At 65.2% G+C, this 204,953-nt stretch carries 181 protein-coding genes, 3 tRNA genes, 1 pseudogene and 2 riboswitches (1 of these 187 cut by a window edge); of the genes and pseudogenes, 84 read left to right on the forward strand and 101 right to left on the reverse strand.

The window, feature by feature from the left end; genetic code table 11:
- The 16 genes from IB236_RS15855 to uvrB all read right to left on the reverse strand — a co-directional run.
- Positions 1 to 30, reverse strand: the beginning of a protein-coding gene (locus IB236_RS15855) for a hypothetical protein (RefSeq protein ID WP_370539923.1). 312 nt of this gene lie to the left of the window's left edge; only the first 30 of its 342 coding nucleotides appear in the window; it begins with the start codon at positions 28 to 30; the stop codon falls past the left edge of the window.
- On the reverse strand, positions 27 to 422 hold the full coding sequence (locus IB236_RS15860; protein WP_099730347.1) for a phage holin family protein: 396 nt from the start codon (positions 420 to 422) through the stop codon (positions 27 to 29). Before IB236_RS15860 ends, IB236_RS15855 begins: the two co-directional genes overlap by 4 nt.
- Before the next feature lie 45 nt (positions 423 to 467).
- Positions 468 to 770 (reverse strand): DUF883 family protein, encoded by a 303-nt coding sequence (locus tag IB236_RS15865; RefSeq protein WP_008904788.1) that lies wholly within the window; start codon positions 768 to 770, stop codon positions 468 to 470.
- A gap of 144 nt (positions 771 to 914) precedes the next feature.
- The gene (locus IB236_RS15870) at positions 915 to 2,012 is read right to left on the reverse strand and encodes an NAD(P)/FAD-dependent oxidoreductase (RefSeq protein ID WP_192421433.1); all 1,098 of its coding nucleotides are present in this window, start codon (positions 2,010 to 2,012) and stop codon (positions 915 to 917) included.
- Between the two features lie 35 nt (positions 2,013 to 2,047).
- Positions 2,048 to 3,085 (reverse strand): histone deacetylase family protein, encoded by a 1,038-nt coding sequence (locus IB236_RS15875; protein ID WP_192421434.1) that lies wholly within the window; start codon positions 3,083 to 3,085, stop codon positions 2,048 to 2,050.
- A 154-nt stretch (positions 3,086 to 3,239) separates the two neighbouring features.
- Positions 3,240 to 3,314 (reverse strand) — tRNA-Val (locus IB236_RS15880).
- A 51-nt stretch (positions 3,315 to 3,365) separates the two neighbouring features.
- Positions 3,366 to 3,440 (reverse strand) — tRNA-Val (locus IB236_RS15885).
- A gap of 37 nt (positions 3,441 to 3,477) precedes the next feature.
- Positions 3,478 to 4,191, reverse strand: coding sequence for a DNA polymerase III subunit epsilon (dnaQ, locus tag IB236_RS15890; protein ID WP_056063030.1), 714 nt, complete (start codon positions 4,189 to 4,191; stop codon positions 3,478 to 3,480).
- Positions 4,191 to 4,529, reverse strand: a complete 339-nt coding sequence (fdx, locus tag IB236_RS15895) for an ISC system 2Fe-2S type ferredoxin (RefSeq protein ID WP_192421435.1) — start codon at positions 4,527 to 4,529, stop codon at positions 4,191 to 4,193. Before fdx ends, dnaQ begins: the two co-directional genes overlap by 1 nt.
- A 42-nt stretch (positions 4,530 to 4,571) precedes the next feature.
- Positions 4,572 to 6,443 carry a Fe-S protein assembly chaperone HscA gene (gene hscA / locus IB236_RS15900; protein WP_192421436.1) on the reverse strand — a complete coding sequence of 624 codons (1,872 nt, stop codon included), beginning with the start codon at positions 6,441 to 6,443 and terminating at the stop codon, positions 4,572 to 4,574.
- 80 nt (positions 6,444 to 6,523) lie between these two features.
- The gene (gene hscB / locus IB236_RS15905) at positions 6,524 to 7,042 is read right to left on the reverse strand and encodes a Fe-S protein assembly co-chaperone HscB (protein WP_056744674.1); all 519 of its coding nucleotides are present in this window, start codon (positions 7,040 to 7,042) and stop codon (positions 6,524 to 6,526) included.
- 85 nt (positions 7,043 to 7,127) lie between these two features.
- Positions 7,128 to 7,451, reverse strand: a complete 324-nt coding sequence (gene iscA, locus IB236_RS15910) for an iron-sulfur cluster assembly protein IscA (RefSeq protein ID WP_056063043.1) — start codon at positions 7,449 to 7,451, stop codon at positions 7,128 to 7,130.
- Between the two features lie 25 nt (positions 7,452 to 7,476).
- Complete coding sequence (iscU, locus tag IB236_RS15915; protein ID WP_121942835.1) at positions 7,477 to 7,878, reverse strand: Fe-S cluster assembly scaffold IscU; 402 nt, start codon at positions 7,876 to 7,878, stop codon at positions 7,477 to 7,479.
- A gap of 39 nt (positions 7,879 to 7,917) precedes the next feature.
- Positions 7,918 to 9,138: an IscS subfamily cysteine desulfurase gene (locus IB236_RS15920; protein ID WP_192421437.1), complete on the reverse strand. Its 1,221-nt coding sequence runs from the start codon at positions 9,136 to 9,138 to the stop codon at positions 7,918 to 7,920.
- A gap of 115 nt (positions 9,139 to 9,253) precedes the next feature.
- Positions 9,254 to 9,790 carry a Fe-S cluster assembly transcriptional regulator IscR gene (gene iscR, locus IB236_RS15925; RefSeq protein ID WP_015013980.1) on the reverse strand — a complete coding sequence of 179 codons (537 nt, stop codon included), beginning with the start codon at positions 9,788 to 9,790 and terminating at the stop codon, positions 9,254 to 9,256.
- 251 nt (positions 9,791 to 10,041) lie between these two features.
- Positions 10,042 to 12,132 (reverse strand): excinuclease ABC subunit UvrB, encoded by a 2,091-nt coding sequence (gene uvrB / locus IB236_RS15930; RefSeq protein ID WP_099730352.1) that lies wholly within the window; start codon positions 12,130 to 12,132, stop codon positions 10,042 to 10,044.
- Positions 12,133 to 12,237: 105 nt separating this feature from the next.
- Here uvrB and IB236_RS15935 point away from each other — a divergent pair, with 105 nt between their 5' ends.
- The gene (locus IB236_RS15935) at positions 12,238 to 13,434 is read left to right on the forward strand and encodes an amino acid aminotransferase (RefSeq protein WP_192421438.1); all 1,197 of its coding nucleotides are present in this window, start codon (positions 12,238 to 12,240) and stop codon (positions 13,432 to 13,434) included.
- Positions 13,435 to 13,468: 34 nt separating this feature from the next.
- Entirely contained in the window at positions 13,469 to 14,041 is a 573-nt protein-coding gene (locus IB236_RS15940) for a nucleotidyltransferase family protein (protein ID WP_370539924.1), read from the forward strand.
- Between the two features lie 113 nt (positions 14,042 to 14,154).
- On the opposite strand, the gene ygiD is transcribed toward IB236_RS15940, so the two are convergent.
- On the reverse strand, positions 14,155 to 15,060 hold the full coding sequence (gene ygiD / locus IB236_RS15945) for a 4,5-DOPA dioxygenase extradiol (RefSeq protein WP_192421513.1): 906 nt from the start codon (positions 15,058 to 15,060) through the stop codon (positions 14,155 to 14,157).
- A gap of 133 nt (positions 15,061 to 15,193) precedes the next feature.
- On the opposite strand from ygiD, the gene IB236_RS15950 reads away from it, so the two are divergent.
- The 4 genes from IB236_RS15950 (at position 15,194) to IB236_RS15965 (ending at position 20,220) form a co-directional block, all read left to right on the forward strand.
- Positions 15,194 to 16,084 carry a CoA transferase gene (locus IB236_RS15950; protein WP_192421440.1) on the forward strand — a complete coding sequence of 297 codons (891 nt, stop codon included), beginning with the start codon at positions 15,194 to 15,196 and terminating at the stop codon, positions 16,082 to 16,084.
- A gap of 16 nt (positions 16,085 to 16,100) precedes the next feature.
- Positions 16,101 to 16,805, forward strand: a complete 705-nt coding sequence (locus tag IB236_RS15955) for a cold shock and DUF1294 domain-containing protein (protein WP_056744659.1) — start codon at positions 16,101 to 16,103, stop codon at positions 16,803 to 16,805.
- A gap of 200 nt (positions 16,806 to 17,005) precedes the next feature.
- Positions 17,006 to 17,467 carry a hypothetical protein gene (locus tag IB236_RS15960; protein ID WP_056745148.1) on the forward strand — a complete coding sequence of 154 codons (462 nt, stop codon included), beginning with the start codon at positions 17,006 to 17,008 and terminating at the stop codon, positions 17,465 to 17,467.
- Positions 17,468 to 17,787: 320 nt separating this feature from the next.
- Positions 17,788 to 20,220, forward strand: coding sequence for an EAL domain-containing protein (locus IB236_RS15965; protein WP_225581186.1), 2,433 nt, complete (start codon positions 17,788 to 17,790; stop codon positions 20,218 to 20,220).
- 144 nt (positions 20,221 to 20,364) lie between these two features.
- On the opposite strand, the gene IB236_RS15970 is transcribed toward IB236_RS15965, so the two are convergent.
- Positions 20,365 to 22,779 carry a YgiQ family radical SAM protein gene (locus tag IB236_RS15970; RefSeq protein WP_056744655.1) on the reverse strand — a complete coding sequence of 805 codons (2,415 nt, stop codon included), beginning with the start codon at positions 22,777 to 22,779 and terminating at the stop codon, positions 20,365 to 20,367.
- A 191-nt stretch (positions 22,780 to 22,970) separates the two neighbouring features.
- Between IB236_RS15970 and IB236_RS15975 the strand changes: the two genes are divergently transcribed.
- Together IB236_RS15975 and IB236_RS15980 are read left to right on the forward strand one after the other, a co-directional pair.
- Positions 22,971 to 23,933, forward strand: coding sequence for a bifunctional helix-turn-helix transcriptional regulator/GNAT family N-acetyltransferase (locus IB236_RS15975; protein WP_192421441.1), 963 nt, complete (start codon positions 22,971 to 22,973; stop codon positions 23,931 to 23,933).
- 63 nt (positions 23,934 to 23,996) lie between these two features.
- Positions 23,997 to 24,542, forward strand: a complete 546-nt coding sequence (locus IB236_RS15980) for a GNAT family N-acetyltransferase (RefSeq protein ID WP_056744651.1) — start codon at positions 23,997 to 23,999, stop codon at positions 24,540 to 24,542.
- A 41-nt stretch (positions 24,543 to 24,583) separates the two neighbouring features.
- Here IB236_RS15980 and IB236_RS15985 read toward each other — a convergent pair whose 3' ends face one another.
- Positions 24,584 to 24,784: a hypothetical protein gene (locus tag IB236_RS15985; RefSeq protein WP_056744648.1), complete on the reverse strand. Its 201-nt coding sequence runs from the start codon at positions 24,782 to 24,784 to the stop codon at positions 24,584 to 24,586.
- Between the two features lie 226 nt (positions 24,785 to 25,010).
- Here IB236_RS15985 and IB236_RS15990 point away from each other — a divergent pair, with 226 nt between their 5' ends.
- From IB236_RS15990 to IB236_RS16000, 3 genes are all read left to right on the forward strand, one after another.
- The gene (locus IB236_RS15990) at positions 25,011 to 25,604 is read left to right on the forward strand and encodes a YigZ family protein (RefSeq protein ID WP_056744645.1); all 594 of its coding nucleotides are present in this window, start codon (positions 25,011 to 25,013) and stop codon (positions 25,602 to 25,604) included.
- 154 nt (positions 25,605 to 25,758) lie between these two features.
- The gene (locus IB236_RS15995) at positions 25,759 to 27,174 is read left to right on the forward strand and encodes a dihydrolipoyl dehydrogenase (protein ID WP_192421442.1); all 1,416 of its coding nucleotides are present in this window, start codon (positions 25,759 to 25,761) and stop codon (positions 27,172 to 27,174) included.
- Between the two features lie 100 nt (positions 27,175 to 27,274).
- Positions 27,275 to 27,490 (forward strand): putative motility protein, encoded by a 216-nt coding sequence (locus tag IB236_RS16000; RefSeq protein WP_108497152.1) that lies wholly within the window; start codon positions 27,275 to 27,277, stop codon positions 27,488 to 27,490.
- Between the two features lie 28 nt (positions 27,491 to 27,518).
- Here the strand turns inward: IB236_RS16000 and IB236_RS16005 are convergent, their stop codons facing one another.
- From IB236_RS16005 to IB236_RS16020, 4 genes are read right to left on the reverse strand one after another with little or no spacing between them, the layout of a single operon-like run.
- Positions 27,519 to 28,664, reverse strand: a complete 1,146-nt coding sequence (locus IB236_RS16005; protein ID WP_192421443.1) for an FAD-binding oxidoreductase — start codon at positions 28,662 to 28,664, stop codon at positions 27,519 to 27,521.
- Between the two features lie 13 nt (positions 28,665 to 28,677).
- A complete protein-coding gene (locus IB236_RS16010; protein ID WP_192421444.1) occupies positions 28,678 to 30,240 on the reverse strand; it encodes an amidase in 1,563 nt (520 codons plus the stop codon).
- A gap of 34 nt (positions 30,241 to 30,274) precedes the next feature.
- Complete coding sequence (locus IB236_RS16015; protein ID WP_056744633.1) at positions 30,275 to 31,261, reverse strand: tripartite tricarboxylate transporter substrate binding protein; 987 nt, start codon at positions 31,259 to 31,261, stop codon at positions 30,275 to 30,277.
- A gap of 58 nt (positions 31,262 to 31,319) precedes the next feature.
- Positions 31,320 to 32,684 carry a D-serine ammonia-lyase gene (locus IB236_RS16020; RefSeq protein ID WP_192421445.1) on the reverse strand — a complete coding sequence of 455 codons (1,365 nt, stop codon included), beginning with the start codon at positions 32,682 to 32,684 and terminating at the stop codon, positions 31,320 to 31,322.
- Between the two features lie 93 nt (positions 32,685 to 32,777).
- Here IB236_RS16020 and IB236_RS16025 point away from each other — a divergent pair, with 93 nt between their 5' ends.
- From IB236_RS16025 to IB236_RS16040, 4 genes are all read left to right on the forward strand, one after another.
- Positions 32,778 to 33,764, forward strand: a complete 987-nt coding sequence (locus IB236_RS16025; RefSeq protein WP_192421446.1) for a LysR substrate-binding domain-containing protein — start codon at positions 32,778 to 32,780, stop codon at positions 33,762 to 33,764.
- A 70-nt stretch (positions 33,765 to 33,834) separates the two neighbouring features.
- Positions 33,835 to 34,137, forward strand: a complete 303-nt coding sequence (locus IB236_RS16030) for a helix-turn-helix transcriptional regulator (protein ID WP_056744627.1) — start codon at positions 33,835 to 33,837, stop codon at positions 34,135 to 34,137.
- Positions 34,138 to 34,181: 44 nt separating this feature from the next.
- Positions 34,182 to 35,534: a type II toxin-antitoxin system HipA family toxin gene (locus IB236_RS16035; RefSeq protein WP_192421447.1), complete on the forward strand. Its 1,353-nt coding sequence runs from the start codon at positions 34,182 to 34,184 to the stop codon at positions 35,532 to 35,534.
- Positions 35,535 to 35,576: 42 nt separating this feature from the next.
- Positions 35,577 to 36,638, forward strand: a complete 1,062-nt coding sequence (locus IB236_RS16040; RefSeq protein WP_225581187.1) for a phytanoyl-CoA dioxygenase family protein — start codon at positions 35,577 to 35,579, stop codon at positions 36,636 to 36,638.
- Between the two features lie 111 nt (positions 36,639 to 36,749).
- Here IB236_RS16040 and IB236_RS16045 read toward each other — a convergent pair whose 3' ends face one another.
- Entirely contained in the window at positions 36,750 to 37,457 is a 708-nt protein-coding gene (locus tag IB236_RS16045; RefSeq protein WP_192421448.1) for a VIT family protein, read from the reverse strand.
- Positions 37,458 to 37,694: 237 nt separating this feature from the next.
- Between IB236_RS16045 and IB236_RS16050 the strand changes: the two genes are divergently transcribed.
- Positions 37,695 to 37,979 carry a DUF6150 family protein gene (locus IB236_RS16050; RefSeq protein WP_146870804.1) on the forward strand — a complete coding sequence of 95 codons (285 nt, stop codon included), beginning with the start codon at positions 37,695 to 37,697 and terminating at the stop codon, positions 37,977 to 37,979.
- Positions 37,980 to 38,049: 70 nt separating this feature from the next.
- Here the strand turns inward: IB236_RS16050 and IB236_RS16055 are convergent, their stop codons facing one another.
- Positions 38,050 to 38,895 carry a fumarylacetoacetate hydrolase family protein gene (locus IB236_RS16055; protein ID WP_192421449.1) on the reverse strand — a complete coding sequence of 282 codons (846 nt, stop codon included), beginning with the start codon at positions 38,893 to 38,895 and terminating at the stop codon, positions 38,050 to 38,052.
- Between the two features lie 257 nt (positions 38,896 to 39,152).
- Here IB236_RS16055 and IB236_RS16060 point away from each other — a divergent pair, with 257 nt between their 5' ends.
- Complete coding sequence (locus IB236_RS16060; RefSeq protein WP_099732119.1) at positions 39,153 to 39,749, forward strand: chromate transporter; 597 nt, start codon at positions 39,153 to 39,155, stop codon at positions 39,747 to 39,749.
- Complete coding sequence (locus IB236_RS16065) at positions 39,746 to 40,360, forward strand: chromate transporter (protein ID WP_146870802.1); 615 nt, start codon at positions 39,746 to 39,748, stop codon at positions 40,358 to 40,360. The genes IB236_RS16060 and IB236_RS16065 overlap by 4 nt, the downstream gene beginning before the upstream one ends.
- Before the next feature lie 121 nt (positions 40,361 to 40,481).
- Here the strand turns inward: IB236_RS16065 and IB236_RS16070 are convergent, their stop codons facing one another.
- The 4 genes from IB236_RS16070 to IB236_RS16085 form a co-directional block, all read right to left on the reverse strand.
- On the reverse strand, positions 40,482 to 41,648 hold the full coding sequence (locus tag IB236_RS16070; RefSeq protein WP_056063128.1) for an ABC transporter substrate-binding protein: 1,167 nt from the start codon (positions 41,646 to 41,648) through the stop codon (positions 40,482 to 40,484).
- Between the two features lie 186 nt (positions 41,649 to 41,834).
- Complete coding sequence (locus tag IB236_RS16075) at positions 41,835 to 42,560, reverse strand: NAD-dependent deacylase (protein ID WP_192421450.1); 726 nt, start codon at positions 42,558 to 42,560, stop codon at positions 41,835 to 41,837.
- A gap of 34 nt (positions 42,561 to 42,594) precedes the next feature.
- Entirely contained in the window at positions 42,595 to 43,341 is a 747-nt protein-coding gene (gene rlmB, locus IB236_RS16080; protein WP_056063133.1) for a 23S rRNA (guanosine(2251)-2'-O)-methyltransferase RlmB, read from the reverse strand.
- A gap of 117 nt (positions 43,342 to 43,458) precedes the next feature.
- On the reverse strand, positions 43,459 to 44,160 hold the full coding sequence (locus IB236_RS16085; protein WP_056063137.1) for an ABC transporter ATP-binding protein: 702 nt from the start codon (positions 44,158 to 44,160) through the stop codon (positions 43,459 to 43,461).
- 15 nt (positions 44,161 to 44,175) lie between these two features.
- On the opposite strand from IB236_RS16085, the gene IB236_RS16090 reads away from it, so the two are divergent.
- Positions 44,176 to 44,856 (forward strand): arylesterase, encoded by a 681-nt coding sequence (locus IB236_RS16090; protein WP_015013948.1) that lies wholly within the window; start codon positions 44,176 to 44,178, stop codon positions 44,854 to 44,856.
- Positions 44,857 to 45,036: 180 nt separating this feature from the next.
- On the opposite strand, the gene IB236_RS16095 is transcribed toward IB236_RS16090, so the two are convergent.
- The 4 genes from IB236_RS16095 to IB236_RS16110 all read right to left on the reverse strand — a co-directional run bounded on the left by IB236_RS16095 (position 45,037) and on the right by IB236_RS16110 (position 48,070).
- On the reverse strand, positions 45,037 to 45,216 hold the full coding sequence (locus IB236_RS16095) for a hypothetical protein (protein ID WP_082564946.1): 180 nt from the start codon (positions 45,214 to 45,216) through the stop codon (positions 45,037 to 45,039).
- 47 nt (positions 45,217 to 45,263) lie between these two features.
- Entirely contained in the window at positions 45,264 to 46,133 is an 870-nt protein-coding gene (locus IB236_RS16100; RefSeq protein WP_225581189.1) for a DUF2189 domain-containing protein, read from the reverse strand.
- 104 nt (positions 46,134 to 46,237) lie between these two features.
- The gene (locus IB236_RS16105) at positions 46,238 to 47,476 is read right to left on the reverse strand and encodes a PLP-dependent transferase (protein ID WP_192421451.1); all 1,239 of its coding nucleotides are present in this window, start codon (positions 47,474 to 47,476) and stop codon (positions 46,238 to 46,240) included.
- A gap of 102 nt (positions 47,477 to 47,578) precedes the next feature.
- The gene (locus IB236_RS16110) at positions 47,579 to 48,070 is read right to left on the reverse strand and encodes a BON domain-containing protein (protein WP_056063145.1); all 492 of its coding nucleotides are present in this window, start codon (positions 48,068 to 48,070) and stop codon (positions 47,579 to 47,581) included.
- Positions 48,071 to 48,215: 145 nt separating this feature from the next.
- Here IB236_RS16110 and IB236_RS16115 point away from each other — a divergent pair, with 145 nt between their 5' ends.
- The 4 genes from IB236_RS16115 (at position 48,216) to IB236_RS16130 (ending at position 52,504) form a co-directional block, all read left to right on the forward strand.
- Positions 48,216 to 49,904, forward strand: coding sequence for a SulP family inorganic anion transporter (locus IB236_RS16115; RefSeq protein WP_116749972.1), 1,689 nt, complete (start codon positions 48,216 to 48,218; stop codon positions 49,902 to 49,904).
- A 91-nt stretch (positions 49,905 to 49,995) separates the two neighbouring features.
- Positions 49,996 to 50,769 carry a GGDEF domain-containing protein gene (locus IB236_RS16120; protein WP_056065041.1) on the forward strand — a complete coding sequence of 258 codons (774 nt, stop codon included), beginning with the start codon at positions 49,996 to 49,998 and terminating at the stop codon, positions 50,767 to 50,769.
- A 10-nt stretch (positions 50,770 to 50,779) separates the two neighbouring features.
- Positions 50,780 to 51,634, forward strand: a complete 855-nt coding sequence (locus IB236_RS16125; protein ID WP_146870794.1) for a MinD/ParA family protein — start codon at positions 50,780 to 50,782, stop codon at positions 51,632 to 51,634.
- An 87-nt stretch (positions 51,635 to 51,721) separates the two neighbouring features.
- Complete coding sequence (locus tag IB236_RS16130) at positions 51,722 to 52,504, forward strand: sulfurtransferase (RefSeq protein WP_370539925.1); 783 nt, start codon at positions 51,722 to 51,724, stop codon at positions 52,502 to 52,504.
- Between the two features lie 63 nt (positions 52,505 to 52,567).
- Here the strand turns inward: IB236_RS16130 and IB236_RS16135 are convergent, their stop codons facing one another.
- The 5 genes from IB236_RS16135 to IB236_RS16155 form a co-directional block, all read right to left on the reverse strand.
- Positions 52,568 to 53,461: a pirin family protein gene (locus tag IB236_RS16135; protein WP_192421452.1), complete on the reverse strand. Its 894-nt coding sequence runs from the start codon at positions 53,459 to 53,461 to the stop codon at positions 52,568 to 52,570.
- Positions 53,458 to 53,865, reverse strand: coding sequence for an OsmC family protein (locus IB236_RS16140; RefSeq protein WP_099730380.1), 408 nt, complete (start codon positions 53,863 to 53,865; stop codon positions 53,458 to 53,460). Before IB236_RS16140 ends, IB236_RS16135 begins: the two co-directional genes overlap by 4 nt.
- A 53-nt stretch (positions 53,866 to 53,918) precedes the next feature.
- A complete protein-coding gene (locus IB236_RS16145) occupies positions 53,919 to 54,473 on the reverse strand; it encodes a flavodoxin family protein (protein WP_056063158.1) in 555 nt (184 codons plus the stop codon).
- 143 nt (positions 54,474 to 54,616) lie between these two features.
- Positions 54,617 to 55,030, reverse strand: a complete 414-nt coding sequence (locus tag IB236_RS16150) for a DoxX family protein (RefSeq protein WP_056744599.1) — start codon at positions 55,028 to 55,030, stop codon at positions 54,617 to 54,619.
- 40 nt (positions 55,031 to 55,070) lie between these two features.
- The gene (locus tag IB236_RS16155) at positions 55,071 to 55,772 is read right to left on the reverse strand and encodes a pirin family protein (protein ID WP_192421453.1); all 702 of its coding nucleotides are present in this window, start codon (positions 55,770 to 55,772) and stop codon (positions 55,071 to 55,073) included.
- Positions 55,773 to 55,876: 104 nt separating this feature from the next.
- Here IB236_RS16155 and IB236_RS16160 point away from each other — a divergent pair, with 104 nt between their 5' ends.
- From IB236_RS16160 to IB236_RS16180, 5 genes are all read left to right on the forward strand, one after another.
- Entirely contained in the window at positions 55,877 to 56,815 is a 939-nt protein-coding gene (locus IB236_RS16160) for a LysR family transcriptional regulator (RefSeq protein WP_192421454.1), read from the forward strand.
- Between the two features lie 235 nt (positions 56,816 to 57,050).
- Positions 57,051 to 58,055 (forward strand): NAD(P)/FAD-dependent oxidoreductase, encoded by a 1,005-nt coding sequence (locus IB236_RS16165; RefSeq protein ID WP_056744593.1) that lies wholly within the window; start codon positions 57,051 to 57,053, stop codon positions 58,053 to 58,055.
- Positions 58,052 to 59,065 carry a tRNA glutamyl-Q(34) synthetase GluQRS gene (gluQRS, locus tag IB236_RS16170; RefSeq protein ID WP_225581191.1) on the forward strand — a complete coding sequence of 338 codons (1,014 nt, stop codon included), beginning with the start codon at positions 58,052 to 58,054 and terminating at the stop codon, positions 59,063 to 59,065. The genes IB236_RS16165 and gluQRS overlap by 4 nt, the downstream gene beginning before the upstream one ends.
- Positions 59,062 to 59,835 carry a tRNA (guanosine(46)-N7)-methyltransferase TrmB gene (gene trmB / locus IB236_RS16175; RefSeq protein ID WP_121942802.1) on the forward strand — a complete coding sequence of 258 codons (774 nt, stop codon included), beginning with the start codon at positions 59,062 to 59,064 and terminating at the stop codon, positions 59,833 to 59,835. Before gluQRS ends, trmB begins: the two co-directional genes overlap by 4 nt.
- 39 nt (positions 59,836 to 59,874) lie before the next feature.
- A complete protein-coding gene (locus IB236_RS16180) occupies positions 59,875 to 60,930 on the forward strand; it encodes a GGDEF domain-containing protein (protein ID WP_056063179.1) in 1,056 nt (351 codons plus the stop codon).
- Between the two features lie 104 nt (positions 60,931 to 61,034).
- On the opposite strand, the gene IB236_RS16185 is transcribed toward IB236_RS16180, so the two are convergent.
- Both IB236_RS16185 and alaS read right to left on the reverse strand, forming a co-directional pair.
- Complete coding sequence (locus IB236_RS16185; protein ID WP_192421455.1) at positions 61,035 to 64,016, reverse strand: HD domain-containing phosphohydrolase; 2,982 nt, start codon at positions 64,014 to 64,016, stop codon at positions 61,035 to 61,037.
- Between the two features lie 100 nt (positions 64,017 to 64,116).
- Complete coding sequence (gene alaS, locus IB236_RS16190) at positions 64,117 to 66,744, reverse strand: alanine--tRNA ligase (RefSeq protein ID WP_192421456.1); 2,628 nt, start codon at positions 66,742 to 66,744, stop codon at positions 64,117 to 64,119.
- A gap of 255 nt (positions 66,745 to 66,999) precedes the next feature.
- On the opposite strand from alaS, the gene IB236_RS16195 reads away from it, so the two are divergent.
- From IB236_RS16195 to IB236_RS16235, 9 genes are all read left to right on the forward strand, one after another.
- Positions 67,000 to 67,917 carry a dihydrodipicolinate synthase family protein gene (locus IB236_RS16195; protein WP_055398099.1) on the forward strand — a complete coding sequence of 306 codons (918 nt, stop codon included), beginning with the start codon at positions 67,000 to 67,002 and terminating at the stop codon, positions 67,915 to 67,917.
- A 37-nt stretch (positions 67,918 to 67,954) separates the two neighbouring features.
- Positions 67,955 to 68,890 (forward strand): 4-hydroxyproline epimerase, encoded by a 936-nt coding sequence (locus tag IB236_RS16200; protein ID WP_192421457.1) that lies wholly within the window; start codon positions 67,955 to 67,957, stop codon positions 68,888 to 68,890.
- A 25-nt stretch (positions 68,891 to 68,915) separates the two neighbouring features.
- Positions 68,916 to 70,031, forward strand: a complete 1,116-nt coding sequence (locus tag IB236_RS16205; protein ID WP_192421458.1) for an FAD-binding oxidoreductase — start codon at positions 68,916 to 68,918, stop codon at positions 70,029 to 70,031.
- Complete coding sequence (locus IB236_RS16210) at positions 70,028 to 70,315, forward strand: 2Fe-2S iron-sulfur cluster-binding protein (RefSeq protein WP_225581192.1); 288 nt, start codon at positions 70,028 to 70,030, stop codon at positions 70,313 to 70,315. Before IB236_RS16205 ends, IB236_RS16210 begins: the two co-directional genes overlap by 4 nt.
- Positions 70,312 to 71,679 carry an FAD/NAD(P)-binding oxidoreductase gene (locus tag IB236_RS16215; protein ID WP_225581193.1) on the forward strand — a complete coding sequence of 456 codons (1,368 nt, stop codon included), beginning with the start codon at positions 70,312 to 70,314 and terminating at the stop codon, positions 71,677 to 71,679. The genes IB236_RS16210 and IB236_RS16215 overlap by 4 nt, the downstream gene beginning before the upstream one ends.
- Positions 71,680 to 71,827: 148 nt before the next feature.
- Complete coding sequence (locus IB236_RS16220) at positions 71,828 to 72,463, forward strand: TRAP transporter small permease (RefSeq protein ID WP_192421459.1); 636 nt, start codon at positions 71,828 to 71,830, stop codon at positions 72,461 to 72,463.
- 37 nt (positions 72,464 to 72,500) lie between these two features.
- Complete coding sequence (locus IB236_RS16225; RefSeq protein WP_192421460.1) at positions 72,501 to 73,766, forward strand: TRAP transporter large permease; 1,266 nt, start codon at positions 72,501 to 72,503, stop codon at positions 73,764 to 73,766.
- A 56-nt stretch (positions 73,767 to 73,822) separates the two neighbouring features.
- The gene (locus IB236_RS16230; RefSeq protein WP_056063202.1) at positions 73,823 to 74,845 is read left to right on the forward strand and encodes a TRAP transporter substrate-binding protein; all 1,023 of its coding nucleotides are present in this window, start codon (positions 73,823 to 73,825) and stop codon (positions 74,843 to 74,845) included.
- A gap of 67 nt (positions 74,846 to 74,912) precedes the next feature.
- Positions 74,913 to 75,587 carry a GntR family transcriptional regulator gene (locus IB236_RS16235; RefSeq protein WP_056744569.1) on the forward strand — a complete coding sequence of 225 codons (675 nt, stop codon included), beginning with the start codon at positions 74,913 to 74,915 and terminating at the stop codon, positions 75,585 to 75,587.
- A gap of 275 nt (positions 75,588 to 75,862) precedes the next feature.
- Here IB236_RS16235 and IB236_RS16240 read toward each other — a convergent pair whose 3' ends face one another.
- On the reverse strand, positions 75,863 to 77,299 hold the full coding sequence (locus IB236_RS16240) for a PLP-dependent aminotransferase family protein (RefSeq protein WP_056065047.1): 1,437 nt from the start codon (positions 77,297 to 77,299) through the stop codon (positions 75,863 to 75,865).
- Positions 77,300 to 77,500: 201 nt separating this feature from the next.
- On the opposite strand from IB236_RS16240, the gene gabT reads away from it, so the two are divergent.
- From gabT to IB236_RS16280, 8 genes are all read left to right on the forward strand, one after another.
- Complete coding sequence (gabT, locus tag IB236_RS16245) at positions 77,501 to 78,793, forward strand: 4-aminobutyrate--2-oxoglutarate transaminase (RefSeq protein ID WP_192421461.1); 1,293 nt, start codon at positions 77,501 to 77,503, stop codon at positions 78,791 to 78,793.
- Between the two features lie 30 nt (positions 78,794 to 78,823).
- Positions 78,824 to 79,933, forward strand: coding sequence for an ABC transporter ATP-binding protein (locus IB236_RS16250; RefSeq protein ID WP_116750416.1), 1,110 nt, complete (start codon positions 78,824 to 78,826; stop codon positions 79,931 to 79,933).
- A gap of 52 nt (positions 79,934 to 79,985) precedes the next feature.
- Complete coding sequence (locus tag IB236_RS16255; protein WP_056063211.1) at positions 79,986 to 81,020, forward strand: ABC transporter substrate-binding protein; 1,035 nt, start codon at positions 79,986 to 79,988, stop codon at positions 81,018 to 81,020.
- 101 nt (positions 81,021 to 81,121) lie between these two features.
- Positions 81,122 to 82,366 (forward strand): ABC transporter permease, encoded by a 1,245-nt coding sequence (locus IB236_RS16260; RefSeq protein WP_116750417.1) that lies wholly within the window; start codon positions 81,122 to 81,124, stop codon positions 82,364 to 82,366.
- 31 nt (positions 82,367 to 82,397) lie between these two features.
- Positions 82,398 to 83,216: an ABC transporter permease gene (locus IB236_RS16265; protein WP_116749982.1), complete on the forward strand. Its 819-nt coding sequence runs from the start codon at positions 82,398 to 82,400 to the stop codon at positions 83,214 to 83,216.
- Between the two features lie 2 nt (positions 83,217 to 83,218).
- Positions 83,219 to 84,343, forward strand: a complete 1,125-nt coding sequence (locus IB236_RS16270) for an ABC transporter substrate-binding protein (RefSeq protein WP_225581194.1) — start codon at positions 83,219 to 83,221, stop codon at positions 84,341 to 84,343.
- The gene (locus IB236_RS16275; protein ID WP_192421463.1) at positions 84,340 to 86,028 is read left to right on the forward strand and encodes a methyl-accepting chemotaxis protein; all 1,689 of its coding nucleotides are present in this window, start codon (positions 84,340 to 84,342) and stop codon (positions 86,026 to 86,028) included. Before IB236_RS16270 ends, IB236_RS16275 begins: the two co-directional genes overlap by 4 nt.
- A 46-nt stretch (positions 86,029 to 86,074) precedes the next feature.
- Positions 86,075 to 87,571, forward strand: coding sequence for an NAD-dependent succinate-semialdehyde dehydrogenase (locus tag IB236_RS16280; RefSeq protein ID WP_304503418.1), 1,497 nt, complete (start codon positions 86,075 to 86,077; stop codon positions 87,569 to 87,571).
- A gap of 171 nt (positions 87,572 to 87,742) precedes the next feature.
- Here the strand turns inward: IB236_RS16280 and IB236_RS16285 are convergent, their stop codons facing one another.
- The 3 genes from IB236_RS16285 to IB236_RS16295 form a co-directional block, all read right to left on the reverse strand.
- The gene (locus tag IB236_RS16285) at positions 87,743 to 87,997 is read right to left on the reverse strand and encodes a hypothetical protein (RefSeq protein WP_192421464.1); all 255 of its coding nucleotides are present in this window, start codon (positions 87,995 to 87,997) and stop codon (positions 87,743 to 87,745) included.
- Between the two features lie 50 nt (positions 87,998 to 88,047).
- Positions 88,048 to 89,271, reverse strand: a complete 1,224-nt coding sequence (locus IB236_RS16290; RefSeq protein ID WP_192421465.1) for a YeeE/YedE family protein — start codon at positions 89,269 to 89,271, stop codon at positions 88,048 to 88,050.
- Between the two features lie 125 nt (positions 89,272 to 89,396).
- Positions 89,397 to 90,290: a sulfurtransferase gene (locus IB236_RS16295; RefSeq protein ID WP_225581211.1), complete on the reverse strand. Its 894-nt coding sequence runs from the start codon at positions 90,288 to 90,290 to the stop codon at positions 89,397 to 89,399.
- 244 nt (positions 90,291 to 90,534) lie between these two features.
- On the opposite strand from IB236_RS16295, the gene IB236_RS16300 reads away from it, so the two are divergent.
- Positions 90,535 to 90,608, forward strand: a tRNA-Gly gene (locus IB236_RS16300).
- Positions 90,609 to 90,682: 74 nt separating this feature from the next.
- Here IB236_RS16300 and IB236_RS16305 read toward each other — a convergent pair.
- A complete protein-coding gene (locus IB236_RS16305) occupies positions 90,683 to 92,623 on the reverse strand; it encodes a Cache 3/Cache 2 fusion domain-containing protein (RefSeq protein WP_304503419.1) in 1,941 nt (646 codons plus the stop codon).
- A 286-nt stretch (positions 92,624 to 92,909) separates the two neighbouring features.
- Entirely contained in the window at positions 92,910 to 93,818 is a 909-nt protein-coding gene (locus IB236_RS16310) for a pseudouridine synthase (protein WP_192421467.1), read from the reverse strand.
- 325 nt (positions 93,819 to 94,143) lie between these two features.
- On the opposite strand from IB236_RS16310, the gene IB236_RS16315 reads away from it, so the two are divergent.
- Positions 94,144 to 96,318, forward strand: a complete 2,175-nt coding sequence (locus tag IB236_RS16315) for an AsmA family protein (protein WP_225581212.1) — start codon at positions 94,144 to 94,146, stop codon at positions 96,316 to 96,318.
- Positions 96,319 to 96,472: 154 nt separating this feature from the next.
- Here the strand turns inward: IB236_RS16315 and IB236_RS16320 are convergent, their stop codons facing one another.
- From IB236_RS16320 to IB236_RS16335, 4 genes are all read right to left on the reverse strand, one after another.
- Positions 96,473 to 99,736: an error-prone DNA polymerase gene (locus tag IB236_RS16320; RefSeq protein WP_225581195.1), complete on the reverse strand. Its 3,264-nt coding sequence runs from the start codon at positions 99,734 to 99,736 to the stop codon at positions 96,473 to 96,475.
- 19 nt (positions 99,737 to 99,755) lie between these two features.
- Positions 99,756 to 101,357, reverse strand: a complete 1,602-nt coding sequence (locus tag IB236_RS16325; RefSeq protein ID WP_192421469.1) for a DNA polymerase Y family protein — start codon at positions 101,355 to 101,357, stop codon at positions 99,756 to 99,758.
- Complete coding sequence (imuA, locus tag IB236_RS16330; protein WP_192421470.1) at positions 101,320 to 102,258, reverse strand: translesion DNA synthesis-associated protein ImuA; 939 nt, start codon at positions 102,256 to 102,258, stop codon at positions 101,320 to 101,322. Before imuA ends, IB236_RS16325 begins: the two co-directional genes overlap by 38 nt.
- Before the next feature lie 346 nt (positions 102,259 to 102,604).
- Positions 102,605 to 103,915, reverse strand: a complete 1,311-nt coding sequence (locus IB236_RS16335; RefSeq protein WP_192421471.1) for an HD-GYP domain-containing protein — start codon at positions 103,913 to 103,915, stop codon at positions 102,605 to 102,607.
- Positions 103,916 to 104,446: 531 nt separating this feature from the next.
- On the opposite strand from IB236_RS16335, the gene IB236_RS16340 reads away from it, so the two are divergent.
- Positions 104,447 to 104,734 (forward strand): hypothetical protein, encoded by a 288-nt coding sequence (locus IB236_RS16340; RefSeq protein WP_056746105.1) that lies wholly within the window; start codon positions 104,447 to 104,449, stop codon positions 104,732 to 104,734.
- 89 nt (positions 104,735 to 104,823) lie between these two features.
- The gene (locus tag IB236_RS16345; RefSeq protein ID WP_056062211.1) at positions 104,824 to 105,120 is read left to right on the forward strand and encodes a hypothetical protein; all 297 of its coding nucleotides are present in this window, start codon (positions 104,824 to 104,826) and stop codon (positions 105,118 to 105,120) included.
- 126 nt (positions 105,121 to 105,246) lie between these two features.
- On the opposite strand, the gene IB236_RS16350 is transcribed toward IB236_RS16345, so the two are convergent.
- Entirely contained in the window at positions 105,247 to 105,888 is a 642-nt protein-coding gene (locus IB236_RS16350; RefSeq protein ID WP_056746107.1) for a CoA transferase subunit B, read from the reverse strand.
- A gap of 43 nt (positions 105,889 to 105,931) precedes the next feature.
- Positions 105,932 to 106,639 (reverse strand): CoA transferase subunit A, encoded by a 708-nt coding sequence (locus IB236_RS16355; RefSeq protein WP_056067750.1) that lies wholly within the window; start codon positions 106,637 to 106,639, stop codon positions 105,932 to 105,934.
- Positions 106,640 to 106,714: 75 nt separating this feature from the next.
- Here IB236_RS16355 and IB236_RS16360 point away from each other — a divergent pair, with 75 nt between their 5' ends.
- Entirely contained in the window at positions 106,715 to 107,260 is a 546-nt protein-coding gene (locus IB236_RS16360; RefSeq protein ID WP_056067748.1) for a PAS and helix-turn-helix domain-containing protein, read from the forward strand.
- Positions 107,261 to 107,298: 38 nt separating this feature from the next.
- Here IB236_RS16360 and pcaC read toward each other — a convergent pair whose 3' ends face one another.
- From pcaC to IB236_RS16415, 11 genes and pseudogenes are all read right to left on the reverse strand, one after another.
- Positions 107,299 to 107,685, reverse strand: a complete 387-nt coding sequence (gene pcaC, locus IB236_RS16365) for a 4-carboxymuconolactone decarboxylase (RefSeq protein ID WP_082522567.1) — start codon at positions 107,683 to 107,685, stop codon at positions 107,299 to 107,301.
- A 178-nt stretch (positions 107,686 to 107,863) separates the two neighbouring features.
- Positions 107,864 to 110,065 (reverse strand): catalase/peroxidase HPI, encoded by a 2,202-nt coding sequence (gene katG / locus IB236_RS16370; RefSeq protein WP_192421472.1) that lies wholly within the window; start codon positions 110,063 to 110,065, stop codon positions 107,864 to 107,866.
- Between the two features lie 175 nt (positions 110,066 to 110,240).
- Entirely contained in the window at positions 110,241 to 111,158 is a 918-nt protein-coding gene (locus tag IB236_RS16375; RefSeq protein WP_192421473.1) for an SMP-30/gluconolactonase/LRE family protein, read from the reverse strand.
- A gap of 20 nt (positions 111,159 to 111,178) precedes the next feature.
- Positions 111,179 to 112,087, reverse strand: a complete 909-nt coding sequence (locus IB236_RS16380) for an amidohydrolase (protein ID WP_192421474.1) — start codon at positions 112,085 to 112,087, stop codon at positions 111,179 to 111,181.
- Positions 112,088 to 112,090: 3 nt separating this feature from the next.
- Positions 112,091 to 113,047: a tripartite tricarboxylate transporter substrate binding protein gene (locus IB236_RS16385; protein ID WP_192421475.1), complete on the reverse strand. Its 957-nt coding sequence runs from the start codon at positions 113,045 to 113,047 to the stop codon at positions 112,091 to 112,093.
- 40 nt (positions 113,048 to 113,087) lie between these two features.
- Positions 113,088 to 114,095, reverse strand: coding sequence for a tripartite tricarboxylate transporter substrate binding protein (locus IB236_RS16390; protein ID WP_192421476.1), 1,008 nt, complete (start codon positions 114,093 to 114,095; stop codon positions 113,088 to 113,090).
- Between the two features lie 63 nt (positions 114,096 to 114,158).
- A complete protein-coding gene (locus IB236_RS16395) occupies positions 114,159 to 115,109 on the reverse strand; it encodes an NAD(P)-dependent oxidoreductase (RefSeq protein WP_192421477.1) in 951 nt (316 codons plus the stop codon).
- Positions 115,106 to 115,792, reverse strand: a complete 687-nt coding sequence (locus IB236_RS16400; RefSeq protein ID WP_056746123.1) for a diguanylate cyclase — start codon at positions 115,790 to 115,792, stop codon at positions 115,106 to 115,108. The genes IB236_RS16395 and IB236_RS16400 overlap by 4 nt, the downstream gene beginning before the upstream one ends.
- A 56-nt stretch (positions 115,793 to 115,848) precedes the next feature.
- Positions 115,849 to 116,869 (reverse strand): annotated as a pseudogene (locus IB236_RS16405) (Bug family tripartite tricarboxylate transporter substrate binding protein).
- Positions 116,870 to 116,881: 12 nt separating this feature from the next.
- The gene (locus IB236_RS16410; RefSeq protein WP_192421478.1) at positions 116,882 to 117,802 is read right to left on the reverse strand and encodes an amidohydrolase; all 921 of its coding nucleotides are present in this window, start codon (positions 117,800 to 117,802) and stop codon (positions 116,882 to 116,884) included.
- 40 nt (positions 117,803 to 117,842) lie between these two features.
- On the reverse strand, positions 117,843 to 118,850 hold the full coding sequence (locus IB236_RS16415; RefSeq protein ID WP_192421479.1) for a tripartite tricarboxylate transporter substrate binding protein: 1,008 nt from the start codon (positions 118,848 to 118,850) through the stop codon (positions 117,843 to 117,845).
- 134 nt (positions 118,851 to 118,984) lie between these two features.
- Between IB236_RS16415 and IB236_RS16420 the strand changes: the two genes are divergently transcribed.
- The 3 genes from IB236_RS16420 to IB236_RS16430 are packed head-to-tail and all read left to right on the forward strand — an operon-like array spanning position 118,985 to position 121,180.
- Positions 118,985 to 119,830 (forward strand): IclR family transcriptional regulator, encoded by an 846-nt coding sequence (locus IB236_RS16420; protein ID WP_192421480.1) that lies wholly within the window; start codon positions 118,985 to 118,987, stop codon positions 119,828 to 119,830.
- Between the two features lie 46 nt (positions 119,831 to 119,876).
- Positions 119,877 to 120,458, forward strand: a complete 582-nt coding sequence (locus IB236_RS16425) for a peroxidase-related enzyme (RefSeq protein ID WP_015014330.1) — start codon at positions 119,877 to 119,879, stop codon at positions 120,456 to 120,458.
- Between the two features lie 8 nt (positions 120,459 to 120,466).
- Positions 120,467 to 121,180 (forward strand): hypothetical protein, encoded by a 714-nt coding sequence (locus tag IB236_RS16430; protein WP_192421481.1) that lies wholly within the window; start codon positions 120,467 to 120,469, stop codon positions 121,178 to 121,180.
- Between the two features lie 95 nt (positions 121,181 to 121,275).
- Here IB236_RS16430 and IB236_RS16435 read toward each other — a convergent pair whose 3' ends face one another.
- From IB236_RS16435 to IB236_RS16445, 3 genes are all read right to left on the reverse strand, one after another.
- Complete coding sequence (locus tag IB236_RS16435) at positions 121,276 to 124,437, reverse strand: EAL domain-containing protein (protein ID WP_192421482.1); 3,162 nt, start codon at positions 124,435 to 124,437, stop codon at positions 121,276 to 121,278.
- A gap of 420 nt (positions 124,438 to 124,857) precedes the next feature.
- Entirely contained in the window at positions 124,858 to 125,283 is a 426-nt protein-coding gene (locus tag IB236_RS16440) for a thioesterase family protein (protein WP_056067722.1), read from the reverse strand.
- A gap of 20 nt (positions 125,284 to 125,303) precedes the next feature.
- Complete coding sequence (locus IB236_RS16445) at positions 125,304 to 126,086, reverse strand: SDR family oxidoreductase (protein ID WP_015014335.1); 783 nt, start codon at positions 126,084 to 126,086, stop codon at positions 125,304 to 125,306.
- 139 nt (positions 126,087 to 126,225) lie between these two features.
- On the opposite strand from IB236_RS16445, the gene IB236_RS16450 reads away from it, so the two are divergent.
- On the forward strand, positions 126,226 to 127,926 hold the full coding sequence (locus IB236_RS16450) for an electron transfer flavoprotein-ubiquinone oxidoreductase (RefSeq protein WP_099730083.1): 1,701 nt from the start codon (positions 126,226 to 126,228) through the stop codon (positions 127,924 to 127,926).
- 93 nt (positions 127,927 to 128,019) lie between these two features.
- Here the strand turns inward: IB236_RS16450 and IB236_RS16455 are convergent, their stop codons facing one another.
- The 10 genes from IB236_RS16455 to IB236_RS16500 form a co-directional block, all read right to left on the reverse strand.
- Positions 128,020 to 129,693 (reverse strand): methyl-accepting chemotaxis protein, encoded by a 1,674-nt coding sequence (locus IB236_RS16455; protein ID WP_099730082.1) that lies wholly within the window; start codon positions 129,691 to 129,693, stop codon positions 128,020 to 128,022.
- A gap of 125 nt (positions 129,694 to 129,818) precedes the next feature.
- Positions 129,819 to 133,472: a hydantoinase B/oxoprolinase family protein gene (locus tag IB236_RS16460; protein WP_192421483.1), complete on the reverse strand. Its 3,654-nt coding sequence runs from the start codon at positions 133,470 to 133,472 to the stop codon at positions 129,819 to 129,821.
- A gap of 48 nt (positions 133,473 to 133,520) precedes the next feature.
- Positions 133,521 to 134,069, reverse strand: a complete 549-nt coding sequence (locus IB236_RS16465) for a hypothetical protein (RefSeq protein ID WP_192421484.1) — start codon at positions 134,067 to 134,069, stop codon at positions 133,521 to 133,523.
- A gap of 31 nt (positions 134,070 to 134,100) precedes the next feature.
- Positions 134,101 to 135,066, reverse strand: a complete 966-nt coding sequence (locus IB236_RS16470; RefSeq protein WP_192421485.1) for a TRAP transporter substrate-binding protein — start codon at positions 135,064 to 135,066, stop codon at positions 134,101 to 134,103.
- A 42-nt stretch (positions 135,067 to 135,108) separates the two neighbouring features.
- A complete protein-coding gene (locus IB236_RS16475) occupies positions 135,109 to 136,407 on the reverse strand; it encodes a TRAP transporter large permease (protein ID WP_192421486.1) in 1,299 nt (432 codons plus the stop codon).
- Between the two features lie 21 nt (positions 136,408 to 136,428).
- Positions 136,429 to 136,938: a TRAP transporter small permease gene (locus IB236_RS16480; protein WP_121943069.1), complete on the reverse strand. Its 510-nt coding sequence runs from the start codon at positions 136,936 to 136,938 to the stop codon at positions 136,429 to 136,431.
- Positions 136,939 to 137,049: 111 nt separating this feature from the next.
- On the reverse strand, positions 137,050 to 138,015 hold the full coding sequence (locus tag IB236_RS16485; protein WP_056067704.1) for a TRAP transporter substrate-binding protein: 966 nt from the start codon (positions 138,013 to 138,015) through the stop codon (positions 137,050 to 137,052).
- Between the two features lie 25 nt (positions 138,016 to 138,040).
- Positions 138,041 to 138,835 (reverse strand): putative hydro-lyase, encoded by a 795-nt coding sequence (locus IB236_RS16490; RefSeq protein WP_192421525.1) that lies wholly within the window; start codon positions 138,833 to 138,835, stop codon positions 138,041 to 138,043.
- 305 nt (positions 138,836 to 139,140) lie between these two features.
- Positions 139,141 to 140,052 carry a LysR family transcriptional regulator gene (locus tag IB236_RS16495; protein WP_192421487.1) on the reverse strand — a complete coding sequence of 304 codons (912 nt, stop codon included), beginning with the start codon at positions 140,050 to 140,052 and terminating at the stop codon, positions 139,141 to 139,143.
- Positions 140,053 to 140,305: 253 nt separating this feature from the next.
- On the reverse strand, positions 140,306 to 140,764 hold the full coding sequence (locus IB236_RS16500) for an Lrp/AsnC family transcriptional regulator (RefSeq protein WP_056067700.1): 459 nt from the start codon (positions 140,762 to 140,764) through the stop codon (positions 140,306 to 140,308).
- A gap of 447 nt (positions 140,765 to 141,211) precedes the next feature.
- On the opposite strand from IB236_RS16500, the gene IB236_RS16505 reads away from it, so the two are divergent.
- The 10 genes from IB236_RS16505 to IB236_RS16550 all read left to right on the forward strand — a co-directional run bounded on the left by IB236_RS16505 (position 141,212) and on the right by IB236_RS16550 (position 153,333).
- A complete protein-coding gene (locus IB236_RS16505) occupies positions 141,212 to 142,183 on the forward strand; it encodes a TRAP transporter substrate-binding protein (protein WP_056067699.1) in 972 nt (323 codons plus the stop codon).
- A 125-nt stretch (positions 142,184 to 142,308) separates the two neighbouring features.
- Positions 142,309 to 142,803 (forward strand): TRAP transporter small permease, encoded by a 495-nt coding sequence (locus IB236_RS16510; RefSeq protein ID WP_056067696.1) that lies wholly within the window; start codon positions 142,309 to 142,311, stop codon positions 142,801 to 142,803.
- On the forward strand, positions 142,800 to 144,077 hold the full coding sequence (locus tag IB236_RS16515) for a TRAP transporter large permease (protein ID WP_116749688.1): 1,278 nt from the start codon (positions 142,800 to 142,802) through the stop codon (positions 144,075 to 144,077). The genes IB236_RS16510 and IB236_RS16515 overlap by 4 nt, the downstream gene beginning before the upstream one ends.
- Positions 144,078 to 144,082: 5 nt before the next feature.
- Positions 144,083 to 144,188: riboswitch (glycine riboswitch) on the forward strand.
- 13 nt (positions 144,189 to 144,201) lie between these two features.
- Positions 144,202 to 144,332, forward strand: a riboswitch (glycine riboswitch).
- Positions 144,333 to 144,381: 49 nt separating this feature from the next.
- Positions 144,382 to 145,524: a glycine cleavage system aminomethyltransferase GcvT gene (gcvT, locus tag IB236_RS16520; RefSeq protein ID WP_192421488.1), complete on the forward strand. Its 1,143-nt coding sequence runs from the start codon at positions 144,382 to 144,384 to the stop codon at positions 145,522 to 145,524.
- 87 nt (positions 145,525 to 145,611) lie between these two features.
- A complete protein-coding gene (gcvH, locus tag IB236_RS16525) occupies positions 145,612 to 145,986 on the forward strand; it encodes a glycine cleavage system protein GcvH (protein WP_056067689.1) in 375 nt (124 codons plus the stop codon).
- A gap of 114 nt (positions 145,987 to 146,100) precedes the next feature.
- The gene (gene gcvP, locus IB236_RS16530) at positions 146,101 to 148,989 is read left to right on the forward strand and encodes an aminomethyl-transferring glycine dehydrogenase (RefSeq protein WP_192421489.1); all 2,889 of its coding nucleotides are present in this window, start codon (positions 146,101 to 146,103) and stop codon (positions 148,987 to 148,989) included.
- A 169-nt stretch (positions 148,990 to 149,158) separates the two neighbouring features.
- Positions 149,159 to 149,566 (forward strand): FKBP-type peptidyl-prolyl cis-trans isomerase, encoded by a 408-nt coding sequence (locus IB236_RS16535; protein ID WP_116749684.1) that lies wholly within the window; start codon positions 149,159 to 149,161, stop codon positions 149,564 to 149,566.
- A 4-nt stretch (positions 149,567 to 149,570) separates the two neighbouring features.
- Complete coding sequence (locus IB236_RS16540; protein ID WP_116749683.1) at positions 149,571 to 150,614, forward strand: MerR family transcriptional regulator; 1,044 nt, start codon at positions 149,571 to 149,573, stop codon at positions 150,612 to 150,614.
- Between the two features lie 78 nt (positions 150,615 to 150,692).
- Positions 150,693 to 151,973: an acyltransferase family protein gene (locus IB236_RS16545; protein WP_192421490.1), complete on the forward strand. Its 1,281-nt coding sequence runs from the start codon at positions 150,693 to 150,695 to the stop codon at positions 151,971 to 151,973.
- Entirely contained in the window at positions 151,963 to 153,333 is a 1,371-nt protein-coding gene (locus IB236_RS16550) for an MFS transporter (RefSeq protein ID WP_225581196.1), read from the forward strand. The genes IB236_RS16545 and IB236_RS16550 overlap by 11 nt, the downstream gene beginning before the upstream one ends.
- Before the next feature lie 65 nt (positions 153,334 to 153,398).
- Here IB236_RS16550 and IB236_RS16555 read toward each other — a convergent pair whose 3' ends face one another.
- On the reverse strand, positions 153,399 to 154,055 hold the full coding sequence (locus IB236_RS16555; protein ID WP_146871067.1) for an NAD(P)H-dependent oxidoreductase: 657 nt from the start codon (positions 154,053 to 154,055) through the stop codon (positions 153,399 to 153,401).
- A gap of 249 nt (positions 154,056 to 154,304) precedes the next feature.
- Here IB236_RS16555 and IB236_RS16560 point away from each other — a divergent pair, with 249 nt between their 5' ends.
- Both IB236_RS16560 and IB236_RS16565 read left to right on the forward strand, forming a co-directional pair.
- A complete protein-coding gene (locus IB236_RS16560) occupies positions 154,305 to 156,506 on the forward strand; it encodes an ATP-binding protein (RefSeq protein ID WP_192421491.1) in 2,202 nt (733 codons plus the stop codon).
- Positions 156,493 to 157,155, forward strand: coding sequence for an RluA family pseudouridine synthase (locus tag IB236_RS16565; protein WP_121943077.1), 663 nt, complete (start codon positions 156,493 to 156,495; stop codon positions 157,153 to 157,155). The genes IB236_RS16560 and IB236_RS16565 overlap by 14 nt, the downstream gene beginning before the upstream one ends.
- A 72-nt stretch (positions 157,156 to 157,227) precedes the next feature.
- Here the strand turns inward: IB236_RS16565 and IB236_RS16570 are convergent, their stop codons facing one another.
- Positions 157,228 to 158,133 (reverse strand): EamA family transporter, encoded by a 906-nt coding sequence (locus IB236_RS16570; protein ID WP_192421492.1) that lies wholly within the window; start codon positions 158,131 to 158,133, stop codon positions 157,228 to 157,230.
- 75 nt (positions 158,134 to 158,208) lie between these two features.
- On the opposite strand from IB236_RS16570, the gene IB236_RS16575 reads away from it, so the two are divergent.
- The 4 genes from IB236_RS16575 to IB236_RS16590 all read left to right on the forward strand — a co-directional run bounded on the left by IB236_RS16575 (position 158,209) and on the right by IB236_RS16590 (position 161,973).
- On the forward strand, positions 158,209 to 158,724 hold the full coding sequence (locus IB236_RS16575) for a MarR family winged helix-turn-helix transcriptional regulator (protein ID WP_192421493.1): 516 nt from the start codon (positions 158,209 to 158,211) through the stop codon (positions 158,722 to 158,724).
- Between the two features lie 39 nt (positions 158,725 to 158,763).
- A complete protein-coding gene (locus IB236_RS16580) occupies positions 158,764 to 159,525 on the forward strand; it encodes an SDR family NAD(P)-dependent oxidoreductase (RefSeq protein WP_121943079.1) in 762 nt (253 codons plus the stop codon).
- Between the two features lie 91 nt (positions 159,526 to 159,616).
- On the forward strand, positions 159,617 to 160,801 hold the full coding sequence (bktB, locus tag IB236_RS16585; protein ID WP_056746178.1) for a beta-ketothiolase BktB: 1,185 nt from the start codon (positions 159,617 to 159,619) through the stop codon (positions 160,799 to 160,801).
- Positions 160,802 to 160,989: 188 nt separating this feature from the next.
- On the forward strand, positions 160,990 to 161,973 hold the full coding sequence (locus tag IB236_RS16590) for a tripartite tricarboxylate transporter substrate binding protein (protein WP_146871072.1): 984 nt from the start codon (positions 160,990 to 160,992) through the stop codon (positions 161,971 to 161,973).
- Between the two features lie 68 nt (positions 161,974 to 162,041).
- Here the strand turns inward: IB236_RS16590 and IB236_RS16595 are convergent, their stop codons facing one another.
- From IB236_RS16595 to IB236_RS24520, 4 genes are all read right to left on the reverse strand, one after another.
- Complete coding sequence (locus tag IB236_RS16595) at positions 162,042 to 162,479, reverse strand: universal stress protein (RefSeq protein WP_099730067.1); 438 nt, start codon at positions 162,477 to 162,479, stop codon at positions 162,042 to 162,044.
- Positions 162,480 to 162,602: 123 nt separating this feature from the next.
- Positions 162,603 to 163,382 carry a 2OG-Fe dioxygenase family protein gene (locus tag IB236_RS16600; protein ID WP_146871073.1) on the reverse strand — a complete coding sequence of 260 codons (780 nt, stop codon included), beginning with the start codon at positions 163,380 to 163,382 and terminating at the stop codon, positions 162,603 to 162,605.
- Between the two features lie 122 nt (positions 163,383 to 163,504).
- Positions 163,505 to 163,996 carry a hypothetical protein gene (locus tag IB236_RS16605; RefSeq protein ID WP_056067657.1) on the reverse strand — a complete coding sequence of 164 codons (492 nt, stop codon included), beginning with the start codon at positions 163,994 to 163,996 and terminating at the stop codon, positions 163,505 to 163,507.
- Positions 163,997 to 164,200: 204 nt separating this feature from the next.
- On the reverse strand, positions 164,201 to 167,161 hold the full coding sequence (locus tag IB236_RS24520) for an EAL domain-containing protein (RefSeq protein WP_370539926.1): 2,961 nt from the start codon (positions 167,159 to 167,161) through the stop codon (positions 164,201 to 164,203).
- A 123-nt stretch (positions 167,162 to 167,284) separates the two neighbouring features.
- On the opposite strand from IB236_RS24520, the gene IB236_RS16615 reads away from it, so the two are divergent.
- Complete coding sequence (locus IB236_RS16615) at positions 167,285 to 167,659, forward strand: PilZ domain-containing protein (RefSeq protein WP_056067655.1); 375 nt, start codon at positions 167,285 to 167,287, stop codon at positions 167,657 to 167,659.
- A 93-nt stretch (positions 167,660 to 167,752) separates the two neighbouring features.
- Here IB236_RS16615 and IB236_RS16620 read toward each other — a convergent pair whose 3' ends face one another.
- Both IB236_RS16620 and IB236_RS16625 read right to left on the reverse strand, forming a co-directional pair.
- Positions 167,753 to 169,438: a long-chain fatty acid--CoA ligase gene (locus IB236_RS16620; RefSeq protein ID WP_192421495.1), complete on the reverse strand. Its 1,686-nt coding sequence runs from the start codon at positions 169,436 to 169,438 to the stop codon at positions 167,753 to 167,755.
- 172 nt (positions 169,439 to 169,610) lie between these two features.
- Positions 169,611 to 170,105 (reverse strand): hypothetical protein, encoded by a 495-nt coding sequence (locus IB236_RS16625; protein ID WP_225581197.1) that lies wholly within the window; start codon positions 170,103 to 170,105, stop codon positions 169,611 to 169,613.
- Here IB236_RS16625 and IB236_RS16630 point away from each other — a divergent pair.
- Positions 170,086 to 171,093: a LysR family transcriptional regulator gene (locus tag IB236_RS16630; RefSeq protein WP_192421497.1), complete on the forward strand. Its 1,008-nt coding sequence runs from the start codon at positions 170,086 to 170,088 to the stop codon at positions 171,091 to 171,093. The genes IB236_RS16625 and IB236_RS16630 overlap by 20 nt on opposite strands.
- A gap of 14 nt (positions 171,094 to 171,107) precedes the next feature.
- Here IB236_RS16630 and IB236_RS16635 read toward each other — a convergent pair whose 3' ends face one another.
- Positions 171,108 to 172,070 carry a tripartite tricarboxylate transporter substrate binding protein gene (locus IB236_RS16635; RefSeq protein ID WP_121943088.1) on the reverse strand — a complete coding sequence of 321 codons (963 nt, stop codon included), beginning with the start codon at positions 172,068 to 172,070 and terminating at the stop codon, positions 171,108 to 171,110.
- Between the two features lie 338 nt (positions 172,071 to 172,408).
- Complete coding sequence (gene hrpA / locus IB236_RS16640; protein ID WP_225581198.1) at positions 172,409 to 176,572, reverse strand: ATP-dependent RNA helicase HrpA; 4,164 nt, start codon at positions 176,570 to 176,572, stop codon at positions 172,409 to 172,411.
- Between the two features lie 359 nt (positions 176,573 to 176,931).
- Between hrpA and IB236_RS16645 the strand changes: the two genes are divergently transcribed.
- The 4 genes from IB236_RS16645 to argA all read left to right on the forward strand — a co-directional run bounded on the left by IB236_RS16645 (position 176,932) and on the right by argA (position 181,255).
- Entirely contained in the window at positions 176,932 to 177,177 is a 246-nt protein-coding gene (locus IB236_RS16645) for a hypothetical protein (protein WP_015014345.1), read from the forward strand.
- 1 nt (position 177,178) lies between these two features.
- A complete protein-coding gene (locus IB236_RS16650) occupies positions 177,179 to 179,290 on the forward strand; it encodes an AAA family ATPase (RefSeq protein WP_225581199.1) in 2,112 nt (703 codons plus the stop codon).
- Positions 179,291 to 179,324: 34 nt separating this feature from the next.
- Positions 179,325 to 179,822 carry a hypothetical protein gene (locus IB236_RS16655; RefSeq protein ID WP_146871077.1) on the forward strand — a complete coding sequence of 166 codons (498 nt, stop codon included), beginning with the start codon at positions 179,325 to 179,327 and terminating at the stop codon, positions 179,820 to 179,822.
- 86 nt (positions 179,823 to 179,908) lie between these two features.
- Positions 179,909 to 181,255 carry an amino-acid N-acetyltransferase gene (gene argA / locus IB236_RS16660; protein ID WP_015014347.1) on the forward strand — a complete coding sequence of 449 codons (1,347 nt, stop codon included), beginning with the start codon at positions 179,909 to 179,911 and terminating at the stop codon, positions 181,253 to 181,255.
- Here argA and bla read toward each other — a convergent pair.
- On the reverse strand, positions 181,252 to 182,166 hold the full coding sequence (gene bla / locus IB236_RS16665; RefSeq protein WP_304503420.1) for a class A beta-lactamase: 915 nt from the start codon (positions 182,164 to 182,166) through the stop codon (positions 181,252 to 181,254). The two genes, argA and bla, sit on opposite strands and share 4 nt — an antisense overlap.
- A 113-nt stretch (positions 182,167 to 182,279) precedes the next feature.
- Between bla and IB236_RS16670 the strand changes: the two genes are divergently transcribed.
- Positions 182,280 to 183,170 (forward strand): LysR family transcriptional regulator, encoded by an 891-nt coding sequence (locus IB236_RS16670; RefSeq protein WP_146871080.1) that lies wholly within the window; start codon positions 182,280 to 182,282, stop codon positions 183,168 to 183,170.
- A gap of 87 nt (positions 183,171 to 183,257) precedes the next feature.
- Here IB236_RS16670 and IB236_RS16675 read toward each other — a convergent pair whose 3' ends face one another.
- Complete coding sequence (locus IB236_RS16675) at positions 183,258 to 184,886, reverse strand: HD family phosphohydrolase (RefSeq protein ID WP_146871081.1); 1,629 nt, start codon at positions 184,884 to 184,886, stop codon at positions 183,258 to 183,260.
- A gap of 91 nt (positions 184,887 to 184,977) precedes the next feature.
- Between IB236_RS16675 and IB236_RS16680 the strand changes: the two genes are divergently transcribed.
- From IB236_RS16680 to IB236_RS16690, 3 genes are all read left to right on the forward strand, one after another.
- Positions 184,978 to 185,979, forward strand: coding sequence for a rhodanese-related sulfurtransferase (locus IB236_RS16680; protein ID WP_192421498.1), 1,002 nt, complete (start codon positions 184,978 to 184,980; stop codon positions 185,977 to 185,979).
- On the forward strand, positions 185,976 to 186,647 hold the full coding sequence (locus tag IB236_RS16685) for a glutathione S-transferase (protein ID WP_146871083.1): 672 nt from the start codon (positions 185,976 to 185,978) through the stop codon (positions 186,645 to 186,647). Before IB236_RS16680 ends, IB236_RS16685 begins: the two co-directional genes overlap by 4 nt.
- 186 nt (positions 186,648 to 186,833) lie before the next feature.
- Positions 186,834 to 187,052: a hypothetical protein gene (locus tag IB236_RS16690; protein WP_056067635.1), complete on the forward strand. Its 219-nt coding sequence runs from the start codon at positions 186,834 to 186,836 to the stop codon at positions 187,050 to 187,052.
- Positions 187,053 to 187,186: 134 nt separating this feature from the next.
- On the opposite strand, the gene IB236_RS16695 is transcribed toward IB236_RS16690, so the two are convergent.
- From IB236_RS16695 to IB236_RS16725, 7 genes are all read right to left on the reverse strand, one after another.
- Positions 187,187 to 187,723 (reverse strand): disulfide bond formation protein B, encoded by a 537-nt coding sequence (locus tag IB236_RS16695; protein ID WP_056746679.1) that lies wholly within the window; start codon positions 187,721 to 187,723, stop codon positions 187,187 to 187,189.
- Between the two features lie 56 nt (positions 187,724 to 187,779).
- Positions 187,780 to 188,904 carry a sulfate/molybdate ABC transporter ATP-binding protein gene (locus IB236_RS16700; RefSeq protein WP_056067633.1) on the reverse strand — a complete coding sequence of 375 codons (1,125 nt, stop codon included), beginning with the start codon at positions 188,902 to 188,904 and terminating at the stop codon, positions 187,780 to 187,782.
- Between the two features lie 12 nt (positions 188,905 to 188,916).
- Positions 188,917 to 189,819: a sulfate ABC transporter permease subunit CysW gene (cysW, locus tag IB236_RS16705; RefSeq protein WP_056746212.1), complete on the reverse strand. Its 903-nt coding sequence runs from the start codon at positions 189,817 to 189,819 to the stop codon at positions 188,917 to 188,919.
- The gene (gene cysT, locus IB236_RS16710; protein WP_056746214.1) at positions 189,816 to 190,685 is read right to left on the reverse strand and encodes a sulfate ABC transporter permease subunit CysT; all 870 of its coding nucleotides are present in this window, start codon (positions 190,683 to 190,685) and stop codon (positions 189,816 to 189,818) included. The genes cysW and cysT overlap by 4 nt, the downstream gene beginning before the upstream one ends.
- A gap of 37 nt (positions 190,686 to 190,722) precedes the next feature.
- On the reverse strand, positions 190,723 to 191,727 hold the full coding sequence (locus tag IB236_RS16715; RefSeq protein WP_056067832.1) for a sulfate ABC transporter substrate-binding protein: 1,005 nt from the start codon (positions 191,725 to 191,727) through the stop codon (positions 190,723 to 190,725).
- A gap of 231 nt (positions 191,728 to 191,958) precedes the next feature.
- A complete protein-coding gene (locus IB236_RS16720) occupies positions 191,959 to 192,540 on the reverse strand; it encodes an alpha/beta hydrolase (RefSeq protein ID WP_146871084.1) in 582 nt (193 codons plus the stop codon).
- Positions 192,541 to 192,678: 138 nt separating this feature from the next.
- Positions 192,679 to 193,410, reverse strand: a complete 732-nt coding sequence (locus IB236_RS16725; protein WP_146871085.1) for an AAA family ATPase — start codon at positions 193,408 to 193,410, stop codon at positions 192,679 to 192,681.
- A gap of 204 nt (positions 193,411 to 193,614) precedes the next feature.
- Here IB236_RS16725 and IB236_RS16730 point away from each other — a divergent pair, with 204 nt between their 5' ends.
- From IB236_RS16730 to IB236_RS16740, 3 genes are read left to right on the forward strand one after another with little or no spacing between them, the layout of a single operon-like run.
- A complete protein-coding gene (locus IB236_RS16730; protein ID WP_146871086.1) occupies positions 193,615 to 194,529 on the forward strand; it encodes a hypothetical protein in 915 nt (304 codons plus the stop codon).
- Positions 194,530 to 194,566: 37 nt separating this feature from the next.
- Entirely contained in the window at positions 194,567 to 195,172 is a 606-nt protein-coding gene (locus IB236_RS16735) for a sigma-70 family RNA polymerase sigma factor (RefSeq protein ID WP_167514345.1), read from the forward strand.
- Positions 195,169 to 196,263, forward strand: a complete 1,095-nt coding sequence (locus IB236_RS16740) for an ankyrin repeat domain-containing protein (protein ID WP_192421499.1) — start codon at positions 195,169 to 195,171, stop codon at positions 196,261 to 196,263. Before IB236_RS16735 ends, IB236_RS16740 begins: the two co-directional genes overlap by 4 nt.
- A gap of 101 nt (positions 196,264 to 196,364) precedes the next feature.
- On the opposite strand, the gene IB236_RS16745 is transcribed toward IB236_RS16740, so the two are convergent.
- Complete coding sequence (locus IB236_RS16745; protein WP_146871088.1) at positions 196,365 to 197,234, reverse strand: HDOD domain-containing protein; 870 nt, start codon at positions 197,232 to 197,234, stop codon at positions 196,365 to 196,367.
- A 164-nt stretch (positions 197,235 to 197,398) separates the two neighbouring features.
- Positions 197,399 to 198,346, reverse strand: coding sequence for a LysR family transcriptional regulator (locus IB236_RS16750; RefSeq protein ID WP_192421500.1), 948 nt, complete (start codon positions 198,344 to 198,346; stop codon positions 197,399 to 197,401).
- 132 nt (positions 198,347 to 198,478) lie between these two features.
- Here IB236_RS16750 and IB236_RS16755 point away from each other — a divergent pair, with 132 nt between their 5' ends.
- On the forward strand, positions 198,479 to 199,123 hold the full coding sequence (locus tag IB236_RS16755; protein ID WP_192421501.1) for an FMN-dependent NADH-azoreductase: 645 nt from the start codon (positions 198,479 to 198,481) through the stop codon (positions 199,121 to 199,123).
- 189 nt (positions 199,124 to 199,312) lie between these two features.
- Here the strand turns inward: IB236_RS16755 and IB236_RS16760 are convergent, their stop codons facing one another.
- The 4 genes from IB236_RS16760 to IB236_RS24380 all read right to left on the reverse strand — a co-directional run.
- Positions 199,313 to 201,619, reverse strand: coding sequence for a bifunctional diguanylate cyclase/phosphodiesterase (locus IB236_RS16760; RefSeq protein ID WP_192421502.1), 2,307 nt, complete (start codon positions 201,617 to 201,619; stop codon positions 199,313 to 199,315).
- Between the two features lie 285 nt (positions 201,620 to 201,904).
- On the reverse strand, positions 201,905 to 202,708 hold the full coding sequence (locus IB236_RS16765) for a MetQ/NlpA family ABC transporter substrate-binding protein (protein ID WP_233194296.1): 804 nt from the start codon (positions 202,706 to 202,708) through the stop codon (positions 201,905 to 201,907).
- A 266-nt stretch (positions 202,709 to 202,974) separates the two neighbouring features.
- Complete coding sequence (locus IB236_RS16770; RefSeq protein ID WP_192421503.1) at positions 202,975 to 204,063, reverse strand: DUF6817 domain-containing protein; 1,089 nt, start codon at positions 204,061 to 204,063, stop codon at positions 202,975 to 202,977.
- A 323-nt stretch (positions 204,064 to 204,386) separates the two neighbouring features.
- On the reverse strand, positions 204,387 to 204,953 hold a 567-nt coding region (locus IB236_RS24380), incomplete at its 5' end, for a hypothetical protein (RefSeq protein WP_225581201.1).

Below are 204,953 nucleotides of genomic sequence, written 5' to 3' on the forward strand. Positions count from 1 at the left end.
TGTACTAGTGGTTGGGTGGGGGGTACTCACAAGCGCTCCTTGATGTCACGCCAGTCCTGGGCCAGCTCTCGCCGCGTCAGCGCAAAGCCGCTGCCCGCGCGCTGCGCCACCGACACCAACGACACCGTGGCGGCGGCCCAGCCTGCAGCCCACACGGCAGCCACCAGCCACGCCACCAGCGTGCGTTGCGGTGAGTCCCAGAAGTGCACCAGCACCGCCAGCGACACCATGATCAGGGCCACCACCGTGAGCCCAACGACCAGAATGGTCAGCACCAGCAGTTGTTGCAGCCGCTGCTTGAGGTCCGCCCATTCCAGGCGGGCCAGATCCATCCGGTCTTCGGCGGCGATGGCGCCCTCGATCAGGTTGGCACGCCAGCGGGCGGCCAACCCTTCCAGACCCAGCAGCGAGAGCCAATTCATGTCTTGTTGCCTCTGTGGCGTGCCTTCATGGGAGGACAGCGACGATCAGCGTCGTGCAAGCAGAAAGCCAACCAGCGCGCCCACGGCCAATGCGGCACCCGCCACACGCCAAGGTTCGTCATGGGCGTAGCGGTCGGCTGCCAAGGCGGCTTCCTTCGCTTGGCGGGCGGCGTCCTGAGCGGCGCGCACAGCGGATTCACGCACGTTGTGCATGCCATCGTCCAGGCGCTGGCGCAGCAGCTTGATTTCAGGCACTGCGTCCAGGTCCTTGTTGGCCAACAGCCCCCGCAGATCGGAAACCAGCTTTTCCAGTTCGCCCTGGGTGGTCGTGGTGTCAGAAGCAGTCATACAAGCCTTTCTGTGTAGTGCCAAAAGTGATGAAAAACCCCGCACGCGAACGTTGGGACTGAAGTTCATCTTAGCCATCCGCGCAGAAACCCCTCGTAGGACGGGGACGCAAGAGGTTACTGATTGCAAATGGCTTGCTGCAGATCAAACCAGCGCAGCCACATGCTCCGCAATGGCCAGGGCACTTGTCAAGCCGGGCGACTCGATGCCAAAGAGGTTGACCAGCCCCGCCACCCCATGGGCAGCAGGCCCTTGAATGACGAAGTCGGCAGCGGGTGCACTGGGCCCGTGGATCTTGGGACGCATGCCCGCGTAGCCCGGAGCCAGAGCGCCATCTGGCAAGCCCGGCCAATATTTGCGCACCTCGGCATAAAAGGCATCGCCGCGCGCGGGGTCCACCTGCAGATCGTCGGGCGAGTCCACCCATTGCACGTCCGGGCCAAACTTGGCCTGGCCGCCCAGGTCCAGCGTGAGGTGTACACCTAAACCCGCAGCCTCAGGCACCGGGTAAATCAGTCGGCTGAACGGCGCCTTGCCCGTCAACGTGAAATAGTTGCCCTTGGCGTAGTAAGCGGTGGGCACATGCTGCGGGGCCAGCCCCGCAAACCTTGCAGCCAGCGCAGGGGCTTGCAACCCAGCGGCGTTGACCACGGTGCGCGCGCGGAGGCGCGTGCCATCCATTGCTTCCAAATCAATAGCATCAGAACCAATAGATGCTAGCGCTAGTGGTGAATTCAGCGCTACAACACCACCCGCATGCTCCAGATCGCCCTGCAGCGCCAGCATGAGTGCATGGCTATCGACGATGCCGGTGCTGGGTGAATGCAAAGCGCCGATGCAGGCCAGAGCGGGCTCCAGCGCCAAGGCTTCTTCACGGCTCAGGCGTTGGAGGTCCAGCACTCCGTTGGCACGGGCGCGCGCCTGGATGCCTTCCAGGCTGTCCAGCTGGGCGGCAGAGGTTGCCACCAGCAGCTTGCCGCAGCGGCGGTGGGGCACACCGCGCTCCGTGCAGTAGGCGTAAAGCAATTCCTTGCCCCGCACGCACAGCCTGGCCTTGAGCGAACCTGCGGGGTAATACAGCCCGGCATGAATCACCTCGCTGTTGCGCGAACTGGTGCCAGTGCCGATGGCGTCCGCTGCCTCCAGCACCATCACCTCCCGCCCCTGGAGCGCCAGTGCACGGGCCACCGCCAGCCCCACCACACCCGCGCCTACCACCACGCAATCCACCGTATCGATCATCAGTGCGTCTCCTGCATCACCTGCCGGGTGCCGCGTCAGGCCTGCTCAAAACCATCGAGCACGTTGACGGCATTGGTGCCCAGCTCGGCCGCCGCATAGCCGCCTTCCAGCACGAACACCGTGGGCAACCCCAGCCGTGCCAGCCGCTCGCCCAGGCGGGTGAAATCTGACGATGCCAGTGCAAACCGCGAGATGGGATCGCCCTCAAAGGCATCCAGCCCCAGAGAGATCACCAGCCCGTCGGCGCTGTAATCCGTGATGCGCAGGCACGCTTGCTCTAGTGCATCGAACCATGTTGCCGCGCTGGTGCCCGCAGGCAAGGGCAGGTTCAGGTTAAACCCAACACCAGCCCCCTCGCCCGTCTCGTCGGCGTGGCCCAGGTAGAAGGGGTACTCCGTGCGCGGGTCACCGTGCATGCTGATGAACAGCACATCGCTGCGGTCGTAAAAGATGCTCTGCGTGCCGTTGCCGTGGTGGTAGTCCACATCCAGCACCGCCACACGCTGGGCGCCCTGGTTGCGCAGGGTTTGCGCTGCCACGGCGGCGTTGTTCAAGAAGCAATAGCCCCCCATGAAGTCCGGGCCCGCATGATGCCCTGGCGGCCGTGTGCAGCAAAACACGGCGCGCGTCCCCAGTGCAACGCGTGCTGCCGCGCTGGCAGCCGCATCGGCCCCCGCCTTGGCTGCGGCCCAGGTTCCTGCCGCCATGGGTGTACCGTTGTCCATGGAGTACAGCCCCAGCCGTGCGACAAAGTTGTCGGGTTCCACATCACTGCGCAGCGTGCGCACCGGCCAGACAGACGGAAACGGCTGAACAGACGCATTGGCCGGGTCCAGTGCCAGCCATTGCTGCCATGCGGTCTGCAGAAAGGCCAGATAGCGCGGCGCATGCACCTGGGCCAGCACAGCATTGCAGTCCACATCGGGCAACACCATGGCGTGGCCGCGTGTGCGCAGGGCGTCTTCCACACAGTCCACACGTTCGGGTTTTTCAAAACAGGGCACGCGCTCGCCCCGGAAGAATTCGTGGGCCGGTGCATGCCACTGGTGCAAGGGATTGTGGAAGGTGATCATGGATGCAGCGTTGCAGGTACGGGCGACAAATGTAGCGCGCAAGCCTGCGTTGTACGCCGCTTTGGCGAATGGTCGCTGCACTTTGCAGCTTGCAGACAGGCGGGCAAGCCAAGAAAAACCCCTGCTGGTCAGGAACCAGCAGGGGTTTTTGAATTGGTGGGTGATACATGGATCGAACATGTGACCCCTGCCGTGTGAAGGCAGTGCTCTACCGCTGAGCTAATCACCCGTCGCAAGCACCTTGGAGAAAGATACCGCTGCGAAAAGTCTGGCAGCAACATGGTGGGTGATACATGGATCGAACATGTGACCCCTGCCGTGTGAAGGCAGTGCTCTACCGCTGAGCTAATCACCCTTGTCGCTGCGACAGCCTTCTATTATGGCACAGCTTTTCAGGCCGACTGGAGAGTTCGCCAAATTGTTTTGCCACCGCTGGCCTTGTCGATCTGCGTGAGCACCTCGGCATGGGCCGCCTGCTCTTGTTCGCTCGCCCGCAGCACCGGCAGCGCAAGGCCACGCAAATCGATGGCTGCCACCTTCACGCCGTCAGCGCTGTCATGGCCATCGTCGGCGATCAGCAAGGCATCCTGCCCACGTGTGAGATTGATGTAGACGTCGGCCAGCAGCTCGGCGTCGAGCAAGGCGCCGTGCAGCGTACGGCCCGAGTTGTCCACGCCCAGACGGTCGCACAGGGCGTCCAGCGAGTTGCGCTTGCCCGGGTACATCTCCTTGGCCATGGCCAGCGTGTCGGTCACGCTTTGCACATAGGTGCCAAACGCCGGGCGCCCCACCAACTCCAGCTCCTTGTTGAGAAAGCCTACGTCGAACGCAGCGTTGTGGATGATGATCTCGGCGCCCTGCAGGTACTGCAGGATGTCGTCCACCACGTCGGCAAATTTGGGCTTGTCCTTCAGGAACTCGTTGCTGATGCCGTGCACCTTCAGCGCATCTTCATGGCTGTCACGGCCAGGGTTGAAGTACAGGTGCAGGTTGTTGCCGGTCAGCTTGCGGTTGAGCAGTTCCACACAACCCAGTTCAATGATGCGGTCACCACCTTCGGCCGAAAGGCCGGTGGTCTCAGTGTCCAGAACAATTTGCCGGGACATCAGTGATTTTCCTTGGCGTGGTTGATCGTGTACTTCGGAATTTCGACGATCAGATCGGTCTGCGCCAGGATGGCCTGGCACGACAGGCGCGACTGCGGCTCCAGGCCCCAGGCGCGGTCCAGCAGGTCTTCTTCCTCTTCTTCTGCCGCATTCAGCGAGTTCAGCCCCTGGCGCACGATGACGTGGCAGGTGGTGCAAGCGCAGCTCATGTCGCAGGCATGCTCAATGTTGACGTGGTTGTCCAGCAGGGCTTCGCAGATCGAGGTGCCTGCGGGCGCCGTGATCTCAGTGCCAGCGGGGCAGTATTCGGGATGGGGAAGGATCTTGATGACAGGCATGGGGTGGTCTTTTTCTTGTTCAGAGGGATGCGCTGGCTCGTATCACAGGCTCGCGACGTTCTTGCCGGCCAGGGCCTGCTGGATACCGCGGTTCATGCGCTGGGCTGCAAACGCCTCGGTGCCCTTGGCCAGGGCTTCCGTGGCGGCCTCGATGGCCGCGGCATCGTCGGCGTCGCGCTGGTGGCGCAAGGCCACCATCAGGGCGTCGATGGCAGCCCGCTCCTTGGGGCTGAGCACGTCGCCATCCGCGTCAAGCGCGCTTTGCGTGGCAATCAGCATGCGGTCGGCGTCCACGCGGGCCTCGACCACGGCACGGGCTTTCATGTCCTGCGCGGCCGTGGCAAAGCCATCCTGCAGCATGCGCGCGATCTGGTCGTCCGTGAGGCCGTACGATGGTTTCACGTCAATGCGGGCCTCCACCCCACTGCCCTGCTCTTTCGCGGCCACGCTCAGCAGGCCATCGGCATCGACGGTGAAGGTCACACGGATGCGCGCAGCGCCTGCCGCCATCGGGGGGATACCGCGCAACTCAAAGCGCGCCAGGCTACGGCAGTCCTGCACCAGGTCACGCTCGCCTTGGACCACATGGATGGCCAGCGCGGTCTGTCCATCCTTGTAGGTCGTGAAGTCCTGCGCCTTGGCGGTAGGTATGGTCTCGTTGCGCGCAACAATGCGCTCCACCAACCCGCCCATGGTTTCGATGCCCAGGGACAGCGGAATCACGTCCAGCAGCAACAGGTCGCCTGCCGTGTTGTTACCGGCCAGCTGGTTGGCCTGGATGGCGGCACCCAGCGCGACCACTTCGTCGGGATTCAGGTTGGTCAGTGGCTCCTTGCCAAAGAACTCCGCCACGGCCCGCTGCACCTGCGGCATGCGGGTGGAGCCGCCCACCATGACCACGCCCTGCACTTCATCGCGCGCCAGATGCGCATCGCGAAGGGCACGGCGCACAGCCGCCATGGAGCGGGCGGTCAAATCGGCCGTCACCGCGTCAAAATCCAACCGTTTGACGTCAAATTGCACAGAAGCGCTAGATAGCTCTGCCTTGAATGCTACCAAATCAGCAGCAGTCAAGGCCTCCTTGCAGGCGCGTGCAGCCATGCGCACGGCCGACTTGTCGGCTGGTGTGACCGCCTGTTTCCCCACCTGCTGTAGAACCCAGTCCGCCAGCGCCGCGTCGTAGTCGTCGCCTCCCAGGGCAGAGTCGCCGCCCGTGGCGATCACTTCGAACACGCCCTGCGTCAGGCGCAGGATGGAAATATCAAACGTACCCCCACCCAGGTCATAAACGGCGTAGACGCCCTCGCTGGCGTTGTCCAGGCCATAGGCAATCGCCGCCGCAGTGGGCTCGTTGATCAGGCGCAGCAGGTTGATGCCGGCGAGCTTGGCCGCATCCTTGGTGGCCTGGCGCTGGGCGTCGTCGAAGTACGCAGGCACGGTGATCACTGCGCCATACAGATCATCATTGAAGGTGTCTTCGGCGCGGTAGCGCAGCGTGGCCAGGATCTCGGCACTGATCTCGACGGGCGACTTGTTGCCATCCACCGTGGCCAGGCTGACCATACCGCCCTCGCCGCCATCAGCAGCAGCCACGAAGTCGTATGGCAGCTTGCCCGCTTCCGCCACGTCCTTGAGGCCACGCCCCATGAAGCGTTTGGCCGAGGCAATGGTGTTGCGTGCATCCTGGGCCTGCGCCGCCACGGCGTCATATCCGATCTGGCGACCGCCGTTGGCCAAGTAGCGCACCACCGAGGGCAGCAGCACCCTGCCCTGTGCATCGGGCAGGCATTCGGACACGCCATTGCGCACAGCGGCAACCAGAGAATGGGTGGTGCCCAGGTCAATGCCCACAGCGATGCGCCGCTGGTGCGGGTCGGGGGACTGGCCGGGTTCGGAGATCTGCAAAAGCGCCATGAAATTTCGGGTCTCAACGTGGTGGGGGACGCCATCACCTCAGCAAGCGACAGGGGCCCCAGGGGGAAAGCAAAACCGCTCTATTGTCCCAGTTGCTCTCGGCGACGTTCTATGTCGTCCGCAAATCGCGCAATGAACATGAGGGCTCTGACCTGGCGGGCCGCGCCGGCATAGTCCTGCTGCTGGTCGATGAGTTGCTCGCACTGCGACAGAGCGGCACGCCGGGCTTGTTCCACCTCATCGTCCAGTGCGTCCAGCTCGCTGTCTGCGCGGGCATCTTCCAGTGCCTCGCGCCATTCCATCTGCTGCATCAAAAATGCAGCGGGCATGGCGGTGTTGTCTTCGGCACGGATAGGCGCTCCGTGCAGTTCGCACAGATAGGCCGCCCGGCGCATGGGGTCCTTCAGGCGTTGGTAAGCTTCGTTGATGCGCACGGACCACTGCATCGCTACGCGCTGCGCCGCAGCGCCTTGCGCAGCAAACTTGTCGGGGTGGGCTTCGCGCTGCAGTTCCTTCCAGCGCGCGTCGATGGCGCTGCGTTCTTGTGCAAAGCGGCAAGCCAGGCCAAACAGTTCGAAGTCGTCAGATTGCAGATTCATGCGCAAGGGGGCGTGAAGAAAATCCAAGAAAAAACCGCCAGCACAGAGCGCGTTGGCGGTTTGGCGTTACATCAGCTGAAGACGTTCAGACGCGGAAGCTCTCCCCGCAACCGCAGCGATCACGCTCGTTGGGGTTGTTGAACTTGAAGCCTTCGTTCAGCCCCTCACGGACAAAGTCCAGCTCGGTGCCATCGATGTAGGCCAGGCTCTTGGGGTCAATCAGCACCTTGACGCCGTGGTTTTCAAACACGATGTCCTCAGGCTCGCTCGCGTCCACATACTCCAGCTTGTAGGCAAGCCCCGAGCAGCCGGTCGTCTTGACCCCCAGACGCACGCCCAGCCCCTTGCCACGGCGGGCAAGGTAGCGGTTGACGTGCCGGGCTGCAGCTTCTGTCAGCGTAATGGCCATGTCTCTCGATCTATCTGTCAAACAATCAGGCGGCAGAGGCCGTGGCGGCGTGCTTGGTCTTGTAGTCCAGCACAGCAGCCTTGATGGCATCTTCCGCCAGGATGGAACAGTGGATCTTGACGGGCGGCAAGGCCAGCTCTTCGGCGATCTCGCTGTTCTTGAGCGCCGCGGCTTCGTCCAGCGTCTTGCCCTTGACCCACTCGGTCACCAGCGACGAGGAGGCAATCGCCGAACCACAGCCGTAGGTCTTGAAGCGGGCGTCTTCGATCACGCCGGTTTCAGGGTTCACCTTGATCTGCAGCTTCATCACGTCGCCGCAGGCAGGCGCGCCCACCATACCGGTGCCCACCGAATCGTCACCCTTGTCGAACGAACCCACGTTGCGGGGGTTCTCGTAATGGTCAACCACTTTGTCTGAATAAGCCATGATGTGTACCTCTTCAATGCGTCCAGAATGTGTGCGGAATCAGTGAGCAGCCCACTGGATGGTGCTGATGTCGATGCCGTCCTTGTACATCTCCCACAGCGGGCTCAGTTCGCGCAGGCGGGCCACGTTCTCGCGGATGGTGGAGATGGCGTAGTCAATCTCTTCCTCGGTCGTGAAACGGCCGATGGTCATGCGCAGGCTGCTGTGGGCCAGCTCGTCGCTGCGGCCCAAAGCGCGCAGCACATAGCTGGGCTCCAGGCTGGCAGAGGTGCAGGCCGAGCCCGAAGACACCGCCAGGCCCTTGATACCCATGATGAGCGATTCGCCTTCGACGAAGTTGAAGCTCATGTTCAGGTTCTGCGGCACACGGCGCTCCAGGCTGCCGTTGATGTAGACCTGTTCGATGTCCTTGAGGCCGTCGAGCAAGCGCTGCTGCAGGGCCTTGGCCTTGGCGTTGCTCTCGGCCATTTCTTCCTTGGCGATGCGGAAAGCCTCGCCCATGCCCACGATCTGGTGCGTGGGCAAGGTGCCCGACCGCATGCCGCGTTCATGGCCGCCACCGTGCATCTGGGCTTCCAGCCGCACGCGGGGCTTGCGGCGCACATACAGCGCACCGACGCCCTTGGGGCCGTAGGTCTTGTGGGCGGTCATGCTCATCAGGTCAATGGGCAGCACGTTCATGTCGATCTCGACACGGCCCGTCGCCTGGGCGGCATCCACATGCAGCAGGATGCCCTTCTCACGGCACAGAGCGCCAATGGCGGGGATGTCCTGGATCACACCGATTTCGTTGTTCACGAAGAGGATGCTGATCAGCACGGTGTCTGGACGGATGGCAGCCTTCAGGGCATCCATGTTGACCAAGCCGTCTTCCTGCACGTCCAGATAGGTGGCTTCAAAGCCTTGGCGCTCCAGCTCGCGCATGGTGTCGAGCACGGCCTTGTGCTCGGTCTTGAGCGTGATGAGGTGTTTGCCCTTGCCTTTGTAGAAATGCGCAGCGCCCTTCAAGGCCAGGTTGATGGACTCGGTCGCACCACTGGTCCAGACGATTTCGCGGGGGTCGGCACAGATCAGGTCGGCCACTTGCACACGCGCTTTTTCCACCGCCTCTTCAGCCTCCCAGCCCCATGCGTGGCTGCGCGACGCCGGGTTGCCAAAGTGTTCACGCAACCAGGGAATCATGGCGTCCACCACGCGGGGGTCTACCGGGGTCGTGGCGCCATAGTCGAGGTAAATGGGAAAGTGCGGGGTCATGTCCATGGCTGGCTCAGTAAAAGGTTCTGGCTGGCAAACAGAAGAGGCAGAACAAACAAGAAAACGATTACAACGCGGTCAGCGCAGTGCTGACCCCAGGGCCAGCACGGCGCACCAAGCATCAGGATTTGGCGAAGACGTTACCCAGTGCGAACACCGAATTGGGGGCGTTCACGCGGATGGGCTTGACCACCGGCGTCGTGGAGATGGCGCGGCGAACCACAGGCTTGTCTTCGATCTGCACGCCCTTGGCGAGCTGCTCGTCCACCAGCTTTTGCAGGGTGACGGAATCCAGAAACTCGACCATGCGCTGGTTCAGCGAGGCCCACAGTTCATGCGTCATGCAACGGCCGGCTTCACCCAGGCAGTTTTCCTTGCCACCACACTGCGTGGCGTCGATGGGTTCATCGACCGAAACGATGATGTCGGCCACCGTGATATCGCCTGCCTTGCGGGCCAGCGTATAACCGCCGCCGGGGCCACGGGTGGATTCCACCAGTTCATGGCGGCGCAGCTTGCCAAAGAGTTGCTCCAGGTACGACAGCGAAATCTGCTGGCGCTGGCTGATGGCAGCCAGCGTGACGGGGCCGTTGTTCTGGCGCAGGGCCAGGTCAATCATGGCGGTGACCGCAAAACGGCCTTTGGTTGTGAGACGCATCGCAAGCTCCTTGTGCTAAGGCTTGTTCGTTGAAGAAACCGCCTGCGCTGACTGTTTGCCAGCGAGGCACCGTCTCCGCCCCTTACTCCGCACAGTCGCCTGCAGCGGAGCCCTTCATCGTTGGGCTGTTTTGTTGAGTGTTTTATGCGAGTATAGCACAAATCCCTATTGATTCTGTCGGGTTAAAAAACCAAATAGTTATTAATCGACTCAATAGTATTTTCTCATCGCATTCCCAATCGCAATCCCTTTTACAAGGCCACGGAATCGCTGCCGTGCGCACCAAAGGCCTGGTCCTTGAGACGCGTGAGCTGGTCGCGCACCCGGGCCGCCTGCTCGAACTCCAGGTTGCGCGCATGTTCCAGCATGAGCTTTTCCAGGCGCTTGATCTCGCGTGCCACGTCTTTCTCGGACATGTCCTCCACCTGCGCCCGCTGCAACGCTTCCTGCTCCAAACGTTCGGCGTCCTTGCCGGCTTTTTCGCTGTACACGCCGTCAATCAGGTCTCTTACCCGCTTGACAATGCTGCGCGGCGTGATCCCGTTGGCCTCGTTGTATGCGATCTGCTTGATGCGCCGGCGTTCCGTCTCACCCATGGCTTTTTTCATGGAGTCGGTGATGCGGTCGGCGTACAGGATGGCATGGCCGTTCAAGTTGCGCGCTGCACGGCCAATGGTCTGTATCAGGCTGCGCTCGGCGCGCAAGAAGCCCTCCTTGTCCGCATCGAGGATCGCCACGAGTGACACCTCAGGAATGTCCAGCCCCTCGCGCAGCAGGTTGATGCCCACCAGCACGTCGAAAGCCCCCAGGCGCAGGTCGCGGATGATCTCCACCCGCTCCACGGTGTCCACATCGCTGTGCAGGTAGCGCACCTTGACACCGTTGTCGGTGAGATAGTCGGTCAACTGCTCGGCCATGCGCTTGGTCAACGTGGTAATGAGTACGCGCTCATGCTTTTCTACACGAATGCGTATTTCTTGCAGCACATCATCCACCTGATGGGTGGCGGGGCGTACCTCCACCACCGGATCCACCAAGCCCGTGGGGCGCACTACCTGATCCACCACCTGGCCTGCATGGGTCTTTTCGTAGTCGGCGGGCGTGGCCGATACAAAGATCACCTGCCGCATGCGTTGCTCAAACTCCTCGAACTTGAGCGGTCGGTTGTCCAGGGCCGAAGGCAGGCGAAAACCATATTCGACCAGCGTGGTCTTGCGCGAGCGGTCGCCGCTGTACATCGCGTTGAGCTGGCCGATCATCTGGTGGCTTTCGTCCAGAAACATGATCGCGTCCTTGGGCATGTAGTCGGTCAGCGTGCTGGGCGGATCGCCCGGCGCCGCGCCCGACAGGTGGCGCGTGTAGTTCTCGATGCCTTTGCAGTGGCCCACTTCGCTCAGCATTTCCAGATCAAATCGCGTGCGCTGCTCCAGCCGCTGCGCTTCGACCAGCTTGCCGTCAGCCACCAGCTGCTGCAGGCGTTCGGCCAGTTCCAGCTTGATGGTCTCGACCGCCGCCAGCACCTTGTCGCGCGGCGTCACGTAGTGGCTGCTGGGGTACACGGTAAAACGCGGGATCTTCTGCTTGACGCGGCCCGTGAGCGGGTCGAAAAGCTGCAGGCTCTCAATCTCGTCGTCAAACAGCTCAATGCGAATCGCCAGCTCGGAGTGTTCGGCCGGGAACACATCGATGGTGTCGCCCCGCACACGGAACTTGCCTCGGCTGAAATCCGCCTCATTGCGCTGGTACTGCATGCGGATCAACTGGGCGATCACGTCCCGCTGCCCCAGCTTGTCCCCCACCCGCAGTGTCATCACCATGCGGTGGTAGCTCTCGGGCTCGCCAATGCCGTAGATGGCCGACACGGTGGCCACGATCACCACATCGCGCCGCTCCATCAGGCTCTTGGTGCAAGACAGCCGCATCTGCTCGATGTGCTCGTTGATCGCGCTGTCCTTCTCGATGAACAGATCGCGCTGCGGCACGTAGGCCTCTGGCTGGTAGTAGTCGTAGTAGCTGACGAAATATTCCACGGCGTTCTTGGGAAAGAACTCGCGGAACTCGCTGTACAGCTGCGCGGCCAGCGTTTTGTTGGGCGCAAAGATGATGGCGGGGCGGCCCATGCGCGCGATCACGTTGGCCATGGTGAAGGTCTTGCCCGATCCCGTCACACCCAGCAACGTCTGGAAGGTCTCCCCATCATTCAGTCCCTCCACCAGCTTGTTGATGGCCTCGGGCTGGTCGCCTGCCGGTGGATACGGCTGGAACAGTTCAAACGGGGAATCGGGGAAGCGGACGAACTCGCCGTCTTGCTTTTCAGTTATGACTTCTGTGATATCCGGCATGGGGGCGGTCAACGGGTGGTGAAGGCGGGCCGTTAAAATCGGCCGAACCCGGCACAGTACACCACGCCCGGATTCTTCGCTACTGACAACCTTTCAAGGATTTTCATGTCTCTGTTCACCGCCGTCGAAATGGCCCCCCGCGACCCCATCCTGGGCCTCAACGAGCAATTCAACGCCGACACCAACCCCAACAAGGTCAACCTGGGCGTCGGCGTTTATTTCGACGACAACGGCAAGCTGCCCCTGCTGCAATGTGTGCAGGCCGCAGAAAAGACCATGATGTCCACCCCCACCGCCCGTGGCTACCTGCCCATCGACGGCATCGTGGCGTACGACAACGCCGTCAAGGGCCTGGTGTTCGGCGCTGAGAGCGAACCCGTGAAGTCTGGCCGCGTAGCCACCGTGCAGGCCATCGGCGGCACCGGCGGCCTCAAGATCGGTGCCGATTTCCTGAAGAAGGTCAGCCCCAACGCCAAGGTGCTGATCTCCGACCCCAGCTGGGAAAACCACCGCGCGCTGTTCACCAACGCCGGCTTTGAAGTGGGCACCTACGCGTACTACGACGCTGCCAAGCGCGGCGTGAATTTCGAAGGTTTCCTGGCCAGCCTGAACGCTGCGGCCCCCGGCACCATCGTCGTGCTGCACGCCTGCTGCCACAACCCCACCGGCTATGACATCACCGCCGAGCAGTGGGACCAGGTCATCGCTGTCGTCAAGGCCAAGGGCCTGACGCCCTTCCTGGACATGGCCTACCAGGGCTTTGGCCACGGCATCGCCGAAGACGGCGCCGTGATCGGTAAGTTTGTGGCCGCTGGCCTGAACTTCTTCGTCTCCACCTCGTTCTCCAAGAGCTTCAGCCTGTACGGCGAACGCGTGGGTGGCCTGTCGGTGCTGTGCGCCGACAAGGAAGAAGCCGGCCGCGTGCTGAGCCAACTGAAAATCGTGATTCGCACCAACTACTCCAACCCACCTATCCACGGTGGCGCGGTGGTGGCTGCTGTGCTGAACAACCCCGAGCTGCGTGCGATGTGGGAACAAGAACTGGCCGAAATGCGCGTGCGCATCAAGGCCATGCGCCAGAAGCTGGTGGACGGCCTCAAAGCCGCCGGTGTGAAGCAGGACATGAGCTTCATCACCACCCAGATCGGCATGTTCAGCTACTCCGGCCTGTCCAAGGACCAGATGGTTCGCCTGCGCAACGAGTTCGGCGTGTACGGTACCGACACCGGCCGCATGTGCGTGGCCGCCCTGAACAGCAAGAACATCGACTACGTCTGCCAGGCCATTGCAAAGGTCGTCTGAGCACGATGAGGAAGCGGCGCTCACGCGCCGCTTTGTGAGCGAAACGCTCCAGAACCCGCACAACGCGGTCCTTCTGGAGCGTTTGCCGTTTCTGGGCCTGCCCGACGCGTGGCTGGTGGCGGGCTGCCTGTTCCAGACGGTGTGGAACCTGCGATCAGGTCTGGCGCCCACCGCGAACATCAAGGACTACGACCTGTTCTACTTCGACGGCAACGACTTGTCCGAATCGGCGGAGCAGCAGGTGCAAGCCCGCGCCACCTCCCTCTTCGCCGACCTGCCCATCACCGTCGAAGCCAAGAACCAGGCCCGCGTGCACCTCTGGTACGAGCGCTGGTTTGGTTACCCGTATGCGCCGCTGCAGTCCGCCCGCAACGGGATCGAGCGTTTTCTGGTGCCCTGCACCTGCGTGGGCCTGCAACCTGCCATCACCCCCGGCGTTGCTCAGCCCACGCTGTACGCGCCGTACGGACTGGAAGAGCTGTACGCAGGACTTCTCAAACCCAACCCCGCCTGCCCGCACCTGCCGTTGTTTGAGGCCAAGGCACAAAGCTACCGTGAGCGCTGGCCGTGGCTGACGATCCAGGCCGCTGGTCACATGGCGGCCTGAGGGCCGTTTCACAACGACGAGGCGGCGATTTCAAGCGTTTTTGGCCTCAAGCGCTAGAAAAACAAGCGCTGACAGCTATCAAAAGAGAAGCAACCAACCTCAGAACGCGGGGATCAGCCCCACAGCACCGACCGCATCGAAATCGATGCCGACTGGTAGCCCGTGTTGAAGAAGCGTGGCATCTCGCTGGGCAAGACGGCCCCGGCTGCGTAGAGCAGCGGCAGATAGTGCTCATAAGTGGGGTGCGCCTGCTGGGCCACGGTACCCAGCTTCTGGAAGTCCTGCAAGGCGCCCAACTGGCCCTTTTTGATCTGTTCCTGCACCACGGTGTCAAACTCGGTGGCCCAGTCGTAGGCTTCGTTGGCGGCCGAGCCACGGCGGGATGCGCGCAGGTTGTGCACGATGTTGCCGCTGCCCACAATGAGCACACCCCGCTCGCGCAGGGCCTTGAGTTGCTGGCCCAGTGCATAGTGCTCGGCCGGGGCGCGGCTGTAGTCCATGCTGAGCTGCATCACCGGAATGTGCGCCTGGGGAAACATGGGCTTGAGCACCGACCAGGTGCCGTGGTCCAGCCCCCACTCGCCCTCGTCTACACCCAATGCGGCGCCGGTGGCGGGGGATTTCAGCTCCTTGGCCAAGCTGCGCGCCACGGCCGGGGCGCCCGGCACGGGGTACTGCTGGTCAAACAGCGCCTGGGGGAAGCCGCCAAAGTCGTGAATGGTTTTGGGGTTGGCCATGCCCGTCAGCTGCCAGCCACCGCGCGTGAGCCAGTGGGCCGACACACACAGGATGAGCTGCGGCTGCGCCGCGCGCGCCATCAGCTCCGCGCCCATGGCCTGCCAGCTGCGGCGCCAGGCGTTGTCCTCGATGGCATTCATGGGGCTGCCATGGCCCACAAACATCACCGGCATGCGGGGCGAGGGCTTGAGCGCCTGCAGCAAAGGGGCCGTGGCGGCGCTGCTCAGGGACATGGTCATGAAAGCTCCCGGAAAGGCGGCCAGGCCTGTGAGGGCGGCCAAAGAGGTTCTGCGTTGCATGGGTCGGGGAGCGTAACAAATTATGTATAACGCTGGGAGTGAGCCCGCGCACGCTGCGAAGTTCCAGCGACGCACCTTTCATTCAAAACCACAACACCGAGACAACCCTGAGCCCATGACCACCGCCCTGCCCCAGCCCTTGCGCAACGCCCGCGTCCTCAGCCTCGCCCTCAACCTGCCCGGCCCCGCCGCCCTGATGCGCTGTGCGCGCATGGGCGCCGAATGCACCAAGCTCGAACCGCCGCCGCCCCCCGACTACCCCAGTGCCGACCCCATGGGCATCTACAGCCCGGCGGCCTATGCCACGCTGCACCAGGGTGTGCGGGTGGTACATGCCCACCTCAAGACACCCGAAGGCCAGGCCGCGCTGCATGCAGAGCTGGCCCGCACCGACGTGCTGATCACCTCCTTCCGCCCCTCGGCGCTCACCAAGCTGGGTCTGGGCTGGGATGCTTTGCAGGCCCAATACCCGCGCCTGTCGCTGGTGCGCATCGTGGGCGCAGCGGGCGAGCGGGCCGAAGAGCCCGGCCACGACCTCACCTACCTGGCCGACGCCGGCCTGGTGACCGGCACCGAGATGCCACCCACCCTGTACGCCGACATGGGTGGCGCCCTGATGGCCAGCGAGGCCGTGCTGCAGGCCCTGCTGGAGCGCGCCCACACCGGCAACGGCGTGTGCATCGAAGTCGCCCTGGCCGACGCCGCTGCCTGGCTGGCCCAGCCGCGCGACTGGGGCCTGACCACCCCCGAGGGCGACGTGGGGGGCAACCACGCAGGCTACCGCATCTACCCCTGCGCCGACGGCCGCGTGGCCGTGGCCGCGTTGGAACCCCACTTCGCCGCCAGCCTGTGTTCTGCCGCAGGCTTGCCCGCCACGGGCGACCCGCAGGTGCTGCGCGCCCCCGCCACCCACGCGGCCGTGGCGGCGTTCTTGCGCACACAGACCCGCGCGCAGCTTGATGCTTTGGCGGTGGCGCACGACATTCCTTTGCACACCCTGGCCTGAAAGCATTTCCTGACCGATGCAGAAACAAGGCACCGTCGTCCGCTGGGACGCCAGCCGCGCCTTCGGCTTTATCCGCAGCCCTGACACGTCCGCCGATGTGTTCTTTCATGTGCGGGACTACCGGGGTACCGCCCCGCCCCGCGAAGGGCTCGCCGTGGTGTACGAGGAGATTCATGTCGGCGGAAAAGGGCCCCGGGCTATGGCGGTGTTGCCCGCTGCAAACGCGGGTGGCGCGTTCCAGCCCCGCAGCACGGCACCAACGCAGCCGCCCCCTGCGCACCCAACGCGGCGCGCGCCGGTGCAACGGGCGGGGCAACCTCCGGCCGCCAGGCGCAGGCGCCCTGTGGCGGCCATCGAACCGACCACTCCCACCGGCTCGGCGCTGATACGGCTACTCATGCTCGGCTGGGCGGGGCTGCTGGCCTGGGGCCTCTGGGCAGGCCGACTACCGTGGTGGGTGCTGGGCGCGGCGGTCGCCGTCAACCTCCTGACCTTTCTGGTCTACGCCATCGACAAAAGCGCCGCGCAAAACGGCCGGTGGCGCACCAAGGAAAGCCACCTGCACCTGCTGAGCCTTGCAGGCGGCTGGCCCGGCGCATGGTGGGCCCAGCAGTGGCTGCGGCACAAATCCCGCAAGGCGGAGTTTCGCGCGGTGTATTGGGCGACGGTGGTGCTGCATTGCGCGGCGCTGGGGGCCTGGCTGGGCGGATGGCTGGGCTAGCAGAGGCGGCCAAAAACTAACAAATTGATAGCAACCAACCCATGAAGCACTAGCGCACCAAGCGCTTTTTTCACATATTCTTGTGACCCAGCCCACTGCAACGCAAAGCGGGCTGACGCACGGATGGCCCGCTGGCCTACACAGCGCGCCGGGATGCCCGGTTTCAATCCCAAAGGTCTGAAACACTTCGGGAGATGCCCATGAAACCCCTCGTCCTTGATTCCACCATGACCACCATGGGCGGCGTTTTCTACCCCACCGGCCAGGTGTTTGCGCTGTTCCCCGACGAGGACTGCGCCCGCCAGGCCGCACTCGCATTGCAGGCAGCAGGCCATCAGGGCGATGTCGCCTACGCCAGCCCCGAAGTCATCCTGCAAGAAATTGTGCACACCCTGGGCACTGCAGATGCGCCGCTGCCATCTGTGGGCGCCGAAGGCGACATGGTGCGGCGCATTGCCGACCTGGCGGGCTCCGGCCACCACGGCATTCTGATCGCAATGAACGACAAGGACGACACCGACACGCTGGTGGCAGCCATTGCCCCCGAAGGCGCGGTCACGGCGTTCTATTACCGCACCTTCATCATCGAAGACCTGATCTCGCAGCCCGCAGACGATGGCCCGCAGTCCGTGCTGGTGGGCACCCACGCTGCGGCGCCGTAAACACCGGCTTCTGTCAGGCCGGGCAACACCTGGGCGGAGCCAGCGATGGCCCGCCGCGCGCAGGTTCAGGTGCGGGTGCGCATCGGCATGGCGGCCATTCCCCGCAAGCACAAGGGGTTGCCAAACTTTGCATGCGCTGGCAAGTTGATCTCTATATAGTGGGCCGGAAGCACCGCACCGCCGAATCAGCCACGCGTCCCAGGACAACCCTGGACCGCAGGCATTGATGGAGCATGCGGACACACTGATGAGGGCGCGCCGGATGGGGCCACCAGGCATCACTGGCGCAAGCAGCTTGGCACGAGGCGAGGGACCCATCCATGGATGTATTGCAGCCGGTCGAGCGAAGGCCTGTGCCGTTGACGTTGCGGGTGACCTGGCCTTTCATCACCATGGTGTTGCTGCTGGCGGTGTGCGCCACGGCCAGCCTGCATGTCTTGTCCACGGTGCGTGCCTTCGTCGCTGGCGAAAGCCTATGGACCAAAGGCCAGAAGGACGCCATCTATTTTCTCAACCAGTACGCCATCACCGGCTCCCCCCAGGCCTTTGAAGGGTTCACCCGCGCCATGGAGATCCCGCTGGGCGACCGGGCGGCCCGGCTGGCCCTGGAGCCAGGCCAGGTGCAGACGGATGTGGCGCGCGACGGCTTTCTGCGCGGTGGCAACCACCCCGATGACATTGACGGCCTGATCTGGCTGCTGCGCTACTTTGACGGCTTTGATCTGGTGAAGAAGCCGGTAGACCAATGGCTGGTGGGCGACGAGTACATCCGTGCGCTGCGCGAGCTGTCGCACGAGATCCACCAGCGCAACACCGCCGGCACAGCGGACGCCCCCACCCGCGAACGGTGGCAGAACACCATCCGCGAGATCAACGCGGGCGTGACCCCGGCGGCCCGGAACTTCAGCGAGGCCCTGGGCGAAAGCTCGCGCCACATCGTGCTCCTGCTGATGTGGACCAACATGGGCATGGCCCTGGTGCTGATTCTTCTGACCCTGTGGCACACGCACAAGTTGCTGGCCCAGCGCCAGAACGCGGAGCGCGCCCTGGAGGTCGAGCGGGAACAGGCGCGCACCACGCTGGCCGCCATTGGCGATGCCGTGGTGACGACCAACATCCACGGCGAGGTCACCTACATGAATCCTGCCGCAGAAACCTTGCTGGCCCGCCCAGCCGCCCAGGCCACCGGGCAACCTCTGGCGCAGTTGCTGGTCTTCGAAGGTGATGCACCACCCCTGTCGGCCGACGCCCTGGTGCAGACGCTGCTGCGCAGCGATGGTGCCGCCAAGGGCAACATCCACCGCACGCTGGTGCGACCGGACCAGAGCATCGTTCCGGTGAGGCTGGTGGGCTCTCCCATCCGGCACCGGGGTGTGCTGACCGGGGCGGTGCTGGCGCTGCACGACGTCACGCGCGAGCAACACTACGTAGAGCAGCTCTCGTGGCAGGCCAGCCATGATGCGCTGACGGGCCTGGTGAACCGGCGCGAGTTCGAGCACCGGCTTGAAGCCCTGCTCAACCACCCGCGCCAGCCGGGCCGTGAGGGCTCGCTGCTCTACGTGGACATGGACCAGTTCAAGCTCATCAACGACACCTGCGGCCACCAGGCCGGCGACGAGATGCTGCGGGAGGTCTGTCGCATGCTGCAAAGCCACCTGCGCGAAGGGGACACGCTGGCACGGCTGGGCGGCGACGAATTCGGCATCCTGCTCAAGGACTGCCCCGTTGGCCCCTCGGCGCGCATTGCAGAGCAATTGCGCCAGGCTGGCCAGGACCTGCGCCTGGCGTGGGAAGGCCAGCAGCTCAGCACGGGCCTCTCCATCGGCATGGTGCAGCTCATCCCAGCGCTCACCTCCATCCAGGAGGCCATGCGCGTGGCCGACATGGCCTGCTACCGTGCCAAGGAAGGTGGGCGCAACAGGGTGTTCATCTACCAGCCCGAAGACATCGAGATGACCCGGCGCGAAGGCGACATGGACTGGGTGCGGCGCCTGCGCCTGGCGCTGGAGCACAACCGTTTCCAGCTGTACGCGCAGACCATCCGCGCGCTGCAAGGCACCGGTGATGAAGGCCTGCACATGGAGGTGCTGCTGCGCCTGCGCGAGGAGGAAAACGGCCAGCTGGTAGCGCCCGGCACCTTCATCCCGGCCGCCGAGCACTACGGGATGATGCCGTCCATCGACCGCTGGGTGATCCGCCACACACTGCAGGCGCTGGCGCAGCACCAGCGCACACCGGGCGCCCAGCCGCTGCACACCTGCGCCATCAACCTCTCGGGCACCAGCCTGGGCGACGACAGCCTGCTCAAGTACATCCGTACCACGCTCAACGAATCCGGGCTGGACCCCGCGCTGCTGTGCTTCGAGATCACCGAGACCAGCGCGATATCGCACCTGCCCAACGCGGTGCGCCTGATGAAGGAGCTGCAGCAACTGGGCTGCAGGTTCGCGCTCGATGACTTCGGCGCGGGCATGTCGTCCTTCACCTACCTCAAGCACCTGCCGGTGAACTACCTCAAGATCGACGGCGCTTTCGTGAAGGACCTTCTGCAAGACCCCACCAACCATGCCATGGTGGAAATGATCCACCGCATCGGCCACGTGATGGGCAAGCAGACGATTGCCGAGTTCGCCGAGTCCGAAGCCACCGTGGATGCATTGCGACTCATCGGCGTGAACTACGCCCAAGGCTATGCGGTGGCAAAGCCCGTGCCGCTGTCGGAATGTCTGGCGAGGGACTACACGACCACCTGACCACCGCGCGGGCCTGGCGCGCATGAGCTCCGCCACCCCGCCGATGCGGTTGGTGCGGCATGCCAGCGCCCCGTTTCAGCCTGCAGATGCAATGGGCAGATGGACGCCCTGCCCGCCCCGCCACGCAAGCACGCTGGCAGCGGACTATCGCGCTTTCTTGAACGGTTTGCCGCCAGCAGCCGGCTTGGCCGCGCCCCCGGTCACGCGCGGCGGCAGGCCCGTGTGCTGGGTCAGGATGCGGCCTTTCGTGGGCTGCTGCACCGTGCGCGACGCAGGTGCCACGGCGGGCTTAGCCCCTGTCGGGGTCGAGTTCTTGCGCCGCGCACTCTGGTAACCACCGTCGGTGAGCGGCTGGAAGGTCGGAATCAGGTGGTGCTTGCCGTTACCGATCAGGTCCGCCCGGCCCATGGCCTTGAGCGCATCGCGCAGCAGCGGCCAGTTGTTCGGGTCGTGGTAGCGCAGGAAGGCCTTGTGCAGGCGGCGGCGCTTTTCGCCGCGCACGATGTCCACAGACTCTTCATCCACATCGCGCATTTCGCGGCGCACGCGGGTCAGCGTGTTGCGGCCCGAGTGGTACATGGCCGTGGCCGTGGCCATGGGGCTGGGGTAGAAGGTCTGCACCTGGTCGGCGCGGAAGCCGTTCTTCTTCAGCCAGATGGCGAGGTTCATCATGTCCTCGTCACTGGTGCCCGGGTGCGCGGCGATGAAGTACGGGATCAGGAACTGCTTCTTGCCCGCCTCTTCGCTGAACTTCTCGAACATCTGCTTGAACTTGTCATAGCTGCCGATGCCCGGCTTCATCATCTTGGTGAGCGGGCCCTGCTCTGTGTGCTCGGGCGCGATCTTGAGGTAGCCCCCCACGTGGTGCTGTACCAGCTCCTTCACGTACTCCGGCGATTTCACCGCCAGGTCGTAGCGCAGGCCCGATCCGATGAGTATCTTCTTGATGCCCTTGAGCGCGCGGCCACGGCGGTAGATCTTGATCAGCGGGCCGTGATCGGTGGTGAGGTTCTGGCAGATGCCGGGGTACACGCAGCTGGGCTTGCGGCAGGCGGCCTCGATCTCGGGGCTGCGGCAGCCCAGGCGGTACATGTTGGCCGTGGGGCCACCCAGGTCGCTGATGGTGCCTGTGAAGCCCTTGACCTTGTCGCGGATGTCCTCGATCTCCTGGATGATCGAATCTTCCGATCGGCTCTGGATGATGCGGCCCTCGTGCTCGGTGATGGAGCAAAAGGTGCAGCCGCCAAAGCAGCCGCGCATGATGTTGATGGAGAACCGGATCATCTCCCACGCGGGGATCTTGGTCGCGCCGTCATGGCTGCCGTTTTCGTCGGCGTAGCTAGGGTGCGGGCCACGCGCGTAAGGCAGGTCGAACACGTAGTCCATCTCGGCCGTGGTCAGCGGGATGGGGGGCGGGTTGATCCACACATCACGCGCCGTCACACCCTCGCCATGGGCCTGCACCAGTGCACGCGCGTTGCCAGGGTTGGTCTCCAGGTGCAGCACGCGGTTGGCGTGGGCGTAGAGCACGGGGTCGCTTTTGACCTGCTCGTAGCTGGGCAGGCGGATCACGCTCTTCTCGCGCGGGGGCACCTTGAGCTTGGCCTTGAGCGCCGGATTGGCAACAAACTGGATCGGCTGAATGGCAGGGTTGGGGCTGTTTTGGCCGGTAGCGCCGGTGTTATTTGCGGTGCCCGCTACAGAATCAGTAGCATTCCCATCCTCTTTGCTGCAGGTGCTGCCTTGGGCCGCAGCCTGCTCGCTGGTGGTCATGTACGGGTTGATGTGCGCCTCTACGCGGCCGGGCTCGTCCACCGTGGTGGAGTCGATCTCGAACCAGCCCTTGCCGCTCTCGTCGTCCGGTCGGCGCACAAAGGCCGTGCCGCGCACATCGGTGATCTGCTCCACCGGTTCACGCGCTGCGATGCGGTGGGCTACTTCAACAAGCGCACGCTCGGCGTTCCCGTACAGCAGCAGATCGCACTTGCTGTCCACCACGATGGAGCGGCGCACCTTGTCGCTCCAGTAGTCGTAGTGGGCGATACGGCGCAGGCTGCCTTCAATGCCGCCCAGGATGATGGGCACGTCCTTGTAGGCCTCGCGGCAGCGCTGGCTGTAGACGATGGCCGCACGATCGGGGCGCTTGCCGCCCACATCGCCAGGGGTGTAGGCGTCATCGCTGCGGATCTTCCGGTCGGCGGTGTACCGGTTGATCATCGAATCCATGTTGCCCGCCGTCACGCCCCAGAACAGGTTGGGCTTGCCCAGCGCTTTGAAGGGCTCGGCGCTCTGCCAATCGGGCTGGGCGATGATGCCCACGCGAAAGCCCTGCGCCTCCAGCGTGCGGCCGATCACGGCCATGCCAAAGCTCGGGTGGTCCACATACGCGTCGCCCGTCACCAGGATGATGTCGCAGCTGTCCCAGCCCAGTTTCTCCATCTCGGCGCGGCTCATCGGCAGGAACGGTGCCGTGCCAAAGCGCTTGGCCCAGTACGGACGGTAGCTGGTCAAGGGCTTTGCGGCGCGCGCAAAAAAGGAGACGTCAACGGGGGCGTTCATGCAAAGGGGGTCGCGGCCGCCCCCGGTGCGATGGGGGCCTTCGTGGGGCGCGTCTGTGGTGGATAACCCGTGATTTTACGTTGGCGGACGGTTTTTGTCGCCTTGGCGGCCCTTGCCCCTCACTGTTACAGGCTTGATGGCCGTCAGACATATACTTGCTTTTGTCAATTAATTAACTGACAGAGGCATTTATGAGCGACAACACCTCTACCCTTCCCGAGTCCGTCCCGGTGCCTGCGAGTGCGGTGAAAGCCGTGCGCCGGTTCAACCGCTTCATCACCCGCCGCATTGGCGTGCTGGACCCGTACCTGGGCAGCAAGCTGTCGCTGACCGACGTGCGCGTGCTCTACGAGCTGGCCCATCGCGAGGCCCCTGTGGCCAGCGAACTGGCGCGGGAGCTGGGGCTGGACGGCGGGTACATGAGCAGGATATTGCGGCGTTTTGAGCAGGCCGGGTGGATAGAACGGCACGCCAACACCAAGGACGCGCGGCAAAGCCTGGTCACGCTCACCGCGGCTGGACGCGAGGCGTTCGAGCCGCTGCAGCAGCGTTCGCGCGACGAAGCTGCCGCACTGCTGGCCCCCTTGCCCCCGGCTCGGCGCCAGGAGGTCGTGGAGGCCATGGAACGGATCGAAACCCTGCTGTCCTCCCCCTCCAACGCGGCGGATGGCACCCGAATCGCCGTCCTGCGCGACCCTTTGCCCGGCGACATGGGCTGGGTAGTGCAGCAGCATGGCGAGATCTATGGGCGCGAGTACGGCTGGGACAACCGTTTTGAGGCCTTGGTGGCAGACATCGCAGCGCAGTTCTTGCGCAAGTTCCAGCCCGCATGGGAGAAAGCCTGGATCGCCGAGCTGGATGGCGAGCGCGTGGGCTCGGTGTTTGTGGTGCGCAAATCGGCCACCACGGCGCAGCTGCGCATGCTCATCCTCAGCCCCAAAGCCAGGGGCCTCGGCCTGGGCGCCCGCCTCACCGACGAATGCATTGCCTTTGCACGTGCAAAAGGTTACAAAAAGATGGTTCTCTGGACCAACAGCTGCCTCACGGCTGCGCGTGGCATCTACGGTCAGCGCGGTTTTCGGCTGGTCAAGACCGAGCCCTACGAAGGCTTTGGTCAGCAATTGGTGGGAGAGACCTGGGAGCTAAAGCTTTGAAATGAGGCAACACGACCCGCTGCCCGACCAGCGGCCTTCAACGCGAGGCCACGGAGTATCTCTATGACTTTGTCCGATTCGCTTTTGATTCGCCCGGTCACGGCCGACGATGACCTCGCACGCCTGACCACCCTCATCCACTGCGCCTATGCACCCCACGCGCTGCGGGGTCTGCGCTACTGGGGCACCCACCAGTCTGTGGAAGATACTGCGAAGCGGTTTGCTTCAGGCACGGGGTTGGTGATGCTGGACGGCGAAGACTATGTGGGCACTGTCACGCTGCGACCGCCGCAACCCGAATCCTCCGTGCCGCTGTACCGCGACCCTTCGGTGTGGTCTTTGTGCCAGTTCTGCATCACCCCTGACACCAAAGGCCAGGGTTACGGCAAACAGCTGCACGCCTATTCCCTGGACTATGCCCGCAAGGCAGGTGCCCGGGTCATGGCGCTGGACACTGCGCAACCCGCCACGGCCTTGATAGCGATGTATGAATCCTGGGGTTACAGGGTGGTCGGCGAGTGCGACTGGCGCCCTTTGACCAACTACACCAGTGTGCTCATGGCACGCGACCTGGGCGCAGCAGACGGTTGCATGGGCAACACCGGCTGACGGGACGCTGCGTGGCTTGTTACGTTACGCAGCACGCCGTATCACCACTCGCCGATTTCCCGCACGCGCTGAGCCAGGTCCGGCATCTCGTCGTCGTGCTCTTCCATTGCGTTTGGCATCGCGCCGGTCGATGCCACCGTGCTGGCACCCGATGCGTGGGAGACCGAGGGAGAGATTAAACGGCCAAACAGATGGCTGGCGAGAGAGGTAGGCAAAGGTGCAGAGAGCGAAGTGGCAAACATGGCGGTTCCTTTTCTGATGGCCCGGGTGCTTTCAAATGAGTAGCAACAGCGTAGGCCACAGCAACAAGTCCGCAGTGTAGGAACGCACGCCTACGGCGTGTGTGACAGAACGCACATTCCCAACGCGATTTGTGCCGATCCACACCCTTCAGGGTCCGGGCTGTGACTTCCGTCACACACGGCTCCCTGCTGGCACCCAAAGCGCTCGCCGTACACTCGCTGCCCCATGCCCCAGACTCTGGCTGCCCCGGCGCACAGCGAACTCATCATCAAGAAAAGCCGCTTCATCGGCTGCGTGCAGCCCATGGCCGACCGCGCCAGCGCTCAGGCGGCAGTGGATGCGCTGTGGAAGCAACACCCTGGCGCAGCCCATATCTGCTGGGCGCTACTGGCGGGCGGACAGTCGGCTGCGGTGGACGACGGCGAGCCCGGCGGCACCGCCGGCCGCCCTATGCTGGACGTGTTGCGCCACCAAGACCTGGAAGGCGTGCTGGCCACGGTGGTACGCCACTTTGGCGGTGTCAAGCTGGGCGCGGGCGGCCTGGTGCGCGCCTACACCGACACAATTGCCCAGGCACTGCTGACGGCCCCCAAGGTCACGCTGCAGCGCATGGCCCTGCTGCAGTGCCAGGTGCCCTATGCCCTGGAAGGCCTGCTGCGCCGCGAAATTGAAGCTGCTGGCGCCGAATTGGTGGACGTGCAGCATGGCACCCTGGTCACCTTGCAGCTGCGCCTGCCCCAGACGCAAGCCACCCCTTTTGTGCAACGCATCAACGACCACGGGCAAGGCCGAGTGGGCTGGACGGACCCCGAGGCCTGATCGGACGCCGAGACCGGGCCCCCAAAGGGCAACCAGCTCGGTTTTCACATGCGCGCAAGCGCCCTCAGCGGCCTCACTGAAACGGCCTGTGCGCCTACAACGTTGCGGCGGCTCGCGCATCACACTCCGGGTTTTCAGACTCCGAGAAAGCCCCATGGCCCAACCGCTCGACACCATCATCATTGGCGCAGGCACGGCGGGCCTGGCCGCGCTGCGTGAAGTGCGCAAGCGCACCGACCGCTACCTCATTGTCAATGAAGGCCCCTGGGGCACTACCTGCGCCCGCGTGGGCTGCATGCCGTCCAAAGCGCTGATCGAGGCGGCCAACGCTTTCCACCGGCGCCACACCTTTGAAGCATTTGGCCTTCGGGGCGCCAGTGCATTGACCGCAGACCTGCCTTCCGTGCTCCAGCGCGTGCGCGCACTGCGCGACGACTTCGTGGCGGGCGCCCTCAAAGCCACCAATGAACTGGGCAGCAACCAGGTGTCAGGGCGCGCCACGCTGCTGGGACCGCGTTTGGTGGACATTGATGGCACGGCTTACGCCACGCGCAGCATCATCATCGCCACGGGGTCACGCCCACGTGTGCCCGAGGCATGGCTGGCATTTGGCGACCGCATGCTCACCACCGACACCTTGTTCGAACAACCAACCCTAGGCCCCCGCATTGCAGTGATCGGCATGGGCCCGATTGGAGTGGAGCTGTCGCAAGCGCTCGCGCGGCTGGGCCTGCAGGTGGCTGCGTTCACCACTGGCCACACGCTGGCTGGCTTGAGCGACCCAACGCTGAATGCCGAGCTGGCGGCCCTGCTCAAGCAGGACATGGTGCTGCACATGGGCGCCGAGGCGCAGCTGCGCGAAGTGCCTGGAGGCATTGAAGTCGCCAGCGGCGCCAACCGCGTGGTAGTGGACCAGGTCATCGCCGCCATGGGCCGGGTGCCCAACATTGAGCACCTTGGCCTGGAGACACTGGGCGTACCGCTGGATGCGCGCGGCCTGCCCACCGTAGACCCACAAACCCAGCAAATTGGCAATTTGCCGGTGTTTCTGGCGGGTGACGCCAACACCCACACCCCGTTGCTGCACGAGGCGGCCGATGAAGGTCATATTGCAGGCCTGAACGCCCTGGCCCCCACTCCCACGCGCTTTCGGCGCCGCACCTTGCTGTCCATCGTGTTCGCCGACCCCAACATCGCTATTGTGGGACCGCGCGTGGCCGACATGGACGCGCACAGCACCGTCACCGGCACCGCCAGCTACACAAACCAGGGCCGCGCCCGCACCGCCCAGCGCAACCATGGACGCCTGTGCGTCTATGCAGACCATGCGAGTGGTCGCCTGCTGGGCGCCGAGCTGTGTGCCCCTGACGGCGAGCACCTGGCGCACCTGCTGGCCTTGGCCGTGCAGCAGCAACTGACAGTGCACGACCTCTTGGGCATGCCCTTCTATCACCCCACGCTGGAAGAAGGCCTGCGCACCGCCTTGCGCGACGCAGCCCGCCAGCTGCCACACACCCACCCATCCGACCTGGCCGCCTGCCCAGCCCTTGGGGTACCCGCGCTGGACTAGGCGGAGCACTACAGAGCAGGTCCACGACCGCTGAACATGTAACAACGCTCAAGCCGCGTTCAGCCGTGCCGATAACCCACCATTGCCCCGAGGAGTCACCATGGACGTCGCCCTGACCAACAGCATCGTCAACACCGCTACCAACCTGGCCAGCGCCAAGACGTCGGACGCCTTGAACATGGTGGTACTGAAAAAGGCGCTGGATATGCAGGCGGTATCGGCCGCCACCATGATCGACGCCATGCAGCAGTCCATGCCCCAACCCCAGCTGGCCACCAGCGGCGCACTGGGCACCAACGTCAACACCTTCGCGTGAGAGGCTGAGCCCCTCCCGTCTGGGCACCTCAGCGCAAACGCGCAGGCGACAGCCCTTCCACCCCCACGCCCTCGCGCACCAGCTCCTCGGCCAGCGGCTCGCCCCGCAACAGTTGCCGCGCCAGCAACGAGGCGCCCGCCGCGCTCTGAATCCCATACCCGCCCTGCCCGGCCAGCCAAAAGAAGCCGGGCACGTGATTGTCCCAGCCGATCACCATGTCGCCATCCGACACGAAGGAGCGCAGCCCGGCCCAGGTGTGCGACGGCCGGCGGATCTGGAAGCGGGTCATTTCCTCGATGTGATAAATCCCGGTGGCCACGTCGAGCTCTTCCGGCACCACATCGTGCGGATGTGTAGGGTCGGCATTGGCCGGTGAGCCCAGTAGTTGCCCCGCGTCGGGCTTGAAGTAAAAGCTCTCGTCGATGCCAATCACGGCTGGCCAGTGGGTGGCATCCATGCCCTCGGGCACCGGGAAGGTGAATGCCGTGCGGCGGCGCGGCTCCAGCCCGATGGGTGGCACACCGGCCAGGCCCGCCACCACATCGGCCCAGGAGCCCGCAGCATTGACGATGATGGGGGCAGCAAACACCCGCCCATCGGCCAGCGTCACTTGCCATACATCACCCTCGCGGCGCACAGCCATGACCTCGGCGTTCGTCAGCACCTGGCCGCCGCGCTGGCGCAGGCCGCGCAGGTAGCCCTGGTGCAGGGCGTTCACATCAATGTCGGCCGCCTCGGGCTCGCTCATGCCGGCTGCCACAGCCTCGGGTTTGAGGCAGGGCAGCATCGCCAGCAGCTCAGCCTTGTCCACCCATTGCACATTGGGCGAGGTGGCGTGCGCTTCGTCGTAGGTCTGCTTGAGCAGGTCCAGCTGGTCCGGCCCGGCCACATAGACCACGCCCCGGGGCGAGAGGATGGGGTCAGCGCCAAACTCCGCCGGCGGCGCGTCGTAAAACGCGCGGCTCGCCCGGGTCAGCGCCTGGATGTTGGGCGTGCCATAGGTCGCCATGTAGAGCGCGGCCGAGCGGCCGGTGGTGTGATAGCCGGGCTGCGATTCGCGCTCCAGCAGCAGCACGCTGGCGCTCTGCCCTGCGGCGCCGGGCTGCACCAGTTGCCAGGCCACGGAGGCCCCGGCAATGCCTCCGCCGATGACGATGGTGTCTACGGTTTGCATCTGCTCCTCCTGCTCAAACGGCCGACACCTGCGCTGCCGATGCCGCACGGTCGTCACGCGGCAGGCTGCGGGCATCGCGGGGGTCGGGTGCCACGGTCACGATGGAGGTCAGCGCGGGTTCGGCATTGGTTTGCATCAGCTTGGCGATGTCGGGCCGGGGCCGTGCCAGCCCAGCAATGCCCTTGAACGCCTGCTCCAGCGCATGCCCCACGCCCAGCGTGTGGCGGTCGGCACGGAAGCGCCCCACGATCTGCAGGCCAAACGGCATCCCGGCGTCGTCCAGCCCACAGGGCAGGCTCAGCGCCGGGTGGGTGGTGAGCGTGGTCACATAAGTCAACGCCAGCCATCGGTAGTAGTTGGCCTGCGGCTCGCCGTTGATATGGCTGGCAAACAGCTCGGTCCACGCAAACGGCGACACCGGCGTGGTGGGCGCCAGGATCACGTCGTACTCTTCGTACAGCTTCTGGAACCGCGCCAGGATGCGTGTCTGCTCGGCCTGCGCCCAGGCGCTGTCGAGCAGCGTCATGGCGGCGCCCATTTCGTAGTTGGCGCGGGTGTTGGGGCCCAGGGTGGCGGGGTCGCGCTCGTAGGCCTCGCGCGTGCTGGCCACAAAGGCTTCGGCGCGCAGCACGTCAAAGCAGCGGTGCACATCGCCCAGGTCAATGTCGATGGCGTCGCAACGCGCAAACAGGTGCTTCATGGCCTGTACCTTGCGGCGGAACACGGCGCGGATACCGTTGTCCACAGCGCAGGCACCAAAGTCCTCGGTATAAGCCACGCGCAGGCGGCTCAGGTCCACGGCTTCGGGCAGAAGGAAGCTCATCGGGTCCAGCGGGTAGCTCAGCGGGTCGCCCGCCGACATGCCGGCCGAGGCAGCCAGCTGCAGGCAGGCCTCCTCCACCGTGCGGCCCATGGGGCCGACCACCGAAATCGGCGTCCAGCCCAGCAGCTTGCGCGAGCTGGGCACCACGCCGGGCGAGGGCCGGAAGCCCACCACCCCGCAGATGGATGCAGGAATGCGCAGCGACCCACCCGTGTCCGAGCCCGTACACACCGGCAGCATGTCGCACGCCAGCGCAGCGGCCGAGCCGCCCGATGAGCCCCCAGCGTTCAGGTTGGGGTTGAACGGATTGCCCGTAGCGCCCCACACGGTGTTGCGCGAATTGGCACCCGCGCCCATCTCGGGGATGTTGGTCTTGCCCGTGACGATGGCGCCCGCCGCGCGCAGGCGCGCCACCAGTACGTTGTCCTCGGCCGGAATGTGCTCACGGTAGATCTGCGATCCATAGGTGGTCAGCAAGCCCGCCGTCGCCTCCAGGTCCTTCACGCCCATGGGCAGGCCATGCAGCAGGCCCAGGGGCTCGCCGCGCAGCACCGACTGCTCGGCGGCTTTGGCCTCGGTGCGGGCGCGGTCGTAGCAGGTGGCGGTGACGGCATTCACATGCGGGTTCACCGCCTCGATGCGCGCGATGCAGGCGTCGAGCAGCTCCACCGGCGAAATCTCGCGCGTGCCGATGTGATGGCGCAGTTCGTTGGCGGTCAGCTCAACCAGGGCTTGGGGTCTTGTTGTGGTCATCTCGGGCTTGTCTCCTTGTTCTGGTCACACGGGTTCAGTCTGCGGTGATGGCGGCACGCTGTGCAATGGCGCGCATCAGCGGCAGCTCCTTGTCGATCAGCTCGGCCAACACCTTGGACGAAGCATAGGACGGCTCGAACCCCACCGCGATCATCTTGTCACGCGTTTCGGGGTCCGACACCACCTGGGCCAGCGCCAGCTCCAGGCGTGACTTCACGGCCGGCGGCAGGCCACGCGGCGCCACCATGGCCAGCCAGGTGTCCATCTCCAGGCCGGGGTAGCCACTCTCCGCCAGCGTAGGCACCTTGGGCAGCAGGGCCGAGCGTTTGCCGGAGGTCACCGCAATGGCTTTGATCTTGCCGTCCTTGAGCTGCGGCAGCGCGGCCGACACGGTGTCCACCGTGAACGGGATCTGTCCGCCGAGCAGGTCGGTCATCGCAGGCGCGCTGCCCTTGTACGGCACATGCTGGATCTTGAGACCCGCCGCGTGGAAGAACATCTCGCCCGCAAACTGCGAGGTAGTGCCCGTGCCGAACGAGCCATACGAATACTTGTCGGGCGCCGCCTTCACAAGGGCCACGAACTGCTTCAGGTCGCTGGCCGGCACATCCTTGTTGGCCAGCAGAATCAACCCCGTGCGGCCCGTGATGCCAATGGGCTCAAAGCTCTTGACCGGGTCGTACGGAAGCTTGGCGCGCACGGCGGGGTTGACGGTGAAGGTGGTGCCCGAACTCATGAGCAGCGTGTAGCCATCCGGCGCGGCCCGGGCCACCGAGGTGGCGCCAATCACCGTGCCAGCGCCCGCGCGGTTGTCGATCACCACGCTCTGGCCCAGCTTGTCACCCAGCTTCTTGCCGATCAGACGGCCCAACACATCGGTGGCGCCACCGGGCGGGAACGGAATCACCAGCGTGATCGGCTTGGTGGGGAACGCAGCCTCCTGCGCCATGGCCGGAGTCCACGCAGTGGCCCCCAGGGCGGCACAGAGGACGGCAGACAAAAGCAGTTGCTTGCGGTTCATGGCGTGGCTCCAGATAAAAAAGTGAAAAGAAAAAAAGAGGAAAGAAGGTGGCGGGCCATCAGGCCTGCGCAGCCAGCACGGCCCGCCCGCGCTGCACAAAGCCTTGATACTGCGCATCGGGCACCAGCAGGCCGCCCGTGGTCCACACCAGGTGGGTGGCCTGGTGCAGCACGGCCTCAATGCCCGTGCTGCGCAGCCAGGCCTGCCCGGCCGTGGTACCCGTCAACATGGCCGGGCCGCTGAAGCCTGCGGCAGCCGAGGGCTCGATGCGCTCGCCCAGGGCATCCAGCACCCGCACCAGCTGCGCAAACAAAGTGTCGTCGGCCACCGTGAACACGCCCGACAGCAGCGGACGCATCAGCTCCGCCGCCAGCAGCGACGCACGCGGCACGGCCAGGCCATCGGCCTCGGTGCGGTTGGTCAGGCCCCAGTCGTAGACCGAGGGGTGCCGCCCCACACCTTGCGTTGCATCGGCCATCATTTGCACCATGAAGCACGGCGACTGCACCGGCTCGGCGAAAAAACAGTGCACATGCGGCCCCAGCACCTGCCGCATACCAAAGGTGATGCCCGCTGGCGCACCACCCACGCCACACGGCAGGTAAACGATGAGCGGGTGCTCGGCATCCACCGCCACGCCCTGCTCGGCCAGTTGCTTTTGCAGGTGCAGCGCCGCTGCGCTGTAGCCCAGCAGCAGCGAGAACGATTGCTCGTCGTCCACAAAGTGGCACTGCGGGTTGCTGGCCGCCTCGGCACGGCCTGCGGCCACGGCGCGTTCGTAGTCGCCCGCGTGCTCCACCACCTGCACGCCACGCTGGCGCAGGCGGTCTTTCTTCCATTCCTTGGCATCGGCCGACATGTGCACCGTGGCCTGAAAACCTAAGGCAGACGCCACCACACCAATGCTCATGCCCAGGTTGCCGGTGGAACCCACCGCCACTTGGTAACGACCCAGCAGCTCGCGCGCCTGCGGCGTCGCCAGCGCTCGGTAGTCGCCGCCGGGCTCTACCAAACCATGCTGCAGCGCCAGCCCCTCGGCAAACTCCAGCACCTCGTGCATGCCGCCGCGCGCCTTGATGGAGCCAGCGACGGGCAGGCTGTGATCGGCCTTGATGAACAGGCTCCCTTGCGCTTCGGCCATGCCCAGCGCGGGGGCCAGGGCCGCAGCAGGCAGCAGGGGCGACTCCACCACGCCTCCGGTGGCGGCGAGCTCGGGGAACACCTGCGCCAGCAGCCCGGCAAAACGGGCCAGGCGTGCAGCCGCTGCGTGCGTATCATCCAGACTAATGGTTCTGCCCAGTGCAGGCAGCGCGGCGGCGGGCTGTGCCTGCCGCGCCGGGTTGGTCCAGAGGGCGGGCTGGGCGTTGCGCAGGCGGGTGGCCAGCAAGGCATCGATGGCAGCTTGGGGTTCGGCAATCGTCATGGCGCGTTCATCTCGAAAAGTCTTGCCCCCATTCTTCGCCGGTCACGCCCCCGTCACAAACCATTTATATTGAGCGCATCATTAGTATTAATAATGGATATTCGCCTCTCCCCCTCCCTGCTCGCCTGGCTGCGCAGTTTTGATGCAGCCGCCCGCCACGGCAGCTTTACCAAGGCGGCGGCCGAGCTGTGCATCACACAGGGCGCCGTGAGCCAGCAGGTCAAGCAGCTCGAAGACTGGCTGCGCCGCCCCCTGTTCCTGCGCACGCCGCGCGCCCTGGTGCCGACGCCCGAGGGCAAATGGCTGGCCGTGGTGCTGCGAGAGAGCTTTGACGCCATAGAAAGCACCCTGGCCCAGATGCGCCAGCCGACAGAGGCCGCCACCGCCACGCTGAGCTGCTCGCCCTCGTTTGCCATGAGCTGGCTCACCCCCCGGCTGGGCGACTTCTTTCGCCAGCACCCCCACACCGGGCTGCGCGTGTTTGGCGAGTTCCACACGCTGGACCGCACCCGCATGGTGCGCGACGGCGTGGAAGCCGCCGTGCGCTTTGACCTGGGTGGTTACCGCGACCTGAATGCCACCGTGTTCCTGGACGAATGGCTCATTCCGGTGGCCAGCCCCGAGTTCCTGGCCCGACACCCTCCCATCAACGCGCCCGATGATCTGCACGGCGAATGGCTGCTGCACGACGGCAGCGCCTGGGAAGGCGCAGACACCTACGAAGAATGGCAACACTGGTTTGCGCAGATGGGCGCCGCACCACCGCCCTGGGCGGGCGGCCAGCAGTTCAACCTGTCGCAACTGGCCCTCGGCGCAGCGCTGGCCGGCCAGGGCATTGCCATGGGCCGCGCCGCGCTGGTGCTGCAGGATGTGAAGGCCGGGCGCCTGGTGCCGCTGCTGGGGCGCAGCGTGACATCGCGCGCGGCCTATTCGTTTGTGACCACCACGCACCCTAGCCCGGCAATGGAGCTGGTGAAAGAGTGGCTGCTGGAGGAGGCCCAGCGGTTTTGCACAGAGCGCAGCGAGGTATTGCCTCCGTTGGCTTCGTCGGCTTCGTTGGCTTCGTTGGCTTCGTTCTAAACCGAGTCATGGCAGCGAAAATTTGTATATTTATATACTCTTTGTCTTAAAAAAGAGTATAAATATCATCATGCCAAACGATCTCATCCCCGCTCTCGCCGCCGCCCGCAAAGCCCACCAGATGACCCAGGCCCAGTTGGCCGAAAGTGCGGGTCTCTCCCGCATGACGGTGCAGCGCACCGAAGGCGGCGACCTGGACCCCCGCTATTCCACCCTGGCCGAAATGGCGCGGGTGCTGGGCATGGACATCATTGCCGTACCCAGCAGCCTGCGGCCCAGCCTGGAGGCATTCATTCAGGCCGGTGGCAAGTTTCTGGGCCAGCCCGAGGGGGTGGATGCGCCGCCCTCGGTGGTGGATAGCCTGCGCCGCTGACTCTGACGACGCACCACCCTACCGCACTGCCCAGCCCAAACCCCATGAGCACCTCCATCCGTTACCTGCGCCTGTACCTGCACCGCCCCCCGCAGGCGGACGGCAGTGCGGGCGAGTCAGGTACGACAGCCAAGCGTCGTGAGGCCATCGGCTACCTCTCGCAATACGGCGACATCCTGCGTGTGTCGTTTGACGAGAGCTACATCCGCAACCCGCAGCGCCCCACCCTGTCGCTCAGCTACCAGGGCGCGGACGAGGCCGCCACGCAGCAGATCCTGGCATCAGCACGCGATGCGCGGCTGGTGCGCACCGATGGGCGCTGGCCCGTGTACTTCCAGAACCTGCTGCCCGAAGGCCACAACCGCGAGCGGCTGGCGCGCGAGCGCGGCTGCAGCCCCGACGACGAGTTCGAGCTGCTGGCCGCTGCAGGCCATGATCTGATGGGCGCGCTGGAGGTGGAGCCCGTGCCCGCGCAAGACGGCATCCCAGACGTGGTGCGCTACTGGCACACCACACAGGGGCTCGATGTGCTGGAGCCAGGGTTTGTGGAGTTCCCGGTGGAAGACGCAGCCTCGCTCCCCGGCGTGGTGACCAAGTTCAGCGCGGTGCAGGACGGCCGACGCTACACCGTGCACCGCCAGGGCGCGGCGGGCAGCGTGATTTTGAAGCTGCCTACCACCGCGCACCCGGACCTGGTGGCCAACGAGTACACCGGCTACCAGCTGTGCAAGGCACTGGGGCTGAACGTGGCCGATGTGCGCGTCATCACCCGCGCCGAGGCCGACCTGCCCGACACCGTGCCCTTCAACGACATCCTGGCCGTGCAGCGCTTTGACCACCTGCCCGGCGGCGCCCGTGTGCACATGGAGGAGTTCAACCAGGTGCTGGGCTACACGCCCCGCCAAAAATACGGCAAGTCTCACGGCAAGGGGGTATTGCACGACTGGGCCACCATGCTGCGTGTGCTCAACCGCCTGAGCCGGCAGCCGGTGCAGGACACGCGAGAGTTTCTCGCGCGCATGGTGGCCTTCATCCTGATGGGCAACACCGACGCCCACCTCAAAAACTGGGCCCTGATCTACCCCGACGGCCGTGTGCCCCAACTGGCCCCGCTGTATGACCCGGTATGCGTGGCCGCGTTTTTTGATGGCGTGCCAGACCAGCAGTACGCCGTGAACCGAGCCATCGACAAAACCCTGCGGGCGCTGACCTGGGATGACATGGAAGGCCTGATGAAATCCGCCGGGCTGCTGCGCGTGCCCCGGCACCTGGCGCTGCTGCGGGATGTGGTGAAGCGAGCCAGTAGCGAATGGCCGAACCTGCTGCGGGATGCCCCGTCCAGTGTACGCAGTACGGTCACCCAAAGGCTTGCGGGCGGCATAGCCCTGACTCCGTGATGATTGACCACACTGAACCGTCTTAGCTTTCTGCGTCCATCCATGTACACCCCCATCCAGAAATCCATGCTCGCGCCAGCCCATGCATCCTTGCCGCACGATGCGGAGGTGGGTGCCCTGCAAGTCCCACACATCAAGCGCTGCTGGGCGCGCTGGATGTCAACCCGGCAGGGGCTGGTTGCAGCAGGTGCGCAAGCTGAAGCCCACCGCACGCAGATCGTGCTGTCAGCGCTGGGTGTGGGGTTGGAGCAAACCATGCAGTACGTGATGCGCCAGGCCCCAGACTTTGCAACCTTTGAAGACTGGATCGTCCGCACGGCGGGCGTGCCCGACGCAATCACCGTGGAGCGACTTCAAGCGCTTGTGGAAGGCCATCCTGCACCGCAAGCCTTTGTGGAACTTCACGCCCAAATCGATGCCATGGAGCCGGTGCTGGATGCCGACGACCTGGCCCACTGGGAAACGCATGGCTATGTGGTCGTGCGCCAAGCCGTCCCCGCAGCCGACAGCGCCGCGGCAGCGCAGGTGGTGTGGGACGCAGTGCGGGCAGACCCTGCAGATGCGCAATCCTGGTATGCCCACGCCCCACGCAACACCATGGTGCAACTGTTTCAACACCCAGCTTTTGAAGTCAACCGCCGCTCCCTGCGCATCCACAAGGCGTTCGCCCAGCTATGGGGCACAGCCGACCTATGGCGCAGCACCGACCGGTGCGGCTTCAACGCGCCCGAGCGTCCCGGCTACCCCTACGGGGGCCAGGGCATGCACTGGGATGTGAGCCTCTACCAGCCCATACCCTTTGCCACCCAAGGCATCCTGTACCTGACCGACACGCCCCCCGAACAAGGCGCCCTCACCCTGGTGCCGGGATTTCATCGCCGCATGGGTGACTGGCTGAGCCAGCTCCCCGCGGATGCCGCTCCCCGCCAGCAAGACCTGCAAGCCCTGGGCGCCACGCCCATCGGAGCCGACGCAGGCGACCTGGTGATCTGGCACCAGGCCCTGCCCCACGGCCCCAGCCCCAATCGGGGCACACGGCCGCGGCTGGTGCAGTACATCAACCTGACACCTGCTCACGTGCCCTGTCATGAACACTGGGTTTGAAGTGCGGGGGAAGGAGCACAGCAGGCGCAGCAAAAACCAGAAAATTCATAGCATTCAAGGCATATAAATCAAGCACTTTGAGCCATTTTGAGCCGTACGCTCCAGCGGACATCACACCGGCGCCCCAAACCATGCACCCACCCCCGCCGTAATGGCCATGGCCAGAGCCCCCCAGAAGCTCACGCGCCAGGCCCCCACGGCCATGCTTGCGCCACCTGTGCGCGCTGCCACAGCCCCCAGCAGCGCCAAAAAGATCAGCGCCGAGCCCGCCACCGCATACAGCAGGCTGCTGGCGGGCGCCACCACGGCAACAGCCAGCGGCAGGGCTGCCCCTACCGCAAAGCTGGCGGCTGATGTAAGGGCCGCTTGCACCGGTCGGGCAGCCAGCGCTGGGGACACATTCAACTCGTCCCGCGCGTGTGCGCCCAGCGCGTCGTGCGCCATCAGCTGCGCTGACACCTGCTGGGCCAGCTCGGGGGTCAGGCCTCGGCCGACGTAGATGGCGGTCAGTTCGCGCGCCTCGGCCGCAGGGTCTGTGGTCAGCTCCGCGCGCTCGCGGTCAAGGTCTGCCTTTTCGGTGTCGGCCTGCGAATGCACCGACACATATTCGCCCGCCGCCATCGACATGGCGCCCGCCACCAGCCCAGCGACCGCCGTCACCACGATGGTGGACTGGCTCGATTGCGCAGCCGCCACGCCCACCACCAGGCTGGCGGTGGAGACGATGCCGTCATTGGCCCCCAGCACCGCGGCGCGTAGCCAGCCAATGCGGTCAGAACGGTGGCCCTCGGTATGAGCACGGCGCGCGGTATGGGGCATGGGGGCTTCCAAAGTCAAAGGTACAAGCCAGCACCATACATGCACACTCCCGACAAGCCAAACCAACAGGTGGCCGCAGCGGGCTCTTACATCCTCTTGCACCGCTGCCAGCACGATGCCAGCGGTTTTGGATTATCTTGGTGGGCCGCGCTGCCGCCAACCTCTCGGCTGAAACCTGCAAAGGGCTGCCGTTTGCAGGCTCCCAGCGTTAGCAGACCTACAACCCGAAGGACGCCCGTGGCCAAAATTCTGGAAGTGAAATACGAGAACCAGGCCGATGCACGCGTGTGCGAAGTGGCCTACGAGAGCCAGGCCGACCTGTGCTGGCACGAGGTCGCCTACGCCACACAGGCCACAGGCGATGCGTCCTGGTTCTTCGTGAACTACGAGAACCAGGCCAGCTTCAAAATATTCAAGGTCAAGCGCGAGAGCCAGGCGGACCTCAAGGTCTTCAAGGTGGCCCATGCAGACCAAGCGGGCTGGCGCACCCAGGGGCATGCGCTCAAGGGCAAGCTGGCCTGACGAAGCCCGATGGGCCTACCCCCCTCGGGTGTGCGTGACCACACTACGCCCCTGCTGGTCTCAGCCAGCCTCACCCACCCACGCACTTTTGCAGCTGCTCGCCCAGCCCCGTGGCGCCCAGGCGCACCACATCACCAGGCTTGAGGAACCACGGCGCGGGCTTTTGCCCCAGGCCCACGCCTGCAGGCGTGCCGGTCAGGATGAGGTCGCCCGGCTCCAGGGTCATGAACTGGCTGATGTACGACACCACGGCGGGCACGCCAAAAATGAAATTGCGCGTGCTGCCGTTTTGCACACGTTGGCCATTCACCTCCAGCCACAGGTCGATAGCGTGGGGGTCGGCCACCTCATCGGCCGTCACCAGCCAGGGGCCGATGGGCGCGAAGGTGTCGTAGCTCTTGCCCTTGTCCCACTGCCCGCCACGCTCCAACTGCCAGGCGCGCTCGGACACATCGTTGGCCAGCACATAACCGGCGACATGGGCCAGCGCGTCGGCCTCGGACACATGGCGGGCGCGGGTGCCGATGACGATGCCCAGCTCCACCTCCCAGTCGGTCTTGGTGGCGCCGGGCGGTATCCGCACATCATCGTTGGGGCCGCTCAGCGCGGTCACGGCCTTCATGAACAGCACCGGCTCGGCGGGCGGCTGCATGCCCGCCTCCTTGGCGTGGTCGGCATAGTTGAGGCCCACGCACACGATCTTGCCCACACCGCCCACCGGACTGCCCAGGCGGGGCGAGCCATAGACGGCAGGCAGGCGGCGCGCGTCAATGGCGGCCAGCGCCGACAGGGCGCGCGGGCTGAGCTGCGCGGGGCCGATATCAGGCAACAGCATGGACAGGTCGCGCAGCGTGCCTTGGGCGTCCACCAGACCGGGGCGTTCTGCACCAGGCTGGCCGTATCGAATGAGTTTCATGGGGTGTCCTTGTCTCTATGGATGAATCCAGGGCCCCGGGGGGCGTACCACCCGGCAGCATAGCGGCACACCGCCTTGCGTGCGTGCACCAATGGCCGCCCCGGGCTTGCCCGATGACGACGCCCCGACGCCAGCGCACCGCCTCATGCGCGCGTAACATCACGGGGGCCGCCGCATCACCGAACAGCTATCACAATGATAGCTATCAAGGCATGAATTACCGGCGCATCAGCCACTTTTCACTGAATCTTGCACCCATGGCACCCGCCACCGCCTCTCCCCCCCCCACCGAAACGCCTGCGCGCCCGCAGCCCCGCAACCCGACCGATCTGTTCTGGTCCTTCACCTGGCTGGCGCTGCAGGGTTTTGGCGGTGTTCTGGCGGTCGTGCAGCGCGAACTGGTGGAGAAAAAACGCTGGATGACGAACGAGGAGTTTGTCGAAGACTGGGCCGTGGCGCAGATCATGCCGGGCCCCAACGTGGTCAACCTCAGCATCATGATCGGGGACCGCTACTTTGGCCTGCGCGGCGCGTTTGCAGCGCTGGCGGGCATGCTGACGTTTCCGCTGATGCTGGTGCTGGCGCTGGCGGTGGTGTATGCGCAGTTCTCTGCCCAACCGGCCGTGGCAGGCGCGCTGCGTGGCATGGGGGCCGTGGCGGCAGGCCTGATTGCCGGGGTGGGTATCAAGCTGTTTGTCTCCATCCGCAACCATCCGCTCGGCCGCCCCCTGTGCCTGGCCATCACGGCGCTGACCATCGTGGCCATGGCCTGGCTGCGCTGGCCGCTCTTCTGGATCCTGCCGGTGATCGGCGGGGCCGCCTGCCTGCTGACCTGGAGAAAGCTCGCACCATGAGCAGCACCGCCTCCCTCACCGCGCCGCTGATGGCCCTGAGCATCGGCGACTGGTTCAACCTGTTCCTGTACTACCTGTCGCTGTCGCTGCTGGCGGTGGGTGGCGCCATTGCCACCGCGCCCGACATGCACCGCTTTCTGGTCGAACGCCAGGCGTGGCTGACCGACCCGCAGTTCAACGCCTCCATCGCCATCGCCCAGGCCGCACCGGGCCCCAATGTGCTGTTCATCGCCCTGCTGGGCTGGAACGTGGGCATCAATGCAGGCGGCCCCGGTGTGGCTGGCTGGCTGCTGGGCGCGCTGGGCATGGCGGTGTGCATGCTGGGCGTGATGCTGCCCAGCAGCCTGCTGACCTGGACGGCCACGCGCTGGGGCCACCGCAACCGCGAGCGGCGCGGCGTGCGCGCGTTCAAGCAAGGCATGGCCCCGGTGGTGATCGGCCTGCTGGTGGCTACGTCCTGGGTGCTGGCGCGCGCCCATGGCGAATGGACCACCGACTGGCCACTGTGGCTGCTAACCGCCACAGCCACGGTGCTGGTCTGGCGCACCAAGCTGCACCTGCTGTGGATGCTGGGCGCCGGTGCACTGCTGGGTGCGCTGGGGCTGGTCTGAGCTACGGGGTGAGACACCTCACCTGGCGGTGCCACCAAAAAAGGGGCCAGCGCATGCGCTGGCCCTTGCACCTTGTGAGGCTGTCGGTCTTGCCGCTGAGCGGGAGGGCGCGATCTGCGCGCTAGCTGATCCGGCGACCGTTCTCCGCGTAGATCGCCAGGTAGATGGCGTCCGAGCCGATGTAGGGCGCCTTGTTGCCAAAGCCCACGTTGAAGTCGCCAAACGACAGAGACCGGATGGCCATCAGCCCGGCGCGCAGGCGTTCGCGCGTGGGCTCCTTGCCTGCGTTCTTCAGGCCTTCGATCATGATCTGGGCGTTGAGCCAGCCTTCCAGCGCGCTGCCGCTGTTCAAGAACGCAGGATCACCCCCCGTGGCTTTCATGGTGCTCTGGAACTTGCGCACCACCACCGACTTTTGCGAGTTGGCATCCGGGAACACCTGCACCAGCGCCAGCCCGCGCGTGGACGCGGCCAGCTTGGGCAACTCCGACGAGATCACCGTGACAGACAGGCCGGCCAGCGGCACGCCCTGCGCCTTGGCACGGAAAGCCTGCACAAATGCGGTGTTGGCCGTGCCCGTGGTGGCCAGCAGCACGGCACCGGGGCGCTCTGCCGCCACCTTGTCGGCCAGCTCGGCGCCATTTTTGCCGTCCACGGCCAGCGCAAACTCGCCGCCGCGCTCGACCTTGATCTCGTCCAGCGCCGCGGACATGTCCTTGAGCACCTCTTTGCCAAACGGGTTGTCCAGGTACACCACGGCAATGCGCTTGAGGCCCATGTCCACGATCTGCTTGACCAGGCGCTGTGTCTCCTCGCGGTAGCTGGGGCGCAAGAAGAACACGTGCTTGTTGGCCGCCGCACGCAGCGACGTGGCACCGGTCACCGGGCCCACCGTAGGAATGCCCTTGGACTCGATGAGCGGCAGGATGGACGCGGTGTTGGCCGTGCCCAGCGGCGAGATGAGCGCGAACACCGACTGCGCATCGACCATGTCGGTCACGTTCTTGAGCGTGCGCGCAGCCACGTAGCCGTCGTCCTTGACCTCCATGCGGATCTCGCGGCCCAACACGCCGCCAGCGGCATTCACCTCGGCAAACGCGGCCTTCATGCCCGCCACCTGCTCGATGCCTGCCTGGCCGAGCGGGCCCGTCAGGGCAATGGAACAGCCCAGAGTGATGGAGCGCGCAGTCAACGCCTCCTCGGCCGCCATCGCGGTGTGGGCCCATGCGGGCAGGCCAGTGGCGGCAACGGCCTGGGTGGCACGCAAAAGAAAGTGGCGACGGCTCATGGTGTGCAGGGCAGATAGAACAAAGGTGAGGCAGGCTACCGGCCAGAGCGCCTCCCCGCCTGTCAGCTGTGCGACAAAGGGTGGCAGGAGTACGTCAAATTAGGGTTTCTACCGGGATTCGACAGCGTGTGAGCCCCTGCAGCACCGCGCAACCCAGGGCTGAGCGCCTGCGCCACGCACGCCCGCTCAATCGTCCAGCAACTGCGGCAGCACCGTCGCCGCCGTGCCGCGCAGCACCGCGTGCGCTACATCGTCCAACGCACTGGGCGCGGGGTTGAGCACCACCACCCTGGCACCGGCGGCCCGAGCCTGGTGGGCCACACCCGCTGCGGGGTACACCGCACCGGCCGTGCCCACCACCAGCATCAGGTCGCATTGGTTGGCCGCCTGTTCGGCGGCCTCCAACGTCGCCAGCGGCAAAGGCTCGCCAAACCACACCACGCCCGGGCGCACCAGGTTGCCGCAGCGGTCGCAGTACGGCGGGTGGCCGGCCACTGCGTGGTCGATGAAGCAGCAGTTGCGCGGGGTGTCGAGCCAGCGGTCCTGAAAAATGTAGCCGTGCAGGCACAGCACGCCGGTGCTGCCCGCGCGCTGGTGCAGCCCGTCCACGTTCTGGGTGATGAGGGTGATGCAGTCGGGGTGGCGGCGCTGAAAGTCGGCCAGCGCCAGATGCCCTGCGTTGGGCGACACACCAGCCAGCAGGTCGCGCCGGTACTGGTACCAGTCCCACACCCGCTGTGGGTGAGCGCGAAAACCTGCCTCGGTCGCCATGTCTTCGGGGCGGAACTGCGCCCAGTAGCCCGTCTGCACATCGCGGAAGGTGGGCACGCCAGATTCGGCGCTGACCCCTGCGCCCGTCAGCACGGCGATGCGCTGGCTTTGCCGGACCCAGGCTTTCACGGTGTCCAGCATGGTGCCTTCCTCGGTGGAGCCAGCGGGCCGAGGATCAAGTCCTCTGGCGCAGCGCCTCGTACAGGCACACACCGCTGGCCACGGACACGTTCAGGCTCTCGACCGCGCCCTTCATGGGGATGCTGACCAGCTCATCGCAGGTCTTGCGCGTGAGCTGGCGCATGCCGTCGCCCTCGGCGCCCAGCACCAGGGCCACGGGGCCTTTCAGGTCCACCTGATAAATGGTCTTGGGCGCATCGTCGCTGGTGCCGATGCACCAGATGTTGCGCTCCTTGAGTTCGTTCAGGGTGCGCGAGAGGTTGGTGACCATGAAATACGGCATGGTCTCGGCCGCACCGCTGGCCACCTTGGCCACGGTGGCGTTGATGCCCACGGCGTGGTCCTTGGGGGCGATGACGGCATGGGCACCAGCGCCGTCGGCCACACGCAGGCAGGCACCCAGGTTGTGCGGGTCGGTCACGCCGTCCAGCACCAGCAGCAGGGGCTGCTCGATGCCTGCGGCTTCGAGGTTTTCCAGCAGCTCATCGAGCGAGGTGACCTGCGCCACGGGCTCCACGCGCGCGGCCACCCCCTGGTGGCCGTGGCTGCCCGCCAGCTTGGCGATGCGCACGCTGTCGGCTTCGATGAGGCGGGCACCGGCCTCGCGGGCACGGTCGAGAAACTGGCGCATGCGCGCATCGCGGCGCGTGGCTTCGTAGTAAATCTCGATGATGGATTGCGGCGCGGTCTTCAGACGCACGCCCACGGCGTGAAAGCCGAAGAGAACTTTGGGGCTGGACATGGGGGGATTATCCGCTGGGCGCAGCCCACTCCCTCAGACCACTATCAAATTCATAGCTGCTTGCACATGTTTCACTAGCGCCTGCGGCCCAAAACACTCAAAAACCCCGCCCACCACTCACACCACGCGCCCTGCATCGATCGTGATGCGCCGCTCGCACTGCGCGGCGATCGCGCGGTCGTGGGTCACCAGCACCAGCGTTGTGCCCAACTCGCGGTTGAGCTCGAACATGAGCTTCATGATGGTTTCGCCGGTCGCAAAGTCCAGGCTGCCCGTGGGCTCGTCGGCCAGCAGCACGGCAGGCTGCACCACAAATGCCCGGGCCAGGGCCACGCGCTGCTGCTCGCCGCCCGACAGCACCTTGGGGTAGTGCGACAGGCGCTGCCCCAGCCCCACGCGCGCCAGCATCTCGGTGGCGGCCTTGCGTGCATCGCGGCGGTCGGCCAGCTCCAGCGGCAGCATGACGTTCTCCAGCGCTGTGAGGTTGCCCATGAGCTGGAAGCTCTGGAACACAAAACCCACCTTCTGGGCCCGCAATGCAGCCCGCGCATCTTCATCGATGGCAAACAGGTCGTGGCCGTCCAGCCGCACCGTTCCGCGCGTGGGGGTATCGAGCCCCGCGATGATGGACAGCAGCGTGCTCTTGCCCGAGCCCGAGGCGCCGACGATGGCTGCCGTTTCCCTGGCAGCCAGGCGGAAATCGATATCCCGCAGAATGTCGAGGGTTCCGGTGGAATCCGTCACCGACTTGAACACATGCTCCACGGCAATGATGGGGGTGGCGGGCGGTGTCTTGGGCAGCGGGGAGGGTTCGGACATGAAAGGCTCTTTACTTTGATTCGCAATCTGCAGCAACGGCGCCACTTTATCCTGAGCGCATCTATCGGCCTGGTGGTGGGGCTTTGTGCGCCCACGGCCTTTGCGCAGGCCGCCGCCAAGGCAGGGACTGCCGGACGCCCTTCGGTGATTCTGGTGCTGGGAGATTCGCTCAGCGCCGAATACGGCCTGGCGCGGGGCACGGGCTGGGTGGCACTGCTGGAAAAACAACTGGCGCAAGACAAGCTCGCAGCCACCGTGGTCAATGCCAGCGTGAGCGGCGAGACCACCTCGGGCGGCCGCTCGCGCCTGGCTGCACTGCTCGCGCAGCACAAGCCCAGCCATGTGGTGATTGAACTGGGGGGCAACGATGCCCTGCGCGGCCTGCCGCTCAAGAACACCGAAGAGAACCTGGCCTGGATGACCCAGGCGGCGCAAAAGGCCGGGGCCAAGGTCTTGCTGGTGGGCATGCAGGTGCCGCCCAACTATGGCACCGACTACGCGAACAAGTTTGCGGGTCTGTTCACCACCGTGGCGCAGACCCACAAGGCGGCTGTGGTGCCATTTTTCTTGAAGGGTGTGGCTGACGGACCGGACCCGACCCGCCTGTTCCAGCCCGACCGCATTCACCCTCGCGCCGAAGCGCATCCGCAAATGCTGGCCAACGTGTGGCCAGAGCTCAAAAAGCTGCTGCGTTAGGGATTCGCTGCACGCATCGAGCGGTCAGTATGCGCTGCGGATCGGAGGGGCTGCCAGGCGCAAAACGCAGCAATAGCCGTAGCTATTGCGAGTATTTGCAACGCTGCAGACCGCCAGAGACCGCAGATGCACAGGGCGCGGCGATTGGTGCAGCGGACCCCTGTGACGCAGCCAGGTCACTCAGCCTGCAGGCTGCTCGGGATGGCCTGCAGCGCCCGCTGGCTGGTCATCAGCGGGCTGGTCATCCCCTTGCGGATCGTTCGGCCTGCGCTGTGTTTTGGCCCTCAGCTTCTCTTCCTTTTTTTGTTTTTTGGCGAGTTCGCGCTGGCGTTTTTCGTATCCGTAGTTGGGTGTTGCCAAGGTAGTTGCTTCCTGAAGTTGAGACTCACTGTAACAGGACGGGGTTTTCAGGACCCTGCCGGGGTGCGCTGCAGCGGAATGACGGCAGCTCGGTACGCATGCCAGCTGGCAAAGCCCAGCACAGGCCCCGCCAGCACCAGGCCCACCCCCCAAAACCACAGCGAGACGGCCACGATGAGGGTGATCAATGCCCCCCACAGCAGCATCACGCCGGGGTTTTCAATCACCACACGCATGCTGGTGATGCCCGCAGTCAGCGCGTCGGTGTCGCGGTCCAGAATCATGGGGATGGACACCACGGAGGTGGAAAACACCAGCGCCGCAAACACACCGCCCACCACCGTGTACACCGCCACAAAGCTCCAGTTCTGCGGGTTGAACACCGCCTGCAGCACGCCGGTGGTCGAGGGCATGCCGGTGTTGAAGAACACGGCAAACACCACCAGCGAGGCCCTGCCCCAAAGCAGCTCCAGCACCACCAGCACCAGCACCAGCATGCCCATGCTGCCCATGTGGCTGTCCCAGCAGGTAAGGGATTCGCTCAGCTGCGGCTTCAGGCCCGCCTCGCGCCGACGGCTGGTGTCGTAAAGCCCCATGGCCAGAAATGGCCCCACCAGCAGACAGCCACTGGCGAGCGACATGGTGTATTCAGGCCGCGTGCGGAACACCCAGCCCAGCACCCCCGCCATGACCCAGAAGCACACGCCATAGAACAAGGCAATGCCCGGCGCGGCGCGCACATCGTCCAGGCCGCGCCGCAGCCACCGGAAGGGGTCAGCCACGCGCAACGGCTGCAGCTGCACGGGCTGGGCGGTCTGGGCCTTCACGCGGTCGGCAATGGCCTCGGCCTGCCGGGCCTCGGAGGTGTCTGGGGTGCCAAGGGTGTCCGGCGCAGGCTTGGAGGATGTCGCGTTCATGCCGCCACACTAAGCCCGCCCGTTCGGCGGCGCCACTGAGGAAAGCCCGTATCCCACACGAAATCCAGCGGCAATGGGCCGCACCGGATCCCTGCCGAGGCCGCTCAGCCCTGGGTGAAGGCGCGTTCCATCGCCTGTTGCAGGTCGCGCCGCAGGTCCTCCACAGCCTCCAGGCCGATCGAAAACCGCACCAGCGTGCCCGGCTTCAAATGGGCGGGCGGCCGACTGCGCATGCTGGCAATGTTGTAAGGGACGACCAGGCTCATGGGGCCGCCCCAGCTGTAGCCCAGCTTGAACAAGCGCAAGCCGTCGCAGAAGGCATCCACCTGCTGTTGCGTGTACCGGGCGTCGATCATCACGCTGAACAGGCCAGCTGCCAGCCCCTGCCCGCCGTGCGCAGCGCCACACAGGCCCTTCCAGTGTGCATGGCCGGGCGCGCCTTCCAGCGCGGGGTGCAGCACTTGCGCAATGGCGGGTTGCTGCTGACACCACCGCGCCAGGTGGCGGGCAGCGTCATCGTGGGCGCGATAGCGCAGTCCGATGCTGGGCAGCGCACGCAGCACGGCCTCGGCGTCGTTGGCCCCCACGCCCAGTCCCAGCCGCATGTGCGTCAGCTTGATCTTCATGTGCAGGCCCGGGTCGCGCGTGATCACGCTGCCCATGAGCACGTCACCTCCACCGCTCGGATACTTGGTGAGCGCATGGGCCGAGATGTCCACCCCCAGGCTGCCGTCGCCCGTCAGGTCAAAGGGCGCAAACGCCAGGCCCGCGCCCCAGGTGTTGTCCAGCGCGGTTGTCACGCCCCTATCGCGGCAAATGCGCACCTGCTCGCACAGGTCCGGAAACTCCATGCTGACAGAGCCCGGCGCCTCCAGCCAGACCAGACGGGTGGCTGGCGTGATGCGGGCTGCCAGGTCGGCCGGATCCAACGGGTCGTAAAACACATGGGTGATCCCGAACCGGGCGAATTCGCCATTGGCCAGATCCTTGCCGGGCCCGTAGGCGTTGTCGGGAATCAGCACCTCATCGTCAGGCTTGAGGAGCGCCAACCCCACGTTGGCAATGGCCGCCAAGCCACTGGGCACCAGCACACACTGCAGACCGCCCTCCAGCGCACACAGGCGCTCTTCGAGGATGAAGGTCGTGGGCGTGCCGTGCAGCCCGTAGGTGTAGCCGCTTTTGTCTTTCCACTCGCGCGAGCGCATGGCTGCAACGCTGGGAAAGATGACGGTGGAGGCCTTGAAAACCCCCGGTTGGGGAGCTACAAATCCGGCCGGAGGCTGGTAGTCGTGGTGGACGATATGGGTGGCAAGATCAATGTCATGGTCTTTCATGCCAGCCATGTTAGCGCCCCGCCCGGAGTGACCCGGGCGGCGCTCAGATCGCTTGGCAATCACACCGCAGGGCTTGGGATGCGCGTGCACCACAAGCCCTGCAGGTTGGCATTAACCAGCCGTCACGACCAGCTGGTTGTTCACCGAGGTCACGCCACTCACGCCCTTGGCGATGGTCTCGGCGCGGTCACGGGCGACCGTGGAGGGTGCGGGCCCGTTCAGCGTGACCTTGCCGTTAACAGTGTCTACATTGATCTTGACGGCGCTCAGATCGGGGTCCTTGGCCAGGCCCGCGCTCACCTGGGCGGTGATGGTGGCATCGTCGATGACGCCCTTGGCGGAGTTGGCTGCCTGCTTGGCCGTGGCTTCCGCATTGGCCGCGCCCTGCTCCATCTTGGTCTCTGCGTTCTGCATCGCGCCCTCAGCCTTCACACGGGCGTCAGCTGCGGCTTGTTCGGTCTTTTCGACGGCAGAGTCCAGTCGCTGGCCCACGGTGGGCTCTTCGGTCTTGTTGCAGGCGGCCAGGCCCAGGGCCAGGGCACTCACGGCCAGAATGCTCGCAACGCGATGGGCGGGACGGTCGATCAGATTCTTGGGGTTCATGCAATGACTCCTTGCGGTTGAAACATGGCCTCACTGTAGGCAGCGGGCCGCGGCTTGCGGGTCGGACATCGCCGAAGTGCTTGTAGGACGGCAACGCCAGCCGCGCATCGGCCGCAGTCCCTGCTGAGCGGGTGACAATCGGGGCATGACCGTGTCTTCGCTCGCCCGTTGGCTTCCTTTTTTGAAATGGCCCCGCCCTGACCGACAGCTGCTCAAAGGGGAGTTCTGGGCAGGCATGACGGTGGGGCTGATGCTGGTGCCGCAGGGTGTGGCCTATGCGGCGCTGGCGGGCATGCCACTGGTCACGGGCATCTACGCATCGCTGATTCCGGCATTGGTCGCCGTGCTGTTCAGTTCATCCACCCGGCTGGGGGTGGGGCCCACAGCGCTCACCAGTTTGCTGATCGGCGCCTCGCTCACCGGCCTGGCCGAGCCAGGCAGTGCGCAGTGGGTGGCCCTGGCGGCATGGATGGCCCTGCTGTCGGGTCTGCTGCAGATGGTGATGGGCATGGCGCGCTTTGGCTGGTTGCTCAACCTCGTGACCTCCCCCGTACTCAATGGTTTTACGCAGGCGGCGGCCCTGCTGATCCTGGGGTCGCAGTTGGGGGCACTGACAGGGTTGCGGGCTGCCGACTGGGGCGCCCTGCTGTCCACGCCATCGCTGGGGCTGTTCGACCTGACTGCAGCGGGCTTCGGCCTGGGGAGCCTCGCTTTGCTGATGCTGGCGCGCCGCGTGTTGCCCCAGTTCCCGGCGGCCATCGTGGTGGTGGGTGCTGCGGGTGCTCTGAGCTGGGCCCTGGGTTATGCCGATGCAGGTGGCGCAGTGGTGGGCGCCTTGCCATCGGGCTTGCCAGCGCCCTATTGGCCCGGCGCCCTGCCCTGGTCCAGCTTCAGTGCATTGGTCATGCCCGTGCTGGTGGTGACGCTGGTGAGCTTTCTGGAGACGGCATCGAGCGCCAAGGTGGAAAGCCAGCGCTCCAAGGAGCAGTGGAACGAAAACCAGGACCTGATTGGCCAGGGCCTGGCCAAGATCAGCAGTGGCCTGTGCGGCAGTTTTGCCACGAGTGCGTCGTTTTCGCGCTCAGCCATCAACCTCTACGCCGGTGCCAAGACGGGCTGGGCCACACTGTTTGCGATCAGCCTGGTGCTGGTCGTGCTGCTGTGGCTGACGCCCGCGCTGTACCACGTGCCGCAGTCGGTGCTGGCGGCGGTCGTGGTCACGGCCGTCACCAGCCTCATCAAACCGGGCACCCTGATGAGGCTGTGGCGGGTGTCGCGGGTAGAGGCAGTGATCGGCGGCGTCACCTTTGCCCTGACCCTGGCCACGGCGCCGCGCATGTACTGGGGCGTGCTGGTGGGCTTGCTGATGAATCTGAGCCACTTTCTCTACCAGCGACTGCACCCGCGCATCATTGAAGTGGGCCTGCACCCTGATGGAAGCCTGCGCGACCGGCACCTGTGGCACTTGCCGCCACTGGCACCCCGGCTCCTGGCGCTGCGCATGGATGCGGAGCTGGACTTTGCCTCTGCCAGCGCTCTGGAGCGGCGCGTGACCGAACACCTGGCCGCCCACCCCGAGGTGCTGCACCTGTGTCTGCTGGCGCAGCCCATCAACCGCATCGATGTGACCGGCGTGGAAACCTTCGCCCAGTTGCTGGCGCAAATGGAACTGCGGGGTGGGACACTGCATCTGAGCGGACTGAAGCTGCCGGCAGAGCAGGTGCTGCGGCAGGCGGGGTTGCTGAAGCTGGGCCCCGGGCTGGCCATGTACCGCACGGATGCCGAGGCGCTGGTGGCACTGCAGCAGCTTCCCCAGCCCGTGGCGCGGGCGTGAGCCGGGTTTTACCTACGCTGCGCCGGCCTTGCGTTGGCCCTGTTCTTGCTGGCGCACTGGTACACTTGCCCAACTCTTTTTGTTCCAATTTGTGTCTGACTCTGCGGCCTCTCATCTGGTAGATCTGCGCGACCTTCGCCTGGATACTGCTCACGCTCTGGTGGCTCAGGCCGGCGGCAGCGAGGCAGCACTGCACCGCGAGGTGCCTTCCCTGTACCTGCAGGGTCTCATCGATGGCCTGTGCGAGCTGTCGCTCAAAGACCCGCTCACGGGACTGGCGAACCGTAGACATTTCCGCGCGGTACTCGAGCGCGAGATCGACCGCGTCACACGCTCAGGCGAGGCGGCACTGCTGCTGATGCTGGACATCGACCATTTCAAGAAGGTGAACGACACCCACGGCCACCTGGCTGGTGACGTGGTGTTGCAGTCGGTGGCCCGCACGCTCAGTGCTTGCGTGCGCCCCATGGACACCTTGGCCCGCTACGGCGGTGAAGAGTTTGCCGTGGTGCTGCCGGCCTGCCAGGCTGCCTTTGGCCGCGTGGTGGCAGAACGCATCCGGCGCGCGGTGGCCAACACGCCCATCCGCATTTCCCCCACGGTGGAGCTGAACGTCACCGTGAGCATCGGCGGCGCGTTTGCCATGCAGTGGATCCGATCCACCACCCTGCTGTGGACCGACCGGGCCGACCACCAGCTTTACCAGGCCAAGGCGTCGGGCCGCAACCGCGTCAGCATCGAGGAACAACCCGACAGCACCGTCAGTGCCGAAGAGAAAAGCCTGTTGTTTGGCCCGCTCTACACCCCTTCGGGTTGGGGCGACCTGCCTCCACTGGACCCCAACCCAACAGGCAGCGCCTACTGAAAGTTAGATGATGAGCGACGCGCTGTCCCCCCAACCCACAACGCCTGCAGCCCCTGCAGGCCCTGCCACCCCCCTGGCCTCTGCCGCTCCTGGCGCCCGCATCATTGCGGTGACCAGCGGCAAAGGCGGTGTGGGCAAGACTTTCGTATCAGCCAACCTGGCCGCCGCCCTCACCCGCCGAGGCCAGCGCGTGCTGGTGCTCGACGCCGACCTGGGCCTGGCCAACCTGGACGTGGTGCTGAACCTGCACCCCAAGATCACCCTGCACGACGTGTTCACCGGCAAGGCCGCACTGGACGACGCCGTGATCGCCGCGCCCGGTGGCTTTGACGTGCTGCTGGCGGGTTCTGGCATGGTGGAGTATTCGCGCCTCACGCCCGAAGTGCGCAACCAGTTCCTGAACGTGATCCAGGCGCTTACGCCGCGGTATGACGTGGTGCTGCTCGATACCGGCGCGGGCATCTCCGACGTGGTGCTGTTCTCGGTGTCCCTGGCCTCCGAGGTGCTGATCGTGGCCACGCCCGAGCCCACTTCGCTCACCGACGCCTACGCTGCCATCAAGGTGCTGGCCATGCAGCAAAAACGCCAGCATGTGCGCATGGTCATCAACCAGGCCGCGCGTCCGGGCGACGGCCGCGCCATCACCAGCCAGCTGCAGCAGGTGCTCGACCGCTTTGTGAGTACCGAATCCGGTCGCCCCATGCGGCTGATCCACATGGGCGACATCCCGGCCGACCCCTCGGTGCGCGACGCCGTGATGCGCCGCCAGCTGCTGCTGCTGCAGACCCCCGGCTGCCCGGCGGCACTGGCCATTGCCCAGCTGGCCAACAAGATCGAGTCCACGCTGCTGTCGCCTGCAGCCTGACCCGGATACGCCGAGCGGCGCATGAGGCGCAGCCCGGCCACTGTGACCCACAGGCCCGCCAGCGGGCCTTTGTGCATTTTTACTGCCGTGAACACTACCGACACCGTCCTCAACATCTCCTGCTACAAGTTCGTGCCGCTGCCCGATGCCGCCGCGCTGCGCGATGTGCTGCATGAGCGTGCAGTGGCCGCCCATCTCAAGGGCACCATCCTGCTGGCCGAAGAGGGCATCAACTTCTTTCTGGCGGGCCCGGCCGAAGCCGTGCGGGGTTTTGTGGCTCAGCTGCGTACCGACGAACGCTTTGCCGACCTGGAGCCCAAGGAGAGCTGGTCGGCCACGGTGCCGTTTCGCAAGATGCTGGTCAAGGTCAAGCGCGAGATCATCCGCATGGACCACCCCACCATCCGCCCCGCCGCAGGCCGTGCACCTTCGGTAGACCCGGCCACGCTGCGCCGCTGGCTGGACCAGGGCCATGACGACGACGGCCGCGAAGTGGTCACGCTCGACACCCGCAATGCTTTTGAGGTGGACGCAGGCACGTTCGACAACGCCATCGACTGGCGCATCGACAAGTTCACCGAGTTTCCCCCTGCACTGCGCGCGCACAAAAGCGAACTGCAGGACAAGACGGTGGTGAGCTTCTGCACCGGCGGCATACGCTGCGAAAAAGCCGCCATCCTCATGCGCGAGGAAGGCCTGCCCCATGTCTACCAGCTGGAGGGCGGCATCCTGAAGTACTTTGAGCTGACAGACGGCGCGCACTACCACGGCGGGTGTTTTGTGTTTGACGAGCGCCGCGTACTGGACACCGGGCTCGCAATCGACACGCCTGCAGTGGGTGCAGCCGCTGCAGAAGGCGCTATCAAATAATGAGCTGCAAGCGCTTTATGTACTAGCGCTACAGCTCATTTTTATCCACATATCACGCTTTGATCACGCCTTGAAGCGGTGTTCCGGCAGGGGTATCCACTCCACCTCGCCCGGCACCTGGCCCATGGCCTGGGCCTCCCAGTCGCTGGCGGCCTGCACGATGCGGTCCTTGCGGCTGGAGACAAAGTTCCACCACATGTGGCGTGGCGCATCCAGCGGCTCGCCGCCAATCACCATCAGGCGCACGGCGCTCTCGCCCGCCGTCAGGCGCAGGGGCTGGCCGGGTTCCGCCACGGCCAGGATGTGCGCAGGCACCTCATCGCCGTTCAGCGACACGGGTGCATCCACGGTGTACACCGCCAGCTCGGACACCAGCGCCGGAATCTCTAGCGTGGCGCCGGCAGGCAACTGAATGTCCAGGTACAAGGTGCGCGAATACGTGGCCACCGGCGAGGTCTGACCAAAGGCCTCGCCAATCAACACCCGCACGGTGGCGCCATCCACCAGCAACTCCGGAATAGCCGCCGCAGGCGTGTGCACAAACGAGGGGTCGGCTTCCTCGTGGGCGGCCGGCAACGCAGCCCATAGCTGGATGCCATGGTTCACATAAGCCTGGTTCGCCAGGCTCTCCGGGCGGCGCTCGGAGTGCACGATGCCTCGCCCCGCCGTCATCCAGTTGATGGCGCCGGGCTCGATCTGCTGCACGTAGCCCAGGCTGTCGCGGTGCATGATGGCGCCAGAGAACAAGTAGGTCACCGTCGCCAGGCCAATGTGCGGATGGGGCCGCACATCGTGGCTGTCGCCCGGTGCCACCGTCACCGGACCGAAGTGGTCGAAAAACAGGAAGGGCCCCACGGCCTTGCGCTGCACAGCGGGCAGCAGGCGGCGCACGGTGAAACCGCCGCCCAGATCCTTAGCATGGCCCGTGAGGGGCAGAAAGCTGGGGGTATCGCTCATGATGCACGCTCCAACGAAGTGCTGATCTCGGTCGTCACCGTGGTCATCAGCTTGTGCACAGGGCATTTTTGCGCCACGGTTTCCAGCTCGGCGATCTGGGCATCGGTGAGGTCACCGCTGACTTGCAACCGGGTCGCGAGGCGGTAGACCCCCGTGCGTTCGGCCGATGCGTCGCGCTCGACCACCGTCTGCACATCTTCCACCGGCAGGCCCTTGCGGCGTGCGTACCACAACACCGTGAGCGCCTTGCAGGCCCCCAAGGCAGCGTCATACAGGTCGTGCGGGCTGGGGCCGCTGTCAGCGCCGCCCTCCTCCACACTGCCATCGGCCACGAGATCGTGCGCGCGGATATGCACGGTCTGGGCCATGGGCGCGCCGGGGACGCGCCGCAATTCAACTGCCATGGGGTGTTCTCCTGGTTGTATTGGGGCGCGCCACTGTAGCGCCAAAAGTGGGCTTAGCGGTCGAGCCGGCGGGCCACGTCGGCCACGCGCTGGCCGAACTGCTTGCCCGTTTCCAGGTCGCCAGGGAACATCTCGGCGGCCGAGGCGTCGGACGGCGACTGGGACATGGCGCCGCTGAACGAGCCGATCCAGTTCACATCGTTGCGCGTGGCCGCCTTGGAGTTGGCGGGCATCATGCCGTTGCCCACCCAGATGCCGCCGTGCTGCATAGCCAGATGGAACATGTAGTCCAGCGTGATCTGCTTGTCGCCATTGGTGCTGGCGCTGTTGGTGAAGCCTGCAAACAGCTTGTCCTTCCAGGCCTGGCTGAACCAGGGCTTGGACGAGGCGTCGGCAAACTTCTTGAACTGCCAGCTGGGGCCCGCCATGTAGGTCGGCGAGCCAAAGATGATGGCGCTGGCAGCGGCCAGCGTTTCCCAGCCGCCTTCGGGCAGGTTGCCCTCTGCATCAATAGCGACCAGCTGGGCGCCTGCACCTTCCGCCACAGACTGCGCCAGGCGCTGCGTGTGACCATAACCCGAGTGGTAAACAACTGCGATGTGTGCCATGAGATAACTCCTGTTGAAACGATGAGGGAACGAGACCAGGGGAAAGAACCAAAAGAACTACCAACAGAACGACAACCAACGACGAGATTGAATGCCAGAACCTGCACCCCTGCGGGTTGCAGGCCCTTTCCATGCCAACCGGATCAGCGGTCCGAACGGCGTGCGTCCAGGCTCCAGGCGCCGGCGCCAAACGCTGCCAGGGCCAGCAGGCCGCCGGTCACACCCACGTTCTTGAAGAACATGAGCTGCTGCATCATTTGCTTGTCTGCGGGCAGGTTCCAGTAGGCATGAAAGAAGAAGCTGGCCACCAGCGTGAAGAAGGCCAACGCCAGTGCGGCAAACCGGGTGCCCACACCAAAGATCAGCGCCAGGCTGCCCAGCACTTCGACCGCCGCCGCAACCGCTGCCGCCACCGTGGGCATGGGCAGGCCCACCGAAGTGATGTAGCCCACGGTGCCGGCAAAGCCGGTCAGTTTGCTGATGCCCGCAGGCAGGAACAGGGCGGCCAGCAGCAGGCGCGATGCCAGGGCCAGAGGGTTTTGCAGGGATGTGAACATGGTGAAGAACTCCTGAGTGAAAGTGGTTACGAAGTAAAGATCAGGCGGCCAGGTCAAACACCAGCACCTCGGCGTCGTGGCCATCGGTCAACGACAAGGTGGTTTCCTTTTCCATCAGCAGCGCGTCGCCGCCCGACAGGGCCTGGCCGTTGGCGCTCAGCGCGCCACGCACCAGGTGCACATAGGTCTTGCGGGCGGGGTTCAGCGCCAGGGTGGCGGACTCGTCACCATCCAGCAAGCCCGCATACAAGGCTGCGTCAGCATGGATCTTCACCGAGCCCTGGGCGCCGTCGGGCGATGCCACCAGGCGCAGGGCGCCGCGCTTTTCAACCTCGGCAAAGGTCTTTTGCTCGTAGCTCGGCGGGATACCGCGCACATTCGGCTCGATCCAGATCTGCAGAAAATGCGTGGTCTGGCCAGCAGCGTGGTTGAACTCACTGTGCTGCACGCCGGTGCCTGCACTCATGCGCTGCACGTCACCGGGCGGGATGCCCTTGACGTTGCCCATGCTGTCCTTGTGGGCCAGCTCGCCCGACAGCACGTAGCTGATGATTTCCATGTCGCGGTGGCCATGGGTGCCAAACCCGGTGCCCGGCGCAATGCGGTCTTCGTTGATGACCCGCAGGTTGCCAAAGCCCATGTGGGCAGGGTCGTAGTACCCGGCAAACGAGAAGCTGTGGAAGGAATTGAGCCAGCCATGGTCGGCGTGGCCCCGGTCTTGCGATTTACGAACAGTCAGCATGTGAGTGCTCCTTTCAAGACTCGACTGTAGGACCGCAGCCACCTCTGCGGGCACAGACGGATTGATGGCACTGTTCAAATAATCTGAATTAACATGGCGCCACCATGCAAAACGCCCGCGATGTCCTCACCCCCGATGCGCTGACCATGCTGCAGGTGATTGCCGAGGCTGGCAGCTTTGCCGCCGCCGCACGGCAACTGGGCCTGGTGCCCAGCGCCCTCACCTACCGCGTGCGCCAGATCGAAGACGCACTGGACGTGCTGCTGTTCGACCGCAGCGCACGCCAGGCACGCCCCACTGAGGCCGGGGTGGAGCTGCTGCGCGAAGGCGCGCGCCTGCTGCAAGACATCGACGCCGTGGCCCACCGCGTGCGCCGCGTGGCCACGGGCTGGGAGCCGCAGCTCACGCTGTCGGTGGACGGCATCATTTCGCCCCACACCCTGCTGGAGCTGGTGGACTCGTTCTACGCCATGAAACCTCCGACGCGGCTGAAGCTGCGCGACGGCATCATGACCGGCACGCTGGAGGCGCTAACCTCCGGCCGCGCAGACCTGGCCATTGGCGTCTCGGTGGCCAGCAACAACGTGGCCGGCCTGCAGCAAGGGCTGCTGGGTGACGTACTTTTCATCTACGTGGTGGCGCCCCATCACCCGCTGGCCACCGCGCCCGAGCCCATCTCCGACGCCACGCTTCTCGAACACCGCGCCGTGGCCGTGGCCGATTCGGCCACCCGGGGCGGCGCCACCATGGGCCTGCTGGGTGGGCAGGATGTGCTGACGGTGGACACCATGCAGGCCAAGGTGCGCGTGCAGTTGCGCGGCCTGGGCGGAGGCTTTCTGCCCGAACCCATGGTGCGCCCCTACCTGGAAGCCGGGCGCCTGGTGGCGCGCCGCGTGGCCCGGCCCGAACGCAACGTGCGCGTGCACTACGCCTGGGGTGGTCCCGGCTTCACCGCACCCGGCCGCGCGCTGCAGTGGTGGCTGAACCAGCTTCAAAGTCCCGCCACACGCCGTGCTCTGCTGGAAAACCACCATCATTTGTGACCCTGATCAAGTGCGCACAGGCCAGCACCGCGTGTAGAGTGGTTCCTGTTGGTTCTGCATCGCATTTCTTTTGCCGACCGTCACCGAAAGGCCTCCCATGAGCAAACCTGATCCTCTCCCCGCCAAACGGCTCCGACGCACCAGCGCCCCGATCCCTGCGGCCTCCGCAGCACCCGCCACCCCAGTCACCCCCTCCGGCAAACCGCAGCGCCACTTCGCCATCATCGGCGCAGGCATGGCGGGCATTGCCTGCGCCCGCACCCTGGTCCAGGCCGGCCACCGGGTGACGGTGTTCGAAAAATCCCACCAGGCCGGTGGCCGCACCGCCACCATCGACAGCCCCTTTGGCAACTTTGATGCCGGCGCCCAATATTTCACCGTGCGCGACCCGCGTTTCGCCCGCGCCATCGACACCGTGCCCGGCATTTGCAAGCGCTGGAGCGCCAATTCGGTCCAGGTGCTAGACGCTGCAGGCCGCGTAGCCGCCGTGGGCCTGCCCCACCGCGAGGCCCATTGGGTGGCCAGCCCGGGCATGCAGTCGCTGGTCACCACCTGGGCCGCCCCCCTGGTTCAGGCAGGTCAGCTCATCACTCACACCCGCGTCACCCGCATCGAACCCGACGCCGTGAACGCACCAGGCTGGCAATTGCGCACCGAAGGCGCCGGCGGCGAGCAACACGTGTACGCAGGCTTCGATGCCGTGCTGCTGGCCCAGCCCTCCGTGCCTGCGCAGGCCCTGATCTCTGGCTCCGGACTCGACTCCCCGCTGGCCGACGCCATGTCCAAGGTGGCCATTGCCCCCTGCTGGACCCTGATGCTGGCCTACCCCCAGGCCGTGCGCCCGGGCCTGACCACACTGGGCCCGCAATGGAACGCCGCGCGCAGCACCCACCACCGCATTGCCTGGCTGGCGCGTGAGTCGTCCAAGCCGGGGCGCAATGTGGTGGAGCGGTGGACGGTGCAGGCCAGCCCCGCCTGGTCGGCAGAACACCTCGAAGACGACGAAGCCCGCGTGCAGGCCAAGCTGCTCAAGGCATTTGCCGAGGTCACCGGCATCCGGGCCGAGCCCGCGCATGCCGACACCCGCCGCTGGCGCTATGCGCAGACCACCCACCCGCTGGGCAAGAGCCACCTGTGGGACGCCAAGGCCGGCCTGGGTGCGTGCGGAGACTGGTGCCTGGGGCACAGGCTGGAAGATGCCTTTGTGTCGGGCCTGGAACTGGCACTTGCCGTGGCATGACGGGGGGCGCGGGCGCAACGCCGCACGACAAGGACAGCCCCGCAGTACGCGTTGAAGGGCGCTATGTGGGGCGGTTTGCCCCCTCTCCCACGGGCCCGCTGCATGCGGGCTCTCTGGTGGCCGCGCTGGCCAGCTGGCTGGACGCACGCGCACACAACGGCCGGTGGCTGGTACGCATGGAAGATGTGGACCAGCCCCGCTGCGTGCCGGGGGCTGACACCTTCATCCTGCAGCAGCTGGCCGCCTGTGGTCTGCACCCCGATGCCCCGCCCCAGTGGCAGTCTGCGCGCAGCGGGCTGTACCAGCATGCCCTGGACCAGCTGGTGGCGCAGGGCGATGCCTATCCCTGCGCCTGTTCACGCAAGGACGTCGAAGACGCCCATGCCGCGCAGGGCCATGCGCGTGAACGCCATGCCGCACTGCCCTATCCCGGGACCTGCCGCCATGGGCTGCATGGCCGCACAGGGCGCTCCTGGCGCTTCAATGTGACAGACTTCAAGCCAAAACAGCCGATAGCGCTAGTGGATCATGCCTGGGGTGCTACATATTCAATAGCAGATGGGCTTCTGCAGTGGCACGACCGCCGCCTGGGCCGCCAGCAGCAACAGGTTGCGACCGCCGTGGGCGACTTTGTGCTGCGCCGCGCAGACGGACTGTGGGCCTATCAGCTGGCCGTGGTGGTGGACGACGCTGACCAGGGCATCACCGATGTGGTCCGGGGCGAGGACTTGGCCGACAACACGCCCCGCCAGATCCTGCTGCAGCAGGCCCTGGGGGTGCCCACACCGCGCTACCTGCACACCCCCCTGGTGTGCGGGGACAACGGCGAAAAACTCTCCAAACAAAACGGCGCGCAGGCGCTGGAACTGCAGAACCCGTTGGTGGCTCTGTCGCACGCTGCGCTGGCACTGGGCCTGCCCGCTGTGGCAAATCTGCACAACATTTGCATACCCGACGCACTGGCACAGTGGGTGGTGGCGTGGCGACGAAACTACAATGGCCCACCGTGACCGAATTGACCACAGCTTCCGCCCCCGCCAGTGCTGCGCCTGCCGCAGCCGCCGCCCCCACAGCGCCCGCCGTGCAGGGCTCTGCCCCCGCCGGTGTGACCCACCCCAAAACCATCAAGAGCTTTGTGCGCCGCGCCGGCCGCACCACCACGGGCCAGGCCAAGGCCTTTGAGGACTTCGGCCCGCGTTTTGTGCTGCCCTACACCCCCGCCCCGCTGGACGCCACCGCCGCCTTTGGCCGCAGCGCCCCGCTGGTGCTGGAGATCGGCTTTGGCATGGGCGAGGCCACGGCCCATATCGCCCGCGTGCGGCCTGATGACAACTTCCTGTGCTGCGAGGTGCATGAGCCCGGCGTGGGTGCCCTGCTCAAGCGCATTGGCGAGCAAGAGCTGACCAACATCCGCATCCTGCAGCACGACGCTGTGGAGGTGATCGACCACATGCTTCCGCCCGGCGTTCTTGACGGTGTGCACATCTTCTTCCCCGACCCCTGGCACAAGAAAAAGCACAACAAGCGCCGCCTGATCCAGCCCCCGCTGGTGGCCAAGCTGGCTGCACGCCTCAAGCCCGGAGGCTACCTGCATTGCGCCACCGACTGGCAGCCCTACGCCGAGCAAATGCTGCAGGTGCTGAGCGCCGAACCCCTGCTGCAAAACACCGCAGACGGCTTTGCACCGCAACCCGACTACCGCCCGCTGACCAAATTCGAAAACCGTGGCCTGCGACTGGGCCATGGGGTGTGGGACGTGGTGTTTGTGCGCCGTAACTGACCCCACGACATGCCCCGATCGGCCCGCACCACACCGCCTATGAAACCCATCCTGCAAAACCTGGTGGAGATGACTGGCCACCGCGACCACTTGCGGCTGGAGGTATCGGTGCTGTCCACGCTGCAAAAGCTCAGCAGCATCATCGAGGTGCGGGCCCTGGAGCTGTTCACGGACGGTGGTGTGCCCCATGTGCGCCCCCGCACCTGGGTGGACAGCGGCCAGCTCGTGTCCACCGACTCCGAAGCCGCCGCCGACCCCCGCCGCGAGCCGCTGGACCAATACCCCGCGCTGCGGGACTGCGTGGACAGCCATGGCGAAAGCGCGCTGGCCTCGCCCCGCCGGGGCCGCCATGTGCTGTGGCTGCCTGTGTGGATGCATGACAAGGTCAGCACCTGCCTGGAGATCACGCAGTCGCGCCCGTTCTCGGCCCACAAGCTCGACGTGCTCATGGGCGTGTTTCAGGTGTACCAGAACTACCAGAGCCTGCTCGACTACAGCGAGCGTGATGCGCTCACCGGCCTGTTCAACCGCAAGACGTTTGACGAGCAGTTCTCCCGCTACACCATGAGCGGGCTGGCCAGCCGGACGGGCGCCGTTACCGAGTCCTTTGCGGCCGAGGAAACCGCAGTGGCCAGCGACAACGAGCCTGTGCAGCAATGGCTGGCGGTGGTGGACATCGACCACTTCAAGCAGGTCAACGACCGGTTCGGCCACCTGTATGGCGACGAGGTGCTGATCCTGATCGCCAACATCCTGCGCAGCTCTTTCCGCAGCCATGACCGCATCTTCCGCTTTGGCGGCGAGGAGTTTGTGGTGCTGCTGCGCTCCACCACACTGAGCACCGCCCACAAGGTGTTCAACCGCTTCCGGCTGGCCGTGCAGGAGTACCACTTCCCGCAGGTGGGCCAGGTCACGGTGAGCCTGGGCTTTGTGAGCACCACACGCGGCTCGCCCGTAGAGATTCTGGGCCAGGCCGACCAGGCGCTTTACTACGCCAAGGAACATGGCCGCAACCAGGTCTGCTTCTATGACGATCTGGTGGCCAGCGGTCAACTGGCGACCAAGGTCGCCAACGACGACGTCGAGCTGTTCTGACCGGGCCGGGCCCCATGGGCATATGGTCTGCTGTCCGCTGCAAAAAGGCTGGCCCGCGCAAGAACGCATTGCCCCATCGTCCACCATAGGGCGTCTTTCCCCTCTCAGCCCAGCGACGCCAGAATGGCCTCCACATTGACCTCGTCGCGCTGCGCAGGTGTCAGAAAGCGCTCTGCGTAGTCGCGCCACACGCCGCTGGTCAGGAAGAAGCGGAACACCTCGGCATCGATGTGCCGCTCGCGCACCATGTGGGTCATGATCTTGAGCGACTCGGACAAGGTCTTGGGTGGCTTATAGGGCCGGTCGGCCGCAGTCAGCGCCTCAAAGATATCGGCCAGTGTCATCACCCGGTCGGCCAGCGTCAGCTCTGGCGCCTTCAGACGCCGGGGGTAGCCGGTGCCGTCCAGCTTTTCATGGTGAGACCCGGCAATCGACGGCACGCGCGCCAGGTGCGGCGGAAACGGCAGACCGCTGAGCATGATGATGGTCTGCACGATGTGGTCGTTGATCTTGAAGCGGTCTTCGGCAGTGAGCGTACCGCGCTGGATGGACAGGTTGTGCAGTTCGCCCAGGTGCGCCTCGTAGGGCGGCAACACCATGTCAAAGCCCCAGCGATTGGCGGGGTTGCCCGCCTCCACCGGCGGCGTGCGTGTGCCCCAGGGCACGATGTGCTCGGGTCGGTCGGCCAGCAGCGGCTCGTTGGCGGGCAAGGGGCGCACCGGCACGCTGGAAAGCCGCAGCATCTCGGCGGCCGACAGGCCCAGGCGGTCGTCAAAATGCCGTTGCCATATCTGGCGGCCAACGGCCTTGAGGCGGGCAATGTCCGCATCGGCCATGAATTCGCCTCCCACGTTGCAGCGGGCTACAAAGGCAAAGTCTTCCTGCAGTTGTTCGCGCCGCTGCAGCAGCTCACGCTGCAGGCGCACCGGGTCCACGCCGGACACATGCTGCTTCCAGTAGTCCAGCTCAGCGTCCCGCCACAACACCTCAAAGCGCATGCGCACCTCGTGAATGCGGTTGTAGAGCGTCTCCAGCTTGGTGGCCTTGTCGATGATGTGCTCGGGGCTGGTGACCTTGCCGCAGTCGTGCAACCACGCCCCCAGGCGGAATTCGTAGCGCTCGGCATCGGTCATGGCCACCTGGGCAAACGGACCGTCCTTGGCCGCACACATGCGGTCCATCAGCGCCTCGGCCAGCTCCGGCACGCGCTCGCAATGGCCACCGGTGTAGGGGCTCTTGGCGTCGATCGCGTCGGCCAGCAGGCGGATGACGGCATCGAGCAGCTTCTTCTGGCCTTCGATCAGGCTGCGCGTCTCGATGGCCACCGACAGCGTGCCCGACAACCTCTCGACAAACGCCCGGAAATGCGCGTCGTCCTGCGTCTGGTCCGCGATGTAGCGCAGCACCAGCAGGCCCAGGGGCTGCCCGTCACGGGTGCGCAGCTGCACGCGCAGCACGCGCGCGGGCTCGGTATCGTCGTCGTCTTCGTGCTGGTCGCCGGGTTGGGGCTCGGTATGGTTGATGAAATGCACCATGGCCAGGTGCTCGGGGTAGCGCGACTGCTGCTCCGGGTCTTCGCAATGGCGGGCCGCGCGCAGCAAGCCGGTGCGTTGCGGGTCCACCAGGTACACCGCACCGCCGGTGCAACTGGTGGCGCGCACCAGCTCGTACAGCACGCTCGACAGCATCAGGTCGGTGCGCGACTCGGCGCTGATGTGGTGGGTGATGTGCAAGAACTCCTGGATGGTGTCGGACATGCGGTCCATCACCTGCCCCAGGTCGCGCACCTCGCGCACCGGCGACACCCGCCGTTCGGGCCGCCGGAAATCAAACCGCGCCAGCGCCCTGGCCTGCAACGCCAGCCCGAACAGACTGCGCCCCACGCGTCGGCCGGCCAGCCAGCCCAACGGCAGCATCAGACCGATGAGCGACACCGACAGCCACACCTGCTGGCGCAGATTGCTATTCACGTCGGCCAGCAGCTCTTTGGTAGGAATCGCCATCAGGATCTGCAGCCCCTGCCAGCGCATCGATGCCAGCGGCAGCGAACGGCCCAGCCATTCCTCGCCGTCGGCCTGCAGGCGGCGTGACTCGCCATCTTTCAGGCCCAGCGCCTGCAGCGCATGCAGGCTGGGCACACCCAGATCGTCCAGGGCACGCAGCCGCAGGCCCGGCGTGTTGCCATCACGCAGTAGCACGCGCGACATGTCGGGATAGGCCAGCACGCGGCGGTCCTTGTCCACCACCGCGATCTCGGTGCGGGGCATCAGGCGCAGGCCGCTGATCTCATGCCCCAGGTCGGTCAGGGCCACGTCCAGGCCAATCACCGCACGCCCGTCCTCGCTGGGCTGGCTCAGCGTGATGCCCACCTCCTGCGTGGTGAAGAACACATAGGGTGCCGTGAGGATCTGGGTGTTCTGCTCCAGCGCCTCGGCGTACCAGGGGCGGGTGCGGGGGTCGTAGCGGTATTCCGGGCGCACGGCCGAATCGATCAGCCGCAGGTCCGCGTCGTAATAACTCCAGCGCCCCACCATGCCCGCCAGGCCGCGCTCGCGCGCCATGGACTGCACCAGGTACGCCGTTTTGGGCGGTGCATCCTGCCGCACCCGCAAGGCTTCGTTTCGCACCGGTCGCACCAGCAAAAACTGCCCGTCCGGGTAACCGATGAACACCGCCGACAGCAGCGGGTTCTGCTCCAGCAGCCTCGCCAGTACAGGCAGGCGCCGCAGCCGCGCTGGCAGGGTGGACGCAGAGGCCACCGGGTCGAACGCCAGCAGGCGGATGGTGGCATCGGCCGGGTCCACGATGCGATGCACCCGTTCGGCAATGAGCTGGCTGATGCGCTGCGCACTCTCGTCCGACGCCGCAATGATGGCCTGGCGTGCGCTGGTGCTGACCTGGTACACCAGCAAGGCTGTCAACAACAGCATGGCGGTGACCACCACGGTGGCGATCAGGACCTCAAAGGGGATGGTGATGCGGCGCCACCATGGCAGGTGGCCGCCTTGGCCCACCGAAGCAGCGCCCGTACCGCGAAGCACAGCGGACGGCGGCGGGTCTTGGGGGCTGTCGCGCAGGGTGTCCATGCGCTGCACTTTAGGGTGAAAGCTGGCGTTCCGTCACCCTCTTTTTGGCAGCCATGGCTGCCACACCACAGCGGCGGGTGCCGCTGTGGTGACCGGTACCTCAGCCCAGTTGCTGCGTGACCCAGCCTGTCACCGAAGCCAGTGCTGCGGGCAGCTTGGACGCGTCCGTGCCGCCAGCCATGGCCATGTCGGGCTTGCCGCCGCCCTTGCCGCCGACTTGCTGGGCGACAAAGTTGACCAGTTCGCCCGCCTTGAGCTTGCCCACGCTGTCGGCGGTGACGCCCGCAGCGATCTGCACCTTGTCGCCATCCACGGCGGCCAGCACGATGGCAGCGGTCTTGAGCTTGTCCTTGAGCTTGTCCATGGTGTCGCGCAGGGTCTTGGCGTCGGCACCCGGCAGCGCCGCAGCCAGCACTTTGAGGCCCTTCACCTCCACAGCCTGGTTCACCAGTTCGTCACCCTGGCTCGAGGCCAGCTTGCCCTTCAAGGCAGCCACTTCCTTTTCGAGCGCGCGGGCGTTGTCCAGCGCCTGGCTGATGCGGCCATTGAGCTCGGCCACCGGCGCCTTGAGCGTGCTGGCGGCCTGGTTCACGGTGTCTTCCAGGTTCTGCAGGTACGCCAGTGCGTTGGCGCCGGTCACGGCCTCAATGCGGCGGATGCCCGCAGCCACACCGCCCTCGCCCACCACCTTGAACAGGCCGATGTCACCCGTGCGCTGCACGTGCGTGCCGCCGCACAGTTCGCGGCTGGTGCCGATGTCGAGCACGCGCACGGTTTCGCCGTATTTCTCGCCAAACAACATCATTGCGCCGGTCTTCTGGGCCGACTCGATGTCCATCACGCGCGCTTGCGTGGGCTGGTTGGCCAGGATTTCTTCGTTCACACGGCGTTCGATCTCGCGGATTTCAGCCGCCGTCACGGCGCCGTTGTGTGTGAAGTCGAAGCGCGTGCGGTCGGCATTGACCAGGCTGCCCTTTTGCTGCACATGGCTGCCCAGCACTTCGCGCAAGGCCTTGTGCATGATGTGCGTGACCGAGTGGTTGCGCATGGTGGCAGCGCGCACGGCGGTGTTGACCTGGGCCTGCACGGTGTCGCCCACGTTCAGCGTGCCCTCTTCGAGCGTGCCGTGGTGGCCAAACACATCGGCCTTGATCTTGAGCGTGTCACCCACCGCAAAGCGTGCCGAGCCGCTGGTGATGACACCTTCGTCACCCACCTGGCCGCCGCTTTCGGCGTAGAACGGGGTCGTGTCCAGCACCACCACGCCGTTTTGGCCGGCTTTCAGTGCTGCAGCGCTAGTACCGTCTACATAGATTGCTACGATTTTTGCAGTCTCTGCGAGGTGTTCGTAGCCCGTGAACTGGTTGGCGGCACCGGTGTACTCCAGCGCCTTGTCCATCTTGAACTTGCCGGCCGCGCGGGCCTGGGCCTTCTGCTTTTCCATGGCGGTCTTGAAGCCAGCCTCGTCCACTTCCACGTCGCGTTCGCGGCAGACGTCATTGGTCAGGTCGAGCGGGAAGCCATAGGTATCGTGCAACTTGAACGCGACGTCGCCAGGCAGCACCTTGGCGCCGCCGTCCAGGGTAGCGTCCAGGATTTCCATGCCGTTGGCCAGCGTCTCGAAGAAGCGCTCTTCTTCCACCTTGAGCACCTCGGTGATGCGCTGCTCCTGCTCGCGCAGGGATGGGTAGGCGTCACCCATCAGGCGTACCAGGTCGGCCACCAGCTTGTGGAAGAACGGGGTCTTCTTGCCCAGCTTGTACCCGTGGCGGATGGCACGGCGCACGATGCGGCGCTGCACGTAGCCACGGCCTTCATTGCTGGGGATCACACCATCGCTCACCAAAAACGCGGTGGCGCGGATGTGGTCAGCGATCACGCGCAGGCTCTTGTTGTTGAGGTCCGTCACGCCGGTCTCGCGGCCAGCGGCCTTGATGAGCGCGTCGAACAGATCGATCTCGTAGTTGCTGTGCACGTGCTGCAGGATGGCTGCAAGGCGCTCCAGGCCCATGCCGGTGTCCACGCACGGTGCGGGCAGCGGGGTCACGGCACCCGTCTCGTCCATGTTGAACTGCATGAACACGTTGTTCCAGATCTCGATGAAGCGGTCGCCGTCTTCATCGGGGCTGCCGGGAGGGCCGCCTGCAATGTGCGGGCCATGGTCGTAGAAGATTTCGCTGCAGGGACCGCAGGGGCCGGTGTCGGCCATCATCCAGAAGTTGTCGGACTTGTAGCGGCCGCCCTTGTTGTCGCCGATGCGGATCACGCGCTCGGGCGGCAAGCCGATTTCCTTGGTCCAGATGTCGTAGGCCTCGTCGTCTTCCTGGTAGACCGTGGCCAGCAGGCGCTCTGGCGGCAGCTTGTAGACCTCGGTCAGCAGCTCCCAGGCCCACTTGAGCGATTCGCGCTTGAAGTAGTCGCCAAACGACCAGTTGCCCAGCATTTCAAAGAAGGTGTGGTGGCGCGCGGTGTAGCCCACGTTTTCCAGGTCGTTGTGCTTGCCACCCGCACGCAGGCAGGCCTGAACCGACACCGCCCGGTTGTACGAGCGCTTGTCGGTGCCCAGGAACACGTCCTTGAACTGCACCATGCCCGAGTTGGTGAACATCAGCGTGGGGTCGTTGCCAGGCACCAGAGGGCTCGACGGCACCACGGTGTGGCCCTTGGAGACGAAGAAGTCCAGGAAGGACTTGCGGATGTCAGCGACAGAAAAAGTGGGAGTGCTCATGGTGTTGTGGAGTGGTTGCACGCAGCAGGCAGGCCGCAGGACCCGCGCCTGCGCGCTGCCTGTCGCTGCCCCTATGGGGACCAACCTTTCATTATAGGTTTGCAGTCTGGCGGTCCGTGGCGGGAGGGCGACAGGGCGGGGACAGACGCCTACACTCCATGCGCCAACGGGTGCGGAAAAATCCGCTTGCGCGCTTCAAATATCTTGTTAATATATTAACAACTTCAACCCGCCCACCGACCCAAGGAGTCCCTCGTGAACCCACAACCCCGCTGGCAAGGCATCTTCCCTGCCATCACCACCAAGTTCCACGCCGATGAGTCCATCGACGCCGAGGGCACAGCCCGCCACATCGACTTCCAGATCCGCAACGGCATCCACGGGCTGGTCACCTGCGGTTCTCTCGGCGAGGCCAGCACCCTCACACTGGAGGAAAAGCTCCAGGTCGCCAAGATCGCCCTCGAAGCCGCTGACGGCCGCGTACCAGTGCTCGCCAACGTGTCCGAAACCAGCACCCGCGAGGCACTGCGCTACATCGACGGCGGCAACAAGCTCGGTGTGGCGGGCTACATGGTCATGCCCTCGGTGATCTACGTGGCCGACGCCCGCGAGGCCATGGCCAATGTGCGCGCCATGGCGGGCGCCGCCCAGCGCCCCCTGATGGTCTACAACAACCCTGTGGCCTACCGCGTGGACCTGAAGCCCGAGCACATGGTGGAGCTGGCCGACTGCGAGTGGATCGCCGCCATCAAGGAAAGCACCGGCGACATCCGCCGCATCACCGACCTGCGCAACACCGTGGGCGACCGCTACCAGCTCTTCCTGGGCGTGGACGACCTGGCTTACGAAGGCCTGGCCCTGGGATGCGACGGCCTGCTGGCCGGCGTGGGCTGCGCCTTCCCGCGCGAAACCGTGGCGCTGTACGACCTGATGAAGGCCGGCAAATTTGCCGAGGCGCTGCCGCTCTACCAGTGGATGACGCCCATGCTGCACCTGGATGTGTCCAACAAGCTCGTGCAGAACCTCAAGCTCATCGATGCGCTGGTGGGTGTGGGCACCGAACACATGCGCCGCCCCCGCCTGCCCCTGGTGGGCGACGAACGCGCATTTGTCGAGAGTGTGGTGCGCAAGGCCCTGGCCACGCGCCCTACAAAATACCAGTCTGTCGCCTGAGACACTGAGCGCCCTACTCCACCACCAGCACAGCACCATGCAACGCATCCACGTGATCGACTCCCACACGGGCGGCGAGCCGACCCGGCTTGTCATCGACGGTTTTCCAGACCTGGGCACCGGCACCATGGCCGAAAGGCGTGCACTGCTGGCCGAGCGCCACGATGCCTGGCGGGCAGCCACCGTGCTGGAGCCGCGTGGCAGCGACGTGGTGGTGGGAGCGCTGCTCTGCGCGCCTCAAGATCCCGCCAACGCAGCGGGCGTGATCTTCTTCAACAACAGCGGCTACCTGGGCATGTGTGGCCACGGCACCATCGGGCTGATCGCATCGCTCGCCTACCTGGGCCGCATCACCCCTGGCGAGCACCGCATCGAAACCCCGGTGGGCACCGTCACCACCACCCTGCACACCGATGGCTCTGTCAGCGTGCGCAACGTGCCGGCCTACCGGCTGCATCATCAGCTGGCGGTGGACGTGCCCGGCTATGGCCGCGTGGTGGGCGATGTGGCCTGGGGCGGCAACTGGTTCTTCCTGATCTCTGACCACGGCCAGCGCGTAGCCAGCGACAACCTGGAGGCGTTGATGGGCTATAGCTGCGCCGTGCAGCAAGCCCTCAAAGACCAGGGCATTCGGGGCGACAACGGCGGCGAGATTGACCACATCGAGTTGTTTGCCGACGACGACCAGGCCGACAGCCGTAACTATGTGCTGTGTCCCGGCAAGGCCTATGACCGCTCGCCCTGTGGCACGGGCACCAGCGCCAAGGTGGCCTGCCTGGCGGCTGACGGCAAGCTCGCACCGGGCGCACTCTGGCGCCAGGCCAGCATCATCGGCAGCCAGTTCGAGGCCAGCTACACGCTGCAGGACGATGGCAAGGTCATCCCCACCTTGCGGGGCCGCGCGCACATGAGCGCCGACGCTACTTTGCTGATTGAAGACAAGGACCCCTTTGGCTGGGGCATCCGGCTTTAACCCGACCCTGCTGCACCCGCGCCCCATGCAACACACCGATGTCCTTGTGATTGGCGCTGGCATCGTGGGTGCCGCCTGCGCCCATGCGCTGGTGTTGGCCGGGCTGTCGGTACGTGTCATCGATGCGCGCCTCGGCGGTGCCACGGCGGCGGGCATGGGCCATCTGGTGGTGATGGATGACAACCCTGCCGAGCTGGCGCTGAGCCAGACGTCGCTGGACCTCTGGCACACCTGGGCACCCCACATGGATGCGGGCTGTGCGTTCACGCCCTGCGGCACGCTCTGGCTGGCCACCAACGATGCAGAGCTGCAGGCGGCCCATGACAAACGCAGCACCCTGCAAGCACACGGAATCGCCTGCGACATGCTCGACGCGGCCGCCCTGTCCCACGCAGAACCCGCACTGCGCCCCGGTCTGGCGGGTGCGCTCAAGGTGCAGGGGGACAGCGTGGTCTACGCCCCGCGCGCAGCCCAGTGGCTGCTGGACCAGGCCGCAGCCCACGGACACCTTGTGTTGGAGCAGGCTGAAGCGATGCAGATCGACGGCCACACCGTCACCCTGCGCGATGGAAGCCAGCGCAGCGCAGGCGCCATTGTGCTGGCCAGCGGCATCCACGCCCCACAGCTGTGCCCCGGCCTGCCGCTGCGCCCCAAAAAGGGCCACCTCGTCATCACCGACCGCTACCCGGGCACCGTGCACCACCAGCTGGTGGAGCTGGGCTACATCACCAGCGCGCACCACAGCGACGGTACCTCGGTGGCCTTCAACGTGCAGCCCCGGCCCACAGGGCAGTTGCTGATCGGCTCATCGCGCGAGTTCGACACCACCGACCCCGCCGTCAACAACGCCGTGATGGCGCGCATGCTGCAACGGGCACTCGACTACCTGCCAGGCCTGGCCGAACTCAACGCCATCCGCACCTGGACCGGCTTTCGCGCCGCCACGCCAGACAGCCTGCCGCTGATTGGCGCGCACCCCGAACACCCGCACCTGTGGCTGGCCGTGGGACATGAAGGACTGGGGGTGACCACCGCCCCGGCCACCGCGCAGTTGCTGGCGGCCCAGATCGCAGGGGGCACCCCGGCGATCGACCCCACGCCCTTTGCACCTGCCCGCTTTGCGGGCCTGAGCGCACCATGACCGCATCCAGAACACCCGCCCTGGTGCACATCGTGGTGAATGGCACGTTCCTCCAGGTGCCCGTAGGGACCAGCGTCGCCGCCGCGCTGGCGCAGCAAACACCCGGCACCACACGCACCTCGGTCACCGGCGCGGCGCGGGCACCGCTGTGTGGCATGGGGGTGTGCCACGAATGCAGGGTCCGCATCCACGGCCGCACACGCCTGGCGTGCCAGACGGTCTGCACCGAAGGCATGTCGATTCACACCGATGTCGGCACAGCACCCGGGAGCGCCACGCCATGAACCAGCCCGTGACCCCATCCATGACCGAGCAACACTCGGCGCACGAGCGCTGCGACATCCTCATCATCGGCGCAGGCCCTGCAGGTTTGGCCGCTGCCCTCGCTGCCGCACCCAGCGGGGCCGCGATCACCCTCGTGGATGACAACCCGCAGCCCGGCGGGCAAATCTGGCGCGACGGCCCCCAGGTGGTCTTGCCCGCCCTGGCGCAACAGCACCGCGCGGCGCTGGCCCGGCACACCAACATCCGCCTGCTGCCTGGCACCCGCGTGGTGGGCCTGGGTGACCCGCAACCCGGCGACAAGGCCCCGGCCCTGCTGCTGGAAGACGCAGACCGGGGCTGGACCCAGCACAGCCACCGCATCATCCTGTGCACCGGAGCCCGCGAGCTGCTGCTGCCCTTTCCGGGCTGGACGTTGCCCGGTGTGACGGGTGCAGGCGCCTTGCAGGCCCTCATCAAGGCAGGGCTCGACGTGCGCGGCCAGCGCATCGTCATTGCAGGCACAGGCCCTCTGCTGCTGGCCGCTGCCGCCACCGCCAACGAAGCGGGTGCCACCGTGGTGCGCGTGGCGGAGCAGGCGCCGTGGAGCGCGCTCGCTGGCTTTGCAGCGCAGCTGCCGCGCTGGCCTGCCAAGGCGTTGCAAGCCCTCACGCTGCTTCACCCGCAGTTGCGCGCCTGCAGCCATGTGCTGGAAGTCCAAGGCACCACGCAGGTGCAAACCGTGAGGCTGCGCAAAGGCCCACACGCCGAAGAAACCATGGCCTGCGACCGCGTGGCCTGCGGGTTCGGGCTGGTGCCCAACACCCACCTGGGGCAGATGCTGGGCTGCGCATTGGGCGGGCCGTTGAGCGGTGGCCAGGGCCTGGCTGTCGATGCCCACATGCGCACCAGCGCGCCCGGTGTATTCGCCGCGGGTGAAGCCACCGGCTTTGGCGGCAGCGAACGTGCACTGGTTCAGGGCGCCATGGCAGGGCATGTGGCGGCGGGACAGGCGCAACAAGCCCAGGCGCTGCGCCCGCAGCTGGCAGGCTGGGAGCGCTTTGCGCAGGCTTTGCAGGCTTCTTTTCCACTGAACGAAGCACTCAAAACCCTGGCGCAGCCCGGCACCCTGGTGTGCCGCTGCGAAGACGTGCCCTACGCTGCACTGGCCGATCGCGACGGCTGGATCGACGCCAAGCTCCACACCCGCTGCGGCATGGGCGCGTGCCAGGGCCGCATTTGCGGCGCCGCCGCACAGCACCTGTTTGGCTGGACGCCTGCCGCCCCACGGCATCTGCTGGCGCCCACACGCATTGGCACGCTGGCCGCCTGCACGCCCGCCCCCACCACCAGCGCTCAGCGCGAGCCCGCAGCTCCCTCGGGCTGACGCGCTCGCAGCCGTTTTCCCCGTCCCTCCTTTCAGGGCTTACCCGCACCCAGCAGGCATCCATCTTGCTTTTAAATATATTTGTCAGATATTAAAAAGCACAGGGCTTTTCTTTCATTGCCGCGCCCTCCTCCCCAGGAACCCCATCATGCCCACACCCAACCGTCCACCCGCCCCGCAATCTCCGGCGCCGCGCGCTCCCGTCCGCTGGGTGCTGGCGCTGTCCACGCAGGTTCTGCGCATGGAGCGGCATCTGCTCACCTCCCTCATGACGTTGCTGGTGCTGCTGATCCTGCTCAACGTGGTCACGCGCTACACCGGCATGCCCATCTACTGGGTGGACGAGGCGGCGGTCTACACGGTGGTCTGGCTGACCTTTGTGGGCGCCTCGGTCATGACGCGGCTGCGCATGGACTTTGCCGTGACCATGCTCACCGACCACCTCGGCGCGCGGGGCGCCAAGGCATTCAAGGTAGTGGCCACGTCCGGCGTGCTGCTGTTTGGCCTGGCCATGCTGGTGATGTGCTGGGTGTGGATGGACCCCATCGGCATTGCGCGCTACGGCTTTGACGCCAAGGAGTTTGCGGCCGAGAGCTTCAACTTCATCTACACCGAGCGCACCCAGACGCTGAACTGGCCCACCTGGGTGCTGCAACTCATCCTGCCGATCTTCTCGGCCACCTTCAGCGTGCATGCACTGGCCAACCTGTTCGAAGACATGGGCGCCGCAGAGCGTGTGCAGCACGCGGGCTTCGACGTAGTCAACGCTGACGCCGTGAACTGAACGCCCCTACGCCAGCAAAACCCACCAGAGCCCGACCATGATCACCACCCTGTTCTTCCTCGCCGCCTTGATGGTGGGTGTGCCCATCGGCGTGTGCCTGTGCCTGTCGGGCGCGGTGTACATCCTCAGCATCGGCAGCCCGGTGCTGTTCCAGTCGTTCCCCATGCAGATGTTCGGCGGGGTGGACAGCTATGGCCTCATCGCCATCCCGCTGTTCATCCTGATCGGCGAGATCATGAACAGCGGCGGCATCACGCGGCGGCTGGTGGACCTGTCCATGGCCTTCATCGGCTCCGTCAAAGGGGGGCTGGCCTACGTGAACATCCTGGCCAACATGCTGGTGTCATCCATCATCGGCTCGGCCACCGCGCAGGTGGCCATCATGTCGCAGGTCATGGTGCCCGAGATGGAAAAGCAGGGCTACGACAAGACCTTTGCGGCCGGCCTCACGGTGTACGGCGGCATGCTGGGGCCCATCATCCCGCCCTCGGTGATGTTTGTGGTCTACAGCGTGCTGGCCCAGGTGGCCGTGGGCGACATGCTGATTGCCGGCATCCTGCCCGGCGTGCTGCTCACCGTGCTGTTCTTTGTCGTGATCGCGCTCATGGGCTTTGTCTACAACTACCCGCGCAGCGAAAAGCGCACGCTGGCCCAGCGCGCGCACACCGTGGTGCAGGCCAGCCCCACACTGCTGATCCCCATCATCATCGTGGGCTCCATCCTGAGCGGCCTGGCCAACCCCACCGAATCTGCCGCCGTGGGCGCGCTGGCCTCGGCCCTGGTGGGTCGCTATGTGACCAAGGAGTTCCGGTTCAGCGCCATGCCCGCCATCCTGCTGCGCTCGGCCATTTACTCCGCCATCGTGCTGTTTCTGGTGGCGGCAGCGGCCGTGTTCTCGTGGTTGCTGATCTACGGCAAGGTGCCCCAGATGGTCGCCGCCTGGGTGCAGACCGTGGCGCACGACCCGGTCACCTTCTTGCTGCTCACCAACGTCATCCTGCTGGTCATCGGCACGGTGATCGACGGCATCCCCGGTCTCATCATGACCGCCCCCATCCTGCTGCCGATTGCCACCGAGGTCTATCACATCGACCCGCGCCACTTTGGTGTGGTGATCGTCGTCAACCTGGTGCTGGGGCTGATGACTCCGCCCGTGGGCCTGAGCTTCTTTGTCGCGTCGGCCGTCACCGGGGCCAAGCCCGGAAAGATGTTCATCGTCACGCTGCCGTTTTTCATCATCAGCTGCGTGGCGCTGGTGATGTTGTCGCTGTTCCCCAGCCTGTCGCTCGGTTTGCTCAAGTAGGCCGCTGCCAGACAAATCCCGTCCCCCTCCCAAAGTTCTTTCACACGGAGTTCACCATGACGACCCAGCCCGCCCACACTGTCTCCCGCCGCCATTTCATCCAGCGCAACGCAGCTGCCGCCGCCGCAGTGGCGGTTCCTCTGGGGTTCCCGTCGCTGGTGCGTGCAGCCGATGCAAAGGAGTTCCGCCTGGGCCTCATCACACCCGCTGGCCACTCGTGGAACCGCGCCGCACTGCAGTTTGGCGAGGCGCTGAAGAAGGAAACCGACGGCCGACTGAGCGTCACGGTCTTCCACTCGGGCCAGCTTGGCAACGAGGCCGCGATGATGCAGCAGCTGCAGTCCGGCGCGCTCGACATGGGCTGGATCCAGGCGGCCGAACTGGGCTCGCGCGTGTCCAGCATCGCGGCGATCAATGCACCGTACCTGGTGCGCTCCACGCCTGCCGTGGCCAAACTCGTCAAACACCCATCTGCCACAAAACTGCTCGAAGTGCTGCCGCGCGAGACGGGCACCATTGGCCTGGGCTGGGGCATCACCGGCATGCGCGCCGTGTTCTCCACCAAGGACATCACGGTGCCCACCGACATCAAGGGCATGAAACTGCGCATCAACCCCACGCCCGTGTACCGAGACTTTTATCAAATGCTGGGCGCCGCCCCCACGCCCATCCCCACGCCCCAGGTGTTTGACGCGATGAGCAACGGCCAGGTGGATGGGCTGGAGGCGGACATCGAGTTCTCCTGGAACCAGCGCTTCGACAAGGTGGCCAAGGCCCTGCTGCAGATGAACGCCCTGTTCATGCCGTTCGCGCCGCTGGTCTCCGGCCGCATCTGGCAAGGGCTGGATGTCAAGGACAAGGACATCATCCGCAAGCTGGTGGCCCAGTCGCTGGATGCGCAGATCAATGACATCGTGACCACCGAGGCCGGGCTGATCGAGAAGTTCAAGGGCACGTCCATCGCCTTCAAGACCGCATCGTCGTTCAACCCCGACGGCATCATCCAGGAGTTCGACAAGCTGTGGCTGCCCAAGGCGCCGCAGATTGCCGAGCTGCGCAAGGCGGGCGCAAGCCTCTGACAGTCCGCAAGGGTCACCGGGGCCGCATCCCATAAGATGCGGCCTCCCGCAACGTCCTTCACGCCCGATGACACTCCGCCGCCCCTCCCCCCAGCAAGACCCCGCGCCCAAGCGGCGCGCGGCGGACGTGGCCTACGACGCCATCGAGACAATGATCTCCACGCTGCAGCTGCAGCCCGGCAGCCCCGTGGTGGAGGCCGAGATCGCCGAAAGCACGGGCCTGGGCCGCACACCGGTGCGCGAGGCGCTGCTGCGCATGGTGTCCATCGGGCTCATCGTGCAGCAGCCCCGGCGCGGGCTGCTGGTGTCGCACATCGACCTGGCCGACCACCTGGACGTGATCCAGACCCGCCGCGTACTGGAGCGCCTGCTGGCCTCCAACGCCGCACGCCGCGCCACCGCGCCGCAGCGCCAGGCCATCGTGCGCTGTGCGGAGAACATGGTGCAGGCCGCAGCGCGCGGCCACCTCGACGACTACATGCTGGCCGACCATGAGCTGGACCTCGTCACCCACCAGGCCAGCCAGAACCACTCGGCCGTCAAATGCGTGCAACCGCTCATCGTGCAGTGCCGCCGCTTCTGGTACGCCTACCAGCACGAAGGCGAGGTGTCAGAGGGTGCCCGCGCGCACATGCAGCTGGCGCAGGGCATTGCCAGTGGCGACGAGGCCCAGGCCGTGGCGGGCGCGGAGCAGCTGATGGAGTACCTGGAGCGCTTCGCGCGGCGCATCATCGACCGCTAGGGACCCTCTGCACGAATCTCGCTGGCCAAGTGAGCGCAGCGGATCGGGAGGGGTTGCAAGGCGCAAAACGCAGCAATAGCCGTAGCTATTGCGAGTATTTGCAACGCTGCAGACCGCCCGAGGCCGCTGATGCACACGACGCGGTGATTCGTGCAGAGGGTCCCTATGGACCAGCCCCCCGGGCCACGGGCAGTTGCGTCAATCACTATCTATTTGATAGCAATCCAGGCATATTGCACTAGCGCATCCGCCCCAAAACGCTTCAAACCGCGTGCTCAGGCCAGGGAACTGCCCTGTTCCGCCACCTGCTGGCCCATCTCGATGCGCTGCTCCAGAAAGCGCCACATCCGCTCGTCCTGGCTGAACGCCACGTTAAACCGCAGCCAGCCCGTAGGCCGGGGCTCCACCAGAAACAGCTGACCCGGCCCGAGCATGATGCCCGCACCGGTGGCCTCTTTCGACAGCTCGGCACTGTCGGGCAGGTCTGGGTGCCGGGCCCACAGGTACATGCCCGCCTCGGGCTCGTGGAACAGCTCGAACCCCAGGTTCAGCAAGCGCCGCCCCACCGTGCGGTGCGCCTCGGCCAGGCGCTCGCGCAGCGACTTGAGGTGCTTGCGCCAGCGCCCATCCGTCACCACACCAAACGTGATGCGCTCGGTGATCTCTGACGAGGTCAGGCCCGAGATCATCTTGAGCTGCACCAGCTCGTCGAGCAGGTCACGCCGCGCCGCCAGAAAGCCGGTGCGCAGGTTGGGCGAAATCGTCTTGGAGAAGCTGCCCAGGTAGATCACGCGGTTGAGCTGGTCCAGGCTGGCCAGCGAGGGGCGCACACCGGGGTCCATGTCGGCGTAGATGTCGTTCTCCACCAGCATGAAGTTGTGCTGCTCGGCCAATTGCAACAGCCGGTGCAGGTGCGCCACCGATGCCACCGAGCAGGTGGGGCTTTGCAGGCGCGGCTGCGTGAAGAACACCGTGGGCTGGCGCTCGGCCAGCAGAGCCTCCAGTGCGGGCAGGTCGTAGCCGGTGGCGGTGCGCGGCACACCCACCACTTGCGCTCCCGCAAAGCGCAACATGAACAGCAGGTTGGGATAGCCGGGGTCGTCCACCAGCACCACATCGCCAGGCTTGACGAGACGACGCGCCACCAGGTCCAGCGCCTGGCTGGAGCCCTGCGTGAGCAGCACCTGGTCGGCGTCCACCGCCAGATGGTGCTCGGCCAGCGACTCGGCCACCACCATGCGCAGCGCCATGTGGCCGTGCGGCAGGCCATAGCCGTCCAGCTCGGGCCCATCGGACGACAGCTGGCGCATGCTGCGTTTGACCGCATCGCCAAACAGCCAGTCGTGCGGCAGCCAGCCGCAGCCCGGTTTCATGGGCAGGTTGCGGTTTTCAAAAATTTGTTTGAGGTACCAGCGCGCATCAAAACGGGGCACGGCCCGCTCGGGCGCACCAGTGCCGGGCGCAGCGCCCTCGTCGCCCCGCCGCTTCACAAAAAAGCCCGCATTGGCCCGCGACACCAGCCAGCCCTGCGCCACCAGGCGGTCGTAGGCCTCGACCACGGTGAACACGCTCACGCCGTGCGCAGCGGCAAAAGCGCGGATGGACGGGAGTTTGCTGCCGGGTTTGAGCACCTGCCCGGCGATGAGCCCCCGCAGACCATCGACGATCTGGCTGACCAGAGGTGTCTGGAGGTCGGGGCTGAGAGTGAGCATCAGGGGAGCAAAAAAGGGGGCGAATTGTGCACTGGGTTGGCGCACACCAAATCAGGGATTGCCTGTACAGGATTCTAGACCTGCACAGTGCGCGCCAAACAGCGCTGCGCTGTACATGGACGGGCCGTGGCGTGGATTCCAGAATTCGCCCCATTCCTGGTTTTCATTCCCTTTTTGTCCTTCACAGCCACCGCCCACACCATGCAGCAAGACCGCCATTTCACCAACGCCGCCCTCCTCACCCGCCGCCACGCCGCCGTGGCCCGGGGCGTGGGCCAGGCCCATGAACTCTTCATCCACAAGGCCCGCAACGCTGAGCTGTGGGATGTGGAGGGCCGCCGCTTCATCGACTTTGCCGGTGGCATCGCGGTGCTCAACACCGGCCACCTGCACGCTGGCGTGATCGCCGCCGTCAAGGCCCAGCTGGACCTGTACACCCACACCTGCTTTCAGGTGGTGGCGTACGAACCGTACGTGGAAGTGTGCGAGCGCCTGAACACGCTGGCCCCCGGCGCGTTTGCCAAAAAGAGCCTGCTGCTCACCACCGGCGCCGAGGCCGTGGAAAACGCCATCAAGATCGCCCGCGCCTACACCAAGCGCCCTGGCGTGATCGCCTTCACGGGCGGCTACCACGGCCGGACCAACCTCACGCTGGGCCTCACCGGCAAGGTCGTTCCGTACAAGGTGGGTTTTGGTCCGTTCCCGGGTGAGACTTACCACGCGCTGTTCCCCAACGCACTGCATGGCGTGAGCGTGGAGCAGGCCCTGCATTCGGTGGAGCTGATCTTCAAGAACGACATCGAGCCCGAGCGCGTGGCCGCCTTCATCGTCGAGCCCGTGCAGGGCGAAGGCGGCTTCTATGTGGCCCCACCCGAGTTCATCACCGGCCTCAAGGCCCTCGCAGACCGGTACGGCATCCTGCTGATTGCCGACGAAGTGCAGACCGGCGCGGGCCGCACGGGCACGTGGTTCGCCTGCGAACAATGGCCGGTGGCCCCCGACCTCATCACTACCGCCAAGTCGCTGGCGGGCGGCTTCCCCCTGTCGGGCGTGGTGGGCCGCGCTGACGTCATCGACGCGCCTGCAGCTGGCGGCCTGGGCGGCACCTATGCGGGCAGCCCGGTGGCCTGCGCGGCAGCCCTGGCGGTGATCGATGCGTTCGAGCAGGAAAACCTGCTGGCCCGCAGCCAGGACATGGGCGCGCTGCTGGTCAGTGACCTGAAAGCAATGGCCGCCAAAGTACCCGCCATCGGCGACGTGCGCGGCCTGGGTGCCATGGTGGCGATCGAGCTGTTTGAAAACGGCGATGTACACCGCCCCGACGCCGCACTGACCAAAAAGGTCGTGGCCGAAGCCGCGCGGCGCGGACTCATCCTGCTGTCCTGCGGCACCTACGGCAACGTGATCCGCATCCTGGTGCCCCTGACTGCATCGGACGAACTGCTGCACGAAGGCCTGGCCATCCTGGCCGACAGCTTCGCAGCTGTGGGCTGAATCCCTTCTCCCTTGATTGCCCCCACCACCATGAACCACGCAGAACCCCTGGTCCGCTTCAGCGGCGTGCAAAAAACCTACGACGGCGAACAGCTTGTGGTGCGTGCGCTGGACCTGGACATCCAGCGCGGCGAGTTCCTGAGCCTGCTGGGGCCTTCGGGCTCTGGCAAGACCACCACGCTGATGATGCTGGCCGGCTTCGAGTCGCCCACCGCGGGCGACATCCTGCTCGATGGCAAGCAGATCACGCGCACGCCGCCGCACAAGCGCAACTTTGGCATGGTGTTCCAGAACTACGCGCTGTTCCCCCACCTCACCGTCGGGCAGAACGTGGCTTACCCGCTCACCGTGCGCAAGGTGCCCAAGGCCGAGCAGGCCGAACGCGTGAAGAAGGCGCTGGACATGGTGCGCCTGTCGGGCATGGCCGACCGCCTGCCCGCACGCCTGTCGGGCGGCCAGCAGCAGCGCGTGGCGCTGGCCCGCGCCCTGGTGTTCAACCCCCAGCTGGTGCTGATGGACGAGCCCCTGGGAGCCCTGGACAAGCAGCTGCGCGAGCACATGCAGATCGAGCTGAAAGAGCTGCACCGCCAGCTGGGTGTGACCTTTGTGTACGTGACCCATGACCAGGGCGAAGCCCTGACCATGAGCGACCGCGTGGCGGTGTTCAACGAAGGTGTCATTCAGCAGTTGGCCGATGTGGAGTCACTGTACGAGACCCCGTCCAACCGCTTTGTGGCGGGTTTTGTGGGCGACAGCACGGTCATCACCGGTACGCTGCAAGGCAGTGGTACGGCGTGGGCACTGCAGTTGCCTGACGGCCAGCGCCTGCCCGGCCTCAATGTGAACCACCTGGCACCCGGCGCCCCGGCCGAGGCCTGCATCCGCCCCGAGCGCATTGCGCTGCATGCCGCCAGCGCCACGCCCCAGGCCCCCGCCCTGCGCGCCACGGTGGCCCGTGCCATCTATTACGGCGACCACCTGCGCCTGATGTGCGACATCGGCGCCGGCCAGGCGCAGGCCACCGTCAAGCTGCCGCTGACCCGCGCCGACGCCAACCCGCACCCCGAACCTGGCGATGCGGTGCTGCTGGAGTTCCCCACGGAGTCCGTGCGCATCTACGCCGCGCCCACCGTTCACTGAACCGCATTTTTTGTTCCCCGTCCCCTTCCCTCAACCCCTAGGAAACCGCACCATGAAAAACAAGAGCCTGATCGCCTGCGCTGCCCTGTCTGCCTGCCTGGCCCTGCCCAGCCTGGCGCAGCAGCAACTCACCGTCGTCAACTTCGGCGGTGCCAACGCCAATGCACAAAAGAAGGCCTTCTACGAGCCCTACGAAAAGGCTGGCAACAAGATCGTGGCCGTGGAGTACAACGGCGAGCAGGCCAAGGTCAAGGCCATGGTCGAGGCCAAGAAGGTGACCTGGGACGTGGTCGAGGTCGAATCGCCCGACGCCGCGCGCGGCTGCGATGAAGGCCTGTACGAAAAGCTGGACTACAGCAAGATCGTGCCCAAGGCCGACCTGCTGCCCGCTGCGGTGAACGAGTGCGCTGTGGGCATCTTTGTGTGGTCCACCGTCATGGCCTACAACGGCGACAAGCTCAAGACCCCACCCACCAGCTGGGCTGACTTCTGGGACACCAAGAAGATCCCGGGCAAGCGCGGCATGCGCAAGGGCGCGCGCTACAACCTCGAATTTGCGCTGCTGGCCGATGGCGTGAAGCCCGCCGACGTGTACAAGGTGCTGGCCACCAAGGACGGCGCCGACCGCGCGTTCAAGAAGCTGACCGAACTCAAGCCCAACATCCAGTGGTGGGAGGCCGGTGCCCAGGCGCCGCAGTTCCTGGTCGCAGGCGATGTGACCCTGACCACGGTGTTCAACGGCCGCATCGACGCCGCCAACCGCGAAGGCCGCAACCTCAAGATCTACTGGCCCGGCGGCATCTACGACCTGGACTACTGGGCCATCCCCAAGGGCACACCCAACAAGGATGCTGCTGTGAAGTTCATCGCCTTCACGATGCAGACCCCACAGCAAGCCGCCTATGCACAGAACATTGCCTATGGCCCGGCCAACACCAAGGCCCTGGCGTCGCTGGACAAGAAGGTGCTGGACGACCTGCCCACCTCGGCCACCAACGCCAAGGAGGCCCTGCAGTTCAGCGTGGGCTTCTGGGCCGACCAGGGCGAGGCGCTGGAAAAGCGCTTTGCCGCCTGGGCCACGCAGTAAGCCTGCGCCCGCCCGCCTGAGCCATGAGCCCACACCAGCAGCAGACAGAGCCCACCACCATGCAAGCCCACTCCGGCGTGATCGCCATGAACGCCCCTGATATGGCCCCGCACCGCGCACAGGACAGCCACGCCCCCGGCGCGCTGCGCAAAGCCCTGGCCCGCGCCGAAGTGCGGCGCAAATGGCGGGCGTTCAGCCTCACGCTGCCCTTGCTGGTGTTTCTGCTGCTCACGCTGCTGGTGCCCATTGCCGCGCTGCTGCAGCGCGCGGTGGAGAACCCCGAAGTGGCCAACGCGCTGCCCGGCACCATGCGTGCCCTGGACGGCTGGGACCGGCGCGACGCACCACCGGCGGCGGCCTATGCCGCGCTGGTGGGCGATCTCGCCCGCCTGCCCGACCGTTCGGACGCTGGCGCCCTGGCGCGCCGGCTCAACTCCGAGGTGCCGGGCGCACGCTCCATGGTGATGGGGGCCTACCGCGACCTGCCTTTTGAAGGTTCTGCCGACGCCATCAGGGAGCGCCTGCTGGGCGCCGACCCCCGCTGGGGCGAGGCACCCTTCTGGCGCGCCATAGCCAAGAACGGCGCCCGCTGGACGCCCGACTACCTGCTTGCATCGGTGGACCTGCAGCGCGATGCACTGGGCCAAGTCGAGCGCATGCCCGAGGAGCAGCGCGCCTTTGGCGGCATCCTGCTGCGCACGTTCCACATCAGCCTGGTGGTCACACTGGTGTGCCTGCTGGTGGGCTACCCGCTGGCCTGGTGGCTGGCCTCATTGCCTGCGCGTTCGGCCAACGTGCTGATGATCCTGGTGTTGGTGCCTTTCTGGACCTCGATCCTGGTGCGTGTGGCCGCTTGGATCGTGCTGCTGCAATCCGAAGGCCTGGTCAACCGGGGCCTGATGGGCCTGGGCCTGATCGAACAGCCGCTGGCGCTGCTGTTCAACCGCACGGGCGTGGTGATTGCCATGGTGCACATCCTGCTGCCGTTCATGATCCTGCCGCTATACAGCGTGATGAAGAGCGTGCCGCCCACCTACTTGCGTGCGGCGGTGTCGCTGGGCAGCTCGCCCATTGCCGCGTTCTTTCGGGTGTATGTGCCGCAAACCTACCCCGGCATTGGCGCGGGTGCCCTGCTGGTGTTCATCCTGGCCATTGGCTACTACGTCACGCCCGCGCTGCTGGGCGGGGCCGATGACCAGATGCTGAGCTACTACATCGCCCGCTACACCAATGTGGAAGTGAACTGGGGCATGGCCTGCGCGCTGGGTGCCCTGCTGCTGGCTGCCACGCTGCTGCTGTATGGCGTGTACCGGCGCATTGGCAAAGCCGAATTGAGTCTGGGCTGATCACTCCCTCCAAAGCTGAAAGTCGCTGCCCATGTTTCGCCTGCCCCAATTCCCCCTGTACGCCACGTTGGCCGACAAGCTCGGCTGGTGGGCCGTGCGCGCGCTGTGCGTGTCCGTGCTGGTGTTCCTGCTGGCCCCCATCCTGGTGATGGTGCCGCTGTCGTTCTCCGAAAGCTCGTTCCTCGCCTACCCCATCCACGGCTGGTCGCTCAAGTGGTACCGCAACCTGTTCGAGTCGGCCGAATGGGCCCGTGCCACGCGCAACAGCTTCATCGTGGCGCCTGCAGCCACGCTGATTGCCACTGTGCTGGGCACCCTGGCCGCCGTGGGCCTGTCGCGGGCGGACTTCCGGTTCAAGGGACTGCTCATGGCCATCCTGATTGCCCCCATGGTGGTGCCCATCATCGTGGTGGGCGTGGCCACCTACCTGTACTTCGCGCCGCTGGGCCTGGCCGACAGCTACTTCGGCCTCATCATCGTGCACGCAGCCCTGGGCGCACCCTTTGTGCTGACCACCGTGCTGGCCACGCTGGCGGGCTTCAACCACAACCTGGTGCGCGCCTCGCTGAGCCTGGGTGAGACACCGCTCAACACCTTCTTCCGCGTGACGCTGCCGGTGATTGCGCCGGGCGTGATCTCCGGCGCGCTGTTTGCGTTTGCCACCTCCTTTGACGAAGTGGTGGTCACCCTCTTCCTGGCCGGGGCCGACCAGTCCACGCTGCCGCGCCAGATGTTCAATGGCATCCGCGAGAACATTTCGCCCACCATTGCCGCCGTGGCCACACTGCTCATCCTCTTCACCACCAGCCTCTTGCTGGCGCTGGAGTGGTTGCGCACGCGCAGGGGCTGAGCATGCGCCACGCTTTTGTGAAGCACGCCCTTGGGGTGTCGTGTGGCCTGGCCTTGGCCGTGAGCCCCGCGCTCAGTCAGACGCTGACGGTGGCCAATTTTGGCGGCGCCAATGCCAAAGCCCAACAATTGGCCTTCTATGCGCCTTTTGAAGCCACCCCCAACGCCAAGGGTGCCAAGGTGCAAGGCGTTGAATACACGGGCGACCTGGCCCAGGTGGGCGCCATGATCCAGCGCGGCAAGCCTGAATGGGATGTGGTGGAGGTGGAATCCGCCGACCTGGCAAATGGCTGCGCCGCAGGACACTTCGAGCGCATTGACCGCACGAGCGTGCCCCACGCCAGCATGCTGCTGCCCGGTACGGTGCAAGACTGCGGACTCGGGGCCTTCGTGTGGTCTACGGTGCTGGCCTTCGACAGCCAGCGGTTTGGCAAGGACGCGCCCAGGAGCTGGGCCGACTTCTGGGACACCAAACGCTTTCCCGGCAAGCGCGGCATGCGCAAAGGCCTGCGCTACAACCTGGAGATCGCACTGCTGGCCGACGGCGTGCACCGCCGCGATGTCTACGCCCAACTGAACAGTGAAGCCGGCTTGGCACGCGCACTCAAGAAGCTGGAACAGCTCAAGCCCCACATCGTGTGGTGGGAGTCGGGTGCACAAGGGCCGCAGAACCTGCTCGACGGCACGGTCGGCATGACAACGGCCTTCAATGGCCGCGTGGCTGCAGCCAATGCAGCCACCCAGTCCTCGCGCCTGTCCATCGTCTGGATGGATGCGATCTACGAGATGGACTACTGGGCCATTGTGCGGGGCACGCCACGGCAGGCGATGGCGCTGGACTTCATTCGCTTTGCCACCTCGGAGGCTGCGCAGCTCGCTTTCTCTAAGGCAATTCCCTACGGCCCCACCCACATGGGGGCCATCCTGCGCTATGAAGAAAATCGCCCCCGGTCTGCAGAGCCGGTAGGAGGTGGGTCAACGCACACCCCGTTGGTCGACCTGTCGATGGCCCCCAGCGACCTGCCCTCCGCCCCCTCCAACCTGCGCAGATCGCTGGCTTTTGACGCCAGTTTCTGGCGCACGCACGGTGCGTCGGTAGAGCGCCGCTGGGCAGTAAGCGCACCATGATCCGCAAAACATTGCAATCGATCGCCGCCATGAAGGTCTGGGTGCGCCTGATGTGCACGCTGGGCTTGCTGCTGGCCCTGCTGGCGGGTGTGGGCCTGGTGGCAGCGCAGCGCATCCGGGTGCTCCATGAAACGCTGGACCACTACACACGCAACACCACGCCATCGCTGCAGGCCGTCAAGTCCTGGCAGGAAAAGCTGGCCGCCATCCGGATATTGCAGGCACAACACCTCATGACCGTCTCCGCCGCCGAGATGGACCTTCTGGAAAAGGGCATTGACGAAGCCCATGCCCAGCTGCGCAGCAGTCTCGCTGAACACGAGAAGCGCCTGACGGGTGAGGAAGACCGTGCCTTGTGGATGGCGGTGACCGACGTGACGCAAACGGCCATGGGCTACTGGGACAAGCTGCGTGCCGTATCGCGGGAGTCGCTCTCAGACCCCGCCCGGGCAGAAGAAGCGCGGCGTCTGTTCACCGGCCGGTCGCAGCGGTTGTTTGCGGCCAGTGCAGCGGCGGTGGAACAGCAATGGCAGTTCACCACCGACGCAGCGAATGCGTTGGCGGCCAAAGGTCGGGCCACCTATGTGTTCTCCATGGCCCTGCTCGCGGGCAGCTGCACCTTGGCGCTGCTGCTGGGCACGGGCCTGGCCGCGATGGTCATCCGCTCCATCACGCGGCAATTGGGGGGCGAGCCGGTTGATGTGGCGCACATGGCGCTGGTCATCGCCCAGGGCGACCTGAGCGCGGCAACTTCGGCCGGGTCGGCGCCCCCCCTGCCGGGCAGTGTCATGGCGGCCATGGACACCATGCGCGGCCACCTGGCGGCCCTGGTCGGCGATGTGCGCAACAGCAGCGAGAGCATCGCCACCGGCTCGGCAGAGTTGGCCACCGGCAACCTCCACCTGAGCCAGCGCACGGAAGAGCAGGCCAGCCATCTGCAGCAGACCGCCGCTGCCGTAGCGGTCTTGACCGATTCGGTGCGGGACAGCACAGTCAAGGCAGAGCAAGCTCACCGCCTCGCAGACGGAGCCTCTGGCGCAGCGGCAGACAGCGGACATGCCGTGCAGCAGATGGTGGCCACCATGGAGGACATCTCCACTTCGTCCAAGACCATCAGCGACATCACGGCAGTGATTGACGGCATTGCGTTCCAGACCAACATCCTCGCGCTGAACGCTGCCGTGGAAGCGGCGCGTGCTGGCGAGCAAGGCCGGGGCTTTGCGGTGGTGGCCACCGAAGTGCGCTCTCTGGCCCAGCGCAGCGCCGAGGCAGCCCGGGAGATCAAGCGGCTCATCCACCAGAACGTGGACAAGGTGGCACAAGGCCACCAGCATGTGCAGCAGGCAGGGGCTTCGGTGCACGCCATCGTCTCGCAGGTGCACGACATCAGCGCCATGATCGGCGACATGCACCACGCGATGACGCGCCAGTACGAAGGCATCCGCGAGATCAGCGGCACCATGGCACGGTTGGACGAAACCACCCTGCAAAACGCGGCCCTGGCGGAACAAGGCACAGCCGCCACCCAGAGCCTGCAAGGCCAGGCAGCGCGTCTGGCCGAGCTGGTTAGTATTTTTCAGTTGCCCAAGGCCCCTGCAACGCAGGCGACACTCGCCCGTACTGCCCGTGATAGCCTGTTCGTCGCCCCGCATCCACGCGCCGCACTGCCCGCACTTTGGCACTGAATTCGCCCTCTTTCTGCCCTTATTTCACCTGCATCCGGAGACCCCCATGGACATGAAGACTTCCCCCCTCGCTTTGCTCAACGACCCCACGCTGCTCAAGACTGACGGCCTCATCAACGGCCAATGGGTGGCGGGCAGCAGCCGCTTTGACGTGAACGACCCAGCCACGGGCCTGAAGCTGGCCGACGTGGCCAATCTGGGCCCGCAGGATGCCGAGGCCGCCATTGCCGCCGCCAACGCCGCCTGGGGCCCCTGGAAAACCAAGACCGCCAAGGAGCGCAGCATCATCCTGCGCAAGTGGTTTGACCTGCTCATGGCCAACCAGGACGACCTGGGCCGCATCATGACCGCCGAACAGGGCAAGCCCCTGCCAGAAGCCAAGGGCGAAGTCGCCTACGGAGCGAGCTTTGTGGAATGGTTTGCCGAAGAGGCCAAGCGCATCAACGGCGAGACCCTGCCCCAGTTTGACAACAACCGCCGCCTGCTGGTGCTCAAGCAACCCATCGGCGTGTGCGCGGCCATCACGCCATGGAACTTCCCGCTGGCCATGATCACCCGCAAGGTCGCGCCTGCGCTGGCTGCGGGCTGCCCCGTGGTCATCAAGCCGGCCGAGCTGACGCCGCTCACCGCCCTGGCCGCCGCAGAGCTGGCCCTGCGTGCGGGCATCCCTGCCGGCGTGTTCAACATCCTGCCCGCCGACAGCGACAACTCCATTGCCATCGGCAAGGTGCTGTGCGCGAGCGACGTGGTGCGCCACATCAGCTTCACCGGCAGCACCGAAGTGGGCCGCATCCTGATGGCGCAGTCCGCCCCCACGGTCAAGAAGATGTCGCTGGAGCTGGGTGGCAATGCGCCCTTCCTGGTGTTTGACGATGCCGACATCGACAGCGCCGTGGAAGGCGCATTCGCCAGCAAATACCGCAACGCGGGCCAGACCTGCGTCTGCACCAACCGCTTTTATGTGCAGGAAGGCGTGTACGACGAGTTCGTGGCCAAGTTCGCCGCCAAGGTCAAGACGGCCAAGGTGGGCAATGGCTTTGAAGCCGGTGTGAACCAGGGCCCGCTGATCGAGGAAGCCGCGCTGGCCAAGGTGCAGCGCCACGTGGACGACGCGCTGGCGAAGGGCGGCCAGGTGGTGGCTGGCGGCCAGCGGCTCAAGAGTCTGGGCTCCGGGCAGTTCTTCGAGCCCACGGTGGTGGCCAATGCGTCGGCCGACATGCTGTGTGCCCGCGAAGAAACCTTTGGCCCGTTTGCGCCCGTGTTCAAGTTCAAGACCGAGCAGGAAGCCATCGACGCAGCCAACAACACCGAGTTCGGCCTGGCCAGCTACTTCTACAGCCGCGACGTGGGTCGCATCTTCCGCGTGACCGAGGCGCTGGAATACGGCATGGTTGGTGCCAACGTGGGCATTCTGGCCACAGAGCACGTACCCTTTGGCGGCGTCAAGCAGTCGGGCCTGGGCCGCGAGGGCTCGCACTACGGCATGGACGACTATGTGGAGATCAAATACCTGTGCCTGGGCGACATCCAGAGCGGCCAGTGAGCGGATGCCAGGGGGCTGCCGCTTCGCTCTGCCGGTGAATAGCTATAATTTTTATAGCTTTACAGGCAGATATTTCTAGCGCTTCGAGCCCAAAATGTCTGAAAGCGCAGGTGCATTGCGTCCCTGCGCGCTTTGGCGCCCCAAGTCTCTTGCGCGTCTGCAGCGAGGGGCTTACACGCAGCGGTAGATCACCTCAAAGCGACTGACCTGGGCCGACAGTTCTGCCCCCAGGCCATATCGTGCGCAATGTTTTTCGGCCGCATTGAAGGCTCCGTCAGGGCCCAGCGTTGAATTTTCCCAGTTGATGGATACCGACTTCCCGTTGCCAACAACAACGAACGGCGCGGGGGGTGTGTAGGCGCAGCCAGCCACACCTGCGGCCAGCACCGCCCGCCAGAGCCAAGCCGTCAGAGTCATCGGTTTCATGTGCGCGTCCATGCGGCCCGCAGTGTATCGGATAGGACTGACGGGTGGACTCAGCGTTGTTGCAGCCCTCCGCTCAGCCACAGCCGCTTGATCTGCAGACCGGCCCACACCGCAAAAAATACGGACAGCCCAAACACCCAACCCGACAGCGCGCCCGCCATGCCGCCGGACAGCAGCGTGCCAACGGTGCAGCCCAGCCCGGTCATCGCCCCCCAGCCCAGGAACACGCCACCCGACAGGCCCCGTACAGCATCGCGCCACGTAGGCCAGCGCGGCACAAACTGGCGGCTGGCTGTAGCTGCCACGAACGCTCCCGCCACCAGGCCCACCAACAGCATGGCATTGGGGGTAAACCAGGTGGCCTGCGGCACGGTAGCGCAACCCGCAAATCCATCGAGCCCATCGAGCCGGTCTGGAATCCAGCCCTGCCCCTGTGCCCACTGGCGTGCGGCGCTGCCCAGCGTGGCTGTCACGCCCAGGGGTCGCATGCGCACGATGGCAAATGCGCCAATCAGACCCACGACCAACCCGCCTACCCAGTAGTGCCAGCGTCCGGTCCACAGGTTGCGCCACACGGCACGCAGTCCTGGTACGACAGGGACTGCACCCGGCGCTGATGATGCGGCGGCCTCCTGCGCAAAGCCCCGCCAAAGCCAGGCAGCCACCAGGGCCAACCCGCCCAGTTGCGCCAGCAAGGCGCCGCCATACCCCTGGTGGGCAGGCAGCCACACCACGGGCGCATCGGCCACACTCTGGCTGTATAAGGGGTTCCAGGTCTTGAAACCCAGGATGAAGCCCAGTGCCGACCCGGCCAGCGCGAACGGCGATACCGTGGCCGCTTCGGCCAGCCGGTACCAGTGCGCGCTGATGCACGAGCCCGACACCACCATGCCGGTACCAAACGACAGCCCAGCCGCTACCAGCACCCAGCTCACGGGGCCGATGTGCATGTCGGGCGGCAGCTTGCCCGGCTGGGGCACGGGCAACCAGCTACCCAGCACCACGGTGTAGCCCACCACCCCCACCGCCAGCGCCAGCACGATGGCCAGCAGCCCGCGCGGATTGCGGTCTTCAAACCAGTCGCGCGCGTGGCAGTAAAAGCAAAAGCGCGAGCGCTGCAACACGAGCCCCAGCACCGCGCCCGTGATCAAAGCAAAAACGAGCGTGCGCCCGCCTGGCAAGCCCTGAACCGCCTGGGCCGCCCAACCCAATGCCGCCAGCGCTGCAAGCGACGCCAGGGCTCCTGCGCCAGAGAAATTGATCTTGTATGTCATTGCACCGCACCCATAAAAAAAGCCCGCACCAGGCGGGCTGTAAAGGAGACCCCCTACCAAAACTCAAAAGATCTCTTTGTTTTGCATTGCACCTTCTTCCCAAAAGGTTCTGTCGGTCAGCCCATTCACTTCGCGGCCCAGATGGTGCCCGCCGGGTTGGTGATGGGCACGCCCACCGCATTGCCGTATTCCGTCCACGAACCGTCATAGTTCTTGACGCTGTAGCCCAGGATCTTGGACAGCGCAAACCAGGTGTGGCTGGAGCGTTCGCCAATGCGGCAGTAGGTGATGATGGGCTTGCTGCCATCCACGCCCGCGCTGGCGTAGAGCTTTTTGAGGTCCTCGGCGGATTTGAAGGTGCCATCCTCCTTGACCGCCTGGCCCCAGGGCACGTTGGCCGCGCCGGGGATGTGGCCGGCACGGATGCTCAGCTCGGGCACACCGGCCGGGGCAAAAATCTTGCCCGCGTATTCGTCGGCCGACCGAATGTCCACCAGCTTTGCATTGCTCTTGCCCTCTGCCGTAGCCAATGCATCGGACAGGCGGGCCCGCAGGTCGGTGTTCATCTTGGCCACCCGGTAGCTGGTGGTTGCAAACTCGGGCACGCGGTTGTTCAGCGGCTGGTTCTCCGCCTCCCACTTCTTGCGGCCGCCGTCGAGCAGCTTCACGTTCTTGACACCATAGATGTCAAACACCCACGCGCCCCAGGCAGCAAACCAGTTGTTGGTGTCGCCGTACAGCACCACCGTGGTGTCTTGCGACACACCCGCCTTGGACAACAGGGACTCAAACGCCTCCTTGCTCACGATGTCACGGCGCACCCGGTCGTTCAGGTCCTGGTGCCACGAGAAGTTGACCGCACCCGGCACATGGCCGCGCTCGTACAGGCCGGGGTTCACGCTCACCTCCACAATGCGCACCTGCTGGTTGTCCAGGTTCTGCGCCAGCCATTCGGTGGTGACCAGAGGGCCTGCGGGGATGGGTGTGGCAGCGAGCAAAGTTCCACCGAACAACGCCATGCAGGATGCCAAGGAGGCGCGCATCCAGCGGCGTCCAAACCATTGCGATGAGAGAGTGCGTTGGGTTGTCATTGGCATCCTTTCCTTTTCTTTGAAGTGCCTGCGCGGTGCAGCAGGTGGAAGGAATTTAGAGCCCGACGCGATCACACCCAACCAACATGTTCGGCTATGGATATGCGTTTTGCACGCTTGCACAAAGCGCTTGCCAGACAGCTGGCGGATGCTGCCTATAATCCGGAGCGTCGCGGGTGTAGTTCAATGGTAGAACGGCAGCTTCCCAAGCTTCATACGAGGGTTCGATTCCCTTCACCCGCTCCAAATCAATAAAACCTGCCAGGCAGCAATGCCTGGCAGGTTTTTTCATGGGCTGACGTCTTTCTGTCGAGGGCTCTCTAGCCGCCGAGCTTTGGCACGGCACGGTCCGGTGCGGACACATGCATACGCGCCGTTGTTGCATCCTGGCTCAGGTTGAACCGCGCAATGGCCTCAACCATCTGCTGCGCCTGCGTGCGCAGGCTGCTGGCAGCCGCAGCCATTTCCTCCACCAGCGCCGCATTCTGCTGCGTGGTCTGGTCGAGCTGTGTGACAGCCTCACCCACCTGGCCAACTCCGGCGGTCTGCTCGTTAGTGGCCGCGCTGATTTCAGAGACCATGTCGGCCACGCGCTGGATAGAGCTGACGACTTCCTGCATCGTGGTGCCCGCCTGATCCGCCAGCACCGAGCCCTGTTGCACCATGGCGCTGCTGGCGCCAATCAGCTCCTTGATGGCCTTGGCTTCGGCTGCCGTGCGCTGGGCCAGGTTGCGCACCTCGGCAGCCACTACCGCGAAGCCGCGACCTTGTTCACCCGCGCGTGCTGCCTCGACCGCCGCGTTGAGCGCCAGGATGTTGGTCTGAAAGGCAATGCCGTCGATCACACCAATGATGTCGGCGATCCTCTGGCTGCTGTTGTTGATGTCCTGCATCGTGCGGACCACTTTGGACACCACCTCACCACCCTGCTGGGCAACCCGGCTGGCCCCCACGGCCAGTTGGTTGGCTTGGCTTGCGCTGTCGGCGTTGTGGCGTATGGTGGCGCCCAGTTGCTCCATGCTGGCCGCCGTCTGCTCCAACGCACTGGCTTGACTTTCGGTACGCCCCGACAGGTCCTGGTTACCCTGTGCAATCTCCGTACTGGCAGCAGATACGCTGTCGGCACTGGTACGCACCGTGCCCAAACTTTCCACCAACCGGACGCGAAAGCCTTCCATGGCCTGGGCCAGAGAGCCGATTTCATCGCGCGAGCGGACGGACACCGCGTGCGTGAGATCCCCCTGCGCCAGATAGCCAAGGGCTGTGCTTAGCTGCTGCACGGGGGCACCCACCAGTCTGCGCGTAGCCACCAACAGCACCACAGTGAGCAAAGCGAGTGCCACCGCCACACCCAGCCAAAGCCAGGTGAGCACGCCGCGCGCCTCACTCATCATCTCTGTCAAAGGTGCCTCGGCAACGATGGCCCAGCTCCAGGGTTGGTAGTGCTCAACCGCCACGTAGCGGGTGGCGGTATCACTCTCACCGCTGCGACGGGGCGACCAACCGGACTCCAGATCGCCAGAGGACTGGACCGCAGCCAACGACGCCAGCCAAGCCTTGGCGTTGTCGTCCTTGTCATCCAACTTCAGGGGCTTGCCAGCGCCGGGCAACCCGAAAACACTGCCCCGTGCGGGGCCCGATGAGAGATTGACGGCATACACAGCACCCGAGGTAAACAATTTTTGTCCCGCCATCACGGTGTCGAGCTTGCCCAGAATGGCACCCATGTCGGAGCCAATGAACAGGATGCCGATGGTGCGAGTCCCGTCGCGGATGGGCTCATACACGGTCATGTACTCACGGCCAAACAGGCTGGCACGGCCGATATAGGTTTTGCCCTCATTCATGAGGGCATAGGCCGGGTGCTTACGGTCCAGCAGGGTCTTGTAAGCACGCTCACCATCCTGCTTTTTGAGGGATGTGGTCACACGAATGAAATCGTCGCCGGTGCGCGCGAAAATCGTGGCCACGGCACCCGTGCTGTCCTTTGAGAATCGGTCCACCACTTCAAAGTCGCCGTTGACGGAGGCCCCCTGGAAAGACAGCACAGCCTCGGGCTTTCCATCGGCCCCAGGCAACTCTGCCACGGTGAATTGACCTGGGAAATTCGCCTTGAACAGGGTGAAGTCGCGCTTGGCCTGCTCTTGTGCCGTTTCATCAAAGGTCTGGACCAAAGTGCGTACTTGGGCGGCGTATTGCATGGCATCACCACGCGCGAGGCGACCAAAGTCTTGCCAGAGCAGGGTACTGACGATGCCCATCGTGGCCAACAAAACCGCCAACAAGCTGAGCAAAGCCGTCAAGGACAGCTTGAAGGCGACGGAATGGCGGGAACTTGAGGGAATCATCTGGTGCTTTTTGGTAATTTATGCATCGACGTGCATACGGAGAACCAAAGTACCCGATCTCGCGCAAAAACAAAACCATCACCAGTGCAATGGCCTTTCCAGGCATAGGGAAAACCCTTGCAAAAATTCACCACAACAACAACCCGCTGCTGCAGACACAGAAGTCGTCATGCAGGTCTGCGTCGAGGTCCCAGCGTGTTCAAGGCAGGCTCAGCGCCTGTCTGCTTTCAAAAACCCTTTGCACCCCAGTGACGGGATCCACAAACTCCAGAGACCGCGCCAACAGCTGCAGAGGCCGCGAGTAGTCGCCTTCGGGCGGGTCATTGACGACGGGATAAAAAGGGTCGTTGCGCAGTGGCAGCCCCAGGGCCGCCATATGCACGCGCAACTGGTGGCGCTTGCCAGTGACGGGCGACAGCAGGTACCGAGCCCAGTCGCCTGTGACCTCTAGCACCTGGATATGGGTGTAGCTATTGGGCTCGCCCGACACCTCCTGCATACGAAAAAACTGCGGACTCTCCTCCAACCGGCTGCGGTGGTCACGCGGGAAGGTCAGGTCTGCGCGCCACGGTGCAACGGCCTCGTAATGCTTGATGATCTGCCGGTCGCGGAACAGCGCCTGATACGCCCCGCGCGTTGCCTGATGCACTGACAGCATCACCAACCCAGCCGTATCACGGTCAATGCGGTGCAATGGCGAAAGCTCGGGCAGCCCCAACCGGCGTTTGAGGCGTACCAGCAAGGTGTTATGCAGATACCGGCCTGAGGGCGTTACCGGCATGAAGTGCGGCTTATCTGCCACCACCAGATGCTCGTCCTGATACACCACCGCTTCACTGAACGGCAAGGCGGGCTCGGCTGGAAGGCTGCGATAGTAGTAAAGGCGCAGCCCTCCTTCAAAAGCCCGATCAGGCAACACGGCCTGCCCGCGTTCATCCACCACGACACCCGCCTCCATGCGCTCGTGCCACCCTTCACGGGACACGGCCGGCAGCCGCTCTGTCAAAAAATCCAGCATGCTGCCCTGCCCTCGCACTGGCAGTACCACGCAGCTGGGGCTCACCCCATCGCGCACGGGCAATACATGGGGATGGCGAGGGTTGTGCATGGCGTGCAGATTCTATGACGTGCTCGCGCAATCCTGTCCCTGTAGGACAAGGGCGGCAGTTGCACCCAAGCGGCCACGGAGCGCGCTGATGCCGGCTAGCATGAGTCGACAAGGCCGCACAAAAGGCAGGCAGGCGCTGTTTTCACAACCGCCCCTGCGCAAGCAGCTTACGGTGCGACACAGTCAGGCGATTTCATTCTTCATGCTCCCCACACCTGCTACTCCTTCTGCCGGCAACCCGGGTGCTAATGCACGCCTCGGCCCCTTTGCAATGTCTGCCAGGGGTTCTGGCAAGCGTTTTGCACGGTGGGCGCTGTGCGCTGTGATGTGGGTGTCTGCGCTGCTGGTGGTGGTGCTGGGGGCACTGCCGGCGTGGATCGACTGGAATCGTGCAAAGCCCTTGGTCAATGACATGGTGAGCAGCGCGACCGGCCGGCACTTTGCCATTGAAGGTGATCTGTCTGTGGCATGGCACTGGCCCCAACCCCTAGAGGATAAATGGCAACGATGGGTGCCAGGTATCACGATCACTGCAGAACGTCTGGTGATGGACAACCCGCCCGGGTTCACGCCGCCTTTCCCGCACACTCCCAGCAAAACACAACCTGAAGGCATAACCCGCACACAGTCCCCCCCGGGTGACACCGGCACAGCCACCATGGCCCGCGTCGGTAGCGCCACCGCCACCGTACGTCTTTTACCGTTGCTGGGGCAACATCTTTCCATCGACACAGCGATACTCGCCAGCCTCCACGTGGCACTGGCCCGGACCGCCGATGGAGCCAACAACTGGACGTTTGCACGCAAGGATGGGCCCAAGAGCAGCTGGAGTTTTGACGTGGACCGCCTGGTGGTGAACCAGGGCGTTCTGGGCTACGCCGACGGCGTGAAAGACCTGGACCTGCGGGCACAGATCGACACCACAGCGCCTGCGCCCGCGGAAGCGGCCCACCAGGCCACCAACGCCTCAGTCAGCCCTGGTGATGGGGCAGCAGCAAACGCGGAGTCCGGCACACCCCACACAGAAACCGTAGCCTATGGCCTGCATTTCGAGCTCCGGGGCCGCTATGCAAAGGCGCAGGTGCAAGGCCGGGGGCGCGCAGGCCAAGTCATCAGCCTACGCGACAAGGTGGTGAACTACCCCCTGCAGTTCGACGCCAGCGCAGGCAGCGTGGCTCTGTCGGCCGAAGGGATGCTGACTAACCCGAGGGCACTCTCAGGACTGGATTTTCAGGTGTTTCTCAAAGGCGGCAGTATGGCCGACCTGTATGACCTGACAGGCCTGGTGCTGCCCAACACCCCGCCGTTCGCTACGCGCGGACGGCTGACTGGCAGCCTGGAGCCTGAGCGCGCAGCGTGGGAGTACAACGATTTTCGCGGCAAAGTGGGACAGAGTGACCTGCAGGGATCGCTGAAGTACACATCCGGCAAACCGCGACCCCTGCTCACCGGCATCATGACCTCCAATCAGCTGCGCCTAGCAGATCTGGGGCCGACGCTGGGCACCCGGCAATCAGGCAACACACCACGCAGCCGCAGCCAGGGTCGCAAGGTGCTGCCGGACTCCCAATTTGCGGCAGAGCGGTGGAATGCCATGGACATGGACATCGTGTTCAAGGGCCGCCACATCATTCGCCCCGAGAGCCTGCCACTGCAAGATCTGACTACGCGGGCAGTGATGGAAAATGCGCAGCTTAAGCTGGCCCCTCTGACGTTTGGTGTGGCAGACGGGAAAATCGAATCCCAGGTCATCATCGATGGACGCTCTGCCCCCCTCAAGGCCCAGATACGCGGCAGCGTGCAGGGGCTGCAACTGTCTGCCCTGTTCCCCAAAGTCCAGCTCATGAAGAAAAGTCTGGGCCGGATGGACGGGGCCATTGCCCTGCAGAGCAAAGGCAGCAGCGTGGCAGGCCTGCTGGGCCACGGTACGGGCGAGATTCGCCTTTATGTGCGCGATGGCACGCTGAGCCAGCAGATGCTGGACCTCGCGGCACTCAATGTGGGCAGCATCATCGTGGGCAAGCTCTTTGGCGAAAACAAGGAAGTGCATCTGCGCTGCGCGGTGGCAGACTTCATGGTGGCGGATGGCCTTGCGACCACCCGCGTTGTGAAGATGAGCACCGACGATGCGGTGGTGAATGCCACCGGCACCATCAACATGGCCACGGAAGAGCTGAACCTGCGCCTCAAGCCAGAGTCGCTAGCGTGGAAATTCTTCTCGCTACGCTCTCCCTTGTACGTAAAAGGCACGTTCGGCAACCCTGCCGTGGGTGTGGAGGCTGGCCCGCTGCTGCTGCGTGCGGGGACCGCAGTGGCCGCCGCCGTGGTGGCGCCTGCCGCGTTGGCGCTGGTGCCAATCACCGTACCAGCAGCGGACGACGACACACATTGCAAGCCCTTGCTCGACCTGGGCCGACAACCTGTGAAACCCGGGGCTCAAGGGGCAGCAGGCACCGCCTCTGAGCCAGCGCGGCGCGCAGCCACGGTGCCCGCACGGTGAACGGCCGCTCCCCGGTGCACAGGAGGGTACTCTTCACCGATCCAGAGGGGTTGCTATCTGGCGGCATGGTGGCATGGTGGCAGGGCACTCTATCGGTCCCTAGCCTTGCCTGCAGCACAGTCGCGGCGCCGAGGCGCCAAGACGTTCAAGGCGGTCAATGGAAATCCCGGCTCCCCTGCAGCGCCTGCCCCATGCGGCCCAGTAGGGGTGTCAGGTCCTTGAAGCGCTGGGCCACCAGGTGGCGCACCACCGCCGTGCTGCCGGGTGGGCCGGCGCTGCATTGCCATACCCCTTCCACCGCCAGCAGCTGTGACCGCAGCAGCGCATTGCGCCACACATCGACCATGGCGGGCCAGACGATGACGTTGACGGGGCCGGTTTCGTCCTCCAGCGTGACGAACATGGTGCCCTTGGCGGTGCCGGGGCGCTGGCGCACCGTGACGATGCCGCAGGCGCGCACCTTGCGGCCGTGGGCGGCGCTGTGCAGTTGCAGGGCGGTTTGCAGGCGCCAGCGGGCCAGGCGGGGGCGCAACAGGGCCAGGGGGTGGCGGCGCAACGTGAGGCCGGTGGCGGCGTAGTCGAACAGGATTTCTTCGCCCTCGGGCGCCTCGGGCAGTTGCAGCGGGGCCTCGTGCACGGGCACGTCGCGCCACAGGGGCGGCGCGCTGTGCTGGGCGGCGGCGTCCCACATCTGCTGGCGCCGGTGGCCCGACAGGCTGGCCAGGGCATCGGCGGCGGCCAGGGCTTGCAGGTCTTGCTGGCTCAGTTGGGCACGCAAGGCCAGGTCTTCGGTGCTGGCAAAGGCGGGACCTGTGGCGCGGGCGTGCAGCAGGCGTTTGGCGGCGTCTGTGTGCAGGCTGCTGACCATCCGAAGGCCCAGGCGCACGGCGGGCTGGGGCAGCGGCGGTGCGCCCAGGCCGCGTGCGGGGCGCAGCGGCTCGGGGTTGCCCTCCAGCGTGCAGTCGATGTCGCTCACGGTCACGTCGATGGGCAGCACGCGCACGCCGTGGCGGCGGGCGTCCTGCACCAGTTGCGAGGCGCTGTAAAAGCCCATGGGCAACGAGTTGAGCAGCGCCGCCAAAAAGCACGCGGGCTCGTGGCACTTGAGCCAGCTGCTGGCATAGGCCAGCAGCGCAAAGCTGTGGGCATGGCTTTCAGGAAAGCCGTATTCGCCAAAGCCCAGCATCTGCTGGAAGATGCGGTCGGCAAATTCGGCGGGGTAGTCCCTGTCTTTCATGCCTTGTTTGAGAGGCTCTTCAAAGCGATGCACGCCCCCCTTGCGCTTCCAGGCGGCCATGGAGCGGCGCAGGTCGTCGGCCATGCCGGGGGTGAAGCCCGCCGCGATCATGGCGATCTGCATCACCTGCTCCTGGAAGATGGGCACGCCCAGCGTGCGCGCCAGGGCGTCCTCCAGCTCCGGCTTTTCGAGTTGCAGAGGCTCGCCCTTGCGCCGGCGCTCGCGCGCCTGCAGGTAGGGGTGCACCATGCCCCCCTGGATGGGGCCGGGGCGCACGATGGCGACCTCGACCACCAGGTCGTAGAACTCGCGCGGCTGCAGGCGGGGCAGCATGCTCATCTGGGCGCGGCTTTCGATCTGGAACACGCCCACGGTGTCGGCGGCGCAGATCATGTCGTAGGTGGCAGGGTCTTCGCGCGGGATTTCCTTGAGACCCCAGTGCTCGCCGCGCAAGGCTGCGCGCAGGTTGAGGCAGCGGCGCAGCGCGCTGAGCATGCCCAGGGCCAGCACATCGACCTTGAGCAGGCCCATGTCATCGAGGTCGTCCTTGTCCCACTGGATGACGGAGCGGTCCTTCATGCTGGCGGGCTCCACCGGCACCAGCCGCGTGAGCTTGCCCTGGGTCAGCACAAAGCCGCCCACATGCTGGCTCAGGTGGCGCGGAAAGTCCTTCAGGTCGGCAGCCAGCTCCAGCCACAGCCGGGCGGTATGCCGGTGCAGCGACACGCCCACCGCCTGGGCCAGCTCCTGCAGGCGGTCGGTGGCAAAGGTTTCGTCAAACCAGTGGTGGTCTTTGGCAAACGCATCGACCAGGGCGGGCGCCACGCCCAGGGCCTTGCCTACGTCGCGCAGGGCGCTGCGTGTGCGGTAGCAGGCGACCACGGCGGCGATGGCGGCGCGGTCGCGGCCGTATTTGTCGTAGATGTACTGGATGACCTCTTCGCGCCGGTCGTGTTCGAAGTCCACGTCGATGTCGGGCGGCTCGCTGCGTTCCTTGCTGATGAAGCGCTCGAACAGCAGGTGGGACTGCTCGGGGGCCACCGCCGTGATACCCAGCACGTAGCAGACCACCGAGTTGGCAGCCGAGCCCCGGCCCTGGCACAGGATGCCCACGCTGCGCGCAAACCGCACGATGTCGTGCACGGTCAGGAAATACATCTCATACCCGCAGTGCGCGATCAGATCGAGCTCTTTGCGGATCTGCGCCTGCACGCCCTCGGGCGCGCCCAGCGGGTAATGGCTTCGCACGCCCAGCTCTACCAGCCAGGCAAGCGCCTGGGCAGGTGTCATGCCCTCGGGCACGGTCTCAAGCGGGTAGCGGTACTGGATCTCACTCAGGCTGAAAGTGCAGCGCCCGGCCACGGTGAGCGTGGCCGCCAGCAACTCGGGCGGGTAGATGCCCGCCAGCCGCACGCGCTGGCGCAGGTGGCGCTCGGCATTGGGCTGCAGCGCAAAGCCGCACTCGGCCACGGTGCAGCCGCGCTTCACGGCGGTGATCACATCCTGCAGCGGCTTGCGCGAGCGGGCGTGCATGTGCACGTCGCCCGCCGCCACCAGCGGCAGCTGCAGTGCAGCGCCCACGCGCTGCAGCGTGGCCAGCCACAGGCTGTCGTCGGCGGCCTGGTGCAATTCGACCGCCAGCCACACATGCGGAGCCTTTTGAGAGCCTAACTGGCCGGTAGCGCTAGTGATACATGCGCTGATTGCTACAAAATCAGAAGCATCAAAGCGCTGGCGACAAGGTGCCAGCAGCAACTCGCACCCCTGCAGCAAGTGCCAGGGGCTGTCCGCCGCCACACGGTATTGCCCCTTGGGCGCGGCGGCACGGGCGGCGGTGATGAACTCGCACAGGTTGCCCCAGCCCTCGGCATCGCGTGCCAGTGCCACCAGCCGCAGGTCACCCCACAAAAACTCGCTGCCCACGATGAGGTGCAGGCCACATTCCTTGGCCGCCCCCCAGGCACGCACCACGCCGGCCACGGAGCATTCGTCCGTCAGCGCCAGCGCCTGGTAGCCGAGTTGGGCAGCACGCGTGACCAGGTCTTGCGGGTGCGATGCGCCGCGCTGAAAGCTGAAGTTGGACAGGCAATGCAGCTCGGCATAGCCCGGCAGCTCGCCCGCGCCCGCTGCGGGGCCTGGCACCGCAGTGGCCTGTGAAGGATGTCGGTGCGTCAAACCCATGGACAACCACCCTGCCCGCTCATCCAAAGATTCCGTGCAAGAACCAGCGGTGTGGGCGAGCCACCGCTGGCGTGCCGTCCAGCGCAGGCGCCAGGCGCTCGCGAAACACCCACACCAGTCCCGCAACGTCGTTGTGGGCCACAAAGTAATCGCGCAAGGCCAGGTCTGCGCAGGGGCGTGCCGGGTCCACCGCATCGTCGGTGGCAGACCACCAGCCCGCCTCCAACCGGTGGGGCCCGGCCAGCAGGCGCAACAGGCCGTGGTGGCAGGGGCGGTTGCCCTGCACGGCCAGCTGCCGGGGCGGGTTCAGCAGCCAGGTGGGCAACAAGGGGGCATCCGGGACGATGCCCTGCGAAGCACCGTCCGCACGCGCGGACACAGGACCGGTGGGTGTCCGCGTGGCTGCATTGCGCGTCGCAGCGGCGGGCATGCCCAGCACTTCAGCGGCCGGTCGCCATTGCTGCATGCGTTCGGGCCGATGGTCGGCCAGCAGCACCGGGGCCACCACGTGGTCGGCCCCCAGGCGGGCAGATAGGCGCTCCAGCAGTTGGTGCAGGGCCTCGCCGGGGGTACCGGCCGGGTCGGTGCTGCCATGGCTTGTGGGGTCACGCCCGCCCACCTCCCCCGGGGGCAGCAGGCTGGCACTGCGGTGCGGCAACGGGGCCGCGTCGAGCAGCCGCAGCGTGATCTGGTTGACCGGCGCGGCCAGCGTGGTGCGCGCCAGGTTTTCGGCCAGCAGGCGCCGCAGGTGCACCAGGTCGTGGGTGGCCTGGGCGGTGCGCACCTGCAGCGCCTGGGTGGGGGGCAGCGCCACGCCATCCAGGCGCCGCAGGTCGTGGCGCCAGGCCAGCTCCAGCGCCAGCACGCCCTGCTGGCGCGCCTGCAGCCAGGCCTGCAGGGCCGTCAGGCTGCGGCTGGCGCTCCACAGCAGTGCGTCGGCCGACGCGGCCAGGGCAGGCAGCTCGGTGGCCAGCACAAACTGCTCGGGCAGTTGCAGCCAGGCATGGGCCTCGGGGGCATCGCCCAGGGCCTGGTCCAGCACCTGCAGCACGCCAGCCCCCAGGCGCCGCGCCACCCCGGCACGTGGCAGCGCCCGCAGCGTGCCCCAGGTACGGCACCCCATGCGCTCCAGGCTGGCCACATGGGGGCGCAGTGCTGTCAGCGTGTGCAAAGGCAGGTTCTCTGCACTGCCCTGCGGCGGGCAGGGGCGCCCTGCCAATACCATGCGCAGTCTGGCCTGGGCAACCAGGGCGGTGGGGCCTGTGCCCCACACAGTCGGTGCATGGGGCACAGGGGCTGTGGTCGATCCAAAGGAATGGGCTGGCTCTTCAGTGCTGCGGACGGGTGGAGGGACAACGCTCTCCCCTTCGCATCGGGCCGACGCATCAGCCCAGGCTTGCAGCACCAGTGCCTGCAGCGCATCGCGCCCGCCCCACAGGCGTTCGGTGGTGGACACCTCCAGCAACACCGCCTCGCCATCGGCCAGCGCCACACGCGGCGTGAAACGCAAGGCCCACCAGCCGGCGGCGGCGTTCAGCACTCCGGTATTTCTATCCGTGCCTGTACCCGCCAAGGCGGCGACCTCATCGCACCAGGGCAATGGCAGGGCGATCCAGTGCATGCCTGCTCCCTTCTGGCCGGCCTCCGGGTCGGCCTCCTGGCTCGCCTACGGGCTGGACTGGGGGCTGGACCTGGGACACATGGCGCGCCAGCGAACCCGCCAAGGCCCCAGCCACACGGGCGGCTGCGGCCTGGCGCCCCGCCACCTGGGCAATGGCAGCCTCTTGCGCAGCGCGGCGCCGCTCGGCCTGTGCCACCAGCACCTGCGCCAGTTGAGGGTGGCAGCCCGGCAGTTGGAGCGCCTGCGCCAGCGGAGGCCCTCGGCGCTTGAGGATCTGCACCTGCATTCCGGGGGCTGCTGCGGCATCCCCTGGCAAAGCCAGCCCCTGCACTTGCAGCCGCAATTGGGCCGGCGACGCCTGAGACACCTGTGATGCGGGCCCTGGGGCATTGACCGGACGAAACACCCACAACAATTGCTGCTGCTGGGCCGCCGCCAATTGCAACCGCCGCAAGGCGGCAGGCTGCGCCTGGGGCAGCCAGGCCATGACGGCCAGCACGCCCTGGCAGCGCAGCGCCTGCTCGGCCGCCCACAAGGCGACCATGGGCGAGTCGGCATGCACCACACACACCCGCTCTGCCCGCAACCCCTGCGACTGCAGGGCCGGGCCAAAAGGCTCGCACGGCGGCGCCACCAGCACCACCGCCCCGCTCTGCCTGGCCGTGGCCTGCACCAGTGCGGGCAGCACCAGTTGCCATTCGTGCAGGCCCGCCAGGGGCTGCAGCACTTCGCTCAGGGCCCCCACAGGCCAGCCGCCGCCCGGCAGCTGGGCATCCAGCGCGGCATGGCCCGAAGGCAATACGCGCTGCGCGCTGGCCCCCAGCGCGTCGGCATGCCACACCCCAGGCACGGGGATGGGCAAATCGGACGCAACCCGCAAAGAGGGGCGTGGCGCAGGCATGGTGGTGGGAGAAGTTGAGGCAACACGAATACTGTAAATATAACCAGTATTTTGCCGAATGGGTGAACCTGGTAGCGAAGACCCACCAAGGACGTCGGTATGAGGAGGCCGACGCAGGCAAGGGCTTGTTCACACTATTTTTGCCAGTGCGAAGGCCTCCCCCGCCACGCCAATCCAGGCGCGCGACGACGCCAAGGCCAGGGCCTTGGCCAGGAACGCAACGACGAGTGGCGTGGCGGGGGAGAACCTTCCTTTCGGGTTGCGATGCCCAGCAAACGCCGCGCGCCGGAGTACCCAGTGGAAGAGGCAAACCCCGCGCCCTGGCGGAGTCGATCCGAAAGTCTGCTTACAGCGTACGCATCGCCCAGTCGCACCAGTCCGCCACCGCCGCATCAGCAGGCGTGGCACGGTCCGAGAGCTGGGGCCAGCGGCGGTGGCTGGCGTTCAGAATGCTTTGCAGTTGCCACAGGGCCTCGCGCCCCACCAGGGCGACCTCGGCCATGCCAATGGCGTCGCCTTGCAATTGCGCCAGCAACTCACCCTGGTGCCGGGGGTGCGAGCCCGCTTCGATCAGAGCCTTTTGCAATGCCATGAGGCGGGAATCGGTAAACGCAAAGGCAGTGCCCGCAGAAGACTTGGCCGCCTTGTCTGGGGGCAAGGCCGCCTTGAGCTGGTCCCAATAGGCAAAGGCTTCGGCCAGCAATTCGATCTGGCGGGGCGCATCGTTACCCAGAGGCATCAAGGCCGATTCGCGGGCCACTTCCTCCTGCAGCAGCGGCAGGATGAACGCCACCAGTGCCGAAGGAAACTTGCGGTGATTGAGCCGCAGTACCAGCGACAGCCGCTGCGCGGGCATGTCGTCGTATTTCTCGTAGAAAGCGGCCACCACTTCGGCCAGTAGCAGGATGCGGCCCATGGGCGTGATGTCCGCCCCCAGCAAGGCGCGCGGATAGCCGCTGCCGTCCATGCGCTCATGGTGCTCCAGCACGGCCACTTCGGCAGCACGTGGATAGGCCTGCGTGTCGCGGATCATGAGCATGGCCGAGATGGGATGGGCCACCAGGTGCTTGCGCCCTACCCCCACCACCTTGTGGTCCGGGTCATCCCAGGCCGGGTCCATGTGCAGCACCCCCAGGTCATGCAGCAGCGCAGCAGCCGCCACCGTGCTGCAATCGCGTTCGCTCAGCCCGCTTTTGACCGCCAGAAATACCGCCACGGTGGTCATCACCAGACTGTGCTGGAACAGCGTGGGCCGTTGGTCACGCATCACGGTGAGCTTGCAGGCCATGGCAGAAGGCAACGGCAGGGACCTCAGGGGCGCCAGCAACCGGGCACCTGAGCCCAGGGCCTCGGCCAGCATGGCGGGCAGGGTTTCCTGCTCGATCAGCGTCTGGCCCAGGGCCAGCAGTGATGGCACGTCCACCGGGTTTTCGATGGACAGATGGCGGTCAATGGGTTCGCGCAGCTTGTGCTGCACCAGGCGGTCGTACAGACGGCTGTCGATGCGCGCGCCCTTCTCCACCAGCTTGATGCCGTTGTCGGTGTAGATGGCAGCATCTGTGACCACCGTACGCCGGTCGGCCATGTCGGTCAGCGCACGCAAGTAATGGGGACTGTCAGCGTCCTCGGCATCCGCTGAAAGAAGAATATCGGTCATGCAAGCAACACAAATCGTTACTTCGCACTATAGGGGGTTCTCTTGCGGGGCACTGACTCGCGTGACGCGATACAGACATGCAATCTTGATGCACATCAAGCAGCAGGCGCTGCTACCCGTGCTCGTTTTTTGCCGCATGGCAGAGATCACACGTCCGGATTCTCATGACCAAGACCTAGACCCGCCCGGGCTCGCCGGGGTGAAAAAGCCCCCTGTCACCCCAATGTCATTGTCCCAAATAGGCGTCAGGGTTTCCATTAAACAATATCGCCGATAGCCTGCTTTTTGGTGATCCTGGACAGTCAGGCTTGGGTAAACCCTGAAAAGTTCCGCATTAATTGTTCACAATACTGGAACAGTTAGTTCGCGACCCGGTGGTTTTTCTCTGCACCCCACCGGCGTACAGTTCATCCCATCGATGAGCCGAACCCGCAAGGCGACTCACCGAACCCGGTCCCAGGCAGCTTTCTTTGTTTTTGGCGCTTTGTTCCGGTTTTTTGAGCCGCTTCTTTAACTTCAAGGATTTCCATCATGAACAACACCGCACGTTTCCTGTCTATCGCCGCTGTCGCCGCTTTCGCTTCTTTTGGTGCCCAGGCTGACGAAGCCGATGCTTCGCAGTTCGCCACCAAGTTTGAAACCAACCGCACCCGCGCTGAAGTGGCTGCCGAAGCTGCTACCGTGGCCCAGACCCGCTCCATCGAACCCGCTGGTTCGCGTGTGGTGACCTACAAGTCCACGGCTGACCGCGCTGCCGTGCGTGCACAGGCTGCTGAAGCAGTGCGCACTGGCCAGATTTCTTCGGGTGAGCGCGGCTGATTCACCAGGGGCGGCTGAATCTGCCGCCCTGGTTGTGCCGTATCTCTCAGTACCCAAGTCCTCTTTTTAGAATTTTCCGGAGTTTCACCATGAACAAGTCTGTGCGTTTCCTGTCCGTTGCTGCTGTCGCCGCTTTTGCCGCTTTTGGTGCCCACGCTGATGAAGCCGATGCTTCGCAGTTCGCCACCAAGTTCGAAACCAACCGCACCCGTGCTGAAGTGGCTGCCGAAGCTGCTACCGTGGCCCAGACCCGCTCCATCGAACCCGCTGGTTCGCGTGTGGTGACCTACAAGTCCACGGCTGACCGTGCTGCCGTGCGTGCCCAGGCTGCTGAAGCCCTGCGTACCGGCCAGATCTCTTCTGGCGAAATCGGCAACGCGATGTAATTGCCAGAGGCCCCATGCGGACCGCATGAGGGCTTTCTGAAAATTGCCAATGCAAAAGGCCGGGGCCCTCTGAGGGGCCCCGGCCTTTTTTGTGATGCCACTCCACTGCAGGGGTGGCTCAAATGCTTATGGGATCAGCTTGACGCCGGTCTTGGCCTGCAGGGCCTCAAAAGTCACGCCGGGAGCCAGCTCCACCACCTTCAGGCCCTGGGGCGTCACGTCCATGACGGCCAGGTCGGTGATGATGCGATCCACCACACCCACGCCCGTGAGGGGCAGCGTGCACTGGGGCAGGATCTTCAGGTCTTCGGTGCCATCCTTCTTGCGCGCCACATGCTCCATGAGCACGATCACGCGCTTGACGCCAGCCACCAGGTCCATCGCGCCACCCATGCCCTTGACCATCTTGCCGGGGATCATCCAGTTGGCCAGGTCGCCCTTTTCGCTGACCTGCATGGCGCCCAAGATCGACAGGTTGATCTTGCCGCCACGGATCATGGCAAACGACTGGTCGCTGCCAAAGATGGACGAGCCCTTGATGGTGGTCACGGTCTGCTTGCCGGCGTTGATCAGGTCGGCATCCACTTCATCTTCGGTGGGAAACGGGCCGATACCCAGCATGCCGTTTTCGGACTGCAGCCACACCTCTTTGTCGGCAGGCACAAAGTTGGCCACCAGCGTGGGGATGCCAATGCCCAGGTTCACATAAAAGCCGTCTTCGAGTTCATGGGCGGCACGGGCCGCCATTTGGTCTTGACTCCACGACATAGATACTTCTCCAGCTTGTTCTGTACGGTTGTGCGGCAGCGGCTCAGACGCCCGCTTTTTCGGTGATGGTGCGCTTTTCAATGCGCTTCTCGGGCGTGGCGTTGTGCACGATGCGGTGCACATAGATGCCAGGCAGATGGATCTGGTCGGGCGCAATGGCGCCGGTTTCCACCACTTCTTCCACCTCCACGATGGTGATCTTGCCGGCTGTGGCCGCAGCGGGGTTGAAGTTGCGCGCCGTGAGGCGGAACTGCAGGTTGCCCGACTTGTCGGCACGCCAGGCCTTGACCAGCGACACATCGGGCACCAGCGAACGCTCCATCACATAGGTTTCGCCATCGAACTCGCGCAGTTCCTTGCCCTCGGCCACGATGGTGCCCACGCCGGTCTTGGTGAAAAAGGCCGGGATGCCCGCACCGCCCGCACGCAGCTTTTCGGCCAGCGTACCCTGGGGGGTGAACTCCAGCTCCAGCTCGCCAGCGAGGTACTGGCGCTCGAACTCCTTGTTCTCGCCCACATACGACGAGATCATCTTCTTGATCTGGCGGGTCTCGAGCAGCTTGCCCAGGCCAAAGCCGTCCACGCCCGCATTGTTGGAGATCACGGTCAGGTTCTTCACGCCCGAATCGCGCAGCGCGTCAATCAAGGCTTCAGGAATGCCACACAGTCCAAAGCCGCCAACAGCCATGAGTTGGCCATCTGCAACCACGCCCTTCAGGGCCTCGGCTGCGGAGGGGAATAACTTGTTCACCACGATCTCCTTATGAATGGGATGCGCTACGATACTACGTACTTAAATAAGTAGTTTTCCGTAAAGATTAGCACTATGGACGTTGATTACCGACTGGCTTTCGACATGGCCCCCGTGGGGCTGGTGCTCTCGCGCAACCGCACCATGGTGGATTGCAACCGCCATGTCTGCGAAATGTTCGGCGCCTCGCGCGAAGTGCTGATCGGCCAGTCGTTCCAGATACTCTATCCCAGCGCCGACGAATATGAGCGGCTTGGGGCGCACATGGAGCCCATCCTGAACGCCAAGGGCCACTATGCGGACAACCGCATCATGAAGCGCGCCAATGGCGAAGTGTTCTGGTGCCACGTGTCCGGCCGCGCACTCAACCGCGATGCCCCGCATGAGTCCGGCATCTGGAGCTTCGAAGATCTGAGTTCGCAGCGCGCCGTGAAGGCGGAGCTGACGGGCCGTGAGCGCGAAGTAGCCGCCCGCCTGCTGGAAGGCCTGACCTCCAAGGAGATCGGTCGGGCACTGGAGATCAGCCACCGCACGGTAGAAATTTACCGTGCACGCCTCATGCGCAAGTACAACGCCTCCACCGCCGCCGACCTGGTGCACAAGCTGCTGGCAGGCGGCTGAACCGGCCCTCGAAGGACAGCACTACCGCCTTTTATTGCCTACTTGGCCGGGCCGTCGATGACTTCAGCGGCGGTGCGAAACGCCTCTACCGCCGTCGGCAGGCCGCAATAGACGCTGGCGTGTAGCAGCACTTCCTGCAACTCCTCCGCAGTAGCGCCATTGTTCAGCGCGCCACGCACATGGCCCTTGAGTTCATGCTGCTTGCCCAGCGCGATCAACATGGAAACCGTGATGAGACTGCGGGTCTTGCGGTCCAGCCCGGGCCGCTGCCAGACATCGCCCCACGCGTTGCGCGTGATGTATTCCTGAATGGGCTGCGTGAAAGAGGTGGCGTTGCCCAGCGCACGGTCCACAAAATCGTCACCCATGACCTCGCGGCGGGTGGCCAGGCCTTTTTCGTAGTCTTTGGTCGGGGTTGGTGTCACGCGGGCTCTCCTTGAAGGGTTGAAACATCAAGGCCCGATGGTAGCGAGCGCACGCAGGGCTTCCACAGCGCAAACAACAGAACGCCCGGCACATGCACTGCACACGCCGGGCTTCATGGCTTCGTGAACGGCTCGCCCCATGCCATCCCCTGACGACATGGGAGCAAGGCCTCACTGATCAGGCGCTGGCACCGCCTGAGGTCAGGTCAAACCGGTCCAGGTTCATCACCTTGGTCCAAGCCTTGACGAAGTCCTGCACAAACACTGCCTGTGCATCGCTGCTGGCATAGACCTCGGCCAGCGCACGCAACACCGAGTTGGAGCCAAACACCAGGTCGGCCACCGTGCCGGTCCATTTTCTGGCACCTGTGCTGCGGTCCACACCTTCCAGCACACCCGCTGCACCCGCCGACTTCTGCCATTGGGTGCGCATGTCGAGCAGGTTCACGAAGAAGTCATTGCTCAAGGTACCAACGCGCTGCGTGAAGACACCATGGGTGGCCTGCCCCACGTTGGCACCCAGCACGCGCAGGCCACCCACCAGCACCGTCATCTCCGGCGCCGTCAGCGTGAGCTGGTTGGCGCGGTCCACCAGCAACTCGGCCACAGCCCCCTCCAGCCCAGGGCGCACGTAGTTGCGGAAACCATCGGCCACAGGCTCCATCACCTCGAACGACGGCACATCGGTCTGCTCTTGCGAGGCATCCGTGCGGCCAGGCGTGAAGGGAACGGTCACGTCCTGCCCTGCCTGCTTTGCGGCAGCCTCCACGGCAGCGCCACCGGCCAGCACGATCAGGTCCGCCAGCGAGATCTTCTTGCCACCCGTCTGCGCCGCATTGAAGTCGCGCTGGATGGCTTCGAGCTGACCCAGCACCTTGGCCAGTTGCGCAGGCTGGTTCACAGCCCAATGCTTTTGTGGAGCCAGACGGATGCGCGCGCCGTTGGCGCCGCCCCGCTTGTCGCCGCCCCGGAACGTGGAGGCAGAGGCCCAGGCCGTGGATACCAGTTCCGAAATCGACAAGCCCGATGCCAACACCTTGGCCTTGAGCGCAGCGATGTCCTGCGCGTTCACCAGCGCATGGTCCACGGCAGGCACAGGGTCTTGCCAGACCAGCACTTCGGCGGGCACCTCCGGCCCCAGATAGCGGGCACGCGGCCCCATGTCACGGTGCGTGAGCTTGAACCAGGCACGCGCAAATGCATCGGCAAACTGCTCGGGGTTCGCCAAAAAGCGGCGCGAGATCTTTTCGTAGGCCGGGTCAAAGCGCAGCGACAGGTCGGTGGTGAGCATGGTGGGCACCAGCTTTTTCGACGGGTCGTGTGCGTGCGGGATCGTCGCTGCAGCCCCCTTGGCCGTCCACTGGTGAGCGCCTGCCGGGCTCTTGGTCAGCTCCCACTCGTAGCCGAACAGGTTTTCGAAGAAGTTGTTGCTCCACTGCGTGGGCGTGGTGGTCCAGGTAACTTCCAGGCCACTGGTGATGGTGTCACCGCCTTTGCCAGAGCCATGGCCGCTCTTCCAGCCCAGGCCCTGGTCCTCGATGCCTGCACCTTCGGGCTCCTTGCCCACCAGCGCGGCATCGCCAGCACCGTGGGTCTTGCCAAAGGTGTGGCCGCCAGCAATCAGTGCCACGGTCTCTTCGTCGTCCATGGCCATGCGCGCAAAGGTGTCGCGGATGTCGCGCGCGGCGGCGATGGGGTCGGGGTTGCCGTTCGGGCCTTCGGGGTTCACATAAATCAGGCCCATCTGCACAGCAGCCAGCGGGTTGGCCAGGTCGCGCTCACCGCTGTAGCGCTTGTCGCTGCCCAGCCAGGTGGATTCAGCGCCCCAGTACACGTTTTCATCGGGTTCCCACACGTCAGGGCGGCCACCGGCAAAGCCAAAGGTCTTGAAGCCCATGGATTCGAGTGCCACATTGCCGGTCAGGATCATCAGGTCGGCCCACGAGATCTTGCGGCCGTACTTCTGCTTGACGGGCCAGAGCAGGCGGCGCGCCTTGTCCAGGTTGGCGTTGTCGGGCCAGCTGTTGAGCGGCGCAAAACGCTGTTGCCCAGCTCCCGCGCCACCACGGCCGTCTGCCAGACGGTAGGTGCCCGCGCTGTGCCAGGCCATGCGCACAAACAGCGGTCCATAGTGGCCAAAATCTGCGGGCCACCAGTCCTGCGAGTCGGTCATCAGTGCGCGCAGGTCAGCCTTCACAGCAGCAAGGTCGAGGCTCTTGAATTCTTCGGCGTAATTGAAGCCGTCTCCCATCGGGTCGGTGAGCGGGGAGTTCTGGTTCAGGGGGCGGAGATTGAGCTGGTTGGGCCACCAGTCGGCATTGCGGGGGCCCGTGGGCACGGCCTTGGTGTGGTCAAAGGGGCATTTGGCTTCGGTCGTCATGGGTCATCTCCTGTGAAATCGCGTCGGCAAAACGTATCGACAGGGCAGATGGTAGGAAGCAAACGATGACAGGTAAATTGAATCGATTGAATCCCATTAATAGCCAATATCAATGGATCATCATCCTTTCATTGATTTCGTTGCGATACCCAGACAAGTTGAGGCTGGGGCAGCGTCAACGCGAACGCGCCAGCAGCAGCCCAGGTGCACCCATGTCAGCCCTCAGGATGCGCCCATGGGTAGAGTCGGTGACATACACCGTGGTACGCCCTGCCCCGCCAAACGCCAGGTTGGTGGTGGAGCTGCCCGGTGCGCCGCGCAGCACCTGCACGGGCTCGGCCCGGTGGTTGAGCACCCACACATAGCCCAGGCCCGGGTTGGCCACCAGCAGGTGACCCTCGGCATCCACGGCCAGGCCGTCGGGGCCGCTGGGGCCATACGAGGTGAAGAACTGGCTGACCTTGGCCACGCTGCCATCGGGCAGCAGCGGCACGCGCCACACACAGTTGCCACGCGTCACGGCCAGATACAGCACGCGGCCGTCGGGCGACAGGGCCACGCCGTTGGGGCTGGGCACGTTGTGCAGCAGCAAGTCGAGCTGACCATTGGGCCGCAGGCGGTACAGGCGACCACTCGGGTCGTGCAGGCCGCTTTGGCCCTGGTCGGTGAAGTAGAGGTTGCCTTCGGCGTCAAAGATCAGGTCGTTCACGCCCTTGAAGCGCTCGCTGTTGCGGCGCTGCAGGTACGGGGTGACGGCGCCCGTGGCCACGTCGAGCTGCATCAGGCCGTTCTTGTAATCGGTGATGAGCAGCGTGCCGGGCTTCAAGAACTTCAGGCCGTTGGGCTCGCCGTCGTACTCGGCCACCAGCGCCCAGTCGCCCTGCGGGTTGATGCGAAAGACCCGGCCCCAGGGGATGTCGCTGACGTAGAGGTTGCCTGCGTCGTCGAACACCGGGCCTTCCAGAAAAGAATCGGTGATGGTGCCGCCCCGGTTGGCGTCAGCCCAGTCGCTGCGCTCGCGGCGGCGAAAGTGCTCAGGCATGGTGGTGAAGACATCGAGATCGCGGACCTCAGGGGCTTGCAGCAAAAACATGGTGGGTCTTTCCAATTCGTTCAGGCGGCGGGAGCGGTATCGAAACCATACAGCCGTGCCGGGTTGTCGACCAGGATGCAGTCCATGGCCGCGTCGCCGCCAGCCCAGGCCTGAAGCAGGTCCATCAAGTCGGCATCGTTCACGGTGCCAGGCGTCTCGGTGGTGTGCGGCCAGTCGCTGCCCCACACCAGGCGCTCGGGCGCAGCCTGCACCAGGGCCTGGCCCAGCGGCAGGGTGTCGGCGTAGCTGGGGCCATGCACGGTCGAGCGCATGTAGGCGCCCGAGAGCTTGACCCAGGTGTTGCCACCATCGAGCAGGCCGCGCACCATGCCGTAGGTCTCTGCGGCCGGGCCTTCGGCGGGATCGATGCGGCCCAGGTGGTCGATGACCAGGGGCACAGGCAGCTTATGCAACTGGGGCGCGAGGGCGATGAGCTGCTCCGGCTGCGCAAAGATCTGGAGATGCCAGCCCGCGCACGCCGGGTGCTCGGCCACCTTGCGCGCCAGCGTGGCCAGCATGGCGGGCGTGGTGGTGCCCCACGATTGGGGCGAGACGAAATTGACGCGCAGCCCGCGCACACGGCGTGCAGCCAGGTGGGCCAGCTCGTCGGCACCCACGCCGTCGCCCACCACGGCCACACCGCGTGCAGCGTCGCCCAGCTGGTCCAGCGCATCCAGCGTGCAGGCGTTGTCGGTGCCGTAAGTCGATGGCGTGACCACCACCGTGCGCGTGGTGCCCAGGCGCGCCTGCAGTTGCCGGTACACCGCCACGGGCGCCACTGGCGGAGTGCGCGGCCAATGGGCTGACGGCGCAAAGCGCGGGTCAAAGATGTGCATGTGGCTGTCGCACGCGCCGGGCGGCAGCCGGCGCTGCGGGCGGTTCAGGCCCACGGAATGCGGCGCGGGCGTGGTCAGCGCTGGCAAAGGCATCAGTCAGTCCAGCTTGATATTGCCCTTCTTCACCACCTCGCCCCACTTCGCGTCTTCCTTCTTCAGGAAGGCGGCGAAGTCTGCGGGCGTCGAACCGATGGGCTGGGCGCCCAGGTCGGCCAAGCGCTGCTTCACTTCGTCTTCCTTCAGCACCTCTTGCAGGGCCTGCTGCAGTTTGGTGGCCACGTCGGCTGGCACGCCCGCAGGCAGGAACACGCCGTTCCACTCATAGGCCTCGTAGCCGGGCATGGCCGCCTCGGCCACCGTGGGCACATCGGGCAGGCGTTTGGAACGCTCAGGGGCCGACACGGCCAGCGCACGCAGCTTGCCACCCGCCACATGCGGGTAGGTGGCGGCCACGGTGCCGAACATGAAGTCCACCTGGCCAGCCATAACATCGGTGATGGCAGGGCCACCGCTCTTGTAGGGCACGTGCACCATGTCCAGGCCCAGCTTCTGGGCCATCAGCTCCGCCGCCAGGCGCTGCACCGTGCCGCTGCCGCCTGAGGCAAAGTTGATCTTGCCCGGCTGCGCCTTGGCCTTGGCAATCAGCTCGCCCACGTTTTTGTAGGGTGCATCGGCCTTCACGATGAGCACGTTGGGCGCCAGCAGCACCAGCGACAGCGGCTGCAGTGCGTTGGCGGCATACGGCATCTTGGGGAAAAGATGCGGGTTGATGGAGTACGGCGTGGCGTCGTACAGCATGGTGTAGCCGTCTGCCGGGGCCTTGGCCACAAAGCTGGCGCCAATGGTGCCGCTGGCACCGGCCTTGTTGTCCACGATCACGCTGCCGCCGAGCTTGGCGCCCAGGCGGGTGGCCACCACACGGGCCACGGCATCGGCCGCGCCACCGGGGGCGTAGGGCACGACGATGGTGATGGGCCGCTCGGGGAAGGCGGCGTGGGCCACACCTGCGGCCAGGGCGCAGGCGGCGATCAGGGGTTTGAGGAAGCGAAACATACGTGTCTCCAATCAGTTCTAGGTTCTACAACAGGGCGGCTCAATCTGCTTTGAGATCGAGCGCTTTTGCAATCTGGCTATAAGTGGTCACTTCGCGGGCCACACGGGTCGCAAAGGTATTGCCACACACCGATTCGGCATCCATCCCCAGGCCGCGCAGCTTGTCAGCGGCCGATTCGCTCTTGGCAAAGTCGGCGGCCGTGCGCTCCAGCGCCTGGGCGATGGGCTCGGGCAAGCCCGCAGGGGCCAGCACGCCGTACCACACGTCGGCAGCGTAGTTGCCACCTCCTGCCTCGGCAAACGTGGGCACCTCGGGCACCAAGGCAGAGCGCTGGGGCGCGCCCACGGCCAGCGCACGCAGCTTGCCGCTCTTGATCTGCGGCAGCACCGAGCCCAGGGTGGCAAAGGAGCTGTCGAGCTGCCCGCCCATCAGGTCCGTCACCACGGGCGCGGCGCCCTTGTAGGGCACGTGGTTGAGCTGCAGGCCCTGGGCGCGGGCAAAGATCTCGGTGGCAAAGTGGCCTGAGCTGCCCACCCCTGCCGTGCCTGCGGTCACGCGGCCGGGCTCGGCGCGGGCCTTGGCCTGGTAATCGGCCAGTGTCTTGACCGGCAGGCTGGGGGCCACCACCAGCACCGTGGGGCTGCTGGCCACCGTGCACAAGGGGCGGAAGGACTTCACCGCATCGAACTTGACGCGGCCCTGGTACAGCGCCGGAATCATGGTGTGGTTGGTGGCGCCGAACAGCAGCGTGTAGCCATCGACCGGGGCGCTGGCCACGGCCTGCGCGGCAATGATGGTGCCCGCGCCGGGCTTGTTGTCGATGATGAACGGCTGGCCCAGCGCCTTGCTGGCGTGGTCGGCAAAGGCGCGCGCCACCACGTCGGTGGGGCCACCGGCGGCAAAGCCCACCACCAGCTTCACGGGCTTGGTCGGATAGGCTGCTGCGCCCGTTTGCGCGCAAGCGGCGCCAGACGCTACAAAAACAATAGCTGCCAGCGCATGATTGACTAGCGCAAGAGGCCTATTTTTCTTGAAATTGCGTGCCATGGTCTGTTGTCTCCTGTGCGGCCGGGCACCCTGCCCGGCCATGTTCTTGGGGCAGGCCGGCGCTCAGGCGACGGCTACTGCATGCGGTGCACGTGCCAGCACGGCCAGCAGGTTCTTCGCCGCGCCCACGCCCATGTTCACGTAGGCGTCGCTCGTCACGCCGCCGATGTGCGGGCTGAGGATGAAGTGCTTCTCGCCCTGGAAGGGGTGGCCCGCCGTCATGGGCTCCACCGCAAAGCTGTCGAGCCCGGCCGCCATGACCTGGCCCGAGCGCACGGCGGCGAGCAGATCGGCCTCGTCGATCAGGCCACCACGTGCCGTGTTCACCACAATCACGCCGCGCTTGCATTGCGCCAGCGTGGCGGCGTTCAGCAGGTTGCGGTTTTCGTCGGTCAGCGGGCAGTGCAACGAGATGGCATCCGATTCGCGCCAGATCGTCTCCAGGTCCACCGCCTGCACATAGGCGGGCAGGTTCTTGGCAAACGGATCAAAGCCGATCACGCGCATGCCCAGGGCGTCGGCCATCTTGGCAAAACGCAGGCCGATGGCGCCCAGACCCACCAGGCCCACCGTGCGGCCACCCAGCTCCAGGCTCTTGTGCGTGGCCTTGTCCCAGTGGCCAGCGTGCATGCGCGCATCCAATGCCACCACCGATTTGGCGCAGGCCAGCAGCAGCGCCAGGGCCTGCTCGGCCACGGCGGCGGCGTTGGCGCCCACGGCGGCCACCACCTCAATGCCACGGGCCTTGGCCGCCACCTTGTCGATGGTGTCGGTGCCGCTGCCGTGCTTGGAGATGACCTTGAGCGCGGGGGCCGCGTCCATCACCGAAGCGCCCACCTTGCCGTAGCGCACGATGATGGCCACGGGGTTGTGCGCGCGGCACAGGGCCACCATGTCCTCTTCCGTCGGCGTCTTGCCTGCGTAGACGATCTCGTAGCCTGTGAGCAGGTCGAGGGCTTGTTGCGCCAGGTCGGCGCCGGTCACGATGATGACGGGGTGGGTAGCGTTGCTCACAGCGATTCCCCTTCCTTCAAAACACCCGCAGCGCGCAGGGCGGCAGGCAGCCATTTCGATGCCGTGTCGCCACGGGCAATGGCTTCGATGCGGGCGGCTTCGTCGGCCACCTTCTTGTCGGCCAGGGCCAGCATGGCGGGGGCTTTTTCGCGCTCGATGACGACCACGCCGTCGGCGTCGCCCACCACCAGGTCACCCGGGTTCACCACCGCGCCACCGGCGCTGATGGGGTGGTTGATGCGGCCGGGCACGTACTTGGTGGGCCCTGCAGGGTTGAAGCCCGCGCTGAACACGGGGAAGTCCAGCTCCAGAATTTCCAGCTTGTCGCGGATGGAGGCGTCCACGATCACACCCGCCAGGCCGCGCTTCTTGCAGGCGCTGAGCATCAGCGTGCCCATCAGCGCCGCCGTCTGGTCGCCCTTGCCGTCAATCACCAGCACATCGCCTGGCTGGGCCAGCGCGATGGCGGCGTGGATCATGAGGTTGTCGCCGGGGCGCACTTCCACGGTGAAGGCGGGGCCAGCCACCTTCATGTTCTGGTGCACAGGCGCCACGCGGCCATGCATGGTGCCGCGGCGGCCTGCCACGTCGGCCAGGATGGCGGCTTGGTAGGTAGCGGCCTGGGCAACAACGTCGCCGCTCACGCGGTCAATGGTGCGGATGATTTCAGGGAGTTGGCTCATGGGAGTGGTCCGGTTGAACGATGGAATGAAGAAAGGAAATAAGAGAACTGCGGTGGTCAGTCGGCTTTGATGCCGCCTTCTTTGATGACCTTGGCCCACTTGGCCGAGTCGGCCTTTTGCAGGTCGCCCAGCTGCTGGGGCGTGCCGCCCACCAGCGTCACGCCCAGCTTGTCGGCCAGGGCGATGAGGGCGGGGTCTTTCAGCGCGGCAGCGATCTCGCGGTTCAGGCGCTGCACGATGGCGGCGGGCGTCTTGGCGGGCGCAAACACGGCCTGCCACTGCTCCACCACAAAGTCCTTGAGCCCCGCCTCGCCCATGGTGGGCACGGCAGGCAGGGCCTTGAGGCGCTGGGCAGAGGTGACGGCCAGGGCGCGCAACTTGCCCGACTGCACATGCGGCAGCGCGGCGGCTGCGGGGGCAAACATGAACTGCACCTGCTCGGCCAAAGTGTCTTGCAGCGCGGGGGTGTCGCCCTTGTAGGGCACATGGATGAAGCGCGCGCCGGTTTGCTGCTGCAGCAGCTCACCCTGCATTTGCAAAATGGTGCCGTTGCCGCCCGAGGCAAACGCCAGCTTGCCCGGCTGGGCCTTGGCGGCGGCCAGCAGGTCGGCCACCGTCTTGAACGGCTGGTTGGCGCCCACCACCAGGATGTGGGGGATGGTGCCCACGGTGATCACGGGCTCGAACGCCGTGATGTGGTCGTAGGGCAGCTTGGCCATCAGGTGCGGGGCGATGGCCTGCGGGCCGATGGAGGGTGCCCAGCAGCGTGAGCCCGTCTGGCGCCGCCTTGGCCACGTAGGCCGCGCCAATGGTGCCCGTGGCCCCGGCCTTGTTGTCCACGATGACGTTGGTGGACAGGGCCGCGCCCAGCTTGAGGGCGATGTTGCGGCCCAGCACATCGGTGCTGCCGCCAGCGGGGTACGGCACCACCCAGGTGATGAGCTTGCCGGCAGGCCAATCGTTTTGCGCCCAGGCGGGCAGCCCCGTGCCCACGCCAGCGCCCGCAAGGGCCAGGGTGGTCAGAAGGTGGCGGCGCTGCGCGCCGTGCGTGGATAGGTGAGATACCAAAGAGGTCATGGTGCAAGGCCCTCAGACAGGGGTGGGGGATGAAGAAGTCGAGACCGGCGAGAAGCCGTAGAGCGCGGCAGGGTTGGTGACCAGCACGCGGCGCAGGGCATCCGCACCGGCCTGATCGCACCAGCGCGCCAGGGTGTCGATTTGCAATGCGTCGTCCGGCACGGGGTGCAGGCCAGCGCTGGCAGTGGCATGGGGCCAGTCGCTGCCCCACAGCACGCGCTCTGGTGCAGCACGCAGGTAGCTGGCGGCCAGTGCGTCAAGCGCCGGGTCGTCCACCGCGTGGGTGGCGCTGACGATGTAGCCGCCCGAGAGCTTGACCCAGGCCCTGCCCTCGCCCATCAGCTGCAGCAGCAGTGCGTGGGCTGGGTGCTTCCCGGCTTGCTCGGGTGCGATGCGCCCCAGGTGGTCAAACACCAAGGGCACGGGCACACTGCGCAATACATCGCCCAAGCTAGCCAGCACATCGGGCGCCATCAGCAGCTGCAGGTGCCAGCCCCAGGGGGTAATGCGCCGGGCCAGCGGCAGGATGGAGTCCACCGAGCCCGTGACGCCCAGCGACAGGTTCAGCCGCACGCCGCGCACGCCCACGTCGTGCAGGGCCTGCAGCTGGGCATCGCTCTCGCTGCCATCGATCACGGCTACGCCCCGGGCCTGCGTACCCAACGCGGCCAGGCCCTGCAACATGCAGCGGTTGTCCGAACCGTAGGTGGATGGCGTGACCAGCACCGTGCGCTCGGTGCCCAGGCGCTGCTGCAGTGCGCGGTAGTCACTGGCCGACGCATCGGGCGGCAACAGCCTGGCGCCGGGCGCAGCAGGAAAGCGCTGGTCGTACACATGCACGTGGCAGTCGCACGCCGCCGCAGGCAGTGCGGTACGGGGCGCCGTCGTTCCCAGAGAGAACGGTACGGGCGTGACAAGACGATCGCGGGTCATGGCGATGGGCAGTCAGCGGGGGATGAACGTGGCGGCTCGATCAGTCCAGGCTGGCGCCAGAGTCCTTCACGATCTTGGACCAGCGGGGCACTTCGGTGCGCAGCAGTGCCGCAAACTGCTCGGACGTGCCCCCGAGGATGTCGCCGCCTTCAGAGCGCAGCTTGTCCGCCACGTCCGGTTGCTTGAGGGCCTGGTTGATGGCCTTGTTCAGCTGCGCCACGATGGTTGCAGGCGTGCCCGCAGGGGCCAGCACACCGAACCAGGTCACGGCCTCAAAGCCCTTGAACCCGGACTCCGCCAGCGTGGGCACATCCGGCAGCTGCGCCGAGCGCTGGGCCGAGGTGATGGCAATGACCTTGAGCTTGCCATTGCGCACATGGCCCAGCAGCGTGGGCACGGACGACATGTACAGATCAATCTGCCCGCCCATCAGGTCCGTCATGGCCTGGGCCGCGCCCTTGTAAGGGATGTGGCGCAACTGGATGCCAGCAGCGTTCTCTGCCAGCTCCCCGGCCAGATGGGCCACGGTGCCGTTGCCCGAATAGCCCAGCGTCAGGGCATCAGGCTTGCCCTTGGAGGCAGCCACCACGTCGGCAAAGGTCTTGAAGCGCGAGTTGACCGGCACCGCCATCACGATGGGCGAGGACGACACCAGCGCCACCGGCGCCAGGTCCTTGAGCGGGTCGTAGGGCAGCTTCTTGTACAGCGTGGGATTGATGGCGAGGTTGCTGGTCTGCCCCATCACCAGTGTGTAGCCGTCCGGGTCGGCCTTGGCCACAGCATCCACCCCGAGGTTGCCACCGGCGCCGGGGCGGTTGTCCACGATCACGCTCCACTTGTTCTGGTCGGCCATCTTCTGCGCCACGGCGCGGGCGATCATGTCGGTGCCACCGCCGGGGGGGAACGGAACAATCAGGCGGATGGCCTTGGCGGGGTAAGCCGTCTGAGCCTGCACAGCGCCGTGGGGCACGGCCACGGCCGCAAGGCCCAGGAAAGCGGCGCACAGGCGCGCACTCAAGGAACGTGAAAGCGATGAAAAAGCGGTCATGGATTTGTCTCCGTTATGGTGGTTCGTCACGCCGGTCTGCATGGGCCTGTTCGGGCCTGGCGCCGTGGTGTGCGAATGTACGCACGCGTTTCAACCCATACAATGCAGTTGCACACAATGAAACGAATTGCGCCATGAGCAACCCACCCTCCTCGCCTGTGCGCCCTGCCTCGCGCAAGGCCACCACACCGGTCGCCACCACCCCGGTGGCCGATGAGAGCGCAGATGCGCAAGCCAACGCGACGGCCAAGGACAGCGGCGGCGTGATCGCTGTGACACGTGCACTGCAGGTGCTGGAGGCCTTTGCACTGGGCGAATCCAGCCTGTCTCTGGCAGAGCTGAGCCGCCGCTGCAGCCTTCACAAGACCACCGTACTGCGCCTGGCCCGCACGCTGGCGCAATCCGGGTTCATGGTGCAGCGCGAAGATGGCGACTGGCGCCTGGGTCCGGCAGCAGGCTGGCTGGGTGCGCGCTACCAGGCAGGCTTTGACGTGCAGAACGTGCTGGAGCCCGCGCTGCGTGAGCTGACCCTTGCCACGGGCGAAAGCGCTGCGTTTTACGTGCGTGAAGGCAATGTGCGCACCTGCCTCGTGCGCGTGGAAGGCCCGCAGGCGCTGCGCCACCACGCCCGCATGGGCGAAGGTCTGCCACTGGACAAGGGCTCGCCAGGCCGCGTGATCCTGGCGTTTTCAGGCGAGCCGGGCAAGGCCTATGAAGAGATCCGCAAGAAGGGCTACCACTGGTCGATTGGTGAACGGGAACAGGGCGTGGCCACCGTGTCGGCGCCGGTGTTTGGCATGCACTGGCGGCTCATGGGCTCGGTGTGCATCTCAGGCCCGGCCTCGCGTTTGCCCGCCGAAAAGCTCGAAGCGCTGGCGCACACCGTGATCGCTGCAGCGACACAGTTGTCCTACGCGCTGGCTGGCAGTTCGGCCGCGCCGGCCCATGCCCCCGTGCGGGCGACGCAATGGCATCCCTGATACTTGCATCCGTTATCCACCCCACACAAAAACCGAGGAGACTGCCGTGAGCCGCTACCCCTTCCCTGACCTGAACACCCTGCCCGAGGACATCCGCGCGCGGATTCTTGAAGTGCAGGAGAAGGCGGGATTCATCCCCAACGTGTTCCTCGCGTTTGCCCGCCGGCCAGCGGAATGGCGTGCATTCTTTGCGTACCACGACGCGCTCATGCTCAAGGAAGAAGGCAGCCTGACCAAGGGCGAGCGCGAGATGATTGTCACCACCACCAGCGCGGCCAATCAGTGCCTGTATTGCGTGGTGGCGCATGGCGCGATCCTGCGCATCTACGAAAAGAAGCCGCTCATCGCCGACCAGGTGGCGGTGAACTACCGCAAGGCGGACATCAGCCCCCGGGAGCGGGCCATGCTCGACTTCGCCATGAAGGTGTGCCAGAACGCCCACGAGATCGACGACACGGATTTCGAGGCCCTGCACCCCCATGGTTTCGATGACGAGGACATCTGGGACATCGCCGCCATCACGGCATTCTTTGGCCTGTCCAACCGCATGGCCAGCTTTGCGGGCATGCAGCCCAACCCAGAGTTCTATCTGATGGGCCGTGTGCCCAAGGCCAAGCCTGCGGCCTGATCCAAACCATGCGCTCCGCACGAACGATCTGGCTTTGGGTGCTGGCCGCCCCTGCGGTACAGGCCGCAGGGTTTGGGCCACCGGAGGGCACGCTGCGCCTTCACCCTTTGACTGTGGCCGTGCCCGCTGGCGCGCTGTCGCCGTTGCGGTCCGCCTCGCTCTTCCGCGAAGAGTCCAGCACGGGGGCTGCGCCCACCTATTATCTCGGTGCGGGTGTTGCAGGCTCGCGCCTGCAAATCCCTGACTCGCCGGGCGCTACGGCGTGGCAGGTCGTACCCACCGCCGATTGCGTACGCCTGGAGCCCGTGCCCCCCGCACTGCTGCACACCCCATCCGTGCAGGCAGTGCTGGTGCAACAGAATCCGCTGCCCATGGAGTGCGCTGCGGCCTTCGAGGGGAGCTGTACCAGCCGTGACGACAAACTGCGCATCACCACGACCTTCGAGGGCCGGCGCCGCGCGGCGCGCGTGGGTGGCGGCTTTTTCGGCACCGAAGGCACCATAGACACCACCTTCTACACGGGCGTGCGCACCCTCAGCATCGAACACCTGCCCAGCCGTCTTGTGCTGCGCATGCAAGAACGCCTGAACAACAGCAACGGCTACAGCGCACCGCAGACAGCCATCCGGTATTTTCCAGAGCTGCAGCGCCTTTTGCTTCTGGGCGCCTCAGAGGCACAGGGCATGCCTCTGGCGCAATGTGCTGCCCTGCCCCCACGATAAAGGCTGTCCCACTGCGACTCAACGGACCGATACCCGCGCGATGCCCCGCGTGACCTCAGGACCTCAGGACCTCAGGACCTCAGGACCTCAGGACCTCAGGCCGGCAAGTCTGCATCGGTCTCGCGCACCCAGGGCTGCTGCGCCTGCCACTGGTCCAGCCAGCCCGGTACCTGCTGCGCGGGCATGGGTCGCGCAATGCCATAGCCCTGGCCCAGCACACAGCCCATGGCCAGCAGCGTGCGGCCGTGGTCCACGGTCTCCACACCTTCGGCAATCACCTTGCGGTTGAACGCTTTGGACAGGCCCACCACACCCTGCACAATGGCCAGGTCGTCGCGGTCTTCGAGCATGTCGCGCACAAAGCTCTGGTCGATCTTGAGCAGCTCTGCAGGCAGCTTTTTCAGGTAGGTCAGCGACGAATAACCGGTCCCAAAATCGTCCAGAGCAAACCGCACGCCCAGTTCGGCGCATGCGTGCATCAGGCCAGATACCTGGGCCATGTCCTGCAACGCGCTGGTCTCCACAATCTCCAGCTCCAGCGCCGACGAAGGCACCGAGGGATGCGCGGCCAGTGCCTGGCGCAGCTTGTGCACAAAGTCCTCTTGCTGGAGCTGCTTGGAGAACACGTTGACGCTGACCGGCATGCGCAGCCCCGCCGCCAGCCACTGCGCCATTTGCGACAGGGCCATGTCCAGCACCCGCTCGCCAATCGCAATCGCCATGTCGTGGTCTTCAATCACCGGCAGGAACTGGCTCGGGGCCAGCAGGCCTCGCTGCGGATGCAACCAGCGGACCAGCGCCTCCATGCCCACCACCTCACCTGTCTGCATGTTGACCTGGGGCTGGTAGTACAGCACCAGCTCCCGCTGAGCGATGGCGGTGGCAATCTGCTCCAGGCTTTCGCGCTTGATCCGGATGGCTGCATCGCTGGCCACATCAAACAGGTGGAACCGATTCTTGCCCGCCTGCTTGGCCAGGTACATGGCCTGGTCGGCATGGCGGATGAGCTGCTCCGAACTGGAACCATCCTGCGGGTAGATGGTGACGCCAATGCTGGCAGACACCTGCAGGGACTGCCCGTTCACCATCACCGGCTCAGCCGCCACCTGCAACAGCCGCAACAACAAGGGTTCGCAGTCGTGCTCGGCCGTCAGGTCAGTCATGACGGCCACAAACTCGTCGCCACCAATACGCGCCAGCGTGTCGCCATCGCGCAGCGCTGACCGCAGACGCTTGGCAATCGCCACCAGAAACTCGTCGCCCGCTGCATGTCCATGCCGGTCGTTGACGTCCTTGAAACCGTCCAGATCCAGAAAGGCCACCGCCAGCGACTTGCTACGGCGCACACAGTGCGCCATGGCCTGCTGCAGCCGGTCGGCCAGCAGCACGCGATTGGGCAGGTGGGTGAGTATGTCAAAGTGCGCCACCTCGGCCAGCTGCTCGTTGATACGGCGCATCTGCGCATTGGCAGCCTCCAGCTCGGCCTGGCTGCGCAGGCGCTCGGTCATGTCGCGAACGATCATGCTGCTGTATTGGCGGCCTTCACTGTCCCCATAGATGCTGGAGCTGATCTCGGCGGTGAAGTGGCTGCCATCGCCCCGTACCATGGTCAGCAGCCCAACCGCCTGCCCGGCCTGCTGGCGCCGGGTCAACAGCTCCTGCAACCGAGGGTCGGCAGGGTCGGCCAGCCCCGTGCGGCCACGCGCAATGATCTGCGCCTCGCTCAGCCCAAACAGTCGGCAGGCTGCCTGGTTCACCGTCAGCACCGTGCCATCGGGCGAGGTCAGCAACACGGCGTCCATGCTGTTGTCAAACAGCGCTTTGAACTTGAGTTCGCGGTCCTGCAGCTGAGATGTCAGCTTGCGCCGCATGGTGATATCAACAAAAGTCACCACAATTTTATCGATCCCGCCGTCCGGTTTGAACCAGGGGTCTGCTCGGCACAGCACCCAGCAGATATCCGCGTCTTTGGAGCGGACGATGCCCACCACAATGCCTTTGACCGGCTCGCGGGTGGCGACCACGCGCGAGGCGGGGTAGTCAGACACCGGCATGGTCTCGCCTTCCTCATTCAGGAAGGACCAGGCCGGGTCAATCAGCTGTTTGCCGGTCATCTGATCAAAGCTCAGACCCAGGAGATTGCTGGCCTCAGCGTTGCAGCGCACCACGGCACCCGTCGCATCGTGGATGACCAGGCCCGTCATCAGGTTGTCGATGAGCGACCGCTGCTCGGTTTCGCTGTCGCGCAGCACTTGTTCCACCACCAGTCTTTGCTGCTCGGCTTCGCGCTCGCGGCGTGCCAGGCGCAACGACACGAACTTGATGAACGCCAGCAACAGCGCCGTCAGCGCCAGCGGCGTGTCGATGCTGCGGGCCCAGACCTGCCAGAACCGGAGCTCAGGCTGCCCCACAAACACCGTCACCGGGAGCTTGTCGAGCCGATGGAACAGGTTGATGAAGTTCTGGCCGTTGAGCAGCGCATTGGGCCCTTCCACACGCCCTTGTACCGGGAACTGGTGCTGCGTGAGGTGTTGGCTCAGCGCGCCGTCACGGCGCGTGCCATAGACCTCGTCCTTGGTGACTGCGGTGGGCACCGGGTAACGGGTCAGCAGGTAGCCATCGTCACGCAGCACGCCCACCGTGAGCTGCTGCACCAGCGGCGCGTCTTTCCAGAGCGACTCCAGAAAATCGATGAGAAACACATCGGTCAACACCGCCCGCGCCTGGCCTTGCGGGTCCCGCAGCACATAGCGCAGGGTGAAAACCCAGTCCTTGTTCAGCGCATCGCGCTGTGGCCGCCCCAGGTAGATGTCGCGCAGGTCCCGAGCGTCGCGCGCAAAGTCCTGAAAGCTGGGTTGACCGGCCAGACTGGTGAGGCCCTGCAGGCTGGGCGTGTGCGACGAGGCCAGCAATTGGCCGTTCATGTCGCTCACGTAGGTCTGGCTGACTTCGGGGCGGTACTTGAGGTAATCCACCAACAACTGCTGCACCTGCGTCAGGTTGTCGATCCCCCCGGGTGAGATCGCAATGGTCTCAGCCAGGCTGAGCATGCCCGCGCGCTTGGAAAGAAAGAAGGTGTCCAGCGTCCGCGTAAGCAGCACCAGGTTGGACTGCATGTGCTCCTCTTCACGGTCCCTGACCTGCCCCCATTCGTCAAAGGCGTACAGGCCAAACATGAAGAGAACCGACGCGATGACCAGATTGGTCACCTTGTTGATGCTGCTGGCAGCCGCGCTTGCTGGGATGGTCGAATTCATTCAGAAAGCACTAAGCAGCACGTCGGTGCGGTGTTGGAAATCCCCTCCCCGGCTCTATTCGTTTTCTTCTATCGTTGCCGAAGTCATCCTAACAGGTAACAAAAAGAACAGGAGGTTGAATGAGAAGGCGCGGTATGGGGTCGGCGGTATGGGCACAGTGCTCCGCGCCTCGGTGCCAGTGGGACCGTATTCACTGGCTACCGCAGGGCCACCAGCAGAGGGAAGAAGTGGCACGGGTGCTGGGTGCGGGCAGAGGCTTGCCTTCCACCGTGCCGTCAAACCACTGGTGCAAATCGCCCAAATACTATCTTTTTAATAGCAATCAAGGCATGTATCAAATGCGCTACCGGCCGAATAGCCCCAAAAATTAGCCCCCAGCCCCCAGCCCCCGCCACAGGGCTCAAGTGACGGGACGGACGGTCAGCTGGCCGTCACCAGCGTCCGCATCCAGTCGGGCAGCGGCGCCGCCTTCTGCTGCGGAAAGTCCACCCAGATCGTCGTAGCTCCGCCCGCTGCGCATATCACGCCCGGCTGGTCCACGCGCTCCATCGTGCCCCAGGTCTCGAACGTGGTGCGGCCCGGGTCGCTCACGTAGAGCTTGAGCAACACGTCGGCCGGGTATTCGAGCTGCTTGTAGAAATTGCAGAACGCATTGACGATGACAGGCCCCTGTCCGCGCGGGTCGGGGTTGCAGCCCACCGACACCATCCACTCGATGCGCGCGGTTTCCAGGTAGCGGAAGTACACGGTGTTGTTGACATGGCCCATCGCATCCATGTCGCCCCAGCGCACCGGGAACCGCATCTCAAAGACCAGCTTCTTGACCTCAGGGATTTCGATCTTCATACCCGCTCGTGCCCCAGGGATCAGACCGCGAAGCCGTCGTCGGCTGCGATCACCGCGCCATTCACAAAATGGCTCTGGTCGCTGGCCAGCATCACCAGCAGCGCATCCAGGTCCTGCGGCTGGCCCACGCGCTTGCGCGGCAGCATGTCCATGAGCTTTTTTCCCTGCTCGGTCTGCCAGTGGTGGTGGTTGATTTCCGTGTCGATGTAGCCGGGGCAAATGGCGTTCACGTTGATGCCGAACCGGCCCCACTCCAGTGCCATCGCCCGGGTCATCTGCACCACGGCGGCCTTGCTCATGCAATAGGCGCCGATCTGCGGAAGCACCTTGAGGCCCGCCATCGACGCGATATTGATGATGCGACCGCCGGTGAAGCTGCCCGGCGCTGCACCGCGGGAGCGGGCCAGCATGCGCTTGCCCACCTCTTGCGCCACAAAGAAGGCGCCCTTCACGTTGGTATCGAAGATGAAGTCATAGTCCTCGGGCGTCACGTCCTGGATGCGCTGCGTGGTGCTCACGCCCGAGTTGTTCACCAGGATGTCGATGGAGCCCATTTCGGTCTCGGCATGGGCCACGGCGGACTTGATGGAGTCGTGGTCGGTCACGTCCAGCTCGATCACATGGGCGTCACCGCCCTCGCCTTCGATGCGCGCGCGCAGCTCCTTGAGTTTTTCCACCCGGCGGCTGGCCAGCACGACGCCTGCGCCCGCTCGGGCCAGCGTGCGGGCAAACTGCGCGCCCAGGCCGCTGGAGGCGCCAGTGATGAAGGCCACGCGGCCGGACAAGTCAATGCTGTATGCCATTTAGAGTCTCCCTACTGATCAAAATAGAACGGTCGTTCGATTGTCTATATTCCGTGAATACAATCAGTCGCCAGACAGACAGGGCGCGGTCGGCGCTCTGTAGAAAATAATCCATTATCAAACGCCCGACGAGAAGCCCATGACCAACGAAGAAATCCTCGCCCAATACGGCCCCCGCGAATCCATGGAATACGACGTGGTGGTCGTTGGCGGCGGCCCTGGCGGCCTTGCCACTGCGATCCGCCTGAAGCAACTGGCGGCCGAAAAAGGCCAGGACGTCTCGGTGGTGGTGCTCGAAAAAGGCTCTGAACCCGGTGCGCACATCCTGTCGGGTGCCATCATGGACCCCAAGGCCCTCACCGAGCTGATCCCCGACTGGAAAAAGCGCGGCGCGCCCCTGAACCAGCCCGTCACCGACGACGCCTATATCTTCCTCAGCGAAAAGTCGGGCTTTCGCGTGCCCAACATGTTCCTGCCGCCGTTTGCCCACAACCACGGCAACTACATCATCAGCCTGGGCAACCTGACCAAATGGCTGGGCGAACAGGCCGAAGCCCTGGGCGTGGAGATCTTCCCCGGCTTCACTGCGGCTGAAGTGCTCTACAACGACAACGGCTCCGTCAAGGGCGTGGCCACCGGCAACATGGGCGTTGGCAAGGATGGCGAGCCCACCGAGAACTTCCAACTCGGCATGGAACTGCTGGGCAAGTACACCGTTTTTGCCGAAGGCGCACGCGGCCACCTGGGCAAGCAGCTGATTGCCAAGTTCCACCTCGACAAGGACCGCGACCCGCAGAGCTTCGGCATTGGCGTGAAGGAACTGTGGGAGATCGACCCCAAGAAGCACCAGCCCGGCTTTGTGATGCACACCGCCGGCTGGCCCATGGAGAACGACACCTACGGCGGCGCCTTCCTGTACCACCTGGAGGGCAACAAGGTGGCCCTGGGCTTCGTCACGGGGCTGGGTTATGCCAACCCCTACCTGAGCCCGTTCGAGGAGTTCCAGCGCTGGAAGACGCACCCCAACGTCCGCTACTACTTCGAGAACGAAAAGGGCGAGATCACGGCCAAGCGCCTGTCGTATGGCGCGCGCGCCATCAACGCCAGCGGCATCAATGCCCTGCCCAAGACCGTGTTCCCGGGTGGCGCACTGGTGGGCTGCAATGCGGGCTACCTGAACGTCGGTCGCATCAAGGGCAGCCACGCCGCCATCAAGACCGGCATGCTGGCCGCCGAAGCCGCCTACGACGCCGTGGTGGCAGGCCGCCAGCACGACGAGCTGACAGCTTACCCCGAAGCCTTCGAAAAGAGCTGGCTGCACACCGAGCTGAACAAGGACCGCAACTTCAAGAACTGGTTCAAGTACGGCCTGACGACGGCCACGCTGATGAACGGTTTCGAGCAGTTCGTGCTGCGCGGCCACATCCCCTGGACGCTGCACCGCGACAAGCCCGACCACGCGTACCTGAAGCCCGCTGCCGAGTGCAAGCCCATCGTCTACCCCAAGCCCGATGGCAAGCTGACCTTCGACCGCCTCTCCAGCGTGTTCATCAGCAACACGAACCACGAAGAGAACCAGCCCGCCCACCTCACGCTCAAGGACCCGAGCGTGCCGGTCAACATCAACCTGGCCAAGTACGCGGGCCCCGAGGCGCGCTATTGCCCGGCTGGCGTGTACGAGTTTGTGCCCGACACGACCAAGGGCGGTGATGCCCAGCGCCTGCAGATCAATGCGCAGAACTGCGTGCACTGCAAGACCTGCGACATCAAGGACCCCACGCAGAACATCGTGTGGGTCACGCCGGAAGGCGGCGGTGGCCCGAACTACGCGGGCATGTAAGCACCGTCAAAATTCATAGCACCTTGCGCTTGAAGGGCCTGCACTGCAGGCCCTTTTTTATGGAGATCAGCCCGATCTACAGCGCAACGCCCGTCACGCGGCGGCGCGCATGAGCTGAAACTGTCCCATCGCACCCGCCAGCCGGTTGGCCTGGTCCTTGAGGCTCTGGGCTGCTGCGGCGCCCTGCTCCACCAACGCGGCGTTTTGCTGCGTCATGTGGTCGAGCTGGTCCACTGCCTGGCTCACCTGGCCGATCTGTGTGCTCTGCTCGCTGCTGGCCTCGTTGATCTCGGCCATCAGTGTGGTCACACGCTCCACGCTCTGCACGATGTCGCCCATCGTGGAGCCTGCGGTGACCACCAGTCGGGCGCCGTCACTCACCTTGTCCACGCTGGTGGAGATCAGCGCCTTGATCTCGCGCGCCGCGTTGGCACTGCGCCCTGCGAGGCCGCGCACCTCGCTGGCCACCACGGCAAAGCCGCGCCCCTGCTCGCCCGCACGGGCCGCCTCCACGGCGGCGTTCAGTGCCAGGATGTTCGTCTGGAACGCAATGCCGTCGATGATGCCCACGATGTCGGCGATCTTCTTGCTGCTGGCGTTGATCTCCTCCATGGTCTTGACCACCTGGTGGACCACTTCGCCCCCCTTGCTGGCCACCTCGGTGGCATTGAGCGCCAGGGCATTGGCCTGACGCGTGCTGTCGGCATTGGCCGCCACCATCTGCGCCAGCTGGGCAATGCTGGCCGCGGTCTGCTGCAGGTTGCTGGCCGCATGTTCTGTGCGCATGCTCAAGTCCGTGTTGCCCGCCGCCACTTCGGAGCTGGCGACATGGATGGATTCGCCCGAGTCGCGCACCTCGGTCACCACGTAGTGCAGCGACTCGACCATCTTGTCCAGCGCGGTGAGCAACTGGCCGATCTCGTCGGTGCGCTGGGTTTGCATGCGCACCGTGAGGTCGCCACGCGCCACCACAGCGGCCGCCTCGGACGCCTGGCGCAGCGGCAGCACGATGGAGCGTCGCAGCAACCAGCCAAACAGCGCCGACAGCGCCACCACCACCAGCACCGCCACGGCACTGATCCATTGCGCACGGGATGCATCGGCAATCATGCTGTCGCCCGCCTTCAGGGATGACTGCTCGGAAGCTGCGAGCAACTGGTCGATGGACCGCAGGTATTGGGTCAACGCGGCTGCGTGTTCCTGCAGCTCTTTCTGGCTGATGATCTTGGCTTCCAGGGCGTTTTGCACCAGCGCGTCCCGCAGCACTGCATATTTCTGGCGTTCGGCCTGGGCCTGCGCCCACAGGGGCCTGGCGCTCTCGCTGGAAGACACCTGCGCCAATGCCTCGTCGATGCGCTTGCGCATTGCGTCTTCGGCGGCGATCTGGTTGCGCATTTCGGCCACCAGGGGGAACACGTCGGACGAGAGCGTGGCGCGCAACGCAATCTGGCCGATATAGACCGACTGGGTTTTCCAGTCGCGCACGGTGCGTTCGATGGGCAGTTGCTCCGTGGTCAACAATGTGGCCTGGCGGCTCGTGTCCTGGCCTGTCAGCCAGGTGGTGGCCCCCAGCAGCGCCACCGCAAAGCCCAGGATGCCAAAGCTGGCCGCCAGCTTTTGCCCCACGCTCAGCGTGCGGCTGCGCCGCGCAGGTGATGCGCCCTGGGTGGCCTTATCTGACGCGGCGCGGCTCCACTCCGCCTCTGCAGGTACGGCACGGAAAGCAGCGCCACCAGGCGCCCCGGAAGTGGCTGGCAAATAGTTCATGAGCGTTCTCCTGGTTCGTTTCCCACACCGTGCGGGGGCCTGAAGCGGCAGGCGCTGTGCCCATTGCGACCCCGCAGGTTCGATGCGCACAGCACATGCCCCACAGGGGGCAGTTGCCTATCGCGTCATGACGTGACGCATTCACCAAAGCCGCCACCGCCTGGGGTTGCGATCTCAAACACATCGCCGGGCTCCATCAGCGCCGCACCGATGTGGCCCAGTTCCTCCACCTGGCCGTTGACGCGCAGAACGCGGTTGGCGCCAGGCCTGCCGGGCTGGCCGCCAGCCATGCCAAACGCAGGGTTCAAGCGCCCGTTGGACAGGATGCTGGCCGTCATCGCCTCCAGAAAACGCACGCGCCGCACGCCACCATCGCCGCCCGCCCAGCGGCCCGCGCCGCCAGACCCGCGCTGGATCTCATAGCTGTCGAGGACCACCGGGAAGCGGAACTCCAGCACCTCGGGGTCGGTCAGGCGCGAGTTGGTCATGTGGGTCTGGACCACGCTGGTGCCGTCAAAGCCACGCACGACCTGGCCCGAGGCGTCCAGCACCGCGCCAGCACCGCTGCCGCCAGCAATGGTTTCGTAGTACTGGTACTGCGCATTGCCAAAGGTGAAGTTGTTCATGGTGGGCTGGCTGCCCGCCATCACGCCCAATGCGCCAAACAGCGCGTTCGTGATGCAGGTGGAGGTCTCCACATTGCCCGCCACCACCGAAGCCGGCGGATTGGGGTTGAGCATGGAGCCTTGCGGAATGATCACCTGCAGGGGCTTGAGGCACCCGGCATTGAGCGGAATGTCATCATCCACCAGCGTGCGGAACACATACAGCACCGCCGCCATGCACACAGCACGCGGGGCGTTGAAGTTGTTCATCTGCTGCGGGCTGGTGCCTGCAAAGTCGATGACCGCACTGCGCTCGGCCACATTGGCCTTGACCGACACGCTGATCTGCGCGCCGTTGTCGAGCGGCAGGGTGAAGCTGCCGTCCTTGAGCTGCGTGATCACACGGCGCACGGATTCTTCGGCGTTGTCCTGCACATGGCGCATGTAGGCCTGCACGACATCCAGGCCAAACTGGTCCACCATCTTCGACAGCTCTTGCACGCCCTTCTCGTTCGCCGCGATCTGTGCGCGCAGGTCGGCCAGGTTTTGCTGTGGGTTGCGGCTGGGGTATGGCGTGGTGCCGCCGCCCGTGGCCAGCAGGGTGCGCACCTCCTCTTCCAGAAAGATGCCCCGGTCCACCAGCTTCACGTTGTTGATCTGCACACCTTCTTCATCAATGCGCGTGGAGAACGGTGGCATGGACCCCGGCGTGGTGCCGCCAATGTCCGCATGGTGGCCCCGGCTTCCCACATAAAACGTGGGCTCGTTGCCCTCGGCCACATACACCGGGGTGATCACTGTCACATCGGGCAGGTGGGTGCCACCGTGGTACGGGTCGTTGAGCATGTACACATCGCCCGGGTGCATCTTGCCCGCGTTCTCGCGGATCACTGTCTTGATGCTCTCGCCCATGCTGCCCAGGTGCACGGGCATGTGGGGCGCGTTGGCAATCAGGTTGCCGGCTGCATCGAACAGCGCGCAGCTGAAGTCCAGGCGCTCCTTGATGTTGACCGAATACGCCGTGTTCTGCAGCTGCAGCCCCATCTGCTCGGCGATGTTCATGAACAGGTTGTTGAAGACCTCCAGCAGCACCGGGTCCACCGTGGTGCCTGCGGCGTACTGCACCTTGCGGGCCGTCACGCGGTCCAGCACCAAATGGTCCAGGTCGGTCAGGCGCGCAGACCAGCCGGGCTCCACCACGGTGGTGGTGTTCTTCTCGGCAATGATGGCCGGGCCGGGGATCACGTCGCCGGGGTGCAGGTCCTCGCGCACCACCAGGGCCGCATCGTGCCAGGCACCGCCCGAGTACATCTTGACCACCTCGCGCTGCGGATGCTTGCGGTGCGAGTGCACGGGCAAGCGCGGCTCGGCGGGGGCGTCGCCTGCAATCATGGCTTCGACCGACACGGCCTCTACCACCAGGCCCTTGCCCGCCATGAGGAACGCAAAACGCTGGCGGTAGGCGGCCTCAAAGGCCGTCTGGATGCTGGCCATGTCGCCAAAAGGCACCACCAGGGCCGAGTCGGTGCCCTCGTAGCGCACATGCACGTTGTGGCGTACCTGCACCGGGTTCGCACTGACCTGCTGGCGCTCCAGCTCGGCCTGCGCGGCAGAACCCAGCGTATCCAGGCGCTCAGCGATCAGTGGCAGGGATTCAGCCGCCAGCGGCATCTCCACCGCCTGCTCGCGGATCACGGTCTGATCGGCCAGGCCCATGCCGTAGGCGCTGAGCACCCCCGCCAACGGGTGTACAAATACGCGCGACATGCCCAAGGCATCTGCCACCAGGCAGGCATGCTGCCCACCGGCGCCACCAAAACACTGCAGGGTGTAGCGCGTCACGTCGTAACCGCGCGCCACGCTGATCTTCTTGATAGCGTTCGCCATCTGCTGCACGGCAATCTGGATGAAGCCTTCGGCCACTTCTTCGGGCCTACGCTGCGTATGCGCAGCAATTTCTTCAAATCGCGCGCGCACCGCATCGGCGTCCAGCGTTTCGTTGGCTGCGGGGCCGAACACACTGGGGAAGTAACGGGGCTGCACCTTGCCGACCATCACGTTGGCATCAGTCACAGCCAGTGGGCCGCCGCGGCGGTAGCTCACCGGGCCTGGATTGGCGCCTGCGCTCTCAGGGCCGACGCGAAAACGGGCACCGTCGTAGGCCAGCACCGAGCCACCGCCAGCCGCCACCGTGTGGATGCTCATCATGGGGGCGCGCATGCGCACACCGGCCACGTGGGTCTCAAACTCGCGCTCGAACGCACCGGCGTAGTGGCTCACATCGGTGGACGTTCCGCCCATGTCAAAACCAATGACCTTCTCGTGCCCGGCCAGGCCCGCCGTGCGCGCCATGCCCACAATGCCGCCTGCGGGGCCGGAGAGGATCGCGTCCTTGCCCTGGAAGGTGCCTGCATCGGTAAGACCACCGGAGGACTGCATGAAGAACAGCTTGACGCCCGGCATCTCGCTGGCCACCTGCTCCACGTAGCGGCGCAGGATGGGAGACAGGTAGGCATCCACCACCGTGGTGTCGCCCCGGCTCACGAACTTCATCATGGGGCTGGTTTCATGCGAGGCACTGATCTGCGTGAAGCCCACCTCCTTGGCAATACGCTTTGCTGCCTGCTCGTGCTGCGTGTAGCGATAGCCGTGCATGAACACAATGGCCACGCTGCGCAGTCCGCGCCCGTACGCCGCCAGCAGGTCACCCCGCAGGGTGGCTTCGTCAAGGTTCTGCAATACATCGCCATGGGCGCCCATGCGTTCGCGGGCCTCGATGACTTCGGTGTAAAGCAGCTCGGGCAGCTGGATGTGGCGGTCAAACAGGCGCGGGCGGTTCTGGTACGCGATGCGCAACGCATCGCGAAAGCCGCGTGTGGTGACCAGCAGCGTGGGCTCGCCCTTGCGCTCCAGCAGCGCGTTGGTGGCCACCGTGGTGCCCATCTTCACGCACTCCACCAGCGCGGGCGTGACGGGCTCGCCAGGCTTCAGGCCCAGCAGGTGACGAATTCCTGCCACGGCCGCGTCCTTGTACTGCTCGGGGTTCTCGGACAACAATTTGTGGGTGGTCAGCGATCCATCGGGCCGCTTGGCCACGATGTCGGTGAAGGTGCCGCCCCGGTCGATCCAGAACTGCCAGCGTGGAGTGTGCGTTTGGGGTGTCATGATGGTCATGTGTAGTGGCTCCGAGATAAAAAATGGAAAAAGGTGGTGGCTGTGTGGCTAGGCGATGGCAAGGTGGGTGGGGGCCAGCCTTTGCATGACCTGCCACACGGCAGGAATGGGGGGTGCGGTGGCCAGAGCCCGCTCCACAGGGCACCAGGGGCCTGCCAGCGAAGCGGCCCAGGCCATCACGGGCAAGATGTCTACCGGCGGAAGGGTCTGCATGGTGTCGATCACGATGCGAAGCTCCTGCGCCAGGCGGTTGCCAGGGGCAAATCGCCAGTGGTATTGGCCGCCAGTCACGCACACGGCGCGGTTGTCCTTGGCCGTCATGGCAGACAGCCACAGGCAGTGAAAGTCTGTGCAGGCCGGTGCCGGGGGATCGGTCAGGCAAAAGGTGTAGGCGTTTTCATAGGCACGGCCAAAGTTGCGCACCAGGGTCTCGGCTATGGCCTCGCGGCCCAGGGTGCATGCTGGGGCCTGCCCGTCGCCCTGGCGCATTTCCATCTGTAGCAGTGCGCCACCGGCAAAGGCTTGCGCGATGAGGTGTGGGCGATTGAGGTCCTTGGCGCGCAGGTACATCTCTATGGTGTCCGAGGGCGTGTGCATGGTGCTTCTCCTGAAAGGCGTGCAGGAAAGGTCAGCGCTTCGTGTAGTACGGGATGAAGATTTGGTTGGCCTCGCTGCCCACCGAGCGCACCCATTCGCGGGAGAACCGTTCGCCCAGGCGCTTGAGTTCGGCATCAAAATCCGCTGGCGCACGATCCACCTTGATGCCCTTGCGCTGCAGCTCGGCCACCGACACTTCGGCCACCGCAGCGCTCATGGCCCAGCCGCGCGTTTCTGCCTCGGCGGCGGCCTTGCTCACCACCTGGCGAGCGGGTGCAGGCAGTGCGTCAAAAGCCTGCTGGTTCACAAAAACAATGTTCTTGGGAAACCAGGCGTTGATGCCGTAGTACTGCTTGATCTGACCCCAGACCTGGTTCTCGACCCCCGTGAGGGCCGAAGTGATCATGGAGTCGAGCTTGCCAGCCGACAGGGCCTGGTTGACTTCCACCATGGGCACATCCACGGGCGTGGCGCCCAGCAGTTCGGCAATGCGCACGGTCCCGGGGTTGTAGGTGCGCATGCGCGTGCCCTTGAAGTCGGCGGACGAGCGCACGGGGTTGATCGAGAACAGCCCCTGCGGCGGCCAGGGCACGGCGTACAACGCTTTGAGCCCCTTGCTGGCCATGTGCGACTCGATCAACGGACGCTGTACGTCCCACATGCGCCGCGCGTCCGCGTAACTGCGCACCACGAACGGCACAGCATCCGCCCCGGCGATGGGGATGTCCCGCACCAGGTTGGTCATGATGGTCTCTCCCGCCTGGGCCTTGCCCTCCTGCACGGCCTGGTGGATATCGTTCAGCTTGAACAAGGCGTTGTTGGCATGGACCTCGATGCGCAACGCACCGGCCGAAGCACGCTCCACATCCTGCGCAAACTGCACGAGATTGCGGGTATGAAACGACTCCGCGCGGTAGCCCGTGGCCAGCTTCCACTGGGTCTGGGCGTGCACCACCGGGGCCACGGCGAGCGCGGCCAACAACACCAAAGTTTTCATGGGGAACTCCTGCGCGTACGTTTCAGGCGTGGGTGCTGGGGGTCAGCCCTGCATCTGGCGTGGCAGCCAGAGCACGACATCGGGCACGAAGTACGTCATCACGACGGCCACGATCATCAGAGCGAACAGAGGCAGCGCCGTGCGTGCAATCCAGGTCACTTCGCGCCGCGTCATGCCCTGCAACACGAAGAGGTTGAAGCCCACAGGCGGCGTGATCTGCGCCATCTCGACCACCAGCACGATGAAGATGCCGAACCACACCAGGTCAAAGCCTGCGGCCTCCACCGTGGGCAGCAACACCGCGATGGTCAGCACCACCATGGAGATGCCGTCCAGGAAGCAGCCCAGCACAATGAAGAACACGATGAGCAGCAGCATCAGCGCAAAGGGCGACAGGTGCAGCGCGCCGATGAACTCGGCCAGGTGCCGCGGCAGGCCAATGAAGCCCATGGCCAGAGTGAGGAACGCGGCACCCGCCAGGATGAGGCCGATCATGCAGTACACGCGGCAGGCGGCGACCAGCCCTTCCTTGAAGCGCTCCCAGTTCAGCGAGCCCTCGATCTTGGCCAGGATCAGCGACCCGGCCACACCGAGCGCGGCAGCTTCGGTGGCGGTGGCAATGCCGCTGTAGATGGCGCCCAGCACCACGACGATGAGCGACACGACGGGAATCAGGTGGCGGGAGGCATACAGCTTTTGCACAAAGCTGAGGCGCGCGTCAGGCGCGGGCACCTTGTCTTTGTTGAACAGGGCCCACACGATGATGTAGCCCATGAACAGCGCAGCCAGCATCAGCCCCGGAATCACCCCTGCCAGGAACAGCTTGGAGATCGAAACGTTGGCCGCCACGCCATAGACGATCATGATGATCGACGGCGGAATCAACAGACCCAGGGTGCCCGCACCAGCCAGCGTGCCCACGGAGATATCTTCGGGATAGCCGCGCTGCTTGAGTTCAGGCAAGGTGATCTTGCCGATGGTGGCGCAGGTAGCGGCCGACGAGCCCGAGATTGCGGCAAAGATGGTGCAGCCCACCACATTCACATGCAAAAGGCGGCCTGGTAGGCGCTCCAGCCACGGCGCCAAGCCCTTGAACATGCTGCTTGACAGCTTGCTGCGGAAAAGGATCTCGCCCATCCACAAAAACAGCGGCAGAGCCGTCAGCGTCCAGCTGGAGGTAGACCCCCAGATGGTCAGCATCATGCTGTCGCCCACCGGACGGTTGGTAAAAAACTCCATGCCGACCAAGGCCACTGCCAGCAGTGACAGGCCGATCCACAGGCCCGATCCGAGCACTGCAAACAGCACCACGATCAGACCCAAAGCAATGATGACGTCCATGATGAGTTCTCCTGGATCGGGTTATTCGGAACGGGCTGCTTCGGACACAGCCATGAACGCAACACCCTGGAAGCGCAGCACCAGCGCATGGGCAAACGCCAGCGCAAAACCAATACAGCCCATGGCCATGCTGATCTGAGGAATCCACAGCGGCGAGGCGTCGGCTGCCGGCGAGATGTCGTGGGTGACGTAGGAGATCCATACCGATCGCACGGCATAGCAGGCGATGTACACGGACAACACCAGCGCACTGACCAGGCAGAACCACTCGAAGGCACTGCGCCAGCGGGCGGGCAGCCTGTCCAGGATGAGCGTCACACGGATGTGATCGCCGTTTTGTAGCGTGCTGGGCAGCGCAAAGAACAAGGCGGCGGCAATGGCGTAGCCCGCGTATGCGTCGAGTCCGTCGATGTTGAGGTGGATGACTTCGCGGGCAAAAACGCCCAGCGTGACTGCGCCGAACGCGGCCAGCATCGACAGGCCGGACAGCAGCATCAGCAGCCTGTAGAAATTTCGGACGAGTTTGTCCATGGCGTACTCCTGTAACGCTTGAAAAAGAGGGGGATCGGTAACGAGATTGCGGGGGTAGCGCGCGGTGCGCTACCCGGCCCCGTGGGGGCCTTCAGACACGTTCAGACACGACTACTTCTTGCGGTAGGCGTCGATGATGGCCTGCCCTTCGGCCCCGGCCGATTTCACCCAGTCGGCAGTCATGGATTCGCCGATACTGGCCAGCTCCTTCTTGATGGTGTCGCTGGGCTCGGCCACTGTCATGCCCTTGGCCGACAGCTCCTTGATGAATTCCTTGTCCACACGCTCGCTGGTGGCCCAGCCGCGTTCTTCGGCGGCAGCTGCAGCTTTGAGCACAGCGTCCTGCAGGGGCTTGTCGAGGGCATCAAAGGCCTTCTGATTCACCACCGTGGCATTGCGCGGCAGCCATGCGCTGACGGGGTAGAAGTACTTGACCTGTTCGTACAGCTTGGACTCCACGCCGCTGGCGCTCGATGTCAGAAAGTTCTGCACCGTGTTGGTCGCCAGGGCCTGGCCCAGCTCCGACAGCTGGATCGTCACGGGCTGCGCCTTGAGCAGCTGGGCAATGCGCGTGGTGGCAGGGTTGTAGGCGCGCATCTTGGTGCCCGCAAAGTCTGCGGGCGTGCTCACCGGCTTGAGCGAATACAGCGACTGGCCGGGCCATGGCACCGAGAACAGCACCTTCACGCCCTGTGCGGCGAGCAGCTTCTCTTGCGCGGGCTTGGCGGCCAGGTACAGACGCTTGGACTCTGCATAGGTGGTCGCCAGGAAAGGGATAGAGTCCACCCCAAACAACGGGTTCTCGTTGGTGGCGCCCGACAGGATGAACTCTGCCGAAGGCACCTGCCCGGTCTGCACCGCACGCTTGATCTCGTTGGCCTTGTACAGCGAACCACCGGGGTGCAGGGTGATCTTGAGCTTGCCGCCAGTGAGCTTGTCCACTTCATCGGCGAACTGCTGCACGTTTTGCGTCTGGAAGCTGTTGGCACCGTAGCCGGTGGGCAGGTCCCACTTGACCTGGGCCTGGGCCGCACACACGCTGAGGACAGCCGTCATACACAGTGCAAATTTTTTCATGGGGAGACTCCTGGGGGTAAGCCGCTTAGAAGCTGGCGAGTTGGTGGTTAAGAAGATCGGTGACCAGCATGCAACCCGGGGCGTGGGTGATGCAGAAGGCCGGCTGGGCATTGAGGATGGCCGATTGCGGTGTCACGCCGCAGGCCCAGAAAACAGGGATCTCACCGGGCATCAGCGCCACGGCATCCCCGTAGTCGGGATGGGCCAGATCGGCGATGCCGATGAGTGCCGGGTCTCCGATATGCACAGGCGCGCCATGCACATTGGGAAACCGCGAGGTGACCTGCACGGCCCGAATCACATCTGCTGCAGGCATGGGACGCATGGTCACCACCATGGGGCCACCGAAGGGGCCCGCCGGCTCGGTTTGCACATTGGTGCGGAACATGGCTACGTTCTTGCCTTCCTCGACGTGGCGCAGGCGGATGCCTGCCTCGATCAATGCGGACTCGAACGAGAACGAGCAACCGAGAACGAAGGTGACCAAGTCAGAGCGCCAGAGGCTGGCGATGTCCGCCACCTCTTCCGACATTTCACCGTGACGCCAGATGCGATATAGCGGTACATCGCTGCGAATGTCGATGCCCTTGCCCAGTGAAGGCAAGGTGAACTGTCCGGGCTCGCTGACCGCCAGCACAGGGCAAGGCTTGGGGTTGCGTTGACAGAACCGGAGGAAGTCACTGGCAAGCACCTCGGGGAGGATGACCACGTTGCCCTGGACATGGCCATCCGCGAGACCACTGGTATGCGATGTCCACAGGCCCTTGCGGATGGTGTCACGGACATGGATCGGGTTACTGGCACCTTCGGAACCAAACACCGCGAGCGAATTTTCTTGAACGAAGTCCACCGTTTTTCCTTGCATTGAGAAATGTCAATTGCATGACGTTGGGCAGATTGTGTTGGGCGGTGATAGCCCCTGGCAAATTCAAAAAATTTCTATCAGCTCATCGATTTTTTTCATGCACTTCATTGGGGAGAGTCGAACCAACTTGGTGCCGAGGGAAAACCCTGGGAGGGAATTTACGGGTAAACCCTGACACCAACGAATCCCTGGATTGCAAGAAAAAATGGCATGCGCCGCGCACACCCGACAGGGTGCACCGAAGCTTTTTGACGAAAGGCTCAGCCCTTGCGAGGGCGGCGGGCTGGCGCGGGCTGTTGCTGCTCAATGAAGTCCAGCGCCGACCGCACCACGGCCTCCATGGCGGGTGACGAGGGGTCTTCGCGGTAGCTCACATGGATGGGCAGCGGCCGCAGTGCGGTGTCGCAAGCCAGTGCACGCAGGTCGGGGAACGCGAGCAGGCGCTGCACTGCCAGGCGCGGCAGCGTGGCCACACCAAAGCCGCCCTGTACCAGCTGCACCATCGCAGAAATCGACGAGATGGTGTGCACGCAACGCGGCTCTACCTGGGCCTGGCGCAGCGTATCGAGAAGGGACACGTGCGGCTGAGAGCCACGCTGAAACGTCAGGATGTCAGCGCCTGCAAAGTCTTCCAGCGCATAGCGGCGCTTGCGGTGCGTCTTGCTGTTGCCCACGAACACCATCTCCATGGGTGTCACCGCCTGGCTGCGGATGCCATCCGCCGATGCAGGCAGCGCTGCAAACACCGCGTCCAGCGTGCCCCGGCGAATCTGGTCGAGCAACACAGGTGTGGTTTCCACCGTCAGCTCCAGCTCCAGCAGTGGGTTGTCCTTGCGCAGCTGTTCCACCCACGGAATGAGCCACGAGTGCAAGACCGATTCGATGGCCCCCAGGCGGATCGACACCTCCAACGGGCCGCCTGATCCCATCTCGGACTTGAGCTGGCGTTGCAGCTCCAGCATGCGCTTGGCATACACCAGGAACCGGGCACCGGCCACCGTGAGCTTGAAGTGCTTGTCACGCCGGTCCAGCAACAGCACGCCCAGCTCCTCTTCGAGTGCGGAGATGCGGCTGGACATCGCGGACTGGGTCAGGAAAAGCTTCTCGGCGGCGCGTGTCACGCTCTTGAGAGAGGCCACCCAGTAAAAGGCTTCGACAAAACGCAGGTTCATGGTGTTTTTCGGAAGGGCTGGGTGTGCCTGTGTACCAACGGCTTTGCGCACTGCCCAGACGGGCGCACTGTGATGGTGCGCGGTGTCGGAATCCACATGCCTTTTTCCGGCAAACACCGCGCTGTAAAAGCCATTGTGCCGTCGCATTTCAAGGACACAACGCAGAACTGCTCGCAGTGGGGGCGCAGGCTAAAAGTGCGTTGCCAGTTTTCTGCAAGGAACCTGTGGCGTCTTGCCACGCCACACCACCGGCCTACCCGGTGAACAAGGGCAGGTCTGCCTTCTTCAAGGTCCGCAGCACAAAGCTGGAGCGGCTGTGCCGTATGCCTTTGATCTTGTAGAGCTTCTCGCGCAGCAGGCGCTCGTAATCGCGGGTGTCCTTGACGACGATGCGCAGCAGGTAGTCGTAGTCACCGGAGACCAGGTGCGCCTCGATCACTTCGGGAATGCTTGCCAGTGTCTCGCCAAACTTTTCGAGCGTGTTGTCGGAGTGGCTGTCGAGCGTGACCTGCACCAGCACCGTGTCGGCCAGGTCCAGCGACTGGGGGTTGATGCGCACCGTGTAGCCCTGGATGACACCGGCCTCTTCCATCTTTTTGATGCGCCCCCAGCAGGGCGACGGGCTCAAGCCCACGGCCTGCCCTATCTCTTGCAGGCTGGCGCGAGCGTTGGCCTGCAAGACAGCGAGAATTTTTCTATCCAGTCGATCCATCGGCCGGATTATTCAGTAAATCATGCGAATGCAGAAAATTATTCTGCACATTCAGCGAAATGCACCAAGTTCAGCAAATTCATCTGCAACACCCGGCGCATACTTCTTCCATCAAGGCGCTCTTACCGGAGCGCACAAATTGACAAGGCCCCGGCTGGTTACCGCCAGCACGGGGCCCTTGGCATTCCACATGCCTCCCCAGATTGAATAGCCGCTTGCATCCGTCGGCGGCATGCGTCCTGTGTACGAACCTCGGCGCCCCATTCCAAAGAGGTGTCGCCAATGCAACTGCAAACGCGGGGTTGACCAGTTGATAAGCACGCTTACCAGCACAAACCCGGATGCCTGCGGCCATGCTGCACCGCCATAATTTGACTGAGGCCAGGGGTGGCTCTGCAAGGAGCCCAAGTGCCCCGTTCCCCTGCCCCAACATCAACAGGAGACACCATGCAATTGACCAAACTCGTCGTTGGACTGAGCCTTGCGCTCGGCTTTGTGGCCACCGCTGCTGCGCAGACCACTATGCGCATCAGCATCTCGACGGCCCAGAACTCCCACCAGGGTGTAGCCATCGACACGTTTGCCAAAGAGGTCGAAAAACGCACAGGGGGCCGTTACAAGGTACAGACCTTCTACAACGGTGCACTGGGTGGCGAGCGAGAGTCGATTGAAGCGGTGCAGCTGGGGACACAAGAGCTGGCGTTCAGTTCTACAGGCCCAGTGCCCAACTTTGTGCCTGAGACCAAGATCCTGGATGTCCCCTTCCTGTTCCGCGACAAGGCCCATGCACGCGCGGTGCTGGATGGACCCATCGGCCAGGACCTGCTGTCCAAGTTTGACGCCAAGGGTTTCAAGGCGCTGGCATGGGCCGAGAACGGCTTCCGCCACATGACCAACAGCAAGCGCGACGTGAAAGAGCCCGGCGACCTGAAGGGCCTGAAGATGCGCACGATGGAGAACCCCGTGCACATCGCCGCCTATAAGGGCTTCGGCATCATCACCACGCCCATGGCCTTCCCTGAAGTGTTCACGGCGCTGCAACAAGGCACGGTGGACGGTCAGGAGAACCCGCTGTCCGTCATCATCTCGGCCAAGTTCGATCAGGTGCAAAAGCACCTCACGCTCACCGGCCACGTGTACTCGCCCTGCATCTTCGTGATGAACAAGGCAGCTTTCGACAAGCTCTCGGCGGCGGACAAGCAGGCCTTCATCGATGCCGCGAAAGAAGGCACCAAGGCCAACCGTGCACGCGTGGACGAAGACGACGCCAAGGGCGTGGCCGACCTCCGCGCCAAGGGCATGACCGTGATCGACAACGTGGACAAGGCCAAGTTTGTGGCGGCACTGGCCCCCGTCAACGCCGAGTTTGAAAAGCAGTTCGGCAAGGCTGCCATCGACAAGATCCGCGACGTCAAATAATCCTGTTCATTGCTATTACCTTTGTAGCTGATAACGCCCGTAGCCATTGCGCTATCGGGCGTTTTTATTCTTGAACGATCGATGGTTCTGATCACCTCCCACCTACCCATGGTTGGCACCGCCCCATGAAAAACGCTTTTCTTACCTTTGAGCGATGGACCACCTTCATCGCCATGCTGGGCGCTTGCGCCATGCTGACCCTGGCTTCGGCCCTGGGCATGTTCCAGATCGTGACTCGCTTTGTGCTGGAGCAGCCTGCTGAATGGACCGAAGTGCTCATCCGCTTCAGCCTGATCTGGATGGTGTTCCTGGCCATTCCGGCCGCGTTTCGCCAGGGCGCGATGGTGAGTGTGGACGTGCTGTACCGCTGGAGTCCGCCGCGCATCAAACGGGTGCTGGACTGGGTGGTCGCACTGGCAGCCCTGGTCCTCATCGGCATCATCATCTGGTATGGCTGGGACTATGCACGCCGGGGCGGCGTGCAAAGCATGGCCGGGCTGGAATCCGTGTCCATGTTCTGGGCTTACCTCGCCATGCCTGTGGGTGGCCTTTTTTGTGTGGTCGGCATCATCGGCAACCTCATTGATCCCCTGCGTATGGAACTGGAGACTGCTCAATGAGTTTGGTCATGATTTCAACGATGGTGCTGTGCTTTGCACTCACCGTCTCAGTGGCTGTGTCCATCGGTTTGGCTTCCATCCTGGGCATCCAGGCCTCCAATGCGAACATGCTCATCTCCGTCAAGGAGATGTTCGGAGCCATCAACAAGTTTCCTTTGGCCGCCATCCCCTTCTTTATCCTCGCGGGCAACCTGATGGAAACTGGCGGCATCTCGCGCCGTCTGGTGGAGTTTGCCAAGAGCATCGTCGGCGGCGTGCAGGGCGGCCTGCCCATGACCTGTGTGCTGACCTGCATGATCTTTGCGGCCGTTTCGGGCTCGTCGGTCGCCACCACGTTTGCGATTGGCGCCATCCTGATTCCTGCGCTCATCAAGCACGGCTACCCCACGAGTTACGCCGCTGCTCTACAGGCCACCAGTGCCGAGCTGGGCGTGATCATCCCGCCTTCCATCCCGATGATCCTGTACGGCGTGAGTGCCGAGGTGTCGATTGGTGAGCTGTTCATCGCGGGCTTCGGCCCCGGGCTGCTGATCAGCGGTGCACTGATGCTGTTTGTCTGGCTGTACTGCAAGTACAAGGGCTGGGGCAAAAACGACGGCGATGGGCGCATGCCCTTTGGCAAAGCCACGCTGCAGGCGGGCTGGGCATTGCTGATGCCCGTGATCATCCTCGGCGGCATTTATGGCGGTGTGTTCACCCCCACCGAGGCATCGGCCGTTGCAGTGTTCTATGCCTTGATTGTGGGTGTCGTGATCTACCGCGAGATCAAGCTCAAGGACCTGTTCGCCATCCTGCGCAAGTCGGCCATCTCATCGGCAGTGATCATGTTCATCATTGCCAACGCAGGGCTGTTTGCGTTCCTCATCACGCGGGCTGGCGTGCCAGACGCGATTGGCAGGTGGCTGGAGGCCGTGCTGCAGTCCCCCGCCCTCTTCCTGCTGGGCGTGAACGCTGCGCTGTTCGTGATTGGCATGTTCATCGAGACCAGCGCGGCGATCATTGTGCTGGCCCCCATCTTGGCGCCCGTGGCCATGCACTTCGGTATTGATCCTGTGCACTTCGGTCTCATCATGGTGGTGAACCTGGCACTTGGAATGATCACGCCGCCTTTTGGAGTGAACCTGTTCGCAGCCTGCACGGTGGCCAGAATCTCTCTGGACCGGATCATCAAGCACCTGCTTCCCTTTGTGGGAGTGATTCTGGTGTGCCTGATGATCATCACCTATGTGCCATCGATCTCGCTGGCACTTCGGGATCTTGTCTACGCAAAGTAGTTAGAATCGCCGGGTCAGGAGAGAGTGCTCCGTCTTGTCCTCAGGACGCGCAGCACCGCCGAAGGCGCAGGCACCCGCCGAACGCTCAGGCAAAAGGACTGACAACCGCCCGCAGCGATGCGGGCGTTCCCTTGCTGGAGAGAGATGGCCCCACAGTAAAAACCTGTGTGCAGGCCATCCACCGAAGGAGCAAACCGCACGGCCAGCCAGGGCGCTGCGGTGAATCTCTCAGGTAAAGCGGACAGCAGGGCAAATCCCGTGACCACGTTGATGGTCGCGGCCCCCATTTGCCCCGGAGTCCGCTATGTCAGCCACCGCCCCCCTGCTCACTACGCCCCTGAACGCCCTGCACATCGAGCTGGGTGCCCGCATGGTGCCTTTTGCAGGCTATTCCATGCCCGTGCAGTACCCCGCAGGCCTGATGGCCGAGCATGTGCACACCCGCACCGCAGCCGGCCTGTTTGACGTGTCGCACATGGGCCAGCTCAAGCTTGTCGGCGCTGACGCTGCTGCGGCGTTTGAAACCCTGGTGCCCGTGGACGTGATCGACCTGCCCGTGGGCAAACAGCGCTACGGCCTGCTGCTCACCGATGAGGGGACCATCATCGACGACCTGATGTTCTTCAACCAGGGCGTGGAGGATGGCGAACCCACCCTGTTTGTCATCGTCAACGGCGCCTGCAAGGTCGGCGACATTGCCCATATCCAAACCCGCATTGGCCAGCGCTGCAAGGTGGTGCCCATGCCGGACCACGCCCTGCTGGCGCTGCAGGGCCCACAGGCCGCCGTCGCCCTCACCCGCCTCGCGCCCGGCGTGGAGAAGCTGGTGTTCATGACCGGTGGAGCATTCAACATTGCTGGCTGCGACTGCTTTGTGACCCGCAGCGGCTACACCGGCGAGGACGGTTTTGAAATCTCCGTGCCCGCCGCGCAGGCCGAAACGCTCGCCCGCGCCCTGCTGGCCCAGCCCGAGGTCAAGCCCATCGGCCTGGGCGCTCGCAACTCGCTGCGCCTGGAGGCTGGCTTGTGCCTGTATGGCAATGACATCGACACCAGCACCACGCCATCCGAGGCCGCACTGAACTGGGCGATCCAGAAGGTCCGCCGCACCGGCGGCGTGCGTGCGGGTGGCTTCCCGGGCGCCGACAAGGTGCTGGCGCAAATCGACAACCCTGCCAGCCTTTCCGCCAAGCGCGTGGGCCTGGTGGCACTGGAGCGTGTGCCGGTGCGCGAACACACCGAACTGCAAAGCACGGACGGCCAAAAGATTGGCGAGGTCACCAGCGGCCTGCTGGGGCCCACCGTGAACGAACCCGTGGCGATGGGGTACGTCACGCCCGCCTTTGCAGCCATCGGCACCCGCGTCAACGCCATCGTGCGCGGCAAGGTGGTGCCCATGGAAGTGCGCGCCATGCCGTTTGTTCCCGCCAACTACTACCGCGGCTGATTTCGCCAGGCGCATCGACCGGACTGCGCCCGCACCCGCTTACATTGCAGATTCCTTTACTTTTTTCCTTTGCTTGAGGAGCTTCCCATGACGATCAAATTCTCCAAAGACCACGAGTGGATCAACGCCGCTGATGCCAACGCCTCGGTGGTGGGTATCACCGTCCACGCGCAAGACGCGCTGGGCGACGTGGTGTTTGTGGACCTGCCCGAAGTGGGCAAGAGCTTTGCCCAGGGCGAAGTGGCCGGCGTCGTCGAATCCGTGAAAGCCGCCGCCGATGTGTACATGCCCGTCACCGGCGAAGTGGTGGAAGTGAACGAAGCCCTGCGCGCCGACCCGTCGCTGGCCAACAGCGACCCGCTGGGCGCTGGCTGGTTCTTCAAGGTCAAGCTGGCCGACGCGAGCCAGCTCGACGCTTTGCTGGACGAAGCCACATACACCGAGTTCGCCAAGAACGCCTGATCCCTGCCAACTGAGAGGGCATGGCGCCGGGCCATGCCCGGCACGCCGCCCTGCTGGGTGCGAGCCCTCTCCCCGGCAACGCCCCCAACCCGCTGCGACCTACGAGACTGCCCCATGCTGATGCAATCCGCCACCCCCCTTGGCGCGCTTGAAAACGCCACCGAATTCCTGCCACGCCACATCGGCATCGACGCGGCCGACGAAGCGCACATGCTGTCGGTGATCGGCGAGGCCTCACGCCGTGCGCTCATCGAATCCATCGTGCCGCGCTCCATTGCACGCAGCCGGGGCATGGACCTGCCTGCGCCGCTCACCGAAGCGGCCGCATTGGCAGAACTCAAGGCCATCGCGGGCAAGAATCAGCTGCTCAAGAGCTTCATCGGCCAGGGCTACTACGGCACGCATACGCCTGGCGTCATCCTGCGCAACATTCTGGAGAACCCCGCCTGGTACACCGCCTACACGCCCTACCAGGCCGAAATCTCCCAAGGCCGCATGGAGGCCCTGGTCAACTTCCAGACCATGGTGTGCGACCTGACGGGCATGCCGATTGCCAACGCATCCATGCTGGACGAAGCCACCGCCGCCGCCGAAGCCATGACGCTGGCGAAGCGCTCGGTCAAGAGCAAGAGCAACGTGTTTGTGGTTGCAGGCGACGCGCACCCGCAAACCATCGAAGTCATCCAGACCCGCGCCAAGCCCCTGGGCCTGGAAGTGCGCCTGGCCAATTCGGCCGAGGAATGGAACACCCTGCTGGACGGCGATTACTTTGCCGTGCTGGCCCAGTACCCCGCCACCAGCGGCCGCATTGACGACCTGCGCGCTGACGTGGAAAAAACGCATGCCAAGCAGGCCGCCTTCATCGTGGCGGCCGACCTGCTGGCGCTGACGCTCATCACCCCGCCCGGTGAACAAGGTGCCGACATCGTGGTGGGCACCACCCAGCGTTTTGGCATGCCCATGGGCGCCGGTGGCCCCCACGCCGCCTACATGGCCTGCCGCGACGAATACAAGCGCAGCCTTCCCGGCCGCCTGGTGGGTGTGAGCGTGGACGTGCATGGCAAACCTGCCTACCGGCTGGCGTTGCAAACCCGCGAACAGCACATCCGCCGCGAAAAGGCCACATCCAACATCTGTACGGCCCAGGTGCTGCCCGCCGTGATCGCCAGCATGTATGCCGTGTACCACGGCCCCGAAGGACTCAAGCGCATCGCACAGCGTGTGGCCAGCTACACCGCCATCCTCACGCAAGGGCTGCAGCAGCTGGGTGCGCCTGTGCGTGCACAGGCCACGTTCGACACCGTGAGCCTGCACACCCAGGGCGCTACACAATCCATAGCAACCAAGGCAATCAGCCTGGGCGCCAACCTGCGGATTTACTTTGAAGAGTACCTGTGCATCTCGCTGGACGAGACCACCACGCGCGCCGACATCGAGCTGCTTTGGAAGATCTTCGCCAAGGACGGCCAGGCGCTGCCCACCTTCGATGCGTTTGAAAAGGGCGTGGAGCCGCTGATCCCCACCGAGCTGCGCCGCACCAGCAGCTACCTCGCACACCCCGTCTTCAACACCCACCATTCCGAAACCGGCATGCTGCGCTACATCCGCCAGCTGTCCGACAAGGACCTGGCACTGGACCGCAGCATGATCCCGCTGGGCTCGTGCACCATGAAGCTCAACGCCACCAGCGAGATGATCCCCATCACCTGGCCCGAGTTTGCCAACGTGCACCCCTTCGCCCCCGCTGACCAGCAACAGGGCTACAAGCAGCTGGACGAGCAACTGCGCGCCTGGCTGTGCCAGGCCACGGGCTATGCAGGCATCAGCCTGCAACCCAACGCAGGCTCGCAAGGCGAATACGCCGGCCTGCTGGCCATCAAGGGGTACCACGAATCGCGTGGCGAAGGCCACCGCAATATCTGCCTGATCCCCAGCAGTGCCCACGGTACCAACCCCGCCAGTGCCCAGATGGTGGGCATGCAAGTGGTGGTGACCGCCTGCGATGCCAACGGCAACGTGGACCTGGTGGACCTGAAAGCCAAGTGCGAACAGCACAGCGCCAACCTGGCCGCTGTGATGATCACCTACCCCAGCACGCACGGCGTGTTCGAGACCAGCGTCAAAGAGCTGTGCGCCCTGGTGCACAGCCACGGCGGCCGCGTGTACGTGGACGGTGCCAACATGAACGCCCTGGTGGGCGTTGCGGCCCCCGGCGAGTTCGGCGGTGACGTGAGCCACCTGAACCTGCACAAGACCTTCTGCATTCCCCACGGCGGTGGCGGCCCCGGCGTGGGCCCCGTGTGCGTGGTGCAGGACCTGGTGCCCTTCCTGCCGGGCCATGCCACGGCGGGCGTGCCTGGTGGCGTGGGTGCCGTCAGTGCCGCGCCGCTGGGCAACGCAGCCGTGCTGCCCATCAGCTGGATGTACATCCGCATGATGGGCGCCGAAGGCCTGCAGGCCGCTACCGAGACCGCCATCCTGAGCGCCAACTACATCAGCGCGCGCCTCAAGGACCACTACCCCACGCTGTACGCGAGCGAGAACGGCCATGTGGCACACGAGTGCATCCTGGACCTGCGCAGCCTGAAGGACACCAGCGGCGTGATGGCCGAAGACGTGGCCAAGCGCCTGATTGACTACGGCTTCCACGCGCCCACGCTGAGCTTCCCGGTGCCCAACACGCTGATGGTGGAGCCTACCGAGAGCGAAACCCTGTCCGAGCTGGACCGCTTCATCGACGCGATGATCGCCATCCGCGAAGAGATTCGCCAGATCGAAGCAGGCAAGCTGCCGCAGGACAACAACCCGCTCAAGAACGCCCCGCACACCGCAGAAAGCCTGCTGAGCGGCGAGTGGAACCGCCCCTACACCCGCGAGGCAGCTGCCTACCCCGTGGCTGCGCTGCGCAGCAACAAATACTGGTCGCCAGTGGGCCGCGTGGACAACGTGTGGGGTGACCGCAACCTGAGCTGCAGCTGCATCCCGGTGAGCGACTACGCCTGACCCTGCAGCGAAGGCCGCGGCGGCATGGTCTGCCGCCACAGCCCTTGCTCTTGCAAGCCCTGGAGCCCGCTCGCCCAGGGCTTTTTTCGTTGGGGGCCCGTACAGGCAGGTGCAGGAACACGCATAAGATCGCGGGCTGCGTTGTGATTCACCCTTTTAGGAGCCTCCTTTGCGAAACCTGTTGTGCCTTCTGCTCGCCACCGCTGTGATCGCCCCCGCCGCCATGGCCCAGACCTCCAAACCCGTCACCACGGCCAGCGGCCTGGTCTATGAATCGCTCAAGGACGGCACGGGCGAATCGCCCAAGGCCACCGACACGGTCAAGGTGCATTACAAGGGCACGTTCCTCGACGGCAAGGAGTTCGACAGCTCCTACAAACGCGGCGAACCCACCTCGTTCCCACTCAATGGCGTGATCCCTTGCTGGACCGAAGGCGTGCAGCGCATGAAGCCGGGCGGCAAGGCCAAGCTGACTTGTCCCCCCGGCATTGCCTACGGTGCCCGGGGTGCAGGTGGCGTCATTCCCCCTAACGCCACGCTGAATTTCGAGATCGAGCTGATCTCCGTGGGCCGCTGACCCCATGCTGCTGAAGGTCGGTGACCTCGCGCGGCGCACCGGCCTCACGGTGCGCACATTGCACCACTATGACGAGGTGGGGCTGCTCAAGCCTTCGGGCCGATCGGACGCGGGGTACCGCCTGTACAGCCAGGCCGACGTGCAGCGGCTGCATGGCATCCAGACCATGCGCCAGATGGGCCTGGCGCTTAGCGACATTGCCGAGCTGCTGGCGGGCGAAGGGGTGGCTCCCCAGCGCATCATCGGCCAGCAGATCCGGGCGCTGGACCAGCAGATCACCCAAGCCACAGAACTGCGCGGGCGCCTGACCATGCTGCGCGACGGCCTCATGGCGGGTGCTGAGCCTGACATGGGCAATTGGCTCGAGGCGCTAGCGCTGATGACCACCTACGGCAAATACTTCAGCACCACCGAACTCAAGCAGATCTTCACCAACTGGAGCCTGATCGAGGCCGACTGGCTCGTTGTCAAAGACCTGGTGCGCAGCGCCATGGACCGCCAGCTACCTCCCGATGCGCCCGAGGTGCAGGCACTGGCCTACCGCTGGATGGCGCTGATGCTGCACTGGATGGGGGGCGACCTGGACCTGCTGGACCGCTGGGGCCACATGTTTCGCACCGAGCCCAGCGCGCAGGGGCGCAACCACGCACCGCCCGGCGACATGATCGAATACGTGGAAACCGCCATCAAGCTGCGGCTGGCGCTGCTGGAGAAGTACCTGACCCGCGACGACCTGCGCACGCTGGGCCATGTGCCGCACACCGCGTGGGCGGCACTGGAACGTGACGTGCAACAGTTGCTGGACCGCCAAATCCCCACTAACCACACCGACGCAGCGGCTGCGGCCCTGCGCTGGAACACGCTGTTCGACCAGCTGACCCGCGGCGATGCGCAATTGCGCAAAAAGCTGCTCACAGCGTCGGCCAACGAGCCGCTGCTGCAGGCGGGCTCGCCGCTGAGCGCGCCCGTGCGCGCCTACCTGCAGGCGGCGCTCGCGCTGGCCACACCCACTCCCGCCATGGCTGCGACAGTCGCTGCGCGCCGCTGAGACACTCACACCGTCTGCAAAAAAACCACTGAAAAGTGCTTGACCCTCACGCAACGTGAGGCCCCACAGTCGGTCCCCATGAACGGATCGACACCCTCTTCCAGCCCCTCCGCCCCCACCCGGCGGTTGCACGCCCTGGACAACCTGCGCGCCACCATGATGTGGGTGGGCATCGTGCTGCATGTCTCGGTGCTCTACATGAGCCGGCCGTCGCCCCTGCCCTGGCACGACGACCGGTCCAGCCCGCTGGCGGACCTGCTGGTGGCGGTGATCCATGCCTTTCGCATGCCCTTGTTCTTCATCCTCGCCGGGTTCTTTGTAGCGGCGCTGGTCCAACGCCAGGGGCTGGCTGGCATGGTGCGCAACCGCCTGCGCCGTCTCGGTCTGCCTTTTGCGCTGTTCTGGCCGCCGCTGTTCGTGGCCTGTGCGCTGCTCGGGCTGATGTTCCTGCACCGCATGGCCTATGGCACCTGGGGTGTAGACCGCAGCCTGCTGCCCCGAGGCCCCAACGTGCCCCAGGGCCCAGCCACCATGCACCTGTGGTTCTTGTGGATGCTGCTGTGGCTGGCGCTGCTGACGCCCGTGGCGTGGAGGGCGGTACGCGCATTGCCCGCAGGGCTGCAGCAGGCCCTGCAACGCGGTGCCCTCTGGCTCGGCGGCACACCTGCGGGCCTGCTGATGCTCACGCTGCCCCTGGCGTGGATTGGCGCGGGCTACGACCACGGCATCGTCACGCCCAGCGGGTCCTTCCTGCCACCGCTGGCGGAATGGATACACAACGGGCTGTTCTACGGCTTTGGCCTGTGCCTGCACGTGCACCGCAAGGCGCTCATGGCGCGCTACGAACGGCACTGGCCTGCGCTGGCCGGCTTGGGGCTGGTGGGCTTTCTGGTCACTGCACTGCTTTCGGAAGTACTGGCTCAGCCCGAGGCATCGGCCTTTGTGCTGGTGCTGGTCACCGGGGCGTTTACCGATCTGCTGGCCGCACCCGTATCGGCCACGCGCCACCTGCAGTTCTGGATGGCCCTGGCCTACAACAGCGCGTCGTGGCTCTGGAGCTTTGCGCTGATCGGGCTGTTTCTGCGCCATGTCGGCCAGCCCCGCGCCTGGCTGGCCTACCTGGCCGACAGCTCGTACTGGGTGTACTTGGTGCACCTGCCACTCACGATCGGCCTGGGTGCGTTGCTGTACGGCCTGCCCGTTCCGACCCTGGCCAAGATGCTGATCAACGTGCTGGCCACGACCGCCCTGTGCCTGGCCAGTTACCACCTTTGCGTGCGTTTTACCGCTGTGGGCCGCTTGCTCACGGGGCGCACGCACACCCGTCATTCTTTGGGAGACCTCGTTCATGCGACCTGACACCTCACCCCGTCCTGCCCAGCCACCCGGCGCAGGCCCTGCAATCCCACCCGCAGACCCGCGCGCCGCGCTGCTGCAGGACCCCAACTTCCGCTGGATGATTGGCGGCTCTGCCCTGTCCATGCTGGGCGACCAGTTCACGCTGATCGCACTGCCCTGGCTGGTGCTGCAGATGACCGGCGACACGCTGGTGCTGGGCACCGTGCTGGCCCTCATCAGCGTGCCGCGCGCATTGTTCATCCTCATCGGCGGCGCGCTGGTAGACCGCCATTCGCCCAAGCAAGTGCTGATGATCACCAAATACGTCAACCTGGTGCTGCTGGCGGCGCTGGCGGGGCTGGTGTTTGCGGGCACGCTGTCGTTGTGGATGGTGTACGCGCTGTCGCTGGGCATTGGGCTCGCCACGGCCTTCAGCATTCCGGCGGGCACGGCCATGATGCCGTCGGTGGTGGCACGCCCCCAGCTGCAGGCCGCCAACGGCATCAGCCTGGGCCTGCGGCAGCTGACGATGTTCCTGGGGCCCTTGCTCGCGGGGCTGTTGATTGCACTGTTTGGCGCCGGTGGCGCAGCCCAAGCCGCCGCGGATGCGCCAGCACATGCCAACGCCACTGGCATCGGCATCGCCTTCGCGCTGGATGCGCTGAGCTTCGCCGTGTCGGCCTGGACGCTGTCCAAGGTGCAGACGCGTGCGGGCCTTGCGGACCTTTCCGCCCCCACGGCCGCGCCACAGGCGGTGCTCGCATCGGTGGTGCAAGGCCTCGGTCACTTCTGGCGTGACAACGAGCTGCGCACCTGCTTTTTGTACTGGAGCGCCATTGCCCTGTTCATCATGGGTCCCATCCATATCGCCATTCCGGTGCTGGCCAGCAGCAGCCCGCAGCTCGGTGCCGCCGCCTTCGGCATCATCGTGGGCGCCCATGGTGCGGGCACGCTGCTGGGCATGGTGGTGTCGGGCATGGTGCCCCGGCTGCGGTTCGGCAGCCTGGGCATGACCATTCTGGCGTTCGACGCCATCATTGGCGCGCTGTTCATGCCACTGGGCCTGATCACCGCCGTGTGGCAAGGCGCGGCGCTGATGCTGGTCATCGGACTGCTCGGCGGCTTCATGCAGGTGAGCGTGTTCACCTGGATCCAGCACCGGGTCCCCCCCGCCCTGCTGGGCCGCGCGATGAGCCTGTTCATGTTCATCTTCATGGGCCTTGCGCCGATCTCTGCCGCCGTGACGGGCTGGGTGATGAAGAGCATCACGCTCACCCAGCTGTTCGCGGCCAGCGGCGGAACGCTGGTGGTGCTGGCGGCACTGGCCTTTGTGCTCACACCCATGCGCCGCGTGACGGACGCAGCGCCCGCCACACGCTGAGGCTCCCCGCGCAAAAAAGGCTGGACCACTGTCCAGCCTTTTTTTTGTGCCTGAGGAGGAGATCCTCAGACTTCGGTCACGAACTGCTCGCGGGGGCGGCGCACCTTCTTCAGGCTCACCAGCCAGTCGCCTTCGTCGGCGCGGTAGCCCAGCGGCAAGATGGCGACGCTGCGCAGGCCGCGTGCCCGCAGGCCCAGGATTTCATCCAGCGCGTTGGGGTCGAAGCCTTCCATGGGTGTCGAGTCCACTTCTTCGAAGGCCGCAGCGATCAGGGCTGCGCTCATGCCGATGTAGGCCTGGCGGGCTGCGTGCTGGAAGTTCACTTCGGCATCGCGCTGGGGGTAGCTGCTGAGCAGCATCTGGCGGTAGTTTTCCCAGCCTTCGTTCTTGAAGCCACGCTGGTCATTGGTCAGGTCGAACATCATGTTGATGCGGTCGGCCGTGTAGTTGTCCCATGCCGCAAACACCAGCAGGTGCGAGCCGTCTGTGATCTGGGCCTGGTTCCAGGCGATGGGCTGGATCTTGGCGCGCACAGCGGGGTCGGTCACCACGATGATCTCGAACGGCTGCAGGCCGCTGGAGGTGGGCGCCAGGCGGGCGGCTTCCAAAATGCGCTCCACCTTCTCTTGCGGCACCTTCTTGGCGGGGTTCATCTTCTTGGCGGCGTAGCGCCATTGCAGCTTGTTCAGCAGGGGTTGGGCGAGAGTGGTGTCTGTGGTCATGGCAGCGTCCTGAAAGAAGTTGTGAATCAAGGGATGTATCGATGGTGGAACTGTAGGCACCCCACGGTGGTTCGGTAAGCCCTGCCAAAGAAACGGATTGTTCGCAATTCATCAACAATCGACCCACAAGCGCTTTGCAACCGCGCTCTGTTGATGCTGCCGCCATCGCGTGGTGCCACATGGGCAGGCGTACACTTGACAAAGCCTGGGCGAGCGCCCGGGCACGCACCCGGCTGATCGCGCCCCTTCATGAGTGAACCCGACCTGTCTTTTCTGGACCCTGCAGGCCGCCAGCCAGCAGCCGCAGAGCACATGCCTCGCCCGCCTGTCCCCCACTCCCGCACGCCCGGCGCTTCGGCAGAGGGCCTGGTGGCCGAACTGCGTGCCTACCAGGCCGAACTGGAAAACCAGAACAAGGTGCTGCGCTACAGCCAGGCCGTGGCTGAGAGCGCGTACGAACGCTTCGAAACCCTGTTTGCCAGCGTGCCGCTGGCCCTCATGGTGGTGGACGACCACGACATGGTGGTGCAGGCCAACTCCATGGCACACCGCTCTTTCCAGCCCACCGAGCGCGACCGGCCACTGACCGCGCTGATGCCTTTTGTGTGCCCGCAAGACGGCGCGCGCGTGCGCGAAGCCTTTGCCCAGGCGCACGACCTGGGGCACAGCGAGGTCAAGGAGGTGGTGTTCACCATCAGCAGTGCCACGCGCATCACTGGCGACCTGCACATTGCCCACATCGATGCACCGCAGACCAGCGGGCCGCCGCTGTCGCAGTTTTTGTGCGCGGTGATCGACCAGGGCCCGCTGCTGGCCGAGCGCCAGGCCTTGCAGCACAGTGCCGAGACCCTGCAGCAGCGCAATGAGCAGATCCGCGCCAGCGAAAAGCGGCTGGAGGCCGTCATCAACTCCGCACTGGACGCCATCATCTGCGTGGACCAGCACCAGCGCATCACCGTCTTCAACCCCACGGCGGCCGCGCTGTTCCAGTGCAGCGCCAGCGACGCGCTGGGCAGCACGCTCGACCGTTTTTTGCCCGACGCTGCACAGGCGCTGGCATTTGCCCAGCTCACCACGCAGGCCCTGCTGGGCGAGATGACGGCCCTCACCGCCAGCGGCAAGGAGCTGGCCGTGGAGGTGAGCGTGTCGTTCGAGCGCCATGCCGACGGCGAAACCACCACCGTGTTTGCCCGCGACCTCACCGGCCGCAAGAAGGCCGAGGCACACCGCAACGAGCTGGAAGCCCAGCTGCGCGAGTCGCACAAGATGCAGGCCGTGGGCACCATGGCCGGGGGCATCGCGCACGACTTCAACAACATCCTGGGCGCCATTCTGGGCAATGTGGAGCTGGCCAAGGCCGACTGCGCAGCAGGCTCGCCCGTGCTGGAGAGCCTGCTGGAGATCGACAAGGCCGGCCGCCGCGCGCGCGACCTGGTGCGCCAGATCCTCACCTTCAGCCGCAACGAGCCCCCGCAGCGCTCGGCCGTCTCGCTAGCCGAGGTGGTGCACGACACCGAGCGCCTGCTGCGCGTGACCTTGCCTCCGGCGATCGAGCTGCACATGCAACTGCAGGCGGGCCTGCCGCCCGTGCTGGCCGATGCTACGCAGGTCGAGCAGGCCCTGCTCAACCTGTGCACCAACGCCGTCCATGCCATTGGCACCGAGCGCGGCAGCATCCATGTGGAGGCCGCCACCGTGCAGCCTGACCAGCGCCTGACCGAGCGCCTGGGCCTCGCGCCCATCGACTACGTGGCCCTGACAGTGCGCGACACCGGCCCCGGCATGGACGCAGCCACGCTGGAGCGCATCTTCGAGCCCTTCTTCACCACCAAGCCCGTGGGCCAGGGCACCGGCCTGGGCCTCGCGGTGGTGCATGGCGTGATGCGCACACACGAAGGCGGGGTGGATGTGCAAAGCGCGCCGGGCCAGGGCAGCCGGTTCACGCTGTACTTTCCGGTCGCCACCGATGCGACTGCTGGTGCGCAGCCCAGCCCCGCCGCGCAGGCCGTGCCACTGGCCGCCGCAACGTCTGCACCGGAGCCTGCCGAACCACCCGGCGGTGCGCCTGGCAAGAAGCACCATGTGATGTACGTGGACGACGACCAGGCCCTGGTCTTCCTGGTGCAGCGCCTGCTGCGCCGCCGGGGCTACGAGGTGAGCGGCTATACCGACCCGCACGAGGCCACGGCTGCGTTGCGGGCAGCACCGCAGGCCTATGACCTGCTGGTCACCGACTACAACATGCCCGGCTTCTGTGGCGTGGACCTGGTGCGCGAGGCCCGCCTCATCCGCCCCGACCTGCCCGTGGCCCTGGCCTCGGGTTACGTCACGGCCGAGATCGAACAGGCGGCGCTTGCCGAAGGCGCGCAAGCCCTGATCCACAAACCCAATGACGTGGAAGAACTTTGCGCCACCGTGCAGCGGCTGATCGTGGGCCATGACCCTGCCTGAACCCGTGGCAGATGGCGTACAGGCGCTGCACGAAGACGACGACCTGCTGGTGCTGTGCAAACCCTCCGGGCTGCTGTGTGTGCCCGGCCGGGGCCCCGACAAGCAAGACTGCCTGAGCGCCCGCGCGCAGCAGCGCTGGCCCGGCGCGCTCATCGTGCACCGGCTGGACCAGGCGACCTCGGGCCTGGTGCTCATGGCGCGCCACATCGACGCACAGCGGCGCCTGGGCCACGCCTTTGCCGAGCGCCAGGTGCACAAGCGCTACCAGGCGGTGGTGCAAGGGCTGCTGGGCACAGCGGGCGGCGACTGGAGCGAGATCGACCTGCCCATTGCCGCCGACTGGGAGCGCCGCCCGCTGCGTGTCATCGACCACGCCGTGGGCAAACCCAGCCTGACCCACTGGCGTGCACTGGCGCAAGACGCTACGGCGCAGACCACGCGCATTGAGCTGGAACCCATCACCGGCCGCACCCACCAGTTGCGCGTGCACCTGGCCGCCATCGGCCACGCCATCCTGGGCGACGGACTGTATGCCGATGCCGCCACGCAGGCACAAGCCCCGCGCCTGCTGCTGCATGCCAGTCACCTGGCCTTTGCGCACCCCACCACCGGGGAGCAGGTAGCGCTGGAGTGGGCGGCCGATTTCTAGCCAAATGGCCCGCTAGCGCTAGTGGAACATGCACCAATCGCTATCCATTCAATAGCAAACAGTAGTTGCTGATCAGCGCCCGCCCGGCGGCACGGCGCGCGACATGGCCCACTGCACGGCCAGGATGCTCGCCAGCACCACCAGCATGCCCACCAGCGATACCCCTGTCATGGCCTGCCCCAGCAGCGCCCAGCCCAGCAGCACCGCCGTCACCGGGCTCAGCAGCCCCAGCGACGACACCGCCACCGACGGCAGGCGCGCAATGCCACGGAACCACAGCGCATAGGCCACCAGCGCGCCCGCCAGGCTGAGGTACAGATAACCCGCGATGTGGGTGGGGGTGAGTGCGGGCAAAGGCGGGTCCACCGCCCAGGCCACCGGCGCCAGCATCACGCCGCCTGCCAACAACTGCCAGCCAGTAAACGCCAGCACCGGCAAGTCAGACCGCCAGCGCCGCGACCAGAACGTGCCCGCTGCCATGCACAGCGTGCCCACCAGCGCGGCAGCCACGCCCACCATGTCCCAGCGCGCACCGGGTGACAGCAGCAGCGCCGCCATGCCCAGCACACCCAGCGCCCCGGCCGCCAGCGCCAGTGCGGGCGGGCGCCGGTGGTCCAGCGCCCAGGTCAGGCCCATCACCACCAGCGGGCCCACGGCGCCCACCACCGCAGCCACGCCACCGGGCAACCGGTAGGCCGCCACAAACAGCAGCGCCTGGAACACGCCAATGTTCAGCGCCGCCAGCACCATCAGGCGCCGCCACCCCACCCAGTCGCCCCAGGCCGGCCAGCGGCGGCACCACAGCACCAGCAGCAAGCCCGCGGGCAAGGTGCGCAGCAGTGCGGCGGTGAAGGGCCGGTCGGGCGGCAGCAGCTCGGTGGTGACGATGTAGGTCGAGCCCCAGATGACCGGTCCGAGCGCTGTGGTGATCGCATCCAGCCAGGTTGAGGAACTTGCAGAAGCACGTGAAGCAGCCATATATTTATCTTCAAATCAAGACAAAAACTCTACCATACAATCTCGAATTTAAGACAAATCAACCACCACAAGCCCATGGCCACCCCACGCCAACCCGACGCCGTCGACGCCATCCTGGCCCAGTGGAAGTGCGAGCGCCCCGACCTGGACGCGAGCCCCATGGGCCCCATCGGGCGCATCAAGCGCTGCGCCGCGCTGCTGGAGCGGCGGCTGGATGAAACCTTTGCCGAATTCGGCCTGAGCCGCTGGGAGTTCGACATGCTGGCCACGCTGCGCCGCAGTGGCGCGCCCTACTGCCTGGCGCCGACCACGCTGTTCTCCACGCTCATGGTCACGTCGGGCACCATGACGCACCGCATGGCCAAGCTCGAAGCCCAGGGCTGGATCGAGCGCCTGCCCAACCCGGCCGATGCCCGCAGCTCGCTCGTGCAGCTCACGCCCCAGGGGCTGGAGCTGATCGACCGCGCCGTGGAAGCCCATGTGGCCAACGAACACCGCATCCTTTCCGACCTCAAGGCGGCCGATCTGGCCGCGCTGGATGCGCGGCTGGCCCTGCTGCTGTCCGCTTTGGAGTCACGCAGAGGCCAGTGAAGACACCCGGCCCTGTGTACTGCGCAGTAACATGGCGGGATGCCTCAAAACCACCTCTACATCCTCACCGGCGCATCGCGCGGCATGGGCCTTGCCATGGCCCAGCAGCTCTTGCGCAGCGGCAATACCCTGATCTGCATCGCCCGCAGCGCCAACGATGACCTGACCGCCGAGGCCCGGGCCGCAGGCGTCGCCATCGAACAGTGGCAGCAAGACCTATCGCAGGGCGAGCAGGCGGCCCACAAGCTGCAAGCCTGGCTGCAGGCCCAGGGCCCGCAGGCGTTTGCCAGCGCTACCCTCATCAACAACGCGGGCATGATCCCGCGCATCGCCCCGCTGTCGGCCAGCGACGCGGAAGACCTGGCCACCGCCCTGCGCGTGGGGCTGGAGGCGCCCATGCAGCTCACCGCTGCTTTCCTGGGCGCGACGGACACCTGGACCGTGCCACGCAAGGTGCTCAACATCTCCTCGGGCCTCGGCCGCCGGGCCATGGCCTCGCAGGCCGCGTACTGCGCCGCCAAGGCGGGCATGGACCATTTCACCCGCTGCGTGGCGCTGGACGAGGCCATCAAGCCCCATGGGGCCAAGGTATGCTCACTGGCGCCCGGTGTGATCGACACCGACATGCAGGTCCAGCTGCGCGGCGCCGACCCGGCTGCCTTCCCGGACCGCCAGAATTTCGCCAACCTCAAGACGGGTGGCCAGCTCACATCGCCTTCCGACGCCGCCACCCGCGTGCTCGCCTGGCTGGAGCGCGCAGACTTCGGCACCAACCCGGTGGCCGATGTGCGCGAGGCGTGAGCCCGATTACTCCTATTTTGATAGCTGCAACTGCATGATTCACTAGCGCTTGCAGCCATTTTGACCTGAATTTCTCTGAAAGGACCTCCCCATGACCCGTGAAGTCGTCGTCGTCAGCGCAGTGCGCACCGCCATTGGCACCTTTGGTGGCAGCCTCAAGGACGTGCCCCCCACCGAACTGGGCGCACTCGTCGTGCGCGAATCGCTTGCCCGCGCCAACGTGGAAGGCAAGGACGTGGGCCACGTAGTGTTCGGCCATGTGGTCAACACAGAGCCCAAGGACATGTACCTGTCACGCGTGGCAGCCATCCACGGCGGCTGCGGCGAAGGCACGCCCGCCTACAACGTCAACCGCCTGTGCGGGTCGGGCCTGCAGGCCATCGTGAACGCCAGCCAGTCCATCCTGCTGGGGGACACCGACGTGGCCATCGGCGCCGGTGCCGAGAACATGAGCCGCGTGCCCTTTGCCAGCCTGAACATGCGCTGGGGCGCCCGCATGGGCGACACCAAGATGGTGGACATGATGATCGGCGCGCTGCACGACCCCTTCCACAACATCCACATGGGTGTGACGGCCGAAAACATCGCCGCCAAGTGGGGCATCAGCCGCGAAGATCAGGACAAGCTGGCGGTCGAGAGCCACAACCGCGCCGAGCGCGCCACGCAGGCCGGTGTGTTCAAGGACCAGATCGTGCCCGTCACCCTGAAGAGCAAGAAGGGCGACGTGTTGTACGCCACCGACGAGCACTTCCGCCCCGGCGCCACGATGGACGACCTGGCCAAGCTCAAGCCCGTTTTCATCAAGGAAAACGGCACGGTCACCGCTGGCAACGCCTCCGGCATCAACGACGCCGCCGCCGCCGTAGTGCTGATGGAAGCCGGTGCCGCCAAGGCCCGTGGCGCCAAGCCCCTGGCCCGCCTGGTGGCCTACGCCCACGCGGGCGTAGACCCCAAGTACATGGGCATCGGCCCCGTGCCCGCCACGCAGCTGGCGCTGAAGAAGGCCGGGCTCACCGTGGCCGATCTGGATGTGATCGAAGCCAACGAGGCTTTTGCCGCCCAGGCCTGCGCCGTGACCAAGGATCTGGGCCTGGACCCGGCCAAGGTCAACCCCAACGGCTCGGGCATCTCGCTGGGTCACCCCATCGGCGCCACCGGTGCGCTCATCACCGTCAAGGCCATCCATGAGCTGCAACGCATTCAGGGCCGCTATGCGCTGGTGACGATGTGCATTGGCGGCGGCCAGGGCATTGCGGCGATTTTTGAGCGCCTCTGACCTGCACGCGGGTGCGCACACTGCCATCGCCACCTGCGATGCTGCCACCTGCTATTGGCAACGCGAGCGCCACAGTCGATCAGCGATCATTGGCGCCCGCTGCCCCAGATCAGCCGGGCAACCGCAGCCGCACCCAGCGGCCTGGCGGCGGCCCGCACACCACTGAACCGATGGAGACACCTCTCACCATGATGCGCACCCTGCTTTCCTTCACCGCCCTCGCCTTCGCGCTGGGCACCACGGCCCACGCCCAGGCGCCTGCGCCCGCTGCGGCATACCCCGCCAAGCCCATCCGCCTGATCGTGCCCTTCCCGCCCGGCGGCGGCACCGACATCCTGTCGCGCCTGGTGGCCACCAAGCTCACCGAAAGCGCCAAGTGGACCGTGGTGGCCGACAACCGCGCCGGCGCAGGCGGCACCATCGGCATTGGCGAGGCCGTCAAGGCTGCGCCCACGGGCTATGACCTGGTCATGGGCCAGAAAGACAACCTGGTGATCGGCCCCTGGCTGTACAAAAACCTGCCCTGGGACCCCACCAAGGACCTGACCGCCGTGGCCCATGTGGCCTACACGCCTGTGGTCATTGCCACCAGCGCGAACTCCAAGTTCAAGACGCTGGCCGACGTGGTGGCTGCTGCCAAGGCAGCGCCCGGCACCATCACCTACGGGTCGCCCGGCAACGGCACCTCGATCCATCTGGCAGGCGACCTGTTCGAAAAGGCTGCGGGTATCAAGCTCAGCCACATCCCGTACAAGGGCTCCAACCCTGCGCTGATGGACGCGCTGTCGGGCAACGTGGACCTGCTCATGTCCTCGGTGCCATCGGCCATGGCCCAGATCAAGTCGGGCAAGCTGCGCCCGCTGGCCGTGACATCGGCCAAGCGCAGCTCGTCCATGCCCGAAGTACCCACCGTGTCCGAGTCGGGCTTCAAGGACTTTGATGTGAGCACCTGGTACGGCGTGTTTGCGCCCGCAGGTACGCCGGCCACCGTGGTGAACGTCGTCAACGCAGAAATCAACAAACTGCTGGCCACCCCGGAAATGAAGGCCGCCATCCACGCCCAGGGCGCCGAGCCCGAGGCCATGTCGACCGCTCAGTTCAACACCCTGCTCAAGACCGACTACGCCAAGTGGAAGGGCATTGTGGAAGCCTCCGGCGCAAAGATTGAGTGACCCCCTGAGGCGCTTGCTGCAATAAAAAACGGCTCCGAAAGGAGCCGTTTTGCATGGGGCAAAAACAATCAGTCCCGCACCACCAACACGGGGATGTGCACCACACCCAGCACACGCTGCGTAACGCTGCCCAGCACCAGCTTTTCCAGGCCACGGCGGCCATGCGAGCCCATCACGATGAGGTCGGCGCCTGTGCTCTCCAGCGCGCGCAGGATGCCGTCGTGCACCGCATGCCCCTCGCCCACCACGGTGGTGACCTGCACACCCGCATCGGCCATGGCCTTCTTGGTGGCGTCCAGCGCGGCATTGGCCTCGGCTGTGGCGGCGCTGATGTATTGCGCCTGGCCGTAAGCAAAGTCGGCGCCAACGCCGGTGAAGGGATAGGGGTCGATCACGTACACCGCCGTGACGGCGCTGCCAAAGGTCTTGGCCAGGCCTGCGGCCTTGGACACGGCCAGCATCGAGGTCTTGGAACCGTCGACAGGAACCAGAATGTGTTTGAACATGGTGCTACTCCTTGAATGAGGGGTGGGACCAGGCTTGTGGCCTGACCATGGGCGACAGTGTGAACCGCCACCATACCCCGCATCTTGATTCGCATCAAATCGGATGCACTTCTGCCGCAGTGTTCAGGCCCCGGACGGCGCCAGCCCCACCACGTCCGCGCCCTGGAAGTTTCCACGGCGGCAGGTCACCACCAGGGTGTCGCGGTAGCCTCCGTCCGTGAGCGGCTGGATGGGCGTGGACTCGTGGATCATGCGCGCGTCGTCGAGCAGCAGCAGAGACCACGGCTGGGTCAGCGTAAAGCGCTGCCCGGCTGGGCCGTTGGCCTCGAACACCCGCGTCTCACCACCCTTGACGCCCTCGCGCCCCACCAAAAAAACCGCAACCAGATCCACCCCGTCGCGGTGGGCACCTTCGGGTGTGGGGCGGCCGATGCCGTCGGTGGTGTCGATGCGGAACTGGTGCGCCTCTACAAACCAGGGCACCGGTGCCTGCGGCCCGGCAAACACGGCGTCCGACACGCCCGCCAGCGCGGCCAGCAATTGCTGCCACACGGGCTGCGCCACGGTGGCGGGCTCCATGGGGGCAAACCAGCGCTCCATGCCGCCGTGCAGCGCGTTGTACTCCACGGGCTGCCAGTGGGCACGGTGCGGCACCTGCTCCATCCGGCCCTCCTGCAGCACAAAGCAGGCGTGGCGACGGCGGCGGTAGCGGCCACCGTCCTTCAGGAATTCATCGGGCGGCAAGGCTGCCCAGTCGCTGTTGAGGGCCAGCAGCGCCGACAGGTCAGCGCCTACCCATTCGGCAACGGCCTCAGGGCTGAGCACGGCAAAGCCGCTGCTTTGCAGCTGGCTGGCGACGTCAGCCGGTGTAGTGAAAGGGGGAGAAAAGGAGACTTGGGCCATAGAGGCCCGAGCTTAACCGCAGCCGCCACCACAGGTTCTGCGATGGCGCAAACAGGGTGGGTGCAGTGTGGGGGCCGCATCCGGATCCACGCAACCGGCCAGCCCCCGTGGTCGCAAGCCGCTCAGTCCCGGTTGCCATGGCCCTTGCCACGGCCTTCACCCTTGCCATGCCCGCGATCATGGTCACGGTCGTGTTTGCCGCCGCGTCCACGGTCGTCATCCCAGCGATGGTCATCGCGCCCGCGCGGACCCTGGTACGGGTTGCCACGGCGTGGGGGCGGCTCCTGCACAAAGTACACCGGCTGGCTGCAGGCGTTGTAGCGAGCGCAGTGTTTGCCCCAGTTCTTGGCATGGCCGGGCGGCACATACAGATAAATGGGCGCACGCGGCACCACCACAGCAGGGCGCTGGATGATGACAGGCTCTGCGTAAATCAGCGGTGGCGGCGGTGCATTGCCAATGTTGATGCGGCCATACACGCCGGGTGCCAGTTCGCCCCCCACGGTGGCATTGACGTAGGCCTGCGCATGCGCGCCGCCCGCCAGGCCGAGAAGCGCGGCCGCAGCCGCACCCGAAACAAGAAGACGGATCGTGGGAAACATGGTGTTTTTCATGGAAAGCTCCTGCTGACTGCCACGCCGTGCACACAAACAGTGCGTGCACAGGGAGGGCGGCCCCGTGTGAGTCACAAGGCTTCCTGTACCTTACACCTTTCAGACGCTACAAAATGTCAGCCAATGGCGACAGTTGTTGGCGCGAGATGAGGTACCGCAAGGCCTTGGCTGCCGACGCCTAAGCCCGATATACGTCCACCGGCATCACGACGCCGTTGCACTGGCAGCCGCCTGCAGCAGTGCGTCCGCCGGCCCGGGGCGCCCGAACAGGTAGCCCTGCCAGGTGTGGCAGCCCAGCCCAGCCAGCATGTCGCGTTGCTCCTGGGTTTCGACCCCCTCGGCAATCACCCCCAGGTCCAGGCTCTGGGCCAGGGTCACGATGGTGCGGGCAATGCTGGCGTCATTGGCGTCTGTCAGCAGGTCACGCACAAAGCTTTGGTCGATCTTGAGCTGGTCCAGCGGCAAGCGCTTGAGGTAGCTCAGGCTCGAATAACCCGTGCCAAAGTCGTCCAGCGAGAAGCCCAGGCCCGACGCACGCAGGGTGTCCATGCGCAGGATGGTGTCCTCCACATCGTCCAGCAGCAGGGTCTCGGTCAACTCCAGCTTCAGCCGGTGCGGATTGGCGCCGGTTTCTTCCAGCACGCCCAGCACTTCGTCCACAAAGTGGCTGTGGCGGAACTGCCGTGCGCTCACGTTCACGGCCAAGGTCCAGTGGGCAGTCTGCGGGTCGCGTGCCCACTCCACCAGTTGCAGGCAGGCCGTGCGCAGAATCCACACACCCAGCGGCACGATGAGGCCCGAGGCTTCGGCCACTGGAATGAACTCGGCGGGCGACACCAGCCCGCGCCGCGGATGCTGCCAGCGCACCAACGCCTCGGCGCCCACAATGCCTCGCTGCTGGTGAATCTGTGCCTGATAGTGCAGCAAGAATTGCCCCTCGCGCAGCCCGTCGCGCAAGCCCGCCTCCAGCAGCGTGCGCGCGGTCACATTGGCCTGGGTGCGCGGGTCAAAGAACCGCAAGGTGTTGCGGCCAGCGCCCTTGGCCTGGTACATCGCCATGTCGCCGTGCTTGAGCAATTCGTCCACCGAGCCGCGTGCATCGGCATACAGCGCAATGCCTATGCTGCAAGAACTGTGGTGTGAATGGCCGTCGAGCTGGTAGCTCTGGCTGAGAGCCTGCAGCACCGTGCGCCCCACTGTTTCGGCCTGGGCGGCCGCTTCGTGCGCCTGCGGGCTGAGCCCCTCCAGCAGCACCACAAATTCGTCTCCACCCAAGCGCGCGACGGTGTCGCCCATGCGCACGCAGCCCCCCAGACGCGCGGCGACCTGGCGCAACAGCTGGTCGCCCAGCTCGTGGCCCTGGGTGTCGTTCAGGTCCTTGAAGTTGTCCAGATCCACAAACAGCAACGCACCGCCCGCGCCTGAGCGTGCGCTGGCGGCCAGGCTGTGTTGCAGGCGGTCATTCATCAACCGACGGTTGGGCAGGCCCGTGAGCGGGTCGTAGAAGGCCAGCAGGCGAATTTCTTCTTCGGCAGCCTTGCGGCTGGAGATGTCCGTCTGCGTACCCACGTAATGGGTGATGTCGCCGCGCGGCGAACGCACGGTGGTGATGGTGATCCAGGCCGGATATTCGGTGCCGTCCTTGCGCCGGTTCCATACCTCGCCCTGCCACATGCCGCTGGAGTGCAAGGTGTTCTTCATGGCCGCGTAAAAAGACGCGTCCTGGCGGCCCGAGTGCAGCAGGCGCGGCGTCTGGCCCACCAGCTCGTCCACCGTGTAGCCGGTCAGCCGCGCGTAGGCCTGGTTGGCTTTGAGGATCCTCTGGTCGGGCCCTGTCACGATCATGCCCTCGAACGACTCGAACACCGTGGCAGCAATCTGCAGCGATTCTTCGGCCTTGCTGCGCTCGGTGATGTCGGTCGAGATGCCACACAGCGCATAAATGCTGCCATCCGCGTGGCGCAGCGGAATCTTGATCGACAAAAACGCGCGTGTCTCGCCCGTGGCGGCGGGCGTGTTCACCTCCTCCGCCTCCAGCGTCTCGCCGTCCTCCAGCACCCGGCGGTCATTGGCTCGCAGCCTTTGCGCCGTGGCTGAGTCGAAAAACGCCGCATCGTCATGGCCCAATACCTCGTGCGCCGGCCTGCCAAAGTAATGCAGCGTGTGGTGGTTGGCGTACTGGTAACGGTAGTCCTTGCCCTTGATGTAGATGAACGCGCCAACACTGTCCAAAATGGTGGCGAGCTTTTGCTCGCTGTCCCGCAAGTGGCGCGTACGCTCTTGGACCTGGCGACGCAAGATCGCAACCATCAACGCAGCCAGCAAGCTGAACGCCACCAAGCCCGCAAGCCCCCGCCACACCCAGGGGGAAATCTTTACGCCAGGGTCTTGCCCGCCCCAGTGGCGCATTACCTGGGCATAGGCCGGGTCGGCGCCACTGCGCCAGTTCTCGACGGATCGGTCAATGGCCGCCAACACATCTGCATTGCGGCCGGGGCCGGTCGCAAAGAACAGCGTAGCGGGCTGGAACACAATGCCCGTGTCCACCACGCCATAGCGGGCCGAATGGAAATTGCCGAACAGATGGTTGGAGATGACCGCATCGGCCTCCCCCCGCTGCACCATGGCAAACGCATCTATCAGGCTGGGCGCATCCACCAAAGTCACCTGGATGCCAAAGCTGTCCACCATATTCAGGAATGTGGACCGCTGCACGGAGCCCTTGAGCACCGCGACCCGCTTGCCCTGCAGGTCAAACAACGAGTAGATGGGCGCGCCTGATGTCCGGTAGATCTGCGACCAGCTGTGCAGCACTGGCAGGCGGTGAAAGTCGTACAGGATCTCGCGCTCGGGCGAGCGAGCCACATCGGGCATCAGGTCGAGCCGGCCCTCGCGCAGCGCATCCAGGCAGTCCTGCCAGCTGCAGGGCACATATTTGATGGTCCACTGCTCGCGCGCAGCCACCAATTGCAGCAGATCCACAAAAATGCCTGCGGCCTTGCCGTCGGCATCCACAAACACCTTGGGTTCGTTCGAGTACACGCCCACACGCAGCTCGCGGGGCGCCGCAGCAATGCTGGCGCCAGCCGTCAATACGGCCGCCCACACAATGCCTTTGAGCCACGCGGCACAGCGCCGCACCAGCCAGTTCACGCCAGGTTTCACACCGGACCCCCCAGGTGATGGAGAAACCATGTTAACGAATGCTTGCAAAAACCTCCAAAAATTAACTACCGTGTGCCGGTTGGGGTAGCATGTGCCACACCCCGCCCCGCCCAGGAGACAGCGATGCCCCATGAACGCCGCCACTTCGTCCGCGTTGGTTTTGATGCACCGGCCCTGCTGACCACGGCCACCGACGCATTCAGCGTGCATGTGCTGGATTTGTCGCTCAAGGGCGCGTTGATCATGGTGCCAGCGCAGGCCACGCTGGGGCAAGGCACGTTGTGCCAACTGACCATCCCCCTGGCCGACACGGGCAACCACATCGCCATGTCCACCGAGGTGGCCCACGTGCAAGGCCTGCACACCGGGCTGCTGTGCAAGGGCATTGACCTGGACAGCGTCACCCACCTGCGCCGTCTGATCGAGCTGCAACTGGGCGACCCCGCTCTGCTGGAGCGGGACCTGGGCGAACTGACCATGGCGGGCGCGGCGCACTGACGGCCGCCGCAGGGCTCGTCACCGCCGCCGCAGCGGCCTCTCTTTATCTCTTTTCTTCTTGGCGCGTTTGTCAAACTGGCGGGTGCCGACCCGTCACTGCGCTTCCTGCTCCTGCAGCGCGCGCCACATCACCTTGCCGCTGCCGCTCTTAGGCAACGCCGGCACAAACTGCACGATGCGCGGCATTTTGTAGACGGCCATGTTCTCGCGGCACCAGTCGATGATCTGCTGCTCGGTCGTGTCCTTGTGGGTAGCGCGCAGCACCACCACCGCCTTGACTGTCTCGCCCCGGTAGCTGTCCTTGGCCGCGATGATGCAGGCCTCCTGGATCGCAGGGTGGCGGAACATCAACGCCTCGACCTCGGCCGGCCACACCTTGAAGCCGCTGGCATTGATCATGCGTTTGAGCCGGTCGGTCAGGAAGAAGTAACCGTCCTCGTCCATGCGCCCCAGGTCGCCCGAGCGGAAGAACCGTTTGCCCTCGAACTCGATGAAGGCTGACGCCGTGGCATCGGGCCGCTTCCAGTAGCCCTCGAACACCTCGGGGCCATGGATGATGATCTCGCCCTGCTCGCCCACGGGCAGCTCCTGCAGCGTGTCGGGGTCGATCACCCGCGCATCGGTGCTCATGAACGGAATGCCCAGGCACTGCTGCTTGGGGTGGTCCGGCGGGTTAGCGTGCGACGGCGCCGCCGTTTCGGTCAGGCCATAGCCCTCGGCATACCGCAGGCCATATTGCTCCAGAAGGCGCTGCGCCACGGCCTGCGGCATGGCAGCCCCCCCGCCACCGATATAGGCCAGGCTGGAGAGGTCATAACTGGCAAAGTTCGGGCTGCCCAGCAGGTCGATGACCATGGTGGGAATGTTGGTCCAGGTGGTGACCTGGTAGCGCGATATCAGGCGCCCGGCCAGGTCGCGGTCCCAGCGAGGCATGATGACAAGTGTGGCGCCGCAGTAAATCGACGTGTGCATCACGCTCACCATGCCGGTGATATGGAACATGGGGACCACCGCCAGCGTCACATTGTCGGCAGACCCATTGCCCCACAGGCTGGCGGCCACCGTGTTGTGCATGATGCTTTTGTGCAGGTGCATGCAACCTTTGGGCAGCCCCGTGGTGCCACTGGTGTAGGGCAACAGCGCCAGGTCGGCCGGGCCTACCAACAAAGCGGGGGGCGCATCAGTACAAGCCAGGGCATCTGCCCAGGCGTGGGCTTGCCCACCCTCCAGTGCCGGCAAGGGGTGGCGCGTGCCCAGCCAGTCCATCCACGCCTCGGGCGGCGCATCCATGCCGGTCACGGCCACGTCAAACGCATCCGAGAACTGCGTGACCACCAGATGCGCCAGCCGCTCGCCAGGGGCCAACGCATTGCTGGCCTTGGCCATCTCCGGGGCCAGATCACCGGTGGTGATCGCCACCTTCGTGTCGGGATCGGTGATGTAGTGCTTGAGCTCTTCGGCCCGGTTCATCGGATTGACCGGCACCACCACCGCATTGGCCCGCAGGATGGCGAAATGCGCCATCACCAGCTGCGGGCAGTTCTGCATGCACAGCACCACCCGGTCACCACGCTGCACCCCCAGTTGCGCCAGCCGCGCAGCCAGGCGCTCCGCGCCTTCCATCAGTTGCCGGTAGCTGACCGTGGTGCCGAAAAACACCAGCGCCGCCTTGTCAGGGTAGCGGCGTGCATTGGTGGCCAGGTTGTCCCACAGCGAGGTGGCAGGCAGCGTGATGGCGTGTGGAAGGCGGCGGGGCCAGAACTTGTAGTGAGGGCGCATTGGGCAGACAGACTCCTTGTGCCCTCCAGCCTAGATGCCCCGCCCTGCTCGGGCAATGGGGATGCCCCGCGCCCGCGTCACCAAAGTGACCCCAGGCCCCAATGATCATGCCCGCCGCGGCACTATCCGGTGATCGTCTTGACCTCTCCAGCGGGCAGGATACGGGCCTCGATCACTGAAAACGAGCCCCCGCCAGAAGCACGTGCCGAACCGAGAAGCCGGCGGCTAACAGCAGGCTGTGAAAATCCGTCGCCGTGCGCACGCTGCCCATCAGGTCCGACCAGACTCCCCAGGCTTGCTGCGACCACCACTGCGCATGCGAACTCAGTCCCAGTGCGGCATCGCGGCGCAGCAGATCGCCGGTTGTGGTCAGTCTGCACTGCCCGTGGCCGTCAAGACCCAGCACGCCCAGCGCGGCGAGGCCGCGCAACAACCGATGCAATGCGTCTGCATCGCAGTCACAGACCTGGGCCAGATTGACCACCTGCGTCACGCCCGAGGCCACATGGTCCGCCAGACCCAATCTGGCCGCCACGCCGATCGCATGTGTCGCCCAGCTACCTCCAATCAGCTCCAACAGCTGGTGCGCAGCGGCGCGCTGCTCGGCAGTTGCCAATGTCTGCATGGTCGCGGCACACTCCTTCGGAATGGACAAGCTCAAAGCCATTCAGTATTTCCTCGCCGCCACGCAGGCCGGCAGCCTGTCGGCTGCTGCGCGCCAGCAGAATGTGAGTTTGCAAGCCGTGGCCAAGCTGGTGGGAGCGCTCGAAGCACAGCTCGGCACCAAGCTGTTCCAGCGTGGGAGTCGCGGGCTCGCGCTGACCGCCGACGGTGTGCAGTACGCCGAGGCCTGCGCGCCGTTGCTGGCGCAATTGCAGGCTGCCGATGACGGGCTGCGTCAGGCCCGGCAGCGCCCGCAGGGCACGCTGGTGATCGGCGGTACGCCTTTCTTCCTGCAGCACTTTGTGGTGCCGGCACTGCCGGCCTTTCATGCCAACCATCCAGACCTGACGATCGACCTGCGCACCGTCGTCCATCTGGAAGAAGCCGCCGCGCGCGAATGCGATCTCCTTGCACTGCATGGATGGTTCGAGGCCGGCGACTGGGTTCGAAGAGAGTTGCCGGTAATGCCCCAGGTCACGGCAGCCACTTCCGCATACTGGAAGCGCTACGGCATGCCGCGTCACCCGAGTGACTTGGCCGACCACAATTGCCTCTGCTACCGCAACCCCTACGGCAAGCTGCTGGACCTTTGGCGATATGGCCAGACTGGCAAACAGGGCCACGTTGTCGAGCAGGTGGTTGTGCGGGGTTGGCTGCATTCGAACCATCGTGACCACCTGCTTGAACTGGCTTTGGGGGGCGCAGGGGTGATGCGGATTGCACATGTCTCAGGGCACGTTGATCCAACCCGTGGGTTGCTGGTGCCGGTGCTGCTGGACTGGGAAGTGCTGGACCCACCGCCGCTGGCCCTCTATTTCCGCCCCGAACTGCGCAGAACCTTGCGCTTGCGTGTCTTTGCAGATTTTGTTGCGGCCCGCTGCGCCGATCTGGCGCAACACACAACGGCCCTGGGACAGTCGAGCGTTGACAGCAGGCCCGCATGGCACCATGGCAGCAGTCGGCGCGCATCGAGCTGGCTGACCCATCGCTGAACACCTTCACGCAATCAATCGATGCTGGCGCCAGTCTCCCGGACGTACTGAACATATTGGGCCTCCGCTTGCAACATCAGTTCGCGGGTCTCGGACGGCGCGCGTGCAGATCCAAAAATCATCAGCTGCTCCATTTCCTGCCTGAAGTCGCTCGTCTGAACGGCTTGGCGCACAGCAGCGGACAGGCGTTCAACGATTTCCGAAGACAGTTTGGGAGGTCCCAGCAGGAAGTGCGCCGTGATCAGCGGGCCCGCCGAGACCCCGGACTCGGCCAATGTAGGTACCGCCGGCAGCGAGGCGATGCGTTCGGCCATGCTGCAGCCGAGCATCGTCAGACGTCCTGACCGGACATGGGGCATGCTCGCCCCCAGCGGCAAAACGGCCGCCTGCACGCGCCCCTCCAGCAGGTCCGGCATCATCTGCGGAGCGCCCTTGTAAGGCACACGCTCCAGCTTGAAGCCCAGCGCGCCAGTGATCTGGCCCGCCACCATGTCCTCCGAGACGTTGTTAGATCCACGCATCAGCGGTTGCGCGCTGGCTTTTGCGTAGGCCGCAAACTCGGTCAGCGTCTTGGCTGGCAAGCTGCCGGGCACAACCAGGCATTGCGTGTTGCCACCGAGGGTCGATATCGGCGAGAACTCCATGAGGGACTTGTAGGGTGCCGCCTTGCTCAAGTGCGGCAGGCCCGCGTTGGAGGCCAGGGCAAAGAGCAAGGTGTAGCCGTCCGGAGCAGCCCCCAGAACCGCACCCGCGCCGATCCCGGTGTTGCCTCCAGGGCGGTTCTCCACCAGTACCTGCTGGCCGAGCCCCGCACTCAAACCCTTGGCCAGCGCACGCGCCGCGGCATCGCTCGGACCACCAGCGATGATCGGAACGATCAGCCGAATGGGCTTGTTCGGATAGGTGGTCTGTGCCCCGGCCGAAGCCGTCAGTATCGTCAGCACGCCCACCACAATGCCTGTCTTCAGTCGGTTCATTGCATGCCCCCAAACAGAGTCAATGGAGCGCAGTATGGACGGCAGAAGCCACGCAAGGAAGACGGTTGACGTTGTGGCTGGCCTGAACTTCTGGTTCAGCCTGCGTCTTGAACAAAACTGCGATACCAGCGCCTCAATGCCGCACGCCGAGGGCGGCAACTACCAGCCGCCAAGATGCCGAAGTGCGGCGGTGGGGTTACCGCAGACAACTGGCACTACCTTGCAGCCGCTCGCCCCGTAGCAGCACACACACTCCTTAAGCAGGCGCCGGTCGTGATCGGTTCACTGAGCCAACGTTCTCCCACCCCGGGCCGAGACGAAGGCTTCTTTTCTCCATCTCAGCTCTGAATCTGCGCCCACAGCTTGTCCAGCCGCTTCACGCTGACCGGCTGGGGCGTGCGCAGCTCCTGCGCAAAGAAGCTCACGCGCAGTTCCTCCAGCAGCCAGCGCAGCTCTTGCATGCGGGCATCCACTGCGCCCTTGCGCTCGGCGACCAGACGCCAGTAGCGCTGCTCTTGCGGGCGAAGCTCGGCCAGCTTGGCGGCGTCGCGGGCGGGGTCGGCGCGGTATTTGTCCAGGCGCAGGGTGATGGCCTTGAGGTAGCGGGCGTAGTGCGCCAGTTGCGCCCAGGGGGCCACAGCGATGAAGTTCTTGGGCACCAGGCGTTGTAGCTGCTGCAGGGCGTCCGCTGTAGCGTCGGGCGCGTTCTTCGTATCTTTGATCTTGCGGGCGGCGGCCGCGTATTCGGTGAGGATGGTGGCGGCCAGGCGCGCGACCTCGTTGGCGATCAGCGTGAGGCGGCCCCGGCCTTCTTCCACGCGGCGCTTGAAGGCGTATTCGTCGGTGGGCAGCGGGTCGAGCAAGAAGGCGCGATCCAGCGCCACGTCGATGATCTGGGTGCGCAGCTCTTCCTGCGTGCCGAGCGGCATATAGGCCACCGCCATCTTCTGCAGGTCGGGGATGTTCTTTTCGAGGTACTTGAGAGCGTCCTTGATCTGCAGCGCAAACAGGCGGCGCAGGCCCGCGCGGTGCTTGGCGGCGGCCACCTCGGGTTCGTCGAAGACTTCGATGGTCACGGCGTCGCCGCCATCGATGAGGGCCGGAAAGCCGATCAGCGTCTGGCCGGCCTTCCTGATCTCCATGAGTTCGGGCAGCTCGCCGAATGTCCAGGTGGTGTAGCGCTGGCCTGCAGGGGTCGATGGTGCAGCGGGTGCGGAAAGCGTCGTGCTGCCTGGCTTGGCCGCTGGGCCTGGCCCGTTAACTCCTGATTTGATAGCGCCCTGGGTATGATTCTCTATCGCTTGCGGCGCTTTTTGCTTCAAATCCGCTGCATCGGCGGCTGTACTGCCCAATTTGAGCCCCGCCAGCGCCTGGAACGCGCCCCGCGCCTTGGCACCCCACTCAGCCTTGAGTGCGCCCAGGTTGCGGCCATGCCCCAGCTGGCGGCCGTGCTCGTCCACCACGCGGAAGTTCATGAACAAATGGGGGCTGAGCATGTCGAGCTTGAAGTCGGCGCGCTTCACGTCGAGCGAGGTTTCGTCGCGCACCTGCTTGAGCAGCACCTCGGTCAGGCTGCCCGTGCCAAAGCGCTCGGGTGCGCCCAGCAGCTCGGCCAGGCGCGTGGCGCTGTCGGGCAGCGGCACAAAGCGGCTGCGCGGGCGCTGGGGCAGGCTTTTGAGCAGGGCTTGGATCTTGTCTTTGAGCATGCCGGGCACCAGCCACTCGCAGCGCTCGTCGCTCACCTGGTTAAGCACAAAGAGCGGGATGGTCACGGTGATGCCGTCACGCGCATCGCCGGGCTCGTGCAGGTAGCTGGCAGCGCAGTCCACGCCGCCCAGGCGCACCGTCTTGGGAAAGGCGTTGGTGGTGATACCCGCCGCCTCGTGGCGCATCAGCTCTTCGCGGGTGAGCTTGAGCAGATCGGGCCGCGCAGACGGGGAGGCAACCTGGCGTTTGCGGGACTCCTCGCGATACCAGGCTTCAAAGCTATGGCCGCTGCACACCTCGGGCGGCAGTTGCTGGTCGTAGAAGGCGTAGATGAGTTCGTCGTCCACCAGCACGTCCTGGCGGCGGGACTTGTGCTCCAGCTCTTCCACCTTGGCGATCATCTTCTGGTTGGCAGCCAGGAAGGGCAGGCGCGTCTCCCAGTTACCGCCCACCAGGGCTTCGCGGATGAACACCTCGCGCGCAGCGTGCGGGTCCACCTTGCCAAAGTTCACGCGGCGGTTGTTGTAGACCACGATGCCGTAGAGCGTGGCGCGCTCCAGCGCCACCACCTCGGCGGACTTCTTCTCCCAGTGCGGATCCAGCAGCTGCTTTTTGAGCAAATGGCCGCCGATCTGCTCCAGCCACTGCGGCTCGATGGCGGCGATGCCCCGGCCAAACAGGCGCGTGGTCTCCACCAGTTCCGACGCGATGATCCAGCGGCCGGGCTTTTTGTTCAGGTGCGCGCCAGGGTGCTTGTAGAACTTGATGCCACGCGCGCCCAGGTACCAGTCTTCCTCGTCACTCTTGCAGCCTACGTTGCCCAGCAGCCCGGCCAGCATGGACAGGTGCAGCTGCTCGTAGCTCGCGGGTTGCGTGTTGATCTGCCACTTGTGCTCGGTCACCACCGTGAGCAGCTGGGTGTGGATGTCGCGCCACTCGCGCAGGCGGCGGATGCTGATGAAGTTCTGGCGCAGCAGCTGCTCGTACTGGCGGTTGCTGAGCTTGTGGGTGGCGGCTGGGGCCACAGCGGCGCTTGCGGGTGCAGGTGCAGGAGGCGCTGCCGCTGGGCTGCCCCCGCCGCCGCGCTGCGCCACCGGCAGGTACGCCTGCGAAGGCGCCTTCTGCGCGGCCATGGCCTTTTGGGCGCGGGCCGACGGCAGGCTGGGCGCCCCGCCCCGGGCCTCGTTGATCCACTTCCACAGCTTCAGATACCCGCTGAACTCGCTCTTGTCGTCGTCGAACTTGGCGTGCGCCTGGTCAGCCTGCTGTTGTGCCTCCATGGGGCGGTCGCGCACGTCCTGCACGCTCAGAGCGCTGGCGATGATGAGCACCTCGTCCAGCGCCTTGCGGTCGCGCGCCTCGATGATCATGCGGCCCACGCGCGGGTCCAGCGGCAGGCGCGACAGCTCCACACCCATGGGGGTGAGTTCGTTCTCATCGTCCACCGCACCCAGCTCGGCCAGCAGCTGGTAGCCGTCGGCAATCGCGCGGCCCGAAGGCGCCTCGATGAACGGGAACTGCGTGACATCGCCCAGGTGCAGCGACTTCATGCGCAGGATGACGCCCGCGAGCGAGCTGCGCAAAATTTCGGGGTCGGTAAAGCGCGGGCGGCTGTTGAAGTCCGCCTCGTCGTACAGGCGGATGCAGATGCCGTTGGCCACGCGCCCGCAGCGGCCCGCGCGCTGGTTGGCCGCGGCCTGGCTGATGGGCTCCACCAGCAGTTGCTCCACCTTGCTCCGGAATGAATAGCGCTTGACGCGCGCTGTGCCTGCGTCGATCACGTAGCGGATACCCGGCACCGTGAGCGAGGTCTCGGCCACGTTGGTCGCCAGCACGATGCGGCGGCCGGTGTGGCCGTCAAAGATGCGGTCCTGCTCGGCCTGACTGAGGCGCGCGAACAGCGGCAGCACCTCGGCATTGCGCATCACGGGCTGGTGCGAGAGGTGCTTGCGCAGGTGGTCGGCAGCCTCGCGGATCTCGCGTTCACCGGGCAAAAAGACCAGGATGTCGCCCGCCGCATTCCCCTGCCACAGCTCGTCCACGCCATCGGCAATGGCCTCGTTCAGACCGTAGTCGCGGCTCTCTTCAAACGGGCGGTAGCGCTGCTCCACCGGAAAGGTGCGGCCCGACACCATGATGACCGGGGCCGGACCCTTGGCGCTTTCAAAGTGCTTGGCAAACCGGTCCGCATCAATCGTGGCCGAAGTGACGATGACCTTCAGGTCCGGCCGGCGCGGCAGGATCTGGCGGATGTAGCCCAGCAGAAAGTCGATGTTGAGGCTGCGCTCGTGCGCCTCGTCGATGATGATGGTGTCGTAGGCCTTGAGCAGCGGGTCGGTCTGCGTCTCGGCCAGCAAGATGCCGTCGGTCATGAGCTTGACGGACGCATCGCGCGAGAGACGGTCCTGGAACCGCACCTTGAAGCCCACCACGTCGCCCAGCGGCGTGTTCAGCTCTTCGGCAATGCGCTTGGCCACGCTGCTGGCCGCAATGCGGCGTGGCTGGGTGTGGCCAATCAGCTGCCCTTTCTGTCCCGGCTTGGCATTGCACTTGCCACGGCCCAGCGCCAGCGCAATCTTGGGCAGCTGGGTGGTCTTGCCCGACCCCGTTTCACCGCACACGATGATCACTTGGTGCTTGTTGATGGCCTCCATGATCTCGTCGCGCTTGCCCGACACCGGCAACGACTCGGGGAACGTGATGCGCAGCGGCGCTGGCGGCGCGGCGGGTGCAGATACGGGTGCTGGAGCAGGAACGCGGGACAACGCAGGCAAACGCGGATCAGAAGAGGACATAGGCCCGCATTATCGATAGCAGCACCCTGCCCCCTGCGCTGCATCTGTGCTTTTGGTACGACATTTCGCCGCGTTTTCAGCGCTTTTCGTTGCCAAAGCCCGCCAGCGCCGCCAAAATCGTGCCCATTCTTCGCAAGCCCCTGTTCAGCGCCACCCTCGGCGCACGGCCCGAACGAACCCCTGGAGGTCCCCGACATGTCTGCCCTTTACGCCGCACCCGTCTGACCACAGTCCACCGCCCCGGCTGGACTGTGCACACACAGTTCAGCCATGGCAAATGCACCCGCGCACTCTTTCACGCGCTCCGCAAGCCCTGGCTCCATCGCCGGGGTTTTTTGTTTGTGGAGTACGTGCACACCATGAGTGCCAAAAAACTGTCTCGGGCCTTCGCCCAGGGTGAAATCAAGAAGCTGCGTCGCATGAAGCAGCCCCTGGTGCTGAAGCTCGAAGCATCGGGCCCGCCCCGAAACCCTGTGGCCGCAGCGCTGGCCCAACGCAGCCTGTCCAGCGCGGCAGGCAAGCACATCCGAACCCGTGGGGCCCAGCGCCGTGCGGACAACGTCGCCCTGCGCAAGGCGATCCAGAACCCCTTTTTGAACGATTGACATGAATCCCTTCAATAACCCACTGCCGCCACACCAGCGGCATCCCACTCCGCATCCGGCGCTGGCCGGTGCGCCAACGCTGGCAGCGCATCCATCCCCGGTGCAGTCAGCGCACCCTGTGCGTGCCCAGGCCACCGCGCCCCTCACACCGGTTGCCAGCAGCGCAGAGCTGGCCCAGCGCCAGCAGGCTTTGGCCCACGCGGCGTTGCAACTGAAAGCCGAGCTGTTCGGCATCGACGATGTGATCGACCGCGTGATCAATGCCATCCGCGCCTGGTACGTGCTGCCGCAGCTCATCACCCGGCCGGTCATCGTCTGCCTGTGGGGCCTGACCGGCACGGGCAAGACGCAGCTCACGCGGCGGCTGGCCCAGCTGCTGGGCTTTTACGACCGGTTTGTGGAAGTGCAGATGGACGGCTTCAGCCACGGTGCGAGCTACCGCAGCTCGTCCATCTCGGGCATGCTGGGCGACTCGGGCATTCACGAAGGCATGCCGGGCATCCTGGTGCTGGACGAGTTCCAGCGCTTTCGCACGGTAGACACCAAGGGCGCCGACGTGAAGGTGGAGCGCTACCAGGACGTGTGGACACTGCTGTCCGACGGGCGCCTGCCACCCGCGTTGAGCGCGCTGTCCAACATCGAGCGCAAGCTGGCCGATGCGCACTACGAGGCTGAGCGCGCCGAAGATGGCGATGACGACCGCGCAGGCAAGAAACCCTACCGCTTTCAGCTGGACGCCTGGGATGCGCAAGAACTCAAGCGCATGCTGAAGCTGCAGGAGCCGCTGTCCGCCATCATGCAGTGGCCGCCCGCCAAGGTGCAGGCGCTGTTTGCCAGCTTTCAGCAGTCCAGCCATGCGTGGGAGACCGACTACAGCAAGCTGCTGGTGTTTGTATGTGGCAACCTCGACGAGATGTACCACGAGACCGCACAACGCGTGGAAGACTGCGACACCGATGCCGACATCTTTCACCGCCTGACGCGCAAGCTCTCGCTCATCGATGTGAAGAAGGCGTTGGGCGAGCGCTTCAAGCCCGAGCAGATCGCGCGGCTGGGCAATGAACATGTGGTCTACCCGTCGTTCAGCAAGGCGACGTATGAGCGCCTCATCCATAACCTGTGCACCCGCTATGTGGACGATATTGCCGCGCAGTGTGGCGTGCGGTTTGCCATCGGGCAGGATGTGCTGAGCGAGCTGTATGCCAACGCCGTGTTCCCTGCGCAGGGCACGCGGCCATTGTTCTCCTCAGTGCACGCGATCCTGAGCGCCAATCTGGTCAACGCCGCGTTGTGGGTGGTGCAAGAGCAGCTTTCGCTGGAGCAGGAGTTCGTCATTCACCTGGCGCCCGACAAGCGCCACCTGCTGGTATCGGGCCAGGGGCCTGCAGGCAGGGTGCAGGCTGCGTTTGCGGTGACGCTGGAGCTGAACCGGCTCAAGCAGCGGGCCAACGCAGACTTTCGGGCCCTGCTGGCGGTGCATGAGGCGGGCCACGGGTTGGCCTACTGCGTGTTGTTCGGCCACGCTCCGCAAGAGGTGAAGATCAACATCGCCTCGTTCGAGGGCGGGTACAACAGCTTCTCCAGCCTCAAGGCCACCACGCGCCAGAACGCGCTGGACATGATGTGCGTAGGCCTGGCAGGCCGCGTGGCGGAGGAACTGGTGTTTGGCGAAATGGCCTGCACCACCGGGGCCGAGCAGGACTTCAAGCAGGTGACGGCCGAGGCGGCGCGCTACATCCGCCACCATGGCTTTGGCGCGCGGCTGGCCCGCACCGATGTCACCGTGGAGATGGACAACCATGTCAACACCGACATCGGCCCGAGCAACAAGGCCATCGAGGCGCTGATGCAGCAGCAATACCAGCGTGCCCAGGCGCTGCTGACCACGCACCATGAGGCACTGGGGCGCACGGTGGACGCCTTGCTGGCACACGGCACCATCGCCCCTGCGGAGATGGTGGCGCTGCTCCAGGGCTGCGGCATTGCGCTGGCGCCCCCCTCAGATGCCGCAGGCACCCTGCCCGAAGAAGGCCTGGTGCTGGAGCCTTTTGGTGCCAAACTCAGCGCGTTTCGCGCGCGCGGGGCGGCATCCGCTGCACCCCAGCTGGCGTAACACCCAGCACGAAGGCGAAGGACCAAGGATCAAAATGGCCAGCGGGTTTTCCGAGTCCGGTGACGGGCTGCACTACGCCGAGCACATCTCGGTGCCGATGCGCCTCTTTGTGGGCACCATTGCGCTGGGCATGTTCCTGATTCCTGTTCCCTTTGTGATGCACGCCACGGCCCGGACGCCGTGGCTGCACCTGCTGTTGGCCGCCGCGTGTGTGGTGGCGGCCTGCGCCATGGGTGCGCTGTTTTTGGCGATTGCTCTGGGGCGGGTGCTGACGCTACATTTCGACCCAGCCAGGCGCCAGGTGCGGCGCACCTCGCGCTGGCCGCTGGTGGGCCGCACTGTGCACATTGCGTTTGATCGCTTTGCACCACCAGAGGTGGTGGAACGCACCTCAGAAGACGGCCCCTACCATGTGCTGCGCCTGACAGTGCGTGGCGAGCGCCCCATGCACCTGGGCGGGTTTGACCGGCGGGAAGATGCCGAACGCTGGCGCAGCCGCATCGCAGCGCTGTTCGTCGGTCACCCTGGCTGAGCGTGCAAATCCCAGCACCCGGTCGCTAAGGACACTTATCATTCGCTCCTCGCGCATTACCACCACTGCCCCAAACACCTTTCTCCATGTCCGCCGTCTTCAATTTCACCTTCGTCCCCTGGTTCCGCTCGGTGGCGCCCTACATCCACAAGTTCCGCAACCAGACGTTTGTGATCGGGCTGACGGGTGAGGCGATTGCGGCCGGCAAGCTGCACAGCATTGCGCAAGACCTGGCACTGATCCAGGCCATGGGCGTGAAGATCGTGCTGGTGCACGGTTTTCGCCCGCAGGTGAACGAGCAGCTGGCGGCCAAGGGGCATGCGGCCAAGTATTCGCATGGCATCCGCATCACTGACTCTGTGGCGCTCGACTGCGCGCAGGAGGCCGCCGGGCAGTTGCGCTACGAGATCGAGGCAGCGTTCAGCCAGGGCCTGCCCAACACGCCGATGGCGGGCGCCACGGTGCGGGTGATCTCGGGCAACTTTCTCACGGCGCGGCCCGTGGGCATTGTGGATGGGGTGGATTTTCAGCACTCGGGCCTGGTGCGCAAGGTGGACGTGGCCGGCATCCAGCGCACGCTGGACATGGGCGCGCTGGTGCTGCTGTCGCCGTTTGGCTTTTCGCCCACGGGGGAGGCCTTCAACCTGAGCATGGAAGAAGTGGCCACGAGCGTGGCCATCGAGCTGCGGGCCGACAAACTCATCTTTTTGACCGAGGTGCAGGGCATCCGCATGTCGCCCACCGAGCCCGAGAGCGACGACAACCCCATCGACACCGAGCTGCCGCTGGCCGCCGCGCAGGCGCTGCTGGCCCAGTTGCCCCCGGCGCAGCAGCCCACCGACACGGGCTTTTACCTTCAGCACTGTGTGAAGGCCTGCAAGGCCGGCGTGGAGCGCAGCCACATCCTGCCGTTTGCGGTGGACGGCTCGCTGCTGCTGGAGGTCTATGTGCACGACGGCATCGGCACCATGGTCATCGACGAAAAGCTCGAAGAGCTGCGCGAGGCCACGATTGACGACGTGGGCGGCATCCTGCAGTTGATCGAGCCCTTCGAGAAGGACGGCACGCTGGTCAAGCGCGACCGCACCGAGATCGAGCGCGACATCGCCACCTACACCATCATCGAACACGACGGCGTGATTTTTGGCTGCGCGGCGCTCTACCCCTACCCCGAAGCCAAGACGGCCGAGATGGCTGCGGTGACGGTATCGCCGCAAAGCCAGGGCACGGGCGACGGCGAAAAGCTGCTCAAGCGCATCGAGCAGCGCGCGCGCCTGCTGGGGCTGGACAGCATCTTTGTGCTGACCACCCGCACCATGCACTGGTTCATCAAGCGCGGCTTCTCCCCCGTGGACCCGGACTGGCTGCCCGACGCCCGCAAGCGCAAGTACAACTGGGACCGCAAGAGCCAGGTGCTGGTCAAGAAGCTCTAAGAGCGGGTGAAAGTCTCGCGCGCGGCCGCCACGGCGCGCGCCACCTGCGCAATCGCCGCATCCCGCTGCTCCGGCGACGCCTTGGAGCGCGTGAGGTAACAGGTCACCAGCACCGGCGCGCCGCCGCCCGCGGGCCACAACACGCCAATGTCGTTGGCCGTGCCGCTCTCGCCCGCCGTGCCCGTCTTGTCGCCCACCTTCCAGCCCGGCACACCGGCACGCAGGCGCTTATCGCCCGTGCTGGTCTCCACCAGCCAGCGCTGCAGCCAGGCCCGGGACATGGAGCTGAGCGCGTTGCCCAGCACCAGTTTCTGCATGGTCTGCAGCATGGCCAGCGGCGTGGTGGTGTCACGCGGGTCGCCCACGGCAGCCTCATTCAGCGTGGGCTCGGTGCGGTCCAGCCGCGTGACCTCGTCACCCAGCGAACGCACGAACGCGGTGAACCCGGCCGGGCCGCCATGGCGGGCCAGCAGCACATTGGCAGCGGTGTTGTCGCTCAGGCTGACGGTGGCAGAGCACAGCTCACCCACCGTCAGGCCGCCACCATCGCCCGCGCGCGGGCCGCTGACGGGCGAGTACGCCACCACGTCGGTGGCCGGGTAATGCACGCGCGCATCCAGCCGCTCCTTGCCCTGGTCCACCAGAGCCAGCATCCAGCCGGCCAACACCAGCTTGAAGGTGCTGGCCATGGCAAAACGCTCGTCCTGCCGCCAGCCCAGCGCCAGGCCCGACCCGGTGTCCAGCATGGCCACCCCCAGACGGCCCTGGGCGGCGCGTTCGATGCTGGCGAGGGCATCGTTCCATGCGCTGGCGGTCTGCTCGCGGCGGTCTGAGTTGCTGGCAGCTGCACAACCCCATAAAGGCATGGCCGTGGCGGCCATCAAACCCAAGGAAAACTGTCTTCTTTGCATATCGATTGAAAGCGTAGTGGGGAACAAGGCCCGAACGATACGAGGGTTCAGCCCCCAGCACCATCGACAATAATTGCCAAAAGCCCCAAGAAAAACTTTGACCTTTTGGCAATATGCACCTGCCGCTCAACGCCCTGCGGGCCTTCGAGGCCGCGGCCCGCCACCTGAACCTCACGCGCGCCGCCCAGGAGCTGCACGTGACCCAGACCGCCGTGAGCCAGCACATCCGCAAGCTGGAGGACCGGCTGGGCAAGCCTCTGTTCCGCCGCCTGCCACGCGGCCTGGCGCTGACGGACGAAGGCCAGGCCCTGCTGCCGGTGGTGGTGGAATCGTTTGGCAACCTGCAGCGCGCCCTGGAGAAGCTGGGCGACACCCGCCCGCGCGAGGTGCTGACCGTGGGCGCCGTGGGCACCTTCGCGGTGGGCTGGCTGCTACCCCGGCTGCGCGACTTTCAGCAGACCTGCCCCTTTGTGGACCTGCGCCTGCTCACGCACAACAACCGGGTGGACATGGCGGGCGAAGGGCTGGACTACGCCATCCGCTTTGGCGACGGCGCATGGCACGGCACGCAGGCCGACCGCATCATGGATGCGCCCATGTCCGTGATGTGCTCGCCCGCCTTGGCCCGTGGCCTGCGCACGGTGGCCGACCTGGCGCGCCAGCCCTTGCTGCGCAGCTACCGCACCGACGAGTGGACGGCCTGGTTCGAGGCTGCGGGTGCGCCCTGCCCCGTGGTGCGTGGCGCGGTGTTCGACTCGTCACTGACGCTGGCCGAGGCGGCGGCGCAGGGCGCGGGCATGGCACTGTTGCCAGTGAAGATGTTCGCGCGCGAACTGCAGCAGGGCCGCCTGGCGCAGCCCTTTGCACAAGAGCTGCACCGGGGCGCCTACTGGCTGACCCGCTTGCAATCGCGCACCACCACGGGGGCCATGGCGGCGTTCCGGGACTGGCTGATGTCACAGGCCAGCGTCACAGTGGGTGCCGGGACTGAAGAATTGGGATGATTTTGGCCGGTAGCGCTAGTGGATCATGCGCCAGAAGCTATCAATTACATAGCAAACGTACGCCGTGATGCACGGGGTGCAGCGGTGTCAAAACCCCATCGCCGCCACATCCACCCCGTCCACCTGCCCTGCATCCAGAAACTGCTGGCCATAGCGCAGGTACACCCCTTCGCGCACAAACACCTCGAACAGGTCGGGGTCGATGTGCCCGTTGTCCCGCATCCTGCACATGATGGCCAGCGCCTGCGACAGGGTCATGCCACTCTTGTAGGGCCTGTCTGCGGCCGTCAGCGCCTCAAAGATGTCGGCAATGCCCATCATGCGGGCCTGCAGCGACATCTGCTGGCGCGTGAGGCCACGCGGATAGCCCTTGCCGTCCATGCGTTCGTGGTGGCCCCCAGCGTATTCGGGCACGTTTTGGAGGTGGCGCGGCCAGGGCAGCGTCTCCAGCATCTTGATGGTGGCAACGATGTGGTAGTTGATGGTGTCGCGCTCGGCCTGGTTCAACGTTCCGGACCGGATGGTGAGGTTCTCCACTTCCTCCCCCGTCAAAAAGCTCGTTTGCACACCCTGCGGGTTGCGCCAGTGACGCATGGCGGCAATATCGCGCACACGCTGCTGGTCTTCGGGGCGCATGGCCTCGGTGCCGGTGTTGCTGCGGCGCAGAAACTCGCGGTCTTCCTCCAGCGCATGGATCTCGTGCTGCAGGGCCTGCAGCTCCTGGCCTTCAGCCCGCGCGTCCACCACCGCACGCAGCGCCAGCTGGCGGCGCAGCGCGGCCAGTTCGGCATCGCGCTTGAGCACTTCAAACCGCGTGTCCACCAGGCCGATGCGGTCGTAGATGGTCTGCAGCTTGGTGGCCTTGTCCACCACGTGCACAGGCGTGGTGATCTTGCCGCAGTCGTGCAGCAGGCCCGCCATCTTGAGCTCGTAGCGGTCGCGATCGCTCATCTTGAACGCGGCCAACGGCCCCTCGCGGGTGGCATCCACAGCCTCGGCCAGCATCATCGTGAGGGCGGGCACGCGCTGACAGTGGCCGCCGGTGTAGGGCGATTTTTCGTCGATGGCCAGGTTGATGAGGTTCACGAACGACTCGAACAGGCGTTCGAGCTGCGTGATGAGCAGCCGGTTGGTGAGCGCAATGGCCGCCTGCGAGGCCAGCGACTCGGCCAGGCTCTGGTCGGCCTGCGAGAAGGTGATGACCTCGCCCGTGTCCGGGTCGCGCGCATTGATGAGCTGCAGCACGCCGATGAGTTCGAGGTCGTGGTTCTTCATCGGCACCGTGAGGAACGACTGCGACCGGTAGCCCGTGCGCTGGTCAAACGCGCGTGTGCCCGAAAAATCAAACCCTGCCGCGCTGTAGGCGTCGGCAATGTTCACCGTGCGGTCGTGGATGGCCGCGTGGGCCGCCACCAGCGAATCATTGGGCCCGCCGTCGGCCGTGCGCAACGGTAACAGCGGCAGGTCGATGGGTTTGCCCGTGGTGCCCCCCAGGTTGATGCCCAGCGAGTCGGTTCGCAATATCTCGAACTTGAGCGCCGACTGGTCTTCCGTCACGCTGTAGAGCGTGCCGCCGTCGGCCCCGGTGATGGTCTTGGCGGCCTCCAGGATGTTCTCCAGCAGCCGGTCGATGTCCCGCTCGCGCGAGAGCGCAGCGCCGATGCCATTGAGCTGCTCCAGCCGACGGAACAGATTGAGAGTGGATTCCTTGCTCATGCGACCACCTTGCAAGCAGCGTTGGTAACCCCGCATCGTAACGAAAGGTGACAGCTATCATCCCCCTTCCTGTTTCAAAAACGCCTTTTTCGTGGACTCGGTCACACCCCGCTATCTCACCGCCGCGCTTTATCAGTTCGTGGACCTGCCAGACTTTGCCGCCCTGCGCGAGCCCCTGCAGTCCCTGTGCGACGCGAACGGCGTGCGCGGCATGCTGTTGCTGGCGCCCGAGGGCATCAACGGCACCATTGCGGGCGAACCGCAGGGCGTGCATGCTGTGCTGGCCTGGCTGCGCAGCGACCCGCGTTTTGCCGCCCTGCAGCACAAGGAGGCGCTGGCCGAGCGCATGCCCTTCTACCGCATGCGGGTGCGGCTCAAGCGCGAGATCGTCACCCTGGGCGTGCCAGGCCTGAACCCCGCACGCAACGCCGGCACCTATGTGAAGCCCGAAGACTGGAACGCCCTCATCGACGACCCGGGCGTGGTGGTGGTGGACACGCGCAATGACTACGAGGTGGGCATTGGCACGTTTGAGCGCGCCATTAACCCGCACACGCAGACCTTTGCAGAGTTTCCGGCCTGGGTGGCGCAGCAATCGCAGTCTGGCGGCGTATTGGCTGGCAAGCCCCGCGTGGCCATGTTCTGCACGGGCGGCATCCGGTGCGAAAAGTCCACCGCGTTCCTCAAGTCCCAAGGCTTTGACGAGGTGTACCACCTGGAAGGCGGCATCCTCAAGTACCTGGAAACCGTGCCCGAAGCATCCAGCCGCTGGCACGGTGACTGCTTTGTGTTCGACGAACGCGTGTCCGTAGGCCATGGCCTCGCACCGGGCCACCACCAGCTGTGCCGATCCTGCCGCATGCCGCTGGGCGAAGCCGAGTTGCAATCACCGCACTACGTGCCCGGTGTGAGCTGTCCGTATTGCCACGGCACCCGCACACCCGAGCAGGAACGCGCCCTGGCCGAGCGCGAGCGGCAGATGCAGCTGGCCCGGCAGCGTGGGCAAGAGCACATCGGCGCGCAGCAACCCGGCCGCCCCACACGCGCTGTGGCCAAGCACGCAGAGGACGATGGCATGGATGGCACAACATGACCGCCCTGCCCGTCCTGTACTCGTTCCGCCGCTGCCCCTATGCCATGCGCGCCCGCCTGGCCCTGGCCGTGAGCGGCCAGGTTTGCGAACTGCGCGAGGTGGTGCTCAAAAGCAAGCCCCAGGGGTTGCTGCAGGCATCGCCCAAGGGCACGGTGCCCGTGCTGGTGTTGCCCAGCAGCCAGGTGCTGGAGCAGAGCCTGGACATCATGCTGTGGGCGCTGCGACAACACGACCCTGAAGGCTGGCTCACCCCCAGCCATGGCAGCCTGGAAGACATGCTCGCGCTGATTGCTGAATGCGATGGCCCGTTCAAGCAGGCGCTGGACCGGTGCAAGTACCCCAGCAGATACCCGGACGCTGACATGGACGCGGAACACGCCCAAGCCGTGGCCTGGTTGGGTGCGCTGGAGGCGCGTCTCTCACCACATCGGCCTTACCTGTTCGGCACCCACGCGGCCCTGGCCGACATGGCGATTGCGCCTTTTGTGCGGCAGTTTGCAGGCATTGATGCCGACTGGTGGACCGCACAGCCGTGGCCCCGCCTGCAGGCCTGGCTGGCGCAATGGCAGGCCAGTCCGCTGTTTGGCCAGGTGATGCCCAAACTGCCCGCATGGGTTGACGGTACACAAGGCGTACCGTTCCCGCATGGCACCGGTATGCCAGGCTGAAGCGGACGCACTGGCCCGCTTGAGATTGGTGCTTTGGGTACCATCTCTTCTACAAAACACCATGCTCCGTGACGCTAGAGGTTGCCACGGAGCAACCCCTCTTCGCTTCATGCACAGCACAGCCTCCTCAGGGCTTTACCGCGCAGAGCCATCTTCAAGCCACCCCATCGACCCTGTAGCCCCTGCATGAAAATCATCGATGAAATGTTGAACCTGGACCTGCTCACCCACGAGCAGCACCTGCAAATCAGTGCATGGATCGCGCGCTCCGCGTCGCCGGAAGAGATATTGCAAATGCCTGCGCCACTGTGGCAGGCCGTAGAACGCGCCAGTCAGACCATGGGCATCAACGAAGACCTTTTGCGTCCTCCTTCGCTGGACGCAGGGGACATGGTGCTTGGATAGCCAACCTTGTGCGCTTTCATGCGACCGGGTGGGACTGCGCTCGGAGCAGGAACACCGGCGCTGGAAGCCCTTCCCATAACGAAAAAGGCGCTCCCTGGAGCGCCTTTTTCATGTAAGCCCATGCCTCACAGGCATCAAGCCATCGAATATCCAGAGCCTCGCTTGTTGCCACCCTTCAGCGCCCGCACCAGCACAGCCAGCAGCACCAAGCCAAACCCCACGAAGCAGATGAACGACCAGTTGGCAATCGAGCCACCCAGGAAGGTCCAGTCGATCGCAGTGCAATCGCCCGAGCCCCGGAAGATCATGGGGATGGCGCGGCTGATGGGGTAGTTTTCGATCATGCCGTAGAAGTCGCGACCGCAGGTAGCGATCTCCGGCGGGTACCACTGCAGCCAGCTCTGGCGAGCCGCCACAAAGGCGCCAAACCCGGCAGTGATCACGGCCAGCACCGCCCAGGTCATCCACCAGCCCCGATTGCCTCGCGCACTAGCCAGGGCCGTGAATACAGCAACACCAATGAGCGCATACCGCTGCACGATGCACATGGGGCAAGGCTCCAGGCCCACCACATGCTGCAGGTACATGCCAAACGCCAGCATCGCCACACAGGCCACGCTGATCAGCGCCAGCACGCGACGCGGGGCCTGATCAATCCAGTTCAACACCATCATTCTTGTCCCTCGAAACCGCAGGTTACCCAGAGAGGCCTCGAAGGAGAAGCAACTCAGATACCGGCGGCGTGATCCAGAAAAACGCGGGCGCGGCGTGGTGTCACCACCAGCGTCTCACCCTCCTTGAAACCCATGTCCTTGAACTGCTGCGCAGGGATCTGCGCTTCGATCAGGGATTCTGGGGACGCATTGTCCGCTGGTTTGTGATCGTCGGTCGGAATAAGTTCCAGGCGCGCAATGGGGCCCACCACAATGGCGCGGCTCAGCTGGGCCACGATGCCACGGGGACGGCCTTCGGCGTCCAGGCCCGCGCCAGGGGAGTAGCGCTCCACGTCCAGGTCGTGCGGGCGCACATAGGCAAAGGCCTTAGCGTTCTGCGCCGCCTGGTGCTCGGGCGAGTCGAGCTGCATGCCGTCCAGGTGCACCAGGCCTTCATGGGCGCGGCCGTGGAACAGGTTCACGTCGCCCAAAAAGCCGTAGACAAACGGGCTGGCAGGCTGGTCCCACACCTGCTGGGGGGAGCCGCTTTGCTCGATCTTGCCCTGGTTGATCACCACCACGCGGTCCGCCACTTCCAGGGCTTCTTCCTGGTCGTGGGTCACGAAGATGCTGGTCACATGCAGCTCGTCGTGCAGGCGGCGCAGCCAGCGACGCAGCTCCTTGCGCACCTTGGCGTCCAGCGCGCCGAAGGGTTCGTCGAGCAGCAGCACCTTGGGCTCCACCGCCAGGGCGCGGGCCAGGGCAATGCGCTGGCGCTGACCGCCCGAGAGCTGCGAGGGGTAGCGCTCGGCCAGCCAGTCCAGCTGCACCAGCTTGAGCAGGTCCATGACCTTTTTCTTGATCTGTGCTTCGCTCGGGCGCTCGCTGCGGGGCTTCACGCGCAGACCAAAAGCCACGTTCTCGAACACCGTCATATGGCGGAACAATGCGTAGTGCTGGAAAACGAAGCCCACGTTACGTTCGCGCACATGCACGTCGGTGGTGTCTTCGCCGCTGAAGTGGATGGTGCCCACGTCGGCCGTCTCCAGGCCCGCGATGATGCGCAGCAGCGTAGTCTTGCCGCAGCCCGAGGGGCCGAGCAGCGCAATGAGTTCGCCCGAGGCAATGTCCAGGCTCACATCGCGCAGCGCCTGAAAGTCGCCAAACTGTTTGCTGACGTTACGGATTTCAATGCTCATGTTCTGTTTCCTTCACACGCCAGCGGGCGCGGGGCGCTCGGGCGGCAATTCGGCGGCGGCCTTCAGGGCCTGCTCGTTGCGGTGTTCGGCAATCGTCTTGATGACCAGCGTGACCAAGGCCAGCAAGGCCAGCAGCGAGGCAGCGGCAAACGCGGCCACCGATTGGTACTCGTTGTAGAGAATCTCGACGTGCAGCGGGATGGTGTTGGTCTGGCCCCGGATGTGGCCGGACACCACCGACACCGCACCAAACTCGCCCATGGCCCGCGCGTTGCACAAGATCACGCCGTACAGCAGGCCCCACTTGATGTTGGGCAAGGTCACGTACCAGAAGGTCTGCCAGCCGCTCGCGCCCAGCACGATGGCGGCCTGCTCCTCGTCGTTGCCCTGCGCCTGCATCAGCGGGATGAGCTCGCGGGCGATGAACGGAAAGGTCACAAACACGGTAGCCAGCACGATGCCGGGCACGGCAAAGATGATCTTGATGTCATGCGCCTGCAGCCACGGACCAAACCAGCCTTGCGCGCCAAACATCAGCACATAGATCAGGCCCGCCACCACGGGCGACACCGAGAACGGCAGGTCCACCAGCGTGGTCAAGAAGGCCTTGCCCTTGAACTCGTACTTGGCAATGCACCACGCGGCTGCCACGCCGAACACGAGGTTCAGCGGCACGGCAATCAGCGCGGTGATCAGCGTGAGCTTGATGGCCGACCAGGCATCGGGCTCGCGCAGGCCTTCCAGGTATGCGCCAAAACCCTTGCGCAGCGCCTCTGCAAACACGGCGGCCAGTGGCAGCACCAGGAACAGCAGCATGAAAGCCAAGGCGATGGCGATCAGCGTGTAGCGGACCCAGGGCGCTTCGGTCGTGCCCGCCTGGGCGCGGCGAATGGTTCGGGAGTTGTTGCCGCTCATGCTGGTGCCCCCGCGTGGCGGCGCTGCCAGGCTTGCAGCGCGTTGATGATGAGCAGCAGGATGAAAGAGATGACCAGCATCACCACAGCCACGGCGGTGGCGCCTGCGTAGTCATACTGCTCCAGCTTGCCGATGATGATGAGCGGCGTGATCTCCGACACCATGGGCATGTTGCCCGCGATGAAGATCACCGAGCCGTATTCCCCCACCGCCCGCGCAAACGCCATGGCAAAGCCGGTGAGCAGTGCGGGCGTGATGGAGGGCAGGATGACCTTGGTGAAGGTCTGCAGGCGCGTGGCGCCCAGGCAGGTGGCGGCTTCTTCCAGCTCCTTTTCGGCGTCTTCCAGCACGGGCTGCACGGTGCGCACCACAAACGGCAGGCCGATGAAGATCAGCGCAATCACAATGCCCGCAGGCTTGAACGCGAGCTGGATGCCCATGGGCTCCAGAATGCTGCCCACCCAGCCGTTGCCTGCCAGCAGGGCCGTGAGCGAGATACCTGCCACGGCAGTGGGCAGCGCAAACGGCAGGTCCACCAGCGCATCGACGATCTTCTTGCCCGGGAACTTGTAGCGCACCAGCACCCACGCGATCAGCAGGCCAAACACCAGATTGACCAGCGCCGCGAGAAACGATGCGCCAAAGGTCAGCCGGTACGACGCCATCACACGCGGTGCGCTGATGGCCGCCCAGAACTGGTCCCAGGTGAGCGTGAAGGTCTTGAAGATCAGTGCCGACAGCGGGATCAGCACGATGATGCTCAAGTAGAAAAGGGTGTAGCCCAGTGACAGCCCAAAGCCAGGCAGCACGCGCTTGGGCGCGCGCCGTCCGGCCGGGGCTGCGGCCACAGCGGTCGCAGTGGTCATAGATGCAGTGGTGAGTCGGGAAAAGCGCTGGGCCTATTTACTTGGCGCCGGGCGTGTACAGCTTGTCGAACTGGCCGCCATCATTGAAATGCACTTTCTGCGCTTCAGTCAGCGAGCCGAAGTACTTGGCCACCGTGAACTGCTTGAGCGGCTTGAAGGTGTCGGCGTACTTCTTGAGCACGGTCTCCGAACGGGGGCGGATGGCGTGCTTGGCTGCGATCTCTTGCGCTTCTTCCGAGTACAGGTAGTCCAGGTAGGCCTTGGCCAGCTGGGCCGTGCCCTTCTTGGCCACGGTGCGTTCCACCACGGCCACGGGGTTTTCAGCCACCACGCTCACCGAGGGGTAGATGGCATCGACCTTGCCCGCGCCGAACTCGCGGTCGATGGAGACCACCTCGGATTCGAAAGTGATCAGCACATCGCCCTGGTTGCGCTGCAGGAAGGTGGCCGTGGCATCGCGGCCGCCCTTGGCCAGGATAGGCACGTTCTTGTACAGCTTGCCGACAAACTCGGCGGCCTGCGCCTCGGTGCCGCCCTTTTCACGCACGGCGCCCCAGGCGGCCAGGTAGGCATAGCGGCCGTTGCCGCCGGTCTTGGGGTTGACCACGATCACCTGCACGCCGGGCTTGATCAGGTCGTCCCAGTCCTTGATGTTCTTGGGGTTGCCGTTGCGCACCAGGAACAGCATGGTCGAGGTGGTGGGCGATGCGTCGTGCGGGAACTTCTTGGCCCAGTCCTTGGCAACCACGCCGTTGTCCGCCAGAAACTGTACGTCGGTGGTGGTATTCATGGTGACCACGTCAGCAGCCAAACCGTCGTTCACGGCACGGGCCTGGGCGCTGGAGCCGGCGTGCGACTGGTCGATCTTCACGTCCTGGCCGGTGGTCTTCTTGTAGTGCGCAGCGAAGGCCACGTTGTAGTCCTTGTAGAACTCGCGGGCCACGTCATACGACACATTGAGCAGCGAATTTTGAGCGGCAGCCATGCCGCTCGCGGCCAGGGCCAGAGAGGCCAGGAGGGTCTTGAGTTTCAAAGAAGTCATGGTGAAGTCGCCCAAAAAATGCTGGAGATTCCGCATTGTGCGGACCACCCCTTAAAACTCAAAAGAATATATTCTTGTTAATTAATCGAGAATTGGCATATAAAGATCTCAAAGGGCGTGCCGGGGCCATGACCCCAAACCGCACACCAGCTGCCCGGGCCCAACATTTCGGGTCCCGCAGGCTCCAAGCGCTGGAAAAACATGCGCTGACAGCTATCGATTAGATAGCAATCAGGCGGCGGCCGGAGAAACCTGCGAGTACCCTGCAGCTGGCTGGATGGTGCTGTGGTCGCCCTCCAAAGACTGCAGCAACGCCCAGCCCAGCGGCCATTCGCCATGGCCCGAGTCAATATTGATATGCCCCGCGTTCTGCATGCGCACAAACTCGCTGCCCCAGGCTCTGGCATAGGCGCCCGCCAGGCGAATGGGACAAAACGGGTCATTGCTGCTGGCCACCACGATGCTGCGGTAAGGCAACGCCGCGTAGGGCACGGGGGCAAAGTCGCTCAGGATGGCGCGGCGCTCGGGGTCGGCAGGAGCCACCAGCAAGGCGCCGCACACCTTGGCTGCAGCCTCCGGCCCCATGTGGGTGGTGGCAATACAGCCCAGGCTGTGTGCCACGATCACTACAGGGTGCGTTGCGGCCAGTACCGTCTTCTCCAGCTGACTCACCCAGGCTGAACGCGTGGGCGTGATCCAGTCGTCCTGCACCACGCGGCGCGCGTGGGGCAGGCGCTCGGCCCACAGGCTTTGCCAGTGGCCGGGGCCCGAATCGCGCCAGCCGGGGACGATGATGATGGAGGTGGTGGTCACAGGCAGGGATTCTGCGAGCCAGCCTTTAAAACCCAAACGACTTAATTCTTGTTATTTAATCGCCAAATCATCTAATCACAGACAATCCGGAGACAAAAAATCGCATGCGCTAGTGTCGTCCGCTGCAAGCCATCCCATCTAATCGTCGGCCAGCAAGCGCTTCAGTCGCTGGGGATAGTTGTTGAGGAAGTCACGAGTTACCGCGTAGTGCTCCGTGTCCTCGAAGGCCACTTCGGACAGACCAGCGCCATCGAATTGGATGATCTTGGCGTTTGGATAGGACAGCAGGATGGGGGAGTGCGTGGCAATGATGAATTGAGATTTGTCTTCCACCAATTGGTGGATTGCATACAGCGCAGCGAGTTGGCGGTTGGGTGATAAGGCTGCCTCGGGCTCGTCCAGCAAGTACAACCCTTTGCCCTGGAACTTGTGCGTCAGCAGCGCCATAAACGCCTCGCCATGAGACCGAGCATGTAGCGATTTTCCGCCGTAGTTATCCAGGTAGCCAACCTCATCCATGTAGGTGGCCACATTGAAGAAGCTCTCAGCCCGCAAGAAATAGCCATCTTGCGGCTTACGGTAGCTCCGCGCCAACCGCAGCACCTCATGCAACGATGATTCTGAATCCGCCGTAGCCAGTCTGAAATTGCGAGTGCCACCCTCCGGGCTATAGCCCAGGGCCAACGCGATGCCCTCTAGCAACGTTGATTTCCCAGAACCGTTCTCCCCCACAAAGAAGGTTACGTCCGGGTGAAACTGCAGCAGACCCAGTTCTCGGATCGAGGGTACGTTGTAGGGATAGGTTTCGTAGTCCACATCTGCATCTGGGCGGATGCAAGCGCTTTGGAGATAGGGTTTGGCGGCAAGCATGCGCTCATGCTAACGGGCCGCGCGGACTTTTAGCTCACTGGGCAAAAGGTCTATTCGATGGCCCCCAGTCTTCCCGCGAAATGGCCAAGTGGCCCGAAAGAGATAAGCCCCAAAGAACATTTTTAGATTTTTTGCATCCGCTCAACCCCATTTAGCTATCCCGTTCGTTTCACCCAGCACCACCACTTTTTTGATGGAGCTGCCATGAAACCCCGCCTTCTCACCCTGCCCGCCCTCGCGACACTGGCCGCGTTGCTGGGCCTGAGCCACCTGCCTGCCCATGCCATTGGCCGCCTGGCCGATGTCACCATCGTGGACCGCGACACTGGGACCACGTTGCCGGTGCACTACGCCCAAGGCGAGTACTGGGTGGCCGGCCGCCCGGGCGCGCGGTATGCCATCACCGTGCGCAACCGGCTGGGCGAGCGGGTCCTGGCCGTGCCTTCGGTGGACGGGGTCAACGTGCTCAGCGGCGAAACCGCTGCGTGGGACCAGGGCGGGTATGTGTTCTCGCCCTATGAGCGTTACCAGATCACCGGCTGGCGCAAGAGCAACAGCGAAGTCGCTGCGTTCGAGTTCTCGCACATTGCCAACTCGTATGCCGCCCGAACAGGCCGCCCCGGTCACGTGGGCGTGATTGGCGTGGCGCTGTTCCGCGAACAGCCACCGGTGCCCTCGCCCGCCGTCGTCCCCGAGCCATACAGCCAGCGCCGTGATGGCAGCAACGGGAGTGCCAACAGCCTGGGGCGCTTGCGCGAAGAGCCTGCCCCTGCGCTGCCCTCTGCACAGTCGGCACCCGCACCAGCCGCCGCCGCACCGTCGCCAGCATCAGAGGCCGAGTCCTCGGCGCGCTCGATGTCTGCCGACAGTGCGGCCAAGGCTGCGCCTATGCCGTCGGCCAAGCTGGGAACGGCGCACGGCCAGCGCGAGACATCCGTTGTGTCGCACACCACTTTCACCCGGCTGCAACTCCGCCCCAACGAAATCATCAGCATCCGCTATGACAGCCGCGAAAACCTGATGGCTGCGGGCGTGATCCGCGAGCCCATCGCGCGGCCCCCTGTGCCCCGCGCGTTTCCGCAGTCCGACAACCTGTCGTACGTTCCCGACCCGCGGTAGGCCTTGAGAGCATCTACCGGTACGCTCCCGATGGTGCATGCGGGCCTCGCATAATCCGCGGGTGCCATCCGCCCCGCCCCACGACGATGCCGACGAGACGCTGATGCTGCGTTACGCCAGCGGCGACCTGGGTGCGTTCGACCGGCTCTACGCCCGGCACGAGCTGGCCGTGTGGCGGTTCGTGTTTCGCAGCGTGAAGGTGCAGGCCGTGGCCGACGACCTGCTGCAGGACGTGTGGTTTGCGGTGGCGCGCAACGCTGCCCGCTACGAGGTCAAGGCCAGGTTCCGAACCTGGCTGTTCACCTTGGCACACCACCGGCTGGTGGACCACCTGCGTACCGCCAAACACCATGCCAGCCTGGATGCCAGCGACGACGATGCGCGCAGCCTGGCAGACACGCTGGTGGCGGACTCGGGCTTCGGGCCCGTGCGCCAGCTGCAGTCGCGCGAGCAGGCCGCCGCGCTCATCGCCGCCGTAGAGCAGTTGCCGCCAGAGCAGCGCGAGGCCTTTTTGTTGCAAGCCGAAGGAGACCTGAGCGTGCAGGAGATTGCCGAGGCCACCGGCGTGAACTTTGAAACCGCCAAGAGCCGCCTGCGCTACGCGCGGGCCAGCCTGCGCCAGCACCTCAAGGAGTTTGTATGACCCGGCAGGATGACGAACTGGTCCGGCGCTACCACGAGGCCAGCGAACAGGAAGGCGCCCGCCCCGGCGCGCATGTGCGTGATGCCGTGCGTGCGCATGCACAGATGGTGGCAGCGGCTGCGGCATCAGCCACCCCGGTAGCAGCCCCTGCCGCCAACCAGGCCCGCTGGAAGATTTCGGCCCTGGCCACCTTGGCCGTGGTGGGACTGACTGGCTTGCTGATGCTGCAGTTTGAGCGCGGCACACCCGAAGAGCGGGACACCGCTTTCAGCCACCGCCGGGCCGAGTCGCCTGCGCAGGCTCCTACGGCCCCTGCGCCTGCCCCTGCGGCCACACCGACGCTCCCGCCACCGGCAGAGCCCCCATCGGGCACTCCGCCTGCGCCGGAAAGCACGCAGAAAAGTACGCGGAACAGCACCGGCCCGTCGGCCGACGCCATGCCCCCCAAGCCCGCCACGGTAGCCCCCCCCGCGCCTGCGCAGACACCAGCACCCGTCCAGCCCGTAGCCAAGTCGGCTCCTGTGTCGCCTTCCACTGAGCAGGAAGCCCTGTCAGCACCTCGCGCCGCCGGGGCCGCCTCCGGCTTCCCCGCATCACCCCCCATGCCCTCGACGGCCGCAGCCCCCCGCGCCGAATCCAGTACCGAAAGGCGCGAACGCGCATCAGTCTCCCCTGCACCAGCCCTTCAAGAAACCGCTCCGGCTGCCCCCGCCGCAGCAGCTGCACCAGCCACCCGCGCCCCGCTGGCGGACTCTGCAGCGCGCGACCACCAAGCGGCTGCTACAGCCCCTGCCATGTCAAAAAATCTGGGCGCGGCCTTGCCCGTCACCATCTGGGAGGCCGCCCGCACGGGCCAACCCCAGCAGGTCGAAGCCCTCGTGCAACAGGGCACACCAGTGGATGCCCGCGACCCCGGAGGAAAAACCGCCCTGATGCTGGCCGCCATGAACGGCCACACCGCCACCGTGCAGCGGCTGCTGGCCCTGCGCGCCAACCCGGCGCTGGTGGATCGCGACGGTCTGAACGCGGCGCAGCTGGCGGCACAGCGGGGGCACGCGCGCCTGGTGGAGTTGCTGGAAGCGGCGCGCTGAAAATCGCACCGGCAGGCCAGACAGGACTGCATCACGTACGCACGGGGTAGACATACCGGCCCCGTCAGTGACAACGGCGAATCAGCCGCTCGTCAAAAGCATCAGAACCGCACCGCCTCAAACGCCGGATGCAGCGCGTCGATCCAGTGGTCCAGCTCGTCCTGCGTCACATGCAGGTGGTCCATGCAGGCCTGGCCGTGTTGGGTCCACTCGCGCGTGGGGGCCAGGCCGTCGTGCTGGTTGACCAGAAACTCGGCCAGCAACCCCAGCGCCACCAGGTGCCGCACGGTGGGATCAAACTGCTCGTCGTTCAGGCAGGCAAAGTCGTGGTGCAGCCAGATGGCCTGTGCCACGTCGCCCGGCAGGTGCCAGGTGCGCGCCACGATGGCGCCCATCACCGCGTGGTCGGTGCGGTGGCTCGCGTTCTCGGTCTGGGTAAAGGTGCGGTCCTTGCGCGCCAGGGCCTCGGTCACGGTGCCCGCGTAGCCCCGCACCGCCTTCACCAGCACCGGCATGCCCACATGGCAGAACAACCCGAAGCTGTAGCCCAGCCCTGGGTCCAGGCTGTAGAGCTGGTGGCCGATGTGCTCGCACGCAATGGCGCGGCGCTGCGAGCTTTCCCAGAAATGCTCCAGCAGCGGCGAGCGCACCTGCAGCGCATTGCGCGTGATGAAGGCAGACAGCAGCTCCACGGCCGGCTGCAGCCCCAGTACCGTCAGCGCCATGCCCACGGTCTGCACCGGCTGGGCCAGGCCGTACAGCGGGCTGTTGGCCAGCCGCATCACGGCGGCGGCCAGGGCTACGTCGGAGGATGCCAGTTGCTCCAGCGCGGTCGAGTCCAGCTCGGGCGCCACCACGATCTGCTGCAGGCGCAGCAACGATTCGGGGCACGGCGGGATCACGATGGCGCGCACGGCAGGGTGCACGCGGGCTTGCCGGATGTCTTGGTCGATGGGGTGTGGAGCGGTCACAAAAAGTCCCCGGGCCGCCGCGTGTGCCGACCACACGGACGGGCGCAGCCCGCACAGTTGCAATTCGTTGCATTGTGGCGCCAAAAAGTGCTTTGCCCACCGAACCCGTGCACAAGCGCAGGCTTTGCGCCCAGCGCCTCAGAACCTGCCCTTTGAACAGGTTCTCAGATATTGGCGCCGTCGAGCCCCTGCAGGGCCTGCCGCGTGCTCAGGCTGCTCCGGCCGGGCATGGCCTTGCCCAGGTAGTCCAGAAAGCGCCGCACCGCGGGCGACAGCCCCCGGCGGGAGGGGAACACGGCATGCACGATGGCGGGCGCCGGCGCCCAGTCGGGCAGCACCCGCACCAGCTTGCGCTCGCGCATTTCTTCCTGGCACATGTAGTCGGGCATCCAGCACACCCCCGTGCCGGCCACGGCAGCGTATTTGAGCGTGAGCAGGTCGTCCGCCACATAGCGCGGCGTGTGCTGCACCACCTGGTGCACGCCGCCCGGGCCGATCAGGTTCCAGGTCGATCGGCCATCGGGGGCCGACATGGCGATGCTGTCGAGCTTGGCCAGGTCGTCCAGCGTTTGGGGCGTGCCCTGGCGGATCAGCAGCTCGGGGCTGGCCACCAGGATCTGCGTGGTGTGGTCCAGCCGCTTGACGACCATGCTACCGCTGTCGTCCACCGAGGGACGCACGCGCAGCGCCACGTCGATGCCCTCTTCCACCAGGTTGACCGCGCGGTTGCTCACCAGCATGTCGATGCGCACCTCGGGGCAACTGGCCAGGAACCGGGGGATCAGCTCGGCCACCACGGTCTGCGCCAGCGTGACAGGGCAGCTCACGCGGATGGTGCCGCGCGGTACGGTCTGCACCTGGGCCACCGTGTCGGCCGCCGCCTGGGCCGATTCGCGCATGGCCTGACAGTGGCGCAAATAGGCTTCGCCCACTTCGGTCAGCGAGAGCTTGCGGGTGGTGCGCTGCAGCAGGCGCACGCCCAGCTGCGTTTCCAGGTCGGACACCCGGCGCGACAGGCGCGATTTGGGAATGCCGAGCGCGCGGCCCGCAGCGGCAAAGCCACCGCGCTCCACCACTTCGGCGAAATACAGCATGTCGTTGAGATCTTGCATGGGCTTCATCGTCCTATGGATAGAACAATCTATCGCAAGTTCACTACCTTATCAACAAATTGATCCATCCCCACAATTCATCCCATGGCCACACGCTGTGGCTCCGATCCACAGAACCCCAGGAGTTCCCTCATGCAACTGCTTCACGTCGACTCTGCCATCACCGGTGATCAATCCGTGTCCCGCCAACTGACTGCCCGCACCGTGACCGCCTGGCAAGCCGCCCACCCTAGCACCACCGTGCAATACCTGGACCTGGCCCAGCAAGCGCCTTCGCACCTGTCGGCCCAGTCGCTGGGGTTCCGCACCGGCCAGGCCGCTGCCACCGAGGCAGAGCGCGCTGAAAACGCACTGTCCGAAGCCCTGGTGAGCCAGTTCCTGGCCTCCGACGTGATCGTGATTGGCACGCCGCTGTACAACTTCTCCATCCCCAGCCAGCTCAAGGCCTGGATCGACCGCCTGGCGCAAGCGGGCCGCACCTTCAAGTACACCGAGAAGGGCCCCGTGGGTCTGGCCGGTGGCAAGACCGTGATCGTGGCCTCCACCCGTGGCGGCGTGTACTCGACCAGCGAAGGCGGTCAGGCCATGGAGCACCAGGAGAGCTACCTGAAGGTGGTGTTCGGCTTCTTCGGCATCACCGACGTGCGTTTTGTGCGTGCCGAAGGCGTGGCCATGGGCCCGGACGCCAAGGCGGCCGCACTGGCCTCGGCCAACGTGGAAATTTCCACACACACCAGCGTGGCGGCCAACCAGGGTCGCGTGTCGCAGGCCGCCTAAGCCTAGCGGCAACAACGGCGCGCAGGGCACAAGCCCTGCAAGCCCCCCCCAAAACCCGGCCCTGTGCCGGGTTTGGGCTTTTATCAGGGCAAAACGGCCGGATGCGCTAGTGGAACATGCCTGAGCAGCTATCATTTTTGATATGCCACACACGGACCATGCCGCCCCCACGCCACACCGTGCCAGCAGTCACTGCGCAGCGGGCGGCGCCTGCCGCTGCAGCCATTGCTCGGCCAGTGGCCCGGGCGCCAGGGCCGGTGCAAACAGCCAGCCCTGAAAACGCTCGCAGCCCATGCGGATCAACAACTGCAGCTGTTCCTCGGTCTCCACGCCTTCGGCCACCACCTCCAGCCCCAGCGTGCGGGCCAGGGCGTTGACGGTGGCGCAGATCTCGCGGTCGTTCACGTCCACCACGATGTCGCGCACAAACACCTTGTCGATCTTCAGCTCGCTCACCGGCAGGCGCTTGAGCTTGATGAGCGACGAGTGGCCCGTGCCAAAGTCGTCGATCGACAGCGCAAAACCCGCGTTCTTCAGATCGAGCGCGATGGCGTACAGGGACTCGTCCAGCAGCTGCGACTCGGTGATCTCCAGCACCAGGCCGGCGGGCGCCACCCCGGCGCGCTGGGTCACGCCCAGCAGGGTCTGGGTGAAACCCGGCTCACGCAGCTGGATGGTGGAGACATTGACCGACACCACGGGCACCTGCCAGCCCTCGGCACGCCACTGCGCCATCTGGCGGCAGGCGGTCTCGAACACCCACAGCCCGATGGGCACGATGAGCCCGCTCTCCTCGGCCAGCGGGATGAACTCGTCGGGCGGCACCGCCTTGCCATCCACCGACCAGCGCAGCAGCGCCTCGGCACCCACGGTCTGGCGCTGCTGGTTGAGCTGGGGCTGGTAGACCAGCGCGAACTCGCCCGCCTGCAGCGCGTTGTGCAAGCGCCGGCGCAGCTCCAGCCGCCCGCGCGTGATCTGCGTGAACTCCTCGATGTAGAAGCGGTACGAGCCCCGGCCTGCACTCTTGGTGGCGTGCAGCGCCGAATGTGCGTGGCGCACCAGCTCCACGCTGTTGGCCGAATCGTCCGGGTACAGGCTGATGCCCAGGCTGGCCCCCATGTACTGCGCGCCCACCTCCGACAGCTCCCAGGGCTGCGCCAGGCCCTCCACCAGTGAGGCCGCCAGCTGCGCCAGCTCGGTGCGCGACGCGGGGCGCAGCAGCATCACCGTGAACTGGTCATTGGCCAGCCGCGACACCAGGCCCTGCCCCGCCAGCAGCTGGGTGATGCGCTGCGCAACCTCGCTCAGCAGCGCGTCGCCCACGCGGTGGCCATAGGTTTCGTTCACGCTCTTGAAGTGATCCAGGTCGATCAGCATCAGCGCCACGCGGCGGTTGGTGCTGTGTGTGTCGCGGGCGGCCTCGGCCACGGCACGCTCCAGGGCGTCTTCAAAGTAGCGTCGATTGGGCAGGCCGGTGAGCGCATCAAAGTGCGCCACGCGGTACAGCTGCTCCTCGTTGCGCAGCACTGCGGCCTCGGCCGTGCGCAGGCGGTTGAGCAGGCTCACCACAATGGTCTGGCGCAGTGCCGCCAGCAGCAGCACCAGCAGGCAGCACACCAGGATCAGCGCCTGCATGCCTGCCCTGCCATCGGGCGCCACAAACAGCAGCACCAGGGTGATGGCCGCCAGCGTCATGGACAGCAGTGGCACGTAGTTCATGACCTGGTCGCACTGGCGGCGGTAGGCCGAATCTGCCGACATCTCAAACCGCAGCCAGCGTGCGCCCCAGCCCAGCACCAGCGCCGACACACTGAAGCTGGCGTTGAACCAGATGCCCGGCTGCACCGTGTTGCTGATGACCATGAGGTTCCACTGCATCCAGCTCAGGCCAAAGCCCAGCAGGCCCAGCAGCACCAGCGCATGGGACCGGTCGATGCGCACCCCCACCGTCGGAACAGCCAGCGCCGTGACGCCCGCCGCAGCGAGAAACCCGGCCGGGTACAGCACCAGCACCGTGCCCACGGCCAGCGAGTCCACCTCGCCCGAGGGCAGGTAGATCACCAGCGTGAACGCCAGCAGCGCCAGCACCGTGCCGCCAAAGTCCAGGGCGGCCGGGTAAGCCCGATCGCGCGACAGGCGCGCAAAAGTGGCGCGGATGACAGTGGCAGCCCACAGCGGCCCACCCGCCAGAAACAGCAGGTCGGCGGGCGCGGGGAATGGGTTCCAGTCCAGCGCCACCTGCACGTTCCACACCATTTGCCCCAGGGCCACCAGCACCGCAAAGATGAGCAGGCCGGTGTGCAGCGCGCGGTCGGTGGGCGGCGCCAGCCGCCAGCCACGCCAGGCCCAGAATGCAGAGAGCCCAAACGCCAGCGTCCAGGAGGCGTTGTCCAGAAACAGCCGCACACCCGGGGCCGGTGCCCACAGCGACGCAACGAACAACAGCGTGGTCGCACTCAACCAGACCGCTGTGAGGATTCGTTCCGCGAAGGGCATGGTGGAGGGATGGTGTTACTGGACGTTACCCTCTCATTGTGTATGCAAGCGCGACACCACAGTTTTCCCAGCGCAACGCAGGGGAATGGTGTTGGCGGACCGCTATCATTTAGATAGCTATTTGCACTTTACGGAAAAGCGCAAAACGCCAAAAATACTTGGATGTTTGACTGCTGTTGCAGTCGCTTTTCCCGCCCCCTCTCCCCTTGCGGGAGAGAGGACGAAGCAGCAGCCAGTCCGCAGAGCCACAGCGCCCTTCATCGCAGGGCGCATTTGCGATCAGCTTCAGAAGCCTGGCAGCACCGAGCCCTTGAATTCGGTCTGGATGAACTTCTTGACTTCTTCCGAGTGGTAAGCCTTCACCAGCTTGGCCACCCAGGGCTTGTCCTTGTCGGCTTCACGCACGGCGATCAGGTTGACGTAGGGGCTCTTGGCGTTTTCTTGTGCAATGGCGTCCTTGCCAGGGTTCAGGCCAGCCGACAGCGCAAAGTTGGTGTTGATGGCCGAGGCGTCCAGATCGTCCAGCGAACGGGGCAGCTGGGCGGCGTCCAGTTCAACAAACTTGAGCTTCTTGGGGTTGCTCACCACGTCCAGCGGCGTGGCCTTGAGGCCCGCGCCGTCGCGCAGCTTGATCAGGCCCTTGTCCTGCAGCACCAGCAGCACACGGCCGCCGTTGGTGGGGTCGTTGGGAATGCCGAACTTGGCGCCTTCCTTCAGGTCTTCCAGTTTCTTGACCTTCTTGGAATACAGGCCGATGGGGAAGTTGACGGTGTAGCCCACCGACACCAGCTTGTAGCCACGGTCGGCCACTTGCGCATCGAGGTAAGGCTTGTGCTGGTAGCTGTTGGCGTCCAGGTCGCCCGCAGCCAGCGCGGCGTTGGGCTGCACGTAGTCGCTGAACTCGACGATCTGGATCTTGAGGCCGTCCTTCTCGGCAACCTTCTTCACCTGCTCGAAGATCTGGGCGTGGGGGCCGCCGGTCACGCCCACCTTGATGGGCTTGTCCTGGGCCATGGCGCCGGACGAGAAAGCGGCAGCAGCGGCCAGGGCCAGGGCGGATTGCAGGAGAAGGCGCTTGTTGTTGTTCACAGGGAAAACCTTTCGTTGAGAGATGGTTCGCATCCTAGGGTTTCCCCGATAAAACTGGAACAACTAAGTTTTCATTTCATTACAACCCATTCGAATAAGAAGACAAGGCCCGTGCCCCCACGCCCACCTCATGAAACTGGCGCGCGCCCGGCGAGGGCAGCCGAGCAAGGGCCGCCCCGCAGCGAGGGCTGCCTCCCCCTTCCCGAATGGCGCAGCGATTCAAGAGAAGGGGGAAGTGGCGCAGCCACTCAGGGGGATGTTCCAAGTCACCCACGCAGTGCCACGTTGTTCAGCTTGTCCAGCCGCTCGGGCCAGGTGCCCTCCACCGTCGCGCCCTGCAGCAGGATGCGCGTCCAGGCCACCCAGGCGTCCCACTGCACGCGCTTGTCCCACGCATTGCCCCAGGCGCTGAACAGGTGCAGTGCGCTCTCGGCAGCGGCCTTGGCGTCGTCCTTGCGGCCAGCGGAGAGGTACAGCTGGGCCAGCACCATCTGCGGCTCGCCCACCCAGGGGTTGTGGCGCACGGCGCTTTCCAGCACGCCGGTGGCCACGTCCAGGTCCACCAGCGGCTGGTCTTGCTGGATGACGGACCAGTACAGCGACGTGGCCGCCGCCTCGTTGGCGGCAGACAGGTGCTGCGTGCAATGGGCAAACACGGGCGGCATGGGCAGCACGTCCTTCAGCCCCGGGTGCTGCAGCGCCTTGGCCAAGCCATTGATCTGGTGCACCATGCGCCCCGACGGTCGCATGGGCCCGGGCCAGAGCGATGCAGCCCAGTGCGCCTTCTGGTTGCGGTGTTGCACGTCCGGAAAGCGCGAAAAGATGTCGTCCTGCCAGCTGAACCACTGCTCGATGGTGTCGGCCATGCTCACGATGATGAAGGCCGCCACCTCGTAGGGCGTGAGCACATGGTCCTGCCCGTCTTTTTGCAGCACCAGGCTGCCGTCCGCCTCCAGCGCATGGGCCAGCACTTTTTGCACAAACTGCGTGCGCGACTGGGTGCAGAACAGGTAGACCAGGTGCTCGGCCGACTCGCCCGCAATCTCGCGCACCCGGGCGCGCTCCTTGGCAGGGTCGAACTTCACCAGGTCCACAAACGCATTGCCATACACGCTGTGCAGCAGGCCCAGCAGGCGCACGTCGCGCGGCTGCTGCCACACCGTCAGCGTGCGCGTCACGCCCACCAGGTGGTGGCGAAACGTGCCCGCCTTGTGCCAGTCCTGCCCCACATTGCGCGCGAGCACCGTGGGCAACACGGGCGCCAGTTCGGGGTCGCGGGTCAGCCACTCGTCGTCCAGCAGCGGCAACGCGCGGGCAAACAGGTCAGGGTCCAGGGGGTGAAGCGGCAGGGTCATGGGGGTTGTGTCTCCGGCGTTGAGTGTGCGGGTAATGCAATGTACACACAGTATCTGCCCACACGGCGGTTGCGCAAGCACCGCGGCGACCCTGCCCGTACACCCAGCACGCGCCTGCACGGCGGCTCGGTCAGCCCCATTGCGGGTTGCGGGCTTTCAGGCTCAGAGGCTGAGAGTTTTTTAGCCGGGCCCGAAAGGCGCGCAAATACGCCTCGGATCTAGGCACAAAGCACAGCCATAGCTCACGCTATGGCGAGCATTGGTAACGACGCGCCGGGCGTATTGGCGTGCAAAGCGGGCATGGATAAAGGACTCTCAGCCTCTCAGACCAGCCGCACCTCAAAGTACGCGCCCTCGCCTTCTCCCAGATCCCGGAACCCGGCCTGCCGGGCTGCCACGCTGGCCTTGCCCCAGGCCTTGAGCAGGGTGAGATCGCCAGGAGACACCACCTCAGGGGGCGACTCCTCCAGGCTCTGCATGGTGTCCAGGGCAGCCGCCACCTGTTCGGGGCCGCCAAGCTGCTTTTCCAGGGCCCTGGCGTACCGGGTTTCTGCGGCAATGCGCTCCTTGGCCGGGAGTTCCTCGGGGTAGTCGCGCAGGGTGACGGCGTAAGTGGATTCGATGACTTGCATGGCGCTGCTTCTCCTGTGGTTTGATGCTGTATGAATATACAGTTTTTTCCAACAAAATTCGAGCACCGAAAGATCCCACACGGAGCGCGGGAGGATGGAAAGATTGTTCTCAATACTGGAACAGTTAGTTTGCGACTGGGTGGTTTTTCCCTGAACACCATCGGCGTACAGTTCATCCCATCGATGAGCCGAACCCGCAAGGCGACTCACCGAACCCGGTTCAGGAATCGTTTTTGACCCGGCTTTTTTGAGACGCTT

It is taken from the genome of Acidovorax sp. ACV02 (assembly GCF_014851475.1).
Taxonomy (GTDB): domain Bacteria; phylum Pseudomonadota; class Gammaproteobacteria; order Burkholderiales; family Burkholderiaceae_C; genus Acidovorax; species Acidovorax delafieldii.

What these genes read in the sequence shown, in the direction of transcription:
- IB236_RS15860 (WP_099730347.1), bottom strand. Translation starts at nt 422, where the DNA reads ATGAATTGGCTCTCGCTGCTGGGTCTGGAAGGGTTGGCCGCCCGCTGG.
- IB236_RS15865 (WP_008904788.1), bottom strand. Translation starts at nt 770, where the DNA reads ATGACTGCTTCTGACACCACGACCACCCAGGGCGAACTGGAAAAGCTG.
- IB236_RS15870 (WP_192421433.1), bottom strand. Translation starts at nt 2,012, where the DNA reads ATGATCGATACGGTGGATTGCGTGGTGGTAGGCGCGGGTGTGGTGGGG.
- IB236_RS15875 (WP_192421434.1), bottom strand. Translation starts at nt 3,085, where the DNA reads ATGATCACCTTCCACAATCCCTTGCACCAGTGGCATGCACCGGCCCAC.
- dnaQ (WP_056063030.1), bottom strand. Translation starts at nt 4,191, where the DNA reads ATGTCCCGGCAAATTGTTCTGGACACTGAGACCACCGGCCTTTCGGCC.
- fdx (WP_192421435.1), bottom strand. Translation starts at nt 4,529, where the DNA reads ATGCCTGTCATCAAGATCCTTCCCCATCCCGAATACTGCCCCGCTGGC.
- hscA (WP_192421436.1), bottom strand. Translation starts at nt 6,443, where the DNA reads ATGGCGCTTTTGCAGATCTCCGAACCCGGCCAGTCCCCCGACCCGCAC.
- hscB (WP_056744674.1), bottom strand. Translation starts at nt 7,042, where the DNA reads ATGAATCTGCAATCTGACGACTTCGAACTGTTTGGCCTGGCTTGCCGC.
- iscA (WP_056063043.1), bottom strand. Translation starts at nt 7,451, where the DNA reads ATGGCCATTACGCTGACAGAAGCTGCAGCCCGGCACGTCAACCGCTAC.
- iscU (WP_121942835.1), bottom strand. Translation starts at nt 7,878, where the DNA reads ATGGCTTATTCAGACAAAGTGGTTGACCATTACGAGAACCCCCGCAAC.
- IB236_RS15920 (WP_192421437.1), bottom strand. Translation starts at nt 9,138, where the DNA reads ATGGACATGACCCCGCACTTTCCCATTTACCTCGACTATGGCGCCACG.
- iscR (WP_015013980.1), bottom strand. Translation starts at nt 9,790, where the DNA reads ATGCGTCTCACAACCAAAGGCCGTTTTGCGGTCACCGCCATGATTGAC.
- uvrB (WP_099730352.1), bottom strand. Translation starts at nt 12,132, where the DNA reads ATGCCGGATATCACAGAAGTCATAACTGAAAAGCAAGACGGCGAGTTC.
- IB236_RS15935 (WP_192421438.1), top strand. Translation starts at nt 12,238, where the DNA reads ATGTCTCTGTTCACCGCCGTCGAAATGGCCCCCCGCGACCCCATCCTG.
- IB236_RS15950 (WP_192421440.1), top strand. Translation starts at nt 15,194, where the DNA reads ATGACCACCGCCCTGCCCCAGCCCTTGCGCAACGCCCGCGTCCTCAGC.
- IB236_RS15955 (WP_056744659.1), top strand. Translation starts at nt 16,101, where the DNA reads ATGCAGAAACAAGGCACCGTCGTCCGCTGGGACGCCAGCCGCGCCTTC.
- IB236_RS15960 (WP_056745148.1), top strand. Translation starts at nt 17,006, where the DNA reads ATGAAACCCCTCGTCCTTGATTCCACCATGACCACCATGGGCGGCGTT.
- IB236_RS15965 (WP_225581186.1), top strand. Translation starts at nt 17,788, where the DNA reads ATGGATGTATTGCAGCCGGTCGAGCGAAGGCCTGTGCCGTTGACGTTG.
- IB236_RS15970 (WP_056744655.1), bottom strand. Translation starts at nt 22,779, where the DNA reads ATGAACGCCCCCGTTGACGTCTCCTTTTTTGCGCGCGCCGCAAAGCCC.
- IB236_RS15975 (WP_192421441.1), top strand. Translation starts at nt 22,971, where the DNA reads ATGAGCGACAACACCTCTACCCTTCCCGAGTCCGTCCCGGTGCCTGCG.
- IB236_RS15980 (WP_056744651.1), top strand. Translation starts at nt 23,997, where the DNA reads ATGACTTTGTCCGATTCGCTTTTGATTCGCCCGGTCACGGCCGACGAT.
- IB236_RS15985 (WP_056744648.1), bottom strand. Translation starts at nt 24,784, where the DNA reads ATGTTTGCCACTTCGCTCTCTGCACCTTTGCCTACCTCTCTCGCCAGC.
- IB236_RS15990 (WP_056744645.1), top strand. Translation starts at nt 25,011, where the DNA reads ATGCCCCAGACTCTGGCTGCCCCGGCGCACAGCGAACTCATCATCAAG.
- IB236_RS15995 (WP_192421442.1), top strand. Translation starts at nt 25,759, where the DNA reads ATGGCCCAACCGCTCGACACCATCATCATTGGCGCAGGCACGGCGGGC.
- IB236_RS16000 (WP_108497152.1), top strand. Translation starts at nt 27,275, where the DNA reads ATGGACGTCGCCCTGACCAACAGCATCGTCAACACCGCTACCAACCTG.
- IB236_RS16005 (WP_192421443.1), bottom strand. Translation starts at nt 28,664, where the DNA reads ATGCAAACCGTAGACACCATCGTCATCGGCGGAGGCATTGCCGGGGCC.
- IB236_RS16010 (WP_192421444.1), bottom strand. Translation starts at nt 30,240, where the DNA reads ATGACCACAACAAGACCCCAAGCCCTGGTTGAGCTGACCGCCAACGAA.
- IB236_RS16015 (WP_056744633.1), bottom strand. Translation starts at nt 31,261, where the DNA reads ATGAACCGCAAGCAACTGCTTTTGTCTGCCGTCCTCTGTGCCGCCCTG.
- IB236_RS16020 (WP_192421445.1), bottom strand. Translation starts at nt 32,684, where the DNA reads ATGACGATTGCCGAACCCCAAGCTGCCATCGATGCCTTGCTGGCCACC.
- IB236_RS16025 (WP_192421446.1), top strand. Translation starts at nt 32,778, where the DNA reads ATGGATATTCGCCTCTCCCCCTCCCTGCTCGCCTGGCTGCGCAGTTTT.
- IB236_RS16030 (WP_056744627.1), top strand. Translation starts at nt 33,835, where the DNA reads ATGCCAAACGATCTCATCCCCGCTCTCGCCGCCGCCCGCAAAGCCCAC.
- IB236_RS16035 (WP_192421447.1), top strand. Translation starts at nt 34,182, where the DNA reads ATGAGCACCTCCATCCGTTACCTGCGCCTGTACCTGCACCGCCCCCCG.
- IB236_RS16040 (WP_225581187.1), top strand. Translation starts at nt 35,577, where the DNA reads ATGTACACCCCCATCCAGAAATCCATGCTCGCGCCAGCCCATGCATCC.
- IB236_RS16045 (WP_192421448.1), bottom strand. Translation starts at nt 37,457, where the DNA reads ATGCCCCATACCGCGCGCCGTGCTCATACCGAGGGCCACCGTTCTGAC.
- IB236_RS16055 (WP_192421449.1), bottom strand. Translation starts at nt 38,895, where the DNA reads ATGAAACTCATTCGATACGGCCAGCCTGGTGCAGAACGCCCCGGTCTG.
- IB236_RS16060 (WP_099732119.1), top strand. Translation starts at nt 39,153, where the DNA reads ATGGCACCCGCCACCGCCTCTCCCCCCCCCACCGAAACGCCTGCGCGC.
- IB236_RS16065 (WP_146870802.1), top strand. Translation starts at nt 39,746, where the DNA reads ATGAGCAGCACCGCCTCCCTCACCGCGCCGCTGATGGCCCTGAGCATC.
- IB236_RS16070 (WP_056063128.1), bottom strand. Translation starts at nt 41,648, where the DNA reads ATGAGCCGTCGCCACTTTCTTTTGCGTGCCACCCAGGCCGTTGCCGCC.
- IB236_RS16075 (WP_192421450.1), bottom strand. Translation starts at nt 42,560, where the DNA reads ATGCTGGACACCGTGAAAGCCTGGGTCCGGCAAAGCCAGCGCATCGCC.
- rlmB (WP_056063133.1), bottom strand. Translation starts at nt 43,341, where the DNA reads ATGTCCAGCCCCAAAGTTCTCTTCGGCTTTCACGCCGTGGGCGTGCGT.
- IB236_RS16085 (WP_056063137.1), bottom strand. Translation starts at nt 44,160, where the DNA reads ATGTCCGAACCCTCCCCGCTGCCCAAGACACCGCCCGCCACCCCCATC.
- IB236_RS16100 (WP_225581189.1), bottom strand. Translation starts at nt 46,133, where the DNA reads ATGAACGCGACATCCTCCAAGCCTGCGCCGGACACCCTTGGCACCCCA.
- IB236_RS16105 (WP_192421451.1), bottom strand. Translation starts at nt 47,476, where the DNA reads ATGGCTGGCATGAAAGACCATGACATTGATCTTGCCACCCATATCGTC.
- IB236_RS16110 (WP_056063145.1), bottom strand. Translation starts at nt 48,070, where the DNA reads ATGAACCCCAAGAATCTGATCGACCGTCCCGCCCATCGCGTTGCGAGC.
- IB236_RS16115 (WP_116749972.1), top strand. Translation starts at nt 48,216, where the DNA reads ATGACCGTGTCTTCGCTCGCCCGTTGGCTTCCTTTTTTGAAATGGCCC.
- IB236_RS16125 (WP_146870794.1), top strand. Translation starts at nt 50,780, where the DNA reads ATGAGCGACGCGCTGTCCCCCCAACCCACAACGCCTGCAGCCCCTGCA.
- IB236_RS16135 (WP_192421452.1), bottom strand. Translation starts at nt 53,461, where the DNA reads ATGAGCGATACCCCCAGCTTTCTGCCCCTCACGGGCCATGCTAAGGAT.
- IB236_RS16140 (WP_099730380.1), bottom strand. Translation starts at nt 53,865, where the DNA reads ATGGCAGTTGAATTGCGGCGCGTCCCCGGCGCGCCCATGGCCCAGACC.
- IB236_RS16145 (WP_056063158.1), bottom strand. Translation starts at nt 54,473, where the DNA reads ATGGCACACATCGCAGTTGTTTACCACTCGGGTTATGGTCACACGCAG.
- IB236_RS16150 (WP_056744599.1), bottom strand. Translation starts at nt 55,030, where the DNA reads ATGTTCACATCCCTGCAAAACCCTCTGGCCCTGGCATCGCGCCTGCTG.
- IB236_RS16155 (WP_192421453.1), bottom strand. Translation starts at nt 55,772, where the DNA reads ATGCTGACTGTTCGTAAATCGCAAGACCGGGGCCACGCCGACCATGGC.
- IB236_RS16160 (WP_192421454.1), top strand. Translation starts at nt 55,877, where the DNA reads ATGCAAAACGCCCGCGATGTCCTCACCCCCGATGCGCTGACCATGCTG.
- IB236_RS16165 (WP_056744593.1), top strand. Translation starts at nt 57,051, where the DNA reads ATGGCGGGCATTGCCTGCGCCCGCACCCTGGTCCAGGCCGGCCACCGG.
- gluQRS (WP_225581191.1), top strand. Translation starts at nt 58,052, where the DNA reads ATGACGGGGGGCGCGGGCGCAACGCCGCACGACAAGGACAGCCCCGCA.
- IB236_RS16180 (WP_056063179.1), top strand. Translation starts at nt 59,875, where the DNA reads ATGAAACCCATCCTGCAAAACCTGGTGGAGATGACTGGCCACCGCGAC.
- IB236_RS16185 (WP_192421455.1), bottom strand. Translation starts at nt 64,016, where the DNA reads ATGGACACCCTGCGCGACAGCCCCCAAGACCCGCCGCCGTCCGCTGTG.
- alaS (WP_192421456.1), bottom strand. Translation starts at nt 66,744, where the DNA reads ATGAGCACTCCCACTTTTTCTGTCGCTGACATCCGCAAGTCCTTCCTG.
- IB236_RS16200 (WP_192421457.1), top strand. Translation starts at nt 67,955, where the DNA reads ATGCAACGCATCCACGTGATCGACTCCCACACGGGCGGCGAGCCGACC.
- IB236_RS16205 (WP_192421458.1), top strand. Translation starts at nt 68,916, where the DNA reads ATGCAACACACCGATGTCCTTGTGATTGGCGCTGGCATCGTGGGTGCC.
- IB236_RS16210 (WP_225581192.1), top strand. Translation starts at nt 70,028, where the DNA reads ATGACCGCATCCAGAACACCCGCCCTGGTGCACATCGTGGTGAATGGC.
- IB236_RS16215 (WP_225581193.1), top strand. Translation starts at nt 70,312, where the DNA reads ATGAACCAGCCCGTGACCCCATCCATGACCGAGCAACACTCGGCGCAC.
- IB236_RS16220 (WP_192421459.1), top strand. Translation starts at nt 71,828, where the DNA reads ATGCCCACACCCAACCGTCCACCCGCCCCGCAATCTCCGGCGCCGCGC.
- IB236_RS16225 (WP_192421460.1), top strand. Translation starts at nt 72,501, where the DNA reads ATGATCACCACCCTGTTCTTCCTCGCCGCCTTGATGGTGGGTGTGCCC.
- IB236_RS16230 (WP_056063202.1), top strand. Translation starts at nt 73,823, where the DNA reads ATGACGACCCAGCCCGCCCACACTGTCTCCCGCCGCCATTTCATCCAG.
- IB236_RS16235 (WP_056744569.1), top strand. Translation starts at nt 74,913, where the DNA reads ATGACACTCCGCCGCCCCTCCCCCCAGCAAGACCCCGCGCCCAAGCGG.
- IB236_RS16240 (WP_056065047.1), bottom strand. Translation starts at nt 77,299, where the DNA reads ATGCTCACTCTCAGCCCCGACCTCCAGACACCTCTGGTCAGCCAGATC.
- gabT (WP_192421461.1), top strand. Translation starts at nt 77,501, where the DNA reads ATGCAGCAAGACCGCCATTTCACCAACGCCGCCCTCCTCACCCGCCGC.
- IB236_RS16250 (WP_116750416.1), top strand. Translation starts at nt 78,824, where the DNA reads ATGAACCACGCAGAACCCCTGGTCCGCTTCAGCGGCGTGCAAAAAACC.
- IB236_RS16255 (WP_056063211.1), top strand. Translation starts at nt 79,986, where the DNA reads ATGAAAAACAAGAGCCTGATCGCCTGCGCTGCCCTGTCTGCCTGCCTG.
- IB236_RS16260 (WP_116750417.1), top strand. Translation starts at nt 81,122, where the DNA reads ATGGCCCCGCACCGCGCACAGGACAGCCACGCCCCCGGCGCGCTGCGC.
- IB236_RS16265 (WP_116749982.1), top strand. Translation starts at nt 82,398, where the DNA reads ATGTTTCGCCTGCCCCAATTCCCCCTGTACGCCACGTTGGCCGACAAG.
- IB236_RS16270 (WP_225581194.1), top strand. Translation starts at nt 83,219, where the DNA reads ATGCGCCACGCTTTTGTGAAGCACGCCCTTGGGGTGTCGTGTGGCCTG.
- IB236_RS16275 (WP_192421463.1), top strand. Translation starts at nt 84,340, where the DNA reads ATGATCCGCAAAACATTGCAATCGATCGCCGCCATGAAGGTCTGGGTG.
- IB236_RS16280 (WP_304503418.1), top strand. Translation starts at nt 86,075, where the DNA reads ATGGACATGAAGACTTCCCCCCTCGCTTTGCTCAACGACCCCACGCTG.
- IB236_RS16285 (WP_192421464.1), bottom strand. Translation starts at nt 87,997, where the DNA reads ATGAAACCGATGACTCTGACGGCTTGGCTCTGGCGGGCGGTGCTGGCC.
- IB236_RS16290 (WP_192421465.1), bottom strand. Translation starts at nt 89,271, where the DNA reads ATGACATACAAGATCAATTTCTCTGGCGCAGGAGCCCTGGCGTCGCTT.
- IB236_RS16295 (WP_225581211.1), bottom strand. Translation starts at nt 90,290, where the DNA reads ATGGCGTTGTTCGGTGGAACTTTGCTCGCTGCCACACCCATCCCCGCA.
- IB236_RS16305 (WP_304503419.1), bottom strand. Translation starts at nt 92,623, where the DNA reads ATGGGCATCGTCAGTACCCTGCTCTGGCAAGACTTTGGTCGCCTCGCG.
- IB236_RS16310 (WP_192421467.1), bottom strand. Translation starts at nt 93,818, where the DNA reads ATGCACAACCCTCGCCATCCCCATGTATTGCCCGTGCGCGATGGGGTG.
- IB236_RS16315 (WP_225581212.1), top strand. Translation starts at nt 94,144, where the DNA reads ATGTGGGTGTCTGCGCTGCTGGTGGTGGTGCTGGGGGCACTGCCGGCG.
- IB236_RS16320 (WP_225581195.1), bottom strand. Translation starts at nt 99,736, where the DNA reads ATGGGTTTGACGCACCGACATCCTTCACAGGCCACTGCGGTGCCAGGC.
- IB236_RS16325 (WP_192421469.1), bottom strand. Translation starts at nt 101,357, where the DNA reads ATGCACTGGATCGCCCTGCCATTGCCCTGGTGCGATGAGGTCGCCGCC.
- imuA (WP_192421470.1), bottom strand. Translation starts at nt 102,258, where the DNA reads ATGCCTGCGCCACGCCCCTCTTTGCGGGTTGCGTCCGATTTGCCCATC.
- IB236_RS16335 (WP_192421471.1), bottom strand. Translation starts at nt 103,915, where the DNA reads ATGACCGATATTCTTCTTTCAGCGGATGCCGAGGACGCTGACAGTCCC.
- IB236_RS16340 (WP_056746105.1), top strand. Translation starts at nt 104,447, where the DNA reads ATGAACAACACCGCACGTTTCCTGTCTATCGCCGCTGTCGCCGCTTTC.
- IB236_RS16345 (WP_056062211.1), top strand. Translation starts at nt 104,824, where the DNA reads ATGAACAAGTCTGTGCGTTTCCTGTCCGTTGCTGCTGTCGCCGCTTTT.
- IB236_RS16350 (WP_056746107.1), bottom strand. Translation starts at nt 105,888, where the DNA reads ATGTCGTGGAGTCAAGACCAAATGGCGGCCCGTGCCGCCCATGAACTC.
- IB236_RS16360 (WP_056067748.1), top strand. Translation starts at nt 106,715, where the DNA reads ATGGACGTTGATTACCGACTGGCTTTCGACATGGCCCCCGTGGGGCTG.
- katG (WP_192421472.1), bottom strand. Translation starts at nt 110,065, where the DNA reads ATGACGACCGAAGCCAAATGCCCCTTTGACCACACCAAGGCCGTGCCC.
- IB236_RS16375 (WP_192421473.1), bottom strand. Translation starts at nt 111,158, where the DNA reads ATGTTTTTGCTGCAAGCCCCTGAGGTCCGCGATCTCGATGTCTTCACC.
- IB236_RS16380 (WP_192421474.1), bottom strand. Translation starts at nt 112,087, where the DNA reads ATGCCTTTGCCAGCGCTGACCACGCCCGCGCCGCATTCCGTGGGCCTG.
- IB236_RS16385 (WP_192421475.1), bottom strand. Translation starts at nt 113,047, where the DNA reads ATGTTTCGCTTCCTCAAACCCCTGATCGCCGCCTGCGCCCTGGCCGCA.
- IB236_RS16390 (WP_192421476.1), bottom strand. Translation starts at nt 114,095, where the DNA reads ATGGCACGCAATTTCAAGAAAAATAGGCCTCTTGCGCTAGTCAATCAT.
- IB236_RS16400 (WP_056746123.1), bottom strand. Translation starts at nt 115,792, where the DNA reads ATGAGCCAACTCCCTGAAATCATCCGCACCATTGACCGCGTGAGCGGC.
- IB236_RS16410 (WP_192421478.1), bottom strand. Translation starts at nt 117,802, where the DNA reads ATGACCCGCGATCGTCTTGTCACGCCCGTACCGTTCTCTCTGGGAACG.
- IB236_RS16415 (WP_192421479.1), bottom strand. Translation starts at nt 118,850, where the DNA reads ATGACCGCTTTTTCATCGCTTTCACGTTCCTTGAGTGCGCGCCTGTGC.
- IB236_RS16420 (WP_192421480.1), top strand. Translation starts at nt 118,985, where the DNA reads ATGAGCAACCCACCCTCCTCGCCTGTGCGCCCTGCCTCGCGCAAGGCC.
- IB236_RS16430 (WP_192421481.1), top strand. Translation starts at nt 120,467, where the DNA reads ATGCGCTCCGCACGAACGATCTGGCTTTGGGTGCTGGCCGCCCCTGCG.
- IB236_RS16435 (WP_192421482.1), bottom strand. Translation starts at nt 124,437, where the DNA reads ATGAATTCGACCATCCCAGCAAGCGCGGCTGCCAGCAGCATCAACAAG.
- IB236_RS16440 (WP_056067722.1), bottom strand. Translation starts at nt 125,283, where the DNA reads ATGAAGATCGAAATCCCTGAGGTCAAGAAGCTGGTCTTTGAGATGCGG.
- IB236_RS16445 (WP_015014335.1), bottom strand. Translation starts at nt 126,086, where the DNA reads ATGGCATACAGCATTGACTTGTCCGGCCGCGTGGCCTTCATCACTGGC.
- IB236_RS16450 (WP_099730083.1), top strand. Translation starts at nt 126,226, where the DNA reads ATGACCAACGAAGAAATCCTCGCCCAATACGGCCCCCGCGAATCCATG.
- IB236_RS16455 (WP_099730082.1), bottom strand. Translation starts at nt 129,693, where the DNA reads ATGAACTATTTGCCAGCCACTTCCGGGGCGCCTGGTGGCGCTGCTTTC.
- IB236_RS16460 (WP_192421483.1), bottom strand. Translation starts at nt 133,472, where the DNA reads ATGACCATCATGACACCCCAAACGCACACTCCACGCTGGCAGTTCTGG.
- IB236_RS16465 (WP_192421484.1), bottom strand. Translation starts at nt 134,069, where the DNA reads ATGCACACGCCCTCGGACACCATAGAGATGTACCTGCGCGCCAAGGAC.
- IB236_RS16470 (WP_192421485.1), bottom strand. Translation starts at nt 135,066, where the DNA reads ATGAAAACTTTGGTGTTGTTGGCCGCGCTCGCCGTGGCCCCGGTGGTG.
- IB236_RS16475 (WP_192421486.1), bottom strand. Translation starts at nt 136,407, where the DNA reads ATGGACGTCATCATTGCTTTGGGTCTGATCGTGGTGCTGTTTGCAGTG.
- IB236_RS16480 (WP_121943069.1), bottom strand. Translation starts at nt 136,938, where the DNA reads ATGGACAAACTCGTCCGAAATTTCTACAGGCTGCTGATGCTGCTGTCC.
- IB236_RS16485 (WP_056067704.1), bottom strand. Translation starts at nt 138,015, where the DNA reads ATGAAAAAATTTGCACTGTGTATGACGGCTGTCCTCAGCGTGTGTGCG.
- IB236_RS16495 (WP_192421487.1), bottom strand. Translation starts at nt 140,052, where the DNA reads ATGAACCTGCGTTTTGTCGAAGCCTTTTACTGGGTGGCCTCTCTCAAG.
- IB236_RS16500 (WP_056067700.1), bottom strand. Translation starts at nt 140,764, where the DNA reads ATGGATCGACTGGATAGAAAAATTCTCGCTGTCTTGCAGGCCAACGCT.
- IB236_RS16505 (WP_056067699.1), top strand. Translation starts at nt 141,212, where the DNA reads ATGCAATTGACCAAACTCGTCGTTGGACTGAGCCTTGCGCTCGGCTTT.
- IB236_RS16510 (WP_056067696.1), top strand. Translation starts at nt 142,309, where the DNA reads ATGAAAAACGCTTTTCTTACCTTTGAGCGATGGACCACCTTCATCGCC.
- IB236_RS16515 (WP_116749688.1), top strand. Translation starts at nt 142,800, where the DNA reads ATGAGTTTGGTCATGATTTCAACGATGGTGCTGTGCTTTGCACTCACC.
- gcvT (WP_192421488.1), top strand. Translation starts at nt 144,382, where the DNA reads ATGTCAGCCACCGCCCCCCTGCTCACTACGCCCCTGAACGCCCTGCAC.
- gcvH (WP_056067689.1), top strand. Translation starts at nt 145,612, where the DNA reads ATGACGATCAAATTCTCCAAAGACCACGAGTGGATCAACGCCGCTGAT.
- gcvP (WP_192421489.1), top strand. Translation starts at nt 146,101, where the DNA reads ATGCTGATGCAATCCGCCACCCCCCTTGGCGCGCTTGAAAACGCCACC.
- IB236_RS16540 (WP_116749683.1), top strand. Translation starts at nt 149,571, where the DNA reads ATGCTGCTGAAGGTCGGTGACCTCGCGCGGCGCACCGGCCTCACGGTG.
- IB236_RS16545 (WP_192421490.1), top strand. Translation starts at nt 150,693, where the DNA reads ATGAACGGATCGACACCCTCTTCCAGCCCCTCCGCCCCCACCCGGCGG.
- IB236_RS16550 (WP_225581196.1), top strand. Translation starts at nt 151,963, where the DNA reads ATGCGACCTGACACCTCACCCCGTCCTGCCCAGCCACCCGGCGCAGGC.
- IB236_RS16555 (WP_146871067.1), bottom strand. Translation starts at nt 154,055, where the DNA reads ATGACCACAGACACCACTCTCGCCCAACCCCTGCTGAACAAGCTGCAA.
- IB236_RS16560 (WP_192421491.1), top strand. Translation starts at nt 154,305, where the DNA reads ATGAGTGAACCCGACCTGTCTTTTCTGGACCCTGCAGGCCGCCAGCCA.
- IB236_RS16565 (WP_121943077.1), top strand. Translation starts at nt 156,493, where the DNA reads ATGACCCTGCCTGAACCCGTGGCAGATGGCGTACAGGCGCTGCACGAA.
- IB236_RS16570 (WP_192421492.1), bottom strand. Translation starts at nt 158,133, where the DNA reads ATGGCTGCTTCACGTGCTTCTGCAAGTTCCTCAACCTGGCTGGATGCG.
- IB236_RS16575 (WP_192421493.1), top strand. Translation starts at nt 158,209, where the DNA reads ATGGCCACCCCACGCCAACCCGACGCCGTCGACGCCATCCTGGCCCAG.
- IB236_RS16580 (WP_121943079.1), top strand. Translation starts at nt 158,764, where the DNA reads ATGCCTCAAAACCACCTCTACATCCTCACCGGCGCATCGCGCGGCATG.
- bktB (WP_056746178.1), top strand. Translation starts at nt 159,617, where the DNA reads ATGACCCGTGAAGTCGTCGTCGTCAGCGCAGTGCGCACCGCCATTGGC.
- IB236_RS16590 (WP_146871072.1), top strand. Translation starts at nt 160,990, where the DNA reads ATGATGCGCACCCTGCTTTCCTTCACCGCCCTCGCCTTCGCGCTGGGC.
- IB236_RS16595 (WP_099730067.1), bottom strand. Translation starts at nt 162,479, where the DNA reads ATGTTCAAACACATTCTGGTTCCTGTCGACGGTTCCAAGACCTCGATG.
- IB236_RS16600 (WP_146871073.1), bottom strand. Translation starts at nt 163,382, where the DNA reads ATGGCCCAAGTCTCCTTTTCTCCCCCTTTCACTACACCGGCTGACGTC.
- IB236_RS16605 (WP_056067657.1), bottom strand. Translation starts at nt 163,996, where the DNA reads ATGAAAAACACCATGTTTCCCACGATCCGTCTTCTTGTTTCGGGTGCG.
- IB236_RS16615 (WP_056067655.1), top strand. Translation starts at nt 167,285, where the DNA reads ATGCCCCATGAACGCCGCCACTTCGTCCGCGTTGGTTTTGATGCACCG.
- IB236_RS16620 (WP_192421495.1), bottom strand. Translation starts at nt 169,438, where the DNA reads ATGCGCCCTCACTACAAGTTCTGGCCCCGCCGCCTTCCACACGCCATC.
- IB236_RS16630 (WP_192421497.1), top strand. Translation starts at nt 170,086, where the DNA reads ATGGACAAGCTCAAAGCCATTCAGTATTTCCTCGCCGCCACGCAGGCC.
- IB236_RS16625 (WP_225581197.1), bottom strand. Translation starts at nt 170,105, where the DNA reads ATGGCTTTGAGCTTGTCCATTCCGAAGGAGTGTGCCGCGACCATGCAG.
- IB236_RS16635 (WP_121943088.1), bottom strand. Translation starts at nt 172,070, where the DNA reads ATGAACCGACTGAAGACAGGCATTGTGGTGGGCGTGCTGACGATACTG.
- hrpA (WP_225581198.1), bottom strand. Translation starts at nt 176,572, where the DNA reads ATGTCCTCTTCTGATCCGCGTTTGCCTGCGTTGTCCCGCGTTCCTGCT.
- IB236_RS16645 (WP_015014345.1), top strand. Translation starts at nt 176,932, where the DNA reads ATGAGTGCCAAAAAACTGTCTCGGGCCTTCGCCCAGGGTGAAATCAAG.
- IB236_RS16650 (WP_225581199.1), top strand. Translation starts at nt 177,179, where the DNA reads ATGAATCCCTTCAATAACCCACTGCCGCCACACCAGCGGCATCCCACT.
- IB236_RS16655 (WP_146871077.1), top strand. Translation starts at nt 179,325, where the DNA reads ATGGCCAGCGGGTTTTCCGAGTCCGGTGACGGGCTGCACTACGCCGAG.
- argA (WP_015014347.1), top strand. Translation starts at nt 179,909, where the DNA reads ATGTCCGCCGTCTTCAATTTCACCTTCGTCCCCTGGTTCCGCTCGGTG.
- bla (WP_304503420.1), bottom strand. Translation starts at nt 182,166, where the DNA reads ATGCAAAGAAGACAGTTTTCCTTGGGTTTGATGGCCGCCACGGCCATG.
- IB236_RS16670 (WP_146871080.1), top strand. Translation starts at nt 182,280, where the DNA reads ATGCACCTGCCGCTCAACGCCCTGCGGGCCTTCGAGGCCGCGGCCCGC.
- IB236_RS16675 (WP_146871081.1), bottom strand. Translation starts at nt 184,886, where the DNA reads ATGAGCAAGGAATCCACTCTCAATCTGTTCCGTCGGCTGGAGCAGCTC.
- IB236_RS16685 (WP_146871083.1), top strand. Translation starts at nt 185,976, where the DNA reads ATGACCGCCCTGCCCGTCCTGTACTCGTTCCGCCGCTGCCCCTATGCC.
- IB236_RS16690 (WP_056067635.1), top strand. Translation starts at nt 186,834, where the DNA reads ATGAAAATCATCGATGAAATGTTGAACCTGGACCTGCTCACCCACGAG.
- IB236_RS16695 (WP_056746679.1), bottom strand. Translation starts at nt 187,723, where the DNA reads ATGGTGTTGAACTGGATTGATCAGGCCCCGCGTCGCGTGCTGGCGCTG.
- IB236_RS16700 (WP_056067633.1), bottom strand. Translation starts at nt 188,904, where the DNA reads ATGAGCATTGAAATCCGTAACGTCAGCAAACAGTTTGGCGACTTTCAG.
- cysW (WP_056746212.1), bottom strand. Translation starts at nt 189,819, where the DNA reads ATGAGCGGCAACAACTCCCGAACCATTCGCCGCGCCCAGGCGGGCACG.
- cysT (WP_056746214.1), bottom strand. Translation starts at nt 190,685, where the DNA reads ATGACCACTGCGACCGCTGTGGCCGCAGCCCCGGCCGGACGGCGCGCG.
- IB236_RS16715 (WP_056067832.1), bottom strand. Translation starts at nt 191,727, where the DNA reads ATGACTTCTTTGAAACTCAAGACCCTCCTGGCCTCTCTGGCCCTGGCC.
- IB236_RS16725 (WP_146871085.1), bottom strand. Translation starts at nt 193,410, where the DNA reads ATGCTTGCCGCCAAACCCTATCTCCAAAGCGCTTGCATCCGCCCAGAT.
- IB236_RS16730 (WP_146871086.1), top strand. Translation starts at nt 193,615, where the DNA reads ATGAAACCCCGCCTTCTCACCCTGCCCGCCCTCGCGACACTGGCCGCG.
- IB236_RS16735 (WP_167514345.1), top strand. Translation starts at nt 194,567, where the DNA reads ATGCGGGCCTCGCATAATCCGCGGGTGCCATCCGCCCCGCCCCACGAC.
- IB236_RS16740 (WP_192421499.1), top strand. Translation starts at nt 195,169, where the DNA reads ATGACCCGGCAGGATGACGAACTGGTCCGGCGCTACCACGAGGCCAGC.
- IB236_RS16750 (WP_192421500.1), bottom strand. Translation starts at nt 198,346, where the DNA reads ATGCAAGATCTCAACGACATGCTGTATTTCGCCGAAGTGGTGGAGCGC.
- IB236_RS16755 (WP_192421501.1), top strand. Translation starts at nt 198,479, where the DNA reads ATGCAACTGCTTCACGTCGACTCTGCCATCACCGGTGATCAATCCGTG.
- IB236_RS16760 (WP_192421502.1), bottom strand. Translation starts at nt 201,619, where the DNA reads ATGCCCTTCGCGGAACGAATCCTCACAGCGGTCTGGTTGAGTGCGACC.
- IB236_RS16770 (WP_192421503.1), bottom strand. Translation starts at nt 204,063, where the DNA reads ATGACCCTGCCGCTTCACCCCCTGGACCCTGACCTGTTTGCCCGCGCG.